Origin of the sequence: Bremerella cremea (genome assembly GCF_003335505.1) — a bacterium.
Taxonomy (GTDB): Bacteria; Planctomycetota; Planctomycetia; order Pirellulales; family Pirellulaceae; genus Bremerella; species Bremerella cremea_A.
In genome coordinates, this window is sequence record NZ_QPEX01000019.1 from 1 (window position 1) to 230,686 (window position 230,686).

At 52.9% G+C, this 230,686-nt stretch carries 192 protein-coding genes, 2 tRNA genes and 1 rRNA gene (1 of these 195 cut by a window edge); 103 read left to right on the plus strand and 92 right to left on the minus strand.

Annotated elements, in window-relative coordinates; genetic code table 11:
- The first annotated feature begins 135 nt into the window (after positions 1-135).
- From rrf to DTL42_RS10250, 3 genes are all read left to right on the plus strand, one after another.
- Positions 136-244: ribosomal RNA gene (gene rrf / locus DTL42_RS10240) — 5S ribosomal RNA — on the plus strand.
- Between the two features lie 184 nt (positions 245-428).
- A complete protein-coding gene (locus DTL42_RS10245; RefSeq protein ID WP_147274233.1) occupies positions 429-767 on the plus strand; it encodes a hypothetical protein in 339 nt (112 codons plus the stop codon).
- Between the two features lie 25 nt (positions 768-792).
- The gene (locus DTL42_RS10250) at positions 793-3,030 is read left to right on the plus strand and encodes a type ISP restriction/modification enzyme (RefSeq protein ID WP_114368637.1); all 2,238 of its coding nucleotides are present in this window, start codon (positions 793-795) and stop codon (positions 3,028-3,030) included.
- Here DTL42_RS10250 and acs read toward each other — a convergent pair.
- The 3 genes from acs to DTL42_RS10265 form a co-directional block, all read right to left on the minus strand.
- A complete protein-coding gene (acs, locus tag DTL42_RS10255) occupies positions 3,027-4,982 on the minus strand; it encodes an acetate--CoA ligase (protein WP_114368638.1) in 1,956 nt (651 codons plus the stop codon). The genes DTL42_RS10250 and acs overlap by 4 nt on opposite strands.
- 116 nt (positions 4,983-5,098) lie before the next feature.
- The gene (locus DTL42_RS10260; protein ID WP_114368639.1) at positions 5,099-6,367 is read right to left on the minus strand and encodes a DUF6807 family protein; all 1,269 of its coding nucleotides are present in this window, start codon (positions 6,365-6,367) and stop codon (positions 5,099-5,101) included.
- A 141-nt stretch (positions 6,368-6,508) separates the two neighbouring features.
- On the minus strand, positions 6,509-7,309 hold the full coding sequence (locus DTL42_RS10265) for a polyprenol monophosphomannose synthase (protein WP_234824156.1): 801 nt from the start codon (positions 7,307-7,309) through the stop codon (positions 6,509-6,511).
- Between the two features lie 118 nt (positions 7,310-7,427).
- Between DTL42_RS10265 and DTL42_RS10270 the strand changes: the two genes are divergently transcribed.
- Positions 7,428-8,708 carry an MFS transporter gene (locus DTL42_RS10270; RefSeq protein ID WP_158545311.1) on the plus strand — a complete coding sequence of 427 codons (1,281 nt, stop codon included), beginning with the start codon at positions 7,428-7,430 and terminating at the stop codon, positions 8,706-8,708.
- Here the strand turns inward: DTL42_RS10270 and DTL42_RS10275 are convergent.
- From DTL42_RS10275 to DTL42_RS10290, 4 genes are all read right to left on the minus strand, one after another.
- A complete protein-coding gene (locus tag DTL42_RS10275; protein ID WP_114368641.1) occupies positions 8,705-9,649 on the minus strand; it encodes an SDR family oxidoreductase in 945 nt (314 codons plus the stop codon). The two genes, DTL42_RS10270 and DTL42_RS10275, sit on opposite strands and share 4 nt — an antisense overlap.
- Positions 9,650-9,724: 75 nt before the next feature.
- Positions 9,725-11,287 (minus strand): hypothetical protein, encoded by a 1,563-nt coding sequence (locus DTL42_RS10280; protein WP_114368642.1) that lies wholly within the window; start codon positions 11,285-11,287, stop codon positions 9,725-9,727.
- Between the two features lie 9 nt (positions 11,288-11,296).
- Positions 11,297-12,685, minus strand: coding sequence for an ExeA family protein (locus DTL42_RS10285; protein ID WP_158545312.1), 1,389 nt, complete (start codon positions 12,683-12,685; stop codon positions 11,297-11,299).
- 132 nt (positions 12,686-12,817) lie between these two features.
- Positions 12,818-14,209, minus strand: coding sequence for a hypothetical protein (locus DTL42_RS10290; protein WP_147274234.1), 1,392 nt, complete (start codon positions 14,207-14,209; stop codon positions 12,818-12,820).
- 153 nt (positions 14,210-14,362) lie between these two features.
- On the opposite strand from DTL42_RS10290, the gene DTL42_RS10295 reads away from it, so the two are divergent.
- The 3 genes from DTL42_RS10295 to DTL42_RS10305 all read left to right on the plus strand — a co-directional run bounded on the left by DTL42_RS10295 (position 14,363) and on the right by DTL42_RS10305 (position 18,039).
- Complete coding sequence (locus tag DTL42_RS10295; RefSeq protein WP_114368645.1) at positions 14,363-15,037, plus strand: phosphoribosylanthranilate isomerase; 675 nt, start codon at positions 14,363-14,365, stop codon at positions 15,035-15,037.
- Positions 15,038-15,284: 247 nt separating this feature from the next.
- Positions 15,285-16,613: an adenosylhomocysteinase gene (ahcY, locus tag DTL42_RS10300; protein ID WP_114368646.1), complete on the plus strand. Its 1,329-nt coding sequence runs from the start codon at positions 15,285-15,287 to the stop codon at positions 16,611-16,613.
- Positions 16,614-16,698: 85 nt separating this feature from the next.
- The gene (locus DTL42_RS10305) at positions 16,699-18,039 is read left to right on the plus strand and encodes a DUF1015 family protein (RefSeq protein WP_114368647.1); all 1,341 of its coding nucleotides are present in this window, start codon (positions 16,699-16,701) and stop codon (positions 18,037-18,039) included.
- Here the strand turns inward: DTL42_RS10305 and DTL42_RS10310 are convergent.
- Positions 18,032-18,433 carry a hypothetical protein gene (locus tag DTL42_RS10310; protein WP_147274235.1) on the minus strand — a complete coding sequence of 134 codons (402 nt, stop codon included), beginning with the start codon at positions 18,431-18,433 and terminating at the stop codon, positions 18,032-18,034. The genes DTL42_RS10305 and DTL42_RS10310 overlap by 8 nt on opposite strands.
- Positions 18,434-18,684: 251 nt before the next feature.
- Between DTL42_RS10310 and DTL42_RS10315 the strand changes: the two genes are divergently transcribed.
- The 3 genes from DTL42_RS10315 (at position 18,685) to DTL42_RS10325 (ending at position 21,256) form a co-directional block, all read left to right on the plus strand.
- Positions 18,685-19,218 carry a hypothetical protein gene (locus DTL42_RS10315; RefSeq protein WP_147274236.1) on the plus strand — a complete coding sequence of 178 codons (534 nt, stop codon included), beginning with the start codon at positions 18,685-18,687 and terminating at the stop codon, positions 19,216-19,218.
- A gap of 318 nt (positions 19,219-19,536) precedes the next feature.
- The gene (locus tag DTL42_RS10320) at positions 19,537-20,283 is read left to right on the plus strand and encodes a ParA family protein (protein ID WP_114368650.1); all 747 of its coding nucleotides are present in this window, start codon (positions 19,537-19,539) and stop codon (positions 20,281-20,283) included.
- Positions 20,276-21,256 carry a ParB/RepB/Spo0J family partition protein gene (locus DTL42_RS10325; RefSeq protein WP_114368651.1) on the plus strand — a complete coding sequence of 327 codons (981 nt, stop codon included), beginning with the start codon at positions 20,276-20,278 and terminating at the stop codon, positions 21,254-21,256. Before DTL42_RS10320 ends, DTL42_RS10325 begins: the two co-directional genes overlap by 8 nt.
- Before the next feature lie 130 nt (positions 21,257-21,386).
- Here the strand turns inward: DTL42_RS10325 and DTL42_RS10330 are convergent, their stop codons facing one another.
- The 3 genes from DTL42_RS10330 to DTL42_RS10340 all read right to left on the minus strand — a co-directional run bounded on the left by DTL42_RS10330 (position 21,387) and on the right by DTL42_RS10340 (position 25,171).
- Entirely contained in the window at positions 21,387-22,631 is a 1,245-nt protein-coding gene (locus DTL42_RS10330) for a methyl-accepting chemotaxis protein (RefSeq protein ID WP_114368652.1), read from the minus strand.
- Positions 22,632-22,643: 12 nt separating this feature from the next.
- The gene (locus DTL42_RS10335; RefSeq protein WP_114368653.1) at positions 22,644-23,180 is read right to left on the minus strand and encodes a PAS domain-containing protein; all 537 of its coding nucleotides are present in this window, start codon (positions 23,178-23,180) and stop codon (positions 22,644-22,646) included.
- A gap of 416 nt (positions 23,181-23,596) precedes the next feature.
- The gene (locus DTL42_RS10340; RefSeq protein ID WP_199590117.1) at positions 23,597-25,171 is read right to left on the minus strand and encodes a S10 family peptidase; all 1,575 of its coding nucleotides are present in this window, start codon (positions 25,169-25,171) and stop codon (positions 23,597-23,599) included.
- Between the two features lie 244 nt (positions 25,172-25,415).
- Between DTL42_RS10340 and glpQ the strand changes: the two genes are divergently transcribed.
- The gene (glpQ, locus tag DTL42_RS10345) at positions 25,416-26,414 is read left to right on the plus strand and encodes a glycerophosphodiester phosphodiesterase (RefSeq protein ID WP_158545313.1); all 999 of its coding nucleotides are present in this window, start codon (positions 25,416-25,418) and stop codon (positions 26,412-26,414) included.
- 55 nt (positions 26,415-26,469) lie between these two features.
- On the opposite strand, the gene DTL42_RS10350 is transcribed toward glpQ, so the two are convergent.
- Entirely contained in the window at positions 26,470-27,162 is a 693-nt protein-coding gene (locus DTL42_RS10350) for a hypothetical protein (RefSeq protein ID WP_114368655.1), read from the minus strand.
- 676 nt (positions 27,163-27,838) lie between these two features.
- On the opposite strand from DTL42_RS10350, the gene DTL42_RS26265 reads away from it, so the two are divergent.
- A complete protein-coding gene (locus DTL42_RS26265) occupies positions 27,839-27,985 on the plus strand; it encodes a hypothetical protein (protein WP_158545314.1) in 147 nt (48 codons plus the stop codon).
- A 1,110-nt stretch (positions 27,986-29,095) separates the two neighbouring features.
- Positions 29,096-29,797 (plus strand): hypothetical protein, encoded by a 702-nt coding sequence (locus DTL42_RS10355; RefSeq protein ID WP_114368656.1) that lies wholly within the window; start codon positions 29,096-29,098, stop codon positions 29,795-29,797.
- Between the two features lie 453 nt (positions 29,798-30,250).
- On the opposite strand, the gene DTL42_RS10360 is transcribed toward DTL42_RS10355, so the two are convergent.
- Positions 30,251-30,325 (minus strand) — tRNA-Pro (locus DTL42_RS10360).
- Positions 30,326-30,604: 279 nt separating this feature from the next.
- On the opposite strand from DTL42_RS10360, the gene DTL42_RS10365 reads away from it, so the two are divergent.
- From DTL42_RS10365 to DTL42_RS10395, 7 genes are all read left to right on the plus strand, one after another.
- A complete protein-coding gene (locus DTL42_RS10365; protein WP_114368657.1) occupies positions 30,605-31,195 on the plus strand; it encodes a hypothetical protein in 591 nt (196 codons plus the stop codon).
- 165 nt (positions 31,196-31,360) lie between these two features.
- Complete coding sequence (locus DTL42_RS10370; RefSeq protein ID WP_114368658.1) at positions 31,361-31,972, plus strand: HXXEE domain-containing protein; 612 nt, start codon at positions 31,361-31,363, stop codon at positions 31,970-31,972.
- 210 nt (positions 31,973-32,182) lie between these two features.
- Positions 32,183-32,458 (plus strand): MoaD/ThiS family protein, encoded by a 276-nt coding sequence (locus tag DTL42_RS10375; protein WP_114368659.1) that lies wholly within the window; start codon positions 32,183-32,185, stop codon positions 32,456-32,458.
- A gap of 188 nt (positions 32,459-32,646) precedes the next feature.
- Positions 32,647-33,552 (plus strand): sialidase family protein, encoded by a 906-nt coding sequence (locus tag DTL42_RS10380; protein WP_147274238.1) that lies wholly within the window; start codon positions 32,647-32,649, stop codon positions 33,550-33,552.
- A gap of 122 nt (positions 33,553-33,674) precedes the next feature.
- Positions 33,675-34,148 carry a VOC family protein gene (locus DTL42_RS10385; RefSeq protein ID WP_114368661.1) on the plus strand — a complete coding sequence of 158 codons (474 nt, stop codon included), beginning with the start codon at positions 33,675-33,677 and terminating at the stop codon, positions 34,146-34,148.
- 251 nt (positions 34,149-34,399) lie between these two features.
- Complete coding sequence (locus tag DTL42_RS10390; RefSeq protein WP_147274239.1) at positions 34,400-34,609, plus strand: hypothetical protein; 210 nt, start codon at positions 34,400-34,402, stop codon at positions 34,607-34,609.
- 90 nt (positions 34,610-34,699) lie between these two features.
- Complete coding sequence (locus DTL42_RS10395) at positions 34,700-36,115, plus strand: pectate lyase (RefSeq protein WP_114368663.1); 1,416 nt, start codon at positions 34,700-34,702, stop codon at positions 36,113-36,115.
- Here DTL42_RS10395 and DTL42_RS10400 read toward each other — a convergent pair.
- The gene (locus DTL42_RS10400; RefSeq protein ID WP_114368664.1) at positions 36,112-36,600 is read right to left on the minus strand and encodes a GNAT family N-acetyltransferase; all 489 of its coding nucleotides are present in this window, start codon (positions 36,598-36,600) and stop codon (positions 36,112-36,114) included. The genes DTL42_RS10395 and DTL42_RS10400 overlap by 4 nt on opposite strands.
- Before the next feature lie 7 nt (positions 36,601-36,607).
- Positions 36,608-37,726: a potassium channel family protein gene (locus DTL42_RS10405; RefSeq protein ID WP_234824157.1), complete on the minus strand. Its 1,119-nt coding sequence runs from the start codon at positions 37,724-37,726 to the stop codon at positions 36,608-36,610.
- A 294-nt stretch (positions 37,727-38,020) separates the two neighbouring features.
- Between DTL42_RS10405 and DTL42_RS10410 the strand changes: the two genes are divergently transcribed.
- On the plus strand, positions 38,021-39,076 hold the full coding sequence (locus tag DTL42_RS10410; protein WP_114368666.1) for a sulfite exporter TauE/SafE family protein: 1,056 nt from the start codon (positions 38,021-38,023) through the stop codon (positions 39,074-39,076).
- Between the two features lie 87 nt (positions 39,077-39,163).
- A complete protein-coding gene (locus DTL42_RS10415; RefSeq protein ID WP_114368667.1) occupies positions 39,164-39,670 on the plus strand; it encodes an NUDIX hydrolase in 507 nt (168 codons plus the stop codon).
- Between the two features lie 17 nt (positions 39,671-39,687).
- Here DTL42_RS10415 and DTL42_RS10420 read toward each other — a convergent pair whose 3' ends face one another.
- The 5 genes from DTL42_RS10420 to DTL42_RS10440 form a co-directional block, all read right to left on the minus strand.
- Complete coding sequence (locus DTL42_RS10420; RefSeq protein WP_114368668.1) at positions 39,688-40,125, minus strand: rhodanese-like domain-containing protein; 438 nt, start codon at positions 40,123-40,125, stop codon at positions 39,688-39,690.
- A gap of 185 nt (positions 40,126-40,310) precedes the next feature.
- A complete protein-coding gene (locus DTL42_RS10425) occupies positions 40,311-40,748 on the minus strand; it encodes a rhodanese-like domain-containing protein (protein WP_114368669.1) in 438 nt (145 codons plus the stop codon).
- A gap of 43 nt (positions 40,749-40,791) precedes the next feature.
- Positions 40,792-42,183, minus strand: a complete 1,392-nt coding sequence (asnS, locus tag DTL42_RS10430; RefSeq protein ID WP_114368670.1) for an asparagine--tRNA ligase — start codon at positions 42,181-42,183, stop codon at positions 40,792-40,794.
- 81 nt (positions 42,184-42,264) lie between these two features.
- The gene (locus tag DTL42_RS10435; protein ID WP_338065624.1) at positions 42,265-43,752 is read right to left on the minus strand and encodes a divalent metal cation transporter; all 1,488 of its coding nucleotides are present in this window, start codon (positions 43,750-43,752) and stop codon (positions 42,265-42,267) included.
- A gap of 510 nt (positions 43,753-44,262) precedes the next feature.
- Positions 44,263-45,324, minus strand: a complete 1,062-nt coding sequence (locus DTL42_RS10440) for an NAD(P)/FAD-dependent oxidoreductase (RefSeq protein WP_199590118.1) — start codon at positions 45,322-45,324, stop codon at positions 44,263-44,265.
- Positions 45,325-45,548: 224 nt separating this feature from the next.
- Here DTL42_RS10440 and DTL42_RS10445 point away from each other — a divergent pair, with 224 nt between their 5' ends.
- Complete coding sequence (locus tag DTL42_RS10445) at positions 45,549-47,429, plus strand: carbon starvation CstA family protein (RefSeq protein ID WP_114368672.1); 1,881 nt, start codon at positions 45,549-45,551, stop codon at positions 47,427-47,429.
- Between the two features lie 95 nt (positions 47,430-47,524).
- Here DTL42_RS10445 and DTL42_RS10450 read toward each other — a convergent pair whose 3' ends face one another.
- Positions 47,525-48,526, minus strand: coding sequence for a DUF1573 domain-containing protein (locus tag DTL42_RS10450; RefSeq protein ID WP_114368673.1), 1,002 nt, complete (start codon positions 48,524-48,526; stop codon positions 47,525-47,527).
- 396 nt (positions 48,527-48,922) lie between these two features.
- On the opposite strand from DTL42_RS10450, the gene DTL42_RS10460 reads away from it, so the two are divergent.
- The 6 genes from DTL42_RS10460 to DTL42_RS10485 all read left to right on the plus strand — a co-directional run bounded on the left by DTL42_RS10460 (position 48,923) and on the right by DTL42_RS10485 (position 55,483).
- The gene (locus DTL42_RS10460; protein WP_234824158.1) at positions 48,923-50,731 is read left to right on the plus strand and encodes a thioredoxin-like domain-containing protein; all 1,809 of its coding nucleotides are present in this window, start codon (positions 48,923-48,925) and stop codon (positions 50,729-50,731) included.
- A 269-nt stretch (positions 50,732-51,000) separates the two neighbouring features.
- Positions 51,001-52,461, plus strand: coding sequence for a signal recognition particle protein (ffh, locus tag DTL42_RS10465; RefSeq protein ID WP_114368675.1), 1,461 nt, complete (start codon positions 51,001-51,003; stop codon positions 52,459-52,461).
- A gap of 52 nt (positions 52,462-52,513) precedes the next feature.
- Complete coding sequence (gene rpsP / locus DTL42_RS27005) at positions 52,514-52,981, plus strand: 30S ribosomal protein S16 (protein WP_199590119.1); 468 nt, start codon at positions 52,514-52,516, stop codon at positions 52,979-52,981.
- A gap of 6 nt (positions 52,982-52,987) precedes the next feature.
- Positions 52,988-53,704 carry a tRNA (guanosine(37)-N1)-methyltransferase TrmD gene (trmD, locus tag DTL42_RS10475; protein ID WP_114368676.1) on the plus strand — a complete coding sequence of 239 codons (717 nt, stop codon included), beginning with the start codon at positions 52,988-52,990 and terminating at the stop codon, positions 53,702-53,704.
- Positions 53,705-53,730: 26 nt separating this feature from the next.
- Positions 53,731-54,081 (plus strand): 50S ribosomal protein L19, encoded by a 351-nt coding sequence (rplS, locus tag DTL42_RS10480; RefSeq protein WP_114368677.1) that lies wholly within the window; start codon positions 53,731-53,733, stop codon positions 54,079-54,081.
- A 163-nt stretch (positions 54,082-54,244) separates the two neighbouring features.
- Positions 54,245-55,483: a Y-family DNA polymerase gene (locus DTL42_RS10485; RefSeq protein WP_114368818.1), complete on the plus strand. Its 1,239-nt coding sequence runs from the start codon at positions 54,245-54,247 to the stop codon at positions 55,481-55,483.
- Positions 55,484-55,633: 150 nt separating this feature from the next.
- On the opposite strand, the gene DTL42_RS10490 is transcribed toward DTL42_RS10485, so the two are convergent.
- Complete coding sequence (locus DTL42_RS10490; RefSeq protein ID WP_114368678.1) at positions 55,634-57,193, minus strand: hypothetical protein; 1,560 nt, start codon at positions 57,191-57,193, stop codon at positions 55,634-55,636.
- A gap of 673 nt (positions 57,194-57,866) precedes the next feature.
- Between DTL42_RS10490 and DTL42_RS10495 the strand changes: the two genes are divergently transcribed.
- From DTL42_RS10495 to DTL42_RS10540, 9 genes are all read left to right on the plus strand, one after another.
- A complete protein-coding gene (locus DTL42_RS10495; protein WP_114368679.1) occupies positions 57,867-58,298 on the plus strand; it encodes a prepilin-type N-terminal cleavage/methylation domain-containing protein in 432 nt (143 codons plus the stop codon).
- Between the two features lie 214 nt (positions 58,299-58,512).
- Positions 58,513-59,178 carry a redox-sensing transcriptional repressor Rex gene (locus DTL42_RS10500; RefSeq protein ID WP_114368680.1) on the plus strand — a complete coding sequence of 222 codons (666 nt, stop codon included), beginning with the start codon at positions 58,513-58,515 and terminating at the stop codon, positions 59,176-59,178.
- 359 nt (positions 59,179-59,537) lie between these two features.
- Positions 59,538-60,299, plus strand: coding sequence for a Crp/Fnr family transcriptional regulator (locus DTL42_RS10510; protein ID WP_114368681.1), 762 nt, complete (start codon positions 59,538-59,540; stop codon positions 60,297-60,299).
- 240 nt (positions 60,300-60,539) lie between these two features.
- Positions 60,540-60,677 carry an anti-sigma factor family protein gene (locus tag DTL42_RS27090; protein WP_425305518.1) on the plus strand — a complete coding sequence of 46 codons (138 nt, stop codon included), beginning with the start codon at positions 60,540-60,542 and terminating at the stop codon, positions 60,675-60,677.
- Between the two features lie 328 nt (positions 60,678-61,005).
- Positions 61,006-61,725 carry a 30S ribosomal protein S2 gene (gene rpsB / locus DTL42_RS10520; RefSeq protein WP_105355850.1) on the plus strand — a complete coding sequence of 240 codons (720 nt, stop codon included), beginning with the start codon at positions 61,006-61,008 and terminating at the stop codon, positions 61,723-61,725.
- 162 nt (positions 61,726-61,887) lie between these two features.
- A complete protein-coding gene (tsf, locus tag DTL42_RS10525) occupies positions 61,888-62,751 on the plus strand; it encodes a translation elongation factor Ts (RefSeq protein WP_114368683.1) in 864 nt (287 codons plus the stop codon).
- A 293-nt stretch (positions 62,752-63,044) separates the two neighbouring features.
- Positions 63,045-63,791, plus strand: coding sequence for a UMP kinase (gene pyrH / locus DTL42_RS10530; RefSeq protein ID WP_114368819.1), 747 nt, complete (start codon positions 63,045-63,047; stop codon positions 63,789-63,791).
- 217 nt (positions 63,792-64,008) lie between these two features.
- Complete coding sequence (gene frr / locus DTL42_RS10535) at positions 64,009-64,569, plus strand: ribosome recycling factor (protein WP_114368684.1); 561 nt, start codon at positions 64,009-64,011, stop codon at positions 64,567-64,569.
- A gap of 378 nt (positions 64,570-64,947) precedes the next feature.
- On the plus strand, positions 64,948-66,894 hold the full coding sequence (locus DTL42_RS10540) for a peptidylprolyl isomerase (protein WP_114368685.1): 1,947 nt from the start codon (positions 64,948-64,950) through the stop codon (positions 66,892-66,894).
- 98 nt (positions 66,895-66,992) lie between these two features.
- Here DTL42_RS10540 and DTL42_RS10545 read toward each other — a convergent pair whose 3' ends face one another.
- Positions 66,993-67,457: an OsmC family protein gene (locus DTL42_RS10545; RefSeq protein WP_114368686.1), complete on the minus strand. Its 465-nt coding sequence runs from the start codon at positions 67,455-67,457 to the stop codon at positions 66,993-66,995.
- Positions 67,458-67,659: 202 nt separating this feature from the next.
- Between DTL42_RS10545 and DTL42_RS10550 the strand changes: the two genes are divergently transcribed.
- Both DTL42_RS10550 and carA read left to right on the plus strand, forming a co-directional pair.
- A complete protein-coding gene (locus DTL42_RS10550; protein WP_114368687.1) occupies positions 67,660-68,904 on the plus strand; it encodes an aminotransferase class I/II-fold pyridoxal phosphate-dependent enzyme in 1,245 nt (414 codons plus the stop codon).
- A gap of 438 nt (positions 68,905-69,342) precedes the next feature.
- Entirely contained in the window at positions 69,343-70,494 is a 1,152-nt protein-coding gene (gene carA / locus DTL42_RS10555; RefSeq protein WP_114368688.1) for a glutamine-hydrolyzing carbamoyl-phosphate synthase small subunit, read from the plus strand.
- Positions 70,495-70,549: 55 nt separating this feature from the next.
- Here carA and DTL42_RS10560 read toward each other — a convergent pair whose 3' ends face one another.
- Positions 70,550-71,296, minus strand: coding sequence for a CPBP family intramembrane glutamic endopeptidase (locus DTL42_RS10560; RefSeq protein WP_114368689.1), 747 nt, complete (start codon positions 71,294-71,296; stop codon positions 70,550-70,552).
- Between the two features lie 304 nt (positions 71,297-71,600).
- Here DTL42_RS10560 and ppdK point away from each other — a divergent pair, with 304 nt between their 5' ends.
- Positions 71,601-74,273, plus strand: coding sequence for a pyruvate, phosphate dikinase (gene ppdK, locus DTL42_RS10565; RefSeq protein WP_114368690.1), 2,673 nt, complete (start codon positions 71,601-71,603; stop codon positions 74,271-74,273).
- A gap of 109 nt (positions 74,274-74,382) precedes the next feature.
- Here ppdK and DTL42_RS10570 read toward each other — a convergent pair whose 3' ends face one another.
- The 9 genes from DTL42_RS10570 to DTL42_RS10610 form a co-directional block, all read right to left on the minus strand.
- Positions 74,383-74,943, minus strand: coding sequence for a PcfJ domain-containing protein (locus DTL42_RS10570; RefSeq protein WP_114368691.1), 561 nt, complete (start codon positions 74,941-74,943; stop codon positions 74,383-74,385).
- Positions 74,944-76,006: 1,063 nt separating this feature from the next.
- Positions 76,007-76,408: a YciI family protein gene (locus tag DTL42_RS10580; protein WP_114368693.1), complete on the minus strand. Its 402-nt coding sequence runs from the start codon at positions 76,406-76,408 to the stop codon at positions 76,007-76,009.
- Between the two features lie 188 nt (positions 76,409-76,596).
- Positions 76,597-77,847, minus strand: a complete 1,251-nt coding sequence (locus DTL42_RS10585; protein ID WP_114368694.1) for an RNA polymerase sigma factor — start codon at positions 77,845-77,847, stop codon at positions 76,597-76,599.
- A gap of 33 nt (positions 77,848-77,880) precedes the next feature.
- A complete protein-coding gene (locus DTL42_RS10590) occupies positions 77,881-78,249 on the minus strand; it encodes an STAS/SEC14 domain-containing protein (RefSeq protein WP_114368695.1) in 369 nt (122 codons plus the stop codon).
- A 161-nt stretch (positions 78,250-78,410) separates the two neighbouring features.
- Positions 78,411-80,591 (minus strand): acetylxylan esterase, encoded by a 2,181-nt coding sequence (locus tag DTL42_RS10595; RefSeq protein WP_158545316.1) that lies wholly within the window; start codon positions 80,589-80,591, stop codon positions 78,411-78,413.
- Positions 80,592-80,705: 114 nt separating this feature from the next.
- Entirely contained in the window at positions 80,706-80,876 is a 171-nt protein-coding gene (locus tag DTL42_RS26550) for a hypothetical protein (RefSeq protein ID WP_199590120.1), read from the minus strand.
- A gap of 43 nt (positions 80,877-80,919) precedes the next feature.
- Entirely contained in the window at positions 80,920-81,612 is a 693-nt protein-coding gene (locus DTL42_RS10600) for a hypothetical protein (RefSeq protein WP_114368697.1), read from the minus strand.
- 94 nt (positions 81,613-81,706) lie between these two features.
- Entirely contained in the window at positions 81,707-82,228 is a 522-nt protein-coding gene (locus tag DTL42_RS10605) for a hypothetical protein (RefSeq protein ID WP_114368698.1), read from the minus strand.
- Positions 82,229-82,294: 66 nt separating this feature from the next.
- Positions 82,295-83,575, minus strand: coding sequence for a CCA tRNA nucleotidyltransferase (locus DTL42_RS10610; protein ID WP_114368699.1), 1,281 nt, complete (start codon positions 83,573-83,575; stop codon positions 82,295-82,297).
- Between the two features lie 131 nt (positions 83,576-83,706).
- Here DTL42_RS10610 and DTL42_RS10615 point away from each other — a divergent pair, with 131 nt between their 5' ends.
- Positions 83,707-84,051 carry a rhodanese-like domain-containing protein gene (locus tag DTL42_RS10615; protein WP_114368700.1) on the plus strand — a complete coding sequence of 115 codons (345 nt, stop codon included), beginning with the start codon at positions 83,707-83,709 and terminating at the stop codon, positions 84,049-84,051.
- Between the two features lie 3 nt (positions 84,052-84,054).
- Here the strand turns inward: DTL42_RS10615 and DTL42_RS10620 are convergent, their stop codons facing one another.
- The 3 genes from DTL42_RS10620 to DTL42_RS10630 all read right to left on the minus strand — a co-directional run bounded on the left by DTL42_RS10620 (position 84,055) and on the right by DTL42_RS10630 (position 87,493).
- Complete coding sequence (locus DTL42_RS10620) at positions 84,055-84,951, minus strand: ThuA domain-containing protein (RefSeq protein WP_114368820.1); 897 nt, start codon at positions 84,949-84,951, stop codon at positions 84,055-84,057.
- A gap of 102 nt (positions 84,952-85,053) precedes the next feature.
- On the minus strand, positions 85,054-86,091 hold the full coding sequence (locus DTL42_RS10625; protein WP_147274240.1) for a DUF481 domain-containing protein: 1,038 nt from the start codon (positions 86,089-86,091) through the stop codon (positions 85,054-85,056).
- A gap of 373 nt (positions 86,092-86,464) precedes the next feature.
- A complete protein-coding gene (locus DTL42_RS10630; protein ID WP_114368702.1) occupies positions 86,465-87,493 on the minus strand; it encodes a hypothetical protein in 1,029 nt (342 codons plus the stop codon).
- A gap of 358 nt (positions 87,494-87,851) precedes the next feature.
- On the opposite strand from DTL42_RS10630, the gene DTL42_RS10635 reads away from it, so the two are divergent.
- Positions 87,852-88,112 (plus strand): hypothetical protein, encoded by a 261-nt coding sequence (locus DTL42_RS10635; RefSeq protein ID WP_114368703.1) that lies wholly within the window; start codon positions 87,852-87,854, stop codon positions 88,110-88,112.
- A 125-nt stretch (positions 88,113-88,237) separates the two neighbouring features.
- On the opposite strand, the gene DTL42_RS10640 is transcribed toward DTL42_RS10635, so the two are convergent.
- The 3 genes from DTL42_RS10640 to DTL42_RS10650 all read right to left on the minus strand — a co-directional run bounded on the left by DTL42_RS10640 (position 88,238) and on the right by DTL42_RS10650 (position 91,765).
- Complete coding sequence (locus DTL42_RS10640; RefSeq protein WP_114368704.1) at positions 88,238-89,173, minus strand: glycosyltransferase family 2 protein; 936 nt, start codon at positions 89,171-89,173, stop codon at positions 88,238-88,240.
- Between the two features lie 153 nt (positions 89,174-89,326).
- Positions 89,327-91,345, minus strand: coding sequence for an NAD-dependent DNA ligase LigA (gene ligA / locus DTL42_RS10645; protein ID WP_114368705.1), 2,019 nt, complete (start codon positions 91,343-91,345; stop codon positions 89,327-89,329).
- A gap of 45 nt (positions 91,346-91,390) precedes the next feature.
- The gene (locus DTL42_RS10650) at positions 91,391-91,765 is read right to left on the minus strand and encodes a cupin domain-containing protein (protein ID WP_114368706.1); all 375 of its coding nucleotides are present in this window, start codon (positions 91,763-91,765) and stop codon (positions 91,391-91,393) included.
- A gap of 168 nt (positions 91,766-91,933) precedes the next feature.
- Here DTL42_RS10650 and uvrA point away from each other — a divergent pair, with 168 nt between their 5' ends.
- The 7 genes from uvrA to DTL42_RS10685 all read left to right on the plus strand — a co-directional run bounded on the left by uvrA (position 91,934) and on the right by DTL42_RS10685 (position 102,050).
- Complete coding sequence (gene uvrA / locus DTL42_RS10655; protein WP_114368707.1) at positions 91,934-94,777, plus strand: excinuclease ABC subunit UvrA; 2,844 nt, start codon at positions 91,934-91,936, stop codon at positions 94,775-94,777.
- A gap of 11 nt (positions 94,778-94,788) precedes the next feature.
- Positions 94,789-95,601, plus strand: coding sequence for a hypothetical protein (locus tag DTL42_RS10660; RefSeq protein ID WP_114368708.1), 813 nt, complete (start codon positions 94,789-94,791; stop codon positions 95,599-95,601).
- Entirely contained in the window at positions 95,601-96,647 is a 1,047-nt protein-coding gene (locus DTL42_RS10665; RefSeq protein WP_114368709.1) for a ThiF family adenylyltransferase, read from the plus strand. The genes DTL42_RS10660 and DTL42_RS10665 overlap by 1 nt, the downstream gene beginning before the upstream one ends.
- Positions 96,648-96,767: 120 nt before the next feature.
- Positions 96,768-97,349: a hypothetical protein gene (locus DTL42_RS10670; RefSeq protein WP_114368710.1), complete on the plus strand. Its 582-nt coding sequence runs from the start codon at positions 96,768-96,770 to the stop codon at positions 97,347-97,349.
- Between the two features lie 146 nt (positions 97,350-97,495).
- Positions 97,496-98,554: a retropepsin-like aspartic protease gene (locus DTL42_RS10675; RefSeq protein WP_114368711.1), complete on the plus strand. Its 1,059-nt coding sequence runs from the start codon at positions 97,496-97,498 to the stop codon at positions 98,552-98,554.
- 395 nt (positions 98,555-98,949) lie between these two features.
- Positions 98,950-100,668, plus strand: coding sequence for a response regulator (locus DTL42_RS10680; RefSeq protein ID WP_234824160.1), 1,719 nt, complete (start codon positions 98,950-98,952; stop codon positions 100,666-100,668).
- A 182-nt stretch (positions 100,669-100,850) separates the two neighbouring features.
- Complete coding sequence (locus DTL42_RS10685; protein WP_114368713.1) at positions 100,851-102,050, plus strand: metallophosphoesterase; 1,200 nt, start codon at positions 100,851-100,853, stop codon at positions 102,048-102,050.
- Positions 102,051-102,079: 29 nt separating this feature from the next.
- Here the strand turns inward: DTL42_RS10685 and DTL42_RS10690 are convergent, their stop codons facing one another.
- From DTL42_RS10690 to DTL42_RS10710, 5 genes are all read right to left on the minus strand, one after another.
- On the minus strand, positions 102,080-104,065 hold the full coding sequence (locus DTL42_RS10690) for a vWA domain-containing protein (protein WP_114368714.1): 1,986 nt from the start codon (positions 104,063-104,065) through the stop codon (positions 102,080-102,082).
- Positions 104,062-104,964 carry a DUF58 domain-containing protein gene (locus DTL42_RS10695; RefSeq protein ID WP_234824161.1) on the minus strand — a complete coding sequence of 301 codons (903 nt, stop codon included), beginning with the start codon at positions 104,962-104,964 and terminating at the stop codon, positions 104,062-104,064. Before DTL42_RS10695 ends, DTL42_RS10690 begins: the two co-directional genes overlap by 4 nt.
- A gap of 46 nt (positions 104,965-105,010) precedes the next feature.
- A complete protein-coding gene (locus DTL42_RS10700; RefSeq protein WP_114368715.1) occupies positions 105,011-106,039 on the minus strand; it encodes an AAA family ATPase in 1,029 nt (342 codons plus the stop codon).
- A 115-nt stretch (positions 106,040-106,154) separates the two neighbouring features.
- Positions 106,155-109,253 carry a VWA domain-containing protein gene (locus tag DTL42_RS10705; protein ID WP_114368716.1) on the minus strand — a complete coding sequence of 1,033 codons (3,099 nt, stop codon included), beginning with the start codon at positions 109,251-109,253 and terminating at the stop codon, positions 106,155-106,157.
- Between the two features lie 150 nt (positions 109,254-109,403).
- Positions 109,404-110,432 carry an NHL repeat-containing protein gene (locus DTL42_RS10710; RefSeq protein WP_114368822.1) on the minus strand — a complete coding sequence of 343 codons (1,029 nt, stop codon included), beginning with the start codon at positions 110,430-110,432 and terminating at the stop codon, positions 109,404-109,406.
- A 145-nt stretch (positions 110,433-110,577) separates the two neighbouring features.
- Between DTL42_RS10710 and DTL42_RS10715 the strand changes: the two genes are divergently transcribed.
- The 3 genes from DTL42_RS10715 to DTL42_RS10725 all read left to right on the plus strand — a co-directional run bounded on the left by DTL42_RS10715 (position 110,578) and on the right by DTL42_RS10725 (position 113,210).
- On the plus strand, positions 110,578-111,714 hold the full coding sequence (locus DTL42_RS10715) for an L-threonylcarbamoyladenylate synthase (RefSeq protein WP_114368717.1): 1,137 nt from the start codon (positions 110,578-110,580) through the stop codon (positions 111,712-111,714).
- 77 nt (positions 111,715-111,791) lie between these two features.
- Positions 111,792-112,250: a ribose 5-phosphate isomerase B gene (gene rpiB, locus DTL42_RS10720; protein WP_114368718.1), complete on the plus strand. Its 459-nt coding sequence runs from the start codon at positions 111,792-111,794 to the stop codon at positions 112,248-112,250.
- Positions 112,251-112,640: 390 nt separating this feature from the next.
- Entirely contained in the window at positions 112,641-113,210 is a 570-nt protein-coding gene (locus DTL42_RS10725; protein WP_234824162.1) for a hypothetical protein, read from the plus strand.
- Positions 113,211-113,364: 154 nt separating this feature from the next.
- Here the strand turns inward: DTL42_RS10725 and DTL42_RS10730 are convergent, their stop codons facing one another.
- Positions 113,365-114,018, minus strand: a complete 654-nt coding sequence (locus DTL42_RS10730; RefSeq protein ID WP_158545317.1) for a TVP38/TMEM64 family protein — start codon at positions 114,016-114,018, stop codon at positions 113,365-113,367.
- Positions 114,019-114,178: 160 nt separating this feature from the next.
- Between DTL42_RS10730 and DTL42_RS10735 the strand changes: the two genes are divergently transcribed.
- The 3 genes from DTL42_RS10735 (at position 114,179) to DTL42_RS10745 (ending at position 119,432) form a co-directional block, all read left to right on the plus strand.
- Positions 114,179-114,826, plus strand: coding sequence for a hypothetical protein (locus tag DTL42_RS10735; protein ID WP_114368721.1), 648 nt, complete (start codon positions 114,179-114,181; stop codon positions 114,824-114,826).
- 72 nt (positions 114,827-114,898) lie between these two features.
- Positions 114,899-116,614 carry a HEAT repeat domain-containing protein gene (locus DTL42_RS10740; protein ID WP_158545318.1) on the plus strand — a complete coding sequence of 572 codons (1,716 nt, stop codon included), beginning with the start codon at positions 114,899-114,901 and terminating at the stop codon, positions 116,612-116,614.
- A gap of 196 nt (positions 116,615-116,810) precedes the next feature.
- Complete coding sequence (locus DTL42_RS10745; RefSeq protein ID WP_158545319.1) at positions 116,811-119,432, plus strand: DUF11 domain-containing protein; 2,622 nt, start codon at positions 116,811-116,813, stop codon at positions 119,430-119,432.
- A gap of 171 nt (positions 119,433-119,603) precedes the next feature.
- Here the strand turns inward: DTL42_RS10745 and lipA are convergent, their stop codons facing one another.
- The gene (gene lipA / locus DTL42_RS10750; protein WP_234824170.1) at positions 119,604-120,497 is read right to left on the minus strand and encodes a lipoyl synthase; all 894 of its coding nucleotides are present in this window, start codon (positions 120,495-120,497) and stop codon (positions 119,604-119,606) included.
- Between the two features lie 7 nt (positions 120,498-120,504).
- Positions 120,505-121,290: a lipoyl(octanoyl) transferase LipB gene (locus tag DTL42_RS10755; protein WP_114368724.1), complete on the minus strand. Its 786-nt coding sequence runs from the start codon at positions 121,288-121,290 to the stop codon at positions 120,505-120,507.
- A 184-nt stretch (positions 121,291-121,474) separates the two neighbouring features.
- Between DTL42_RS10755 and smpB the strand changes: the two genes are divergently transcribed.
- The 10 genes from smpB (at position 121,475) to DTL42_RS10805 (ending at position 131,350) form a co-directional block, all read left to right on the plus strand.
- The gene (smpB, locus tag DTL42_RS10760) at positions 121,475-121,966 is read left to right on the plus strand and encodes an SsrA-binding protein SmpB (RefSeq protein ID WP_234824163.1); all 492 of its coding nucleotides are present in this window, start codon (positions 121,475-121,477) and stop codon (positions 121,964-121,966) included.
- A gap of 164 nt (positions 121,967-122,130) precedes the next feature.
- On the plus strand, positions 122,131-122,814 hold the full coding sequence (locus tag DTL42_RS10765; RefSeq protein WP_114368726.1) for an ABC transporter ATP-binding protein: 684 nt from the start codon (positions 122,131-122,133) through the stop codon (positions 122,812-122,814).
- Positions 122,811-124,313, plus strand: coding sequence for an ABC transporter permease (locus tag DTL42_RS10770; RefSeq protein ID WP_114368727.1), 1,503 nt, complete (start codon positions 122,811-122,813; stop codon positions 124,311-124,313). The genes DTL42_RS10765 and DTL42_RS10770 overlap by 4 nt, the downstream gene beginning before the upstream one ends.
- 104 nt (positions 124,314-124,417) lie before the next feature.
- Positions 124,418-125,917, plus strand: coding sequence for a hypothetical protein (locus DTL42_RS10775; RefSeq protein ID WP_199590121.1), 1,500 nt, complete (start codon positions 124,418-124,420; stop codon positions 125,915-125,917).
- Positions 125,918-125,964: 47 nt separating this feature from the next.
- Positions 125,965-126,648 (plus strand): DUF3299 domain-containing protein, encoded by a 684-nt coding sequence (locus DTL42_RS10780; RefSeq protein ID WP_114368728.1) that lies wholly within the window; start codon positions 125,965-125,967, stop codon positions 126,646-126,648.
- A gap of 41 nt (positions 126,649-126,689) precedes the next feature.
- Positions 126,690-127,316: a DUF3299 domain-containing protein gene (locus DTL42_RS10785; RefSeq protein WP_158545320.1), complete on the plus strand. Its 627-nt coding sequence runs from the start codon at positions 126,690-126,692 to the stop codon at positions 127,314-127,316.
- Between the two features lie 37 nt (positions 127,317-127,353).
- Complete coding sequence (locus tag DTL42_RS10790; protein WP_114368730.1) at positions 127,354-128,613, plus strand: MFS transporter; 1,260 nt, start codon at positions 127,354-127,356, stop codon at positions 128,611-128,613.
- Between the two features lie 37 nt (positions 128,614-128,650).
- Positions 128,651-129,829: a metabolite traffic protein EboE gene (gene eboE, locus DTL42_RS10795; RefSeq protein WP_114368731.1), complete on the plus strand. Its 1,179-nt coding sequence runs from the start codon at positions 128,651-128,653 to the stop codon at positions 129,827-129,829.
- 8 nt (positions 129,830-129,837) lie between these two features.
- Positions 129,838-130,530, plus strand: a complete 693-nt coding sequence (locus tag DTL42_RS10800; RefSeq protein WP_158545321.1) for a prolyl oligopeptidase family serine peptidase — start codon at positions 129,838-129,840, stop codon at positions 130,528-130,530.
- 34 nt (positions 130,531-130,564) lie between these two features.
- The gene (locus tag DTL42_RS10805) at positions 130,565-131,350 is read left to right on the plus strand and encodes a DUF4013 domain-containing protein (RefSeq protein ID WP_114368733.1); all 786 of its coding nucleotides are present in this window, start codon (positions 130,565-130,567) and stop codon (positions 131,348-131,350) included.
- A 27-nt stretch (positions 131,351-131,377) separates the two neighbouring features.
- Here the strand turns inward: DTL42_RS10805 and DTL42_RS10810 are convergent, their stop codons facing one another.
- On the minus strand, positions 131,378-132,007 hold the full coding sequence (locus DTL42_RS10810; RefSeq protein ID WP_114368734.1) for a hypothetical protein: 630 nt from the start codon (positions 132,005-132,007) through the stop codon (positions 131,378-131,380).
- Between the two features lie 181 nt (positions 132,008-132,188).
- On the opposite strand from DTL42_RS10810, the gene DTL42_RS10815 reads away from it, so the two are divergent.
- The 3 genes from DTL42_RS10815 (at position 132,189) to DTL42_RS10820 (ending at position 135,011) form a co-directional block, all read left to right on the plus strand.
- Entirely contained in the window at positions 132,189-133,478 is a 1,290-nt protein-coding gene (locus DTL42_RS10815; RefSeq protein WP_114368735.1) for a glucuronate isomerase, read from the plus strand.
- Between the two features lie 442 nt (positions 133,479-133,920).
- Positions 133,921-134,223, plus strand: coding sequence for a hypothetical protein (locus DTL42_RS25995; RefSeq protein ID WP_147274242.1), 303 nt, complete (start codon positions 133,921-133,923; stop codon positions 134,221-134,223).
- 206 nt (positions 134,224-134,429) lie between these two features.
- Positions 134,430-135,011 carry an RNA polymerase sigma factor gene (locus DTL42_RS10820; protein WP_234824164.1) on the plus strand — a complete coding sequence of 194 codons (582 nt, stop codon included), beginning with the start codon at positions 134,430-134,432 and terminating at the stop codon, positions 135,009-135,011.
- A gap of 149 nt (positions 135,012-135,160) precedes the next feature.
- Here the strand turns inward: DTL42_RS10820 and DTL42_RS10825 are convergent, their stop codons facing one another.
- The 4 genes from DTL42_RS10825 to DTL42_RS10840 form a co-directional block, all read right to left on the minus strand.
- Positions 135,161-135,499 carry a zinc ribbon domain-containing protein YjdM gene (locus DTL42_RS10825; RefSeq protein WP_114368737.1) on the minus strand — a complete coding sequence of 113 codons (339 nt, stop codon included), beginning with the start codon at positions 135,497-135,499 and terminating at the stop codon, positions 135,161-135,163.
- A 137-nt stretch (positions 135,500-135,636) separates the two neighbouring features.
- Positions 135,637-136,182 (minus strand): hypothetical protein, encoded by a 546-nt coding sequence (locus DTL42_RS10830; protein WP_114368738.1) that lies wholly within the window; start codon positions 136,180-136,182, stop codon positions 135,637-135,639.
- A complete protein-coding gene (locus tag DTL42_RS10835) occupies positions 136,175-136,717 on the minus strand; it encodes a hypothetical protein (RefSeq protein ID WP_147274243.1) in 543 nt (180 codons plus the stop codon). The genes DTL42_RS10830 and DTL42_RS10835 overlap by 8 nt, the downstream gene beginning before the upstream one ends.
- Positions 136,718-136,723: 6 nt before the next feature.
- The gene (locus DTL42_RS10840) at positions 136,724-137,422 is read right to left on the minus strand and encodes a hypothetical protein (protein WP_114368740.1); all 699 of its coding nucleotides are present in this window, start codon (positions 137,420-137,422) and stop codon (positions 136,724-136,726) included.
- A 377-nt stretch (positions 137,423-137,799) separates the two neighbouring features.
- Between DTL42_RS10840 and DTL42_RS10845 the strand changes: the two genes are divergently transcribed.
- The 4 genes from DTL42_RS10845 to rimI all read left to right on the plus strand — a co-directional run bounded on the left by DTL42_RS10845 (position 137,800) and on the right by rimI (position 149,639).
- The gene (locus tag DTL42_RS10845) at positions 137,800-138,579 is read left to right on the plus strand and encodes an inositol monophosphatase family protein (protein ID WP_114368741.1); all 780 of its coding nucleotides are present in this window, start codon (positions 137,800-137,802) and stop codon (positions 138,577-138,579) included.
- A gap of 451 nt (positions 138,580-139,030) precedes the next feature.
- Positions 139,031-142,324 carry a hypothetical protein gene (locus DTL42_RS10850; RefSeq protein WP_147274244.1) on the plus strand — a complete coding sequence of 1,098 codons (3,294 nt, stop codon included), beginning with the start codon at positions 139,031-139,033 and terminating at the stop codon, positions 142,322-142,324.
- Positions 142,321-148,794, plus strand: coding sequence for a hypothetical protein (locus DTL42_RS10855; protein ID WP_114368743.1), 6,474 nt, complete (start codon positions 142,321-142,323; stop codon positions 148,792-148,794). Before DTL42_RS10850 ends, DTL42_RS10855 begins: the two co-directional genes overlap by 4 nt.
- A 329-nt stretch (positions 148,795-149,123) precedes the next feature.
- Complete coding sequence (rimI, locus tag DTL42_RS10860) at positions 149,124-149,639, plus strand: ribosomal protein S18-alanine N-acetyltransferase (protein WP_234824165.1); 516 nt, start codon at positions 149,124-149,126, stop codon at positions 149,637-149,639.
- A gap of 47 nt (positions 149,640-149,686) precedes the next feature.
- On the opposite strand, the gene DTL42_RS10865 is transcribed toward rimI, so the two are convergent.
- Positions 149,687-150,169: a YfcE family phosphodiesterase gene (locus DTL42_RS10865; RefSeq protein ID WP_114368744.1), complete on the minus strand. Its 483-nt coding sequence runs from the start codon at positions 150,167-150,169 to the stop codon at positions 149,687-149,689.
- Between the two features lie 72 nt (positions 150,170-150,241).
- On the opposite strand from DTL42_RS10865, the gene DTL42_RS10870 reads away from it, so the two are divergent.
- Positions 150,242-151,021: a lysophospholipid acyltransferase family protein gene (locus DTL42_RS10870; RefSeq protein WP_114368745.1), complete on the plus strand. Its 780-nt coding sequence runs from the start codon at positions 150,242-150,244 to the stop codon at positions 151,019-151,021.
- 91 nt (positions 151,022-151,112) lie between these two features.
- On the opposite strand, the gene DTL42_RS10875 is transcribed toward DTL42_RS10870, so the two are convergent.
- Positions 151,113-152,198, minus strand: coding sequence for an ATP-grasp domain-containing protein (locus tag DTL42_RS10875; RefSeq protein WP_114368746.1), 1,086 nt, complete (start codon positions 152,196-152,198; stop codon positions 151,113-151,115).
- A gap of 344 nt (positions 152,199-152,542) precedes the next feature.
- On the opposite strand from DTL42_RS10875, the gene DTL42_RS10885 reads away from it, so the two are divergent.
- The 4 genes from DTL42_RS10885 to DTL42_RS10900 all read left to right on the plus strand — a co-directional run bounded on the left by DTL42_RS10885 (position 152,543) and on the right by DTL42_RS10900 (position 156,586).
- Entirely contained in the window at positions 152,543-154,273 is a 1,731-nt protein-coding gene (locus tag DTL42_RS10885) for a VWA domain-containing protein (RefSeq protein ID WP_114368748.1), read from the plus strand.
- A gap of 346 nt (positions 154,274-154,619) precedes the next feature.
- Positions 154,620-155,117 carry a formaldehyde-activating enzyme gene (fae, locus tag DTL42_RS10890; RefSeq protein WP_114368749.1) on the plus strand — a complete coding sequence of 166 codons (498 nt, stop codon included), beginning with the start codon at positions 154,620-154,622 and terminating at the stop codon, positions 155,115-155,117.
- Between the two features lie 108 nt (positions 155,118-155,225).
- A complete protein-coding gene (locus DTL42_RS10895; RefSeq protein WP_114368750.1) occupies positions 155,226-156,092 on the plus strand; it encodes an NADP-dependent methylenetetrahydromethanopterin/methylenetetrahydrofolate dehydrogenase in 867 nt (288 codons plus the stop codon).
- 209 nt (positions 156,093-156,301) lie between these two features.
- Positions 156,302-156,586, plus strand: a complete 285-nt coding sequence (locus tag DTL42_RS10900) for a hypothetical protein (RefSeq protein ID WP_114368751.1) — start codon at positions 156,302-156,304, stop codon at positions 156,584-156,586.
- 18 nt (positions 156,587-156,604) lie between these two features.
- Here the strand turns inward: DTL42_RS10900 and DTL42_RS10905 are convergent, their stop codons facing one another.
- The 10 genes from DTL42_RS10905 to DTL42_RS10950 form a co-directional block, all read right to left on the minus strand.
- Positions 156,605-158,311 carry a BamA/TamA family outer membrane protein gene (locus DTL42_RS10905; protein WP_114368752.1) on the minus strand — a complete coding sequence of 569 codons (1,707 nt, stop codon included), beginning with the start codon at positions 158,309-158,311 and terminating at the stop codon, positions 156,605-156,607.
- Between the two features lie 61 nt (positions 158,312-158,372).
- Positions 158,373-160,007, minus strand: a complete 1,635-nt coding sequence (locus DTL42_RS10910) for a BamA/OMP85 family outer membrane protein (protein ID WP_114368753.1) — start codon at positions 160,005-160,007, stop codon at positions 158,373-158,375.
- A gap of 210 nt (positions 160,008-160,217) precedes the next feature.
- Positions 160,218-162,290, minus strand: a complete 2,073-nt coding sequence (locus DTL42_RS10915) for an FAD-dependent oxidoreductase (RefSeq protein ID WP_114368754.1) — start codon at positions 162,288-162,290, stop codon at positions 160,218-160,220.
- 157 nt (positions 162,291-162,447) lie between these two features.
- Positions 162,448-163,155: an arginyltransferase gene (locus tag DTL42_RS10920; protein WP_114368755.1), complete on the minus strand. Its 708-nt coding sequence runs from the start codon at positions 163,153-163,155 to the stop codon at positions 162,448-162,450.
- 122 nt (positions 163,156-163,277) lie between these two features.
- Positions 163,278-164,714 (minus strand): replicative DNA helicase, encoded by a 1,437-nt coding sequence (dnaB, locus tag DTL42_RS10925; RefSeq protein WP_114368756.1) that lies wholly within the window; start codon positions 164,712-164,714, stop codon positions 163,278-163,280.
- Positions 164,715-165,105: 391 nt separating this feature from the next.
- Positions 165,106-165,630 (minus strand): 50S ribosomal protein L9, encoded by a 525-nt coding sequence (gene rplI / locus DTL42_RS10930; RefSeq protein ID WP_114368757.1) that lies wholly within the window; start codon positions 165,628-165,630, stop codon positions 165,106-165,108.
- A gap of 97 nt (positions 165,631-165,727) precedes the next feature.
- The gene (gene ssb, locus DTL42_RS10935) at positions 165,728-166,243 is read right to left on the minus strand and encodes a single-stranded DNA-binding protein (RefSeq protein ID WP_114368758.1); all 516 of its coding nucleotides are present in this window, start codon (positions 166,241-166,243) and stop codon (positions 165,728-165,730) included.
- A gap of 87 nt (positions 166,244-166,330) precedes the next feature.
- Positions 166,331-166,768: a 30S ribosomal protein S6 gene (gene rpsF, locus DTL42_RS10940; protein ID WP_114368759.1), complete on the minus strand. Its 438-nt coding sequence runs from the start codon at positions 166,766-166,768 to the stop codon at positions 166,331-166,333.
- Positions 166,769-166,883: 115 nt separating this feature from the next.
- On the minus strand, positions 166,884-167,444 hold the full coding sequence (pth, locus tag DTL42_RS10945) for an aminoacyl-tRNA hydrolase (RefSeq protein WP_114368760.1): 561 nt from the start codon (positions 167,442-167,444) through the stop codon (positions 166,884-166,886).
- 43 nt (positions 167,445-167,487) lie between these two features.
- Entirely contained in the window at positions 167,488-167,769 is a 282-nt protein-coding gene (locus DTL42_RS10950) for a hypothetical protein (protein ID WP_114368761.1), read from the minus strand.
- A gap of 490 nt (positions 167,770-168,259) precedes the next feature.
- On the opposite strand from DTL42_RS10950, the gene DTL42_RS10955 reads away from it, so the two are divergent.
- Positions 168,260-168,601 carry a co-chaperone GroES gene (locus DTL42_RS10955; RefSeq protein WP_114368762.1) on the plus strand — a complete coding sequence of 114 codons (342 nt, stop codon included), beginning with the start codon at positions 168,260-168,262 and terminating at the stop codon, positions 168,599-168,601.
- A gap of 41 nt (positions 168,602-168,642) precedes the next feature.
- Here DTL42_RS10955 and DTL42_RS10960 read toward each other — a convergent pair whose 3' ends face one another.
- The gene (locus DTL42_RS10960; protein ID WP_114368763.1) at positions 168,643-169,599 is read right to left on the minus strand and encodes a ribose-phosphate diphosphokinase; all 957 of its coding nucleotides are present in this window, start codon (positions 169,597-169,599) and stop codon (positions 168,643-168,645) included.
- 90 nt (positions 169,600-169,689) lie between these two features.
- The gene (locus tag DTL42_RS10965) at positions 169,690-170,442 is read right to left on the minus strand and encodes a sugar phosphate nucleotidyltransferase (protein WP_114368764.1); all 753 of its coding nucleotides are present in this window, start codon (positions 170,440-170,442) and stop codon (positions 169,690-169,692) included.
- A 394-nt stretch (positions 170,443-170,836) separates the two neighbouring features.
- Here DTL42_RS10965 and DTL42_RS10970 point away from each other — a divergent pair, with 394 nt between their 5' ends.
- Positions 170,837-172,375 (plus strand): protein kinase domain-containing protein, encoded by a 1,539-nt coding sequence (locus tag DTL42_RS10970; protein ID WP_114368765.1) that lies wholly within the window; start codon positions 170,837-170,839, stop codon positions 172,373-172,375.
- Positions 172,376-172,408: 33 nt separating this feature from the next.
- Here the strand turns inward: DTL42_RS10970 and DTL42_RS10975 are convergent, their stop codons facing one another.
- Positions 172,409-173,269 carry a uracil-DNA glycosylase gene (locus DTL42_RS10975; protein WP_114368766.1) on the minus strand — a complete coding sequence of 287 codons (861 nt, stop codon included), beginning with the start codon at positions 173,267-173,269 and terminating at the stop codon, positions 172,409-172,411.
- A 186-nt stretch (positions 173,270-173,455) separates the two neighbouring features.
- Between DTL42_RS10975 and der the strand changes: the two genes are divergently transcribed.
- From der to mtnA, 3 genes are all read left to right on the plus strand, one after another.
- Positions 173,456-174,913 carry a ribosome biogenesis GTPase Der gene (gene der / locus DTL42_RS10980; RefSeq protein WP_114368767.1) on the plus strand — a complete coding sequence of 486 codons (1,458 nt, stop codon included), beginning with the start codon at positions 173,456-173,458 and terminating at the stop codon, positions 174,911-174,913.
- A 73-nt stretch (positions 174,914-174,986) separates the two neighbouring features.
- On the plus strand, positions 174,987-176,093 hold the full coding sequence (gene ald, locus DTL42_RS10985; protein ID WP_114368768.1) for an alanine dehydrogenase: 1,107 nt from the start codon (positions 174,987-174,989) through the stop codon (positions 176,091-176,093).
- A 4-nt stretch (positions 176,094-176,097) separates the two neighbouring features.
- Complete coding sequence (gene mtnA / locus DTL42_RS10990; RefSeq protein ID WP_114368769.1) at positions 176,098-177,180, plus strand: S-methyl-5-thioribose-1-phosphate isomerase; 1,083 nt, start codon at positions 176,098-176,100, stop codon at positions 177,178-177,180.
- A gap of 56 nt (positions 177,181-177,236) precedes the next feature.
- On the opposite strand, the gene glnA is transcribed toward mtnA, so the two are convergent.
- The 4 genes from glnA to DTL42_RS11010 all read right to left on the minus strand — a co-directional run bounded on the left by glnA (position 177,237) and on the right by DTL42_RS11010 (position 185,592).
- Positions 177,237-178,649: a type I glutamate--ammonia ligase gene (gene glnA / locus DTL42_RS10995; RefSeq protein ID WP_114368770.1), complete on the minus strand. Its 1,413-nt coding sequence runs from the start codon at positions 178,647-178,649 to the stop codon at positions 177,237-177,239.
- A 190-nt stretch (positions 178,650-178,839) separates the two neighbouring features.
- Positions 178,840-181,461, minus strand: a complete 2,622-nt coding sequence (locus tag DTL42_RS11000) for an MMPL family transporter (protein WP_114368771.1) — start codon at positions 181,459-181,461, stop codon at positions 178,840-178,842.
- Between the two features lie 153 nt (positions 181,462-181,614).
- Positions 181,615-183,300, minus strand: coding sequence for a S41 family peptidase (locus DTL42_RS11005; RefSeq protein WP_114368772.1), 1,686 nt, complete (start codon positions 183,298-183,300; stop codon positions 181,615-181,617).
- Between the two features lie 453 nt (positions 183,301-183,753).
- Positions 183,754-185,592, minus strand: coding sequence for a GntP family permease (locus tag DTL42_RS11010; protein ID WP_114368773.1), 1,839 nt, complete (start codon positions 185,590-185,592; stop codon positions 183,754-183,756).
- Between the two features lie 169 nt (positions 185,593-185,761).
- Here DTL42_RS11010 and DTL42_RS11015 point away from each other — a divergent pair, with 169 nt between their 5' ends.
- Positions 185,762-186,508, plus strand: a complete 747-nt coding sequence (locus tag DTL42_RS11015) for an SIR2 family NAD-dependent protein deacylase (RefSeq protein ID WP_158545322.1) — start codon at positions 185,762-185,764, stop codon at positions 186,506-186,508.
- Here DTL42_RS11015 and DTL42_RS11020 read toward each other — a convergent pair.
- Positions 186,505-187,254, minus strand: a complete 750-nt coding sequence (locus tag DTL42_RS11020) for a sugar phosphate isomerase/epimerase family protein (protein WP_234824166.1) — start codon at positions 187,252-187,254, stop codon at positions 186,505-186,507. The genes DTL42_RS11015 and DTL42_RS11020 overlap by 4 nt on opposite strands.
- Before the next feature lie 286 nt (positions 187,255-187,540).
- On the opposite strand from DTL42_RS11020, the gene sppA reads away from it, so the two are divergent.
- The gene (gene sppA / locus DTL42_RS11025; protein ID WP_114368826.1) at positions 187,541-188,602 is read left to right on the plus strand and encodes a signal peptide peptidase SppA; all 1,062 of its coding nucleotides are present in this window, start codon (positions 187,541-187,543) and stop codon (positions 188,600-188,602) included.
- A 54-nt stretch (positions 188,603-188,656) separates the two neighbouring features.
- Here the strand turns inward: sppA and DTL42_RS11030 are convergent, their stop codons facing one another.
- The 7 genes from DTL42_RS11030 to tkt form a co-directional block, all read right to left on the minus strand.
- Complete coding sequence (locus tag DTL42_RS11030; protein ID WP_114368775.1) at positions 188,657-190,177, minus strand: SLC13 family permease; 1,521 nt, start codon at positions 190,175-190,177, stop codon at positions 188,657-188,659.
- Positions 190,178-190,192: 15 nt separating this feature from the next.
- On the minus strand, positions 190,193-190,840 hold the full coding sequence (locus DTL42_RS11035) for a tetratricopeptide repeat protein (RefSeq protein WP_114368776.1): 648 nt from the start codon (positions 190,838-190,840) through the stop codon (positions 190,193-190,195).
- 120 nt (positions 190,841-190,960) lie between these two features.
- Complete coding sequence (locus DTL42_RS11040; protein ID WP_425305519.1) at positions 190,961-192,628, minus strand: TrkH family potassium uptake protein; 1,668 nt, start codon at positions 192,626-192,628, stop codon at positions 190,961-190,963.
- Positions 192,629-192,893: 265 nt separating this feature from the next.
- Positions 192,894-194,237 (minus strand): Trk system potassium transporter TrkA, encoded by a 1,344-nt coding sequence (trkA, locus tag DTL42_RS11045; RefSeq protein ID WP_114368777.1) that lies wholly within the window; start codon positions 194,235-194,237, stop codon positions 192,894-192,896.
- Positions 194,238-194,249: 12 nt separating this feature from the next.
- Entirely contained in the window at positions 194,250-194,627 is a 378-nt protein-coding gene (locus tag DTL42_RS11050; RefSeq protein ID WP_114368778.1) for a (2Fe-2S) ferredoxin domain-containing protein, read from the minus strand.
- A gap of 149 nt (positions 194,628-194,776) precedes the next feature.
- Positions 194,777-197,611, minus strand: a complete 2,835-nt coding sequence (locus DTL42_RS11055; protein WP_114368779.1) for a hypothetical protein — start codon at positions 197,609-197,611, stop codon at positions 194,777-194,779.
- Between the two features lie 276 nt (positions 197,612-197,887).
- Complete coding sequence (gene tkt / locus DTL42_RS11060; protein ID WP_114368780.1) at positions 197,888-199,930, minus strand: transketolase; 2,043 nt, start codon at positions 199,928-199,930, stop codon at positions 197,888-197,890.
- Between the two features lie 335 nt (positions 199,931-200,265).
- Between tkt and DTL42_RS11065 the strand changes: the two genes are divergently transcribed.
- On the plus strand, positions 200,266-200,487 hold the full coding sequence (locus DTL42_RS11065) for a SlyX family protein (RefSeq protein ID WP_114368781.1): 222 nt from the start codon (positions 200,266-200,268) through the stop codon (positions 200,485-200,487).
- A 34-nt stretch (positions 200,488-200,521) separates the two neighbouring features.
- Here the strand turns inward: DTL42_RS11065 and DTL42_RS11070 are convergent, their stop codons facing one another.
- Both DTL42_RS11070 and DTL42_RS26930 read right to left on the minus strand, forming a co-directional pair.
- Positions 200,522-201,727, minus strand: a complete 1,206-nt coding sequence (locus DTL42_RS11070; RefSeq protein WP_147274245.1) for a hypothetical protein — start codon at positions 201,725-201,727, stop codon at positions 200,522-200,524.
- 254 nt (positions 201,728-201,981) lie between these two features.
- Complete coding sequence (locus DTL42_RS26930; protein WP_261341600.1) at positions 201,982-202,110, minus strand: hypothetical protein; 129 nt, start codon at positions 202,108-202,110, stop codon at positions 201,982-201,984.
- 204 nt (positions 202,111-202,314) lie between these two features.
- Here DTL42_RS26930 and bcp point away from each other — a divergent pair, with 204 nt between their 5' ends.
- Positions 202,315-202,791, plus strand: coding sequence for a thioredoxin-dependent thiol peroxidase (gene bcp, locus DTL42_RS11075; RefSeq protein ID WP_114368783.1), 477 nt, complete (start codon positions 202,315-202,317; stop codon positions 202,789-202,791).
- Positions 202,792-202,853: 62 nt separating this feature from the next.
- Here bcp and DTL42_RS11080 read toward each other — a convergent pair.
- Positions 202,854-202,927: transfer RNA gene (locus tag DTL42_RS11080), tRNA-Val, on the minus strand.
- A 423-nt stretch (positions 202,928-203,350) separates the two neighbouring features.
- Here DTL42_RS11080 and thrS point away from each other — a divergent pair.
- From thrS to DTL42_RS11095, 3 genes are all read left to right on the plus strand, one after another.
- Positions 203,351-205,357 (plus strand): threonine--tRNA ligase, encoded by a 2,007-nt coding sequence (gene thrS, locus DTL42_RS11085; RefSeq protein WP_114368784.1) that lies wholly within the window; start codon positions 203,351-203,353, stop codon positions 205,355-205,357.
- A gap of 300 nt (positions 205,358-205,657) precedes the next feature.
- Positions 205,658-206,191, plus strand: a complete 534-nt coding sequence (infC, locus tag DTL42_RS11090) for a translation initiation factor IF-3 (protein ID WP_114368785.1) — start codon at positions 205,658-205,660, stop codon at positions 206,189-206,191.
- Positions 206,192-206,482: 291 nt separating this feature from the next.
- Entirely contained in the window at positions 206,483-207,328 is an 846-nt protein-coding gene (locus DTL42_RS11095; RefSeq protein WP_158545323.1) for a glycosyltransferase, read from the plus strand.
- On the opposite strand, the gene DTL42_RS11100 is transcribed toward DTL42_RS11095, so the two are convergent.
- Together DTL42_RS11100 and DTL42_RS11105 are read right to left on the minus strand one after the other, a co-directional pair.
- On the minus strand, positions 207,325-208,668 hold the full coding sequence (locus DTL42_RS11100; RefSeq protein WP_114368787.1) for a glycosyltransferase family 4 protein: 1,344 nt from the start codon (positions 208,666-208,668) through the stop codon (positions 207,325-207,327). The genes DTL42_RS11095 and DTL42_RS11100 overlap by 4 nt on opposite strands.
- Before the next feature lie 7 nt (positions 208,669-208,675).
- A complete protein-coding gene (locus DTL42_RS11105; protein WP_114368788.1) occupies positions 208,676-209,209 on the minus strand; it encodes a hypothetical protein in 534 nt (177 codons plus the stop codon).
- Between the two features lie 306 nt (positions 209,210-209,515).
- Here DTL42_RS11105 and rpmI point away from each other — a divergent pair, with 306 nt between their 5' ends.
- The 5 genes from rpmI (at position 209,516) to DTL42_RS11130 (ending at position 215,059) form a co-directional block, all read left to right on the plus strand.
- Positions 209,516-209,722, plus strand: coding sequence for a 50S ribosomal protein L35 (rpmI, locus tag DTL42_RS11110; protein WP_105328371.1), 207 nt, complete (start codon positions 209,516-209,518; stop codon positions 209,720-209,722).
- A 143-nt stretch (positions 209,723-209,865) separates the two neighbouring features.
- On the plus strand, positions 209,866-210,222 hold the full coding sequence (gene rplT, locus DTL42_RS11115; RefSeq protein ID WP_105328191.1) for a 50S ribosomal protein L20: 357 nt from the start codon (positions 209,866-209,868) through the stop codon (positions 210,220-210,222).
- A gap of 134 nt (positions 210,223-210,356) precedes the next feature.
- Positions 210,357-211,385, plus strand: coding sequence for a phenylalanine--tRNA ligase subunit alpha (pheS, locus tag DTL42_RS11120; RefSeq protein WP_114368789.1), 1,029 nt, complete (start codon positions 210,357-210,359; stop codon positions 211,383-211,385).
- A gap of 73 nt (positions 211,386-211,458) precedes the next feature.
- The gene (gene pheT, locus DTL42_RS11125; RefSeq protein ID WP_114368790.1) at positions 211,459-213,474 is read left to right on the plus strand and encodes a phenylalanine--tRNA ligase subunit beta; all 2,016 of its coding nucleotides are present in this window, start codon (positions 211,459-211,461) and stop codon (positions 213,472-213,474) included.
- 64 nt (positions 213,475-213,538) lie between these two features.
- Positions 213,539-215,059, plus strand: a complete 1,521-nt coding sequence (locus DTL42_RS11130; protein ID WP_114368791.1) for a carboxypeptidase M32 — start codon at positions 213,539-213,541, stop codon at positions 215,057-215,059.
- A gap of 25 nt (positions 215,060-215,084) precedes the next feature.
- On the opposite strand, the gene DTL42_RS11135 is transcribed toward DTL42_RS11130, so the two are convergent.
- Complete coding sequence (locus DTL42_RS11135) at positions 215,085-215,357, minus strand: hypothetical protein (protein WP_114368792.1); 273 nt, start codon at positions 215,355-215,357, stop codon at positions 215,085-215,087.
- A gap of 80 nt (positions 215,358-215,437) precedes the next feature.
- On the opposite strand from DTL42_RS11135, the gene bshB1 reads away from it, so the two are divergent.
- The 4 genes from bshB1 (at position 215,438) to xerC (ending at position 218,573) form a co-directional block, all read left to right on the plus strand.
- The gene (gene bshB1 / locus DTL42_RS11140) at positions 215,438-216,142 is read left to right on the plus strand and encodes a bacillithiol biosynthesis deacetylase BshB1 (RefSeq protein WP_114368793.1); all 705 of its coding nucleotides are present in this window, start codon (positions 215,438-215,440) and stop codon (positions 216,140-216,142) included.
- Between the two features lie 199 nt (positions 216,143-216,341).
- On the plus strand, positions 216,342-217,262 hold the full coding sequence (locus tag DTL42_RS11145; RefSeq protein WP_234824168.1) for a hypothetical protein: 921 nt from the start codon (positions 216,342-216,344) through the stop codon (positions 217,260-217,262).
- Between the two features lie 49 nt (positions 217,263-217,311).
- Complete coding sequence (locus DTL42_RS11150) at positions 217,312-217,617, plus strand: hypothetical protein (RefSeq protein WP_114368794.1); 306 nt, start codon at positions 217,312-217,314, stop codon at positions 217,615-217,617.
- A gap of 17 nt (positions 217,618-217,634) precedes the next feature.
- Positions 217,635-218,573 carry a tyrosine recombinase XerC gene (gene xerC, locus DTL42_RS11155; protein ID WP_276527739.1) on the plus strand — a complete coding sequence of 313 codons (939 nt, stop codon included), beginning with the start codon at positions 217,635-217,637 and terminating at the stop codon, positions 218,571-218,573.
- 12 nt (positions 218,574-218,585) lie between these two features.
- Here xerC and DTL42_RS11160 read toward each other — a convergent pair whose 3' ends face one another.
- Positions 218,586-219,374: a DUF4261 domain-containing protein gene (locus DTL42_RS11160; protein WP_147274247.1), complete on the minus strand. Its 789-nt coding sequence runs from the start codon at positions 219,372-219,374 to the stop codon at positions 218,586-218,588.
- A gap of 372 nt (positions 219,375-219,746) precedes the next feature.
- Between DTL42_RS11160 and DTL42_RS11165 the strand changes: the two genes are divergently transcribed.
- The 4 genes from DTL42_RS11165 to DTL42_RS11185 all read left to right on the plus strand — a co-directional run bounded on the left by DTL42_RS11165 (position 219,747) and on the right by DTL42_RS11185 (position 224,606).
- Positions 219,747-220,727 carry an NAD(P)/FAD-dependent oxidoreductase gene (locus DTL42_RS11165; protein ID WP_114368796.1) on the plus strand — a complete coding sequence of 327 codons (981 nt, stop codon included), beginning with the start codon at positions 219,747-219,749 and terminating at the stop codon, positions 220,725-220,727.
- A 621-nt stretch (positions 220,728-221,348) separates the two neighbouring features.
- A complete protein-coding gene (locus DTL42_RS11175) occupies positions 221,349-221,978 on the plus strand; it encodes a hypothetical protein (RefSeq protein ID WP_114368798.1) in 630 nt (209 codons plus the stop codon).
- 168 nt (positions 221,979-222,146) lie between these two features.
- Complete coding sequence (locus DTL42_RS11180; protein WP_114368799.1) at positions 222,147-223,640, plus strand: potassium/proton antiporter; 1,494 nt, start codon at positions 222,147-222,149, stop codon at positions 223,638-223,640.
- A 78-nt stretch (positions 223,641-223,718) separates the two neighbouring features.
- Positions 223,719-224,606 carry an aldo/keto reductase gene (locus DTL42_RS11185; RefSeq protein WP_114368800.1) on the plus strand — a complete coding sequence of 296 codons (888 nt, stop codon included), beginning with the start codon at positions 223,719-223,721 and terminating at the stop codon, positions 224,604-224,606.
- Here DTL42_RS11185 and DTL42_RS11190 read toward each other — a convergent pair.
- From DTL42_RS11190 to DTL42_RS11215, 6 genes are all read right to left on the minus strand, one after another.
- Positions 224,601-224,936: a cupin domain-containing protein gene (locus DTL42_RS11190; RefSeq protein ID WP_114368801.1), complete on the minus strand. Its 336-nt coding sequence runs from the start codon at positions 224,934-224,936 to the stop codon at positions 224,601-224,603. The two genes, DTL42_RS11185 and DTL42_RS11190, sit on opposite strands and share 6 nt — an antisense overlap.
- Positions 224,927-225,808: a metallophosphoesterase family protein gene (locus DTL42_RS11195; RefSeq protein ID WP_114368802.1), complete on the minus strand. Its 882-nt coding sequence runs from the start codon at positions 225,806-225,808 to the stop codon at positions 224,927-224,929. The genes DTL42_RS11190 and DTL42_RS11195 overlap by 10 nt, the downstream gene beginning before the upstream one ends.
- 83 nt (positions 225,809-225,891) lie before the next feature.
- Positions 225,892-226,755: a CheR family methyltransferase gene (locus tag DTL42_RS11200; RefSeq protein ID WP_114368803.1), complete on the minus strand. Its 864-nt coding sequence runs from the start codon at positions 226,753-226,755 to the stop codon at positions 225,892-225,894.
- The gene (locus DTL42_RS11205) at positions 226,746-227,828 is read right to left on the minus strand and encodes a protein-glutamate methylesterase/protein-glutamine glutaminase (protein ID WP_114368804.1); all 1,083 of its coding nucleotides are present in this window, start codon (positions 227,826-227,828) and stop codon (positions 226,746-226,748) included. The genes DTL42_RS11200 and DTL42_RS11205 overlap by 10 nt, the downstream gene beginning before the upstream one ends.
- A 176-nt stretch (positions 227,829-228,004) precedes the next feature.
- Entirely contained in the window at positions 228,005-230,173 is a 2,169-nt protein-coding gene (locus tag DTL42_RS11210) for a methyl-accepting chemotaxis protein (RefSeq protein WP_158545324.1), read from the minus strand.
- A gap of 141 nt (positions 230,174-230,314) precedes the next feature.
- Positions 230,315-230,686, minus strand: partial view of a chemotaxis protein CheW gene (locus DTL42_RS11215; protein WP_158545325.1) — the 3' portion only. It continues 84 nt past the right edge of the window; the window shows 372 of its 456 coding nt (coding positions 85-456); its start codon lies beyond the right edge, outside the window — the gene reads right to left on this strand; its stop codon occupies positions 230,315-230,317.

The following is a 230,686-nucleotide window of genomic DNA, read 5'->3' on the forward strand; positions in this document are numbered from 1 at the left end:
GCTGTGAACAACAGCCTGAATAACGAGTAACGATTCAAGATTCTCGAAAATCGTCAGCTTTGTGCGACACACACAAGATAAAATCTACCAACTCAAATTGAGCTTCGTGAGGCCCTCACGTCTCACGAAGTTCCTTCCGGTGACCATATGGTTGTGGAAACACCTGTTCCCATTCCGAACACAGCAGTTAAGCACAACCAGCCGATGATAGTGCCCACCAGTGCGAAAGTAGGTATCGCCGGATTCATTTATACAAAACAAGCCCCAGCTTATCCAAGCGGGGCTTTTTTGTTGCGCTGTTGGTTAGTAAAACGGGGACAGTGCATTTCCCCAATTCTCGATCCCGGTAACTTGCCTTGGCTAACTCCTCATCCTTTTTTCGATCTTCGCACCGGCATTTGCGTCGCGGTGCTGTCTCTCCCTTACTTTTGGCGACGGCTGCCGTTGGTGGATTGTTGGTTGTTAGCTGCTTAGTCTGTGCTGGTATCACCTACATCGGCATCAATTACCAAGTCGATTCTGCAATCAAAGAAAAGTTTGCAGACAACGCCATCGTCAAAGAGCATCTTGGCGAAATTCAATCGGCCAAGATCAATGCAGACGAGAGCTCTATCCTTCAACAGAAGGAAGCATTCAAGAAATACATCATCTATGATGTCCACGGCAGCAAAGGTGATGGCCAACTGATCATTCAACAGGGTGAGCAGGATGGTATTGTGGGTGACAAAGGATTTCTTCGTTTGGGCGAAAATGACTTTGATCTTTAGTTTTGTACGCAGAACGATCTAAAACGTGAGCATCAGCTCGAATGCCTATCGCTACGAATTAGAACTCGCCCGTCTTTCTCCTCGGCAGCGGCGTGCTCGTGGTGTTTTCTATACGCCTTGGGAAGTGGCAACTGCTGTTGTTCGGGAAATTGACCGTCGGCTAAAGGTCGATTTCAATTTACCACTTGGCCTGGCGGACTCTACCCCTTGGCGCATGTGGCCAGGTTATCGGCAACTCTCCCAGGAAATCCGACCTTCTCGTCCTATTGTCCGTATTCTAGAACCGTCGGCTGGATCGGGCATTTTTATCGTTGCAGCGCTCAATCAAATCTATGGGAACCTTTCCCAAGGCGAGACGCCCACTACGCTCAATCGAAAGTGGCAATCGTTTGTAGAGGAGGATTTGCCCGGGCGATTCCACGGCGTTGAATTGCTTCCCGATGCAATTCCGGCGGCTCGAGACACGATTGGTCAATTTTTTGAAGCCACTGGTCTAGCTGCCGATGCTTCGCAAGCGATTACATTGCATTGCGGTAACGCCTTAGAGCCAAAAATCCATGCTGAAATCGGATCTCCAGCGACTGTCATTCTGGGGAATCCTCCCTACGCAGCGGCATCAACCAATACGAGCCAATGGATCAGGCAACTTCTACGTGGCAAAGTCGACGGCCAGCAACACTACCGAAACTATTTTGAGGCGGATGGTCAGCCTCTCAACGAGCGTAAACTTTGGCTGCATGATGACTACGTCAAGTTTCTCCGCGTTTCCCAATGGCATCTCGAACGCGCCGGGCTCGGCGTGATCGGCTTAGTCACCAACCATGGCTTTTTCGACAACGTCACTTTCCGCGGTCTTCGGTTTCAGTTACTCGATTGTTTTGATCGCATTGCTGTTCTCGATCTCAATGGTAATTCCAAGAAACGAGGTACAAGCTCTCGCCTGGCCCGTGATGAAAGTGTGTTTGATATTGGTCAGGGAGTTGCCCTCTCTGTCTTGACCAAGTCGCCAGAAGTACTGCCGAAAACGGTTCGTTATGGTGAATTGTGGGGAGGACGGGATCGAAAGCTTAAACAGCTTGCCGCGAAAAGTTGGGACGAGCTGACGCCCCAACACCTCACCCCTGCTCCTCCCCATTACTTTTTGGTCCCACGCGGACTAGATGTTTCGCACGAATATCAGCAAGGAATTTCGGTTACCGAACTCATTCCTCAAAGCACTTCAACGATTGTTACCGCTCGCGATGCCATTGTGATCGATACAGACCGAGGGCGTCTTCTCGCACGCATTGCAGAGTTTCGAGATTCTACGATTGATAGCGGCGTTCTGCGGGCCAAGTATTTTCCTCGCCCGCGTAGTGGAAAATATCCCCCTGGAGATACCCGAGGCTGGCAGTTAGGCCAGGCCCGGGAAGCCCTGCGGAAAGATCCGGCTTGGCAAGATCGAATCACCGAATGCTCTTATCGGCCGTTCGATCGGCGTTGGATCTACTGGTCGCCCGACATGATCGACTGGCCGCGCGGAAAAGCTATGCAGGCAATGCAAAACCCTGACGCGTTGGCCCTGGTCGTGCGACGTCAAATGCCGCCCGATCGCCCATGTAATTTTTTCTTCGTAACCGATGCGTTAACCGTTGATGGAATTCTGAGAAGCGATAATCGTGGAAATGAAACCCTGCTCCCCATGATCATTGACGGGCAGGAGAATCTACAGCGAGAACTCTTGCCGAACTATTTGCAAGAAACCTGCGTTCGCCAAATCTTTGCTTACTTGTACGCCCTGTTTCATGCTGCCGAGTATCGTACTTATTTTGCCGAGTCGCTGCGGGTGGATTACCCTCGCGTCTTCTTTCCTCCTACGCAAACAACGTTTGCCAAGCTTGCTCAATGCGGCGAATCGCTGCTCACAATTCATTTAAGGCGTCCTCAACTGCCGGAACAGCAGATAGCAGCCGCGACTTATTCGGTGGCCGCTGGATATCCGAAGTGGCAGGAGGGCGACGTATGGGTGAATCGCCAGACCCGCTTAACGAAGGTTGACTCAGCCGCCTGGCTTTATCACATTGGCAGCCACCAAGTTCTTAGAAAGTGGCTCAAAGATCGCAAACACGCCACTTTGTCCGCGGAAGAGGTGAGCAATTACTTAGGCATTGTCGCAGCCATTGGTGAAACCCAATCGGTCATGCAGAAGGTCGATGAGACCATAAAAAAGCTCGGTGGACTACACCGAGCTTTGGGAATTGAAACCGCTATTCCAGCGAGTTAGTCATTATCTCGAAGCTTGGCCAGCACCGAGTAATCTTCCAGTGTGGTCGTATCGCCCACTTCCTCTTTGCCAGATGCAATGTCACGCAACAGACGTCGCATAATTTTACCGCTACGGGTTTTGGGCAAGATCGAAGTAAAGCGAATATCGTCCGGCACTGCCAAAGCACCGATCTCTTTACGAACGTGTTGCTTGAGAATCTCGCGGGCTTCTTCGCTGGCTTCGGTGTCTTTCAGCGTTACGAAAGCAGCAATCGCTTCTCCCTTAATGTCGTGCGGGCGTCCCACGACGGCAGCTTCGGCGACCAAAGGATGCGATACCAAGGCACTCTCGACTTCGATCGTACTGAGCCGGTGACCAGCCACGTTGATCACGTCGTCAATTCGGCCCATGATCCAATAGTAGCCATCTTCATCACAGCGGGCATTATCCCCTGCCAGATATTTCCCTGGTACACGCGACCAGTAGGTTGCCTCGAAGCGTTCGCGATCTCCCCAAACACCTCGCAGCATGCCTGGCCATGGCTGTGTAATCGTCAGCATACCACCTTGGTTCTTGCCGACTTCCTCTAAGGAAGAGTCATAGATTCCCGGCACAATTCCGAACAAAGGACGGGTGCAGCTTCCAGGCTTGGTGGCGATCGCCCCCGGAAGTGGCGACATCATGATGCCGCCTGTTTCGGTTTGCCACCATGTATCCACAATCGGACAACGCTCGCCGCCGATCTTTTTGTGGTACCACATCCAAGCTTCAGGATTGATCCCCTCGCCAACCGTCCCTAGCAATCGAAGGCTCGACAGGTCATGTTTGTCGACCCACTGATCTCCCCACTTGATGAAAGCGCGGATCGCAGTGGGAGCGGTATACATAATGGTGACTTTGTATTTCTCGATGATTTCCCAGAAGCGACCTTCATCCGGAAAATTTGGAGCGCCTTCGTACATCACGCAAGTTGCCCCAGCCGAGAATGGACCATAGACAACATAGCTGTGTCCCGTAATCCAACCGCAGTCAGCCGTGCACCAATAGATGTCGTCGTCGCGATGATCGAAGACCCATTCAAAGGATTTCTTGGCGTACAGGTTATAACCTGCGGTCGTATGCAGAATCCCTTTTGGTTTGCCCGTGGAACCGCTCGTGTAAAGAATAAATAGCGGCGTCTCACTATCGAGCGGGGTCGCTTCGCGCTCGGCGGAAGCGTCTGCCATCAGTTCGTGCCACCAGAGATCACGCTCGGGTTTCATCTCGATTTCGTTACCGACCCGCTTGAGCACGACGCACTTTTCAATCGTTTCCGATTTTTCGAGTGCTTCGTCGACGATTGCTTTTAGGTGCAGTTCTTTCCCGCGGCGCCAGCCTGCATCGGCAGTCACAATCACCTTGGCCTGGGCATCGTTATTGCGATCGGCAATCGACTCTGCCGAGAAGCCCGCGAAAATCACCGAGTGAATCGCACCAATCCGTGCGCAAGCCAACATAGCGATGGCAAGCTCTGGAACCATGGGCATGTACAAAGAAACTCGATCGCCCGTTTCTACGCCTAGCCCGGCAAGCACATTGGCAAACTTGCAAACTTCAACGTGCAGTTCTTTGTATGTCAACGTTCGCTGATCGCCTGGCTCTCCTTCCCACAAGATCGCAGTCTTGTCTGCGGTTGGTGTTCCCAAGTGGCGATCGAGGCAGTTGTAACTGACATTTGTTTTGCCACCGACAAACCACTTGGCATCGGGGCAATTCCACTCGAGAACTTGATTGTAGGGCTCGAACCAATGCAGTTCTTCTTTGGCGAACTTATCCCAAAAGGCGGGGATATCCGCTTTAGCTTCGTTCCAGATCTTCTCGTACTCTTCAACCGATTTAACCCGGGCCTTCGATGCAAATTCTGGACTCGGCGGAAAGAGCCGCGACTCGTGCATCACGTTATCAATTTGCCCGGTTTTCCCATCCGACATGAAACGCACATCCTAAAAGGGTTATTAATGATGGAGTGTTTACCGTTGAGGTGAAACGGCGATTTTAGGGAGGGTGAACCAAGGTGTCAACGAAGGAAAGCCTCCCCTCTGATCAGCTAAGAATTGGTGTTCATCTCGACGGTGACTTTAGGCGGGTCGACAAAATCGTCGCGTAACTGCTGAACCTGAGCGACATCGAGCTCCCCCGGTTCAAGCCACAAGCGATAATGCAAATCAAGAGGTTCTTCCTTCGAAACGTGCGTCGCGAAATAGGAACCAAAACGGCCATAGTCACGCTCACTAAAGCGAGCAGGCTTGGGATTTTCAGGAGAATCTAAATAACAGCATGTGTAGCGTTGGTCGAAGGCCACAAAACTGAGGGCGTTAAATTCGAGATCGACGTGATTCTTATCCCCTGGCCAATTGCGAAACTTGCCAGGAACTCCCTTCCCATCTGGTCGCACGTAGTAGGTTTGCTTGGCCGTCTTGTCAGGCACATGCTGCGTGGCACGATACTGAAAACCAGCGTGTTGAGGATCGCCATCTAGCTTGAGATTGTCGGCTTTGGCCGCCAATTGTGAAGCGAAATCAATTACCTGAGCCCCCTCGACATGGTACACAGAGATCTCGCGCAACTCCGTTGCAAAGGTATTGCCGTCTTGTCCATTCCAATCAATTTGAACGATCTGTCGAGCAAAGACCGGACCGACTTCTTCGCGGACAAATTCTTCGTGAGTCTGACTTTCGTTCTTGTGACAATGCCAGACATCCGCCGACATTTTCTGTCCATCTTGCTCGTAACTGATTCGATTGAATCCGTAAAAAATACCACGATGATGCTGAAACAAGCCACCGGGGCCTTTGGTTAGCAGATGCTCGCCTTGGGGATCATACAAGTGATGATAGACCTTCATCGTCTCGTGGCGTCGATCTTCGCTGCTGGTGTCGACCGCTTCGTACATGTACCGCATAACCGGGCGATCACCGTACAAAAGGTCTTTGTATTTTCCGGCTTCATCTTGGAAACGAAAACCGACAAGCTGATCGGCATCCTCAACCAACGAAACGGTAAAGTCTCGTAAAGGGCCAACGGCATTCTTGGGAATTACAAAATGAACTTCACGCGACAAAGGATCTTCGAAATGTCGTCCAAGACCTGGCTTAGTTATTTGAGCGATGATCGGTTCGATTCCCTCGGCGGAAAGCTGCACGACTTTCACTTCCGCGAACGCTGCTGGGACCGTCACATCCACCTTCAACGGTAATGCGCGGTGCCGTTCTCCTTGTTCAGCAACTTTCAGCTGAAACGACTCAGCCGCTTGCAGCCAAGAGCAACTGAGCAGGCCAATGATAAGTGCGAATATGGTGGGACGAGCCAGAAGCATGCAGGCTTCCTTTCGATAATGGTGGGCGAGGCCGAAGCCAACTGAGCACCTCCATCATAAGCCCGTAAAGAGACACAAACCACTAGTGACTCGTTCTGCGGGAGAATTTGCCTTAAAACGGCTAAGCCCCCCTTACGAGTGCTAGAACGGGCGCCAAACCTTGAGACCGAGCCGAAAGATTGTGACGACGGCGATCATCGCCTTCTGTAAGCTTATTTTAGAAGCCCCATGTTGACGTTCCACAAAGGTGAACGGCACTTCCACAAAATAAGCCCCTTCTTGTTTGAGGTGATACAGGATCTCCTCGAAAAAAGAGTAGCCTTGGCTTAGGAAGGACTCGAAATCAATTTTCTTGAGCAGCTTCACCGGGTAAGCCCGAAACGATCCGCTGCAGTCGGCCATTGGCAACCAAAGAAGCCAGCGCGTGTAAAGGTTAATGGCTCGGCTCATGAGGTGGCGTTTCCACGGCCAACCTTTGATTCCTCCTCCGCGGATATAGCGCGAGCCGATCACCACGGTTGTCGCGGGATCGTTTTCTTCATACGCCTCCAAGATTTCTGGAATCATCTCAGGAGGATGGCTGAGGTCTGCATCGAGGTTAATCATCACCTCGTAATTATGCTTCACCGCATATTGCATGGCGGCGATGATCGCCGAACCAAGTCCTGGTTTGCCACGCCGGTGGAGGCAATGAATGCGCGGATTTACCTTGGCTTCCTGCTGGCACCAATCGCCGGTTCCGTCGGGGGAACCGTCATCGATCACCAGCAAATCGACGTTTGGCAAGGTGTCCGCCAGGCGTTCTACGAAGATCGGTAGGTTATCGATCTCGTTGTACGTCGCCACGGCCACCAGCACACGGCCATTCTTAGCGGAGAAATAGCCCTCGTTGTCGGTTTGATTACGGCGAATCGGTTCGGTTTTGTCAGCGATTTTATTCATTGGCTACTAAAAATATCGGCCCCTGATGGGGCTTTGGCAAGGGGCAGGAGACGCCCTTGGGTATCGCGCGTATACTTCAATCCTAACTGCTACGCCCACAAATCCGAGATGGAGTGTCATGAATTCTGCCGTCGGCGCGTCCCCAGAGACGTTGAGCGAGCCGCAAATCGCTTACGGTCGCGAGTTTTGGCTGGCTTATTTTGCCCACACGGCACTGATTGTCTGCAACAGTTCACTCTTTCGGTATTTTGATTTCGTCTCCTTCCTGGGTGGGGATGAATACGATTTGGGAATGATTACCGGCTTTGGCATGGGCGGCGCCGTTCTGGCCCGATTCGCGCAGGGAACACTGATTGATCGGGTTGGGCCGCGTGTTGTCTGGTTGGGTTCTCTTGTCCTCTTAATTGTTGCTCTATTAGGACACTTTTGGGTTACCACGATCGACAGCCCACTCATTTATGGGTTGCGATTGTGCTACATGGTCGGCTTGGCTGGAGCATTTGGGGCTTCGATAACTTCCATTTCCCTAAAAGCACCCAAAGGGCGGGGCACCGAGTTGATAGGAGTGCTTGGCTCCTCCGGTTTCATTGGTCTCGGAATCGGACCGGTACTTGGGGATTATATTTTTGCTGAAAACACCCCGCTCGAAACCAAAGTTCATCTGATGTTCCTCGTCGCCATGACCGCAGGTGGGGTTGCCTTTGTGCTGACACTTTTAGCCACCTGGAAAGAACGTCCACGTCCTGCGGGACATCATCCGTCGCTTGTAAAGCTGATTCGCCAATATCATCCTGGCTGGATGCTGGTCATGGCGTTTGCGATGGGGATGGGGGTGATCTTTCCCCAGATCTTCCTTCGTGGTTATGCCAAAGAAGTTGGCATCGCGAATATTGGATCGTTCTTTTTGGTGTATGCGATAACCGCATTTACGTTTCGGCTGATGACTCGGCGCCTACCGGAACAAATCGGCGTCAAGAAGACCGCCACCATCGGAATTCTGACGATGGCTGCCAGTCTTGTGATGTATATGGTTGTTCACAATCCATGGCTGTTACCCATTCCTGCGTTCCTCTGTGGAGTCGCCCATGCATTGCTTTTCCCAGCGATCATTGGCGGAGGAAGCATCGCCTTTCCCAAGAAATATCGTGGGACCGGCACCAACTTAATGTTAGTACTGGTCGATAGTGGTGGCTTAGTGGGGCAGCCCCTAATCGGAGCGATGATCGCTGGCTGCCGCGTTTTGGACTGGCCCGCCTATCCACTTACGTTTATTTCGATGGGCTGCTTCCTAAGCACGATTGCTCTGCTGAACCAACGCTTTGCGAAACCGATTATTGCTCAGGAAGATGAACTCCACGAAGTAGAAGAACGTTCGCTGTGTGCCAACGAAAACCTTTAAGAACGCTGCAGAGCTAGTTGGCGGTAATACTCAACGGACTGTTTTAAACCTTCTTCAAAATCGACTTCGATCTCGTATTGCAGCAGTTGTGTCGCCAACGTGTTGTCGGCCATGCTGTCTCGCACATCGCCAGCCCGCGGCGGATCGTGCTTGGGCTGGATATCTGTCCCCAGTTGCTCGTTGAGTAGTTTCAGCAGTGTGAGCAGGGACGTGCTTTTACCGTTGGCGACATTGATAATCCGCCCAGCCACATCCTCTGCAGTTGCTGCGGCAAGGTTCGCATTGACGATATTTTTGACGTAAGTGAAGTCACGCGACTGATTGCCGTCGCCATAGACAACCGGCTGCTTACCCTGCAAAAGGAGTGTCAAGAAGATCGGGATGACAGCGGAGTAGGGGCTATCTGGATCTTGGCGTGGGCCAAACACATTAAAATAACGCAGGCCTACCGTTTCTAGGCCGTATGTATGATAGAACGCCTGGCAGTAATATTCCCCGGCTAACTTGGCAACGGCATACGGCGAAAGGGGAGCAGGCAAATCGGTTTCTCGTTTGGCGAGAAACGGCTGATCGCCATAAGCACTGCTCGAAGCCGCATAGACCACACGTTTGACGTTTGCCTTGCGAGCTTCATTCAAAACGTTGAGCGTGCCGGTAACGCAGTGCAGATTGGTATCGAGCGGGCGTTCCACGCTCAGAGGCACAGAAGCTAACGCAGCCTGATGAAAAACATACTCCACGCCTGATAAAGCAGAAGACAATTGTTGGGCATCGGTGATGCAGCCCTCAACAAATGTCGCGTTTTCATGCTGAGCGATATTCTCTTGCCGACCGGTGCTCAAGTTATCGTAGATAACGACCTGGTCACCTCGCGTTAACAAGGCATCGACAATGTGAGAACCAATAAAACCGGCACCACCGGTAACTAGATTTTTGGCCATGGCGTTTCGCTTCGCAGGTTAATGAGCAGAGGAGCCGATATCGAGGAATGCCTCTGAGGCTGCTAAGTATACCACTTATTTTCGGGCATTCGTGGCAATAAGTCCGGTTGGTTCCACTCCGATTTGCATATAGCAATCGACGGCGGCCTGAACCTCTTCCGCTGAGACTTGGCCAAGCGTGGCTTGCAGGTAGGTCTTCATGGCAACTTGAGCGAGCAACCAAGAAGCAGAAAGATCAGGCCCCTCACCAGCAATCAGGACCATCGGATAGGTCTTGATGATTTCAACGAGCTGCTCGCTCAGGGAGGTAAAATCGGCCTCACCAGCCGTCAATGTAAAAGACGACTTTCCCGCAGGTATGAATGCGATTCCGGTGTCTGGGTGGCGGTAGGTTCCATCTTGCCGGTAGGTTTCTCGTCGTACGAATTCGAACAGACCAGGACTAGCTGAAAGGCCTAGTTGCGTTGTCAGTTCTTTCTTTCGAAGCGTACCATCGATTACCAAGACATCGCAGGCATGCTGAGAGAGCCAAGCGGCTAATCCCAATACGAGGTTGCTGGTTGTTTGCCCTGGCAAACAGGTACCGAAATAAATAACAGCGGGATCGCTGATGTGCTGAAAATCGATAGCTCCGAAAATCACCTGGGCGAGTTCGTCAAACTCTTTCGCAGTCGGTGGGTTATTCAACGAAGCGATTGCCTGCCGAATGGCCGTCGCATTCGGAATCGTCTTCTCCGCTTCTCGACTACGGCTATGCGAGCGAAAGAGTTCCCCGGCACCACTTCTTCGCCTAGTCGGCTCCGTGGTTTGTTCCCGGCTTTCACTCTTGGTGGGCAGAACAGCAGACTGACGGACTTGTTTTTCGATATGCGCAATCCGGCGAGCAAATTCTTCCTGCTGGCGAGCAATTTGCTTTTGCAGTTCAACGTGCATTGCCGCAAGCTTGGCTTCATTATCGCCAAGTGATTGATCGTCTTGCTTGGCTGCGGCTTGGCCCTGCTCCCCCATCCACTTTTCAATCTCAGCCAGACGCTGCAAGAACACTTCTTGTTCACGGACCATTTGCTGGCGAAGATCGTTCTGAAACTCGCGAAGTTCAGCTTCGCTGGCAATCTCTGGAATCGCTGGCAAAGGACGCTCGGCATGTTCCTGCATTTGCCGTTCGAGTTCGCCCAGCCGCTGCACGAACTCTTCTTGCTGGCGACTCAATTGCTGACGAAGCTCCGCTTCAATCGCCTTTGCCGATCGTTCGTGGACTTGCAAAGCTTGTTGCAGAAGAACGATCTCTTCTCCGTGACGTTGCTCGTTCGACTCTAGCTTATCCCGAACCTGTAACATCTCCTGGGCAACTGTGTCCCGCTGTTTTAGGACACTTGCTAGTTGCTGGGCAAGCTTCTTGACGAGTTCATCTTTTTCAGCCGCAAGCGCTGGCGAAGGATGCCTATCTTCCTCCGCCATTACCATTGTTTGAGCCGGAACCGTCACCTCTTCACGCTCGGCCTGGTCTGACGAAAGAAAAGCACTGTGTTCGTGCGGAAAGGACATCTCCGCCGAAACGTCTTCCACTTCCGGTGACTTTTCATGCGTCACCGGTTCCAGAGCTTGAAGGCCTTGCAGTGCTTTGAGGAAACGCGCCATGACAGCTGGTTATGCTTGCTCCCGTCGCAATTGCGAGAACAACTGACGATAAGTACGTCGCTGCGGGGCTGGCATCTTGGGATGCTGCGGAATGTCGTCTTGGGTTTCAATCACGATGATGTCGCGATCATCCGTATCCGAGAAACCGGTGGAGGTTGTCGAGTAATCACGCGTTACGACCAGTCTTTCGGAGTTCCCATATTCTGGCTCAACGACATCGACGTCGGTATGCGAATCGGCTGATCCGCCAACTAAAAACGCAGCGATCTCGGAATCGCGGGGGCTAACGACCCGCTGAATTCCAGTGACTTGCCGATCGCCCAGCGAGGCAAACCGGTCGATAATGATCTCTTCCTTAGCGAACGGCTCGGCAAAAGGGTTGGCGGCGTTCTGGAAGACCATTTCGACTTCTGGCTCTTCTTTCAGCTCTGGCACGAACTCTTCTTCGAGTTGATCGGCCGCTGATGATGGTCGATCCTCGAAACGGACGACCGAAGGATAGTCACTAGTCCCCTCTTCCAACGAGCCGAATTCAATCATCGAATCGGTGGCATGGGCGGCATCCGTTCTGATTTGACGCTTGGGCGAAGGCAACCGCTGTAGATCAGCCCAAGCCTCTTCCATACTGTCGTTATCAAGCGTACGCAAACCACCGAGCGACGCCAACAACAACGCATGGTCGCAAAGCTGATTGATTACCCGAGGTACGCCCTGGCTGCGGGCAAAGATGACTTCGATGGCTGACTCATCGAACACCGGGCGTTTTACCCCTGCTTGCTGCATTTGCTGACGAATGTATTGTGCCGCTTCGGAAGCCCCTAAAGGCTGCAAATAAGCGCGGGCTCCGATTCGCTGGTTGAATGAAGCCAGGTAAGGACTCGACAATCGTTCTTCGAGAGTCTGATTCCCTAGTAAGACAACCGAAATTTGCGATCGGTCTTTGTGGGTGAAATTGGTCAGCAGGCGTAATTCTTCTAACAAGCGAATAGGTAGCATGTCGGCTTCGTCAACCAGAAGCACAATTCCCAACACGCGTCGGCTATCCAACCGCTCGACATACTCGGCGAGCTGAATTCGAAACTCTCCCTCTTCCATTCCTCGATGAGGCAAACTCAGCTCATAGGCGATCGCTTGCAGCAAAGCCCGACGAGATCCGCAATGCCCGCTGTTGAGCCGCACAACTTCAAATTGCCCTTCCAGCTCTTCTTGCAAACGCATAGCGAGTGTCGACTTGCCTAGACCAGGCGTGGCGAACAGGGCAGCGATTCCTTCATCGCGCCGCACACAACGCAAAATGGTCTCGATAGCCTCGGCATGAGAAGTCGATTCCTGATATCCGATCAATGACGGAACGCTAGGAAAGGGGCGATGCGACAAACCAAAAAAATCTTCGTACATGGTCATCCGTGTCCCGGGGAAGGCTGAGATCCGCTTCCATGCGGTTGGCTAGTTTCTAATTAGTCCGTTGTGCTTTCTTTGCATCGGCATTTTAGGACGCAATTCTCCATGCCGACGCGGGGGAACCGGCATCTACTGCGATGCTGGGAAAAGAATGCGCAATGACTGGCGTACAACGCCTAAAGGATCATCACTCAATAGATCCCACAGTTCTGGCTGAGACTGGGCTGCTAGCACCACAAGTCCCAAAATTCCAATTACGATCAGTTCGGCAGCTCGGGTCAACAAAAAGGAAAACGGCCCTGCCAGCGAAGTCCCATTGGGAGTACTGCCCGAAGAACCTGTCATCGTCATTGTCGCAATCACCGGCACCATCGTTGCCGATGCCAACTTTCCCAAAGAATGAATCACAACCGGTCGGCTGGCACTCCATGCAAGCTGATAGGCAATCAATCCGAAAAAGATCATCCATCCGCTAAGAACCAACAGAGCTCCCATTTTCCAAACGCCACCAACCGGTGTCACTCTCGCCACATCGCCAGGCGTTTGCACGTGGATGCCCTGGATAAACCCCAGGGCTTGCTCGGTATCTTGCTTACGGTGTTCGAGTGAAACCAACCGTGACTGCAATTCCTGGCGTTGCTTTTCAAGATCGGCAATTTTCAATTGCCGTTCAGCCGCAAAGGCCCCGATTGGTTCGTCCTTGGCATTGCTTACCTTCTTGGCCGGGAACATCAGCTTAGGTGTCGAAGCCAATTCCTTTTCGAGGGCTGCAATCTTATCGTTTTGGTCAATCACTAATGGATGACGCTCCGTGCGTGTGATTAGCAGCTGCTGCAAAGCTTGGCGAGCTTCTTTCAAATCAGCGGAAAGCGTCGCCCACTCCGGCGAGATTTCTGGCTGGGCGGCTTCCTTCGTTTTGGTGGTCGCTGGCGAGGTAACCGTTAGGTGATATTTTTGCAGATCTCCGTCAACCTGTTTGAGCTCGGCTTGAGTGGACTGCACCTCTTGCGTGTACGCTACGGTGATCGCGGAAGACTTCTGCTCTTTCCAAGCCTTGAATTTTCCTTGAAAGTCCTGCAGATACTGCGACATGACCTCGGTACAACTGGCGCGAGTTGATGCAAAGAAACGAAAGTGGATCGTAACCTTACCACCTACTCGACTAGGGTCGATCTCTAGTCGTCGCCGAAATAGCTCGATCGCATCTTGGTTTGTCTTAGCGCCCAGCTCCTGCATTAATTCAGGATGCTGATCTAAATAGGCTGCGAATTTGCGATCGTCTGTCGTTTCTTTCAGTATTTCCTCTACCACCTGCTGCAGGTGAGCATGCGCTTTCGTTTCGGCTGAATCCGAAATAACGACCGCTGTACCATCAGCCACGTACCCTGCTTGATCAGTCCGACACCAAGGCAAGCCAGCGCACGCCACCGCCAGCACCACAATGGCCGCGCGATACCAGACTCGCAGTCCGCCCTGCTGCGACTCGGGAGGTGTATAGTAGGAATGGATAGACGAAGCCAAAGAGTTACCCTCAGGCTGGAAGGCTGTAATATATAAGGAAGAGGAAAAGGCGTCCTTCTCCTCGCTTCATTCACTATCTTCCATGCATCGGTTACTTTGAGCAAAATGTTCCGTTTCGTCTGGCGGGTAACGAATATATGGACTCCGTAAACCATGCCTGTGCCTGAGATGTTCCGCGTCAAGATTTGCGGCCTGACCGACTTCGAGAACGCTATTGCCGTCGCGCATAGCGGCGCCGATGCGATTGGCCTGAACTTCTACTCAGGAAGCAAACGTAGAGTCGAACCGGCAACGGCAGAGAAAATCGCCAATTCGGTCCGAGGAGAAGTTCAAATCGTGGGGCTTTTCGTCAATGCGACTCACGACGAAATCATGCAGACTCAACGACGAGTTGGTTTTGACTGGATCCAACTACACGGCGACGAAAGTCGGGAGTTCGCTGAGACCATTCATAACGAGCTCGATATTCCTATCTTAGCCGCCAGCCGTGGCACCCTTCTTCGGTGGGGCACCTCAGGCGAAGGATTCCAGCCACAAGCGGTTCTGATGGATGCCGCTGTAGCAGGCGAATTCGGGGGGACCGGTCAACAAACCGACTGGCAATTGGCTGCCACTTGGCGGAGCCAGCCACAATTAACCCGATTTGTCTTAGCAGGCGGCCTAACCCCAGAAAACGTGGCGGAAGCGATTCGCATGGTCCAGCCTTCGGCGATTGATGTCGCTGGCGGTGTGGAAATTAGCGGCAAACCGGGCATTAAAGACATGGGCAGAGTCGAAGCTTTGGTTTCGGCCGCACAATCAGCTTTTGCCAGAATCGAATCCTCTTAAAGGGGATTTAGTGGCAGATTTTTCTTATATTGCTGTTCGGTTCAATGAATCCACGGCTGATACCTAAAGTTTCCAGTTAACCTGACCCCCTCATCCCGGGTTTGCTTCTGCGTGCCAGCACCGTATCATAGCAGATTAGTTGCGGCGCAATTTTGTGCGTTTTTCTCGATTCGATCGCGGTCTCACTCGATTCAAATCCTCGGCCGAATCTGTTTAGCACCCTTCCCAATACAAGGTGGAATCCATAGTGTCCCAAGTCGAAAAGCTTCCGTACAAGGTTAAGGACATCTCCCTCGCCAAACGCGGGCGTCAGGAAATCAACCTAGCTGAAGTCGAAATGCCCGGCTTGATGGCCCTCCGCGAGAAATATCGCGACGAAAAGCCACTCGCCGGAGCACGCATCGCTGGCTGTCTCCACATGACCATCCAAACGGCCGTGCTGATCGAAACGCTGGTCGAACTGGGTGCTGAAGTTACCTGGAGCAGCTGTAACATCTTCTCCACTCAAGATCACGCTGCCGCCGCCATGGCGGAAGCGGGGATTCCCGTCTATGCCTGGAAAGGGATGACGGAAGAAGAATTCAATTGGTGCATCGAACAGACCATCTTCTTCCCCAGTGGCGAACCGCTGAACCTGATCCTAGATGACGGTGGTGACCTGACCGAGATGGTCCACAGCAAGTTCCCGGAACTGCTGGAAGGCATCAAGGGTCTTTCCGAAGAAACCACCACCGGCGTGCATCGCTTGTATCAGATGCACCAAAAGGGTGAACTGAAAACCCCAGCAATCAACGTCAACGACTCGGTCACCAAGAGCAAGTTCGACAACTTGTACGGCTGCCGCGAATCGCTGGCCGACGGTATCAAGCGTGCCACCGACGTCATGGTTGCTGGCAAGATCGTCGTCGTGGCCGGTTACGGCGATGTCGGCAAAGGCTGTGCTCAGTCGATGCGTGGTTTCGGTGCTCGCGTGATTATCACCGAAATCGACCCGATCATCGCCCTGCAAGCCGCGATGGAAGGTTACGAAGTCACCACGATGGAAGATGCCTGCGATCGTGCTGACATCTTTGTCACGACGACCGGTAACCGCGACATCATCACCGGCGAACACATGAAGCGGATGAAGAACGACGCGATTGTGTGCAACATCGGTCACTTCGATCTCGAAATCGACATGGCTTGGCTCAACGGGCAAAAGGACGTCACCCGCGAGAGCATCAAGCCTAGCTCGCAGGAAGGCGGCCCGGTCGATCGTTTCACGTTCGCCGATGGTCACAGCATTTTGATCCTGGCGGAAGGTCGCTTGGTAAACTTGGGTTGTGCCACCGGTCACCCATCGTTCGTGATGTCGGCTTCGTTCACCAACCAGGTTCTAGCTCAGCTCGAACTCTGGAAGAACGCGGAAGCCTACCCGCTTGGTGTTCACGTTCTGCCGAAGAGCCTGGACGAAGAAGTGGCTCGCCTTCACCTGGACAAGCTGGGCGTGAAGTTGACCAAGATGACCCAGAAGCAATCCGACTACTTTGGATTCCCGGTCGACGGCCCGTTCAAGCCAGATCACTACCGCTACTAATCTTGGTCTGACAAATCGATAAAATAAAAGGACTCGCTACCATGCGAGTCCTTTTTTATTGCCTGAAAAGAACTAGAAAGCCCCCATGCCCGAAATTCGAGCTATCCACGGACTCCGTTACGACCTTGGTCATATTGGTTCGCTGGCAGAAGTCATCTCGCCTCCGTCCGCCGGTATTTCGCCAGAGCAGCTCGACAAACTCTACCAACGTCATCCGGCCAATGTTGTTCGGGTACTCACCAATCGGGAAGAGCCAGGCGACGACAACGGCAACAATCGTTTCACGCGGGCAGCGCGATTTTTGACCAATTGGGAGCGGCAAGGAGTTTTGCAAAAAGAACCAGATCCTGCGATCTACGTCTATCACCAGCAATTTCAGTTCCAGGGCGAAACCGTTACCCGCCGTGGCTTCTTCGCAGGGGCACTCCTGCCGACCGATGATCGAAAAGAAGACTACGACAACATGATGTCGTCGCTCGATCCCAAGAATGGTCATCTCGACTTCTTGGGGATTAAGACCAATCCGCTAGATGTCTTGCAACTACTCCGCGCCACGCATACCAATGTAGAACCGGCGGTTGGCATCTATGCCGACCCCAAACAAAAAGTTCAGCAGATCTTGCAAAACGCCGTGGCAACCATGACGCCCCTGATCGCCAAGGATGAATGCGGCGTGACGCATCGCTTGTGTCCAGTAACCGATCACATGGTGATTGGCGAGGTTCGCGAAGCCATGGCCCACTGCCCTGCCCGCTATACAAACGATCTTCCCCAGGCAATTGCTCAATTGTACCGGCATGAGTTGAAGCAGGTCTCCGACTTACCATCGCATCATCCTGCCCAGTGCGCCCTGACGGCATTCTTCGAGCTAGGCGAACCAGGCTTCACTTGTCGCACCCAGCTACCTCTGTACGTTAACGCACCGCAGATATCGAGCGACCAGTTGATCGAAAAACTAGGATCCCATTTCGATGCGATCCCCTACGATCAAGGAGTCGAAGCGGGAGCGAAGTTGTGGGAAGAGTTGGTTGAAATGTCAGGGCCCGGCAACTTCGGCCTCTACTGCGCCCAGGATGATCAATGGGTGATTGCCTCGCTCACGGAGGAAGGCATCCTCCAAATGGACGAACACTTTTCGGACCGGCCAGCAGCTTGGCGTTATTTAGACAGTTCGATTCTCGAATGGCTGGTCATGCTTGAACTCTTAGAGACGGCAGAACCTCGGAGTACCCATGTCGAGGATGTCGACTCGCTACTGTTACGAATCCGTTCAGAGGATTTCCCCGAATACACGATGGCTGCCCTCGTTTTGCCAACCGATCCCAAACAGCTTGAGCCCTTGTGGCAGGCCGGCAATCCAATCCAAGAGAAGCTGTTGACCGATCCTCAGCCAGTTTGCGGCCTGGTGTTCAACCCTCTTAAGTAATTGGTTTGTCGCTGGCTACCTCCTGGGCGGACTTGTTCAGGCGGACAATTTTCCAAGTCACAATGGCAACGACACCGGCAATGTACGTCAACACACCTCCAATCAGGCCGTACAGATAACCTCCCATCACATCCCATGCACTTACATCGCCTGGCATGGTTGCCTTGGCATAGGCGACTATCGCCTCGGCAATCACAAACATGGCGAACACTCCCAGGCCGCCAAGGGGAATCAACTGGAGAAAAGCAACGACCATCGTTCCCCATTGATCCAGGGCATCGCTTGGACCGGTGAGAAGACGGCGACGGCAATCGACGTAGGAATTGATCAGGCCTGGTAAAACGATCAATAGTCCGACCACCATCCCTAACACGGGCGTCAGCCAGCCGAGCACGAAACATCCTACAGCCAGAAAAATGGTGCAGATCCAGTACACCTGCCAAGTCCCATGGTCATCGAAAGTAGCTTTCTTTATTCGCGGCGATTCAAAAGGGTTCTCGTTATGCATTATCCGTCTCGATACATGATGGCCAACTTAGCTGATTCTAGTTGAAGCTCCCAACATGTTTCACGTGAAACGGTGCTGCCTCGTCTAAAAAAAGAATTCGCCGTGACTTTACTGGTTTTGTAAACTAGGTGTTTCACGTGAAACATAACCTCCCTGGGCTTCCGATGCAGGTCACACAGCCACCCTCGCTGTTACGGGCAACTCAAACCTACACCGGTATCTTGGCAATCGGTATCGCTTGGCTGATTTACGAGGCTGTTGCCAAACGCAGTGAACTTGCCTGGGTAGGCTGCTTTGTATTGCTTGGCCTGGTTGCCCTACAGCAATCCGGAACCTTTGGCAGGAACCAATTCGCTACGATACTTTCCGGGGCCGTTCAGTTTGCCGTTGCGATGATGGGCGGGCTCGTTCTATGTGTAAGTATCTTGTTTCTGTTCGTCTGGCTGCCAGCCACGGTTCTAGTGGTCGGCTCACTGATCGTTGTTTCCCTCTTCTATTGGATGGCCTGGCAGAATTGGATCTGGTTGCAACAGCTTCGTGGAATTCATGAAACTCAACTCAGCATGCCACGGACGCTGACCATCTATCAGTTGATGATCGTGACGGCCGCCGTCGCCGCAATTTGTGGTTTGGCCAGCCTGGTGCAACTCGGTCTGCAAGAAGGTCACTGACATCCGCTGACCTGAAGCCTGTTGAAGCCATCGGTGGCCCCTCAGCATTCTAGGATTGGCCAACTCTCGTCCCCTGCCAGGTTCTCTGGAGTCAGCGAAGCAAGGTCTACTCCTCTGCCCAGGCACCTCCTGAACGGAAACGCACACGGGATGAAAATGTCAAAATAGGTGTTTCACGTGAAACAAGTTGGATTAAAGCGAATGTTTCACGTGAAACATGGCTGTCAAAAGCCAAAGTGCCGTTTCCTTGTTTTTGGGTTCGCGGCTAAAATCCGCCCCTCGAAAAAGGATTTTCGATCATCATCGCACTGAGGCACCATGGCTCGCATCCTATGTATCGCCAACCAAAAGGGAGGCGTCGGCAAGACCACCACGGCCATTAACCTGGCCGCCGGTTTGGCCATGGCCGAGATGCGCACGCTGCTGGTTGACCTTGACCCTCAGTGCAATGCCACAACCGGGATTGGCCTTCAGCCGACCGACCGGCACCCGTTGGTCTCGGACCGGCCACTGGCCGAGTCTATTCTCGAAACAGCGACCGAGAACTTATTCCTGGTTCCCGGTAGTCGCAGCTTCGAGGATGTCGAACGATTGGCCGGGGGAGAGAAGTCGACCTCTGCGGTTCTGCAAGGGCATCTCGAATCTGGGATGAACCAGTACGACTATGTCCTGATTGATTGCCCGCCATCTGTGGGCGCGATCACGCAGACAGCCTTAGCTGCCTCTACCGAAGTGCTCATGCCGATCCAGGCTGAGTACTTTGCCATGGAAGGTCTCACGCAGATGATCCGTGTGATTCGCGATGTCATGCGACGCCCGCCTGGCAAGCTCGAGTTCGGTGGCATCGTATTAACCATGTACGATCCAACCCTCGAACTAACTCATGAAGTCGAACAAGAGGTCCGTGAGTTCTTCGGGGATATTGTTTTCGATACGGTGGTCCCGCGCGACCACTGGGTTTCCGAGGCACCCAGCTTCGGGCAATCAGTAATTACCCACGCACCTCGCAGTCGCGGGGCACGTGCTCATATGGAATTATGCATGGAGGTTTTAGATCGTGACTAGACAAAAGCGATTGGGGCGTGGTTTGGCAGCCTTGTTGGGTGATCCCACCGATCAGGCAGCCGAAGTGGAATTGCGAGAAGAAGGTGCGGAGACCGTTCCGTTCCAACCTCGTCTGGTTGAATCGGACTTCACCGAAGAAGCCATCCATAAGACCGATTCCTCACGGATCGCACTCGATCAGATCGATCGCAATCCCTACCAACCTCGACACAACTTCGATGATGCCGAGATCGCTTCGCTGGCCGAAAGCCTGAAGCAGCACGATATCCTCCAACCGATTGTCGTGCGTCAAATTGGTGATCGCTTTCAGCTGATCAGTGGTGAACGCCGGTTGCGAGCCGCTGGTCTGGCTGGCTGGGACTCGATTCCTGCTTTGGTGCGTGAAGCCGATGATCGCCTGGTTGCGGAACTGGCCATCGTAGAAAATCTGCAACGTCAGGATCTCAATCCCCTCGAAAAAGCGATTAGCTTCCAGCGTTACCTAGAACAGCACAACGCCACCCAAGGGGAACTTGCCGACCGGATTAAAGTCGATCGCAGCACGATCGCCAACTTGGTTCGTCTGCTCGACCTACCTGACGCAGTGAAGTCATCCGTTCATAGTGGTGAACTTTCCCAGGGACACGCCCGGGCATTGTTGCCCCTGGGCGACGAAGCGATTCAATGCGAGTTTGCAACACGAATCATTCGCGACGGCTGGAGCGTTCGCTCAACCGAGCAAGCCGTGCAAGACTTCTTGAATGGAGAAGAGTCGCCCGAGAGTCCTGCCCCGGCCAAGAAGGGCGCACGAACCAAGTCGAAACAGGTGATCTCGCTCGAAGAGGATCTACGGATGGCACTTGGCACGAAGGTCGACATCAAGCAGGCGACCAAAGGAGGCAAGATCGTCATTCACTTTAAGAACGCCGATGAATTCGACCGCCTGAACGAATATTTGTTAGCCGATGCCGAAGCGGATCGTCGTGCCGCATAAGCACCGACCAGCCATTGCGAATCGAAGACAAACGGGAGCTTAAATAGCTCCCGTTTTTTTATATCGAGCAAACAGACGTTTGCATTCCTCAAGTCGTGTGTGCCCTATTGCACACCAACGCGTCACGCATTTAGACCTTGCGAATCGATGCCAGTAGCTCATCGACGCTACGCGAGAGGGTCGTTGAAACCTCTTGTAACTCCGCCGCTGCGGTGACGAGTCTTTCGGTCGACTCGCGTGTGTTGTCTGCTGCCTCGGTTGCCTGATTGATTGCAACGGTAACTTGTGCCGTTTCTGTAGCCGCTTCGTTTGCGTTTGCGCGAATCTCGGAAGTCGCTTCTGCTTGTTGCTGAATTAGGCGAAAGATACTCTTGCTTGTCTCGCTGATTTCCAAAGTCATCTCACCGCAAGCGGTAATCGCTTTCGCTGCTTTGGCAGACGAGTCTTGAACACTGCCAATTTCCTCTCGCGCGGCATTGGTTGCTTCACGGGTTTGTTCGGCTAGTTTGCGAACCTCACTGGCCACTGCGGCAAATCCGAGCCCGGCTTCTCCGGCGCGGGCAGCCTCGATCGCCGCATTCAAAGACAACACCTTTGTCAGTTTGGCGATCTCCGTAATCGTATCAACAACCGTTCCAATCCGATGCGACGAGTCCTTGAGGCCTGCGACAACCGTGTTTGCTTCCGACGACTCTATCACGGCCCTTTGGACGATCTCGTTTGCCTCAGCAACTTGCTCTTTGACCTGCCCGATACTCTCGGTCAACTGTTGGCTTGATTCATCAACCTGAATGACGATGGCACTTGTACGGTCAGCAGAACGAGAGGCGTTGTCAGCTTGGGAAGCCGTTTGTTGCGCCACCAAAGCGAGTTGCTCGCTGGTGTTATGAATTTCGTTCGCCGCTGCCGCAACAGATGTCGCAATCTCCTTGACGGTTGCTTCAAATTGATCGGCAATGTCCAGTCGGCGCGATTCCGCTTGGGACAGTTCCGCTGCGGAATGCTTCATTTCCGTAGTCGACTCATTGATAATCTGAGCGGCATGCTTGAAAGTGCCAACCATGCCTCGCAAGATCACCCGTCGAAAGAACTTGCCTTGGGCAGTAAAACCGAGAACAGCCTTGGCCTCACGGACGAACGCATCGGTATAGTCTAGTAACCCGTTGATGCCGAACATCAAGTCCCCTAAGTCACCATCGACGTCAACGTGCAAAAGACGTGCTTCGAGGTCGCCATGGGCAGCACGGTTGCAGACTTCGGTCGCCTGGGCAATCCAATGGTCGTAATTCTTGAGCCTTGCCTCGAGCTCTTGAACACGTGCTGCTAGCGACTTGCTCCCTGCTCCACTAGGAGTCTGCTTGGTGGTTAGCGTCATGTCTTCAGACTCCTACACGCACTGGACAAGTGAGAAAGCAAACTCGTCATATGACATCCCAACGGACTCAAGCAGGCGACCAAGTTCGCCTTCTGCGTCGTGCATGCCGGCTCGCCAGTCGGGGTTGGAATCTTCGATCTTCTTTAGCGAGGCGTAGATCGGAATGATTTGCTCAACGGCAGAACGATCAGGCACACGACGGCTTGAGTGATACCCGGTGATCTTTCCCGCCGCATCAAAACTAGGAGTCACATGAGCCAGAACCCAGTAGTGATCTCCATTCTTGCAAAGATTAACAACGAACGCGAAGACTTCATTGCCTGCGGAAATGTTGTCCCATAATAGTTTGAACACGCAATGAGGCATGTCGGGATGACGAATAATGTTGTGGGGTGCGCCGAGCAGTTCTTCCTCGGTGTACCCGGCGACATGAATGAACGTTTGATTGGCATAAGTGATGATGCCTTTCGGATCCGTTTTGCTGACGATGATTTCATCTTCGCCAAACGTTCGTTCGTGCCCGGTGAGACGGACATTCTTTTTGATCATCTCTGGTGTGCCCCTCGCTTGCTAAACGTCTGCAATGAAGACGCCGCGAACCGTTCCCCAAAATGCCTTCAAGGGGATGTTCAAGTATGGGAGTTACCAGTCCATACAGCTGCAATTCGTCGCCTCAAGCCGGCTGCGATTTCCCGCAGTCGATTATCTGTTTTCGCGCCAATCGTTATAACTGATGGCAAGACGGTGAGCTTCCGATAAAGCCCTTTAACCCGATAGACAAACGTTGCAATGACCTTCATGGCAAGATAAGAAAGAGACGCCTAAGCAAGGCGTTTGCTGCAGATACCAGATTCCCGCCAAACGAATTAACAGCGGGAATCTGGAGAAGCATGTTCTGCCGGAATCACTTGTTCTTTCTATCCGTTCACCATTAAACGAAAGCAAGGCAGTGCCCCGTGTTTTGCCTACTCGTATTTGGCAGGGGTTCCTTCGGGTGGCAATGCCTGCTGGATGAACTCCCGAATATCGTCATTGGCTTGACGTAAATCTTCGTTGCGAAGATACATCATGTGGCCGCCACGATATCCTTTAAAGCTCAAGCGATCTTTCATCTTGCCGCTAGGATCGAGGTGCCACATCGTGTACTTGGCGTTGAAGTAGGTCGTTGCCCCGTCGTAGTAACCAGACTGGATCATGACTTTTAAATAGGGATTCATCGCCATCGCTTGACGCAAGTCTTCTCCGGTTTGGTCCCCATCCCAATCCCAACGCCCCACGGGGCCAAACATGTTGTATTTTACGTCGGTCTTGAAATTCAGTTCGTTCGGAAAGTACCAATTGACGGCCGGGGTAAACGAGTGCAGCCAAGAGGCAAGCTCCGCATTAAAGTCCGGCGAGTCTCCAGCATCTTGACGATCGATGCCTTGATAGCGGGAATCAAGACGTCCAATCGTGCGACCTTCCTCACGCAACAACTCTTTCCAATAAAAACGGGTAGGCACATCGAGGTTGTATTGTCTGACAACATTCTCACTAAGTCCTGAATACTTTGCGAACCCTTGAATCGCTTCCTTCTTCGCTTCAGGGGTCGCCCAAGCACCACGGACCATCGTAGGAAGCAAGGTATCAATCGTAAACTTCTCGGCTTGTTCAAGGACCTCTGATAAATCTTGTTTCTGCAAGTCTTCTGGTAACTTCTTGTGGTACCAGGCGGTTGCAGCATAGTACGGCAATCGATTAGCAGCCTCCACGGCTCCGTCCCGCTCGATCCCTAATTCCGTTGGCGAAACCAAGATCACGCCATTGAGATACATCCACTGACTACCTTGCAGCTTGTACGCCAGGCCTGAAACGCGAGTAGTTCCGTAGCTCTCTCCAATCAGGAACTTGGGAGACTGCCAGCGATTGATGCGACTAACGAATGTATTGATCCACTCAGCGAGATAGGTCGCGTCTTGATTGACGCCAAAGAACTGCTTGGGATCGGCCTTCTCGTCAACAATTCGTGAATACCCCGTATTAACAGGATTCACATAAACGATATCTGCCACATCTAAAATGGTATACGGATTCTCGCGTACACCATACGGCTGAAGCGGATAGCCTTCTTCATCGATGTTCAGCATCCGAGGCCCTGTGTAGGCCAAGTGCATCCAAACAGAAGCCGAACCAGGTCCGCCGTTGAACGAAATCACGAGCGGGCGATGATCCGTTTGTTCGATATCGGTGCGACGATAATAAGTGTAAAAGAGCGTGGCCAGCGGCTTTCCATCTTCATCCCATACTGGCTGCGTTCCCGCTGTCGCCTCATAGGGAATCGTCTGACCGTTGACGGTTACTTCGTGCTGCGTGACGACGCTAGTCTCAATCGGAATCTTGCGGACGTAGTCCTGGGGATTGTCTCCCTTGGAATCGCTGACGGCCTTCTCAGTAGCCGCCTCCTCTGCACGGATGCTGCTAAGCGAGCCAAAAAACAAAACCACCAGAACTAACAGCGGGTAAACCATAACCGTCGACTTCGACGTACGAGCGAGTTGCATCAGTGGATGCTCCTTTAGACAGGCCAGTTCATTTCCAACCAATCATTATAATTGCGCAAATTCGCACGTCTCTACCATAAGCAAATTCTAACGGCGGGAGACGACGAACACCGCATTCGCCCCCTCTCATGGTGAACCGCAAGCGAACATTTACTATGCGACGAACTGTTTGGTGTTTGATAAAATCTTGCCTATGCATCCCAACAGACACGCCGTTCTCCTTTTAGCTCGTGCAAGTGAAACCATGAAGCATCTAGGACTTCTCCTGGCAGTATTTCTTGCTCCCACGCCACTGCTAGCTGACGAACACCAGGTCTTTGCCCATCGCGGTGCGAGCGGTTATTTACCCGAGCATAGTCTGCCCGCCAAAGCGATGGCGCATGCCCAAGGCGCAGATTTTTTGGAGCAAGACGTGGTGCTTACCCAAGACAATGTTCCCCTCGTCTTGCACGATATTCATCTCGATGGCATCACCGACGTTGCCAGCCGTTTTCCGGAACGCAAACGGAAAGATGGACGCTATTACGCTATCGATTTCACCCTGAAAGAAATCAAACAGCTACAAGCCACACAACGTTTTAATCTCAAAACAAGAGACACCGTCGCTCCAGAACGCTTTCCTATCAACGGGTATACGTATCAGCTACATACTTTGGATGAAGAGATCCGTTTCATCCAAGGCATGAACTTTAGCACCGGACGCGATGTGGGTCTCTTCACAGAGATCAAGAATCCCAGCTTTCATCAAGCGGAAGGGCACGATGTTGCGAAAGCGGTTTTCGATGTGCTATCTCGCCACGGCTATGCCGACAGCAAAGACGCAAATTGCTGGGTTCAATGCTTCGAGCAAACCACATTAAAACGCTTTCGGGAAGAGTTCGGCTGGCCAGGGAGGTTGATGATGATTTACTATGGCAACAAAACCGGAGCCGATGGCTCGAACTACGATTACTTGGCTACGCCTGACGGTCTTAAAGAACTAGCCACGTTCGTGGATGGCGTTTTCCCCAATCTACCCCGCGTTGTCACCTGGGATGAAAAGGGGCAACCTCATGTCAGCAATTTTACTTCTGCGGCCCATCAAGTAGGCCTCCGCGTCATTTCTGGCGTCGCCCGCCGTGACAATCTCCCGAAAAACTGCCCCTCTCTTCCAGCCTTGCACGAGGCCCTATTCACGGTCGCCGGTGTAGACGACATTTGCACCGATTTTCCGGACCTTAGTGTTCAATGGTTGAGGCCATAGGCGAGTTATCAAATTACTGTTTAGCTGGCTGTTCTACGCCAACTTTGAAAAAACGCTAGGAACTTCCAAGCGTGGGGCGTTGGCGACACAACAAGAACCAACCAACGGCAACCTGACTTATCAAAAGCAGGATCATAACTGAGAGGTACATCGGCACCGGCGACACATGACGAATGACTTGTCCGTTGGTAACATCAAACACAACGCGAACCCCTTGAGCCCCAAACACCGTAAAGGTCATCTTCTGCGGATCGAACGCGAGGTTGTCATTTTCCGACCGTGCAACCCTGGGCAAGGCCAATTCGAGTAGCGAGAAAAGAGTGACGTCCGAATACGAAGCCATTTCGTTTCCGTTGGAATAGAACGTGACCAAATGACCATAATGCCCGCTCCATACCGATCCGCCGTCATGAGCAAGCATGAGATACTTCCCTTGCGGTCCCACAAATACGTCGTGCGTTACATCCTGAAAGGGAATCGTCCATAACGGACTGGCTGATCCGTCATTTCGGTAAAGCCCGCTCTGCGTATAGGCCGTCCTTATTCTTTTGATCTCTTCGACGTTATCCTCGGTGTATTGGAATTCCTCTTCAGCCGACAACGGCGAAATCATCACCAAGACAAATTGTCCATCGGCGGATACTTTGGTCCACGACTCAAGAGAAGGCAAAGCGGCATTGACTACGCCTGGAGCTCCAATCCAACCTAGCCCTACAAACAACCAAACGAAGACGCGTAATTCGTACATGACCTCACGCCCACCACACTTTCAATCAAGGATATCTCCTTAAATGGTAGCGAAATGAGCACCAGAAGTGGTGGATAAATCACGCCTGGCAAAGAGAAAAACACTGTCGACTTTGTCTGCGGAATCGACCGCTATTTGATAGTCGACGAGCTTCTCGAAGGCAAACGTCATAGCTACTCAAAGAGGAGAGTAGAAAGGAGATAGTAGAACGATTAGAGAGGGAGAAAGGTGAGCGGCAAAAACGGGAACGTTACGAACCAATTCAGGCCAGAAACGCGTCCTTCTACTGCTCGACTTTCTCCCCTCTACTCTCTACTTGCCTTCGGCAAGTCGGGGCGACAAGACACGGTTAGAACTTTTTTGCTCCGCGCTTTTGGACCTGCAAACATATGATCCCCTGTGTTTTGCAGGGCTAAAAGCGCTGATCGGCCAAACCCGTAAACAGCTGGAATGACGCGCATCTGCCTTGGGCAACCAGTGGCAAAGCGCTTTCTCAAACAGCTTTCTTTGCTCCCTGCTGTTCAGTATTTTGTAAGCGGCTATCTCGCTGGCACGATCGCGCAAAGACGCTTTTAGAAGGCCACTCTGCTGATCGCCTTTCTGTGTTTCTGGCTGCCCGTACGCAAAGGCGTTTCGGCGCGGCCATGCAAAGCGTTTCAGATGGAGACCCAAACCAATGACTACCTCACCTACTCCAAGCGAAGATCCAAAGAAGCAGAACGAGACTGATTGCTGCCTCAATGCAACCGAGCAAGACGCTCTGGATGATCCAATCAAGCAAGAGCAGTACCGTCAGGAATACCTACGTCAGCTCCGGCTCTGATCGTGTCCCGGTTGCGGCGAGACCGATCTGATTTAGCACCTTTGCGCAGCGATTCAGTTCTTGCGTCGCATCGCAAGACAACTCTGGATCTACGCTCCATCTCTATGCAGGAACTGTCGTCGATGAGTCTCATAGACCCGGTGGACAAACCGCAACAGTTCATTTGCTCTATACGTTGTGCCACAACGCTTGCCGTGCATTCTGCACAATGTACACGATCTAAGAATGTCGTTCACATTTTGCCCTGCTTCTCAGGCTCGGGCTTCAATGCTCACCATGGCTAGATCGAGATTCCTCATTAAAACGAGTACCCACATGCGGGCGAATTGGCATAAGCACAGGCAGACGGCTTGTCGTTGTGCCACGGTCCACAATCTACCCATCGGCGACCGATAGAATCCCACCGCTGGGCTTTCCATTGATCATAGCAAACACGAGCATAACGCGGTCCTACACATTTTCTTCGCTTACGAGTTGGGCAATATGCCGAAGTGGTGGGATCGCAAGCTTCTACTGGAAAATAGCAATATGTCGTTGGATAACTGTCACACGCTTGCTTCTGCCTACATCGCCAATTGCCGAAGATTCCTGCATTGGCTTCACCGACTGCAAGAGAGATCAACAGCATAACCGGGATTGCAACTCGTGAAATTGGCATCAAATTTGACATGTTCTAACTCCAGGTCGGAAAGAAAAGTTTGCCCTTTGAGGCACTTCGACTGAATTGGAATTATAAACAAGTGCGAGCCAGAAATGTTCGGTCCATCCTGGGAATCTCGTGGGTAAGCGAGCGTGGGATTTAAGCGGTGAGCATTGGTTGAGGGATTGACAAAGGGACAGGCGGCCGCTCCACGTGCATGGGGTCAGCCGATTTTGCAAAAAACGGGCGAGATGAATGCACCCGGTAAAGCTATCTGGTAGGCTACTGTCTACTTCCGTTTCACACGGATCAGGAGATAATCATGCAAATTACGCTGTGCCGAACACTTCTCGCAGTTACCATCTTTGCACTCGCTAAATCTCCGTGATTTATTTTTTTCGCGCGAACGGATTTTCTCGAACATCTTCTAGACACGCAGTTTCAATTCGCCTGACCGGAGACTCGATATAATGCGTTTCATCTTCATTTACCTAGTAATGGTAATGGTCGGTGTTGCTAACTCAATTGCCATTGCTCAAGAGTTCGATTGGAAAGCTCAACCGAAGTTGGTTCAAGACGCAGCGAAAACCTTAAAGGCAAACGCTACACAACATCCGCGAGTAATCGCTGGAAAGCTGAGCAATGCTCGGGGAATTGCTCTTTGGAGTAGCAATGAAGCAAGTGAAGACTTTGTATTTCGAAAGAGTCCACCGACAGAAATTCCTGACGAGATAGCAGCCGAGGACTTTGTATTTAGAGAGATTCAAGCTACGAAGCAACCCGACCGATCGATAGCTGCCGAGGACTTCATATTTCGAAAATTGGAGGATGAGCGTATTCACGCCACTAGAGCCGGTGGAACAGACGGGCTGGTCGACATCCATTTTGTGAAGGAAGGCCGGTCGGTACGGTGGAAGAAGTCTGAACCACATGCTCGATTTCGAATCTTAGTTTTACAAGCTGACGAGCCAAGCGAGCAATCCTCGTTCCCGAGGGTACATGCGGTTTGGGATTCCGAGGGTGATTCACCGGACATCAAAACACCTTCGGGAGACTATTCAGTATTAATTTATCCGACGCAGGTTGAACAAGGCGACAAGCCCCACTTGTCGTATGAGATGGAATGGGACGAAACTGCTGCCGATCGAAGCGCAACACCCTCCGACAACTGATCGTTTGGTGCAATGGGGGTTACGCCGCCAAAATTGCCGTCACCTTGACGCCTGGAGGCTGTTTTTAACGGACCGCGTTAGTGACTCCAGAAGAGCCGTCCTGCGCTATCATGACCATCCAATTAATTGCGCGACTTGGGACGATCACCGTTGGTCGCGAGTCCGCATTGGATGACGCGGCGCGACGTCAGTTTCCACTGAAATGCCTTCCACGGTGGTGCCTTGCACTTCATCTCACAAGGGAAGATCCGTCGCCATTAGACGAAGAGGGTTGACAGGATTTAAACTCGCAACACTCCGAAATTGCAGCGATTGGTCGACGTCGCATGCGATTGGCGTTCTCACGTGGGGGCCAGGATCAAGGGATCGCTTTCAAAAAACTGTTTAAATCGTTGCCATACAGAGACTTACGAAGGAACGCACCGCCTTAGGAGACGGTGCGCCTTATTGCAGTCGGGGTGACAGGATTCGAACCTGCGACCCTCTGCTCCCAAAGCAGATGCGCTAGCCAGGCTGCGCTACACCCCGATGAACCTAGATAATACCTACACAAGCCAATTCTGACAATGTGGGTAGTGGCCACCAACTTAAAATTGCTGGATTACTTGTAAGAGCTCCTGTATTTTGAAACGTTCGGGCTAGAAAGCCAGGTCCCCAATCTTTAGGAAACGGGGTGAAACAACTTTCCGAGCTGATGCATCCGTAGCGTTTCCTGTGAGTCGTCGTTTCTCAGGCGACAGACCCTCCATTGGCGTTCGAGCGAGCATGGACTTCCTGTATTGCTGGCAGAGTTTTAGAAAACGGGTATTGCCGTGGTTTGTACCTCACATTCGCTGGGCCGATTTTCCGTTGATGCTAGGAGTGGCAATTCTGGGGGGCTTGATCGCCGGAGTATACGGCATCGTCCACGATCAGGTCACCTTCACCATCTCCCCTGAATACTTCACCAAAATGAAATTCGCTCAATTCCATTACGCTAACTTTGGCTGGGGCGACCGAGTCTTTGCCGGAACGATTGGTTTTTTAGCGACCTGGTGGGCAGGCATGTTCGCTGCGTGGTTGCTCGCTCGTCGTTTGGTTCCGCATCAACCTCGCCTCGTGGCTCTGCGTCAGATCGGGCAGGGGATCGCGTGTATCTTTGTGTCGGTTTTGTTATTTGGTACCGGCGGATATTTGTACGGATTGTGGAGAGGGCCAGCGGCAGATAATTCCAATTGGAAGCCCCTGTTGCGTCTTATGGATGTCGAACACGGCTGGGCTTTTATTCGTGTCGCCTATATCCACAATGCAGGATACCTTGGCATTCTCGTCGGGCTTGTCATTGCACTCGTGTGCATCCGCCCAGCAAAGCCCAGCCCACAGCAAGCGTCTCTTTCCGGCTCCTCTTCCGACAGCTGAGCGTGAAATTCGAATCTCGCAGAATCGATTCGATCTTGACGATTACTCCGATTAGATGAATTCTCTGTCACTGCCCTGGCATTCCAACCGCATGAACGAAATCTCGACCTAGGCTAGTCTATCGAAGGTATCGAAAAGATTGTCTCGCCTTACAATGAGCAAATCATGTGGAACTGGCTCGTACGTGACTGGCAGTGGCCTGCGGCGGCGTTGTTTGCTTCGTTTTTTCTATTTGCAATCACGCCTGTGATTGGCATCTCAGCAGGTATTCTGCTGGCATTGATTTACGTCCAGCTGCCAGCCTACATGTTGCACCAGTGGGAAGAGCATCGCGGCGACCGGTTTCGTTTGTACATCAACAAAACAATCGGGCACGGGCAGGAAGCTCTTACCCCAGCAGCGACGTTTTGGATAAACTCACTCGGTGTTTGGGTGGTTGACTTGATTGCCATCTATTTGGCTTGGGCGTTTTCTCCTGCCGCTGGCCTTGCCGCCGGTTATCTAGCGTTGGTCAACGCTCTGCCTCATATTGGCATGTCCATCAAACGGCGCGAATACAATCCTGGCGTGATTACCGCCGTGCTACTCTTTCTGCCACTGGGTGGATTGTGTGTGGTTTTGGTTGGTATCCATGCGACCTGGCAGGAACATTTGATCGGGCTGGCAATAGCCGTTGGCGTTCACGTGGCAATTATTGCTTATGTCGCTCAAAGACTTGCTCGCCTTGAAAGGGCCCCAGCTAACCGCCACCAGACCCAAGTTACGGCAACAAGATAGCCCGTTTTTCAAGGGGCAAAACAATCCCGGCCTTGCTATTAATTTGCCGGAAGTGGTTAATTTTCTTGTTTCTAAGGCAATTTCTCGCCTATAAAAATATTTCTTCTCCGGCTGTCGAAATTCAAGCACTCCATTCGACTAGCTGTTACTTAGGGAGACGCCTTTAGCTGTAAGTCTCCCAGCTTTCCCCTGTTTCATGAAGCATCGGCAATGACAATTACCGTGCAAATCCCATCCTCGCTTCGCCAGGAATGTGGCGGTGCCGCACAACTTGAGGTACCTGCAACCACGGTCCAGGAAGCCTTAAAGGAACTACAGCGGACGCAGCCTGGTCTATATCACTGCGTCTGCGACGAGACTGGGAGGCTCCGCAAGCACATGAACCTATTTGTGAACGAGTCTTTATTGAATCGTCGAGACGGGCCTCAAACCAAACTTCGTTCGGGCGACACCCTTTTTATCATGACCGCCGTTTCAGGAGGCTAACCATGGCCGATCGTGTTGTTTTGTGTATTGGCACTAAGAAGGGTCTATTCGTCGCGGAGGCTAATAAATCACGACGACGGTTTGAACTTCGTGGGCCATTCGGATCGGGCGTATCGGTCTATTCGGCATTGATCGACACGCGTAAATCTACGCGAATTTACGCTTCCAGCTGCAACGCTTTTTTCGGGATGAAAGTTCTCACCTCGACTGACCTGGGCAAGAAGTTCAAATCAACCAAGTCGGTCCCAGCATTCCCGCAAGCAGACGGCCGCGCTCTCGCAAATATTTGGTCGCTTGAACCAGGCGAAAATGGTAAAGACCTGTGGGCTGGGGTTGAACCGGCCGCGTTGTTCCGCAGCGAAGATGGGGGCAACTCGTGGGAGATGATTGCCGGGATTAGCAATCACAAACATGCCCCAGACTGGCATCCGGGAGCCGGTGGGCTTTGTCTGCACACGATCGTCCGCGATGGGAATCGAATCCACTTGGGCATCTCGACCGGTGGTCATTACTTGAGCGAAGATGGCGGGCAAACCTTCTCGGCAGCCAACACAGGCGTTGGGGCTGGCTTTGTCCCCAACCCCTATCCGGAATTTGGTCAATGCGTTCATAAAATAGCTCGTCATCCGTCGGCACCAGGGCGACTCTATATGCAGAACCATGGTGGCTGGCCTGATCGACCTGGTATTGGTGTGCTGCGAAGTGACGATTATGGCCACACTTGGGAGTCAATTGCAGAAGGATTGCCTTCGGACTTTGGATTTCCGATCGTCGTTCATCCGCACGATCCAGATACGATCTACGTCGTCCCTTTGGAACCGATGACGCGTACTTGTCCGGAAGGAAAACCGGCCGTGTGGCGCAGTACCAACGGCGGTCATAAATGGAAGAAGTTGACCAAAGGGCTTCCCAAAAAAGAAAGCTATTTCACCGTGCTGCGCGATGGGATGACCGTTGACGAGTTCGACATACCAGCAGTCTATTTTGGAACAACAACCGGCCAACTTTGGATGGGGCACGATGGCGGCGATGAGTGGAGTTGCTTGTTCGATTCGCTACCTCCGATTAATTGCGTGAAAGTAGCGATTGTTTAGGCTCTGCGATCAACCATGCCGCAACGCCTCTGAATTACGATACCGGCCACGCTTGCCTGGCCAACGATGGGCAACGGTTTCTACGTTTGTTTTTTCTTCAACATTGAAAGCTCGAAAACGATATGTCACACCCTATTCCACCTGGTCGCGACGGCCTGATCCCTCACTTGGTTTGCGATCCGTGTTGCGAAGCAGTCGAGTTCTACAAGCAAGCCTTTGGTGCAGAAGAAAAGTTTCGTCTTCCCATGGAAGGCTCGACCAAGTTGATGCACTGCGAGATGACGATCGGCGGCAAATCCTTCTTTATGGCGGACGACTTTCCGGAATATTGCGAAGGAACTTCAAGCTCGCCGAAGTCGCTGGGAGGAACACCTGTGACGATTCACCGCTACGTTCCGGACTGCGATGCTGCGATCGCCCAGGCCCAAAAAGCTGGCGCTACCGTTAAGATGCCCGCCACCGACATGTTTTGGGGAGATCGCTATGGAGTTGTCATCGATCCCTTTGGCCATACCTGGTCTTTTGGTACGGCTCAAAGAGAAGTCTCGCCGGAAGAATTGAGCAATGCAGTGAAAGAGATGGGCTCTCAAACCTAGTTTTTCGGTGAATAATTTCCCAACAGTTTTACCTACGAGCGAATACCATTACATTGCCGTAATCGTATTCGCCGGTCGAGTTCAGGCTTATCATTGAGCTCTGCGCCATCAATCAAACATAGGCATAGCCCTTAACTATGCAACAAGATGAGTCATTTGTAAGGTGGAACCGACAAAAGATTGCTGCTGTCTGCGTAGCAATGTTGTCGGTTTTGCTGACGCTCTTTACGACGCACAACATCGAAGCGACTATGCATCAGGTTTTCGTCGTTCTGTTTCCCTTAGCATTGATTTTTTGGTCGGAGTTCTTCGAGCAGTCCTTTCGCCGCTACGATTATCAAGGGCGAGGGCATGGTGGTGAACCAGCCCCTGGCTTTGTTGTTCAGATTATTGCCTGGATCGTTTTAATCGTGTTGGGATATTGGAGATTTCTGCTGGTAGCCATGATGACCGATACTTAGCCGATCGATTGAAAAACGTTTAATTCAAGCAGAAACCAAGCTATATTGAAGGCCTCTTCCCTGCCCCAATCTCTATTGGAAGTTGGTCTCATGCGATCTCTCCTCTTGGCTGCTGTCGGCATTGCCTGTCTCTTCCCTACGAACCTTCTGGGCCAATCTCCGACAGCCAGCGAAGCGTTAGCCGCGATGAAAAAAGCTGCTCAGTTTTATCGCTACAACGTCGCCGCACATGGGGGTTACGTTTATTATTACACCCTCGACTTGAAACAGCGTTTTGGAGAAGGCGTTGCCACTGAAGATCAAATTTGGGTGCAACCGCCAGGGACACCAACGGTGGGAATGGCCTACTTAGCAGCTTACGACGCAACCCAGGACCAATTCTATCTCGATGCCGCGACCGAGACTGGCGAAGCATTAATTCACGGCCAACTCAGCTCTGGCGGCTGGACAAACTGCATCGACTTCAACCCTCACGGCGACCGTGTTGCCCAGTATCGTAATGGCAAAGGGGAGGGGAAAAACAATTCGTCTCTCGACGACGATCAAACCCAAGCCGCGATCCGATTTCTAATGCGTCTTGATCAGGCTCATCGGTTTCAAAACCCCAGTGTTCACGAAGCCACGACCACGGCTCTCGATGCTTTGTTGGCAGCGCAGTTTTCAAACGGTGGTTTTCCACAAGTCTGGACCGCCCCTGTTAACCAAATATTGCCTCGCGAAAAAGGCAACTTTCCCACCTACGATTGGCGGGCCGAAGGGCGCATCAAAAACTACTGGGACATGTATACGCTCAACGATGGTCTCGCTGGAACTGTTTCCGCCGTGCTAATTGAAGCCCATCAAATCTACCGCGACGAACGTTACTTAAATGCGCTCAGTAAGCTTGGTGATTTCCTGATCTTAGCCCAAATGCCTGCCCCTCAGCCTGCTTGGGCACAGCAGTATAGCTATGGCATGACCCCGATTTGGGCACGACGTTTCGAGCCACCTGCGATCGCCGGACACGAGTCGCAGGATGTTATCGCCACGCTTCTTTCTATCTACGCCGTAACTCAAGATACAAAGTACCTTGATCCGATTCCTCCAGCGTTAAAATACCTGGAATCCTCGCTGCTGCCTAATGGTCAGTTAGCTCGCTACTACGAGTTGCAAAGCAACAAACCACTGTACATGAACCGAAACGGCAAAAACTACTTTCTCACCTACGACGATACCAACTTGCCGGATCATTACAGCTGGAAAACCAATTCAAAACTAAAGCAGTTGAAAGCTCTTTACCTTCAACTCGTAGGCGACCAAGTTGAAGCGTCTCGACCGGTACCTGGCAACCAAGTCCAAAAAATCATCGCTCAACTAGATGAAAAAGGACGTTGGATCGAAACGTTTCAGAACCAGCGGCTCGTGGGCGATCAGAAATTCCGTTCAGGCGACCAATACCTATCGAGCCAAACATTCGCCGAGAACCTATCAGTGCTAAGCCGCTATCTACAAACGTCACCAAACTAGTGACGAGGTTCAAGCAAAAGCGTTTTTCGCATCACGTAGTTGCGCAAGACGACACCAGACATCGTCACGTCTTGCGGGGTTTCGACCTGAAACCCTTGAGCTTCAAAGAAAGGGCGAGCTGTAATACTAACGTGCGAATACAACTCGAATAGGCCGAGTCTCTTGGCTTGCTGATTGATGGTCTGAAACAAGCGTTTGCCAATGCCCTGCGTTTGCCACTGATGGTGCACAAAGAACATATCAACGAGCCCGTCGGCTTGCAAATCAGCAAACCCGACCAACTGTTCGCCGGCAACGGCCACCCAAGGATTGACCTTCTCAATCCGATCAATCCATCGCGACATCTCTATCTTGTCTGGGGCCCAAACAGCGAGTTGATCTGGGGAGTAGTCTCGGCAATTGACCTTGTGGATTGTGTCGTGAAACAACTGCCATAATGCCGAGTATTCTTCGCGTTGGGCCTTGCGAATAGCGATGTTTGCCATCGGTCACCTAAGAATCGATCGTAACCCCACGATAGGTAATCTTCCCCTTGGTCGCGCTAAAGCGTTCGGCCAGTTGGGGAATGTCATTCATGTGTCCCAGAACAATTACAACATCTCCACTTCCCAGAAGAGTCTCTCCAGGCGGGTTCAAAATCGTGGTGCCATCGGGCTTTCTTATTCCGACGATCAGAAATCCGTGGTTGCTACGAAGCTCGATACTGCTAATGGTGTTGCCAACCAGTGCTGCCCCATCGACGACAACCAGTTCATCAAATTGCAAACCGATCTGCCCCAGTTCCTCTTTCATATCCCCCTGCGAGGTCAACTGCTCGAGCATATTTTCAGCTGAGGGGCGAATGATCATCTGCGCGAGCTTCTTCGCGCCAATCGCCGTTGGCAGAACGACTTTGTTGGCGCCGCAGCCTAGTAGCTTCTTTTCGGTCTTCGGGTTTTCGCCGCGGGCAATGATCATTAGGTCGGGATTCATGCCGCGCGCAGTCACCGCAACAAAGACATTCGTGGTGTCCTCGGAGAGAACCGTTGCCAATACGGTGGCACGCTTGATACCGGCCTGCTCTAGCACATGCTCGTCGGTGGCATCGCCATTGATAAAAAGGTAGCCTAATTCGTATGCGGCATGTAGTCGCCGTTCGTCGGTATCGACCACGACGAAAGGCTTTCCGGACGTTGCTAACTCGCGAGCCAGGATCGATCCCATTCGTCCGACTCCACAGATGATGGTGTGCTGATCGAGTCGATCTATTTCCATAGACATGCGTCGCGCTCCTAAAGCTTTCTGTAATTCGCCATCGACCAGCATTTGCATGAAACCGCCCACGGTATAAATCACTGCGCCGTAGCCTGCGATGATGACCATGATGGTCAACGCTCGCAGGGCTGGTGATTCAACCGGATGGACCTCGCCATAGCCGACGCCAAATATCGTGATGACCACCATGTAAATCGAATCGTCCAACCGCCACCCATGGGCCATGTACCCAGCGACCGCCGTCACACTGATCGCAAGAAACAAAAAGGCCCCGACGACCATCTTTCGGATGGGACCGGTCATGGGTAGCTTGGGCTTCGGAGGCGGATGGTCCGGATCGAGGTGCTGGGATACCACGCGTTGGTTTTATTCTCCCCGGAACCTAGTTCCGGGATAGTTGGCATGAAGGCAAAGACCAAAGCAACGACCTAATCCGCCTAAGATAGTCGATGCAGGCAAGTTATCTCGCTTGAGTCTAGCACCGCAAACGCTTGTCCGCCATGACGAAAAGGGACCACAGTCCCAGTGCCGATCAATTGTCTTGACAAGTGTTGTTAAAACGCCCACAATTTCCCAAGTCGACTCGCTGGCTGTGCCGAATTTTTGACAGCCCACCGAGCGTAAAACCGTTTTCTTTAGGCGTTCCCCTTGATGGGATCTCTTCCTTTGAAATCGTTGCCTCGGCTTTGGCCTTTTTATGCCTGGCTAGTCGCGTTTTATGGAACGTGGCTGGCGATTGTCACGTTTGCTGGCTGCTGGCCCACGGTGGTATCGCACTGGCCGATTGCTCTCACCATGTCGGTTGGATCGTACGTTGCCGGGTCAACTCCGATGGGAGGGGGAACCGTCGCGTTTCCCGTCTTGGTCCTCTTGTTCGACATGCCTGGCTCGCTGGGCCGAAATTTTGGCTTAGCGATTCAATCGATTGGGATGGTCTCGGCCAGTATTTACATCCTGTCGTCCGGAAAAAGCGTCGACTGGGACCTGCTTCGCCCAGCTTTGATAGGAGCCTTGTTCGGCATGCCACTAGGAGCGGCCTGGGTGGCACCAGGCATTTCCGATCTTGCCGTCAAGCTGACCTTTGCCGTGATTTGGGCCAGCTTCGGAATCATGCACTTAGTGAAGCTGCGCGAATTGGTTGCCTCGACCGGAATCAGCCAACGTTGGCGGGCATTCGATTTACCAATCGGGCTGCTCATTGGGGTCGTTGGTGGCGTCGCCTCTTCGATCACAGGTGTCGGAATCGATATGCTCATCTATGCGACGTTAGTTCTGCTCTATCGAGCCGACCTCAAGCTTGCCATTCCCACATCGGTAATATTAATGGCATTTACGTCGGTTGTCGGAATTGCCTCGAACGCGTGTTTAGCGACGTGGTTCCCCTCTGCCTACGCGATCGATGGAGAGGTCTTTTCCAACTGGCTGGCTGCCGCGCCGGTCGTGGCGATAGGAGCACCGTTTGGCGCCTTGGTGGTGAACCTGATCAGCCGAACCCCAACGTTGGTGATCGTGTCACTCTTATGTATCGGGCAATTCGCCTGGACGCTTATTCACGAACAAGTTAGCGGCATGGCATTGGTCGGAGCGATAGCTGGCGTGCTGCTGTTTAATGTCTTATTTCACGGGTTGTACTATCTTGGGCGAGGAGAAGCTCCGTTTGCGATATCAAGCCCCACGGAACTGGCCACCGATGAAGGCGAGGGCTAGAAAGCCCCCTCTTACGAATGCCGCGATTGTTCCGCACAATGAAACAAACGACACCACTTCTCTTCACCATCCCCAGGAGTTTTCCGCATGAAATCGCCCAAGACCGTTTTCGAGGGGATTCGTTTTAATATCGAGCGTGTCTGGCAAGGAGAACGCCCCCGCGATGTCATGCGTCACCCAGGGGCAGCCGTGATTCTTCCGCTGGTCGATGCCGAGCATGTTTGCCTGATCAAGAACTATCGCATTGCCGTCGATCAAACGCTTTTTGAGCTGCCTGCTGGCACCCTCGAACCGAATGAACCACCGGAAATCACCGCTGGCCGCGAACTGCAAGAAGAGACTGGTTACCAGGCAGACAAGATCGAGTTGCTAACCGTCTACTATCCTTCGCCAGGGGTGATGGACGAGAAAATGTATACCTACCTCGCCACCGGCCTAACCATGTACGCCCCGGCCCGCGAAGAAGGGGAAGAAATTGAGAACCACATCGTTTCTCTAACCGAAGCGAAAGCAATGATCCGCGACGGGCGCATTGCCGACGGGAAGACGATCGCCGGGCTACTTTATTATTTTCAGTTTCAACAAGCTCGGTAGCGTGCGGAATATCAGGCTTACTGAGGCGTCAACTTCTCGCGTGGCTTCACCTGCATGCCATCTTCCGTTGCCTGAACGAATCCTGCGTCTACCATTTCGCGGTAAGATTCCGTAATCGGAATAACTTCGATCCCCAACTTGCCTAAGACGCGTGCGGCCAATTTAGCTCGCCCGCCCGACTTGCAGTGGCAATAGATTTTCTGGTCGGGATCTGCTTTGATTTTTTCGAGTGCCTTATCGCGGTTCTCCCGTGAATTGATCTCGGAACCAGGCACCAAGATTGCGTGAGCTAAATGCTCTCGCTTCCATTCGTCTTCTTCTCGAACGTCAATTAAGACCGCCTTACCCTCCTCGACTTGCTTCTGAACTTCCTTCAGATCGACCGCCAACGCAGGCGACACCAGGGCAAACACAGCCAATAGGCTCAAAGCGAACGAGTAAGTTGGATTGATCATCGTTACAAGTTTTTTCAGAGACGGTTGTGTTACGGAGGCATGCGTCCAGAACGCATGGACATAAGGGTTTCCGTAAATATAACCAAACGAGGATTCCGATGCACGTCGCAATCCTCGCAGAAAACCGCCACCTCTACCATAAACTTGCTCACATTCAGCAAGACATCAGCCCCCATTTCAGTGCTTTAAGGTGCAGAAATCGGGATACTCGGGTCGTAATCAGGATCGCCCGCTTTCTTTTCCTTAAACCCGGCTGCCACAAAATCTTGGTATGGCTGGGTAATCGGAATCACTTTGGCATTCACTCGATTAAACATATCCGAGGCAACAACGGCCACCTTTCCCTTTTCACTGAAGCAGTAGATCTTCAGGTCAGGGACGGCCGTGTATGGCGAGATGAACTTCCGGGCCTCAACATCCATCGAAACCTTGGAGAACGGGCAAGGCACCGCCAAGACGAGATGGGCTTTCTTCCACTGGACCTCTTCGCGAACATCGAGCAGGACAGCCTTTTCCGCCTCGATCTCTTTTTTCAGTTCCCGCAAATCGATTGCCAATACGTTCGAAGCAAAAGCTAGCGAGCCCAAGATGGTTAGCAGGGGCAATACGCGTCGATAATCCATATTGTCGGTTTCCTAGAGGCCAAGGGCGAAAAGGAAGGGCCGACTAAAATTCGGCCCAGCCAGGAGTCCGGGGGAATGGGATCACGTCCCGAATGTTCCCCATGCCAGTAATAAACTGTAGGACGCGTTCTAGGCCAAGGCCAAAACCAGAGTGAGGAACCGTGCCATATCGACGTAAGTCTAGATACCACCAGTACTCTTCGGCGTTGAGCCCCTGCTCGGCCATGCGGCTTTCGAGCACATCGAGCCGTTCTTCCCGCTGGCTGCCGCCAATAATCTCGCCCACTTTAGGGACCAAAACATCCATCGCCCGGACCGTTTTTCCGTCGTCGTTACACCGCATGTAGAACGGTTTGATCGATCGCGGGTAGTCGTGCAAGATAACCGGTCGCTTGAAATGCTGCTCGGTAAGATACCGCTCGTGCTCCGACTGAAGATCCATCCCCCAACTGACCGGGTACTCGAACGGATGCCCCGATTTCTGCAGGATGTCAATTGCATCGGTATAGCTGCAGCGAAGGAACTCGCTTTGGACAATCCCTTCCAGCGTATCCAAAATGCCAGGCTCGATCCGCTCGTTGAAGAAAGCCATATCCTCAGCACAGTCGTTCATCACGTCGGTAAAAATCCGCTTGAGAAACGCTTCTGCCACTTCCATATTGGCTTCTAAATCGGCAAACGCGATCTCCGGTTCTACCATCCAAAACTCGGCCAAGTGACGCGAAGTATTGGAATTTTCAGCCCGAAAGGTGGGTCCAAAGGTATAAACTTTACCGAGCGAGGTCGCGAAGATTTCCCCTTCCAATTGGCCACTTACGGTCAGGTAAGCAGGCCGGGCAAAGAAGTCCTTGCTGAAGTCGATCTTGCCGTTGACCTTGGGTGGCTGCTCGATATCTAAGGTCGTCACCCGAAACATCTCGCCAGCCCCTTCACAGTCGGAAGCAGTGATGATCGGTGTGTTGACGTACAGGAAGCCTCGTTCTTGAAAGAACTGGTGAATCGAGAACGAAACCCGATTCCGCACGCGAAAGACAGAACCAAACGTATTCGAGCGCGTGCGCAGATGCGCCCATTCCCGCAGCTTTTCAAACGTATGCCGCTTCTTTTGCAGCGGATAGGTCTCGGCATCGGCAGTGCCATAGAGAAAGACTTCGGACGCCTGAACTTCGGTCGATTGTCCTTTGCCTTGCGACTCTTTTACTTCGCCCACAACACGAATTGAGCAACCGGGCGTGAGGTGTTTGATCTCGCTCTCGTAGTTTGGCAGCTTGTCGTCGGCGACTACCTGAATATTGGCCAGACAGCTTCCATCGTTCAGTTCGATGAAGCTAAAGCCCCCTTTCGAGTCGCGGCGCGTACGAACCCAACCTTCGAGGCAAACTTGCTGGCCAATTGTCTCCGCACCACGAGCTTCCAGAACAGACCGTTTCTGCATGGGACCTTCCCTGAATATCGATTTACATCCGTTGCGATCCCGGCCTTGCTAGGCGGTCGGGATCACTGGGAGTGAGCTGAATTACGACGCTTCGGCGACTTCTTCTGAGCCTTCTTTTTCATCAAAAGGCTTTCGGAGGAAGAATCCGCCTATAAACAGGATCAGATAGCCGACCACAACGGTCAAGACGGTGTACTTCAGCGGAAGTGGCGTACCGGCACCGGTGATCTTGTCGTAAAGCGCCACGCTGGCAGCCGCAATGGCACCAATCACCGAGACAATCATCAGCAGATTCCAGATCAGCCAGCTGACGCCGGTTGGCTTATCTTTCCCCAAAATCCGTTTGCTGTTCATCATCATGAAGAACGTTACGTAGGCAATCGGCAGGAACATGATGGCAAAGCTCGACACCAGAATACTCAGCCAGGTTTGCGCCGATCCCTGCCAAACCACAAACCAGGATGCGCCTGAAAGCCCAGCCAACGCACAACCCACGATATGAACAGCACCATTTGGTTTAACGTTGGCCATTTCCGTGAAAGCGTAGCCGTTGATCATCATGAGAATCACAATGGTCGAAAAGCCCATTCCTAATACGCCGATACCAAAAACCCACTTCGCAAGAAATTCACCTAACAGAGGCTTTAGCGAGTCGGCCAAAACAGATTCCTTCCGCTTCACCAGTGAAGAAGCCAGAGTCTTTTCTTGTGGAGATAGTTTTGCAATTTGTTCCTGCAAAGGCACAAAAGGCTTGAGTCCCGTTTTCTCAGTATCCGGAGCAACTAGATTGGCAATCAGTTTGCCTTGATTGATTTCGCCAGATTCGGTTTTGGAAGCAGCCAGGTATTCTTCGGGTATCTCAAACGCTTGCTGATCTTCCTTGATAATACGCGTGGCAAGCAATTTTGCCCAATCATCGTAGATCTTGCTCTCAGTCATCTCTGCCGGATCTTCAGACAGCAGTTCTTTGCCCGGATTCGCATGAAACGCCGCAGCAGAGGCAATCACCACACAGCTTGTCACCAAGATGTAGGGAATCGCCATACCAGTGCAGAGATCGAAGCGAGCCAGCCCACGAAAAGGACGATCCCAACCGCGAGCCAACATCGAGTAAGGCATCATAAAGGTCATGTTGATCCCAACAGCCGTCGCTGCAGCCCCAATCATCGAGGCTCGCTGAACTTCGATAATTTTTTCGGTCCAGTAGGACCGCTGAGGTTCTTCAACCTGTGAGGCAATCTCGGCCAGCTGACCAGTAGGCTGGCTCCAACCAGATAAATCTGGAATGAATCCTTGGAACACAGCAGACCACGAAAACGCATCGCTCATGGATAACTTGATTACCACCCCAAAGAAGCAAAGCACGATGACGCCAATCATTCCTTTAAGCAGCACATCGAAGATCTTAGACGGGAGTCCAGGGCGCATGTTTAGCACCACCATACCGCCACCAGCCAGAAACAGGATGATGGAGACGATCACCTTGGACTGCAAGTCATCGGGCACCAGCCCCATGTTTGTATTGAGCACGCCATAGCACAAGGCAAACTGCGGCATCAAAAAGATCATGTTCGCCGCAACCGTCGCCAATACCCATCCCCAGCCGAGCACCGGGTTGATGTGGGAATTGATCTCGCGAAATGGTCGCTTGCCGGTAGAGAGGGTGACGTAGCTAATTGCCGAGAGCATCACCACCCCCATCACAATGGCAACTAACTGCAACCACAGCAAGTTAAAACCACCCAAGATCCCTAAGAACACGGCCCCGGAAAGGGAACCGCCCCCTAAGGTAATCGCACTTTGAATCCAGCCAGGCCCCGACAATCGCACCCAAGCACCCAAAGTGGCGGCTGGACCGTTCGCTTGTGCCTCTTCCAGAATCTCTCGATCTGTTTCGACTTTGGTTGTGGTTTCCGACATAGCGAATCCTTCGCCGAGATTTGGCGTAGATAAGGGGTGATGGGGAGGTGGGAACACAAAGAAGGGGAACTGTCGTAGTTCCCCTTGCTTTGCTGAATTCAGTTTGCAAATCGAACCAGCAAGGTTCTCAGTGCATCTAATGATGGTTGCATTTTTTGCTTAATGCAAGCCCTGCGAGGCCAGCCAACGCTCGGCATCCAAAGCCGACATACAACCGGTTCCTGCGGCAGTGATTGCCTGACGGTAATAGTCGTCAGCAACGTCCCCGGCGGCGAAAACGCCCTCGACACTTGTATTGGTGCGGAACGGGACCGTCCACTTCAAATAGCCAGCATCGTTCATATCCAATTTTCCTTTCAGAAAATCGGTATTGGGAGTATGGCCAATCGCAAGAAAGAAGCCGCTGGTGTCCAATTGCTTCGTCGAATCGTCAACCGTGCTGGCCAAGTCGACCCCCGTAACGCCGTTCTCATCGTCTCCGAGAACTTCGGTCACCACGTGGTTCCAGACGATCTCGACCTTCTTGTTGTCCATGATCCGGTCGACCATCGCTTGAGAAGCGCGGAGTTTGTCGCGGCGGTGAACTAAGTAGACTACCGAACTGTACTTGCTGAGGTAGTCCGCTTCTTCGATGGCCGAGTCGCCACCACCCACAACAACGCACGGCTTGTTCCGGAAGCGAGGTAGCGCGCCATCGCAAACGGCACACGCACTGACACCGCGGTTTTTGTACTTATTCTCCGATTCCAAGCCCAGGTAATTGGCGCGAGCACCGGTGGCGATAATCACCGACCTGGCTTCAAGCCACTCGTCTCCTTCGCGTGGCTTCAGCTTGAAGGGTCGCTCAGAGAAATCGACCTCTACGATATCATCGGTGACAACACGCGTTCCGAAATTTTTGGCCTGTTGCCGCATAAGCTCCATCAACTCGGGGCCACTGACCCCATGCTTTTGGTGCGGAGCCATGTACTGACGAAGGCTCTCATCAATGGCGTTGTCGAGATAACCGCTGAGGTCCCCAGCGGGAAAACCGGGGAAGTTCTCGACTTCTGTCGTCATGGCCAGCTGCCCCAGCGGACCTCGCCCCAGGTCGTAATGCTCCTGCAGAGCAGCGCCTTCGTAGAGCAATGGGTTCAAGTTTGCCCGCGCAGCATAAATGGCGGCAGTCCATCCAGCAGGGCCACTTCCGACGATAACGACGTTTTCAGTCTTTTCTGACACGATCAATCCAATCCTTATGAAATCGTAGCGAGTCGGTGTGGGGCGTCTCGATGTACGAAAAAAAGTTTTCTCTGTTTTTATGTAAGCTATTCACCCCGCCAGGAGAATCCATCATTATAAAGATAGGCGGGAATGCCCACTATCCCCGCACCCAGACCCTCCTTCATGTTCCCTTCTCTCCTTGGATGCATGGCCCCCAACGCCGTGACACACATTTTTCGCCTATGTCGACCTTAATCGTTGCGGTCCTTTCATTTGTTGGTTTTATTGTTGCCTATCACACCTATGGGCGTTGGCTATCGCATAAGATTTTCGGCTTAGATGACCAACGCGAGGTTCCCAGCAAACAGCTACAAGACGACATCGATTTTGTCCCTACCGATCGTCAAATTGTCTTTGGCCACCACTTCACAAGTATTGCCGGAACAGGGCCTATCGTGGGTCCAGCAATCGCTGTTTTCTGGGGCTGGTTGCCGGCGTTGCTCTGGGTGATTTTCGGTTCGATCTTTGTCGGTGCGGTGCATGACCTAGGATCGTTGATCATTTCCCTGCGAAATCGGGGCCAAACGGTGGGTGAAATCGCTGGTCGAATGATCAATAAGCGAGCCAAATACTTGTTCTTGCTTGTCCTGGCATCGGCCTTGATGGTGGTGTTGGCCATTTTTGGGCTGGTGGTGGCCGTGATTTTTGCCCAGTACCCACAAACCGTTCTTCCGGTCTGGATAAGCATGCCGATTGCTATCGCTATTGGCATTTACGCACGCCGCAAAGACGCCCACCTGCTTGTTCCCTCCTTGGTTGCTTTGTTCATCGTGTATGCCTCGATCTTGGTGGGCGTCTATTTCCTGCCCATCAATCTTGGTGAAATCTTGGTGAGCACCTTAGGGCCAGAGACGGCAGCCGACCCGTACCTGAGCCCATTGGTCGTCTGGACGGTGATCTTGTTGATCTACTGTTTTGTTGCCTCGGTACTACCGGTTTGGTTACTGCTGCAACCGCGAGACTATGTCAACAGCCATCAATTACTCGTTGCCCTGGCCCTTTTGTTTGCAGGTCTGTTGGTGGCCAGCGTGACAGGAGCGGCCGACTTAGTTGGTTCAACGCCAGCCGTGGCCACTGAGCTTCCCGCAGGCTCACCACCATTGTTTCCTTTTCTGTTTATTACCATCGCATGCGGTGCTTGCAGTGGTTTTCACTGCCTAGTGAGCAGCGGTACCTCCAGTAAACAGGTTGAAAAGGAATCGGACGCCCAGTACATCGGCTACGGGGCCATGCTGCTGGAAGGTGGGTTGGCGGTGATCGTGATTCTGGCCTGCTGTGCTGGTGTCGGCATGGGGATTTTCGAGCGTGGGCCACTTGAAGGTGGCGGATTTGCCTACACAGCAGTTACCGATGCCGAAGGCGTTCCCATCGTGGGACGCGCGGCCTGGGAAATGCGTTACGACATGGCCAAAGGCTGGGGAGCATTCGGGCTGCAAGATCTGGTTGCGGCCTTTGTCGAAGGGGGAGCCAACTTCCTTACCTCGATTGGAATCCCCCTTGAGATTGGCATTAGCATTATTGCCGTACTGGTCGCGAATTTCGCTGCGACAACACTCGATACGGCCACGCGCCTACAGCGATATGTCTTTCAAGAGCTCATGGCTTCCACACCAATCACTCGTCCCCTCTCAGGCAAGTATGCGGCAACGGGCATAGCGGTGGCCACGGCCTTGGCGATTGCGGTTTTCGCAGGCCCTGTCCCTGGTGCTGGCGGCAAGATTTTATGGCCCTTGTTTGGGGCCATGAATCAGCTTTTAGCTGGGCTGGCGATGATGGTCACTGCCTTTTACTTGTGGCGGCGTAATCAACCAATTTGGTTTGTCGTGATCCCGATGATCGGCATGCTGATCTTCCCGGCCTGGGCGATGTACCACAACTTATTTAGCGAGCACGGCTACCTGGCCGAAAACAAGACGCTGCTAAGTCTCCTCGGAGCAAGTGTACTGGTGCTGCAAGCTTGGATGGTCGTCGAGGCCATCTTGATGTGGCCACGCGTGCGAGGCGTTTTGGAAGAATCACTTCCACCGCTGCCGGAGAAAAAGATTGCTTCTAGCAACTCTTAAGCACCAGTTAACCGAAGTTGGTTTTCCGCACGAAAAAAGGCTGCGTCGTTAGAACGCAGCCTTTTTTAATTGTAGATGCCAGAAAACTCGCGAGATTAAGTCTCTGCTGCTCCCCCGAGAACCACCGCAGTGGCGACTGATTCCCCTTCAGTCCCGCCTGCTAGGTCGGTCTCGATCACGATCTTCTCGGCAACCTTACCACCTTCAGCCCCTGCAGTGAACGTAAGAGGCAGAAAGTGCATCTTCTTCGCTTCACTCGGCAATTCGGCAAACTTGAAGCATTCGCTATCGCACTTCACGCCGGTGATTTTAAATGGCTTGTTAGCACGCACAATCAGCTTCTTTTGCGTAGATTCACCAGGCTTCAACTCACCCAACTGCAACGCGCCAGGGCTGACACTCAGTGGGGATTCAACCTTGCCTTCGACATTCAAAGGAATCGAAGGTGCACGGCCATCATTGGTGATCAGGGCCAACTGGCTAGAGATGAAACCGACAGGCGCGTTTTCTTTCAGGCGAACCGTTAAGTCGTAACCAACGCGGCCACCGCCACGATTGGTTTCCAGCATCTCAACGCCCAGGAAATCATCATTGCTGCGAACGTCGGTGATGGTCCAATCGCTTCGCCCTGCTTGGCTTACGTGGACCTTAGCAACGCCCCCTTCCCCTTTTTCGACCGTGCCGAACTGAACCGAACCTGGCTCAAACACAACATCGCCCCGAATGTTGGTTGATACGTTCAGCTGAACTTCTGCATAGAACGGTTTGTCAATCGTAACCGTAACAGTAGCAGACTTATGGCCGAGGAAACTATCGGTATTCAACTTGGCGACAACAGCGCCTTTTTCCCAAGTCTTTAGCGTTTCATTCTTGATCGAAGGGCTCGTGCAGCCGCAACTCGAACGGACGCCCGCGATGTGAACGTCTTCTTCGTAGATATTCTGTATCTCGAACTCATAAAACACCTTGGCCCCTTTTGCCACGGTGCCAAAATCGTGCGTTCGCACTTGGAACATCTTGTTTGCCCAATCTTGGCTCATCCCCAAGTTAGCAAACAAAGGCACCAAACAAACAGCAAGCCATAGCTTTCGATACACGGTAGGATCCTCCGATATTTTGGCGGGGTAGGCTAATCGTGGGAAGGATGTGGTGAAATCCACACAGTCCACGTCCACTTGATGACCATTCCACCAAAGATAGCACGTTCATGCGGCACGTTCGAAAATATCGTGTCCGGACATTGCCGGATCAATCGCTATAATCGTTATACTTTGTCGGCCAAATTCCATGCCCACCCCAGGATTTTTTTTAAGTTCGTTGCACCAAGTCCAAAGTAGATCGCTAGCAACGTGGTCAGATTGTTGAGGCAGAAGGAAACATTTATGCCTTCTTGGGGGTAGAATATCTGGTATTGTACGAAAAAATACAGCCTCTTCCCGCTGAAAACACTCCAATTGCGTTGGAACCCCGCCCTATCACCGGAAGGACCATCCATGAACATTTTGGATAATCATCTTTTGCCGAGCCTGCGCAAACTAGCCAAGGCTGCTCTCGTATTGCTGCTGGTTGGCTGTAGCAATTCTGCAATATCTCCATTAGCCAATGCGGAAGATCCAACCACCCAGCAAAATGCAGCCTCCGACATTGACGACACCACGACGATGGTGGTTCAGAAAATAGAAAACCCATTCCCCAAACGCGTTCCAGCACCTCCTTTTCCCAAGGACATGGAGTGGCTGAACACCAAAGGGCCACTGGAACTGAAAGACCTGAAGGGCAAGTTCGTTCTGCTCGACTTCTGGACTTATTGCTGCATCAACTGCATGCATATCCTACCAGAATTAAAGAAGTTAGAGCAGGAATACGGCAACCAGCTGGTCGTGATCGGGGTCCATTCCGCCAAGTTCGATAACGAGAAAGATGCCGCCAATATCGGAGAAGCAATCCTCCGTTACGAGATCGAACACCCTGTCGTCAACGACGACCAACTAAAGATCTGGACAACCTACTTCGTTAGCAGTTGGCCGACCATGTATTTGATCGACCCAGAAGGGAACGTCGTGTATCTCCGCCGAGGAGAGTTTCAAGCGGAAGAGATTCAACAGGTCCTTAATGCAGCAATTCCTTACTATCGCCAAAATGGCACCTTAAATGAAAAGCCAATCGAATTCGACCTTCTAGCTTATAGCCAAGAGCCAACTCAACTTCGTTTTCCCGGCAAAATCCTCGCTGACGAGGCTTCCAACCGCCTCTTCATTGCCGACTCGAACCACAACCGCATTGTGATCACGAATCTTGAGGGCGAACTGCAAGATGTGATCGGCACTGGCGAGATCGGATCTGCTGACGGCGACTACGCCTCCGCTCAATTCGATCACCCTCAAGGAATGGCCCTTGTACAGGACACTTTGTATGTGGCCGATACCGAGAACCATTTGCTCCGAAAAATTGATCTCAAAAATAAAAAAGTCGCTACGATCGCTGGCCTAGGCCGACAAGGCACCAGCAACGAAACATGGCCTGGCATGGGGGCGAACCCCACGGTCGACAACCTCCCTCCGCGCTATATTGGTACCCCCAAGACAACCGCGATTAACAGTCCTTGGGCTCTATGGCCCCATGAGGATAGCCTCTATATCGCCATGGCAGGTCCTCACCAAATCTGGAAGATGAAACTCGACGAGTCAGAAATCGGCCCCTACGCTGGAAACGGGCAGGAAGACATCGTCGATGGGCCCCTCCTTCCTTCCATCCCCTACCAGCAAGGCTTTTCTTCGTTTGCCCAACCCTCTGGCCTCACTTCCGACGGCAAGACACTGTTTGTGGCGGATAGCGAAGGCAGTTCAATTCGCGAGGTTCCGTTTAACCCGCGTGCCTCGGTAAAAACGCTTGTCGGCACCTCCAAGCTTTCGTCAGCCCGATTGTTTACCTTTGGCGATGTCGATGGAACTGCCCGAAGAGCCAAGCTTCAGCATCCCTTGGGAGTGTGCTATGTCGACGGAGTCATTTACACCGCCGATACTTACAACAACAAAATCAAGGCCATTGACGCCAAGACTGGGGCCGTTAAAACAATCGCCGGGACGGGTAAACCTGGCACCGCCGACGATCCGGCCCAATTCGACGAACCAGCAGGCTTAACCCATGCCGGTGGCAAGCTTTACATCGCGGACACCAACAACCACTTAATCCGCGTGCTTGATCTTGAGACGAAGCAGGTCTCAACCCTAGAGATCAAAGGCCTGAAACCGCTTCCGGTTAAGAATAGACCACAAGCTGTGGCGGGTGGTAATGCCCAGTAAGTCGGCAGTAAATTGGCCTCGCCTCGGTAGATTTACCGAGGCGACAGCGAAACAACCATGCCCCCCATTCAGCGTTCCCTGCCAGAAAAAGACCGGCTCTCGACACATTACCAATTGTCAACCTACCGTGGGGTTCGCTAGAATACGCGTTTCGACCCATCTCTCGGGAGTGGGCCGTAGATAGGTTTTGCCCTTATAGCGGCGATCTTTCTGGCTTAAATGCAAACTCCCGGCGACGCGTAACTTTCGACCTTTAGGCAGCTTTTTCCATGTTGGACTCGTTACAAGACGGCTTACGATCGGCGTTTAAGACGCTGCGCGGACAAGGCCGACTGACCGAATCGAACATGCGTGAAGGCCTGAAAATGGTCGAAAACGCCCTGCTTGAAGCGGACGTAAGTTATTCTGTCGTCAAGGATTTCATGCAAAACGTCACCGATAAAGCAATCGGCCAAGACGTCCTGAAATCCCTTAAACCTGAACAACAACTCGTCGGTATCGTTCAGCAAGCACTGATCGATATCCTCGGTGGCGACTCCGATCCGTCGCTCCACCTAAAACCTGATGTCACCGTACTGATGATGTGCGGTCTTCAGGGTGCTGGTAAGACGACCACATGCGGCAAGCTGGCCCGCTTGATCGGTACTGAAGGCAAAAAAACGCTTTTGGTGGCAGCCGACCTTCAGCGTCCCGCCGCCGTTCAACAGCTACATATCGTGGGCGAGAGCGTCAATACGCCCGTCTATAGCGAAGAAGGTGCCAGCGACCCGATCGCCGTTTGCCAAAACGCGGTAAAACATGCCCGCGACAACGGCATCGACGTCGTGATTCTCGATACCGCAGGACGACTGGCGATCGATGAAGAGCTGATGAACCAGCTCAAGACCATCGATCTAAAGGTTCAGCCCGATCAGGTCTACCTCGTCGTCGACGGCATGACCGGCCAAGACGCAGTCAACAGTGCCAAGGCATTTAACGATGCCCTGGAACTAGACGGCGTGATGATGACCAAGCTCGATGGTGACGCCCGCGGTGGTGCCCTCCTCTCGGTTAAGCACGTCACCGGCGTTCCGATTAAGTTCATCGGCGTCAGCGAACACATGGACGGCCTCGAGCCGTTCCACCCAGATCGCATGGCCAGCCGCATCTTGGGGATGGGCGACATCCTCTCGATGTTTGAACTAGCCCAACGCGAGTTCGATCAAGAGCAAGTCCAGAAAACGCAAGAACGCCTGCAAAAAGGGCAGTTCACCCTCGACGACTTTCGGAAGCAGCTCAACCAAATCGCCCGCCCTGGTCTGATGCAAAAGATGATGGGCCTGATGCCTGGCATGGGTGAACTAGGCAAGATGCTACAAGGCGGCGACCACGAAAAAGAGATGCGTCGCCTCGGCGGGATGATCGACTCGATGACCGCTGACGAACGAGCCAATCCCAAACTGATCGACAACAGCCGTCGACAGCGGATAGCCCGTGGCTCTGGCGTTTCCCCGCAAGAGGTCAACGAACTGTTGAAGCAGTTCGATTCGATGGCCACCATGATGAAGGGAATGGCCAGCGGTGGCATGTCTGGGGCCATGGACATGATGCGAAAACTTCGCAGTGGCGAGTTGATGGATCCCACCGGACGCGTCAAAAAGCAAAAACAAAGTACCGGAAAACGGATGTCATCGAAGGACATCCAGAATCACAAGAAACTTAAGAAGAAGCTCAAAAAACGGCGTCGTTAACCTCGTCGTTGAGCGTGTTGTGCCCACAGTATTACTTTAGGAGTAACGTTACGTGGCAGTTCGCATTCGCATGAAGAAGATGGGCCGGACTCATCGTCCGTTCTATCGTATTTGCGCCATGGATTCTCGCTCCCCGCGAGATGGCAAGGCAATCGAGTACCTCGGCACCTACGATCCTTTCGTCAAAGAAAAGGATGCCCGGGTTAACCTCAAGACCGAGCGCGTCGACTACTGGCTTGGCGTGGGTGCTCAGCCTTCCCCAAAGGTCGCTGTTCTTATTCGCAAGTACGGCACCAACGGTTCCCATGTAGCTGCCCGTGAAGAAGCCTTGGCTCGCATGGCGACCAAAACGGCTTACGTTCCTCCGAAAGTGGAAATCAAAGAACCTGAACCGGAAGCTCCAGCTGCCCCTGAAGGAGAAGCCCCGGCCGAAGAAGGCGCCGAAGCTGCTGCTCCTGCTGAAGGTGAAGCTGTGGAAGCCGCTGCTGACGGTGGCGAGCAGCAAGAGGGTGGCGCGTAAGCTGCCATGCGGTTCGATCTGCTGACCCTGTTCCCAGAGATTTTCGCCGGTTACCTCGGAGAAAGTCTCTTAAACAAGGCGATCGAGAAAAAGTTGGTCGAAGCCCACGTCCACAATCTACGGGACTGGGCTAACGATAAACATAATCGAGTCGACGACCGACCCTTTGGCGGCGGGCCAGGCATGGTCATACGCGTCCAACCGGTCGTGGAAGCAATCGAACAAATCAAGCCGTTGGCCCCCTTCCCCGGCCGATTGATCTTGTTGAGCCCGCAAGGCAAAACACTTGATCAGCCTTTGGTGGAAGAATTGGCCCAAGCACAACGACTGACCCTCATTTGTGGGCGATACGAAGGCTTCGATCAACGCGTGATCGACCTTTTACAGCCTGAAGAGATTTCGCTGGGCGACTTTGTTCTCAATGGAGGCGAAGTGGCAGCAATGGCAATCATTGACAGTGTGATTCGCTTGATTCCCGGCGTACTCGGTGACGAACAAAGTGCCGTGGACGATTCCTTCAGCGAAGGCAATCGTTTACTCGAGTTTCCGCAATACACTCGGCCGCGTGAATATCGCGGACTCAGTGTGCCAGAGGTTCTCCTTGGTGGAAATCATCAGGAAATCCTTGCGTGGCGGAAACACCAATCCCTTGAAAAAACAAAAACGCGGCGGGCCGATTTGCTGACCAAGCAAACGGACGAAGCGAACGAGAAAAAACGTTAACTCGCTGTAGCAGAAGGAAACTGGCAATGAGCCAAGAACTAATGAAGAAGGTCGAGCAGACCTACCTGAAGTCTGAGGTCGATTTCTTTGAAATCGGTGACACCGTCGAGGTTCACACGAAGATCCTCGAAGGTCAAAAAGAACGCATCCAGAAATTCATCGGTACTGTGATCGCGAAAAGCGGCAGCGGCACCCGTGAAATGTTCACCGTCCGCCGGATTGTCGCCGGGGAAGGTGTGGAAAAGAAGTTCCCTGTGCACAGCCCACAGATCGCTAAGATCGAAGTCACTCGCCGCAGCGTCGTCCGCCGTGCCAAACTGTACTACCTTCGCGATCGCGTTGGTAAAGCAACCCGCTTGCGAGAACGTCGCGTCTAAGACGCTCCGTCGATTTCTCTCCTACAGCGAGAAAATCTTCAAAGCACCCTGCGTTATCTCAACGCAGGGTGCTTTTTTATTTTCGAAGGGAGACACCGGCTTGCCTTGCCGAACATTAAGTGTATACATGTACACTTACCCACAACGCAAAGGCACGATCGTCATGACGCAAGTAAACTGGATCATGCAGGATATGAATTCCTACTTCGCGTCGGTTGAACAGTATCTGCGGCCGGAACTTCGTAATCGGCCAATCGGCGTAATTCCACTGGAATCAGAATCAACTTGCTTGATCGCGGCAAGCTACCAGGCCAAACGCTTTGGGATTCGCACTGGCACAAAAGTTTTTGAAGCCCGACGTCTGTGCCCCGATATCACCTTGGTGCGAGCACGCCCCGATGTTTACGTGCAAGTTCACCATCAACTTCTAAAAAGCATCGATCAATGCGCGGAAGTTTATCACGTCTACTCGATCGACGAATGGACAATCCGGCTACGTGGGCAATATCAATCCCCGCACCGCGCCGTCGATCTTGCTGAAGCGATTCGGCGCCAACTTCGCCAAGATTTTGGCCCTTACCTGACCAGTTCGATTGGTATCGCTGCGACAAGGCTGTTAGCGAAGATCGCCAGTAACCTCAAAAAGCCAGACGCGGTTACCCTTTTGCAAACTTCTGATGTCGCAGATCGCTTAGCCGAGATCCCGTTGGCCGATCTCCCTGGAATTGGTCGCGCGATGGAAGCTCGCTTGGCACATGCCGGTATCCAATCCTTCCCCCAGCTTTGGCAATTGGATCGTCGCCGTGCGCTGCAAATATGGGGCTCGGTCTCTGGGGCAAGTTGGTGGGATGGTTTACACGGAATCGACAATCCGGAGCCAACCACGAGGCGATCTTCCATGAGCCACGGCCGTGTTCTTGATCCACGATATCGCAATGAACAAGGCTCGCATTGCATCTTGGTGCTCCTGCTATGCAAACTGGCCAAGCGTCTGCGGCATACCGGGTACTTTGCGCGTCGCTTGCATCTCACACTTACCGGTAACGGCAGACCGCTATTTTCAGCCCATACCGATCTTCCCTGTGCGCAAGATACCTTCTCGCTCCTGCATCAATTCGAAAAGCTTTGGCAACAACGACCACGAAACTTGCGTGGCATTAAGAAAGTCGATGTGACGGTAGGACAACTTATCGCTCAATCAGAAGTCTCTGGCTATCTCTTTGACGAGTTCTCTCAATCGCAACGCCTTTCCCACACCTTAGATGAGATCAGCGATCGTTGGGGGCCGAATTCCATTTACTTTGCTCATACCCATGCCTATCGCGGGGTACTGGAAGACAAAATTGCCTTTGGCAGAATTCCCGAAATCAAAAAACACAACGGCTTTAATACCATCTCCTAGGTACTATCAGGCGATCCTTCCATCGGTGCCTCGCGAGCGTAAACCAAGAAACAAAAAAAGCGACCCGAAACCGAAGTTTCGAGCCGCTATACTACCAGGCCAGTGCCTTAGACTCTCCGGCAGAGAGTCCAAGGAGCCGGTTTTGCAACGTTACGCACCACAACCGCAATCGCTGGCAGCCACTTCTCCGCAACCTGGGTCGCAGCTAGGAACTGGGCAGCAGACCGTGACCGGAACCGTCTTGCAGACAACTTTCGGCACGCAGCGGGTAACGGTGTAGGCAACCTGCTTTGGCACACACTTGCAGACCTTAACAGTCTTCGTGGTGTGGACAGGCTTCTTCACGCAGTAAGGAACCTGCTTGGTGTGGGTCTCTTGGACCATCTTGCACACCTTGTAAGGCACTTCCTTCGTGTGGCATTCCTTGACCATCTTGCAAACCTTGTAGGTGCAAGTCTTGGTGCGTTGTTCAGGAACCATCTTGCAGACCTTGTACGTGCAAGTCTTGACTCGCTGTTCTGGCACCATCTTGCAGACCTTGTAGGTGCAAGTCTTGGTCTTGTTTTCCTTCACCATGTGGCAGACCTTGTAGGTGCAGGTCTTGGTGCGTTGCTCAGGAACCATCTTGCAAACCTTGTAGGTGCAAGTCTTGACTCGCTGTTCTGGCACCATCTTGCAAACCTTGTAGGTGCAAGTCTTGACGCGTTGTTCCTTCTCCATGCGGCACACTTTGTAAGGAACCTGCTTGGTGATGGTTTCACGCTCGTAGCGAACGCAATTCACTTGCTTTTCGGTGACTTCCGGAACCCAGACCTTCTTGCAGCAGGTCTTCGGTGGGCACTGGACTTCCACGATCTTGCTTTCGCCTGGGCAGTACACACACTTGCAGCAGCAAGGATCCCAAGTCCAGCAACCTGGCTCTTGGATGCACTTCTTCACAACCGGACCAGGAATCGTTTCGGTCTTGGTTTCCCAGTGACCGCCACAAACCTTTACGGTCTTGGTGTAGTGAACTGGCTTGCAGATCGTTTCGCAAACGTCACGGTGCTTCGTTTCGTAGACCGGCTTGCACACGGTGTAGCAGATGTCCTTGGTCTTGGTTTCCCAGACAGGCTTGCACACGGTGTAGCAGATCTCTTTGGTCTTGGTTTCCCAAACCGGCTTGCACACAGTGTAGTTGATTTCCTTGGTCTTGGTTTCCCAGACAGGCTTGCACACGGTGTAGCAGATCTCTTTGGTTTTGGTTTCCCAAACTGGCTTGCACACGGTGTAGCAAATCTCTTTGGTCTTGGTTTCCCAGACCGGTTTGCACACGGTGTAGCAAATGTCTTTGGTTCGGGTTTCCCAAACTGGCTTGCACGTGGTGTAGTTCACCGTGCGAGTCTTGGTTTCCCAAACTGGTTTGCACGTGGTGTAGGTGCAATCTTTGTAGCGTGTTTCCGTTTCGTAGGTCACGCAATCGATCGTCTTATCTTCCCACACCTTTTCGTACACGGTCTTGTAGCAGGTTTGTTCCTGCTTTTCATACACGACCTCTTTGCAGGTCTTGTTGACCGTGTAGCACTGCTTCTTGCAGCATTCATACGTGGCTGGTTCGCAACAGCCACAGTTCCGGAAGCTGAACAACCCGCCATAAGCGGCTTCAGCCGAGTTCGCCGAGAAAGCAGCCAAGATGACTGCAAGCATCGGCAATCCCAATACAGCTCGCATTTTCCTTCTCCTTCGATGACAAAACGCCGTACGACTAAGGGCCTGGCCTGGTTTGGGCAAATCCTTGCCGTGTCCTGTGCCCTCAAACATTGATTCGTGCAATATCTCCTGCTATCGCCCGTTTACCCAAACGCTTCAGTTGTGGCATCTCTTGTGTCATTCACTGACTACCCAAGCCACCCATCTTGCATTCAGATGTCCTTCTGTATCGTCAATTTGGGATGGATGCTTGAGAGCGAACAAATAGGAGATTTACAAAAGCAAGGAAGACGCAGCCACATAAATAGCATGCAAGCATTGAATGGAATGTGCTGAATACAAGCGTTTATCGCAGTGAAATAGAAAATAAGGGTTGCTATGGATGAATGGTTTGCACTGTTTTTTTGAGGAGCATACGGGTGACTACCCGCAAAAATAGCGGTAAGAAACCATCAGAAAGTCACACAAAACGCGCAGTCCCCCCCCACACCGCCCACTCTTGCGGAGGAATTCTAAGAAGAGATTCCCAAATACCCTTGACCAGCATCTTGCATAACCTATTTACCACTGAGGGGAAAAACAAAGCCATCTCAGGCGCGCCCCCAAATGCAAACTAAAAACAATTCGCTGGCCATCCTGCCAAGATCGCTACCTACGGGCAGTCAGCAAGGATCGACTTGGAGTCAAATTAGATATGTCGCACATCAAGAAAGCTGGTTTCACGCTCATTGAGGTCTTGATCGTGGTCGTGATTTTGGCAGTTCTCGCGGCCACGGTGATTCCCCAATTCACCGACTCGACGACGGATGCCAAAAAGAGCAGCGTAATGCTCAACCTCCACACGTTACGCTCGCAAATTCAGCTTTATCGAGCCCAGCACGAAGGGAATCCTCCCTCTGCGAATCTGAACGAGCTGACGATTGACACCGATGTCAATGGGACAGCTGGTGGCCCCTTTGGCCCCTACTTAACCAAGATCCCGGTGAATAGCTTCACCAACAGCAACTCTGTGAAAGCCCTTACGGCTGCTCCTACTGCTTCCGATTTCAACGACACCGATGGCTGGCTATACAACACCAACACCGGCGATATCTGGATCAACTACGAAGAGCTAAAGGATGAATAATCCTGATACCTAGCGTTTAGCAGGCTGTTAAGAATCACACGAAAAAGCCTGGTCTCATCGTAGACCAGGCTTTTCTCATTTCTTGACACTCCCACTCCTTTGAAACCACCCTTGTTGGGCGGTTAGCCAACAGGTTAGAGTTGAATGGTCATACACAAACGAGAAGCCCCTGGCCCTGGTTGCCAACTTCCCTGGACGACCATCGACGTAAATCATGGCGAAAAGCAAAGACAACAAAAAGAGTTCGAGCGACAATCGCGTCTCCAAGGCAGTCGTAAGTCGGTTGAGTCTTTACCTGCGCGAGCTTTCACGTCTTGAACGTGCGGGCATCGAAACGACCAGCAGTACCAAGCTTGGCGAAATGCTAGGATTTTCTGACGCCCAAGTACGCAAAGACCTCGCCAATTTCGGCCAATTTGGCTACCCAGGCGTAGGCTATCGATGCTCGGAGCTCATCGCGACGATTCGCCAAATCATGGGGACCGACCAACGCTGGCCGGTTGCCCTGGTAGGTGTCGGTAACTTGGGCCGCGCCTTGCTGGGCTATCGAGGCTTTTCTCATCAAGGCTTCAATACCGTGGCGGCCTTTGATTTAGATCAACGAATCGTGGGATCCGAAATCGAAGGAATCCCGGTCTACAACCTGGACGATCTCGATAAAATCGTGGTGGAAAAATCGATCCAACTTGCAATTTTGGCGGTGCCAGCCACCGCTGCCCAGGAAGTTGCGGAACGCTTAGTTGCGGCAGGGATTTGCGGCATTCTTAATTTTGCCGCCGTTACCCTCAAGTTACCGGATCAGATTACGGTGATTGGTGTCGACCTGGCAATCGAAATGGAACAGCTTTCTTTCGCCATGACTTCTCGTTTATCTTCGTAAACTGAAGGCGAACCTTCCGAATGTTGCCGGGGTCCTCTTGCCGGACTCGCCCTGTTTCCGCTACTATCTATAGTCCCGTCAGCGGGAATTACCCCCTAGTGTAATGGTAGCACTACAGATTTTGGCTCTGTCAGTCGAGGTTCAAATCCTCGGGGGGTAGCTAAGCACGTCAGCCTTGACGTGCTTTTTTTATGCCTCCAGCAAACTTCTAGCGAGCCAATCAGGCGTATATCTTTTGACTTCCCCATTTGTTTGTAACGTGGAATACGGTCTTAGCATCAGAGAAATGTAACGATTGAATTGAAATTGCCTCTCTTCAAGAATAGTGGGGCAATCATTGGCCCACGAGAGGAAGACTCATGTCAGGACAGCTCTGGTACCTGAAAGCCTGCCACCTTTTTGAATCTTGCACGACAGACCAGCTTCGACGCCTCGAAGCGAATTCGCGTGTAAAGAACATCTCGAAAGGCTCGCCGGTTTACCTGCCAGCGGATGATGCCGACTCGGTCCTGGTTCTCGCGAGTGGTCGTATCAAGATTTGCCACCTGACAAGCGATGGCAAGCAATCGATTCTTGCATTTATCGAACCGGGCGAAATCTTTGGTGAATTAGCAATTCTCAATGTGGGCAATCGGGACGAATATGCAGAAGCCGTGGAAGACTCACGCGTGGTTGCCATCTCTGGCGAAGCCTTGTGTCAACTGATGGAAGAACACCAGGGTCTTTGCCTGGGTATCACCAAAATCATCGGCGTTCGCCGCCAACGCATCGAGCGGCGCGTAAAGAACTTGCTGTACCTCTCGAATCGAGACCGTATTTGCCACCTTCTACTGGAACTGGCCGAACAATACGGCCGGGAATCGGCCCGCGGCCTTGAAATTACCCTGCGACTCTCTCATCAAGACCTTGCCAGCCTGGTAGGTAGCACCCGCGAAACCGTGACCGTTGTATTGGGGCAGCTCCAAAACGAAGGTTTAATCGAGCTTGGCCGACGTAAAGTAGTCCTTAAGGCGCCTGATCGCCTTGCCCATCAAGTGGGGGTTCCTACCCTACAAGTAAATTCCACCAAGCCGCAGAACACGCAGCCGAATGCCTATTTGAGACATTCCTTTAGCAGCTAATTTCTAACCCAAGGTATTCGTCTGGGCCTTTCTCGATACCATTCACCGCTCAGATCTTGCAAACAAATGTCCGATTCCGAACCATGGTCCCCCTGCCCTCCTGGAGAACTATCGAATCTCCAGCAATCGTTGCAGCATGATGCGAAACGACGCAATCGCCGACGATTTCTTGTTGCAGGAGGAGCCGCTTTGGTCGCAACGGGCTGTTTCATGATCATTCCCGAGCCTCCTCCCGAAAAAATGACCTGCGGAGAAGCGTTGGACCTAATGCCCTCTTACCGTGCTGGCAAAATCCCATTCGCCTCTCAGCGCAAGCAGATCGAAGCTCACCTCGCCCATTGCCCGCGATGCCGTATCGCCTACGAGAGAACCGCCTAGAATCCCTCGGAGATTTGATCGCCAGGCGTGCAGCGGGGTCATTGACGTTTCTTAGCCAAATTGGTAGTTTGATCAGCTTCCTTCCCCCTTAATTAGTTACCCAGGGGGAAAACCAGAACCGGGGAAGTCTTTTCAAGCGAAACGACCAGCCAAGGTTCAAGTATTCAGTCGTTGCGATTTCTCCGAAAACTGTGCGGGAAGTGAGGTTTTCGGTCCTCAGAACGTGACGATACAGGTATCGCTTCCGCTTGCTTGACATGGCGTCAAACTAAGAGCCTCGAAGACTTGCACCAATGTGGCAACCCCTTATAGCCAAGGAATTTACGCCATGTCTAGCGGACAGCAGTTCGTGCAAGAGCTCGTAGAATGCGGCATTCACTTCGGTCACCGCACCAGCCGGTGGAACCCGAAGATGGCCCCTTACATCTACGCCAAAAAGAATCAAATCCACATCATCGACGTTCGCGAAACCATTCGCGGACTTCTGCGTGCCAAAAAATATCTCGCCCAAGTTTCTGAGGGTGGCAGCCTCGTGCTGTTCGTCGGTACCAAGCGTCAAGCTGGTGCTGCGGTTGAACGTGAAGCTGAACGCTGTGGCATGCCGTTCATCAACGAACGCTGGCTCGGCGGTACGCTGACCAACTTCCGCACGATTCGCAGCCGTTTGAGCCGTCTGGAAGAACTGGAACGAATCATCGAAGGGGATGAACTGGCGAAGTACTCGAAGAAGATGCAATCTTCGCTGAACCGCGAGTACCGCAAGATGTATCGCAACCTGAACGGTCTGCGAACGATGAATCGCCTGCCGGAAGCCTTGGTGATTGTCGACCCGAAGAAAGAAAAGAACGCGATCAAAGAGGCCCAGTCCCTGGGAATCACGACGGTTGCCTTGACCGATACCGACTGCGATCCCGATCAAGTCGATCTGCCGATCCCAGGCAACGACGACGGTATCCGTTCGATCGAAATGTTCCTGAAGCTGATGGCCGATGCCGCGATCGATGGCAAGCATCACGCCGCCCAGCAGACCGAACAAGCAGCCAAGTAGGATCGCTGCCCAACCTCTGGCGAACCTTGAAGGAGTGCTAAAACTCCTTCAAATGTTAACCGAATCGGTCTTCGCCGAGGGAAACCTGCAGCGGTAAAATATTTCACGCACAGCTCCAGACCTATTTAGAGCGACAAATTTCGAGCATTTGGAGAATAGACGATGACGGCAATCACCGCCGGAGCGGTCAAAGCACTTCGCGAAAAGACCGGCCTTCCCATGATGGAATGCAAAAAAGCCCTTACCGAGTCGAATGGCGACGAGGAAAAGGCAATCCTGTGGCTTCGTGAAAACGGTAAAGTCAAAGGCATCAGACGGGGTGATCGCGCTACGGAATTTGGTCGCGTCAGCATCTTCACCGAAGGTGGCAAGGGTGCGATGGTCGAGTTCAAGTGCGAAAGCGCTCCGGTTACCAAACTGGACGAATTCATCGCCCTGGCTGACGACCTGGCTCGCGTATACGCCAACGACGCCAGCATCACGACGGCCGAAGAGTTGCTCGCGAAGCCTTCCACGATCAAGGAAGGGCAAACGCTGGGCGACCTGAAGGACGACATGTTCAATCGTATCCGCGAAGTCTTCAACATTGGTCGCATGACCCGTATCGAAGGCTCGGCAGGCGGTTACAGCCACAACTCGAGCACCGTCAGCGGTGTTCTGGTTGAGTTCGATGGCGACAACGAAGAAGCGGTTCGTGACATTGCGATGCACGTCGCGGCCATGAACCCTTCCGTTCTGAGCAAGGACGATTTGGATCCAGCCCTCGTTGAAAAAGAACGAGCGATCCTGAAAGCTGCCGCGATGAACGAGGATTCGAGCAAGCCTGAAAACATCATCGACAAGATGGTGGAAGGCCGCCTGCGTAGCTTCTACGCTCAGGAAGCGTTGCTGGAACAACCGTTTGTCAAAGAACCCAAGCAAACCGTTGGCCAATACGCCAAAGACAACGGCGTAACCGTCAAGGGCTTCACCCACTGGGTCATTGGTGACGATGCTGCCCCAGCGGAAGAGTCGGCTGAAGGCTAAGCAATTAGGAGCAAACGCTTCTGACTGCATCTAATTCATTTAAAATCCCTCAGGTAACAAGCCTGAGGGATTTTTTTATGCGCTTCGTTCTCCTGCCCAGTCAAGCCAAACTCGGTTAGAATTTGCAGCTAGAGAGTTTCCAAGTCTGAGGTGCTTCGTTGCCGCCAGCGCAGTCGGAGCAAGGCAAGGCCCACCTGGAACCGATCATGCAGGGTGCGAAAACTGCCTCGAAACCGCGCACAGCAACCTGCAGCTTGTTAATCTGCCTTTATCGTCCCAAGGATCGATCATCGATGACCGAGACAACCGAGAACAGCACACCTAAGTACAAACGAATCATCCTAAAACTCTCTGGCGAAAGTTTTTCACGGGCAGGGGAACGCGGCATCGCCATGGATGAAGTTGTCAGCATTTCCAAGCAAATCAGCCAGGCCTCAGAACTTGGTTGTCAAATTGCGGTGGTAATTGGTGGCGGCAACATTTTGCGCGGCGGCCAATTCAAAAACGAAAGCGCATCCATTCAAGAAGCGACCGCCCATTACATGGGGATGCTGGCCACCGTTATCAACGGCTTGGCCCTCCAGGATGCTCTGGAAAGCCTTGGCATTCAAACGCGGCTCATGACGGCGATTCACATGCATGGAGTTGCCGAACCTTATATTCGCCGCAAGGCCAGCCGCCACCTGGAAAAAGGACGCGTGGTCATCTTGGCCGCCGGCACCGGCAGCCCGTTTGTCACCACCGATACGGCTGCAGCTCAGCGAGCGTTGGAACTCGAAGCCAACATCCTCATGAAGGCTACCCGCGTCGATGGCGTTTACAGCGACGACCCTGAAAAGAACCCGCATGCCGTATTTTATCGCAACCTTGGCTTCGATCAGGTTGTTAAAGAAAACTTGCGTGTAATGGATTCGACCGCGATCAGCCAATGTCGCGAGCACGGCATGCCCATTCTCGTTTTCAATTTCAAAACCAATGGCAACATCCAAAAAGCGGTCCTGGGCGATCAAGTTGGCACCTTGATTTCGCCAGATCGCTAAACCAAACCAGCGCAGCAACGTATATAAATCCAGTGCACAAAGACTAACCAAGACAAGCTTCTCCGGAAAAACCGGTATAAGCCGACTTGTTGCGTGCAGGTGATATGAACTCGTTATCTTTTCACACCCCGATGTGTGGTGTACGTTATTCTCGGAGGCCCATCGGTGCCTCGTCAGGAAAATTGCAAGGATCAATCCTGCGAAAAAGGTAATCACGATGAATGCGGATCAAATCATTGAAGACGCTACACAGCGTATGGAAAAAGCGATTGACGTCCTGAAGAACGGCCTCAGTGGCGTTCGTACCGGTCGGGCCACCCCAGGCTTAATCGATTCGCTTCGTGTCGAAGTGTATGGATCGCTTCAACCAATTAAGCAAATTGCTTCGGTTAGCGTTCCCGAACCGAGCCAGTTATTGATCCGCCCTTACGATACCGGCGCCATTAAAGACATTGAAAAGGCGATTGTCGCCAGCGATCTTGGCATGGCTCCGCAAAACGATGGCCGCGTGATTCGCTTGAATGTTCCGCCGCTTTCGACCGAGGTCCGCAAGAAGCTGGTTGCACGTATTAAAGAATTGGCCGAAGAGTCGCGTGTTTCGATTCGCAATATTCGTCGCGATGCCAACAAGACCGCCGATACCTCGGAAAAAGACAAGACCATCAGCGAAGACATTCGCGATGACATCAAGAACGATGTTCAAGAGTTGACCAAGAAGTATGAAGAACAGGTCAACGAACTAGCGAAGACCAAAGAAAAAGAAGTGATGGAAGACTAGTCCGTCACAAGCCAACCACTTGGCATTCTTAGAAACATAAAGCCCCGCCAGGCGGACCGACTCTCTTTCACAAAGTTAGGGTTGGTTTGGCTTGTGGGGCTTTTCTCTATTCGCCTGGCAAACTCGCTGACGATCCTTCCACAACCGCCAAACTTAAGCAGGCACACCAGTCACTCGAACGACTTGCTTCTGCTAGCGTTTCATGAAAGGCGACCAGGTATTCGCGAGGAAACCTGGGCTTGCATGCCCCAAGCCGCGAATCGCTCTTGACCCGCTGGTGGCATGGTTCGTATATTCCCCTGCCCTAACTTAATGTTATCGGAATTGCGAACCTCTCTCCTTGAGAAAATCTTGCAGAAAATTTTTGGAGCAAGCGGAATGACTGGCAAGGATGCTAATCGCCGGCTTACCCTGGGTAAGTCCTGGGTTTTAGCCGCAACAGGATTTGTTGTACTGATTGGTGGCGTTGTCGCTTGGCGACAACTCAGTGGCGGTCCGCAACACGCGGAAGCCCAAGCCCCCGTTCAACAGCGAGCGGTTCAACAACGCCCCGCTCAGCGTCCGGCTGCAGCAGCCCCAGCGGCTGCTCCTGCCGAAGAAGTGGCACCACCAGCCACACAAAAGATTCAAACCGTAGCAGTCGTGAATCGTGAACCAATCACACGTTCAGCCCTCGCCGACGAAGCCCTTCGCCGTCACGGTAAAGAGGTTTTGGAAAGCCTGCTCAATCGCCACCTGATCGCCATCGCTTGCCAACAACAAGGGATCCAGGTCACCGAAGGTGACATCGATGCTGAAATCCAGAACATTGCCAAGAAGTTTGGTTTGTCCGTCGATCGTTGGCTCGGCTTGCTGAAAGAGGAACGCAACGTTTCGCCAGGCCAATACCGCCGCGAAATCATCTGGCCAACTCTGGCGCTACGACGCTTGGCGGCCGGTGAACTGCAAGTCACAGCCGAAGAAGTCCAAGTCGCGATGGAGAAGAACTACGGCCCCAAGGTCAAAGTTCGTATGCTTTCTGTCAATGATCGTGGTCTGGCAGAAGAACTACGTGCTAAGGCCGCTGCGAATCCCGATTCGTTCGCTGACTTGGCCAAGGACTATTCGCAAGACATCAACAGTGCAGCGGCTCGCGGCTTGATTCCACCTATCCGAAAGCATATCGGCAACCAGGAAATCGAAGACACCGTTTTCGCCTTGCAGCCAGGCGAAATTTCGCCGGTCTTGTTTGTTGCCAGCCAGTACTTGGTCTTCAAGTGTGAAGAACAGATGCCAGCCGACTACGACAGGATCCCCGCTGGCAGCTTGGAAGGCATACGCAATCAAATGGCCGATCAGGTCCGTGAATCGAAAATGCGCGAAGCTGCCGCCACGGTCTACGAAAAACTGCAAGCGAACGCTCAGATCGAAAACGTTTACAACGACGCCACCAAGGCCTCGCGAATGCCTGGCGTAGCCGCTGTCCTCAATGGCCAACCGGTCAGCTTGCGAGAACTGCAAGAGGAATGCATCAATCGCCACGGCATCGAAGTGCTCGATGGTGAAATCAATCGCAAGATCCTGCAACAAGAGCTAACTAGACGCCAACTGTCGGTTACCGAAGCCGATTTGGAAGCGGAAATTGTTCGGGCCGCTGACTCGCTGGGATTCCTCACCCAGGAAGGCAAGCCTGATATGGAAGCCTGGCTGAAGCAGGTAACCGAAGAGCAAGGCGTCTCAGTAGAACTGTACGTTCGCGATGCGGTCTGGCCGACGGTTGCCCTGAAGAAACTGGTCAACAATCAGGTTCAAGTAACCGAAGAAGACATCCAAAAAGGTTTCGTTGCTAACTACGGCGAGCGTGCTCAAGTTCTAGCCATCGTGCTAGACAGCCAACGCCGTGCCCAAGAAGTTTGGGAAATGGCCCGTCGCAACCCAACCGAACAGTTCTTTGGTGAATTGGCTCGCCAGTATTCGATCGAACCGGTCTCGAAGAACAACGACGGTCAGGTTCCTCCGATTCGTCGCCATGGTGGCCAACCCACGATCGAAGAAGAGGCCTTCAAGCTAAAGCCTGGGCAAATCTCCGGAATCATCCAAGCTGGCAACCAGTCGATCATCCTCTATAGTCTGGGGCTGACCAAACCGGTCATCAACAGCATTGAGGATGTTCGCGACGAGTTGGTCAAGGAACTGCATGAAAAGAAGCTGCGACTCGCCATGGCAGACGAATTCGAGCGTCTGCGTGACGACGCCCAGATCGACAACTTCCTGGCCAACACCACGCAAGCAGGCAAAGCCTACCAAGCAGCCGTTCGCCAACAGCTGCAGCAAGATCGCAAGTAACCGGGGCACGACTCTTCCACGCGAAGAGCGAGCATCGGAGGAAAATACCTATGAAAACGGGCTGCGAAATTTCGCGGCCCGTTTTTTTCGTCTGTGATTTATAAGACAGGCTCGATCAGAACCTCACTTTTTACCGAGTTGGCAATAAAGCAAAGCTCGTGAGCCTCGTGATGAAGCTCTTGAATCTGTTGGTGTGATGGCAGCGAATCGCCACTAAAATCGACCTTAGGTCGTAACCTGACGATGGTCACAGCCGTTTTACCTTCGGCGTTCTTTTCCATTTCTCCATAAGGCGCGTCGTGATAATGGTCGACGCAAAATTTGTTTTTGGCAGCAAGTGCTAAGAACCACAACATATGACAGCTCGAAATCGCAGCCACAAACGCCTCTTCCGGATCGACCCCAAAAGGATCGGACATGGGGGCCGGTACTGTGCTGGGCGCTGACGACGCTACCACCATCGCCCCACCATCAAAATGCCATTCGTGGCGGCGGCTATATTTCTTATCCAAAAACGGCTCTTCCTTCCGCTCCCAGATAATCCTGGCCGTATGTTCTGCCATGCTACTCTCCTGAGGGGACAAAATACTCAACCGAAATGGTGAACTCACCCCAAATTACGATTGTCTATTTGAAAACAATTGCAGGCCCTGCTAGTTCCGTCTCGCCTTGGCTTTGCTGATTGCCGAATTTAGAATAAGTGACCAGGTTGGATTGCTTCCATCTGACCATTCCACCATCCCCACTAGCTGAAATACGACTTCCATGTCCGATTCGCCCAATCCGACCAACGACAAACAGGACCCTCCTTTTGAGGTGCAATTTGCGCAACGGGTTTACCGTCTGCCGCCTTACATGTTCGGGCGAATCAACGCATTGTTGTACGATAAGCGCGTCGCTGGCAACGACGTCATCGATATGGGCATGGGCAATCCGTCGGACCCTCCGGCTGATTATGTCATGGAAAAGATGTGCGAAGCCGTCAAAGACCTTCGCAACCATGGCTACAGTAAGTCGAATGGTATTCGCAACTTACGCCGGGAAGTATCAGCCAAGTACCTAAAAAAATATGGTGTGCGTCTCGACCCAGAACACGAGGTCATGGTTTGCCTCGGCTCGAAGGAAGGGTTTTCGCATATGTGCTTGGCCATGATGGGCCCTGGCGACACGGCAATTGTTCCGGCTCCTTATTTTCCGGTCCATACATACGCCGTCGCCCTGGCCTCTGGCAACGTCATCTCTTTGGATGTCGCCAACAGCGAGAAATTTCTCTCGAACATCGCGTATACCTGCGAACATCTTTACCCGAAGCCTAAACTGCTGATCATTTGCTATCCGCATAATCCGTCGACGGTAACCGTTGAGCCAGAGTTCTTTGTCGATGTGGTGAAGATCGCCAAGAAATATGGCCTGATGGTGATTAGCGACTTTGCTTACGCAGATATCGCTTTCGATGGCTACAAGCCCCCCAGCTTCCTCTCAGCACCTGGCGCTAGCGATGTGGGTGTAGAGTTCACCACCATGAGCAAGGGCTATAACATGGCAGGCTGGCGGGTCGGTTACTGTGCAGGCAACCGAGAAATGATTCGCGGCTTGGGTACCATCAAAGGTTATTACGACTACGGCATGTTCCAGGCGATTCAGATCGCCTCGATTATCGCCCTCCGAGAAGGAGATGCCGCTGTCGAAGCCCAAAGCATGATCTATCAGACGCGGCGCGATGCCTTGGTGGATGGCTTGCATCGGCTTGGCTGGGAAGTAACTCCCCCCCGAGCAGGCATGTTCGTCTGGGCCAAGATCCCCGACCAATGGTTAAAACGCATGAACACCATGGACTTCGCCATGATGCTGTTAGAAAAGGGAGACGTCGCGGTCAGCCCTGGTAGCGGTTTTGGACCAAGCGGGGAAGGTTATTTGCGGATGAGCTTGGTCGAAAATGAAAATCGCTTGCGCCAAGCCGTTCGTCAAATCAAAGGTTGCCTGAAGGAAGCTGCTGCGGTAACCGCTTAGTGACGACGAAGTCCCGCGAAATCATTCATCCTGAAAAAACCAAGTGATGATGGCCAAAAGCCCATCACCTCTTGGTTGGTAGCGTACCTGTAGCTTCTCTCAGAATTTACTCGCAGATTCGAGAAAGCAGTGTGGAAACCCGGGGCAATGTCTTCAAAGCCCCTATACGCGAACGGATGGGGATTTATAATAGCGGAAATTTGCCCGCACCAAGGGTCTGCACCTGGAGCTCAGGATGTAGAAAAAGGAAAGCACTTGCTCGCCGAAACAAGTGCTTTCCAAGGCTGTCCAAACTTTCGCTTGGAGACCCACAGCCGTACTCCTTGATATCGGGCCTCGTTTCGGGAAGACTTTAACCGCGTCCTAAACAGCGTTAAATCCCTTCACGAAATATCCTATTGTTCCACCGCGATATCCCAAAAGAAGACGAATACCGCTATGTCTCAGCCTGCCAAACTCGCACTGGAAGATGGAACCGTTTTCACGGGACTCGCGTTTGGGGCCATTGGCGAAGTGAGCGGTGAAGCTTGCTTCAATACTTCGATGACCGGCTATCAAGAAATCTTGACCGACCCTAGCTACCGCGGTCAGATCTTGACGATGACCTATCCGCAAATCGGCAACTACGGCGTGAATGCCGAGGACATGGAAAGCGGCAAGATCCACATGGCTGGCTTCATCGTCCGCGAAGCAAGCCGCGTCGTTAGCAACTTCCGCTCGGAAGGTTCACTGGACGAATTCCTCAAGAAAAACAACGTGGTCGGCATGACCGACATCGACACCCGGGCTCTTGTGCGTCGCTTGCGCAACAACGGCTCGATGAAAGCTGTTCTCTCCAGCGTCGACCTCGACGATGCTTCGCTGGTAGAAAAAGCGAAAAGCAGTGCCGGGCTGGTTGGCCGCGATTTGGTACAGGAAGTCTTACCAGCTCAGCAATCGCTGTGGGAGGAAGACCTAAGCCCCTGGATCAAAATGGGAGACAAAACCCGTGCTCTTGCGTCACGCAAAGACCAAGACTTGCATGTGGTTGCTCTCGATTACGGGATGAAGTGGAACATTCCCCGTCATCTACGCGACCTGGGCTGCAAAGTCACCGTCCTGCCAGGTACCGCCTCGCCCGAAGAAGTCTTGAGCCATAACCCGGACGGGATTTTTCTATCCAACGGCCCCGGCGACCCAGAACCGCTGACCGGTCCCATTGAAACCATCCAAGGACTGCTCGGTAAGAAGCCGATCTTTGGTATCTGTCTGGGACACCAACTGCTGTCACTCGCTTGCGGTGCCAAGACCTTTAAGCTGAAGTTTGGTCACCGTGGCGCGAACCAACCGGTTCTCGATATTCAAACTGATAAAGTCGAGATCACCTCGCAGAACCATGGCTTTGCCGTGGAAGAAGGCAGCCTGCCGAGTTGCCTGGAAATCACACATCGCAACCTGAACGACAACACGATTGCCGGGGTAAAGCACAAAGAATTGGCCGCATTCAGCGTCCAGTATCACCCTGAAGCTTCCGCTGGCCCGCATGACAGCGAATATCTCTTCACGCGATTCCGCGAATCAATGGACCAACAGAAGGGTGCTGCTGTCTAGCAGCACTGATAAAGAGATGCCCAAACGGCACTACCGCCAGCGGCTTCACTGGCGGTTAGCTCTCTTCTGGCTTTTCTTCAACCTGATCGGCCCCGGTTTGCCGCATGTAAACTAACGCAAACCAGTCGTACAGAGCATGGATTACGATCGGGACAATGATGTCCCCGGTCCACCAAAACCAAAAGCCGAGGTACGCCCCCATAATCGCAGCGAGGGCGAAATACTCTTTCGTGACGAAATGCACGACGCCAAAGAGCAAGCTCGTCAGGACAATGGGGACAACAGGACTTCCATCGCTGCCCATTAACTGCTGAAGAAACGTTTGAATCACTCCGCGAAACAGGGCTTCTTCCCCTAATCCTGCCGCCAAGCTGACCAACCCCAGCTCAAAGATGGTCGCCTCTCGAAAGAGGGGAATAATGTGCTGCTCCATGTAGCTTTGCAGGTCGTCTAGCGAGCGGAACGAACCATACTGCATGGCCAGAAAGACTGCCACCAAAGGAACGGTCGCCAAGGTGCCGAGACCGATCGCCTTGAAAACGGCTAGAGCGTTCCCGCTATCCCAGCTTGCGCTAATCCAGGGAGAAACCCCGATTAAAGCACCGATTCCCACGGCCACGAACGCCAAAGCCGACTCAAATAAGACCGCTTTTAAAATGAAACCTTCGGCGCGTTCCCGTTCCGTCATTTCTGGGCTGCGGTATGGGTCTTCAAAATCGTAGTCGTCTTGGTCGTCAAACACGATGAACCGGGACAATTGGGGAAAAATGAGCATTACCACGGACAAGACCAGGCGAAGCATCGCTTAGCCCTGGCCTTCTTACCATTCGCATTGTCCTCTTTCAGCGGCCTGGCGCCAAACGGCGAATCGATTGCCACTGCCTCAAAATGCGAATTACTTGACTTAAATGACGCAAGTTGGGGACTGGTTGACGGTTGCTTGCCGTCTCAAGTAAACTTTGCTGCATATATTCGGTCGAAATCTAATCCTTCTATGCAAGGCCCATTCGGGAAATCCCCAGTGGAAACGACCGAAGGGACTAGACCTTTACTCCCTAAAACCGACACAACACTCCAGCGTTTGCGATATTCAAAGGTTTCAAGACATGGCCAAGAAAGCGGCAGCGAAGAAAACCAAACCCTCGAAGATGGTCTACTACTTCGGTAAGACAAAGACCGAAGGCAAGGGAGTCGGTAAGGATCTACTAGGTGGTAAAGGCTTGAACCTGGCAGAAATGACCAGCATCGGCCTTCCCGTCCCTCCAGGCATCACCATCACCACCCAAGTTTGTGCCGACTACTACAAAGGCGGCAAAAAACTGCCTAAGGGCCTAATGGACGAAGTCCACGAAGGTATCTCGACCCTGGAAAAAGAACTGAAGAAGACCTTCGGCGACAACAAAAACCCGCTGCTGGTTTCGGTTCGTTCAGGTGCTGCGGTTTCGATGCCGGGCATGATGAACACGATTTTGAACCTCGGCTTGAACGACGAATCGGTCGTCGGTTTGGCGAATGCCACCAACAACGAACGATTCGCCTACGATGCCTACCGCCGCTTGATCGATATGTTCGGCGACGTGGTAATGGAAGTCGATCGCGATCACTTCGAACACGCGTTTACCGAAATCAAGAAGAAGTACAACGCCAACCTCGACAACGAAGTTCCGGCTGCTGGTTTGATTGAACTTTGCAACGAATACAAAGCGATCTACCAGAAGTACACCGGCGAAGCCTTCCCGCAAGACCCAATGAAGCAATTGGAACTGGCGGTCGAAGCGGTCTTTAAGTCGTGGAACACCACGCGTGCCGTGCGTTATCGCGAAGTGGAAGGTATCCGTGGCCTGTTGGGTACGGCCGTCAATGTTCAGTCCATGGCTTACGGCAATATGGGCCAAGACAGCGGTACCGGTGTGGCGTTCACCCGTAACCCTTCGACTGGCGAAAACAAATTCTACGGCGAATTCCTGATCGACGCCCAGGGCGAAGACGTGGTGGCCGGTATTCGTACTCCACAACCAGTTGCTGAAATGAGCAAGTGGAATCGTGCTGTCTACAAGCAACTGCTCGAAATCAAAGACACCCTGGAAGCCCACTACAAGGACGTTCAGGACATCGAGTTCACCATCGAAAAGGGTGAACTATTCATGTTGCAAACGCGTAACGGTAAGCGAACTGGTGCTGCTGCCGTGAAGATCGCCTGCGACATGGTCAAAGAAGGTTTGATCGACGAGCAAACCGCTTTGCTCCGTATTCCTGCTAACGATCTGACTCAGCTGTTGTTGCCAAGCTTCACCACCGCATCGAAGTCGAAAGCGAATGTCTTGACGCGCGGCCTTCCCGCATCTCCAGGTGCCGCCGTTGGTGTTTTGGCTTTCACTGCAGAAGAAGCGGTCGAACGATCGCATGCTGGCGAAAAGGTCATCCTTTGCCGCAAAGAAACCAGCCCTGAAGACATCGATGGCATGCACTCTGCCGTCGGTATTTTGACCTCGACCGGTGGTATGACCAGTCACGCCGCCGTGGTGGCTCGTGGTTGGGGACGCTGCTGCGTTGCCGGTGCTGGCGAAATCGAAATCGACGAAAAGACTCGCAAGATCAAAGTCGCTGGCAAGACCTTCAAGCACACCGACACCATCTCCATCGACGGCTCGACCGGCGAAGTGATGGAAGGGGCCGTTGAAACGAGCGAACCGAAGCTTTCCGGTGACTTTGCGAAGGTTATGAAGTGGGCCGATGAGTACCGCACACTAGGCGTGCGTACCAACGCCGATACGCCTGCCGACTCGCAACGTGCTCGTGACTTCGGTGCGGAAGGTATCGGCCTTTGCCGCACAGAACACATGTTCTTTGAAGAAGACCGCATCATCATCATGCGGGAAATGATTCTGGCCGAATCGGAAGCCGATCGTCGTGCCGCCCTGGCCAAGCTGCTGCCGTTCCAGCGAGAGGACTTCGTGGGGATCTTCACTGCGATGAAGAACCTGCCGGTTACCGTTCGTTTGCTAGACCCACCGCTGCACGAATTCCTGCCGCACGAAGCCAAGTCGCAAAAGGAAATCGCTGATATCCTCGGCATCACCGCAGCTAAGGTGAAATCGCGTGTTTCCCAGCTGCACGAATCCAACCCGATGCTGGGTCACCGTGGTTGCCGCTTGAGCGTGACCTATCCAGAAATCTTGGAAATGCAGGTCACCGCGATTGTCGAAGCCGCGATTGAGTGCAAGAAGAAGCGTATCAACGCGATGCCGGAAATCATGATTCCGCTGGTTGGTACCGCAGCTGAATTGCAGCTTCTGCGGGCCAAAGCCGAAGAAACGATCGAAAAGGTCAAGTCGGAAGCCAGCTACAACGGCGAACTCGATATCCTCATCGGTACGATGATCGAAATCCCGCGTGCAGCTTTGACAGCAAACGAAGTCGCCGAATACGCCGAGTTCTTCAGCTTCGGTACGAACGACCTCACGCAGATGACCTTCGGTTACAGCCGTGACGACGTCAACACGTTCCTGCCAGATTACACCCGCCTGGAAATCTTGCCTGCCGACCCGTTCCAAACGCTCGATGCTACCGGCGTTGGCCAACTGGTCGAAATGGGTGTGGTCAAGGGACGCAAGACCCGCAAAGATCTGAAGTGCGGTATCTGTGGCGAACATGGTGGCGATCCTGCTTCGATCGACTTCTGCCACAACGTTGGTCTGAATTACGTCAGCTGCTCGCCGTTCCGCGTGCCTATCGCCCGCTTGGCAGCCGCTCAAGCTGCAATTCGTGCAGCAAAGTAAGCTCCTTGCTTGCTCTTTCAAAATGAATCAAACGAAAGGCTGGCCTGATATTCAGGCCAGCCTTTTTTACTTCTGAATGCGATAACCCGGCAAGTCATTGAATCCAAGATCAACCGTCCGCTGTCATCTTCAGCCCTTCCTGTTTCGCCCAGCGTTCAATAATCAGTCGCGACTCTGATGTAGGGCGGCTATTCGACTTTCCTTGGACTTGAACGATCTCTTTGTTTCTTGGATCAACTTCGATCGTTACCATTCGCTGGGGCGTCCCACCTCTTTGAATACGTAGCGACCAGATCGAAGCGGTCCTCCGGGCGCACTCGTCGACGTAACTTTCAACACAATGATTCATCGCCAAGCCTTCCAACTTAAGGGCACGATCGCTTAGTAGTTCAAAAACGAGCCACTTCACATCACCATCTTGATGAACCAAAGGAGCAATCTCGGAGCGGGGCCAATCACAGGCCTTCTTTGCTAAATCAGGCCGTTTCTTCAAGACATCGTTCCGCCAGTTGGCCATGTGCCGCCGCAAAGAACGAAGAGTCTTACCTTTCAATGTAAAGTCCGGCTGCAAAGGATCGTTGCCGCCACCACGCCCCCAGACGTATTCGCCTGGCATAAATTTTTGACCGTTCAGAAAGTAAACAATCTCCAAGACTTCTTCCAGCGACAAGGGAGCGTTTCGAAAAAAAAACGCAGCACCGATTCCCAGAAATGTTCGTCCTGCATTTCGTGACGCAGGAACGTGTTAGCGACGATGTAGTTAGCCAATTCAAGCGTGCCTCCTAGACCACGAATCTGCGCCCATCGTATTCCCTCGATTATCCCCAAGTGGGGCGGCACCTCCATCAAGAATTTCGCCCCCTTGGGGCTGAGCTTCAAAAGAGGTTGGGTCTCGAATTGGCGCATTCCCCACCCTTTCGCCAAATGCAAATAGAGCTGGCGAACCCATTCCGCCTGACGAGGAGGAAGCCAACTGTAGGCGACGAAATCAGGAACAGGGTATGCTTCAAAAAGGTGCCGCATCAGCGACCGCAATTGTCGGTGGAAGCCCCTCTCGCCGTTTTCCCATTGCTCCGGCATTTGTATCCAACAACTTCTCAGCTCTGCCATTTCGGACAGTAGTTGAATCGCGGGATACAGCCGAGAATAATTCGTGGGTGCATCAGACGAAGCAGCGGCAAAAATCGAAGACCGCGAGCGAACGACGTGAATTAGATTCCAATAAAAATTACGATACCTGCCTCGGGGCTGAGCTTCAGCCAAGGCGCGATCGAGCCATTGCTGCGCAAATCTCTTGCGCGCATTTCCAGACATATCCCACTCATGCTTTGTGCAGAAGAATACGGACAGACCTCAAGCGCTATTTACGCTTGACCTCAAAAAGTGGCGTCGAAGCAAGATCACTTCGACAACGCCGGCAACTGTCCGTATTTCACAAGCATGGCTTGAAACCTTTTCGTTTCACGAAGTTTGCCAAACGACGAGTTCTATGGCAATCAGAAACAAACAATCCTGAGCGATCGACAATCGCCCTTAAAGAAAAGAGAAACACCTACGGAGGAAAGGTTCACTTTAGAAGAGGAACGCCACTATCGAACGAACCAATAGCCGATCGATGTCTTTTCCTACGGTGAAAGCCCAGCGAGGATTTATCGCTGCCTGCCCACGTATTCCCCCCAAAACAAGTCAGGTTCCAGGGCTTCCGCTGGTCTCGCTTGGTACGCAGCCTTCCATTAAAGGCCAGCATCCTTGGCAAATTGCTCCGCTACAGCAGCAATCACTAAGTTCATCGCCTCGTCGGCAGGACGTATCTCGAACGGCCCAATCTTCACTCCTGGATGTTTCGACATTAACTGGATGGCGTGGTTCAAGTCGCGTGCTTCCAGCAAGAGAATGCCACCGATCTGCTCCTTCGTTTCGACGAATGGTCCGTCGGTAACTTGAACTTGGTATTCCTGATAACGCAACGTGACACCGTTCTCAGGCAGGTCTAGCGCCCCTCCTCCCGCGAAGTGGCCCCCCTGGCGAAGTTCATTGTCATAAGCGAAACACTCCTCCATCAAGGCATTTCGCTGTTCTTCCGGTAAGGCATTGTACTTGGCGATATCGATATAGCCCAAACAAACAAATTTCATCGATTGGTTTCCTGCACAAAGCGGGTTAATAAGTTTTCTTCACCTTGTAGTCGCATCCCCAAGTGCCAAATCGACATGCCCGAAAACAATTTTTGAACTTCGCAGCAAACGATCTGCGTAGCTCCAATTTCAAGAGATCGGCGGTGCCATTGCAAGAATAAAGATTCAGAGCTCCGCAGGAGAGGAACTTATTGAAGCTCTAGCAATCGTCGCTGTAGAAATCGACGCTCTGGCTCTTGCCGAGCAAGTTCTAATGCCTGTTGATAGGCCTGTTGTGCCTCATTTTTTCGTCCTAACCGTCGGCAGAGATCTGCCTTAGCGGCGTGTGCCAGATGATACTGGCGAAGTTCTCCCTGGGCGAGAATTGCCTCGACAAGTCGTAACCCAGCGTCCGGGCCGTCTCGCATCGCTACCGCGACGGCACGATTCAATTGGACGATCGGTGACGAGGCAACCAACAAGAGAACATCGTACAACGCAATGATTTGCGACCAATCGGTTTCCTCTGGTGTGGCGGCTTCGGCATGAACGGCAGCGATGGCGGCTTGTAGGCAATAACTTCCTAGTCGCTGTGTCGCGAGAGCCTCTTGCACGAGCCGGACTCCCTCGGCAATGTCAGCCTGGTTCCAGCGGGAACGATCTTGATCTTCCAGCAGAATAATATCGCCCTCTGGCGTCGCTCGCGTTGCCCGACGTGACTCTTGCAGGAGCATTAACGCAAGCAGCCCTTTGACTTCCGCATCCGGAAGTAGCCCCACCAGCAGTCGTCCGAGACGAATTGCTTCCTCGGACAGGTCATGCCGTGTGACCGATTCGCCTGACGATGCCGAGTACCCTTCGTTGAAAACTAGGTAAATCACTGAGAGAACAGCGCCCAAACGCTGCGGCATGTGCGAGATCGTGGGGATCTCGAAAGGAATGCCCGCATCTCGAATTTTTGCTTTCCCACGAACGATTCGCTGGGCGATAGTTGGCGGAGAAGTTAAGAAAGCACTGGCAATCTCTTCGGTTCGCAGTCCACAAACTTCGCGTAAGGTAAGGGCAACCTGGGTTTGAGAGGCAATTGCTGGGTGACAGCACATGAAAATCAGTCGTAACCGATCATCCTCGATGCTCTCGTCATCAATCACATTTCCAGGGTCGGTCCCATCGCCCAGCCGTTTGGCGATTTCGCCGAGCGATTTATCAAACCGCGCACGTCGGCGGATGATATCAATTGCCTTAAATCGCCCCGTGGAAACCAACCAGGCACGAGGATTCTGCGGGATTCCTTCCTCGTGCCATTTTTCAACTGCGGATGTGAATGCCTCGTGCATCGCCTCTTCCGCTAAGTCAAAATCTCCTAGCAAGCGAACAAGGGTTGCGAAAACCCGGCGAGACTCTTGGCAGTAAAGTTCGTCAAGCGTCTGACGAACTTGGTTAAAATAGGCTTCCCCCATCGCGGAAATTTACCTGCGAAACGAGCTAGGCTTTTAGGCTTCCTCTTCAACCAGCCACTTCTTGGCTTGTTCCAGTTTGCTGTGATCGAAGTATTTAACCTTCGCTCCGGTAAATGGCTTGCAAAAGACCGCCATCCCAGCTTCCCACTTCGATTCGCCCACAATGGCCAAACGTTTGATGTCGTTCCAATGTTTCATATCGAAGTTGATATCATCCCACACAGCAGCCAAGGTCCAACCGTGGAAGTCATGCAGCTCAACCAGCAGACGCAGCTTGCCAAATTCCGCAATCTGCTTCTCAACCTCGGGGACGAACTTTTCGTAGTCTTCGGCGGTCAGCTTGCCGCTAATACGAACGATGGTCAAATCCTTCAAATGCACAATTTCCAAATTGTCGCTCATCGTTTCTGAATCTCCCTAAGTTGAAATAGACAGCAAAGGCATAGCCAACATTGCTTTTGGCATTCTCTTATTTTACGGTACGCTCTCGGGTATACAATTCCAGGGACCAGCCCAGCCGATCCAGACCGGCGCATGCCCACCCAAGAGCCTCGACTGCTTCTCTATTGAAAGCGGCTAAGTTGCCCCAATACCCAGTCGACCGGTGTCACCTCGATATCATCAGCATACGCGAGATGATCTTTCTGGTTCAGAAGCCGATAAGCATTGAGCGTAGACTGAAGCGACTGGCTATTTTCTCCTATCACGCGCAGGGGCATTGGGGCTGCCAAAGCCAAGAAGGCAGGCACATCGCCATACTTCGCCCCTCCTGGCAACAAATTGGGGGAACGAATCGAATCGACTTCACCAAATCGGAATCCGCCGGTATGAAGTGCCGCGAAATCGAATGCCTTTGAGCGCGTAGCCATTGCCACCGAAGCGATGCCAGCCATGGCCGAATCGAACGCGACCAATCCGATCGACTTCGGAGTTCGCTCGTGGTTGCGCATGAACGTAGCCATGGTCAGGATGTCACTAACCCTTTCCGCCGCGACGGCCCGATTGTAGCCCAGCGTGTAAGCGGCAGCTTCTCGTGGGTTCTCAACTTTAGGTGTCTGGTTGAACGCCAGCCCCTCGGCGAGAAACTCGCCTTGATAGATTAGATCGATCCCAGCCACCGATACGCCAGCAGAAACCAACTTGGCTACCTCCGCCTTCAGGCGGCCATTTTCGGCAAACAATCCCTGCTTCCCTTCTTTTGAAAGCCACAATACGGTGTGCCCTCCCCAGTTGTCCTTGGGGTACAAAAACAGGGCAGGCAATTGCGAACCGTTTTGAGCGTTGTGTAACAAGCCGCCGATGAAGAGATAATCTTCCCGCTGCTCCTTCACCTTAACGTCGAAATCCAGATCATCCATCTTTGGCGTCTTCGTTTCCACCATCACGGCAAGCGCAGGCTCAACAATTGCCTGATACTTTTGGAAATCGGTCTCGTCTCCTAACAGATACGGCTCGATCTGTTGATTTGATATCGCGGTCCACTCGGCCAATAGTTTTCGCTCGAATTCCTCGGTGTAGGTAGGGCGGTCTTGGTCGCTCCAGACGGTCAGTTCTTTCTCGGTAAGTCGCTGGTAGGGCCGTTCTTCCACCGACGCATTCAGGCCAAACACTTGATTGAAAAGTTCGTACATCGCCCGCCGAGAAATGGCGTTGTAGTTGTGACCAAATTCGGTGCGAGCTGTTAAGTGCACCTTATCTTCTGCTCCCATCAAAGCGTAGAGCTGCTTCAGATCGGGAAAGCCTTTCGTTTCGAACTCTTTGGTCCAATCGTCGGCAGAGGTCAAACCTTGCGGTTTAGGGGCGAACAATGCCGCGAACTCCACATTGCCGGTACCAACGCGTAAGAGCGTGCAATTCTCGCATGTGCAGCCACCTTGCATTGCGGTTGATACCATCACGGCTGGAAAAACGGCAGCGATGCGGGGATCGATCGCACCAACGATCATCGTTTGTGTCGCCCCGCCACTTGCCCCAGTGACGGCTAGGCGTGACTTATCGACATTGGCCAGCGATTCCAACAGATCTAAACTACGTATGCAGTTCCAAATCTGCAGTCCCATAACGGATTCCAAATGGGACTCGGCCTGCGGGCTAAAGAATCCCCAGCGCTGATTCGTATTCATGCCCGGACGCTGCTTGCCAAAGCGGTGGACCAACTCGATCGACAGTTGCTGGCTATCGGCATAGCCCAGCATATCAATCTGCAACACAACGCAGCCCATTCTCGCTAATTGGACACAGCGAGCTTGGATTGGATTCCTGGCCGTTTCTTCGATAGACTCAGCCCCACTTTCGATCTGCTTCTTAACTTCCGCATCCCCGGCGACATAGAAACGACCGTTATCCCAATGGCCATGAGGGCAAAGCACGCCAGGAAAAGGGCCTGATTTACCAACCGGTTCATAAAGACTACCGGTCACAAAGAAGCCAGGCATGCTCTCGAAACGGACACCAGTTACTTGATAGTCGTCAAATTTGTATTCGCTCGTCTTCTTTAGATTCAATGGCGTTTGCGGAGGCATTGGCCAAAGCCCCAGGGCAACCTTCAACTGGGTGCGAACGTCTTCTGCCCGTGCTTGCCACGTCTCTTTACTTTGCGGAGGATGAAACGGAAAGTATCCATTCAGATCTTTAGGTGGCGCCAAGCGATCGTCTTGGGGTAACTGCCCTGGCGGCAAGATTCGCACAGCTTCTTGTGCTGCGGCTATGCCAGGAACGAGCAGGATGAGCACTAGATGACTCATCCGAATGAAATTCGTGATTGTCTTTCGCATCGCTTAGAACGTCCAAAAGGTGGGAAATGCGGGACGAGAAGTGTCTAGCAGTTTACGCCACCCAAGCACAGGATGCGAGACTTTTCAGGACGCTTTGAGCTTTTCGATCTCTTCGCGAGTTTTTGCAATTTCCTGCTCAACAGCTTCGATCTCGCCGGGTTCGTCGGCTTGGGCTTTCACGCCAGCTAGTTTTTGGTTCAAAGTCTGCATTTTTTTCTGCAGAATATCGAGACGCTTCTTTTGCTTCTTGTCCATGAAGGCTCCCAAGAGTTGTTGCGAGAAAAGGTTATTTAGGGGGTTAGCTGTTTGCAGGCGATGCCAGGATATCGCGCATCTTTTGCAGTGCCACCATGGCTTCGATCCCCTGCAAGCCAAAACATTCGTGCATCAAGATTAACGCATCGTTGAAGCGATGACGAACGAGCTCGTGCCGAATCCGCATCGCCTTAACCACCACGGTGGTGTCGCGTTGGTAATTCGCAGAAAAAGCCTGAGCACACTTGAGGCCCGAATAAGGGGAAATGCCGAGAATCTGAGCAATCAAATCGCCTGCCTCTTCGACGTTGCCTTGCTCGATCAGTGTAACAAATCGTCCAAATGCCGGGGCCTGAGGAAGAGGTGTCCCAGGAGCCGGTAGCCCGATCAGATCCGCTCGATCCGAGCCCTTAACGGCATCCTCGGGGGGCGTAATCGTCAGCGGAAAATGAGGCAAACGTACCGCCTCTTTTTCGCTTGGCTGGTCGTAACGTTCAAAACCTTGGGACTCTTCGGCTTCTTCCTGTTCCGCCGGAAGATTGGAGATCATCTGGTTCAAGTGTGCCAGCTTGTTCCCCATCCGGTCGTATAGGTTCTCGATCTCGCTCAAAAACGACTCACCTGCCGCGTCGGCTTGAATTTCGTCGGCTTGATCCAGAATGGCCTCGGTCATGCGAGCCAACAGGGCATCGCGTGCTTGCTTTAGGATGGCCAAAGCCTGATTGCGGTCGGACATGACAGAACACCCAAGAGAGAAGAAAATCGCGTATGTGAATACCATGCCAAAGGCACTTCACGTCTTCCCATCTTAGTCACTCGTGCCTCCAACGTTAAGAATTCTCGCTGCTTGTCTCCTCAGGGGAAGTGATGGCGGCCTTAGAATCGGCAGAATCACTACTTTTGGGCACCCGATCGGCAATCCGTAACGTACCGGCCATAAGCACCAAAATGACCGCTAAAACGGCATTCAGTTTGAGCCAGAAAGCTTCCTTTTCGCGAAACTTCTCGGCATTCTTACTGCGTCCCGTTAGCAGGCTGGCAATGTACAGAATCACCAACGCCAACAGCAACTTCGCTCCGGCAACCCCATGGTAGTAGTGCTGAGGAAACTTGTACTTCATCGCTTGGTAACCGAGAGAAACGATGCCGCTCAGGACAACGATCCCCGCGCAAATCATCACGACTTTTGCCCAGCGAGTCCGGATTGCATTCTTCAGTTCCGGCTTCTCGGCGAAGTCGGTCGCTTGCATGGCTGGATGCAAAGCAAACACCATGTAAAGCGTTCCACCGACCAAAATAATTGCCGGCAAAATATGAGCCCAGCGAAGCACCAGTTCAAACACGAATTCCATCAAGTTGTCCTTCAAGTTTCTATTCTGAAAGTGTGGCCTGGCTTATTGTAGCCGGTTTGTTGGCACCTAGATGTTATTCCAGTGCGTCTTCACAAATTCCAATGCTTGAGCCGCCGTAGTAAGCCGTCGTTCCAATTGCTCGTCACGCACCTTTTCCAAAACACGTTGGAATTGCGGACCTGGTTTGTAGCCAGCTTGAATCAGATCTCCACCGTTCAAAAGGGGCGGCGGGTTGAGGTCTTCTTCGGGTAATTCAATCCGACTCTGGGCATACTCGATCCCGCTGGTAGATTCTCGTTTAGCGAGTTGAATAGCTTTCCCAACTGCAATTAGCAACGGAGCTGGCTCTGCAATCAACAACCGCTGCAAAGTTGGCCAGGCAACCTGATCTGCCTGACGAATCTGTCTCTCGTGACGCAAGAGCCATTGAATGGTCTTGGTTTCCTCGTTGGTCAACTTCCAACGAACCGCAATCTGGGCTGCTGGCTCGATCGGATGATGTGACTGGCCATTGAGTACGCTGTGCTGACATGCATATCGCAGCAGTAATGCCATCGCAGCCGAGAAATTCGGCGTTTGCAGGGCTTCAAGCGACTGGTAGGTTTCGCTCCAACGTAAGGCGTGCCCCACAACCGAATTAAGTTCCGGCAATAGTTCATCCAGCAGCGAAAGATCACGCAGCATGCGGACCGCAATCATCCGATGATTATCGGCCAGCATTCGCCGCATTTCTGCTGCAATCCGTTCAGCACTGACCACATGGATATGCCTGGCAAACTCACGAATCGCTCGTTGGGTTGCCAGCTCTAGATCGAAAGCAAAGTTCGAACTGAACCGTACCGCACGCAGCATCCGCAGTTTGTCTTCCTCGAAGCGTAGATAAGGATTGCCAATACTGCGCACCAATCCGTGCTTCAAATCGCGGCGGCCCCCGACATAGTCGAGAACCTTCTCTTCGATCGGATCGTAGAACATGCCGTTGATGGTGAAATCGCGACGCTGTGCATCTTCTTCTGCGCTACTAAAGCGCACGGCATCAGGACGGCGTCCATCGGAATAACCCATGTCGGTTCGGAAGGTTGCAACTTCCACCTGACCACGACGCCGACCTCCGTTAACCGTAATCACCCCAAACGAGGCCCCAATCGGAATCGTATGGTCGTGCCCGAAGATATCCCGCACTTGGTCGGGAGTGGCATTGGTCGCCACATCAAAATCTTTCGACTCTCTACCAAGCAACAAATCGCGGACGCACCCCCCTGCCCACAAGGCTTGGAATCCAGATTTTTTGAGAGTTTGGACAATCTCAATCGAGAAAGCCTGGGTTGCAGCCAAATCAGGGGGCATATATTCACGCTATCCAAATGAGTGGTGGGCTGGCCAAGACATTCAACTTACCAAATCCGTTCCTACTGGACGACGTACCCTGTGATCCTTTAGATTCGACACTTCACAAAGCTTTATCTGGGAAGAGAGTGATGTCAGACGAAACCAGCGTACCGATCGAAACGACCTGCCTTGAGGTTCAAAATCTGCAAAAACAAAACGCCGAGTTTCTCTTGCTCGATTGTCGTGAGCAGAACGAATTCGATTTCGTACACATCCCTGGAGCCACACTCCTACCGATGAGCGAAATCCAACAGCGTGTCGGCGAACTTGAACCGCAACGCCAGAACCACATTATCGTGTACTGCCACCATGGTGGACGCAGCATGCGTGTCACTCAGTGGCTAAGGGAGCAAGGCTTTCCCAAAGTGCAAAACATGGCTGGCGGGATCAATGCTTGGGCCCAAGATATCGACCCAAGCATGCCCACTTACTAGCGATTACGATTTTTCCGGTTCATAGGGACGCTGAGAAGTCTTATTGGGTTCGGGAAAATCTTCTGGAATTGGCAAGGTCACCTCGCCTGTTGCTGCCCACTCGGTACCTCGCAGTAACGTAGCAATGAAACCGGTGCATTCCATCGAATAGTCGCCGTGCCCCATGGGCGTATGGAAAACACGTCCTTTTCCATAGCTTACCGTCATGATCATCGGCTCGTGCCGCCCTGTTCCTCCGGTTGCCGGATCGGAATAGGCAGTGGCTAGCACCTTCATATTTTCGGCGGGGCCACGCAGCTGATCGTAAAGCTCGTCTTGAGCATGCATCCAAGCCATTGGCATACCTTTGGTGATCGGATGCTTAGGGTCGCGTACAACCACCTGGAATGGGTGCTGCCTGCCGTGATGTCCCCCGTTGCCGGCCGAGGTATCACGGACCAGCTTTTCGTCTTGATTGAGGTAAACGTAAGGACCACTCTTCGCCGTGCGTCCTCCCCAGCCCCCCAGGCCGATTATGCGGTTGTACGCGTCCCATTCGCTGAAAGCGTTGTCTGCGGCGTGAACGACCACGAACCCGCCTCCATTATCTACGTAGTCGACAAACGCCTTCTGGGTCGCCTCCGGCCACATCTGACCGTTGTAGTTGCTGATCACGACATCGTAATCCGAGAACTTGGGCGCAAAACCGACCGTCGAGTTCGGTGCGGTCGTCGCGACATCGACGCTAAACTTCCCCGTCTCTTCCAGATAAGACTTCATCATCTGCGTTGTTTTGGGCCAGATCCCATGATTGTTCTGACCATCCACAATCAGGGCTTTTAGCTGGCCCTCTTCCGCTTGGGCACTCCCCTGGGCAATCAAGAAAAAGAGAAAAGTCAAAGCCAAAACGAAACGTTGCATGGGGTATTCTCCGGGGAAGATTTCAGAAGCGAAAAGAGGGGTTCCACTGTCGGCAGTATAAACCACCCAGAGAAACCATGCTTCCTGGAAAATTCCCCAGATCTAGAATTCCCACAACAACAGGCAGGCGTAGTCCAGGTCGTTGCGTTTGCGATTATTAGGCGTGCTATCGTAGCGATCGTAGGCGCTCATCTTGAGCGACAGACCATGATCCAAAGCGATCGTATAGCTGGCTTCGTTGGTAAAACGATAACCTTCGTTGGCCTCGAACGCCGGATAGAAGTCAAGGTTAAACGTAATCGATTGTCGGTCAGTCAGATTATGCGTGAAGTCAGAACCAAATGAAGCTTCCGGGATCACCCCCTTTTGCGGGCTGCCAAACTCTTGCGAAAAACCAGAACCAGCGGATAACGTCCAATCGGTTCGATCGGTCTTGTACGGTTTGTAACTGAGGCCACCGTTAAACACCAATCGCAAGTCAAACGCTTTAAATTCGTCATATTCAAGATTCGTATTCTCGTGCAGAGCCCAGCGTTCGTGCAATTTCAACGGCCATTCCAGGCGATGTTTGTAAAATGCATTGTTCTGCGTGAGGTTCTCGGCATCGCTGGTCCGTAAATGCTTGAATTCGGAAGTGAAGATTGTTCGCTTCCCTTCGCGACGCACCTTAGCCCCTACACGCAAGCTATTCGAGATCGTGTTACCGGTCTGTCCGTTAAACCCAAGTTCGGCACTGTTCTTCCAAGTTGCCTCACCAAACCAATAGTCAATGTGGTAATACTGCCCGTAAGGAATGTAGTCGAGATAACCGTAGCTGTGTTCCTCAACCAGGTCCTCGATTTCCTCAATCGGTTTCTCCTCTGGCTCTTTCTTTTCTGGAGCGGCTACCTCTTCGGCGGGCTTTGCTTCCTCGGGCGTCGCCTCGGCTGGCTTTTCTGCTGCTGGTGCCTCGGCCGGTTTCTCTTCTGCTGCGGCTTCCGGCTTTTTAGGTGCCGGCAACTCAGGCAGAGGAGGGAGTTGCATGATATCGCTCAGCGAAGAGGACAAGTCCTCTTTGGGGTCTAGATAATGGACAAACTCGGCCTCATTGACGTCAGTAATGGGAGACTCAAAGTAGCTACGGCCAATTTCATGGAACACATTTTGATCGTCACCGCGCGCAAGAGATGCGTGGGCAGACCAAAAAAGCAAACCAAAAACAAATGTGGTTCGAAGCGAGAACCATCCCATGCGGGAACTTCCTAACACTGGCGTCCGGGGGCTTACAACGCAAGAGTCGTCATATAAGAAAATTTCGAGCCAACGCCAAGATCAATCGTTAGCTAACTGCCTAATCGCCCGCGATAGCAGACAGCGGCGGTGCCGGTCAAGAAATGAAAAGAGCGTCCCGAGTTGCAAGCAACGCGGGACGCTCTTAATGCTGGCGAACAAGGACTTATGACCTCCGTGCCGCCGTATCAAACTGCAATTGTGCGATGGGTACCATTGGCCAGTTATCGGCCAAATAGTCTTCTTAGCGGACCTCGGCCACAGTGGGAACGACAAGGTCGGCAACGTACTGGGGTGCACCCTGGGTCAAATGATCCGCAAGCCGCTGCAACTCCGCTGTATTCATCGGCAACAGACGTTTCGGCTTCATCTGCGTTGCCAGCGTTTGCAGCACTCGCAACGGATCGACGAGTGAGGACGGAGACGAAGCTTGCTTCAGGATTGTTTCCTGAGCCAACAGCTCCCCCACGCTGGGCTGACCGTCCTCCATGGTGCTTGCCGCACGATTCAATTTTCTTTGCATCGTCAGAAGTTGGTCCAAAGATTGAATCGCAAATTGGGAATCTTCGGTCTGGCAGATTAAATCGGCTTCAATCTGGATCATTTTATTCGCCACACGCCGAGCTTTATCGGTTCGATATTGCTCAGCGACGATATCGTCTTGCATGGCAAAAACATTTTTCAGGACCAAATCTGCGAGGCGAGCATTGCCGGCTTGCTGGACAATTCGCTCTTGCAAATTCAAGAGATCAGCTAGGGAAGCACTCGCTTGCCGGCTGTCTTTATGGGCCAGCAAGATCTGCGATTGCATACTAGCCAATTGGTTAAATGCCTTTTCAGCTTGAACAGCATGGGGGTACTGACCAGCAACGCGGCCATGCAAGCTTGCGACCCGATCGAGGGCAACTTCTGCTTCGCGAATTTCTACGTTCATCGAAGAGAGCCGGCTGAACTGAGCTTTCAGCTTCTCGTTCATATCGGCAACAACTTGAACCTGTTCGGTTAGCTCTTTTTGCTTGGCCAACTGCGACAAGAGATCAACCGTCCCGTCCACCGTTTCTGTCGCCCTAGCCAGCTTCTCGACCGTCCGATCAAGTCGCGAGACCCGAATGTTCAGTTCGTGCAAGTGCTCTTCAGAAGGACGCACTGCAAAGATATACACCAGGATCACGCCCAGCATGATCCCAAACGCAAACGAACCCCAACTGTACGGTTCGTAACCCTGTTCTTCCCTGGCATAGCCTTGGGAATTTCTGCGATATCCGTCGGTCATCTTCCACCTGCCTCCTGCGGCGAGCACGAAATCTGGTTGCTACCGTGTCCTTACGATAGCACTCGTTATCGTCAGCGTTTATGCAAGCATAAAGCTCTTTCCAGATTGCCCATTCCGAAATGTGGGTCCTACGTTCCGGTTGTGTCAAACGTTCCCGATGTTCCGCAGCTACATTCCGCATGGGGTCACTCCGGGAATGCACCAGTCTCTCGACGCGGTGATAGCATCGCGTCAAAGTTCATTCGGCAAGGCATCACTTCTCGCAAACTCGTGCTGAATTGCCCTAGACCGACTATCCGTTACCTGATAACGTCCCTCGCCAATCCAAGTTTTGGGCGGTTTGAAAAAAGGTACGGAAATGAGCAACTTCAATTTCTTTGAATGGATGCGTAACGGGGTCAAGTCGGCGGTCCTGCTGGGCGTATCCGATGCCGTGGAAGAGATCGGCATGCCCGCTGAAGCCGAAGGCGCCGATAACAATGTGCTCGGCTTCCTTCAGAATGCCAAGTCGCAGCAAAAGCTCGGCAATTCGAGTAGCTCTAGCGGCAGCAGCCGAGCAGGCACTCGAAAGCGTCTAGGACGCTCTTTGAAAGACATTGAGCCGACCACGTCGAAATAGTCCGCGACACCAGGTCAATCACAAGAAACAAAAAAAGGCCCTCTATTTCACGAGAAATAGAGGGCCTTTTTATCGATCTGCTGTTAGCGAGTTCAGACGCTTTTCCATTTTAGCGAGAAGCGAACCTAAGCAGCTTTAGACTGCTTTGCCGCGACAGCCTTAGAACTCGCGTCTTTTTTTTCGGGCTGATTGCTGACTTGCGGGGTCTTCGGATCGAAGATCTGTGGGAATGCTTTTCGCAAACGCCCATGCCACCAAACCTTGTTCCGCCACAAGGGGACGTGTTTAAACGGAGGCGTTTCCCAATCTTTGGCCGCAATACGCTGCTGCATGACCGCTGGGTGCGATCCGTGATAGGGGACACAGGCCTGCATGTCGTAGATGTATTCGCCCACTTCTTTCAGCGGGTTATCATCTCGCTGCATGACTTGCTTGCCCTGCTTGTCGTAGATGTAAAATTGCTGAAACTGAGCGGTCTTCTCAGCCATCGCTTTGGGGGGGCGCACATAACCGTAGTGAAATACTCGGGCACGCACCATGCTTGAAATCAAGCGACGGCCGTTCTTTCCGAAACCACAAGCATCGCCCACGCTCCGAATTTGCGGATCGTTCCGCACAATACGCACCTGGCGGCGATAACCGAGGGGATCTCGAATGTTATAGTCCCCGCGAAAATGTAGATAGCGAAAACGAATTCCTTCGACCCAAGGACGATGCCAATTGGTTTCCATTGCCCGGCGGATGGCCGGGTAATCGGCTTCGTGGATCACTTCGTCGGCCTGGATGTAGAAACACCAGTCCCCGTCGCAACGATCCAGAGCAAGGTTTGTTTGATAAGCGAGCACCTCGCCCGCTTTGCGCATTTCAGGATCCCAAGGCGTGATTTCGATTTCGATCTTGGGATCGCCGATTGCCTGCAGGACTTCCAACGAGTTGTCCGAACAATCCCCTACCTGAACGACAAAGCGATCGACCAGCGGTAGTACCGATTTGATACTCTCGACAAACGGGTACCCAAAACGGACACCGTCTCGCAATATAGTGAATCCACAAACACGCATCTATCGCATCCCTTGCGACATTCAGTTCATGCCGTCAGAAGCACACCGGTACTGCTGGCGCATGAAATCTTCCATCAAATCGATAAGGACGATAACAGATTTGCTAGTTCCACACTAACCCAATTCGCGCACAAACGATTGCCATGGCCCGCACTAAGCTTGTGCGTCCAGCTCTGCTAGCAGCTCCTCGAATTGAGTCTCCGTAAGCACCGGCACTCCCAACGATTCGGCTTTGGCTAGTTTACTACCCGCTTTTTCCCCGGCGACCAGATAGTTCGTCTTCTTAGAAACGCTCCCCGATGCTTTCCCGCCGCGAGATCGAATCAATTCTTCTATCTCGTCACGTGTAAACTTCGACAGCGTCCCAGTCACGACAAAGGCCATCCCCTCAAAAACAGCAGGACCACTCTCTACTTTTCGCTGAATGGCTTCTAACGAGACTCCAACTCCACGCAAGTCGTTGATGGTATCTTGCCCAAATTCGCTTTGAAAAAACTCTCTCACCGAAGCAGCGATAACGTCACCGATATCCTCAATCTCGGCAATCTCTTCTTCCGAAGCGGCCATCAATGCTTCGATTGTCCCAAAATGATTGGCTAATCGTTCTGCCCCCCGTGCCCCGACATGCCGGACCGACAAGGCATTAAGCAGCCGTGCCAAGCCACGCGATTTGCTTTCTTCCGCTGCTGCGACGAGCTTCTCGCCTGACTTCTTTCCCATTCTCGGCAACGCAGCAATTTGCTCCGCACTCAGCCGGTACAAATCACCGTAGGTATGGACAATCTTTTCATCGACTAACAAATCGACCAGCTTGTCCCCCAGGCCTTCAATGTCCATGGCATTGCGTGTCGCGAAATAGCGTATTCGCTCTTTGATTTGCGCAGGACAACCTTGCCAATTGGGGCAGCGAATGTAAACGCCTCCCTCGTCCTTTACGACAGCAGTTCCACACGAAGGGCATTGGGTTGGAAAAGGAAAAGGGGGCAGATCGGTCTTCCGTTCGTGCTTTTCCGTCCGAACAATATGGGGAATGATCTTGCCTGCTTTCTCGACCACCACCACGTCGCCGATGCGCACATCTTTCCGCACAATCTCTTCAGCATTGTGCAAACTGGCCCGCGAAACGGTCGTTTCCGCTAGTTCTACTGGCTCTAAGATAGCAACCGGCGTGATCGCCCCAGTCTTACCGACTTGGACCTCGATGTTGTTGACCATCGTGGTGGCTTCGTACTTTTCAAACTTATAAGCGATCAGCCACCGTGGACTCTTCGAGGTCGAACCGAGTTTCTCTCGCTGTTCAAAACGGTCGACTTTGAGCACCAGGCCATCGACCTCGAACTCCAACTCATGCAGCGATTCGATCAGTTCCTGACAATGCTCGATAGCAGAATCGAAATCGACAAACGATTTCACGAACGGTGTCGCTGGCAATCCATACGAGTTGAGTTCCTGCAGGAACTCGGTATGAGATTTGGCTTTTAACCCTTCGACATAGCCAACCCCGTGGCAAAAGAGTCGCAAATTACGCTCGGAGCAAATTCGCGGATCCAACAGGCGAATGGTTCCCGCCGTGACATTGCGGGTATTCTTGTACGCCGGTAGGCCAGCCAAGGCTTGCTTTTCGTTAAGCTTGACCAAGTCGGCGTTGGTCATGTAGATCTCGCCCCGTACTTCCAGCTGGGGCGGAACATCTTCCCCATGCAACCGCAACGGGACATCGGCAATCGTGCGCACATTGTGGGTGATATCATCCCCCACAGTTCCGTTGCCCCGTGTCAGAGCCCGGGTGAGAACGCCATTTTCGTACAAAATCGATACCGCGACGCCGTCGATTTTGAGCTCCACCACCCAGGCAATCTTCTCGTCAGGCAAAAGCTTGGCGATTCGTTCACCATATTTCTTCAGCTCTTCCAAGCTGTAGGTATTGTCGATCGAGAGCATCGGAACCCGGTGGGCATGCTGCTCTAGGTGAGCAACCGGGGCATCCCCTACGCGCTGCGTAGGGCTGTCGGAGGTGATCAGTTCCGGGTGCTTGGCTTCCAGGGCCTTGAGCTGATCGATCAGCTTGTCGTATTCGAGGTCGGTTATCTCGTTGATGGCTTCAACGTAGTATTTCCGGTCGTAATAGCGGATTTTATCCCGCAGCTTCTCGATATCCTTTTCAACCGACATGCGTTTTACCTTACCAAGGAAATAGAGCCTGAAATTGGCCAAGCCTTACTGTTGGCATTCTGGTGGAAACTGGGCGTTGTTTGCCGCGTTGGGCACCAGACACAGGAACTTCAAAGGTGTATTGCCGGTATTGCGGAACTGATGAACTTCATCAGGCTCGACCAAAATGGCATCACCGGCCTTGATAGGCCGGGGGGCATCGTTCTCTAAAATGACTCCCTCACCCGAAATCACGTAAACTTCGTGCTCGTAAGGGTGATGGTGGTGGGGGGTAAACCCGCCAGGGGCAACTTCAAACTGCCGCATTGCAAACAAAGGGGCACCATCTTGCTGGCTGATCAATTGCTTAACCTGGCAACCGGCAACCCCATCCATCTCGACGGGAGTAGCAACTCCTTGGTCAATATTCTGAATCTTCACAATCCTTCTCCTGCATTAGAGTTAAACTCCTGAACACTGAAAACTTATCGAACCAAGTAGTGCTGAACAAGCGGACAGTGATCCCCCCTGGTATTCTCACGGCCTCAATCGGGTTACCATGAAAAATTCATTTAGCATGATGGAAAAGAATCAAGGGAACGCCGAGCCTTGTCGACACTCCAGATCGAAGCCCGAGGGGTTGAAGTTCATAACCTGAAAAAGGTTGACCTCGACATTCCACATCGCCAGTTGATCGTCTTTTGCGGGGTCAGCGGTAGTGGCAAGACGAGTATGGCCCTCGACACGCTATATGCGGAGGGTCAGCGGCGATATATCGAAAGTTTTTCGGCTTATACCCGGCAATTTCTCGATCGCCTGGAAAAACCTGAAGCCGACCGGATCGATAATATCCCACCGGCCCTGGCCGTAACCAAGGTGAACGATACCCGCTCCAGCCGTTCTACCGTCGGTACGGCAACCGAGACGACCGACTACCTGCGTCTTCTGTTCAGCAAGATTGGGATCGTAATTTGCCCAAGTTGCCAACAGGAAATCACCAAAGACACTCCGGGGCGAGTCGCGGATCAACTGGTCGCCGTAGAAAGCAGCGGCCGCATGATGGTCGCTTTCCCGATCACTTGCGAGGCTGACGAAACCGAAGGGGTCGTCGAGCAACTACGCGAGGATGGCTTCGTCCGCGTGATTTCAGCAGGGCAAATGATCTCGCTCACCCCAGATCAAGACGAAGCCCTTACCCAGCGTCTGAAATCTGGCGAGACGCTCTCCGTGGTGGTCGATCGCTTGACGCTGGAATCGTTAAAGATCGAGCGTCTGCGCGAATCGCTGGAATCTGGCTTCGCCCATGGCAACGGCGTTTGCGAAATATTGCTCCAACCGACCGCAGAAGGGCAACTCGCCAGCCAAGCCGTCGCAGTGGAAATCGATGGGCAATCGTGGCTTCGCCTCGGTTATAGCAGTCAGCTTCGCTGCGAGAAGTGCAACCTTCAATTTATTGAGCCTGATCCGCGTCTGTTTAATTTCAATAGTCCTCTCGGTGCCTGTCCCGACTGCGAAGGGTTCGGCAACATCATCGACATGGACATGGACTTGATCGTCCCAGACCGGCGAAAGTCGATCGCAGAAGGGGCGATCGCGCCATGGAATACGCCAGCCTACAAACATGAACTGGAAGAGTTAATCGCCCTAGCCCCTGATTACGATATCCCGATCAACACGCCGTATCGCGACCTGAGCGAGCAACATATTAACTTGATCATCGAAGGGGTGCCAGAACGAGAATTTGGTGGGCTAAAAGGTTTCTTCGCATGGCTGGAACGTCGCAAGTACAAAATGCACATGCGAGTCTTCCTCAGCCGCTGGCGTAGCTTCCGCAAGTGCGAAGCGTGCCAAGGAACCCGCCTGCGTCCCGAAGCCCTGGCCGTACGGGTCGGTGGAAAGAACATCGCGGAAATCTCCTCGATGAAAATCGTCGATGCCGTCGCCCATTTCCGCCAAATCCAATTGAGCGACTTCGAGAGTGCCCTTTGTCGCCAGGTTATGCCGCAAGTCATGGCCCGTCTCGAATATTTGTGTATTGTTGGCCTCGGCTATCTCGCCTTAGATCGTTCGCTGCGGACGCTTAGTGGGGGCGAAGCCCAGCGAGTAACGTTGACCAGCACACTCGGTTCCAGCCTGGTGAACATGCTGTACGTACTCGATGAGCCAACCGCCGGTCTGCACCCCAGCGACATAACGCGGCTAAACGAGGCCATTGTCGATCTGCGCAATCGCGGCAATACGGTAGTCGTGGTCGAGCATGAAGAAACCTTGATTCGGGCGGCAGATCAAATTGTCGAGTTCGGTCCCGGAGCTGGGGAACGTGGTGGCGAGATCATGTTCCAGGGAACTCCTGCCGAGATCGAACAGGACGAAGAAAGCCTCACCGGCGAGTTCCTTTCTGGGCGTCGTAGTGTCGTCCGCAAACGTGCCCGGCGAGCCACCACCCATGGACGCGTACGTTTGAAAGGAGCCAGAGGAAATAACCTGAAGAACCTGGAAGTTGAGTTCCCTCTCGGCGTGCTCACGGTCGTGACTGGCGTATCCGGAGCCGGGAAGAGTTCGCTCGTCGATCAAACCCTCTACCCTGCCCTCTGCCGCCGCAAACGCAAAGAGAACATCCAAAGCTTGCCGTACGACGACGTATTCGGCGATGGCCAGATCGACGATGTGGTCCTCGTCGACCAAGGCCCCATCGGACGTTCTCCTCGCTCGAACCCGGTCACCTACATCAAAGCGTTCGACGAAATTCGTAATGTCTTTGCGAGCACCGTTCAAGCACGAACGCGCAACCTGACCGCCAGCCACTTTAGTTTCAACGTTCAAGGGGGGCGGTGCGAAAGCTGCAACGGCGATGGTCACATCGCGATCGACATGCAGTTTATGGCCGACGTTTATGTCAAATGTCCCGAGTGCAAAGGGCAACGCTACAAGAAGGAAGTCCTCGAAATTACTTATCGCGGCAAGAGCATCGCTGACGTGCTGAACATGACCGTCCGCGAAGCGTTTGTCTTCTTCCGCGGACAGCCGAAAGTTCAAGCGAAACTAAACCTATTAAATGAGGTTGGCCTCGATTACCTGCGACTCGGACAACCGGCGAATACCCTTTCCTCGGGAGAAGCTCAGCGGCTGAAATTAGCAGGCAACTTGGCGACCACCAAGAAAGCCCGCACTTTGTTCTTAATGGACGAGCCGACCACGGGGCTTCACTTCGCTGATATCGTGCAACTGCTCGACTGTTTTGCAAACCTGCTTCAGATAGGTCACTCGCTGATTGTCGTCGAACACAACATCCATGTGATGATGGCCGCCGACTACATTATCGATCTCGGCCCAGGGGCAGCGGACGAAGGAGGCAATATTGTGGCCATGGGAACCCCGGAAGAGGTTGCAGAAAACCCCGCTTCGGTCACCGGCCAGCATCTGGCCGCCGTGCTGAAAAACCTGAAAGCGTGAGACTTATCGCCATGCTTCGACAAGGCCGCACTTCCTCACTGGAAGTCGATGTCTGGTTTTTTCCCGAGAAGCAATCAGATTCCATCGATTCCCTTTACCTCGAGGGCCCTTTCAGCCAGCTGGGGCGAACTCTAACGGCGCGATATCCTTTTCAAAAAGCACAACTCGCAGATCGCGAAGCGTGGAAGGCAATCGTCCCCGAACCGACCCTTTGGACTCCAGAGACACCAGCCTATTACAAGCTGGCAGATACCCCAACGATCGTTGGGCTGCGTGATCTTCGCATCCGAGCCGATAGTTTTTTTCTCGCCGATCGCCGTTGGGTTATTCGCGCGGCGGACAATTCCTCTGCCAGATGGGGGCAATCCTGGCCTGAGGTCGATCTCGTTACCATCCGCAACCATTCGGCTGACGACGACTATCACGCAGCAACCATCGCAGGCACGCCGGTAATTCTTCGGATAATTCAGCCCACCTCTCAGTTAATCGACCAGGCGAGTCGGTCGGCTGCGGTCCTCATGTTGATTTTGCCTGACGATTGCCCGGAAGAAATGACACGTGCGGCCCACTCGCACGTACTGCTAGGGATTCAACTTAGTTCCCCCCATTCCATTCCCGCTTGGGCCCAATTCGTTGCGGTTACAGAGCACGTACTCTGCTCTGGCTGGCAGACAGAACAGCCATTGCCGGTTATTGCCACCCGGCAATATGACGTAAAAAATCACTCTGCGGCAGAATTAAGACAAGCGTGTGACCAGTTCCAAGCCGACCTCGACCATGGTGCTGACTACGCTGGTTTGTGGCTTCTTCCCGAGACTCCCTAATGACAAAATCAGAAGATGACTCACTGGCACGCTATGCCCGGCAAATGAGCTATGGCCGCTTTGGTCGCACCGGGCAAGAGCAGCTTGCGCGGTCGACCGCCTTGGTCGTTGGCCTCGGGGCGTTAGGATCCGTGATTGCCAATACGTTGGCTCGCAGTGGTGTCGGCACCTTGCGAATCGTCGACCGAGACTACATCGAATGGAATAACCTACAGCGTCAGGTCATCTATACCGAAGAGGACGTTCGACAGCGGCTGCCGAAAGCAATCGCCGCCCAAAACCATCTCACTTCTGCCAACTCGGACATTCGCATCGAAGCGGAAATTTGCGATGTCGATCACCGTAACATCGAGCGTCTCTGCCAAGGTGTCGACGTGATTGTCGATGGCACCGACAATTTCGAGATCCGTTTTCTGCTAAATGATGCTTCGTTGAAACTAGGCATTCCCTGGGTGTATGGGGGCTGCATTGGTGCAGAGGGGCAAACAATGACGATCCTGCCCCACAACGGCCCTTGTCTTCGTTGCATTATTCCCGATTCACCTCCCCCTGGGACAACGCCCACCTGTGACACGGCAGGTATCTTGGCCCCTATCATCGGCGTGATTGCTTCCCTGCAAAGTATGGAAGCGATCAAGATCCTAAGTGGCCACACGGAACAAGTCAGTCGCACCCTGACGGTATTCGATCTGTGGGAGAACCGCATTCGCCCTGTAAAACTAAGCGGCCTTGACGATCGTAGCGGTTGTGTGGCCTGCGGTCAGCGAGACCTAGAGTGGCTCGCTGGCAAACGAGGCAGCCAATCTGCGGTGCTGTGTGGCCGAAATGCGATTCAATTAAATTTCGCCGATAGCGAACCGCTAGATCTGAACGCATTAGCCGAGAACCTGAGGCAATTTGGCCCGGTGGAAGCAAATCCTTATCTGTTGCGAGCCACGATTGGGGAGCATGCGTTTACCCTTTTTGGCGACGGCCGTTGTATTGTTCATGGAACCGTTGATCCGGCGGAAGCCCGGTCGCTTTATGCTCGGTATATCGGTACATAATTGCCCCGTTAGAACGGTTACCTATTCTGGTTTCATGCTGCCAGCCAAAGTACAATACAGGTACCCGCTGTGGCCCTATTGGGCCGTGACTTTTCCCCATTGAGAACGAAGGACAGTCCCGTGACGGAACAACCCCACCACACGTACAATGAGTCCGACTACCAGAACTTGCTGGACTCGATGTTCGTCGAGGAAAACGAAGCGTTGTGGGAAAGACTGCGCGAGCAGATCGCTGAAGAGAACTTGATTGACGAGTTATCTAAAGCAACGGCGATCTCCGACAAGGTACTTATTCAAAAGCTTGTCGACATGGGGGTTACGTCCCGGAACATGGCCGCTCTGACCATGTATCCAATGATCAGTGTCGCCTACGCCGATGGCGTCCTCAACATTGAGGAACGTGACCTAATCATGAAGATGGCCCATGAATGGAACATGAAACCTGGTGACCCTGGTTTCGAGGTCATGAACCATTGGTTAACCCAAGGCCCTACCGCTGAAGGTTTGGAAGTCTGGAAAAAGTACATTACGGCCGTGATGTCGCAGATGTCCCCTGAGCAGATTGCAGACCTAAAACAGAGCATCATGTCTCGGGCCACGGCGGTTGCCACCGCAGTGGGCGATGTCCTGGGCCGCTTTGGCAATCGCACCACCAAATCAGAAGATGCCCGCCTGAAAGAGATCGAAGCCGTATTCCCCTAAAACCAGGGGGGGCACTCAGCTGATTTTATGACGATGGGTTTGCAGTTTTTTCTAATTCTCTGCAAACTATAAGCTCCTGGGGAGATCGCGAAAGCCACGCCTATCCCCAACTTCTTTTCTTTCCATCCTCAGAGCTCGTCATACTTATGGATCGTCTGATCGCGGTACGCTATCGTTTTACGAGCCTGCTTTGCTTTCTCCTGCTCGGCTTGGCCCCTTGCTGGGCAAAAGCGGCCGAGCCAACTTCTCCGCTGGTGCCCCATGGGTTCGAGAAGTTCGGTTCACGCTGGGTTTTTCCGGATGAGATCGACTTGAAGCGAGACCTAGATTCCCTGGATGAGGTTGTCCGTCGTACGGTTACTCTGAAACGCCAGATCGAGCTGGCCGCTGCCGAGAATCGAGAACACTGGCAGATGCAACAGTCGACGAACAAACTAATCGACGAGATTGCCGCCGCAATGCGTCGTAATGCCGTGGGAACGGACGAGGAAAAGAAGGTCCAAAAGCAAATTGACCAACTCAAGAAGGCCAGTCGCGAACTCCGCGACGGAGTGGCCCCTGATCGCCTCGGTGGCCAACCTCATATGCGGGCCATGCTTGAATCGCTGACCTTAATGCACCAGAAGGCAGCCGTCCTGATCGCACGGGTTACCTCGCAGCATGAAGAGATACAGCAACAATATCAGCAGCTTCCGCAAGAAGTGTCCTCTTGGATTGCTCAGCATGAGGAAACGAAAGTGGGGCCTCTATTTAGTCCCGAACAGGTCGATCAAGCCAATCGCAAAGCCCTGGCCGCGATCTGCCTGAACCAAGTCCCCCTGTTTCTTCATGGCAAGCAGAAACGAATTGGAGTCGTCCTAAACGATCAATTTCCAAGTATCGTCACGGTCGAAGCGAATGCCGATCGCCTTTTCTTGACCTCTAACATGGCTTTCTCGGCGGGCCTGAAGAAACTAGGCCCTCTTGAGTCCGTCAATTTGCCGGACGGGCATTCGACCAAAGTTCGGTTCGGCGAACTCCCGTTACTCCGCCTCGGCTCAGCCACTCTCCAAAATGTCCCAGTAGCCGTCTTGCAGCCCTCCGACGAACACCTAGGGGGCATACTTGGCCTTAAGATGCTACAGGCCTGGAATCCACACTTTGCGGAGTCGGGCATTTCACTCTCACTTGACTCCGACAACCAGGTTTCAACGGCTTCAAAATAGCCGTTAAGTCGACGTGGCACCATTCCTGGGAACTTCCACTCGCCCCGGAACATCTTACTTTAAGTAGGGATTTTCCAAGAATTCAGAGGACAAAGCTTCCATTACGATAGACAATGGTAACAATGAGAAGCTTGGGACAAGCCCCTACATCAAAGGGCATTGTTTCTATGTGGAAACCATTAATTCTTGCGAATTGGGTTTTCCTTGTACCGGAATAAGCATTATCAATGACATCGCGGTGAGTGAATTTTGGCAAACTTTACGTGTTGGCTAAATTTTGACCATTAGAACGCCGAACCGGTATTAGATGGGCAGAGAATTGTTCACACGAAGTTTGGTCGTATAATTCGTACATCCAAACAACCGCGAATGCATATTTGTTAGGGAGAATGGGGTTGGCGGCAAAACCCAAAATCCTGTGCCTGTGCGATACCCAAAACGACTCCGAGGTCGTGGAGGAACTTCGTCAGGATTTTGAAGTCACCGAAGTGAACACACCACTTCGTGTGCTCGCTAAACTTCGTAGTAGCCCCTACAGCGGGCTCTTCATTTCCACTTCGCACCAAGAAGTCTCTACGCGAATTGGCAGCCTACTGGAAAACGAGCATATCCTCGATGGCATGCCAGATGGCGTGGCGATGCTCGACCGAGACAACACGATTGTTTGGGTAAACGCTTGCTTACAACGTTGGGCAAATCGAGGGGACCTGGTTAACCAGAACTTCTATGCAGCCCTGAACAGTCCAGAGATCCTTGGCCCTGACTACTGTCCGTTTCATACGGCTGTCACTACCGGCCAAGCAAGTGGCTCGACGCTACGTACGGAGGACAATCGTTACTTCCACGTACACGCCGCCCCGGTTCTAACACCGACGGCACCGCCGAGTAACCTCATCGTTACCGTTCGTGACGTTACCGATGAAGTCATTCAGCGACAAAAGCTCGACGCAATTCACCGAGCCGGGATGGAGTTGGCCGATCTCACCACCGAAGAGATCTTCAACATGGAGGTCTCTGAGCGAATCGAATTGCTCAAGAGCAATATCCTGCATTACACCAAGGATCTGCTGAGCTTCGACGTCATCGAGATTCGGCTGCTCGATCAGCGCACCGGGGAACTGGTTCCGCTGCTTTCTGTTGGTATCGACAAGGAAGCTGCCGAGCGCGAGCTTTATGCTCAAAGCACCAACAACGGCGTCACCGGCTTCGTTGCCTCAACCGGGAAGAGCTACCTTTGCGAAGACACCAGCAAAGATCCGCTCTACTTGGAAGGCTTCAAAGGGGCCAAAAGTTCACTTACGGTGCCTCTGCTCTTGCATGACCAAGTCATTGGTTCGTTCAATGTTGAAAGCCCAGAACCGCGGGCGTTCACCAATAGTGATCTGCAATTCCTCGAGATTTTCTGTCGCGATCTTGCCGTCGCGCTGAACACCCTGGAACTGCTTGTCGCCCAACAAGCCAATACGGCCCAAGCCAGCGTCGAAGCAATCCACAGCGCCGTCGCTTTGCCGATTGATGAAATCCTCAACGACGCTGTGAGTCTCATGCAGCGTTACATCGGCCACGATGAAGAAGTGGTCGGCAAGCTGAAGAATATCATTCAAAACAGTCGGGATATTAAGCGGGTAATCCAACGCGTGGGCGAAAAGATGACGCCTGCCAAAGCGGTACCAGCCTCGGCCAAACAAGAGCAACGCCCTCTATTGAGGTCTGCCAGAGTGCTCGTAGCCGATGCCGACGAATCGGTCCGCAGCGCTGCCCATGCGTTGCTAGACCGCTACGGTTGTGATGTCGAAACGGCGCACGACGGAGCGGAGGCGCTGTGCATGGTACGGGCTGGGCTCCATTCCAACGGCTACGACGTAATTATCAGCGATGTCCACTTGCCCGACATGTCGGGACACCAGTTAATGCTCAAGCTGGGTGATATTATTTCTCCAGTCCCGATGATTTTGATGACTGGGTTCGGCTATGATCCGGGCCACTCCATCGTCAAGGCGCGTCAAGCTGGGCTGCTTCCTAACGCGGTTCTCTACAAGCCGTTCCGCCTCGATCAGTTGGTCGAGACCGTCGAGCGGGTTATGACTGCGTTTGCTGGGACACCTTCTCCGTAGCGATTAACCTACGATAGATTGAATAAGCCGCCGCGCTTACCCAGTCTCATCCGAATTCGCGCCTCTTCTGGTAAACTGATACTTGCCCTTAGCTGTTCATTGCCCCAGACCGACGACAGCCATGCCAACGGCTTCGCTATAGGCATGCACTACGCTTTCCTCCTCGAAATCAGCAACGACGAATGTATGCACTTATAGCGATCCTGATGCTTATCGCTGGTATCGGGCATCTGGCAATCTGGACTCGGTTGCACTGCTTCTTTCATGCGAAGGCCTATCGGCAGTGGCTCATCGACATGATCGAACTGTTGATCTACGCCATGTCGTTGCTCATTCCTGTCTTATTTTTCGCCTGGTGGATCCAACAGCCGCGCCTCCCAGACGAAGCTATCTTAACGGGCGGCGACACCGAGCACTCGCTTCTCTACGACATTTGGTTCATTTACGGCACGTTGTGCGTTATTGCATTTGCGATCGCCACTGCGTTGTGGCTGTTCTATTGGTACGAAGAGCACCGCTTTGCCGCTTATGTCAACCAACGGGTCTTAGGTCGATATGACTTCAATGACGTTGCTCCGCAAATGGTAGCTGCCAAGACTTCGCAGTTGGGCACGATGATCCCAGGCAACCAAATTCTGCAGTTGGACGTCAACCATAAAGAACTTTTTCTCCCTCGTTTGCCTGAACAGCTTGATGGCCTAACGCTCACGCACATTTCCGACCTGCACCTCAAAGGGCATATGTCGGAGGCGTTTTATCGCAAGATTGTCACTCAGGTGAATGACCTGCAATCGGACTTAATAATTATCTCCGGGGATGTCTTCGATCACGACAAATGCTTCGCGTGGTCATCGGCAACCCTGGGGCAATTGTCCGCACCCTGCGGGACCTATTTTATCCTTGGCAATCATGAGATACGCACGTCGGATCCAAACCTAGCCCGAAAAACTTTGGTTGATGACGGTCTGATCTATCTGGGGGGACGGCATATGACACTGCTCATTCGCGACTACCCAGTCGTTCTGGCAGGTAACGAACTGCCGTGGCATCCGCCAGCTCCGGATATGAATACGCTCGATTCAACAAGCCACGAACGGCCACCATTCAAACTACTTGTCGCGCATACGCCAGATCAATTCGGGTGGGCGGCTTCGCATGATTTCGACTTGATGCTGGCCGGACACGTTCATGGAGGCCAAATCCGACTTCCCGGCATCGGGCCCATCGTCAGTCCGAGCCTCTATGGAACGCGTTATGCGTGTGGTGTTTTCTACTCGGAACCAACCTTGATGCACGTTAGCCGCGGCATCTCAGGCACTACCCCACTGCGCTTAAATTGCCTGCCAGAGATCACGCAGTTGGTTCTGAGAACCGGTAAATGAACTTCAGCAGCTGAGGAGTAATAAGCTGCTTACACATACACGCGTCGATTGTAGATGTACCATTCGACCAACAGCACCAAAAGCGCCAAGACAACCAGCCACTTCCAGAATTCACGTCGCATAGGCAACCAAGCTGATTGCCCTTCGATCGTCTCCCACTGGGTTTCAATCTTCTCTTTCGGCTCAATATGGCTCTCTTGGACGTCGAAGATGTTCACCGAGAAGTAACGGGAAACATTCTTTGCGTCCCCTTCTCGCACTTCGTAGGTGCCTAATTGGTCTGTTTCACCAAACGAGAACAGGTTATCCGCCGTAGGAGCAACCACTCGCTGGCGGCCTTGGGGGGGCGTTATGCGAACTTCTTTCGCAAAGCCATTGGACCGGAAAGTAAAGTTCTCGCCAGGTCGGATGCTCGTCTCGGCTTGGCCTTGCTTCACATTTCCGAGATACTCTACCAGGTTTTTGATGAATACAGGAAAGCTTAATCGCTTCGTCCATTCGGTATTGTAAAAGGTTTTGTCCTCTTCGCTTGTCAAAAACGGGAACCCCAGCACAGCGTCTTCAAAGCTCTTGCGAGGCGCGATCGACATGAGTGCTCCCTGGTCCGATTCAATCAAAGTCGTCCCGCCTGGGGGAGTCTCGAGCGAGGATGACTTATAGATCGACACATTCCCCAAGTTGACAAATGCCATGACAGGGTGGCTCTGGGCAATGTCAATAATTTGTGGCAAGACCTTCTCTTCGGTAAACTTCCAACCATCCACAGGCGGCTTCTGACCGAAGAAAACCGTATTCGACTCTGGCATCACCTCAGGGGCGCAATCGTCGTAGATGATCACATCATAAAGCCCGCTGGCGGCTTCTTTCGGATAGTCCTCGCCAGTTAGAAAGTCAGGATCAACAAGCGTCACATCGGCAATGCGACGAATCTGATCGGTCCCCAGGGCAAACTTCAAATAATCGTTACCTGCTGAAACGACCAGCACTTTAGCTCGCTCTGGTGGGTTAATCGCGGCATAGGCAATGTTATCCGCAGGAAAGACGTCGTCGTGTTCGATCTCTAGTCGCAACTTGCCGATATCAAGATTGCCTAAATCGAACTGAACGCCCCCCGTTCCATCTTCATTGTCGAGCTTAATTCGCGCGACATCTAACAACTCATTGTTGAAGTAAAGATTCGCAGTCACCTCGCTTGGTTCCGGACCAAAGCGAGCAATGCGGGCGAAAACTTGAAGCTCTTCTTCTTTTTCCGCATTGCGTTGTGTGCTGAAAGCCAAGATTCCGACGTTCCCTGATTCGATGTTCCCCAGCGGGACATAAATCGGCTGAAGATTACCGAATGAGAAATCGGTAATCGTTTGAAAACGGCCATCACTTAAGATATAAGCCGTGGCAGGCTTAGCCTCAGCGACCTGAACGTCTCCTTTTTCAAAGGAAGCTTGGCCAGGATTTGCCAGCCCCGAGGCAACGCGCAACGCCTCCATGATATCGGTGGTGCGTTCGGTCGGTTGAATGGCCTTCACTTTAGAAGCCAACACACGCTGATTGTCGGTAAATTGCTGAACGACGCTGGCTCGATCCGAGAACGTGACAACCATGCCGACATCACCACTATCCATTTGATCGATCATCTCGAGAACACGGCGTTTGGCCTCTTCCAAACGGGTTCGATCGGCTTGCTCATCTTTGGTGCCCATGCTGGCTGAATTGTCGATTAAAAAGACAAAACGATCCCCAACCAATTGTTGTTCGCCTTCCATACCAGGACGAAGCACGGCCAAGATCAGCAACAGCACAAACAGCAACTGCAAGAAAAGAAGTAAGCTCTGGCGCATCTTCTGCCAGAGGCTATTCACGTGCAGATCTTCAATCGTCCGGCTCCACAGGAAGGTGCTAGGCACTTCCAACGGCTGTCGGCGCAGCTTTAAAAAATAGAGGGCGATGATCGCTGGGGGAACCAAGGCCAACAGTGTCCAGCCCAGCGGTCCAAGCGTGTTGATAAAAAAGGAATTCATCGCAGCAGCCCCCGTTGCCGGAGATAATTGGAAACGAGACTGCCGACCGGCACTTCCGTATTGGCCAGCATGTAGACCATGCCGCGTTTGGCACAGAAGGTCCTGGCTCCGTCAACAAACGCATCGAGCGTTCGCTTGTACTTGTCTAACAGAGGACGGCTGACGGTGATTTCCGCGATATCGCCATCTTCGCAGTCCACCAATTTTAAATCGCCTTTGATCTGTTCGGCCGGGTTCAATTCGACGGGAGCCAGTGTTTGAATCACATAGACATCCATCTGCTGCGTCGAGAGAAATCGCAAAGCAGGCTCAAAGCCTTCTTTGTCCATTAAGTCCGTAATTAGCACCAGGATTCCTTTGCCGCTATTTCGCAAGCAAAAATTCTTGGCCCCTTCCAGCAGTGGCACGTTCTCGCCAGATTCGATTCCATCTAAATAGTCGAGCATCCGCCACACGCTCTGCCTTCCCCGCAATACCGGCCCCGGCTTGCGAGTCGAGGTACCTAACGTCTCAATTCGGACTCGATCGGTTCGGCATAGCCCAACGAAACCAAGCGCGGCGGCCATTTGCTTGGCATAGGTTAGCTTGCTGGGCGCGCCGAAATCCATCGAAGTGCTGGCATCGATCAGGGTATAAAAATGTAGATCTTCCTCTTCCAGAAACATCTTTAAAAACAACCGATCGAGCCGGGCATACATATTCCAATCGATGAATCGCAAGTCATCGCCGGCGACGTAAGGACGAAAGTCGGCGAACTCGACACTCGTTCCTTTCCGCTTGCTGCGACGCTCCCCTTTCATCCGTCCACGAAACACCTTACGGCTGACCAGTTCCATGCGTTCTAACTGGGCCAGCAATTCCGGGGAAAGGAGATCGGAAACGATATTCGTCTTCGCCATCGAGGGCCTTACCTATCAGATGCTTTGAGGGTGGCGAATTGCCAATCTATCGAGCGACGCTTGCCAAGACTGCGTCATCCGCTTTTTCAGGCACCTTTTCCAGCAGCTCTAAAAGAACGTGATCGGTATCGAGCCCTTCTGCCTGAGCCTCGAAATTCAAGATCACTCGGTGCCGCATGGCAGGCAAATAGACACGACGAACATCTTCATAGCTCACGTTGTAACGGCCATCTAAGAGGGCCCTTACCTTGGCAGTGAGCGCCAACGTCTGAGCTCCACGCGGACTCGATCCCCACCGCAGATATTGGTTGGTGATTGGCAACGCCAAAGGCCCTTCGGGATGTGTCGCTAAGGTAAGCCGGACGATGTAATCCTGAACGTGCTTTGCCAGAATCACCTCGCGGATGACCTGCTGCCATTTCAAAATCTCGGCCCCATCCATTACCTGTTCGGTCTGGATTTTGGTTCCTTTCGTCGTCCGATCAATGATCGTACCGAGGTCTTCCGCACTCGAATAACCCACGACCAGCTTGAATAGAAATCGGTCTAATTGCGCTTCCGGTAACGGATAAGTCCCTTCCTGCTCGATCGGATTTTGTGTGGCCAACACAAAGAAAGGTTTATCCAGCACGTATCGATGCCCACCAACCGTCACGCAACCTTCCTGCATCGTTTCCAGCATCGCGGACTGCGTCTTCGGCGTGGCCCGATTGATTTCGTCGGCCAGACAAATCTGGGTGAAGATTGGACCTTTTTGAAATTCAAATACGCGCCGCCCGTCTGGCGTTTCCATGACCATGTTCGTACCCAGAATATCGGCCGGCATTAAGTCGGGCGTGTACTGAATACGGTTAAAATTAAGGTGCAAAGTCTCGGCCAGCGTGCGAACCAGCAACGTCTTCCCTAAGCCGGGAACACCTTCTAGCAAGCAATGCCCCCCGACGAACAGGCACGTCAACACACCATGAACGATGTCGTCGTGCCCAACGATCACGCGTTGTACCTGTTCTTTGACGGCGGTGTAGCGACTGCGAAATTCTTCCGCTTGCTGCTGCATCGATTCGGCGACACTCATGCGATTTCCTTGCTGCGACTAACTCGTTGGGTGTTGAACTGGTTGAACTTCTGACAGGATGGCAGCAATATGCAGCCGAATTCATCGTATAAAAAAATTGCAAATTGGAAGTCCACTAGGACGAACCAGGATTATCCATGCCACCTGGGGGCTTTTTGCGAGCTTGCTTCTTTGCCTTGAGCAGGCGGGAGGTATACGAATCTTCCTCTTGCTTACCTTCGTCCAGAGGCACTTTCTTTTGCGACAACGCGCTCGTGCTTGGGGACTTCGAGGCGAGTTCCTCCTCGATCGCCGAGCCGGAACGCTGCTGGTCGTCGAGACCTACCTCGAACCGAGCCGCCGCCTTTCTTTCATCGTAGTCTGCGGTGGCCCGTTCCTTAATAACGCGGAGCCGTTCCATACGATCTTCTTCTTCGACTTGCTGCGGAGCTCCAAACACTTTGGCATGTACCCAGCGATACGAGTGGCCAATCCATTCGGTTCCCAGGGTGACTCGCCGTACGAACACATCCTCAAAAAACACGAGCCCGCACAGTACCAACAAAATGGGCCACACATGTTGGCTGCTAATCGCCTTGGGCAGGTCGTGACGGAACGTATCGACATCCAGCAACTCTTCCACGCGACCGATGGCGAACTCGCCGTCAATCACTTGCCCCGCTTCTCCTCCCCGTGGTTTCAAAGCGGCCAAGGTTTCTACCAAGGCAGAGTTTAAACGTTGCTGTCGAAACTCGGCGGAGTAGGGAACGTTCGCTCCTGTACGAATCGGAGCTTCCCCTGGCCCAGGCAAAATCGAAAGGAAGTAGCTTCCTGACTTGTCGGCATCGAATTCACCGACATAGCGTCCTGAGGCAACCTGACGAAGTTGAAAGTCTCTCGATTCCATTTCTGGATCGACAGCGGTTCCCGAGAGTTTGAGAAAGTTGAGATACTCGTCTTTCTCGTCCGTGGCAGTCACGACGACCTGGACTTTGCCATCTTTCACTTCACTGGCAACCGTGAAATTTCCTTGATTGTCCGTCGGTCGCATGGCGTATCGAACTAGTTGACTAAAGAACTTGTCGTACCCTTCCCACGCCGTCCAGTTATTCGCCCAGCGTTTGCCGGCATCGGTGGTAAGAACCCCTGTTCGTCCAACTCCATATGTCCAAGTTGCCAACACAGTGGCATTATCAGGATGTTCCGCAGGCACCGGCGCAACCATCCCGATATCGACCAGGGCATTGTCTTTCAGGGTGGTCATCACGTAGCCATCAAATGGCGGAAAACCTTCAATTCCTTCCAACACTTCATGTGGATACGTGATAGGAATCATGCCGGGGTCTTCTTTCACCAACGGCTGGGCGATTCGTCGGGCCTCGCGCTGATAGATTCTCGGCAGCGCCTTGGGATCGGTCACGGCGTAATACTTGCCACCGGTTTGTGTTGCCAACATTCTCAGTGGAGCGCTACCAGCAGGGCCATGTGTACCGATGGCCACCGTCGTAATTTTAATATTGGCATCGATGTACGCCTGTACTGTCGCGCCGTTTGGTGGAGAAGGATCGCCGTCACTAATGACAATCATGTGCCGGATGGCAACGTTTGCTCCCTGGCCTTGGATGGCATTGAACCCTGCCAACGACATCTTCATGGCCGGATCAAATTGCGGCATGTCGCCAGGCGTCATGCGATTGAGTCTGGCCAGCATTTGATTGCGATTAGGGCCCACCGGCAGCAGACCGGTCTGGCCTCCCCACATCCATTGATCGCTGCCGCTCCAATGGATCAAACCACAATAATCTTGAGGCCCCAGAGCTTTCAGCGCCTCGCGAGCCACGACTTTTTGCCAGAAGTTGCCCTGGGCGAGTTCGGACGCGTGCATCATCATCACCAATGCACCTACAGGAACCACCTTGGCATCCTTGATGTTGAAATCGACCGGCATTGCCTTTTCGAGTTCGGTATTGGACCATCCCCCAGCGCCAAACGACCGAGGGCCACCAATCATCAAAAGCCCGCAACCCATTTGCTGACTATTACGGACCAGCATCTCGATCTGCTGATCACTGAAACTGGAAATATCGCCGGCGCCACCGCCACTCGTACGAGGCAGATCACCTAATATCACGCAGTCGTATCGCTGCAGTTCGGCCAACGAAGTGAAGAGCGCATTGCTCTGCATCAATTCAACTTCGATGTTGCTTGCTTTTAAGCGTTCGACTAAGTAGTCGAACTCGCCGGGATTCTCCCAATCTTCAATCAGCAATACGCTTCCTTCACCACGCACGTGAGCGAAAGCGGAGGCCAAGTTATTTTGCGGCATCGAGTCATCCAAACGATCGTCTGGCACAAAGCGAGCCTCATAGGTATAGAAGTCGGACTGGTCGATGGTGTGCTCGAAGGTCAGCACCTTCTTGCCTGGCTCAAGCTCCATCGGCTGCTCGATCAGGACATCTTCTCGCTGCCCTTGCTTTCGGACGACGATGACTTTGCCGGAGACCTTACCGTCGTCCTCTTCGGTGGCTTCGGTCATGTTGTTGAGGACAACATTGACCTGAACCGGCTGCCCTTTGCGAATATCACTGGGTAGCGAGATCTTTTCGACGGCCACTTCCGCACGGCTGGAAAGCTCGATCGGCACGACATCGATCCCAATACCGTTTTCCGCCAATTGACGAGCCACGCTTAGCACGTCACCGACGGTTTCATTGCCATCGGTGACGATCACCACGCGTTTGGCAGAGTCTTCTGAGAACGACGCTTGAGCTAGTTTTAAAGCTCCTTCCAGATTGGTCGCATCGGTACGAACTTGCATCATCGCTTCCAGCTTTCCTTGCTGGATCGGCAAATTGTCGTCGTACGGTGGGACTTCAATGGCGGCTTCTCGCCCGAATACAATGACACCAGCTCGATCACCACGCGCCGGATTGCGATGCTCGACGACGTCCTTCACCACGTACTGGACCATTGCGGCCCGCTTGTCTCGGTGAATACTCTCAGATTGATCTAGCACGTAGATCACAGTGACTCGTTCGCTGGTATGCCGCAGTTGCATTTCCGCCAGGCAAAAAACCAGCAACACGTAAACCAGCGATCTTAGGCCTAAGGCAAAGAATCGCCGAAACCGTCCCAGCCCAGAAATGCTGCGAAAGCTGAATATCCATAACAGCGGCAGCCCTGCCAGCAACAGCAGAAACCAAGGCTTGTTGAACGCAATATCAACGCCAAACATGCGGGCGGCTATCTCCTGGTGGATTATCCAACGAAGAGCGATGACGGAAAGCAATACTGAGCAGCTCGTTCACGATAAGCCCCCTCATGGTAACGACTTTCTACCCCGATTCCCATATTTAGGGAGAGAGGAATTCAAAATTCCATCTGCTTACAACCGTATTCGTTGAATACGATGATTCTCGGAGTCGATCACGTGAATTCGGCCATACTTATCTCGAACCAATGCCCAGGGACTGGCCAACTGTCCTGGCTGGCGACCAGAAATGCCCCACGTGCCGAGACTGTTTCCTTCTAAATTGAACTTCTGCACGCGGTGATTACTGTACTCGACGACATACAAATGCCCTTCACCATCTAGCTGGAGGTCATAGGGATAGCCCATTTCCCCAGGTTTACTACCGTGTTCGCCCCAGATTTTAACCAGCTTGGCCTCGTCGCCAGTGGCATCGAAGACTTGGATTCGGTGATTGCAAGCATCCGCGACCCAAATATGATCGTTTTGATCGACGACCATATTCTGGGGACGAACAAACTGCCCTGGCTCTTGCCCATGACCGCCCCACTGAAATAGAAAGTTCCCCTGGGGATCAAACTTCTGTATGCGATCGTGCTGACCATATTCAGCGATGTAATAATTCCCCTGTGAATCTTGTACTGCATCGGTCACAAACCCGAATTCGCCTGGCTGAGAGCCCTCGATCCCGCCAATTGTCTGCTCGTCCAACAGCTTGCCATCGGGCGTATAAACAAGCATCCGGTTATAGTGCGTGTCGGCGACTAATAAATTGCCATCGTTATTAAACGATAAACCAGAGGGGCGTCCTTTATAAAATTCAGGGATTTGCCAGGCTCGAAGAAAGTTTCCATCAAGGTCGAAAACCTGGATCCTGGCCGTCATATCGACGATGAAGATTTCATCCTCGGGGCTAATCGCCGCAGCCCGCGGCTTTTCAAACATCCCTTCGGATACCCCGCGACGTCCCCAAACAACTTCTGGTTGCGAGGAAGAGTCGCCTGCCGGTACACATCCCAGGAAACCACACCATGCAAGCACCCACACGGTCCCCAGCAGGGGGAGCGGAAAGCGAAAGTGGTATTGGCCGATAGAAAATGTCACGATGAAAGAGTTTTCCGCTTTGGTGTCGGTGGGAATCCGCTTGTGAGACGTTCGACTCATTTCGTATAGTAACTTCTTTGAAAATAATAACTTCTGCAAACACTGAGAGCAAAGCAATTCGCGACGGCTCTGCCAGATGCAGTATTCCCAGCCACGCGACATCTGGTTCGCCAGGAATGCGTGCCCCTTCGATTGGAAATCGTAAGTGCCCGCCAAAGTCATTGAAGTCAAAGCAGCCGACGACCGTCGCGATGTGGTCCATCGTGCGGTGCAAGCATTAGCGGAAGGAGAAATCGTCGCCTTTCCGACCGAAACCGTCTATGGGCTTGCGGTTTCTGCGCTGAATTCCGATGCCGTCCATGCGCTAAGGCACGCTAAAGATCGCCCAGAAACCAGTCCATTTAGCCTTTGCGTGCCTGGGGCGGATACCTTATGGGATTATGTCCCCAATGCCTCGCCACTGATGTGTCGCTTAGCTCGCCGCTGCTGGCCTGGGCCGGTTACCTTGGTGATGCCCTGCGACGAGGGCTCGGTCGTTTCCCGCTTTTGCCCCCAGGTTCAACAGGCAGTTTCCCCCAGCGGCTTGGTAGGTTTACGGGTTCCGGCTCACGACTTGATCTCGGAAGTGATGCAATTCCTGCCTGGCCCCCTCGCATTGACCAGTGCCAATCGCTCAGGCGAACCTGACGCGATTCACGGAAAAGAGGTCGTGGAGAGATTAGGGAATCGAGTAGGATTGATCCTAGATGATGGAAAGTGCCGCTACGGACAACCTTCCAGCGTTGTTAAAGTCGCAGCCAATCACTTTCAGATTTTACGTCAAGGTGTTGTTTCGGAGAGTGTTTTGAATCACCTGAGTAGTTATTTCGTCCTGTTTGTTTGCACCGGAAACACATGTCGCAGCCCGATGGCTGAGGTCATTATGCAAAAGCATTTGGCGGACAAACTGGACACGACCATCCACCAACTTGACCAAAAAGGCGTCCTGGTCGCATCGGCAGGAATCGCGGCGTTCCCCGGCGGAAGAGCTGCTCCAGAAGCGATCAGCATCCTAAGTGCCCGCGAACTTGATTTGACCGGCCACGCCAGCCAACCCCTGAGCGATCGCTTGGTCGAACAAGCCGACTTAATCCTGACAATGACCTCAGGTCACCGCGACGCCATCTTGGCACGTTGGCCAGAAGCTCGTGATCGCGTACAAACCTTGAGCTGCGATGGGCGCGATATTGCCGACCCGATCGGTGGCTCGGAAGATGTTTACCGCCAATGCTTGGAACAAATCGAATCGGAAATCAAACTCCGGGTGAAGGACCTGGATCTCGACAACCTCCTCCCTTCCTAATCTTTTCGTGTTCATAGTCGACGGCCCTAACTGCCGTTTGATGGTGAACCATCCTTATCAGACAAAACGTAGCTGCCATGAAAATCGCGATAGGAAGTGATCATCGTGGATTTGAAGTAAAAACGAAGATCATTGAACACATCAAAAAACTTGGACACGAGCCGCTCGATTGTGGTACCCACGATTGCTGTGCGATCGACTACCCTGACATTGCCTCAGCGGTAAGCGAGAAAATCGTCCAAGGCGAGGTCGACCGGGGGATTCTGATCTGCGGTTCGGGCATCGGTATGGCGATTACGGCCAACAAGTTCCCCGGCGTGCGGGCGGCAACTTGTCACGATGACCTCACGGCCGAAATGAGCCGTCGCCATAACAACGTGAATGTCATGTGCCTGTCAGCCGATTTGCTCGGCGAGCGATTAATCGACCGAATGGTCGATTTATGGATCAATACTGCCTTCGAGAAAGGTCGCCACCAGCGGCGTGTCGACAAAATCTGCGAAGTTGAGCGGCGATTCTCAAAAGACAATTCTTAAGCGGCAGCCAAGCTCTATGTTCCAGCTTTGTGGTTGCCAGCGTGGCCTCGTCAAAAACCCCTGCTATTCACTACCGGTATAGCCCTCCTGTAATACCGCTTTTGCTAGCACGCCCCAGCTTGAACTTTTCTGGCAATTCGTAGCATAGTTCCTAGGAAAGAGGGGCGGTCTGGGCCGATTATTTGCAAAAACTTCGGCAAGGTGTTCCGTTTATAACGATCGCACTCTCGTCGGGCTTAATTCTGCATTTTTTCTCGCTCTCGGACGCGTTCCAAAATCTTGAAGCGAGAACGATTGTTGTTAGAGTCATCTAAACAGTCATCGCTATTTGAGCATGTGATGCGAACCCAGCACGCTTGCTTCGCCCCTTTTTCGGAAAGATTGTCTGGAATGGTTCGGTTTCGTCGCCCCCATCCTGAAGACGTAGAACAGTTACTACTCAACGCAAAATTGCGTGACGAGTTGGAGCCGTTCTTCGACGAGTCGCTGCAGATACTCGACAGCGGACGTGTTCCCATTCGCGTGGAAAACGAGTTTCTCACCGCAATTTTGGCCTGGGAGAGAGCCCCTGTTTTGCCAATTGCCCAATGGTTTACCCCCACCTTGGCTCCTCCCCGTTCCGATCAGCTATCGGCAGATGAACTGCATGAGTTGTTGTGGGACATCATCCAGAAACTCGCTTCGCGGCGAATCTATCTCGATTTCACAGATCACTTGAGCGACAACGAGCTGTACTGCATCGTCGTGCGGGACATTCTCCCCTCGCAGGAAAAGATGGTCGACCTGACTAGCCACTGCATTTTCTTCAACTGTGCTGAGTCGGACGCAGATCCAGATACCTGGCTAAGGTACTACGCTTCGGAAGAAGAACGTCAAGGCTGGATGGAAGAGACGGGGCAGCCGTTACCCCCTGTCGAATGCTCGCCCTACCCACGTAAACTGCCGGGCAGAGCCCTCTAAAGAAGCATTTCTCCTGAGAAAAAGCGGACGTGAATTCCACCGAGTGCGGCTCTATCGCACCGGGGCATGGTGGACTTCACTTCGCTTTTTTTATGAACACATAAGATTGCGTGAGAAGTTGCCGGACTATTCGGCGTCCGGGCTTACGAGGGTTTTAAAGAGGGTTTTCCTGATGCTTTTTTTGCAACCATTTCCGCGCAAAATAGGTAAGCAACAACGGAAACCCAGCGGAAATCCCTAAGGCGATGACAAGCCACTCTTGGTCGGAGGCGACCTGCCCGAAGGCTGCGTAAGCCACAGCAATTCCGCTATTGGCGAGAAGCACTGGCGCCCAAAACTTTCGCCAAGCCAACCCTTGAACGCCTAAGAGGACCACCGCTGCTTCGGCTAGGATAGGCAAGGGCCTGGTGATCACCAACGTCGCCACTCCCCAAGTATCGGCGAACTGACGAAGTGTCGTCGCATCGCCGTCCTCAAGCCAACGTTTTTTAATGGCTGGGCCCGCCATTTTTGCGAGGCCAAACCCCAACGCGGCTCCGACCGTCAAACCAGCAAAACAAACTAGGCTACCCACCAAAATACCTAGTTTAGCCCCAGCAATCGTGTTCACTAAACTTGATGGAACCGGCAAAAAAACATCGAAGGCAAGCAAACCGAACAAACCAATCGCCATAACTGCTGGACTGGTATAGGTTTGCTGCCACGATTCGGCAGCTTGCTGCAGGTCGTGCCCCCAAATTACAAATGGTATAATCGGAATTGCGAGCGCTCCGGCCACGAGAGCGAGCATTTTGAGGAAAGTTGGCATTCGATCTATTGTTGATTCCCCCAAATTTCGTGGCATACGATTTTCAACTTAACTATCATTCGTACTAGGGTAGGATTACCTAAAGTACATCGCATTTCCCTCGAAACCAAGGTTCCGAGGTCGGTTCACCTTATAGCTTCCTGCAAACACGGAAAGAGTCATGGTTCCAAGAACACTTCTGACGGCACTGCTTCTGCCGCTTCTGGCAAGTTCCTGCTACGCACAGTACTACGGTGGCCCATACGGTTATGGGTACGGTTATTCGTCGACCGCTGAAGAAGGCGCCGCCCATGGTTTAGCCGACGTTGTACGAAGTGCTGGTTCGTACAATCTAGACACTTCTCGGGCGATGGTGAACGTTGAAGACGCGCGCAAGGCGTACATTCAGAATCGCGAGCTGGCTCAGGAAACTTGGTTTGATATGCGTCGTCGCAACGATGCCTATCGTGCCGAGAAGCGTGGTCCTGCTCCGACCAGCGAACAGCTCTTCCGGATCAACGCCCAACGTGCTCCGAGTCGCCTGAGCGATGACCAAATCGATCCGGTTACGGGTGAACTTCACTGGCCGCTACTGCTCACCTCGGCGATCTACGATCCGTACCGCAAGGTGATCGACAACGGTTTCGAAACGCGCGCCCATCAAGGATCGATCAAGAGCTACGACAAGCAGCAAGATCTTGTGAAAGCGGTCAACAGCATGTACGACACGCTGAAAAAGCGAATTCGTGACTACGAACCTCAGCAATTTATTGATGCCAACCGCTTTATGGAAGCCTTGTCGTACGACGTGCGTTTCCCTTCTAGCTAGTGAACTGACGATACCTACACCTTTGATTTGCAACGCTCACTCTTCTCTATGAATTTGAAACTGGAGACGGCGATGAAAGCCCGTTATATGGTTCTGTGTGCCGCGATGTTGTTTTGCGGCACCCTTTCGGCGGCTGAGCCAGATGTCGCCAAGCTAACTTCGGAATTGAAAGCAGGTGGCGAAGCGTCCTACCAAGCTGCCGATGACCTGGCCGACGCCCCAGCCGCCCAGGCCGTTCCCGCTTTGACGGCGGCTTTGGACTCGACAGACGTAGAACTACAGCGGCGAGCCGCCCGTAGCTTGGCCCAGTTTGGGAAGGAAGCGAAAAGTGCTGTCCCCAAACTTTCGCAGCTACTAGATAGCCCTGTGCCGAAACTCCGTGCTTACGCAGCGTATGCATTGGGTAACATCGCCGACAATAAACTTGCCGCACTTCCTAAGCTGATCAAGCTGGTTGCGGACCAAGACGCGATGGTTCGCCGGAATGCCCTGGAAGCGCTCTTAGACCTTGATGTCGACTCGGAAGTCTCCTTACCGATTCTGGTGAATGTGCTGGAAAACTCGGACCCTGCGATGGTGCTTCCGGTTCTCAACGAAATGGCAGAACAAGGTGAACGGGCCATTCCTCGCCTCCGGAAAGCGCTCAAGAACGAACGAGCCGCTTATTGGGCCTGCCTCGTTGCGGAAGCGATGGGCCCCAAAGCTGCTCCCCTGGTTCCGGATTTGACTGAAGTGCTGAGCAGTAAAGACCCCGGAACTCGTATGCACGCGTTGATCGCACTGGGTGAAATCGGCCCGGCAGCGAAGCCAGCGTTGGATGCCGTTGTCAAAGCACTGGAAAACGACCCTGTTCCCGCAGTGAAGTACTCCGCCGCGTTCGCCCTCGCTTCGATGGAAGCTGAAAAAGCGACCGATGCCCTTAAGAAGGCTGCAGAAGGCGAAGATGCTTTCCTGACGCTGATCAGCTACTACGCCGTGGCAAAGCTGAACCCGAACGATACCATGATGGCCCAAACAGCGGCAACCTTCCTGGTCGAAGCGCTCAAGAACGAAGACGCCAACGTGCGGGCTGCTGCCGCTCACTGCTTGGTGAACTTGGACACCTCTCCGGAACTACTTCAGCCGATCTTGGCTGACGCCCTCCGTGATGCCGATCCACGCGTGGTCGCGAAGATTACCGATGCCATCGTGAAAATGGGCCCCAAGGCCATGCCAGAAGTCCTCAAAGGGCTACAAGATGAAAAGCTACGCTGGATCTCGGTCAGCATCATTCGCCGCTGGGGTGAAGCCGCTCCGGAAGCAGTCAAGCCTCTCTCTGAGCAACTGTCCACGGAAGATGAGCAGTACCAAGGGGAAGTCCTGATGACGATTGGCGCGATCGGCGACAAATCGGCTGGTGCATTGGAAGCGGTTAAGCCATTCTTAAAGTCCGATTCGCGCGGCCTGCAGCTCAATGCGTTGTACGCCGTTGGCAAAATGGGCCAAGGGGCTCTCTCGGCAAAAGACGATATCATGCCACTGCTCGACAGCGAAGACAGCTTCACGAAGTTCGCGGCTGCTTGGGCTTTGGCCAATATCGCTCCTGAAGATTCTGCCGCAGCCGAGAAAGCGGTTCCTATCTTGACGCTATCCCTTAGCGAGACCGAGCAAGGTTATACCCCTAGCGAAGCCGCTAAGGCGTTGGCCATGTTCGGCGACAAAGCGAAGTCGGCTTTGCCCGCCTTGAAGAAAGCAGCTGACGCCGGCAACGAGTCCGCCGCTGCAGCTGTGGAAACGATCTCGAAGTAAACGCGTTCGTTTCATCCCCTGGAAAAGTATGAAGAGGCCACCATACGGCATGGTGGCCTCTTCTTTTTTTGCTAGCAACGCGACTCCGGCAGACGTCGGGGGCAACTTGAACTGATCTTTCCTCAAAAGTCAGTTTTTGCTAGTAATTCTGAGCCGACACTATTTCTTGAGTATGGAAGCCAGAAAGAAGTTTCGCATGTTAGGCAAGGATGCCATGAAGAACATTTATTTACGTTTGGCCGTGATTGGTGGAGTGGTTGCTTTGGGCGCCACCGCAATCGGACAATCGATGATGGCATCTCGGGCCAATCCAGATCCGGAGCCAATCGAAGTTTCACAAGCAGCTAAGCCAGAAGGCACGCCCACGCCCGCCGTGCCCCCCTTCCCCGATTCGAAGGTGAGGCTGGCCTCGAACGATGCGCCAACCGAGGCCCCCACAGCCGAGTCATCGCCTGCGGGTGGTTCAATCCCTCAGCCTCCGGTATCTCGTTTCCGCTTCAACGATTCCCCAGCGGCAGAAACGGCCACAACAGCTGAAAACCCTGCAGCAAGTCCCACTGCAGCGACCGTCGGGGATGGAAGTTCACCACCAAGTCGCTTCAGTCAATTCCTCAGTAATCCCAATACATCCGCAGCAGAAAATCCTGCGGCAACCATGGCAGAAGAAGCTCCGGAAGCCGCAACCACTGCTTCCACAGGAAGCCGATTCAATTCCAATGCCGATTCTCCCACCCAGCCAGCAGCTCCTCCGGTCTCACGTTTTGGCAATCCTGCTGCTCAGCCAAGCGGCGTAACGCCTCCGAATCCCCAAAGCTTTGCAGCAGAATCCAGCAACACCATGGCACCTCCGCCGGTCCGCTTTCAAGCTGGCGCGGCGGCAATGGCCGCAGAAGCAGCGGAACAAGTGACCGCTGCCGCTAGTGATATCGCCGCCGAAGCCAATGGCGTTGTCGAGGAAGCAACCGTCGCCGCCCAAGGTGCCGTTGAAAATGCAGGGTCTCGCTTTTCCTCGATGGTAAACTCCGCCGCGCAGTCAATCAGCGACCAAGCTGACACCGCTGCCGGGGCAGTGCAGGAAAGAATTCCTAGCACGATGGAAACGCAGCCTAGCTACGGGGCCAGTGCTTATCCGTCCTCAAACAGCATGCCGTCGAATCCGAACCGTTTCTCGGCCTCGCCTGCTCCGGCAGCCTCAGCGCCGTCCGCTGCAGCTTCAGTTCAGCCGAGTGTGATGGGCTCGACGGTATCGTCCGATTACAACAGCACGCGTGGCTTCTCGGCAACGCAATCCCCTGCAGCCACGCCGATGGCTGCCGAGCCTACCCCGGCAGCAATCAGCCAACCACCTGCGGCCCGTTTCGCTGAACAGCCAACGACAATTGCATCACGTTCGGCACCGCCTGTTACCGGAATGTTGGTCTCTGCACGTCCAGGTGAATCCCGCTGGGAAGGCGATCAAACCCCCAGCATCCGCCTCGAAAAAATTGCCCCTCCTGAAGTTCAAATTGGCAAGGTCACAACCTTCGAACTGCATGTCGAAAACAACGGTCGTGTCGAAGCGTCCAACGTTGTCGTCCATGACATGGTTCCCGCCGGCACCAAACTCGTCTCGACCAGTCCAGAAGCCGAGCCTGGTCCGAACGGCACCTTGGTTTGGAACCTGGGCACGCTTCAACCGCGCGAGCGTAAGTCGCTCAAGCTGGAAATCCTTCCCTTGGAAGAAGGAGACATCGGCAGTGTCGCCAGTGTGACTTTCGCGGCCATAGCTTCCGCCAAGTCGGTTGTTACCCGTCCAGATCTCAAGGTAACCCAAGCGAGTTCCGCCACGGTACTAGCTGGAAATCAGTTAGGAATTACCATTACCATTAGCAACCCCGGCACCGGTGCGGCCACAGGGGTGGTGCTTGAAGAAAATGTCCCAGCAAACTTCTCGCATCCTGCCGGAAAAGAACTCGAATTTGAAGTCGGCACGTTACGCCCAGGCGAATCGCGTCAGTTAGATCTGGTCCTCAATGCTGTCAGCGCTGGCCGCGTGCAAAATATTCTGCATGCCCGTGCGGATGGCAATCTGTCTCAAGAAGCCGCGATTGACCTAGAAGTGATCGCCCCGAAACTGGCGGTCGCGATGAGTGGTCCTAAGCTTCGTTATCTCGAACGCCCAGCCAAGTACACCGTTGAGGTAAGCAACCCCGGCACGGCCCCGGCTCACGAGATCGACTTGGTCACGTACCTTCCTAAAGGCTTGAAGTTTGTCGAAGCAAACAATGCTGGCCAATACGACGCCACCCGGCACGCCGTGTTTTGGAACCTACAGGAACTGCCGCCGGCGCAAAGTGGTACCGTCGAACTTGTTGCCCTGCCGATCGAACCTGGTGCGCAGCGTCTGCGAGTGGAAGGGACCGCCAGCAAGGGGCTTAGTGCCGAGGATGAATCAACGGTGCAAGTCGAAGGCCTCGCCGCCATCTTCTTTGAAGTCGCTGACTTGGCCGACCCGATCGAAGTGGGCAAAGAAACAACCTACGATATCAAGATCGTCAATCAAGGTTCCAAGGAAGCCACCAACGTTCAGGTAGTCGCCGAGATCCCTGCTGGCATGCGAGGGCTTTCTGCCAACGGCGAAGCACAGGGACAAATCCAAGGTCAAAAGGTCATCTTCCAACCGATCTCGCGGATCGAACCCAAGCAAACGGTTCGCCTCAAGATCCAAGTGCAAGGAACGATGCCAGGCAACCAACGGATTAAAGTCCAAGTCTCGACCGACGGGATTCCTGCTCCGATCACCAAAGAAGAAAGCACCACGATCTACACCGATCGGTAGACAAAGATTTCTAGCAAAGGAAAAGGGCAGCAAAATCGATGCTGCCCTTTTTACGTTGCTTCTATCAGCACCGACGATTTCTTCGCTACGGTGGCAACCGCCAAAGTCCTGCAGGAGGTCAAGATCACTCTGCGGCACGAGCCATCGAACCACACAAGAGCTAACTGTCTTCTAGAAGCTTTCGGCCATGTCGCGGGCATGATAGCTACTGCGAACAAAAGGCCCACTGGCGACTTTTACAAAGCCCATTGCCTTGGCCTGTTGTCCGAGTTCCTCGAACTCTTCCGGGCGTAAGTAACGCACCACCGGTAAATACTTCTTCTGGTCAGGCTGTAGATACTGACCAAGCGTCAGAAAGTCGACATTCACTTCCCGCAGATCTGCCAAAGTGTCTAAGAGCTCTTCACGGGTTTCCCCCACACCCAACATCAAACCACTCTTGGTTTTGGTGTTAGGGGCTATTTCTTTCACGCGGCGCAACAATTCCAGTGTCCAGCGGTACTCCGACTTGGGGCCACGCACACGCCGATAAAGGCGAGGGACTGTCTCGGTATTGTGATTGAAAACTTCTGGCTTGGCTTCCAAAACGCGGGCCAACGCTTCCCTAGAATCGATGAAGTCAGGCGTCAGGACTTCAATCGTGGCGCCGGTCCGAGCCCGTACCGCTTCAATACAGCGGAAGTAGTGATCTGCTCCGCCATCCGGCAAGTCGTCGCGCGTGACCGAGGTGATCACCACATGCTTTAGGCCCAAGCGAAAAGCGGCTTCGGCCAAGCGTTCCGGCTCATCATCAGATAGGGCCTGGGGGGTACCGCGCGATACCGAACAGAAGCTACAAGCACGGGTACAAACCGCCCCGAGAATCATAAAGGTCGCGGTCTGCTGCGAATAGCATTCCATCCGGTTAGGACATTTTGCCTCTTCGCAGACCGTTTCCAGCCCCAGCTCTTTCATCAATTGCGTCGTTTTGTGGCCGGGATCTCCCTTGGGGACATTCCGTTTCAGCCAGCGAGGCAGACGTCGCCCCGAATCAGGCGACGGAATATCATCGGACGCATCAATAATTGGAAGTTCAACTGGCTGCTTGGCGGGTTCGATCACGTGCTTGCTTGACTATTTCAGGAAACAGAGGATGGCTCGAGTGCCAGTTTGCCTGATCTGCCCCGAACCGTTGCGCCAAATTATTCGCCACATTGCGGGCGACCTCTCTTATTGTAGGGCAAGCCTCGGTTTCTTCCAGCAGACTGCTCATAGTTGGGGGATCTCCGGGGCAAGCAAGTTCCGCCGGATTTGCCTCAACACCCACCTGAGTGAGGGGAGAACAGGCTACATTCAGAAAAGCCCCGTGGCTGGTAATCCAATTCTGGACAGCCACTCCAATGGCGGCGAGCATACCACTACGCCCCCACAGGCCAAATCGGCCAGGTCTCTTATAAATGGGAACCTCATACGGGCGAACCGTGTCCAGCAGGCCATCCTGCAATCGTTGCAGATATTGCCCAACCGACCAACCGAACGCTTTTAGCGGCACAATCGGATACACGGCCAACTGACCCGGCGTATGAGCGACACACGCACCACCTCGGCCAATCCACCTCATTTCGAGTTTCCGTCGACGCATCTCTTGCGTAGTCAAGCGGATATGTCGCCGCGAGCCGGCACGGCCTATACTAATGAGCGGAGGATGCTCGCACAGCAAACATGCGATGTGCCCATCGTCACGCCCTCCGGACTCGTAAACGAGGCGTTTCTGCAAGGCTACGCAAAGGTCGAAATCGACGATTCCCATATAATGGAAGTCGATTTGCGGTGGCGTTTGCCGAACGTTTTCGAAGGGCTCAAAGTCGAATATTTCCACGCGTTCGATATACCTAAGAGTCGTCGTTGCGAGGTCTTCGTTGGAGGCGGGAGATTAGCAGGACCATGGTTTCGAGCCTAGGTCGAAGTTAAGAAAAACTCCCTTCCCATGCTGGCATCGCAAGTACAGGCCCACCAGCGGCCGTTATCGCAACTTGTCACGCCCTATCTGGAAAGAAGCGCCAGTGGCTAAGAAGTCGAAAGCTACGAAAAAAGAAGAAAACAAGAACGAGAAGCTCATCGGCGAAAACCGTAAGGCGCGGCACGACTACGAGATTCTCGACCGCCTGGAATGCGGTATCCAACTTGTGGGGAGCGAGGTCAAAAGCCTGCGCGACGGCAAACTAGCGATGTCCGAAGCTTTTGCCAGCGTTGTTAACGGCGAAGTTTTTTTGATCAACTGCGAAATTACCCCTTACTCGAATTCCAGCGATTTCCTGAACCACGACGCCCGGCGCAAACGTAAATTGCTGCTTCATAAACGTGAAATTGCAAAGTTCGCCGCCAAAGGCGAAGAGAAGGGGTTCACGCTGGTTCCTCTGAAGATGTACTTCAAGCAAGGGCGGGCAAAGGTCCTGCTGGGGATCGGTCGCGGGCGGCAAATGCACGACAAACGCGAGAAACTGAAAAAGGATGTCGCCAAACGAGACATCGATCGGGCCATGAAACGGGGTTAACACGTTCGTAACGAACCATTTGCTAGCAATCGCGTAGTAAAAGAAAGAGAGTACTACACTCCTGCAACTCAATTGCAAATAGGGGTTGGCGCCGGCAATCAGACCTATTTCAATACATGCTTGCCTGAATAGGGCTACCTTCCTCTCATGCTTGGTCTTTGGACATGCTGCACCTTGAAAATGTGAAGAAATCGTTCCGCTTGCCTACCGGCAACCGAATGCCAATTCTGGACGTCCCCAAGTTCGATGTGGCCGCTGCCGAACAAATGGTGATCGTGGGGCGAAGCGGGTGCGGTAAGTCGACCCTCTTACACTTGATCGCTGGCATCGGCACGCCCGACTCGGGTGTGATTGCGATCAACGGACTCGATATCACCCGGCTGTCCGAAGATGGGCGAGACCGATTTCGGGCCGAGGTAATGGGGTACGTTTTTCAAACGTTTAATTTGCTGCAAGGTTTCACAGCGTTAGAAAACGTTATCTTGGGGATGTCGTTTTCCCGCGGGCGTGTCGATCGTTCTCGGGCTCACGATCTTCTTCAGCGTGTCGGACTCGGCCATCGCCTGAATTCTTATCCCCGCACCATGTCGGTCGGCGAACAACAACGCGTCGCCGTTGCTCGCGCTTTAGCCAATCGCCCGAAGCTGCTGCTCGCTGACGAGCCGACAGCCAATGTGGACCCGGCCAACCAGCAGTCGATCGTCGACTTGATTCGGCAAACCTGCCAGGAAGAGGAAATTGCCCTGGTCATGGTGACACACGCGATGGAAGTGGCAGAGCAATTTCAACGGGTTGAACCGCTAGAAAAACTGAATTTATTGGCCCAAGCGAAGAAGGCACACGCATGAGTATTTGGCAAATCGCTTGGCGAAGTATTCGACAACGGGCACTGGCTTCGTCCCTGACCTCGTTCTCGATGGCCCTTGGCGTGCTGTTAGTCACGGCGGTGCTGTTGGTACACGGCTTGGTCTCCAAGTCGTTTTCCGACAATTCCGACTTGGGCTACAACATGATTGCCGGTGCTAAGGGTGGCAAGCTGCAGCAAGTGCTCAATACCACCTTTTACCTGAGCGAACCGGTTGAGAACATTCCCTATACGTTCTACCAAGAGTTCCTAACAAAAGAACAACAGGAAAAAGAGCTCGCCGTGATGGCACCGGAAAAGCGAGGCGAGCTTTCCGATGGCACCTTTGCTAAAAATACCGAGTTCGCGATTCCCGTTTGCCTGGGAGACTACTATCAAAACTTTCGCGTGGTGGGCACCCTGCCGAAGTTTTTCGAGTCCTTCAAGAACGAAGACGGGGAAGATCTGAAATACCACTTTGATGAAGGTCGCAATTTCGAGGTCTGGAACGAAGAACATGGCTATCGCGAAGCAGTTGTCGGCTCGATCGTCGCCCAGCAGACGGGGCTTAAGCTAGGTGACCAGATAGCGGCCTCCCATGGTGGAGACCCGACCGATATCCATACCGAATCACCATTCACGGTGGTCGGCATCTTGGCGCCATCCGGAACCCCCAACGACCGAGCCGTTTTCATTAACATGGAAGGCTTCTACCTCATGTCAGGCCACGCCAAGGTAGAAGAAGATGATAAAGAAGTTGCCCTGGTCGAGAAGGGGAAAGATCAGCCTCTTGATTCCTCGGAGCAGGTAGATGTAGCCAGTGTCGATATCGATACGGCAGAAAAAACGACTTCTCGCCCGCAGCCACTACCGATTGATCAGCGCGAAGTCACGGCCATCCTCCTGAGAACAGCCGACCTGTTCTCCCCCATCATCATTCGTAATCGAGTGAACGAAGGGAATGTTGCTCAAATTGTGATGCCGGTTATGGAGATCACGAATCTCTTCGATTTAATCGTGAAACCGATTCAAACCCTGCTTTTGGTCATCACGACACTCATCTGCTTTGTCTCGGGAATTTCTATTCTGGTCAGCATTTACAACTCGATGAATGATCGCAAACGTGAAATTGCCGTCATGCGGGCCTTAGGGGCTCGACGTGAAACGGTAATGGGGATTGTTCTTTGGGAATCGATCATCCTTTCTGTAGGAGGAGGTATTTTAGGCTGGATGGGCGCTCATCTCTTGTTATTCCTGGCCAGTCCCTCGATCGAGGCCCAAACAGGCGTCCGAATTGGCCTTTTCGATTTGGCTCCCCTACCAAGATCGCTTGAAGTTCAGCTACCAGCGGTGATAATAGAAAATAGCTGGCTAGGCCCATTTTGCAGCTTAGAGCTGGTTATCGTGCCGGCTCTAATAATGTTGGCGGTGATCGTTGGCTTCCTGCCCGCATACACGGCTTATCGAACCGACGTGGCGGAAGCACTCAGTTCATCTCCGTAACCGGCATGATTGAGTTAGAACAAGACAGCCAGCGAGTCCCCCGGCTCTCATCACGCGGATGAAGAGTCCCCGCCGGATGCCTCGAACCCAAGAGAAGATTTCCTATGCTCGGACGGCTATTGATTCTTTGCGGAGCATTGGTATCAACCACCGCTTTCGTTGAAACCCTTTCCGCATGTCCTTTTTGTGCAGCGGTTTCTCAAACGTTCTCGCAAGAGATCGAATCGATGGATGCAGCCGTCATCGCCAAATTGGTGGATATCCCTGACACCACCATGGAAGGCGCTGGCGTCGAGGCGACGTTCGAGATCGTTCAGGTCCTTAAAGGCAAAGAACACCTGAAAGACACCAAGAAGATCAAATCGCTCTACTACGGCGATGGCCGCAAGGGTCGCTTGTTCCTAATTCTGGGAACAGAACCTGAAAACATGATGTGGTCGACACCGACCTTACTGACAGACCGAGGCGTGACTTACCTGAACGAAGTGCTCAAGTTGCCGGCAACCGGGAACAAGCGATACGCTTTCTATCAAAACTACCTGGAAGACCAGGACGATATGCTTGCTCGTGATGCGTACGATGAATTCGCCAACGCTCCTTATAGCGCGTTGCACGACCTGAAGCCTGAGATGAAGCACGACCAGCTTGTGAAGTGGATCAAGAACCTAGACCTGCCTGCGAATCATCGTCGCTTATATTTCACCATGCTCGGTGTTTGTGGCAGCAAGGCCGATCTCCCGATGCTAGAGGAAATGCTCAACAGCGACGACAGCCGAGCGAAACAAGGGCTTGATGCTTTGATTGGCTGCTACCTGACACTGGCCGGAGCAGAAGGCCTGCCGACGATCGACAAGCTGTACTTGGCCAACAAAGAAGCCGAATACGCCGACACCTATGCGGCGATCATGGCGCTACGTTTCCATGGTACCGAGACCGACGTGATCCCCAAGGAAAAACTCTTGGAGTCGCTCCATTTGATGCTCGACCGCCCTGCCCTTGCCGATTTAGTCATTGCCGACTTCGCCCGCTGGGAAGATTGGTCGGTGGCTGATCGCTTGGTGAAACTATTCAAGGAAGCGGATGACGAAACCAGCTGGGTCCGTGTTCCGGTCATTCGCTATCTCATGGCTTGCCCTAAACCGGAAGCCAAGCAGTACCTCTTGGAACTCGAAAAGATTGATCCGGATGCCATGAAACGGGCGCAAACCTTCTTCCCGTTCCAATCTCAGGCAGTTCCGGAACGCCCGGCCGATAAGCAAAAACCGCAAGAGCAGTTACTGGCCAAAGTGGAAGCCGAGCAAGAACCTGCAGAAGAATTGCTGGCGGCAACGGCAGATACTCCGGCAACGGTCGCCGCCGAGCAATCTGGCAAACAAACGGCGATGGCCAAGCCACAAGTCACTCGAGACAAACTTTCGACCGCTGGTGATCGTGCTTTAGCTGCGGCCATTACAGGCCAAACCAATCCGAACCTCCCAGAGCCTGCCAGCGTAGGAATATTGCAGCGTATTATTTCCACGTCGATTCCTGTCTTGGTGACCTTTGGGCTCATCCTGGTCCTATCCAGTATCCTCTGGAACCCAGGCAATAGTGCCTCCGCCTAGGCGAGGTTCCCTTCGTCCTCGTACTTCCTCCTCTTCTTAAGTTAGAAATGAGCACGACCTCCGACTCCAGTTCGTATTTCAGTGGCGACGTCGATCCAGCGATGTACGAGCAATATCGCTCCATCAGTTCGCTGGCGGTTACGGCACTTCTGATCGGATTTGTCAGCCTGGTAGCGATTCTTGCGTTCCCGCTGGTTCTAATCTCGCTGATCGGCATTGCCCTGGGAACTTGGGCCGCGATCTCCGTGCGAAAGAATCGAGCTACGCAAACGGGCTTTCCTTTAGCCGTTATCGGAATCGTGCTCTCGTTCGCCAGCCTTGCCGGCGGAACGGCACGTTATATCTATGATGAGTACTACGACCTGCCACCAGGTTACGAAGTGATTCCATTTGGCCTTCTTCAAAAGCAACCTGGGCAAACCTTGCCGATTCCCGATTCTGCCTTGGCGCTTGACGGCAAGAAGGTACTGCTTCGCGGATACGTCTATCCGCATGCGAAAAGAAAGAACCTAACCAGCTTTGTCATGGTCCCCGACTTCGATACTTGCTGCTTCGGGGGACAGCCGGCATTAACGGATATGGTCGAAGTTCGTCTGGCCGAGCCTTTAAAGGTTGATTTTTCTTACAATAGACGCAAGATTGGGGGAACGCTCAGAGTCCATCCCGATTTGAAAAAGATCGAGGACCTGACGGGCGTCTTTTACGAACTCGAAGCCAATTACGTCGATTGATGTTCCTCCCCACCAAATCGTTCTCTCTGCCAAGCCTTTGGGTGCCCCTTGTGCTGGCGTTTGCTGGCTGCACTCAGCCAGATCCCTCGCAACCCACGTCTACCACCGATAGCAATGTCGAAGCGGATACCTCCGCGCCAGCCGCCAGTGACTCCCAGGCCAGCCAGCCCTTAGCCAATAACTCGGCAGCCGCCCAGCAGCCTGACGGCAATGTATCCGCTTCAGAGAAAACGCAGGTCACAACCGATTCTCCGCAGCCTACCGCTCCCAAAAGCACGACTCCCAAACCACAGCCTGGCAAAACGATTGACATGACGTTCGACGACATCAAGTTCGATATCGCCCCCGATGCCGACTTCGAGCGGTCGATGCTACCTCAGGCAATCGAGGATCTTAAGAAACAGAAGATCCGCATTGGTGGCTTTATTCTGCCGGGCTACCAAAGTCGCGATATCAAACAGTTTGTTCTCGTCCGCGACAACATGGAATGTTGCTTTGGCCCTGGAGCCGCGTTGTACGACTGTATCCTGGTCGAGATGAGTGGCCGTGGCGTGGACTTCACCGTGCGTCCCGTGACCGTGGAAGGGGAATTCACCATCCAAGAATACAAGGACGGTGACGACAAAGTGCGTGCGATTTATCATCTGCAAGGAACGAACGTTCGCTAAACGTTCATCGCCCACTCGTCCTGCGGAGAGTCGCAACGTGATCCAACCTGTCGGGGAGATACAAGCGACTTCGCGCGGAGCGAACCAGAATGCCGGCATCTGGGGAATTGGCAACGGTCTGGTTTCCACCACATTGGTTACCTATTTCGCGTTGAGCATCGGTGCGCAAGAAGTCGCCATATCGTGGATTATTGCCGCTCCAAAGTTGGTCGGCGTGTTGCGTTGGTTTGCTCCCTATCTCTTAAAGCTTGGGGGAAGCTATCGCATGACCAGCGCGACGGCGTTCTTGCTGTCGACCCTTTTCTTATTGCTACTTCCTCTGTGTGCGGTTCCTGGGATCTGGACTTCCACTTCGAGGGCGATAACCGCGATCGTGATTTGCTGGTGCTTCTATCACTTAGCCGAATATTGCGGCTTTGTGGTTTTCATTGCTTGGCTCGTACAACTTGTCCCCAACCACCAACGCGGTCGTTTCTTTGGCCTCCGCGAACGTTGGCTTACCGCCGGAAAACTGATCGGGAGCCTGTTTGCCGGCCTTCTCGCAGTCACGCTACGCGATGCATTTGTGATCGACTTCAAATGGATCTCTTATCCCTTTCTGGCCGTCTACGGAGCACTGGCCATGGGGATTTCAGTTCTTCCGCTGTCAGGAATTCCCGAACCGAAAACCCAGAATCAACCCCATCGCTCGTTCTTAGAAGACCTGCAGCATTGGCGAAACTCCCGAGCATATTGGTTTTTGCTTTACGGAACGTGGTTCTCTTCCGCCAATGGGCTGTTCTCGACGTTGCTGTATGTCTACCCTTATCGCGGCCTCAATATCTCGTTGTTGGTTCCCATGTTAATGGTCGCCGCGATGCAATTAGGGCAATCTCTCCTCAGTCGTCCCGCTGGGGCCGCGATCGATCGGTTTGGCTGGCGGCGTGTGATGATCTGCGGGCAACTTTTCGTTGCCTTGGGGCCTTTGCTCTACAGTTTCGGCACAATCGGTTACGTGGCAGGCAACCTAGTCTGGATCGCTTATGCCCTAATCAACGTGGCCTTACCCATTGCCGTCGTCGATGGCCGCAGCGATGCCAGCGCCGGTCCTCCTTTGGCCCTCTATTTCGCCTGGACCGGACTTGTTTACGGGCTAACCGCATTGGCCGGTTGGTCGGTTGCAAACTATTTCGTTGCCCCGGAACTTCAGTACGACCCTACGGCGTATCGCACTTATTTCTTTGTGGCAACTCTTCTCCGGCTTTCTGCCGTGATCCCCTTGCTGTTGCTCCCTGCTGAAAGCCGTGCGAACAAGTGATAAACTTGGGAAACACCTTCCACTGCAAGGAATGACCATGACAATCCAATCTTGGACGGGCTACTGCACCAACGTCCACGCGGGGGCCACCCTCGAGCAAACCGAACACAACTTGAAAACGCATGCCGCGCGTGTGCAAGAATATCTCGGGGCTGCTCAGCCTCTCGGAGTTGGCCTATGGTTGTCCGCCTCGACTGCCAAATCCTTAATCGAGCCCGGCAAGCTCGATGCGTTTGCCGAGTTGCTGCGAGTCAACAAATGGATTCCCTATACCTTTAACGGTTTTCCCTTCGGCGATTTCCATAAGGCTGTCGTAAAGCATGATGTCTATCTGCCTACTTGGTGGCAGCCAGAACGATTGGCCTATACCAAGAATCTGGTAACCATCCTCGATCAACTGTTAGCTCCTGGCGAAGAAGGAAGTATCTCGACCATGCCGATTGCTTGGGGCAAGCCTGAGCCAACGCAGCAGCAGTGGTCCGATGCGGTGGACAACCTGTTAAACCTGGTCGATTACCTCCACACGCTGGAGCAGCAAACCGGGAGGTTGATTTACGTATGTATCGAACCAGAACCTGGCTGCCTATTAGATACCACTGAGGATGTCATTCAACTGTTTCAGGATCGCCTGTTCCCCAAAGGCGATTCGCAACAAATCCGCCGCTATCTGCGTGTTTGCCACGATATTTGTCATGCTGCGGTCATGTTCGAAGATCAATCAACGGTCCTGCAGAAATACGCGGAAGCAGGCATCTCGATTGGCAAAGTCCAGATTTCCTCCGCCATTGAAATTCGCTTCGCCGATCTTTCGCCCGCTGAACGAACGGCGGTCCTGAACGAGGTTTCGCACTTCGCGGAAGATCGTTACCTGCATCAGACCACCGTGAAAGATGCCGCTGGCAATGTTCGGTTTTATGAAGACTTGCCGTACGCGTTGAACGAGGTCGCCGACAATCCTCCGCAAGACGAGACTTGGCGAATTCACTTTCATATGCCGATTTATCTCGACCAGTTCGGCCTGCTGCGAACCACGCAAGCACAGATCTACGACTTTCTTTCCGAGATCAAACAGTATCCTCAGATTCGCCACTTCGAGGTAGAAACCTATGCCTGGAGCGTTGTCCCAGAAGATCTGCGGCAGCCAGAATTAGCAGCCGGAATCGCCCAAGAGATTCAATGGCTTCGTCAGCAGTTGCCCCATACACCACTCGTTTAAGTAGTAACATGCCAGCAGATAAAAAGCGGCAAGCAACTCAGCGGTTCACGTGGACTGGCACGGATGGCAATCAACGATCGTTTTCCTACTGGTGCTATCTGCCGCCAGATGCACCACCAACATCACGCTTGCCGCTACTGCTTTTTCTGCACGGAGCAGGCGAACGGGGAAACAATTTATCCCTGGTCTGCAAGCATGGCCCTCCCAAATTAATCGAACAGGGTGAAGACTTTCCCTTTGTGGTCATCGCTCCTCAGTGTCCATTCGATCAGTGGTGGACCATGCCACAAAACTTGATTGGCTTAGCTAAACTGGTGGAACAAGTGTCTGCTGACTACCCGATCGATCCCGAGCGTATGTACGTCACCGGCATGAGCATGGGAGGCTACGGAACGTGGCAACTTGCGGCTACCTATCCCAAGTTATTCGCCGCGATCGTTCCCATTTGCGGTGGAACCAATCTCTCGCAGGCTGTGGCCTTGCAGAGCATTCCCGTCTGGGCATTTCACGGACGCGACGATGATATTGTACCGTTGATTAGAAGTCAGGAAATAATTGACGAGTTAACCAAGATTGGCAGTGACGCCACACTAACCATTTACGACAATGTGCGGCACGATAGCTGGTCTGCAACGTATGCCAATCGAGAAATATACGATTGGCTGCTAACTCATAAGACCAGCAATTCATTTGGCGAATAATTCCCAACGAACCACCAACCAAAGGTAATTGCCAATGTCGTCTGACAATCCGTTTGCATCACCCGAAGATATTCACAGCGATTATAGCCCTGGCAGTGACGGCTCGGTCCAACCTCGATCCTCTGTGGATTACCTAGAAACCTACGGCAAAGTCTTTGAAAACTCGAATTGGTTTTTCAACGTTCTGATCTTGGGCTTAGTGGCTTTAATCGGGAACTATCTCTTATTTATTGGCGGAATTATTGTGACCGGCTACGGCCTAACTTTATTACACGCAAAATCGACAGGGCAAACAAACACTTATCCAGATTTCGACTTTAACAAGTTTGGCGAATATCTAATTCGTGGGTTTTGGATGTTTCTTGTGGCAATCGTCTTCGGGCTTTGCCTTTTACCGATCTTTTTTGTCCTTGCATTTATCATGGGGGCGCTTCAGCATTCTGGCAGCGATGTATTGGGCGCACTAGGAACAATCCTCTTTTTCGTTTTCTGTTTTGTGCTCGGAATCATAGCCAGTCTCGCAGCGATTCCCCTTATGCTCCGAGCTGGCTTGCAGTGCAGTTTTACCGCCGCATTTGACTTTGCTTGGATCAAAGACTTTATTTCCAAGATGTGGGTCGAGCAAATCGTGGGTGCGATTCTCTTAAGCATCATCAGCTGGTTTGTGATGCTCGTTGGCCTGGTTGCCCTCTGCATCGGCATGATTCCAGCCGCCGGTATCGTGATGATTGCGCAGTGGAATTTCTTCACCCAGCTTTACCAAGTCTATATCGGACGCGGTGGCCAACCGATTCCTTACCGCGATTCGGGTTCGCTCTAAGGCTAGGTTCCTACCAATAGGAAAGCCCTACGCCGTCCGGCCATCTTCGGCCAGGACGGCCGTGTAGTAGGGCTCTTGCGATTGAACAGATTGTGCCCGCTCTAAGAATGCCGGGCCTGCTCCCTTCAACTGAAAGATCTCTTTACTGTACCAAGCGATCAATAAAACGCTGTTGATTTTGGAGAGCACCACCGCCAGGCCGATGACAGCTCCCAAAACGCCCAGCATAGGCCAGGGAGTCTCAAATGTAATAGCCAGCATGATTAGGCAAGCAACGCTCACCAAAAGCAGAGCAAAGTAAAGCCAAAGCCAGCGTCGCCGGGCTTTGCACTCAGGACATATCGAATAGGTAACGCTACATTTTTTTCGCACCAATAACGCAACCAGAAGAAAAATAGGCCACGCAACCAAGATCAATAATAAGGTGGCAGGATGAATCCAAGAAAGCTTCTTCTCCATTCGATAGGCAATTCCTTTTTCCTCACTTACTTTCTCGCCACAGCGGATGCATAGGTACGGTAGCGTAATGACTTTCCCGCCGTGAATTCTCTTCGCGACAATTACGTATTCCCCCGATTTTTCTTTACGGGTTTGAACTGTCGATTCTGGCGAGGCAAACGGATTAATCTGTTCTGCAAACGGGTTATCTGAAACCATTTCTTAGACGACTCCACAACGAGAAGGGATTTCGCGGTTACTCAGTGATTTTAGGCGTTTTGTAAGGCATAATCGGCTAAGATACGCCCCCATCCTGCTGCATTTCGAAAAGGTATCTGGTATACCAAAGAGGCCCCATTCTCAAACACTTTGAACCCCTTTCCCCAGGCAGACTCTGCCCATGTCGATCGAACTCCGAAAACGCCTCTTTGACCAACTTGACCAACTTGTGCTGATCGACCCGCACACGCACATCAACGCGCTCGACCCCTCTTCGCATACTTTGGCCGACATTCTGGGTTACCACTATTATACAGAGCTGTCACATTCCGCTGGCATGTCGAAAGAGCGAATCGAAGAGGAAGGGATCAGCGGTAAGGAGAAGGTCGGCCGCTTGATCGAAAACTTCGGCCCGATCACCAATACGATTCAATATAGTTGGTTCATCGAGATGGCCCAAAAGCTGTTGGACTTCGATGGGGATTCCGTCGATGCCAACAATTGGGAAAAGCTTTACGATACCGCCGAAGCCAAAATGTCCGCTGGCAACTGGACAGAAACCGTCTTCGAGAAAAGCCGCCTGGAATCGGTCTTCCTAACCAACGATTTTGACGACCCGTTAGAAGGCTTTGACACGTCGAAATACATTCCCTGCCTGCGCACGGACGACTTGGTCTTTCATTTGACCAACCCTCGGACCAAAGTCCGCTTATTTGAAGCAACCAATACCGAAATTACCAATGTTGCCTCGGCGCGAATAGCAATCGGTAAATTGTTCGATCATTTCACGAGCAAAGGGGCGAAGGCTTGCGCGATTTCCCTTCCCCCCTGCTTTGCCCCAGTTCAGGTTTCCGATGCTCGCGCCGAAACGGCGCTGGCCAGCGTGCTTTCCAAAGGAAGTAGTGCCGACGAAGCAGACCAGCGAGCCGTGAGCAACTTCATTTTCTGGACCCTGGCCGAGAACTGCCGCACCTTCAAGCTACCGTTCGACTTGATGATTGGCGTGAACCGCAAGGTCTTTCCCGCAGGCGTCTACCAAGGCCAAGACTTGTATGACAGCCGGGTTTCGCTGATCCAGTACAAAGACCTCCTGAACGCGTTCCCGGATGTAACGTTCCCCATTTCGGTCTTAGCCAGCGTTACGAACCAGGAATTGGTCAGCTACTCGTGGATCTTCCCCAACGTGGTCGCCAATGGGCATTGGTGGTACAGCAACACGCCCACCTACATCCAACAAGATTGTGCAGCCCGACTAGAAGCCATTCCCCGAACCAAGCAAATTGGCTACTACAGCGACATGTACAAAATGGAGTTCGCCCTGCCGAAGTTCGCCATGTACAAGCGAATTTTGGCCAAAGTCCTAGCTGAAAACTTCGTGATCGATCGAAATTGGTCGGAAGAATCGGCCATCGAACTCGGCACACAGCTTCTGCGCGGCAATGTCGAGACCATCTTCAACGTAGGCAAATAACTTAACCCTCAATGCCACAAACACTTACGGCTGCAAAGGTGAAATTGCAGCCGTATTGGCCAGGGTTAAAATGTGCTGCCTACCAAATTTTCAATTCACAAGTTCACACTGAAAAACTGGCGAAAACTCCGCCACCCCCTATTTTGCCGTAAGATGTTATCTGTATATCACTTACAGCACATCACAGGCATTCCATTTAAAACAGTTGGAATGATTTTCAATGTTTTTTCGTCTGCCAGACGAACCTTTCTTTGGGCAACGGCATCTAGCCCTATATCCTTGCTGACGGTTTTTTGAATCGCACGCTGGGAGAATCTTTGTTGTTGCCGAGGGTCACTTGGCGATTTAAGATTCAATAATCCACACACTTGGAAGGTGTGCGGATTCCAACTTCTACTTCATAGTTCTCTCACTGCGCACAATCGCGTAGGAGGATGTAACAATGCGTTCCAACATCATCAACATTCGCGCCAATATCGCCGCCGTCGTCGCCCGTGTTAATGCGGTCGTCGTTGATGTTATTCGCAGTGCATCCGCCACCGGTTTGCGCCTCTACGGCCATACATGGCAAACGCAATATGGGCAGACGTGGTTTAAACCAACCACGTTAAAACCGTCCGATTGTTTGGTGCCATGTCTTGCTCTGCGATGTCTAGGCGGCGGTCTATCAAGTACCGGCATGCCTATGTCGCTCTCCATGCGATTCCAAAATGAGGAATCGCTGGGCCGGATACCCAGAAGCTAAGGACCAACCGGTCCCGCACAATTTGCGAACGCTTCTGAGACGCTAGGCCCAAGAGTGACCGAGTTGTCTTGCTTTGTTGCGCTATTGCTTCATCGCAAGTTTTCCGACTCGACCGCTGGGTTCCTTTTGCCGTGTGCATAGACGTCTGTCTGCGACTCCCTGCACTGATTTAGCCAGAACTGCCTTGATATATACGTCTGGAAACTATGATGAACGGAAACTCGTACAACGATGATCGTGACCGAATTGTCGACTTAGTCGCACAGGCCCAAACGGGTGACCGCGATGCATTTGGCCAGTTGGTAGAAATCTTCCAGCCGGTGGTGTTTGCAATTGCTTTGAAGCGGTTGCGTCACTACTGGGAAGCCCAGGAATTGAGCCAGGACGTCTTCATCCAGGCTATGGAAAAGCTAGGCCAGTTGCGTGAACCGGCTGCTTTCCCAGGCTGGCTGCGTTCGATCGCGGCTCGGATGGCTATTAACCGGGCAGTTCGTCGGCCCAATGACTTCGCAACCGAGCCGGAAGCGTTGGCTGCCGTTTGTGTAGAAAACGCGACTCCGCTGCACGCGATTTTAGAAGTTGAGCGCCGCGATAACCTGGCCGTCGGAATCAGCCGACTCGGCGAGATGGACCGGGATACACTCCAGGCCTTCTACGTCGACGGACATTCCTTGCGGGAAATGAGCGACGAATTCGAGGCTCCGATCGGAACGATCAAGCGTCGGTTGCACGTTGCCCGTAAGCGGCTGGCCAAAGAGATGGAAGAACTGGAGGCGGTCGCCGTTTAGGCGACCAACACCCAACTTCCAGACCACAACCCAAGAGTTGACCGCGCCCCCGGTGCTCGCCCAGAGCCCGGGGGCGTTTTCATGCGCGGTTACCCGCGAAGCGACTTAGAATCGTGGTTTCTAACGCTGCACGTAATTGGGGCCTTAGCTTACACCTTTTTGACGTATTCCGACTTTAGCTGCATCGCACCGATGCCGTCGATTTTGCAGTCGATATCGTGATCGCCGTCGACCAGACGAATATTCTTCACCTTCGTGCCCACCTTAACCACCAACGACGAACCTTTCACCTTCAGGTCTTTTATCACCGTCACGGTGTCGCCGTCTTGCAGCGGATTGCCATTGGCATCTTTGATGACCGCAGCGTCAGCATTCTCTTCAGCCGCCAGTTTGCTCCATTCATGACCGCATGATGGGCAAACGAAAAGATCTCGATCTTCGTAGGTAAACTCAGAACCACATTCCGGACAATTCGGCAAATCACTCATTTCAACTCCGATATTCTCAAACACTTCGCCGAATCATAACCCGGCAACTTCCAATAACCAGGATACTCTTATTGCCCCTTACCCGTGTAGGGCAGGCATTTTTCCAATCTTTCGACGTCTGCCTGCTGACGGTGGACTTACGCTGGGCGATCCATTTGCTTTTGACAATAGGCCAGCAACTGCTCTCGCTCGTAGTGTGGCAACCAATTCACAAAGATCGAATAGTTCTCGCCATCCTTATCTTGCAAGCAAAGATACCCCTGGTAATCCAACTCATACGAAACGAGCTCTCTCCACGGGATTTCCATTTCAATCTTTTGCCGATCGACGGCAAAATGGCCGCATATGCCATAAGAATTAAGCGATAGCGGCGCATAAACTTGAGCATAATTCGCCGCAAAATAAAAAGTCGCTGCAACGATCACAAAAGCAATTACAGCCCAAGTAATCGTCTTTATGCCGACCAGGTAAATCCCCATCTCAGCCAAGCCAACAAAAGCAATTCCAAGTGTGGCAGAAATCGCCATAAAACAATACATCACATAACGAAGTCCGCTTGCGACCGTGCTGCCCAGCAGTATCTCATGTTCGCCTTTACTGGCGGCGCCGGCACGCTGCCAGCGTGCTACTTTAGGATCGCAACCTTGGGGAGATTGAAACGGATTCTCTGATGCATCAGTCACTTTCTGGCGCCATCCAGTCGGAATAGAACGCCAGTGTTGCCTTGAGCGGCTTCCAACGACCTCCCCCTAAGAGACGCAAATCGGCGATCGATTCGCTTCCGGTAGTGGTCGTTACCACCATGCGATCACGTGGGGCAAAGCGGATATTCGTAATTTGATTCCAGGGAATCGTCCGCAAGTTCCAAGTCCCACCATCCTCGAACTTCGCTTGAACTCCCCCTTCATCAATCACCAATGGAAAACACTCTTTAGCGCGATTGGCCCGATGCCAGTGATTGATGGTTGTGGCAATACAACTCAGCGTCATCAACAGCATGATGACCAAGACGATCACCGCTCCTCCCCCACTCAAAAGGCTGGCAAAGGCAACGAATGCAACCGTCAACAAGCCCAACAAGATGGAAAGAATCGCAGCAATCGTGGCCTGAAAGATCTCTTTAGCAACAACCTCGCGCTGGTGGGCTTGAAAGATACGATGCTCGGACCGTGAAACCTCGACGGGAGAAGCAAACGGATTCTCGTTAGGTTCCACCACACTAGCTCACGTCGTCAACGGTACTTCGGAGGCACAGAAGGCATGATACCTATCAGCCAATTGCTGCATCGCTTTTTTCCCCTCCGCGCGTACTAACTGGATACGCGAACGACGGATGACTCCTTTTTCCAAATGGGCAGTAAACAGTGGCAAAGTCACTACCACCGTTTCTTCATTGGTCCGCCGAACCTGCATCTTTTCGCAGTCGCCAGGGTATACGAACAGACCGTATTGTACGGCATCTAAGCAGCCAACCACGACCGCCATCGGGCCATCAAGCTCCACTCGATCCAAAGGCCCCAGTCCAGGCGGATTCCAACCCCCTTCGGCATTCATGGTGCTGATCGAGTTGGCATCGTCGAAGCGGAAGCGGAGTGGCAAACCAGGATCAGAGTCCAACAGCGCCGTCTGGCGGGAAAGGATCAATTCAATCCCATCTCGTTCCGGCAAAATCCGGTTATAGATTTCGGTCGAAAGCTGGCTCTCGTCCGAAGTGTAAGTCTCGACCAAGTCGTCCCCCCGAACATAGAAATCGGTACGAGGGCCTATCGAAGCAAGTTCCCACTGGGCGACCTCCCAATTCCTTGGCTGAGAAAGGAACTTGGCGACCATCTTATTGGGGAACGCTGCCACCGAAAGTTGAAAGTCATCGATCGCACAGCGATGAATGACGTCGTAATCAGAGATCCAGATCGAGTTGCTCATGGATATGATTTTCGCCAATCCACAAGAAACGAAAACCCCAGCAAGAAATAAAAAAACCCCGTCGCTCACCAAGGCAAGTCGACGGGGCCGGAACAGAGAAGAGGCCGATGTGTTGCACCGAAATTGTAAAATTGCGATGCGGTATGAAAAACTTTAAACCGCTGTTCCAGGGATGATGTAGTAGATGATACCAAAAAACGGAAAGGTGTCCACAAGAATTTTGCAAGTTTTTTGCAATCCGAAAGCCTAGTAATTCACTTCAAATTAAACAGGAAATCCCCTTCAATTGAACAAGTTCCTCGATTATCAAAAACATGGTAGAAACGGCCTTCAGATCGGTTTTGCCTCGACGTTTAACCTGCCAGGAAAGAAACTTAATGTCTTCTTACTTAACAAGTTGCGAAAAGGCAGCCCGTGCTGCCGGCGAAGTGCTCCTCCAATGGAGGGGAAAGTTTCAGGTTCGTGAGAAAGGACGAGCTGACTTGGTCACTGATGCCGATGTGGCTGCCCAGAAGGCAATCGAAGAGATCCTGCTGAGCGACTTCCCAGACTTCGAGTTCCTTGGAGAAGAAGGTCCCGCAGGCGTGTCCCGCTCTACCGGCAGTCCATTTTGCTGGATCGTCGACCCCTTAGATGGCACCACCAACTATGTGCATGGTTTGCCGAATTATTCGGTTTCCATCGGCCTGGCAAAAGCCGGAACCATAATAGCCGGCGTTGTTTACGATCCTGTCTTCGATCGCTGCTTTAAAGCCGAAAAAGGCCAAGGGGCCTATCTAAACGACGAGAGAATCGAGGTCAGCTCCGCGCGGTCCTTAGACGAAGCTCTCATTGCCGCTAGCTTCGCGGCCAGCATTCAGAAGGGTTCTCCTGAAATCAAGGATTTTGTCAACATTCTGACTCAATCTCGCGGAATTCGCCGACTAGGCTCGGCAGCCCTCAACTTGGCCTATGTGGCCTCAGGCTGCCTCGATGGTTATTGGGCAGGCTCGAACAAGCCTTGGGATGTTGCCGCAGGGGTGATTCTAGTGCAAGAAGCTGGCGGAATTGTCCAAGGTTACGGCCAGGAAGCTTTCGATATCCAACGGCCCAAGATCGTGGCAACGTGTACGCCCGAGCTACAAGCAGCCATCCAGGACCAAATCACTAGTTTCTAAACGAGAGTGCGAGAATTGCCCCTGTAAGGGCTATCCCAGGAGTTGTGGGTGCTATAATTGGTGCAACTGGAATTTTTTTCGTAGTTTTCGTAGGTCGGTATCGTTAACCAATCGCAGGCAACGAGCTCGACTAAATAAACTGGAATGACAACGCCACGTGGCGAGAATATAGCGTGAAAGAATGTGATTCGGCTCCCTCTGCAAGAAGTCGCTATTCGCAATTTCGGGAGCCGGCCGCTCAACCGCATTACTCGCACTTGGCAATCGCCTTCTCATCTTTGGGCGACTTATCCGACTCCTCGTTCAGCAGAAATTCCCTGACTCCATGAATGTCGCGTGCCGCGAACTCCGTTCCGCACTGCCAAGGCACAGCCTCAGTAGCTGGGTGCGCGTCTTGGGTTTCATTTTGCTTGCCGCTTGCACTGCTTCGCCGATTCAGGCTCAAGGCCCAATGCCTCTTCGTGTCGAGGAACGGGAACTCCCTATTTTCCTCCTCCCCGTCAAAGACGGTGTGATCACCGAAGGCGCTCCGCTCGAACGCGTGCTCGATTTCCCCGCCGAGGCGTTCCGCAAGTGGTTTAACGAAGTCTACATGCCTCGTATCCCCAAAGGATTGCCCAAGTATTCGTTTGAAGGGGTAACTGCGGACATTACCATCGACGGGGACAAAGCCCTGATTCATGCTACCTACGAAATTCTTCCCCGTGCCAGCGGATGGATCCGAATTCCTTTAGGCTTGCGTGACGCCGTTTTTCGCTCTGAAATCGTCACGACACCAGAGATCCAATGTTTTATTGATCCCCCCAGCGAAAACTCGCTGCAGGATGGCTATTTCCTCTGGTGCGAAGTCCCCGCCCAAGCGGATGCTCCCCTCGCTCCTCTGAAACGCAATCCCATCACGATCGAGGCTACTGCGTTGGTTGCGTTGTCGTCTCGTGGAGACGAAATTGCTTTAGACACCAACTTGCCTGCCGACACCAAATGTCTTGTGAAACTCGATATTCCTCGTGCCGGTGCAATATTCTCGCACCATGGCAGCATGGTCGTTAAATCGCTAACCGAGCCCCTTCCGCCTGAACATAGCAGGCAACTGCTGGAATATGCGGGTGGTCCGTTGGGCTTGCACTGGCGTTTTGACGAGCAAGCCATGATCGAACGCTCGGTTCAGTTGCAGGTTAACGGAGTACTGCGAGCTTCTGTGGATGTCGAAACGACCGTCACCACCGAGGCCAGTCTTGTGGTTTCTAGCAAGACGATTGAATTCGATTCGTTCGAAGTTCAAATCGACGACAATGCCGAATATGTTCCTCCAACAATGCAGCCGTCCGGTTACACCATACGTCCGCTGGATAATCAAGGACAACGATTTGGAAACCGCCTATTAGTAGAACTAGCCGAACCGACCAAAGGGCCCGTCACCGTTTCGATTACCACTCGACAAACCGAGCTCGTTCCTGGCGAACGAGGTAAACGCCGTTTTTCGATCGGTCAATTCGATGTGATTGGGAGCGAGTTTCAAGAGGGGGTGCTTAACATCGTGGCGGCCAACAACGTACACGTGATGTGGGACACACCATCTTCGATGCGAGAACAAACGATTCGAAACGGCGAAATCCCCAACATTCGCGCCTCGTATTTGTACGACCATCAACCGGCCACGTTAATCGTTAATACACAGCCTATCCAATCGACTGCCCGGGTTAAATCGGAATATGAACTTCGTGTCGGCGACCTAGACTCGGAGTTGGTCGGACGTCTCACCTATCGCTTACCGCGCACGTATCACGATGACCTTGTGATCGACATGAAAGGCTGGACGATCAACGGTGTCGATACGCAAGGCGATACGCAATGGCAACCGCTAGACGGTGATAGCGATCAACTGGTTTTGCCACTCGCCAACGAAACAGGGGCCGACACGATGTCGGTTGCTCCGTACCGAACGATCACCTTGAATATTAGGGCCCGGCTTGATCATGCGATGCGGAATCCATCGACCATCGAACTGCCGTGGCCCATTCCCCGCGCCGAACCATGGGGAACCGCCACGGTCAAGGTGATCCCAACCGACAATCTCGAAATCCGCTATCAATCCGAGCTGAGCGAAGGCTTTCAGTTGGATCGCAGCCAAAGCCAGGAAAGCGAATTATCAGGCGAACGTGGCACGATTGTGCTCAGGGTATCTCCCTCGCAAGAAAACCTAAAGCTGGGGCTAAGCCTGTCGCCGGTAGTACCACGCTTGATCATTGCCAGTAAAGCTTCGGTGGAACTTCAAGAGGGCAACCCACAATCGCAAGTGAAGCAAGAGTTGCTCTACGAACCGTTCCATTGTGTGCGCGAGAAGGCCATTCTCAATTTGCCAGATGGAATTAACGTTTCCGAGGTCATGAGCGTTCAAATCAACGGGGTGAATATCGCCGGTCAATTGGTTGATCTTTCGAGTGGCAGGACGATGCAATATCCGCTCGGAGACGTCACACCTCCCTATCGAATCGAGCTGAAGTACACCTCACCCATTGAAACGATGAACGCAGACCGGAGCCAGTATCAAATATCCCTGCTAACCCCGAAGCCAGAGGACTTAAAATCCGATCAAATTGAGGTCGACTTCAAACCGCTGGAACTCACCTTTCAAACGCCTCACGAAGTAGACGTCCTCTCCCCGACCGAAGACTGGCAATCTTTTGGTACGGCCCTGCAACCCAACACCGTTCAGATTCCTGGCAACCAGTTCAAGCAAGTCGAGTTCTCCGCTCCCTTTCTTACGCCTGAATCAGACGACCGCGTAATCGTTGACTTTCATTGGCTACAAGTCGCGTTAACTTCCGACGAAAGACGCGATCGAGCCACGTACGCGCTGCGCACCAATGCCACGAAGCTGAACGTCACTATGCCGGAGGGTGTTGATTACATCGAAGTCTATTGGAACGGCATCGAGACAAAGTTTACCAAAGCGGAAAACCAGATCACCTTTAATGTCACCGAGCCCAGCGATACGGGAGAAGACCGACTCGAAATTTGGTACAAGTATCCGGCTGGGACTGGCATCCAAACTTCCATGACGGTCAATTCGCCCCAGATCGCTAACGCCGTGATGGGGAGCGGTCAGCCTGGTCAGGAAACCGGCTATAGCTATTTGCAAGTCGTCTCTCCCGGCAACTGGCTGGTCCTTTCTGCCTCGAAAATGTCTGAGGAAATGGAATGGATCTGGCAACAAGGACGCTATCGCCGCTTGCCTCGCTTGAATCAAAAACAGCTAGAGCAACTCGCGAAGATTCATTCGCAATCTTCCTTCCCGGAAGGGATGGAACGCTCGCTTTACAGCACAATCGGCCCTATCCAAGAAGTTCACGTCACCGCCGCGAAGACCAGCTACTTGGTGATGCTGTTCTCTGGTATCGCATTGGCGGGCTTGCTATTCCTTTTCTATGTCCCTCAATCGCGTCACCTTGTTGTCTTTGGCGCCGCCGCGATCGTGATCACTGGCTTAGCGTATGCCTTTCCTGACTTTGCTGTGCTCATCGGGCAAATGTCGGTGATTGGAATCATGTTGGCGATTCTGGGGATCATGCTGTACCACATGTTCTCGTATCGCGCACCGGTGAAGTCGGCCGTTCGCGCTCGTTCCTCGAGCGATAGCCAAGCGTCCGCGCCAGTTCAGCCGGTATCTAATTCTGCCGGCCATTCGGCCGTTTCCACAACCTCGTTGCCAGCGACGGTTCCGACCAGCGGACAACCGCGATGACCACGCGCCACCTCATGAAGCATGTCACCCACCTGCGGCGGATCGTTCTTTCGATCTTGCTGGTGGCCTGTGCTGCAGCGACCACTTGGGGACAAGCCAAGCCGCAAGAATCGCAAGCTATTGAGTTTCAACGGGTATACGTGCCTGAAAACCGTTCCCAAGAGTGGCCCCGTTCTGGCTTCGAGTTCGCGCCGCAAATGAAACTAGCAGACTTCGAGAAACTCGTCACGGAATATACCCAGCAGCAAGATCACCACGCTCAGCCAATGCCGGCAGAGAAAATCATTTATCACGCAACGCTCGCAGGGAGAACGTTGCAAGGTACGGCTGAATTCATTCTGGCAGATAGTGAAGACCAATCTCGTTTTGTATCGCTCGCCGGCTCAAATCTTTTTTACTACGAGCAAAATGAACGCCTTGAAGCGATGCGTTCGTTTTGGGTCGGCGGAGCAGGAAAGCGGCGAGGCGTCTTTCTCAGAGATGCTCGGTCGCAGTTCAACGTGGATTGGTCTTATTATGTTTCCATGCCAACTGCGGATGAAACGAAAGCCGATCTTCAACTTGCTTTCGCTCCCCAGGTTGACTTTTACCTAACGCTTCCCGCAAGCTACAAAATCATTTTGCACGAAGGGATTCAAGTCGAGCAGCCGGTCGTGGCGGAAGAGACCGATTCGCCAATGACGACCTGGCACTTCTGCCCCCAATGGCAAGGCAAATTATCCTTTTCGCTTACGGCAAGCGATCGGGATTTCAAGCTCAACGAGGCCACCGTTACCCAATCGACACGGTATCGCGTGCAAAACAATGCCTGCGAAGTAAACTCGAAGATTTCGCTGCATTCTCCCCCTCAAGGGCCTTTTGACCTGACAATCCCGAGCGATCTCGTCCTCTCGCGCGTGTCGGTCAACGGCAACGTCATAGAAAACCTAGACCGAGAAACCGCCTCCTCCACGTCCCAACTTCTGCGTCTGCCCCAGTCCCTGTTTACGATGGGCGAGACAGCCAAAGTTGTCATCGAAGGGGTTACTCCACTAACCATCGGAAACTATTCGGAAATCAGTTTACCGCTCGTCTTTGTTGCTTCTCAGCCAACAGAATCTCACGCGGTAGCTGTCGAGCTCGACGATGGGATCAATCTTTCCTATTGCACGCTGAAGAATGCTCAACAAGTAGCGTTCCTGCCACACAACTCATTGGGAAGATCGAATCTACAATTTCGCCTTTTTGACAATAGTGCCAAGATTGATTTGCAACTGTTTCGGCCTGAACAGAAGCTGAAATTCATCCTGGTGCACAAGTCAACTGTCGATGACTTGACCTTCCAATCCGAAAGCATCGTTCAGGTAACCGATGGGGGCGATGCAACTGAGTATATCGAACTCAGTTTGATGCCTGGCTGGCATGCCGAGTCCGTTGTCCAGCAAGGAAGCATGTCGGATGTACGCTGGGAAGAAACCACACGTGATAGCCAACGCATCTTGCGAATCGAGCATACCCCAGAGGCAGGCAGTTTTCGCATTCTACTTCGCCGTGCGCGAGAGAACGATTTCGGCAATTTGAAGCTTGAAGACTTTCGCCCTTTTGCCCTCCCCACCGGCATGGGCAATCAAGAGTGGATTTCGATCAAACCACAAAACGGTTTCGACTTGCAACTCCGCTCGGAAGGACTGGTCGCTCAACAAGCACGGGACGCTGTGCCTGCGGAAATAGACGAGATCTTTGGGCCGCAGTGGAAGACGCCTGCCTTTGCGATTAAAGGGCAATCCGATCTGCAATACTTGCTACGGGTCACTCGTACACGGGCCACGTACAAAGCAGACATCGAAATTCAAACGCATATCCAGGACAACTCTCACCAATCGATGGCAGAGATTCGCCTGGTCGGCACCGGGCTGCTCCCTGAAACCTTGATTGTCTCGTCCACGTTGCGCTGGCCGGCAGACACAAAATGGACCACACCTGAATTGCAGCCGGTTCCCTGGACTGCGGTGACAACCGGGGCAACCGACGATCCATCCCAACGCGACCAGCCGTTTATCTACGAACTGAAGCCTCCTTCGAACAGCAAGCTTCCCCTTGTCATGCAAGGCAAGTTCCCTCTTCAAAAAGGCTCTTTTCAAGCACCGCTGTTACTTGGTGTTAGCTTCGCAGAAACCGGTACACTAACGTTGATTGCTCCACAGACCTGCGAGATTACAGCCGACCCGGTTCTGCTTCGCAAGATCTATCTTACGTCCAGCACGGAACGATCCTCCAACCAGAAAACAGAGTTCGAGTATCGCCCACTTGAGTTGCGCCGTTTGGCGGAGTCGCTTGATGGGTTGGTAAGTTGCCAATGGCATAGCTCGGAAACACTGCCACCAATCTTCGCTTCCAATGCCCGCCATGCCGTTAGCATTGAAAACAACGGCCAGCGAAGAATGAAATCGACTTGGCAGGTCGTGACTCGCCCTGATACGCTGGCCAGCTTCACGCTTCCTGCAGGGGCCTCGCTTAGCTTGGTTCAATGGCAAGGTGTCCCTTGGTCTCATTGGCAGAATCGGGACGGGCAGATCGAAGTCGAGCTTCCCGAGTCCTCGACCGCGGTTGACCTGGAACTCCACTACACAATTGATGACGGCCCCAATCGCTTTGTGCAAACCGTTTCTCCCCAGTTTGCGGTGGCCCAGTTTCCTACCTCGACGCATGAATATCACTATGCATTGGGCAATCGCTTGCAGCTAATGGTGTTTCCGACAATGCGTTGGAGCCATTTTGGCGATCACTTGCGACAATGCTTGTGGACAGGCATCTGGCAAACGAACTTCTTTGTTTCTGAGACCAACGAGAAGAACGGCGACAAGGGGCTTTATCCTTGGTCAGGAAAGACGATTTGGCTCGTTCACCAAGAGACACTCTTGGTGCTAAGCATTGCTACTTTTCTAACGAGCCTACTACTTGGCTGGCGTTTTTTTCCCACAGCCACGAAAACGCTGTCCGCTCTATTGCTTGTACTTGTCGCCATCGCTCCCTGGTTACCGGTCGTCTTCTCTCCGATTTCATCTGCGGCGTTCTTAGGTCTTGCATTGGGAGGCATTGGAGGCTTCTTGCTTCTGCCACCGCCGAGCAGCGAGACCGATTCCCCTGTCGGCTCTACGCTCAGAGGAACACGTTCTACCATCACGACCATTAGCTTGATTCTAGCGGTCACTATGGGGTTAGCCTTCGAGAGTGCTTCGCTGCTACAAGCTCAAGAGACGACCACTGCGGCCAAGCCCACTTCATTTCCCGTCCTAATCCCAATTGACAAAGACCGCCAACCGATCGGCCAGGCTTATCTCCCCCAAGCGTTTTATGAGTTGCTGGTTGGTGCGTCTCGGCAATCGCATGAAGAGCTCCCTCGTACGATTGTTGAAGGAATGCGATACGAAATCGGCATGCTCGACACCACGACGGCCGCCTCCGAGATCACGGTAACCACGCATATCGAGATCTACGCGACAAGCGCCAGCTTGTCTCCTCAAGAAGTCCGTATTCCTTTTGATTCCCAGCTGGGAGACAGCATAGACACCGCTTTGCATAACGACAGCATTTTGATCAATGCTTTCGACGCAGAAACTTCCGAGTTAATTATTCCACTCAGGGAATCAGGTCAGCATTCAATCGAGATTCAAAGCACCCTTTCCCTGGCTTCCCTCAATGATTCTCCCCTATCCCTGCATGTTGAAACCCCTGCCGACATCAGCACAGCAGTAACCATCGCCGACTCGATGCGTATGGGTTCGCCTGTCATCGAGTTTGCTGATCGCCAAATTGCTATCGAACCTTCCAGCATGCGGCAAACCATTCCCCTGGGTCCGGTGTCGAGTTTTGATTTGAAATGGAACTCTCCGGCACTGCAAACCTCGTTTGAGTTTCAAGAGTATGACCTGCTCGAGTTTCTAGAAGATGATGTTCAATTACGGATTCGTCTCAAACTGACCAATCGTCCCCAGCAAATGGGGCCGATTTTGCTAAGCGTCGACTCACGACTAACCCTCAACATGCAGCAATCCTTAGCTTGGACGGCGGAGGTCAAGTCGAGCAACGTGGCCGCTTCGTCACGCATCTATTCGATCAACCTTTTAGAAGGACTAACCCCCAACAACGAGATCGAGCTAAGGTTCACGCTGGAAGAGGCGCAACAGGTTGGTCAACTTCGTTTCCCCAACATACGCATCCTTAATGGCAAGCTCCAACGGCGCTGGGTCGCGGTCTCTGCCACCAAGCAGTTGCAAGTTCAAAGCAACGCCCAGTCGAAGGTCAATGTCTTATCGCAGGACGAGTTTCTGCGTGAATGGGACGAACCGGTGCCTGACTTCCGTTTTGCGGATAGCGTGTCGACCGTTGAACCACTGAATTGGCTGATTTCGACCCGCCCCATTGCCACGCGTGGCAATGCCGACTTGCGCTATCAAGTCGATCTAGATGCCGATGGATACGACTTTAAAATCAAAGCTCAAATCGAGACCTATTCTGGGCAGCCGCATCAATATGTTGTCGAGATGCTTCCCAATTGCCAAGTCGATTCGGTGCAGTATTTGGTAGATGGCCTGCTGCGTCCTATCCAATGGCACTACGATCCAGTCTCTGGCGAACTAGGCGTGCTACTGCTCTCCGATATTACCGGGCTACAAGAGTTATCGATTCAAGGTCGTAAGTGGTTCGAAACCGATCCAAATGAACTTGTTCTCTCGCCTATTCAGATTCGCGAAGTCCACACCGAAAGCTGTCGCATTCAACTTTCACGAGATCACTCCGTTCTGGTGCGTTCTTTGATCGGCGGCAATTTGATTCCGATTCAAGAAGAGTCGATCGACGTCAGTGACTTTAACACCGTCCCCGTTGGCTACTGGCAAGTCAGCGATCCGAATCAATCGGTCAGTTGGCAAATCCTTCCCAATCAAATCAACATTCGCGGCGATATCATTACGATCGTCAATCGTGTGGATGGTGCTTGGAAAATGCAGTGGATTGGCAAGCTTGACATCCGCAGCGGAAGCGTCGGCTACCTACAATGGCTTGTTCCGCCTGATATTACAATCGACCTGAATTCGGTTAAAGACTTCGAGGTTACCACTTGGCCACTTCCCGACCAATCGGCAATTGTCTATCAAATGATCCCTCGGGTCGCTGGCCCACTGAAATTTGATTGGCGTGGCACCCTGGAGCCAACCCCTGGTAAACGAATTTCCTTTTCTCCTCTGCGTCTGGTGGGACAGCCTTACATCAGACAACTGGTCGCTTTACCTCGTCAAGTTGATCAGCAAGAGGTTCTTTGGAATTCGCAAGAACTGAAGGGAACCGCAGTCGCAGGGCTTTGGTTGACCGCGAACGTGCCCCCCACCTACCAATTGCTGCAAGCCACACGGCCAGAATATGACTGCGAGATTATCCAACGTACTTATCCTACCGGACCGCCGGTGGTTAGTTCGCTGGAAACGACGATCCACCTTGATTCTCATGGCGATGTATTTGGGGTACTTCAAGCTACGGTAGTTCCCCAGGGCAACAACCTGATTGAATTCAACTTATCGCCAGAGCTTGAAATCTTGGGAGCATCTCTCGACTACGAGCGTCAATGGCAACTGGAACACGCTTCGCCACAATTAGCAATCTTGCCACTCAAGTCGAACAGTCTGCCACAAGTGGTTGAACTCGCGTTTCGTTCGCATCTAAACTCTGGCGATGCCCAGCAGTTGCAGAACGTTCCGCGCCCGATGTTCGCCTTTCCGACCGAGGCAGAAGAGAAGCTACGAATCTCGCTACCGCCGAACTGGGATGTCGATGCGTTGCCAGAAAGTGATCAACTTTCGTGGCTGCAAGACCTGGTAACTACCGCTTTCGCCATGAAAGACGCGTCGCGCGATACACAAACCGCGATTAGTTCGCAGGAGTTGGAACATTGGAACACCTTGCGTATGGAACAGGCATTCGCTGCTTTAAAGCAGTTTCAAGACCTCCTCAGATCCCAAGGCGAAACCCCAGAGAACACGCATCAAAGGATTACCGAGTTGCTTGGCAGCAACACGGCTGAGGTCGAGGCCTGGCCCGTTTCCGGGAAAACAAGTCAACCAATAGCTGCGAACGCCTTAGCAAAAGCAGGCGAACTACCGAGCGAGTACTTTTCCTATTACTCCCCACAAAGCACGAATCAACCGATTCTGATACGCGAAGAGATCTCTCATCGTGGCTCTCTCTGGCCGATGATTACGAGCAGCCTTGTCGCGCTGCTGGCGATTGTTCTGCTATTCGTTAATCTGCCGATACTTAACGGCATGGGGCGATATGTCCAGAATTGGATGGGGCGCAATCCGCAGATCTGTGGAATCCTGCTTGGCTTATTCTGGTGGCAGTTCTTACCCCCTAATTTCATTGGATTGCTGCTGATTGCCGTTGTGGCTTGGGTCTCTCTTCCCTTGCGAACTGGCGCTCTACTAAGGCGAACTTAACGAAGTCCCTTGCTAGCGTCGGAAATACTTTTAGGGATGTCCGCATTGTCAAAACAAGCGAGGCATCTCGCAGAGCCCTAGAATTCCGTAGGGGAACGGCCCATCGCTTGAAATCACAGGCATGGCCCAGAAAAAGACCAGCGTAAAGCCGCGAGCTTTCGACTTGGCACATATCGGTGATTCTGATAACTTACCGCTTCTTCAGCCCGAGAATATAAAACTAGTCGTGAGAAGCGGTGAACCATCTACGAAGACGTGATGGTCTCGCAGTAACGACGGTCATTGATCTCGAATTATTTCCGCTTTGGCTAATTCGGAAGGAGTCCGGCATGAGTCAAGTCAGTCAACGAACACTGCCTGTTCATATCCGTTGGATGATTCGCCGCGATATGCAAGAGGTTCTCGATATCGAAAGCCTTAGCTTCGAGTATGCTTGGTCGGAAGAAGAATTCGTCAAGTGCTTACGCGAACGCAACTGCATTGGCATGGTTGCAGAGCACGACGATCGCATCGCTGGTTACATGATCTACGAGATCTTAAATACTCGCTTGCACCTGCTAAACTTGGCAGTTGCCCCATCCATGCGTCTGGCAGGCGTGGGTCGCCAAATGATTGGCAAGTTAGTCTCGAAGCTAACCCATCGGCGTCGCCGTCAGATTCTATTGGAAGTACGCGAAACCAACCTGGGCGCCCAGAAGTTTTTCCGTAACCTCGACTTCAAGGCGATCTCACTATTACGAGATTTCTACGAAGACACCACGGAAGACGCCTACCTGATGCAATACAAGCAACAGGAAACGAGTGGATTCACTCCGGTCAATCGCATCGCTCGTCTGGCAAGTTAGCTTTTGCTCAGGCACCAAACTTAGGTAACGCACGTCAATTGCGTGCGTTACACGGCAATAATTTCGTGTTGCATCGTCTTTAAATCAACAATTGCAATGGTGTGCGGTGTAGCTCGGTACAATGCCCCTGGGTTCAAGACGACCGTGGGGCCATCTTGGCGAGCCAACTTCTGATGCGTGTGCCCCGAGCAAACCAACGCGTACTCATGCGACCGAATCATTCGCGTGAGCAAAACGGCGTCATCTCCATGGGTCATACCAATCCGCCGCCCGTCTAATTCGAAGTCGGCCATGGTACCGTAGCAGACCCCGCCTGACGATTCGATCGCTTCACGCAACACCTCTCGAGCCTCATCCGTATTTCCAAAGACGTAATGCGTAGGCCATTTCGAGAAAATATCGACGATCCCAGTGCTCCCAATATCGCCGCAGTGCAAAACTTGTTCTACTGAGAAAGATTCCAAAACGTACGCGGCAGCTTGAGCAAACGTGCTATGCCCGTGCGTATCGCTAACAATTCCAATTTGCACTCTCTAAACCTTAATTCGCCTTAAAGCTTCAGCAGTTCGGAAGATGTCCGTGCTGACCGGCCAGGCCCTCTTATGAACGTATTATTTGTCCTGGGTTGGATCGCCGTTGTCATTCTATTCTTCGCCGTTGTCGTTGGGATACAAATCCGGCGAACAGAATACACCGTAGTCCAATTCATTCTCGATCGTATTGTTTTCATTTTATTGCAGTTCCTCTGGCGAACGAAGACCCCGGCCGCACTTCCCTTAGCCCGAAACAAAGGAGGAGTGATTATCGCTAACCACCGCAGTAGCGCCGATCCCTTCTTTATTCATCGTGCCGCCAAACGGCGAGTCCGCTGGATGGTGGCTCGCGAGTATTGCGAACGCAAGGTGATGGGCTGGTTTCTGGAAGAGTTCGGCGCGATTCCAACGCGTCGTGGCGGTATCGACAATGCCTCGGTTCGCGAAGCCGTCAACATGTTGCAACAAGGGCAATGGGTCGGCGTATTGCCGGAAGGCAGAATCAATATGACGGACGAGTTTATGCTCCCAGTTCGTGCCGGCGCGGCCTTATTAGCCCGTCGAGCAGGCGTCCCCATTGTGCCGGTTTACATTGAGGGGGCACCATTCAACGGCACGCCGATTAGTCCCTTTTTGATGCCTGCCCAAGTCACGATCACTGTGGGCGAACCGATCTCACCAGATGCGTTCGCTTCTGACGAATTGATGATCTTAGCCGCCGTTAAAGAAATTGCGAAGCTCGCTGGGCAGCCAGATTTTCAACCACAATTAGCCGGTAAAAACTGGAAACCAACCGAAGAAGAAGTTGCGTTAGCTGTCGCAAAAGCGAAAGAAAGTAACCGTACTTAATAGTTCTCAGTCCCGAGACACGTTGTTTTGAATAGCTTCCAGGAGCTTGAAAAAAACACCCGCGGCACCAGCTTCCCCTAGTGAGCATTTATTAAGCGAGCAAGCCTCGGACAATCTTTACGCGTTGCTGAATTTGCGCTTCCACGTCGTGCGCAGTTGCCCCATCGGCGTAGATCGAACAGATCGGGTGCCCAACTTCGATTCGGGTGCCTAGGGTCGGTATATCCGCAACGACTGGCTTCGCCAAGCTGGACTCTCGTGAAAGAGCGAATTCTTCCGCCAAACGTCCGCGATGATCATCTGTCCAAACAATCGCCTGCGTGGCATACACAATCCGCACACCACTACATCTACCAGGCACAGGAGAGAAATCACACAACGAGTGTTCGCGACAGGCCATAAGATGCCACGGCATGAGGCTTGTACCTGTTACACGTTCGTAAAGAGGCATCGTCGCTGTCCAGCGCGGGTTGACTTCCAGCATCACCGGACGATCGGCCTGGATGTAGTCGATCCCCCATAAGCCAACCAGGTTGGCGCTTTCATGAATCATGGTAATCAACTCTCGCAACTCTCCCTCGCAGCCTAGTTCCGACCAGGCAACCGAAGTTGCTCCCGCGAAAACAAACTCGCCCGGAGCATCGTACTTGGCCCCAACTTGCAGTTGGCTTACCCCGATCAGCTTCCACTCGTGCGCGTTGGAGAGCACCGCTAACGACATGGGCACGCCTTCTAATTCTTGTTGCCAATAGGAACATCGACTTGGCTCTTGCTCTTGGACGTGACGCTGTATCTGCAGCCCTCCGGCAGAGCGAAATGGTTTACTCAGCCAGCGATCGCGCGACGAATGGTCGAGCACGCTAGCCGACTTGGGAAAAAGAAAACCATTCTCGGCGGCGAGGCGAGCTAGATGGAAGGGATCGCGAACGTAGCGAAGCGTATCAGGCGAGTTCCCTAACAACGGGCGGACTGCCGCCATCCGGCCAATCAAACGTGGGTAATTTTCCAAGCCACCGGTATAGCACCATGCATTTACGGGTGAAGCACGCAGCCAGGAAATCGCGGACCAAGGGTACTTCAGCAATCGCGTGGTTGGAGCGAGTTGGCACGTATCGAAGTCCGCGAACAAATCGCCCGTTTCGACGGAACCTCCGCTCCGGCAAAGAGATGCAGCCATTGCTCGGCACGACGCACCAACTATTCCAATTTTTTCCACGAAACGAATCCTCTTAACCTAGACACTTTCCGCGCAAAAGAGAGGATTTTCCCCGCCTCCAGGAAACAAGTGACCTACGTTTTTAATTAGCAAGGACACTCATCATCTCTCTTCTCGGAGAGGTTTCCCGCACGAAACCGGAAAACAACCATGTTGCCCAAACGCAACATTCTTCGGTGACGCGCAAACTCCCTAATCTCGTATTGGAACCTTTTTGAATTTCTGCGTCGCCGACAGCTGAAATCTGGCTTACTTTCAACTCGCCGCGACCAGCATCCACTACTTCCCCATCCAGGAGAGAGACCATGTCTCGCCGAACCAATTCCACCGACGATGAAACGCCCTGCGTAAGTATCGGACAGAAACGTGGGATCATTGTTGTTCTGGCAGCCGCCATGATGATTGTCATGATGGCAATGCTCGCTTTTAGTATCGACGTCGGCTACATGTACACCATGCAATCGCAATTACAGCGAAGCGTTGATGCGGCTACGTTGGCAGGCGCAGGTTCATTAATCAATGGGCAAGATGCCTCGGATGAGGCGATTCACGAATATCTTGTCCGGAACCCAGTCGGCACGCAGTGGAAAGAATACGATAACAAGCCAATTGCCGATAGTGTCAGCCACTTTCTGACCAACTATTCGCAGGGCTTAGAGGTTTCGTACGGTGACTGGGATGAAGCAAGCCAACAGGTCATCCCCAGCAATCGCCCGCCATCGACGGTCAAAGTGCAAATGCGCTATGACAACATGCCGTTCTTCTTCGGCCACTTGTTGGGGCGAGATACGTTTACCATTTCTGCCGAAAGTGCTGCCGCCTATCAGCCTCGCGATATCATGGTTGTGCTCGACCTTTCTGGTTCGATGAACGACGACAGCGAGTTCAGCGCTTTCGGGAAGCTCGGTGCTGATTCGGTAACCGCGAATCAATTGCAGATCTACCAGGATCTTGGTTCCCCGGTATACGGCAACATGGAGTTCACACCCCAATGGGCCGTAGCCAAAGGTGCCGCACCGCAGACGTCGGAGCAAGCCCAAGTGAGTGCCGAATACCAATACAGCACCGTCGTTGTCAATTCCGACAAATCATTCAATCGCGTTCGTGTTCGCCGCTCGGACGGGAACATTGTTAACTACTACCCCAGTGGCAACTCCGGAACGTTTACTCCTGGGGGCCAGGTTCGCGAAGTCTGGGCCTATAGCGGAAAGAACGGTGACGGTTCGACGCAAGTTCATTACTTCAACTTCACCTCCCGAGACACCTTTGCCGCCGCACTTGGCTTGGACAACGTCAGCTATCCCTACAGCGGCAACTGGAACGCCTATCTTGACTACTGCATGTCTAGCAGCAATCAGAATAAGAATGCAGGATTTCGCTACAAGTTTGGCTACCAAAACTTGGTCGTTTTCTGGCTAGAGCAACGCTCACTGAACAGCCAAATGCCAGATATGTGGAAGGGAAGCGCTCAACCGATTACCGCTGTGAAGAATTCCGTGGAGTTGTTTGTCCACTTCATCGAAGAATCGCAATCGGACGATCAGATGGGGCTGGCGACCTACGATGGTCCCAATGGAGAAGCCGTGCTTGAGTCGACCTTGACCAACAACTACAGCTTCATCAACACCCAAGCCAACCGTCGCCAAGCAGGCCACTACCATAGCTACACCAACATCTCGGCCGGGATGAAAGAAGCCCGGGAAGAGCTTGATGCTCGTGCACGCCCAGGTGCTTTTAAAATGATTGTGCTGCTGACAGATGGTGTCGCCAACTGGAACAACGGTGGCTACAACGTCTCTGCCGCACGCGATGCCGTGATTCACGAAGCTCATCTTTCCGCTGACCGGGGCTACGTGATTGTGACAATTAGCCTCGGAGCCGGGGCAGACAAAGACTTGATGCAACAAGTGGCCGATATCACCACCGGCTCTCACTTCAATATCCCAGGCGGGCAAACCGTGAAAGAGTACGCGGAAGATCTAACGGAAGTCTTCCAGAAGATCGCCGCGCATCGCCCGTTGCGTTTGGTTCAGTAACCTATCGTCCTCTTCCCGCCAGAGGCCATCGTACAAATGCTGCCCGTGCGATGGCCTCTTCTTTTTTCTTGGCCGCTGATCCTCGGCCTCGCTGGCTCGAAAGAATGATAGCTAGCCACGCTTTGCCCGCCATACCCCACTACTTGCAATTCGGGCACAGTCTGTTATCGTTTTCGCTTGGAGGTTGGTGAATTCTTCTGGTCGGTCCCGGCTTCTGGGGCTTTCTCCTGGCTTACCGCCTCGCTACATTGAAAAGTCATAAACGGCCTATCGCGTTACGCTTCGCCTGAAAGACAATCGTTAGGCCACACCCCGAAACTTCCAGTTCACGCACGGAGAATCCCGGATGTCGATGTATATCGGAGAAGCCCTCGCTGGGGATGGCAACGAAGTCGCACACATCGATCTTATGATCGGTTCCAAGGATGGCCCGGTCGGCCATGCTTTTGCCTCGGCTTTGGCGAACCAAACTGCCGGTCACTCCAACTTGTTGGCCGTGCTGGAACCCAACTTGGCTGTGAAGCCTTCGACGGTGACCATCACCAAGGTTACCATTAAAAACTCGAAGCAAGCCGTCCAAATGTTCGGTCCAGCCCAAGCCGCCGTTGCCAAAGCGGTTGCCGACGCTGTCGAACAAGGCGTGATCCCCAAGGATCAATGCGAAGATCTGGTCATTGTTTGTGGTGTCTTCATTCACTGGGAAGCCCAAGACGACAAGAAGATCTACGATTACAACTACGAAGCCACGCTCCAATCGATCAAGAACGCCATGGGCAGCAAGCCATCTGCCGATGAAGTACTTGCCGGCAAAGAAAAGGCCGCGCACCCATTCCGCGGATTCTAAAGCGGGCCTCCTGCTTTCCGCTACGGTTTAATCGAATCCCGCGTGGTCTCACTTTGACCTCGCGGGATTTTTTATGTCTTCCCCTTTCAACCCAGGCAGAAGTTTCCCATGCAGAACCTTCTTCTTCAGCTCGATACCGACACCCAGCCAAGCACCTTCGATTCGGTGGTGGCCATCGATTCCGGCGCCGACACGATGTTTCGCCATGGGGGTGTCACGCCAGAGCAAGTCGCAGGGCTGGTCCATGGCCTGATTTTTACACGAGCTCCGAGCAAACTAAAACATTCTGCAATCTACATCGGTGGCTCGAATGTCGACGCCGCAGAAGGGCTCCTCCGTGCGGTGCAGAAGAGCTTTTTCGGGGCGATGCGGGTTTCGGTCATGATGGATGCCAATGGGGCAAACACCACGGCTGCGGCAGCCGTTATTTGTGGTAGTCGACACCTCCCGTTATCCGGGGCCCAAGCTCTTGTTTTAGGTGGCACTGGGCCCGTTGGACAACGCGCAGCACGCCTACTTATTCGGGCAGGGGCGAAAGTTCGCTTAGCTTCTCGGTCGCAGGAAAAAGCCCACCAGGCCTGTCAGCAAATCGGGGCTGATCTCCAGTTGGAAAGCCCAGAGCCGATCGTGATAAACGATGCCTCTTCCACAAAAGCCGCTCTCGCTGGCGTTCAGCTTTTAATTGCCGCTGGTGCCGCTGGTGTCACGCTTGTGCCACAAGCAACTCGGCAAAACGCCTCGGACCTGAAGGTCGCGATCGACCTCAACGCGGTCCCTCCGGTCGGGCTGGAAGGAATTGAATCGTTCGACAAAGCGGCTGAGAAGGATAATCAAGTTTGCTATGGGGCGATCGGTGTCGGAGGCACCAAGATGGCCATCCATCGAGCAGCCATCAGACGCCTGTTTGAAAGCAATGACCTAGTTCTTAACGCAGAAGAAATCTATGAACTGGGCCTCCAGCTTGAAGATCATTGAGACCTGGGCACGTAAACCAGTCGGTGCTGATGAGTTCCGAGGTTTGCCGTTTGTCGCTCCCACTCACCTAGCCGTGTGTTCCTTAATCAAGGCCAAACACTCTTTCGCAGTTTAAACAACCGTCAAAGCTTAACCGGTATCGGTTGCAGAATCTGGACAACGCGCGAAGTTGCTTAGGTGCTATCACCTTCGGTCAGCCGATATTAGAAATGTCGAACGACGTTTATGTTTTCCTGCGAGGTGATCTTCCCATGCGCAACTGGCTGCTCGCAATCATCGTCCTGCTTAGCCTGGCTTTTTCCGCGCCTGTTGAAGCTGCCGGACCAGAGCAGTATTGGATTATCGCTCCGGTGAATCCAACGAATGCGGTAATACAGCCGCGTCCCAAAACCCCTTACGCCTACGGCTGGTTCGGGGTAACGCAAACGCATTGCACAGGCACCTGGAACCATGGCTACTACAAGCCATCGTTCATTGATTGGACGTTCCGCTAACTCAACACCACAACCGGCTTAGCGAGCGGCACCCACGAAGAAGCTGAAGACCTGGGTCTCGTCCGTGTCGGCATGATTAACTGGGAAGGCAAAGTCGAGTGCGATCGGAGCCTGCCCCAAAGCCGGAACCGAAATTCGCAAGCCGAAACCAGGCGACACGTCAAAGTCATCCCACACAATCTTGGTCGACTCTTCCACGGTACCGACGTCGGTAAAGATCACACCTTTGATCATATCGTCGGCGGTAATGGGGAACATGTATTCTACCGACCCCAATACTCGGAATGGACCACCGGTATACACGTCGTTGACGATAGGACCGGTACGGCGGAAACGAAAACCACGCAAAGTCGAGAAACCACCAGCAAAGAAGTTCTCGAAGATCGGTGTGTCGCTGCCCGAGAACCCTGCTTTGGCCGAAAAGCCCAGCGTGTGTCTACCGGAACCATCCGGTCGTTCACCCAAGAGAAAGTATTGCCGGAAGTCGACTTCGGCCCGCGAGTAGTTGTACTGACCGAAGGCTTGTTCCAAGTTGATTTGAAACATGTGCCCTTCGGTCGGTGCGAAAGCCACGTCACGGGTATCGTGAACGATGCTCCAACTTCCGGTGTAAACATCGTTGCTGCCAAGTACGCTATCTAACTGCGGTACACCAGGCACGCGTGGATCGTAAACGTCGACGTCTTCCATCCGTAAGCTAACCGAAGTCGAAAGGTCTGGCGTCAAACGATACCCTAAACCAACCCGGCCACCCACGCGTTGTTCGTCCCAGTCGCGGTAGATTCGATTGAACAGGTAAGCACTAAGATTCAAACTAACTCGAGTGTTGAACAAATAGGGATCACTGAAGCTCACCATGTAACGCTGAACCTGGCTACCTGGCATCGCTTCAATTCGGAACCCCTGCCCTGCTCCACGCCAAGCCCGCCCGTTCCAAATATCATCTGGGCTCGTTGGGAATCGCGTCCAGTCGAAATTACGTTCATCGATCACCACCGAACCGTTCACACCAGCATCGGAGTTCACCCCCACACCAAACTGAAATCGCCCAGTCTGAGCTTCCTCGCCCCGAATCGTCAGGTCCGCCATACGGGCGGGATCCATGTACGGATTCGGAGCGATAATCGCATCTGGTCCTAACGGCGGATCAAAAATCGGAGCCCCGCCCATGGGACGCCCTGTGTTGTCCATTCCAGGCGGAGGCATGTAACCTGGCGGATAATTGGGAACCGGAGGTGCGGCAAAATTATTCAGAATCGGGCGATCATAACCACGTCCAGCTTGGGGATAGTTTTGATATTGAACCTCGGATTGAGGAGCGTAGCCTGCTTGTGGCTGGGCGTAGTGTTGTGCTGGTTGGGGATTGTACTGTGCTGGCTGCTGTACCGCTTGCGTCGGCTGAGCATACTGCACTTGCTGCACCGGCTGTTGTGGATACGGATTGCTAGGAGGAATCGGTGCCCCAGAAGCAGGCATCCCACTACGATATTGATTCGGATTACCAGGCGACGTGGCTTGTGCCTGACGATAGTATCCCTGCTGGCCTTGCGTGCCGTTGGAATACGCTTGGTTGGCAGGCGCTTGATTGTTCCACTGTGTTTGCGCGACCTGGTTGGCCGTTCCGCTCCAGTTGCTCTGAGCGGCGGCGGTCTTCCATCCTGCGCTAACCATGGCGGCGAAACCAAGGGCGATGGTAATCTTCAGCAGTTGTCCGCTTCTGTCCACCTAATGTGTCCTCTTTCGTCGATACGGCTCGGGGGGGGTAAATCGAGCTGCGTCAGGCTTCTTAGTTGCTAGGCATGGATGAATAACGTGACGTCGGCCACGCAACTGGCTGCGGAGCAACCGGCTGGTGATAAACGGGTTGCGAATAGCGACTCGGTCGAGTCTCAGGCGGAGCCTGATAATTCGATGGCGATGTTTGGTATTGCCCAGCAGGTTGTTGCTGAGGGGTGTGATGCTGCGGTTGCTGATATTGAACCGGCTGATACTGTGGCTGTTGCATCTGAGCAGGGGGATAAAACCTGGGATCGTGGTTCTGCGAAGGACTTTGACCGCGATAGGTTCCATCCGAATTTCGAGAAGCCAATGCTTCTACTTCGCTCAACTCTGGCGGAGCGACCGTGATCGTAGGTGTCACGCCACGATGTGGTTCGTTGACGAATAACTGCGATGCTTTGATACGTCGTTCGTCATCGCGGATCTTGGTAATGTCGATGATATCGCCCGGCTGCAGCGACAACCGATTCAAGATCACCGCTTGCTTGGTGTGCGGCAGATCGCCAGCGATTTCAATGTTGATGTTGCCAACCCGGTACTGATCCCCTTCACGGATGTCGTAAACCAGATCTAGCGTGCCCGGCTCTTCCAGGAAGCGTGGTTCGGCTTGGATATCAGCGTGGATATAACCTTGCGAACCATATAAGTCGGAGATCGCCGATCGATCGGCGGTCATCTTCTTTTGGTCGAAGTACTCTCCTGGGTTCATCTTCAGCAGACTAGCCAATTGCTCTTTCGTGAAACGTGTTTGGCCGATGAACGAGATGTTGCGAACTTCGTAACGCGGGCCTTCATCGATCACAAAGGTCACGTCAGCCCACTTCCCGTTCGCGCTGTACTCTAAAATTCGATTCACTTGAGCTTTGAAGAAACCAAGCGAGCGATAGTACGACGTCAATGCATCGATATCTTGCTCGAGCTTGGACTTATCCAATTCACCTTGAAACACATAGAACCAGCCTGGCTTGGTGCTGATTTGTGTCTTCAAGCGAGAAGACGAAGCGATCGTATTTCCGACGAAGGTTGTGCTTCCCACACGGGCGAGTGGGCCTTCATGAATCATGAACACCACCCCCTTGTCTTCCGGCTTTAGACCTTCCATCACGTTGACAGTTGCTTTGCCGTGACCGCGTGTGTGGTAGTAGTCTTCCAACTTGAGCCGGGCTTCCTCAATCACATACTTGTTGAGTGTCCCGTCCAACTTCATTTCTGATTTCTTCAGCAGCGTTTTATCGCGAACCGACTCGTTGCCGAGGAACTCGATGTAAGCGATACGAGGACGTTCGAGAAGCTGAAAGGTGACGTAGATCCCTTCCGCTGAATCGTCGGTCAGAATCTGAACATCACGAAACAATCCCGATGCAGCCAAACGCCGCACGTCCGATTGAATCACTTCGGCGTCAAATTCGCGGCCGACACGGGTCTTGATCATCCCACGAACACGCGTTTCGTCGGTTTGCGCGTTCCCTTGCAGACGAATTCCTGTCACCAGGGGACGTGTCGGTGCCGACCTGGGAACGGAGGTTGGATCGTTCAACGGAGGCACGATGTCTTGTGCCAACGCCGGTGTAACGACGTAGCCGAGGCATAACAATGCGGTTGAAACGAAGGCTTTCCGTAGCCTGTGGCAAGTCCACTGCATTCGCTGGTATCCCTATATCAACAAGCTGGCTGGCTTCCATGCCCACCATAGGCCCCCTCGGCGCGTAGCCTTGGGACGCGATGTGGAGAAATACTGAAACGCCCTACTCTTGGCAAGACGAATATCGCTTTAGAGTTACGATGCCTTGGGATACGCAGCGAAAAAGTTATTGGTTCAGGTAATTCGTAACGCTAGCGAGGCATCTGTCAGCTATGGTGCGACTGGTATCAACTGCAAAGCATCTAGAATGACAAAACCGTCAGTACCTTCGTTCCCGATGTCGATCACGGTGTCGCCATCCGCCGAAAGTGCAACCTGTCCGATTTCGCGAAACATCTTTCCGGTTGGCAAGGGCTGGGTCTGGTCGATGTGCCAGAGAACTTCCTTACCGCCACTATGAATGCGAACCGGCACATTCTTTGCCCGGGTTGGGTGAGGCGAATAAGCCATCAGAACTAGATAGCGTCCCGACTTGGGGACGCTTAGCTTAAAAGTGGCACGCGAAAGCCCATCCCCTTTGGCCTCGTCGTGAACATATCCCTTTTCGATGTTTGGCTTGAAGTTGGTAGAATGCGACCAAGCCCCCTCAAGCTGGGCATCGGTGTCGTCCAGTACGATGCCCGCGAGAGACTTCTTGGGAATACTCCCCTCGTTAGATGGTTCTGGCAATTCAGGCAGCTTTGGTAATTCGAGCACCTGCCCTTGCGCAAGCAATCGTTTCTTAAGACGTTCGTACGGCAAGTCCTGCACCGTCACCCCATCTTCGGCAGCTACCGCAGCGGCAATGCCAGCACTCTGTCCTAGAATCATCCAAGTCGGCTCGACACGGATCGAAGAGATACCAACGTGTGTGCAGGAGAGCGCGACCGGGACCAGCAAGTTATCGCATTGATTGGCTTGCGGCAGAATTGCTCGATATGGAATATGGTAGGCATAGCCATGCCGCCGCCCAGGCATGCGCACAGGAAATATCGTTCCCTCATCTGCTACTGTCCCATCTTCAAACGCAACGCGTTGGCAATCGTGCGAATCGATTGGAAACGACGAAACCACAATGGGGTCTTCCTTGGTGGGATTCTTTAAGATGTCGTCTTCGCTGACGACATACATCCCTTGCATCCGGCGACCTTCACGGACATACAATTGCGGTGGCCAGTGATCGGTATCGGGAAACTCGTCCCGGCAAAGCCCTAGGGCTGCGTACTTCTTCCGCACCTCCTCAGGCACCGCCTGATCGGTTGTCAGGAAATGATAGAACTCGAGCGTATACTGCCGATGTGCCTCAAAAATCTCGGCACGTCGCTGCGCATCTCCTTCGCTCCAACCATTGCAAGCTCCAACGAGCCCTAACGAAAACTGCCCACCAATCGAGTTATTACCATCAAGCTTGTTGCCTGGCAAAGGATATAAATCGATCCCAAAGCTGGTTCCGCCCGATTTGGCATAACGCCGCACCACTTCAAACCGCGCAGGGTCATAGTGCTCAGGCTTCGGGAACGGAATGCGATTGGCAGGGTCGCTGGTGAGGCACAAGCGGAAGCTATAAACCATCACCCGATCGTCCCCTTCGCTTTCGTTGCCTAGTTCGGAAGTGGTGACCAACGGCAAGAGATTTCCTTGAGCGTCGAAGCCAGAGAGCTTCATTCGCCCTTTGGGGTAACGTTTGCCCGCCAACGATTCCCCGAACGCCGCTTTTCCTTCTCGACCTATCGTCCACTGCACACCGGCTGCAGCCATCAAGTCCCCTTCGTAGGTCGCATCGACAAACGTCTTCGCCGCGTAGCTTCCGCCGGTGGTCTCGATTTCAACAATGGTGGCGTCCTCTTTCCGCACCGATTTCAGTTCGCGCTGAGTGAGAACGTCGACGCCTGCTTCTTTGAGCATCGCCTTAGTAACCCGCATCGCAACGTGAGGCTCGTAGGTCCATTTCGAGTTATCTTTCACGCTAACATCGTAGGGCAACTTCACCCCGCGCGAGCGATAATCGTCCTCGATCCGGCGATGCCATTCATCAAACAAACCCATCACGGTCGAGCGAACCGTTTGGTTCGAGTCGCTGAAACTAAGCCCACCGGTGTTCACGCCGCCCACGTGGGAAGTTGGTTCCAACAGAATTACCGACGCCCCTTCACGAGCCGCAGCAATCGCCGCACAAACCCCGCCAGGAGTCGCCCCATAGACCACGACATCCACCGATTTAGTCTCGGCAAACAGCTGCCCTTGGCTCAGTCCAGCTAAAACTAAAGACAAAACAGCAGTAAAGAGCAAGCGAACAGAAAGCATGAGGAGGGGCACCGGCAGAGAGTTGGGGAAGGTATGGGATCTGTCATTTTAGCCTGACAGAGCAGCCAACTCCAAATCGTTAACCAATAAAGCATTGACTGCATTCGCGCGCACTCTAGGCACAAATGCCAGGAAGCAACGAACGCTTGATGCCCCTTTAGTCAAAACGAACCCACTCGCCATCAATCCTCCGCTCGTGCGGTAGGTAGCTCGCCTTGTAGCGCATGTGCTCGTTGCCAGCGACATAGAAACCGAGATAGAGATACTTCAGACCCCACTCGCGGCAGGTTTCAATTTGTTTTAGGACCGAGAAGTTACCGATTCCTAAATCACTACGCTGAGAATCGAAATAGCAATAGACCGCCGACATCGTTTCTTGCCCGATATCGGCTATCGCCACACCAACCAATTCTTCGCCACAGTAATAGCGGAACTCGCGACTGTCGCAGCAGGTAATTCCTAGGAACTCTTTGAGCGACCGCAGATCGATCTCCGTGCCAGGCTCTCCGAGCCCTCGTCCCATTTTATGGCGGTTGTACAATTCGAGTCGTTGGCTATCGACCATGGGCTCGCCAATGACGACCCGCAATTGTTCCTCCCCCTTTTTGAGAACGCGGCGATGCCGCCGCCGTGGTTGGAACTCGTCGACCGGGATCCGAATGGCTTCGCAAGCGTTACAGCCTGGGCAGTCGGTGTGGTAGATGAAAATGCCAGAACGGCGAACACCTTCGGACAGCGCTTGATCGAACGAGGCCGGATCGGAACGAAAATCGGTCAGATAAAACGGCAGCACTGCCAAACGATCAGGCAGATAGGGGCATGCCTCTTCCACATCGATGAATTTCGAACCGTACTGTTGGTGCATCCGGGCACTTTATTGATGGCGTTTCGCAATCGTAGCCGGAACCAGCGTTCGCCCGACTGAGGAACCCATTATAGCCCCCTTTCAGCTGGACATTCAAACTAACTGCAAGATAGAAAAGGAGCCTAGAAGCCCCCTTCTCCTTGATTGAATGCCGAAAAGTCATCTGGCTCGCGATCAAACGCATTTTCAAATCGCGTAAAGTCTTTCAGCCACGTCAGTTTGACTTCTCCGACCGGGCCTGCACGCTGCTTGCCGATGATAATCTCGGCTTGCCCGGTATATTGATCCCGTTCCTCGCCGCTGTGATAGTATTCCTCGCGATGGACAAACATCACCACGTCGGCGTCTTGCTCGATTGCCCCCGATTCACGAAGGTGACTGAGCTTCGGCTTGTTGTCTTTCGAGGCTTCGGCTTGCCGATTAAGCTGGGCCAGGCATAAGATCGGGACGTTCATCTCACGAGCTAAACCTTTTAAACGCCGGGCGATCTTGGCGACTTGTTCTTGTCGCGGATCGTTCGCATTATCTGGCTCAATAAGCTGCAAATAGTCAATGACAATCAACCCCAGCCGTCGTTCGTTCCGCATGATACGACGAGCGGATGCCGCAATCTCGGCGACAGTTCGGCTTGGTGAGTCATCGACAAACAGCGGCGCCTCGGCCACCAAGGAAGACCGCTCGATCAGCTTTGCGCGGTCTTCGTTACTGAGCGTTCCATTGCGCAGGCGATGGCCGTTCACCCTGGCAACGCTACACAGCAAACGATCGCAAAGCTCGACTGATCCCATTTCCAAGCTGACAAACAACACCGGGATTTTGTCGTGGACGGCGATGTTTTCGGCGATGTTCATGGCGAACGCGGTTTTCCCCATCGCCGGACGAGCCGCGAGGATCAGCAATTGGCTCCCATGAAAACCGCTCGTCATCTCGTCGATATCGGTGAAGCCGGTCAGCACACCGTTGGCCGTTTCGCCCCGCAAGCGAGCATCGATCCTCTCCATCGCCTCGGTCACGATTTCGCGCATGCTGGCCATGCTACGATTGTCGCGTCCGTCGAGAATGGAAAAGATCTTTTGTTCCGCCCGCCCAACCAATTCCTCCGGCTTGCCGGCTTCCTGGTAGGCATCTTGCAGAATATCGGTCGCGGCCAAAATAAGATTGCGACTAGTCGCTTTCTTACGGACGATCTCGGCATAGCTCACCGCATGCGCCGCGTGCGGCACACTGCGGGCTACCTTAGCCAGGTAAGCTGTCTCACCAACAAATTCCCAATCGCCAGCGTTTCGCAGATGCTCGGTCAGCAGCGTGGTATCAATCTTCCTGCCACTGTTGTGCAGTTCGACCATATGCTCGAATAGCTTCTTGTTGGCCTCGTCGTAGAAGTCCTCAGGCCGAACCACCATGATGACGTCGTCGATCACGTCCGGCAAAAGAATAATACTTCCCAACACGCACTGTTCCGCTTCCACACTACACGGAGGCTGCTTGTCGAAAAGATTCGTGGCGACTTCTTCTCGGTCGTCAAATCGCCGCTTTTTCGATTTACTGCCTGATGCCACGTGGGGACTCCGTACACTGCTTGAGAAATCTTAGCGACCGTGAACAAGCAACCATCCTACCGCGCGAAGCGAACCGCACAACGCTGCCAGCAGATTTAGAACAGGAACGATTGAAGCTCACAAAATAAGAGCGTTATCCATAAAAAAACTCCTCGGGGAGACCGAGGAGTTTTTTTCAGATCCGTAGGCGGAACGTCAAGACAAAGGGCTTCGCCAAACACCTCTGTCGAGTTCACGCATTCTGACGGAATAAAAGGGAGTGCGACTTACTAAGACCGGCGTGGCTCGAACCGTTGCAGGCTCAAGAGCCAAGCCGTAGCGTGCTATTAGCTAGGTGCTTTTGGCACGAATAAACTCAGTGCGAATCTCGCACACAACCGACTGGTTGATACTAATCACCAGAAACGGTTGGAACAACCCAAACCTTCAATTCCGATTCAATTTCAGCATGAAGGTGAATCTTAACGGTATACAAACCGAGTTCTTTCAGCGGACCCTGCAGGCGAACCTGATCTGGGGTGACCGTGAAGTTCTGCTCTTTCAACGCATGCACGATCTCGGCTTGGCCGACACTACCGTACAAATGCCCTTCGTCGTTGGCGTTCGCTTCGATTGTAACGCTCTGACGATTCAGCAAATCAGCGATTGCACGCAGACCAGCCAAACGGGACTTTTCGATCTCGACCAACTTAGCTTTGTGCTTTTCGACCATACGCTTATGGTGCGAAGTAGCAACCGTTGCTAAGCCTTGCGGAATGAGGTAGTTGTTAGCGTAACCAGGACGCACTTCCACGACATCGCCAGGCTTGCCGAGGTGGTCGACCGATTGGATCAATAGCAGTTCGATACCGCCATGCTTGCCTTTGGGCAAACGTTTCCAAGGACGTGCTTTGTGCTTTTCAGATCGAGTTGGCATGGTGTTTGTTTATTCCAATAGTTGCCAGTGATATGGCGATTGCTCTTGGTTGATTCAGTCAACCGCTGTAGCGCGTTGGCATGATAAGCCGAAGCCACTAGAACGGAATATCATCATCGGCAGCTCCCTGGGAACCAGATCCCCCGAAGCTGCCGTCATCGTAGGAATCGTAGTCGGGACCGGACGATTGGTCGTAGCCACCGCGACCGCCACCTTGTGGTTGCGATTGTCTGGCTGGGCGGGCTGGCCCGCTTCCACGACTTCCACCACCGCCGCCTCCTTCACGACCGCCGAGCATTTGCATTTTCTCGCCGACCACGCGAAGCTTCGATCGCTTCTGACCGTCTGTTTCCCATGTGTCGAGCTTAAGCCGCCCTTCGATCAAAACGGACGAGCCCTTGCTCAAATATTCACTGGCGATTTCTGCGGTGCGTCCCCACAGGGTCACATCCACAAAGGTCGTTTCATCGACCCATTCGCCCGATTGTGTCTTACGTCGATCATTAACCGCTAAGCCCAGCTCGGTTACGGCTGTTCCCCCTCCGGAAACGTATCGTAAGTCGACGTCTCGTGTCAGGTTCCCGACCAGAATTACTCGGTTGAAACTTGCCATGGAGACGCTCCTTCAAGGGAAATCAAATCGACTTGGTACTTATCGAGGATGTTTGTACGTGCTAAAGACGTTTAACCGGGCAGCAACCTATTCGGAAGCTTCCACGGTTTCTTCTTCGTCTTCCGACACTGCGTCATCATCTTCTTCGGTATCTGCTGCGGAGTCATCCGAGTCATCGTCGCCACCGGCGAACTCATGACCTTCAGCGTGAGCAACCAGCATATCGACAATGCGTGGATCGTGCTTGATGAACAAGAACCGTAGCATGTCATCGTTGATGTTGCATGCATAGTTGAGTTCGTCAACTTTCAAGCTGTCCAAGCGGAAGTAGGTCAGCCAGTAAGTGCCACGACGATGCCCATTAATCGGGTACGCCAGACGCTGTTCGGCCCACATGCGGCTGACCAGGATTTCGCCACCGAGCTGTTGCACGAGAGCATCAATTTTCCCGGCGACCCCACTGGGATCCTTTCCATACCGGTTGGAGTCCAGGATGAACATCCCCTCGTAAACGTAAGCCGCCAAGGTTTCTACTCCTCGAATTTCGACATCAAAATGATCGGTATAGGGACGGTCGCTGCTTGCTGGGCGGTGCGATCGGCCAACTTGGTAATTGAACGATTGTGCGTTGTCGGGATGACTACGCGTTGTATTGGTTCATCGCATACGTGAGCCCCTGGGTTGCCCAGTCTTCAACTGCCGAAGCAGCTTGCTCAACGCATACATCTATTTCGGGCTTTTCCGCCTTGGCAAAATTGCTCAAGACATAGCCAGCCACGTCGGCCCCTTCTCGCGGTGCGCCGATCCCTAGTCGCAACCGAGGCACCTCGCTCGAGCCTAGCTTTTGAATGACATCAGCTAAGCCATTTTGCCCTCCTGCGGACCCTTTCCCCTTAAGCCTTAATTTAGCTAAAGGAAGATTGAAATCATCGCAGACGATCAAAATGTCTTCCAGCGTTAACTTATAAAAATCGAACGCTGGACGAACGCTATTTCCACTTTTATTCATGTAGGTGAGCGGGCAAAGCATTAATAGCTTCTCTCCCCGAACACCAATTTCGGTCAATTGACCATTAAATTTCGATTTCGGAGGAGGAGCTGTATGGCGTTTGGCCAGCGATTGCAACACCTCGAAACCGACATTATGCCGCGTGCCTTCGTATTTCTTGCCTGGATTTCCGAGCCCGACAACGAGTTTCATCGCATCCAGTCAATCAACACAAACAAGCAGGCAATTGGTCGACCTAGTTACCACCTCGGAAGAAGTCGACATGCAGAACTTCTAGCCCGAAAGTATCCCATTGGACCTCTCGCATGACTACGTTCTCAGTCACATCCCCTTCCAAGGAAATGTTTTTGGCGCCATGGCGGACGACTGCACCGAACTGTTCGGCACACAGTTCCAAATGAATCACGTCCTTACCGTCTCCGTACAGCACGGCTGGAATTTTACCTTCCAGACGCAGCTTACGATTGGCGATCTTACCGGTCTTTTCTCGCTTCGTGGCTTTGAGCGTTTCGGCCATGAAAACAATTCCGCAGTCAGGTGGTGAAATCTAAAGGCGACCGGGCAAGGTTTGCTTATCACGCAATTAATTGCGTTTGGTCGGTTTGTATTTATTCAAAAGTTGGGACTCGCAAGAGTCTTTGTTCCCTAAGGACCAACTTCGCAATTTGGGAAACTGGTTATTTTGCCAAACAATCTCGCGTTGACAAGTCCAAACCGAGCCTCTGAGCCGATTTCGTGTCAAGAGAAAATCACATTTAGGGAAATACGTCCTAATAGGTAAGGTAATTCTACTCAACTTACCACTGACACGCACCCTCACCGAATGCTTGTAAGCCTTACTGTTTTCACCATTTAAATCTTGATAGCGTTCTTCGCGGCGATTTACTAGGCTTAGGCATCCTCCCCATCAGATCGGCCTCGGCGGGGGATTGCGAATCCGATATCTTTGAGAACAATTGATTAAAAGTTGCTCTTAACGGCTTTGCGAAACCCGAAAATGGACCCCCATGGCGAAATCGACCCGCAGTCAGACTATTGAGTACGTCGAACCAATCGGTGCCCGAGTGCTCGTTCGCAAGGATGAACCGAAGCGAACGACCAAAGGAGGAATCGCCTTACCAGACCAGGCTGAAATTCCGACGATAACTGGTCGCATCGTGGCAATCTCGACTCAAATCGAAAACGACGAGGATTTCCCGTTGCGACAGTACGACAAAATCTTATTCCACCCGAAAGAGGCAATCCCGGTCGATTTCGAGACCGACAATCAGCTATTTGTCGTTCCGGTAGAAGATGTTGTGGCTGTCTTTCGCCGCGACAAAGCCCCTAAAGCACCGAAGGAAGACTAAACGCTTTCCTTGCTGCGGGGGGCCACAAAGCTCAACCAGGCTTAGCCGATATTCTCGCGGAACAACGCGCTGATCGATTCGTCGTTGTGAATCCGCTTGATTGCTTCCCCTAAAAGTGGCGCAACCGATAGGACTCGCATGTTTTTCAGCAAGTCCTGCGACTTCTGAGGAATGGTATCCGTCAGGATAATCTCTTTGATCGGGGCTGCTTGCAGGCGAGCCACTGCCGGCCCACAGAGCACACCGTGGGTCGCAGCGAGGTAGATTTCCTTAGCACCTGCCTTATGAACAACCTTAGCAGCACCGCAAATCGAGCCAGCGGTGCTGATCATGTCGTCGAAGATAACGGCAACCTTACCTTCGATCGGTCCACCGATGATGTTTTTGGTGGTTGTCTCATGAGCACTCGTCCGCCGCTTATCCACAATCGCTAATTCACCGTTCAAACGACGATGATGCGTTACCGCTCGCTTGATACTGCCCGCATCTGGGCTAACCACGCATAGGTTTTCCGTAGGCACGCCCAAGCTCAAAAAATAATGATTGAGCACTGGCGAAGCATTCAGGTGATCGACTGGTACGTTAAAGAACCCCTGAATCTGAGCGGCATGCAGATCCATTGTCAAAACTCGATCGGCCCCTGCACTGGTGATCAAGTCGGCGACCATTTTCGCCGTAATCGGCACACGGCCTTCGTCTTTGCGATCTTGTCGAGCGTAACCGTAGTAGGGAATCACGGCCGTAATCCGCTCGGCACTGGCCCGCCGGCAACTGTCGATCATGACCAACAGTTCCATCAAATTGTTGTTCACCGGGGGGCAAGTGGGCTGCACCAAAAAGACATCACGTCCGCGGACATCTTCTTCAATCTTGCACTGGATCTCGCCATCGGGAAATTCACCCAGCGAGACGCGTCCAAGCTTCAAATGCAGAAAGCTGCAAATGTCCTCGGCAAGTTTTTGATTGGCGCGACCGCTGAAGATTTTGATCTCACGCATGACGTAAATTAGTCAACCGTCTAGAAGTTATCGAAAAAGATGCCGCGAACTTAGAGAACGGAGCTACAGCCCCGCATCGTTCCTCTTTCATCAATTCTTATTGTAACCAATTTCGGTCATCACACGCTCTACCTCCGCCAATTGCTCGCGAGAATTGATGCTGTGTGCTTCACACGCCTTGAGAACCGGCAAGGCGTCGACCTTATACCCCATTGCCTTGAGAATCCGAGGACAATCGGTCAAATAATACTCACCCTGGGCGTTATCGTTAGTCAAACGCGAAAGGGCATCAACCAAACGAGGGGCATCGAAGACGTAGGTGCTCATATTCACCTCCGTGATTTGGCACTGCTCAGGGGTGGCATCTTTCTGCTCGACAATCCCCTCGAACACCCCGTCCGAATCACGAACAATGCGTCCCAAGCCTGTTGGATCGTCTCGTTTTAGCGTTCCCAACAAGCAAGCGTGCCCTTGCGATTCGAAGGTGGTAAACAATTCATTCAGTGAAGAAGGCTGAACCAATGGCGAATCGCCCGCCAAGACAACAACCGCCCCTTGCGTTGCTTTCAGTTCTTCCAGGCACATTTGAACTGCATGCCCGGTGCCAAGCTGCTCGGTCTGCTCGACAAAGACCAGATCAGAATACTGGCTTAACGCGGCCTTTACATCTTCGGCTCGATAGCCGACCACGCAGATAATCTTCTCAACGTCGACTTCTCGTAAAGCATCCAAGACATACTCGATCATAGGACGTCCAAGTACCGGAAAAAGCACTTTGGGCATCTCTGATTGCATCCTGGTACCTTTTCCGGCTGCCAGAACGACCGCAATACGTTTTCCCATTCCGCCTATCCCCATAAATGGCCAAAAATGCCAGGCTTTGGCTTTAGTCGTCGCTTGTAAGATCTTGATGCTGGGCCGTATCTTGGCATCTTTCCCCAGCGATTTCCAGGGGCATTCTCCAGTTTCGCCCGGCAAGCAACAAACACAACCCTTGTAATTACAATAACTTACAAACAGCTGCAACGAGTTTAACGACTACAAAGATCAAACCGATTGAGAACAACCCACGCCCCCCCTCATCAAGGTAGTTTTTTCGATTTCTCAATTTGCTTTACCCTTAAAAGTCGAATACCATGACTTTCGGAACAGGCTTCTCTTATCCCCACGATCTTACCCAGACTGAAGAGGTGCGCTGATCGTTGCCGGACGGTCAGGCACAGATAGAACTAGATTTATGGCTGACCTAACCGCCGAAGGCTTCGCGCAGCGCGTTATCGACTACAAACTTATCGAACACTACCAGGTGGAACAGATTTGGAGTGATTTGGGAACTCGCGATATATCGCTGGGTGAGTTCCAGAATATCCTGCTACGTAAAGAGCTGCTGACCAACTATCAGGTCGAGCGAATTGTTAAGGGATTGCGCACCGGCTATTTCTATGGGGACTACAAAGCCCTCTATATGATCGGCACCGGCACGTTCGCTCGCGTGTTTCGCACGGTTCATAAAGATACGGGTAAAGTTGTTGCCGCCAAAGTGCTTCGCCGTCGATTCAGCGAAGATCCTAAGCGAGCCTCGCAGTTCATGACCGAAGGAGAGCTCGGCAAGGGTTTGCGGCATCCCAATATCTGCCCGATCTACGAAGTGCATTCTGAAACTTCGATGTACCAGCAAGGGACCAACTACTTCCTGATCATTGAATTTATCGAAGGTCAAAACCTGCGTGACCTTCTCCGCATCCGAGGCAAGTTCAGCCCCAAAGAAGCCACGCAATTGATGATCGACATCACCTCTGGGCTGGCCTACGCCGCCGAACGTGGTTTGACGCATCGCGACTTGAAAACCTCTAACGTACTCATTTCTTCTCGTGGTCGCGCCAAGCTGGTGGACTTCGGTCTGGCCGCTTTCGCGGAACAAGTCAGTGAAGATGGCCAAGCTTCGAATCCACGTACGGTTGACTACGCAGGTCTAGAAATCGCCACCAATGCGCCACGAGATGACAGCCGCAGCGATATTTTCTTTGCCGGTGCGATTTACTATCACATGCTCTCTGGCGAACTGGCATTAAACGAAACTCGCGACCGCTCTGAACGCCTTTCGGCTGGACGTTATCTGAACGTGAAGCCGATTGCCCAAGTTGCCCCTGACCTGCCCCGCTCGGTAGCGGCTGTCGTGGCAAAAGCGATGGAAACCAATCCCGATCGTCGCTATCAAACCACAGGTCAGATGCTGATGGACCTGAAAATGGCGGCCAAGCGGCTAGAAATGGGCGATGATTCCACAGCAGGAGAAATTCGCGGCAAGATCGAGGCGCAAAACGAAGCCCGGATCGCCAAGCAGTTTGAAGGGTATAACAAGACGATCATGATCGTCGAGTCGAACATGGACATGCAAAATGTCTTACGCGATCGCCTGAAAAAGTATGGTTATCGCGTGTTAGTTATTAGCAACCCGCAACGCGCACTTGATCGCTACGCAGAAGATGCCGATCCTGCAGATATTATCGTCTTCAGCGCGATCGACATGGGCGAGCCAGCCCTGGAAGCATTTAATCGCTTTGGCAGCGACGAAGAAACCAAAGACAAACCAGCGGTGCTGATCATCAAAGAACGCCAAAAGGCGATCCGCGAAGCCGCTATCTTGGGCGAGAACCGGGCAATCATGACCATGCCGGTCAAAGTTCGGGATTTACGCAGGTTAGTCCACGAACTCTTGAAAGACCCTCTCAGCGAAGAAGAAGACCAAGAAGAAGCAGAGGCTGAAACGGCTTAATCTGGTTGCCGCGTTTTCCTAGACCGGCCAAGATCACTTCTTTGGCTTGGGAATCGGGATACCCATATCGCTGAGCATCATCTTCATGTCTTCCCATACATCCTTCTTGGCAGATGGGTTCCGCAATAAATAGGCCGGATGATAGGTCACCACGACCTTGCTGCCACGATATGGATGAAACTGTCCCCGCAGCTTGCCAATCGGGGCGACGGTTTCCAGCAAATTGTTGATGGCAAACCGCCCAAGGCAGACAATATATTCTGGCTGAATGATCTCTAACTGTCGCTCAAAATAGGGGCGGCAATTCTCATTCTCTTCAGTAGTTGGGTTTCGGTTGCCTGGGGGGCGGCATTTCAGCGTATTCAGAATGTACACATCTTCCCGCTGAAAACTGCACGCTTCGATGATCTGCGTGAGCAATTTGCCAGCTCGTCCAACGAACGGTTCCCCCTGTCGATCCTCATCGGCACCTGGGGCTTCGCCAAAAAAGGCAATTCGCGCCGTAGGGCTTCCCACACCGAAAACGGTTTGCGTGCGGGTTCTCGCTAATTCGGCACAAAGCGTACACCCAGAGACAGCTTCGCGGAGCTGGTCGAGCCGCTGCTGACGCTCTTGCTGAGAGAATTTTGCCAGTTCACTCGGCCACGGCTCGCTGGCCGAGCTCGGCTTGCGCGATAGTTCAATTGGCTTTGAAGCCGCCGCAGCGGGCTGTTGCTTGGCCTTGGGCATTTCGCTCGGTCCTTGCGAGACGGGTGTTTCCGGCTGGGTGGGGGGAGGCGAGGATTCCACCTGGGGCAAAGAAAATGCCGCCTGTTTATGCACATATTGGACCCCCGACGCCTGCCAGCCTTCGGCTTGTTGCAGTAAGATGCGGCGGATACGGGTGACGTCCATGTCGGATCACTAGGCGGTAAGAGAAGATTTCTTGTGCCAATAGCTGATCTTTGGAGCAAGGAGTTTGACTTTTCCCTTACTCTCGCGAGACCTAGCACGTAAAATGAAGTTGAACCATATTAGGGTAAGTAATTCTAGCTTTCCTGTCATCCATACACGCTCCCCACTCAGACTGAATTCTGCCCAATGGCGGTACCACAAGTAGTTATTATTGGTCGTCCCAACGTCGGTAAATCCAGCATTTTCAATTGGCTGGCCGGTCGCCGTTTGGCGATTGTCGACGATGTTGCCGGTGTTACGCGCGATCGCATGGTCCATCTCCAAAAATGGAACGATCGCTTTTTTGAAATCGTCGACACCGGCGGGATCGGCGTGAATGATATCGATAATTTGACCGACGAGATCGAACGTCAAATTCAAATCGCGATCGATTCAGCTGACGTGATTCTTTTTGTGGTGGATGTTCGTAGCGGCATGCTTCCGCTAGACCAACAGGTCGCTCAGCGGCTCCGCAAGATTGATAAGCCGGTGGTTCTTGTCGCCAACAAGGCGGACTCGCCGCACATGGACGTTGAAGCGGATCAGTTCTATCGCCTGGGCCGGGGCAAGCTGGTTTCCGTTAGCACGCTGCAAAACCGCAATAAAAGCGAACTTCTCGATATCATTGTCGATCGCCTGCCTGACACAACTTCCAGCGGCAACGAAGAAGAAGCCACGGAAATGAAGGTGGCAATCGTCGGACGACGCAACGTTGGCAAAAGCACTTTTGTCAACTCACTGGCCCAGTCCGATCGTATGATTGTCAGCGAAGTGGCTGGCACAACCCGCGACAGTGTCGACGTTCGCTTCGAGATGGACGGCAAGTCGTTTGTCGCTATCGATACGCCAGGGCTTCGCCGTCGTGTTAGCGTGAAAACCGACATTGATTTCTACAGTACGCATCGGGCCGAACGTAGCATTCGTCACGCCGATGTGATTCTGATGTTCTTTGACGCCTCGCAGCAGATCAGCAAGGTCGACAAGCAGCTCGTTCGCTATATCAGTGACGAATTCAAACCGTGCATTTTCGTAGTCAACAAGTGGGATCTGTATCACACCCAAATGCCTACCGATCGATGGGCGACCTACCTGCACGAGACCTTCCCGATGATGTCGCACGTGCCCATTGCGTTCATCACCGGCAAGACAGGCAAGAACGTAAAAACGCTTCTTAACCACACCCAAATGCTGTACAAGCAGTCTTTGTCACGGATTGGGACTGGGGAACTAAACCGCATCTTGAAAGAGATCGTCGCACATCATCCCCCACCGTTGTATAAGAACCGTAAGCCCAAGATCTACTACGCGACCCAAGTCGGCGAGCAACCACCTACGTTTGTGCTGATGGTGAACATGCCTAAGGCATTCTCCCCCAGCTACCAACGTTACTTGATTTCGTCCTTCCGCGACGCGGTCCCCTTCCCTGAAGTACCCATCAAGCTGTACCTGAAAAAACGTGAGTCGAGCGACGAACGAGACGAGTTCGGCAAGATTGGCAAGCCGCAGTTCAACGAAGAAATAGAAGACGAATTTCCAGAAGAAACGACTAACCCCGACGAGAGTACTGAAGAGGAAGAATTCGACGACGTCAACGAAGAAGCCTGATAGCAAGAATCGGATTTCTTCGGCACAATGAATTGATTCTCTTGTTTAAACCATCTCTCGGAGAGTCAGCTCAATGATCGTCGGTATCCCGAAAGAAGTGAAACGCGATGAATACCGCGTTGCCCTTTTGCCCGTCGGCGCGGAAGAGTTTGTTCGTGCTGGTCATCAAGTGATCATCGAAAAGGATTCGGGCATCGGGTCGGGGCTGACCAACGAACAATACCTGGAAGCGGGAGCCACGCTGGTGGACACCGCAGAAGAAGTGTTCGCCCAAGCCGACATGATCATGAAGGTCAAGGAACCTCAGCCGGAAGAGTTTGCCTTGATTCGAAAGGGGCAAATTGTCTTCACCTATTTCCACTTCGCAGCCAGCAAAGAGTTGACGCAAGGGATGATCGATTCCGGGGCGATTTGCCTTGCCTACGAAACCCTTCGCGATCAACGTGGCACCCTTCCCTTGCTTACTCCCATGAGTGAAGTTGCCGGGCGTATGAGCATTCAAGAAGGGGCGAAGTACCTGGAAAAGCCACAAATGGGACAAGGCATCCTGCTTGGCGGCGTGCCTGGCGTGGCTCCGGCACATATCACGATCTTGGGTGGAGGAATTGTCGGCGCCAATGCAGCGAAGATCGCTGCCGGTTTTAATGCCGATGTGAACATCCTCGATATCAACATGGATCGTCTGCGGTACCTGGATGACGTGATGCCTCCGAACGTCAACGTTCTGTTCAGCGACCGTCACGTTATTCGCCATCAGTTACAACTAGCCGACTTAGTAATCGGGGCGGTTTTGATTCCTGGCGCCAAAGCGCCTATGCTGGTTTCGCGAGAAGACCTGAAACTGATGAAGCCCGGCAGCGTGATCATTGACGTAGCTGTCGATCAAGGTGGTTGCATCGAAACCTCCCATCCCACTTCCCATAGCGATCCCACCTACCTAATCGACGACGTGCTGCATTACTGTGTGGCCAACATGCCTGGTGCTGTGGGCCGTACCAGTACGTTTGCCCTTTGTAACGTTACCCTTCCCTGGGCATTGCGTGTGGCCAAGAACGGCATTGAAAAGTCGCTGGCCGAATCACCAGAACTACAAACGGCCTTGAACATTCACACCGGACGCGTCACCAACCAACCGGTGGCCGCCACGTTTGATCTTCCTTACGAACCTATCTCGATTTGAACCTATGACGATTGCCGATAGCCCCACACAAGCCGCTCCAGATCCCATTCGTTATGAAGGTGATACTGCTGGTCATCTTGTCTTGATCGACCAAACCCGTTTACCAGTCGAGTTGATTTATCTCGACTGCCGAGACGTGGAAACGGTTTGGGAAGCCATCAAGATGCTACGTGTCCGCGGGGCACCGGCGATTGGGATTGCCGCCGCTTATGGGGTTATCGTGGGGCTTCAAACGGCAACCGATAAATCTCCGGAAGAGTTCGAGGCCCGCTTTTACGAAGTTGTCGAGTACCTCGCAGGAAGTCGCCCTACAGCGGTGAACCTGTTTTGGGCGCTCGATCGCTTAAAGGCTCGCTACGCTGCGGAGAAAGAAGCTGGCAAGTCGACCGCTGAAATTCATGCGGCCTTGCTGGCGGAAGCCCGTTTCATCCACGAAGACGATCGCCAGGTCTGCCGAGCAATTGGCAAACATGGAGCTGAATTGATCCAGCCTGGCCACGGCATCCTCACCCATTGCAACGCTGGCGGTCTAGCAACGGCCGATTATGGGACTGCCTTGGCGGTGATGTTTACCTGTCACGATCAAGGGAAAGACATTCACGTTTTCGTGGACGAGACGCGTCCTTTGCTCCAAGGTTCGCGTCTGACGGCCTGGGAATTGATGCAGCGGAACATTCCGGCCACACTTATTTGCGACAACATGGCCGCCCAGGTCATGAAGGAAGGTCGCATCAGCGCCGTAATCACTGGCGCTGACCGGATCGCAGCCAACGGAGACTCAGCCAACAAAATTGGCACCTATGGAGTAGCCGTGCTGGCGAAAGCACACGGCATTCCTTTCTACATTGCTGCCCCCATCAGCACCTTTGATCTCTCTCTGCCGACTGGCGATGGCATTCCGATCGAACAGCGTGACCCGGTCGAAATCATCCACGGCATGGGCAAGCAGACGGCACCCGAGAACGTGCAGGTTTACAACCCGGCGTTCGATGTGACCCCTGCCGGGCTGATCGCAGGCATCATCACCGAGAAAGGGGTCATCTCGCCGGTTACCCCTGAGAACGTTGCCCAAGTAGTCGCAGGCTAATAGAAAAATGTTCCCTCTTCTCTAAAACGGAAGAGGGAACGTCGATTTTGCGACCTCTACATGTCGTAGTACAAGCAGAACTCATACGGATGCGGTCGCAGGCGAATTGCGTCCGCTTCGTTCTTTCGCTTGTATTCAATCCACGTCTCGATCACATCCTTGGTGAATACGTCGCCACGCAGGAGGAAGTCGTGGTCGGCTGCCAGGCAGTCGAGGGCTTCGTCCAACGAGCCTGGTGTCTTCGGCACGGCGGCTGCTTCTTCTGGCGGCAAATCGTAGATGTCTTTATCGAGCGGCTGGCCAGGATCGATCTTGTTCTGAATCCCGTCAATCGCTGCCATCGTGATCGCAGCAAACGCCAAGTAAGGATTACAGGTCGGATCGGGACAACGAAATTCAACCCGCTTCGCCTTCGGGCTGGGGCTGTACATCGGAATGCGACACGAAGCCGACCGATTCCGCTGCGAATACGCCAAATTAACCGGTGCCTCGTAGCCAGGGACGAGACGTTTGTAGCTATTGGTCGTTGGATTCGTGAACGCCAAAACGGCAGAAGCATGTTTCAGCAAACCGCCAATCGCATGCAATGCCGTTTCGCTCAAGCCTGCGTAGCCACTACCTGCAAAGAGAGGTTCGTTCTCTTTCCAGAACGAAAAGTGCGTGTGCATGCCTGATCCGTTGTCGCCAAACACAGGCTTCGGCATGAAGGTCGCAGTACGGTTGTGCCGCTTGGCCACGTTCTTGATGACATACTTGTAGATTAACAAGTCATCCGCCATCTTGACCATCTCGTTGAACCGCAAGTCAATCTCGCACTGCCCTGCCGTGGAAACTTCGTGATGCTGTGCCTCGACATTCAAACCGCATTCGATCATGGTCTGCATCATTTCGTTACGCAGATCCATCAACGAATCAGAAGGGGGAACAGGGAAATAACCTTCTTTGTGGCGTAGCTTGTAACCAAGGTTCGGCCCCTCGTCCTTGCCCCGGTTCCATTCCCCTTCCACACTATCGATGTGATAGAAGCCATGCTGGGCCCGCTGATCGAAGCGGACGTCGTCGAAAACAAAAAACTCTGCTTCCGGTCCGATAAAGCAGGTATCCGCGATACCGGTGCTCTTCAAATAGTTGGCAGCTTTGCGACACACATTCCGCGGATCACGCGAGTAGTCTTCTCGTGTGATGGGATCTTGAATGTTGCAAATCAATACCAGCGTAGGCAACTGAGTAAACGGATCGACAAAAGCCGTATCTGGCTGCGGAACGACAAGCATGTCGCTCTCGTTGATAGTTTGCCAGCCACGAATACTCGAACCATCAAAGCCCAGGCCGTCCTCGAACGTGTCCTCGCTCAGATGATTCACAGGAATCGTGAAATGTTGCCATAAGCCAGGAAAATCCATAAAACGAAAATCGACCGCCTTAACATCGTTTTCGCGGCAGAGGGCTAAGACTTCTTTGGGCGTCATGTTGGGGCTCCCTTTCTATTCAGTGATACGTCAGAACACGCTACATAGGGGCAGTTAGCTGCTTGGTGGAAACCGGAAAACCACTGCCAGACGCAAGAGATCAAGTGGCACTTCGATTCCTGAGCGAAATCACAATATGGCGCTTTCGCAGCCTCGCATCAATGATCCTTGGCGAAATATTCCCGGCCAGTTACTGCTTTGTCACGGCAGTATCGGCCGTTTTCGAGAATCGTATCAGCAGGGCCAAAAAACAGGGCAGCATAATCGTGCGGACAACAAAGGTATCTAACAGCACACCCACGGTAAGGGCAAACCCGATCTCTATCACCCCCAGTAATGTCCCCATGCACATCGAAGCAAAAGTGCCTGCCATGACCAAACCGCAGCTTGTGATAATGCCACCGGTGGTCGTGATCCCGCGCAGTAGTCCTGGCATTGGTCCCAGGCGTTTTTGTTCTTCAAATACACGAGTCGCCAAGTAAACGTTATAGTCCTGGCCGATCGCCGCCAGAATAACAAACAAAAACAAAGGCACCTTCCAGTCCAACGCCTGATAGCTATCGGCGTAAACGGCGCGGAAGAATACTTCTGTGATTCCCAATGTCACGTAGTAGCTAAACAGCACCGACAAAATCATGTAGGCACAAACAAAGGGACGCCGCAGAATAACCAGCAGCACAAAGAACACCGCCACGATCACCCCAAGCTCTATTCTCTTCTGATCGCGCTGCGTCACGAATCGTAAGTCTCGAATTGAAGGGGTGGTTCCTTGAATAAAAATCTTCGTTTCGTTCCAAGGTGGCGGCAAGGTCTTGATCTTGGCATGGAGATCGTTCTCGATTTTTCCGAGCAGTTGGATCGCTTCGTTAGAAAACGGGTTCCGATCAACAATCACTCGTAACAAAGCAATCTCACCACGCAACTTAGGTTCTTGGGCAAGGAAAAATTCTTTCGTACGGCGATGATTCTTTAACATCATCACCTGACGGCCTCTGCCGGAAAAAGAAAAACCGGCGGGCTTATCACCCAACGGCTGCTCGCTCGAAAAGACTTGATCGACATCTGGATCGGAATCGAAAATGGTGCGTGACAGATCCACAATGATCGACTGCCCTTCCCTCTCGCCAAATTTGCCACTGGAGTTCACGGCCAGAATGGTAAGTGGGCCACTCTCTCCTAGAGGAAAGTGCTCACGTAGTTGCAACGCCGTCTGCTTCGCCATGCGGTCGTTGTCGAGATCGCCGAACAGGTCGTACGAGACCTCTACCGCTTGGCCGGTCGTAATACGATTCCACATGCTCGGAAAGCCAACTATTCCTAGCAGCAGCACAACCACCGTCAGCGTTAGCCCTGGCCAGCGACAGACCCAATGCGAAATCTGCTCCCACCATGCCGTTGTCAGCGGGCGGCTCTTCTCGACAAACTGGTGCGAGTCTCCCCAAGGCCAGAAGAGCAGCGGCCCCAAAAAACGCATGATCGCAGGGGCGAGTGTTAAGCAAGTAATCAAAGTTACCAACAAGCACAGCCCTATCGCTGGCCCACTGTTGCGGTACTTCTCGAAATCAGCAAAGAACATCATGCCCAGCCCGACCACGGTGGTCATCGCACTAGCCGTCAAGGCTTCCCCGACTCCGGCTAAGGCCTGGGCGATTGCCCATTGATGATCGCGACAGCGGACGAGTTCTTCCCGATAACGCCCAATCAGAAACAAACAAAAGTCGGTCCCTGCCCCAAACAAGATCACGACGATAAAAATACGTGATGTCTTGAATACTTTGAAATCAACCCATTCCAGGCCAGGCAAATAATGCACCTGCGTCAACAGGGCTACGAGCCAGGAAGATATGATGAACGAGACCGCAATCGCCAACAGAGGCACCGCCAACATCATAGGCGTGCGGTAAATCACCAGCAGGATGACGACCACCAATAAGATGGTGTAAAGCTCGGTATTGGCAATGCTTTCTTTAGCAGCCAACAACATCTCGCCGCCGATTGCAGCGTTTCCGGTGACACCAATTTCAAGATGCGTCAGCCCTTCTGTTTTGGCTCGCTCGCGCCAAGCTTGGACGTACTGGGTAGCCTCTTGCAGCACACGAATGTTGTCGGTTGCCATGAATTCATTGCGTGACTCGACTACCACCAAAACGGCATGACCATCCTTGCTGGCCAGCATATCTCCCCGCACCTGAGTGTGCCGAGTCAGCACGTCGAACTGATTCCAGTTGAATGGATCTTCCGGCACAAGCCCTAGTGTCTGGTCGACCAGTTCAGGACGCACCGCAATGGCTTGTTGACGAAACTGTTGCGTCTCGTCCATTCTGCCCAATTGTTGATTGGCGTAGGCCATATTCCAAAGGGGCTGCCAGTTTCGCGGATCGAGCAGAGCGGCTTCCTCCCAGGCCTCTAGCGCGTACTGTATTGGGGCCGCAACCTCTCCCTCGGTCTCGCTTGCTCCCTCTACCTTTGCCCGCTGCTCTGCCGAACGATATAAGAAAATCCCTTGAGCATTCTGCAAAGGGGAAGCCATTTGATCGGCAAAACGCAGGTCGTCTTCGCTCAGCACGGCATCCGCGCGAGAAATGGCAAACACCAACTGGCTCTTCGCCTGCCGCTGAGGGAAAGCCCGCCGAAAGAGGGCATCCGCTTCCACGCTCGGCATATTCTTGGGCAGAAACGCCAGATCACCATCAAGTGTGACATCGTTCCAGTGAGGCGGCAGAGCAATTGCCAGAACGGCGAAGACCACCCAGAAGGTGATAATCGCTAAGGGATACTGGACGACAAACTTTCCCAGTTTTTGGAAAAACAAGATGCGAGGCCTTCGCCACGGGGAATCGGGTGGGACGATCGATCGCGCTTTGGCGCAGGTTATCCAACCCGTTCAATCGTAGCGATTGCCTCAGAGGCCGCCAACCAGAGGGGAACGATCAACAAATACGGTCGATCCCCTCTGCTTAGCTGTTTATCGCTGATCCAGTGACCGGTTCGAGAGGGCCCCAGGGGCACCCAACAGTTGCCGAGCAGCCATGAGCCCAGCATCCATTACGGGATCGTGCTGTGGTGCGGTGTCGCCCACGTACTGGTTCCCGTCGATGGCCGGCTTGGCAGTCACACGAACATTGACGTCTGGCATAACCCCGTTACGGCTGATCGCTCGGCCACTCGGCGAAAAGAACTTCGCCGTTGTCAGACGAAGACCGGTACCAGCGGTTTCCAGCGGGAAGATCCCCTGCACCGAACCCTTACCGTAGCTTCGTTGGCCGACAACCGTTCCTCGACCGTGATCGCGAATCGCTCCGGCAAAGATTTCACTAGCACTGGCCGAGTTGGCATCGATCAGCACAACTAGCGGCACCCGCCAAGTTCCTGGCATGTGGGCCGTGTAATCGAAGTCTTCCCGAGCATTCCGCCCGCGAGTCTTTACAATCGTTCCTTGCTCGACGAACAAGTCGACCATATCGACCGAAGCACGCAACAGCCCGCCTGGGTTGCCCCGCAGATCGATCACCAACGCTCGCATCCCGTCGCGGTGCAGCTTCCACAAAGCTTGGCTGAGATCGGCAGGCGTGTTTTCTTGGAAGCTAGTGATCTTGAGATAACCAACCTTTGCTTCGTTATCCATGATGTGCACGTTGTCAACGCTAGGCACCTCTACCCGATCGCGGCGAACCACCAACTCGCGAGCAGGCATATTCGGCGAAACGACCGTCACCCGAACCGAGGATCCGATCTCACCCTTAAGCATGTCAGCCGCTTTGTTGGTCGAAATCACTTCGGTTCGCTGCCCGTCGACCGCCACAATTCGATCACCAGCACGGATGCCGGCCTGGTAGGCAGGGCTTCCATTGATGGAGTGAACAATTAGCAACGAGTTCTCGTCGGCTTTCAGCTCGACGCCAAGCCCCACAAAGTTACCTTTGATTTGCGAGAAGACTTCGTTCAGCTGATCTTGGGTGAGGAAGCTTGTATAAGGGTCGAGGGAAGCGGCCGTGCCACAAGCAAACTCTAAAATTGTCGCCGTAGGAATCACACCCAGGTTTTGCCACATCAGTTCTGCGGTGTAGTTTGCCATCTCGACGGCTTGCTGCGGCGAACCAACGTTTTGCCAGTTGACGTTCTCGTTGAGCATCTGCCGAACGCGATTAATCTGGTCTTGGCTAACGTTTTTCAGGTTCTTGGTAGCGAAGATCTCTTCTTTCAGAGCGACATCCAATTGCTTCAAACCTTCGCGGGCCACATCGCTCCAACGAGGCGAATCGACGTAGTTCGCTTGAACCTTACCCAAGACTTCTTCATAGAGGTGCAATGCGTCTTCTCGACTCATGCTGTCGACCGAGCGGATAAAGCTCTGGTCGGCGTACCGTCGTCCGACATCGTAGTGCAGCCGAGCCAGATTCGCTTTACGCTGAACACTGGTGTCGAAGCCGTTCAAACGCAAAGCGTCTTCATAGAAAGTGAGTGCTTCGCCCCATCGCCCTTGGCGTTCAAGCTGCTCGCCGTTGGCCAAAACCTCGCGAACCGCGGTTTCGTCAATTCTGGCTTCAGCAGGAATCTGGACCTGACCATAAGAGGTTGCCGGTACCAGAGTGACCAAGGCGACAAGAAGAGCAAGCGCCCACTTCTTATATGGTTTTGATGTTTTGTGCATAGTCCGTCGCAGCGTCCAGTTTCCATTGCTGCCGACGACGACACGAAATATTCAGGCCCAGAGAGAAATGTAGGGCACTGAGAACGGGTCGAAATACCGGCAACTGGGGGGGAGTTAATCTCGTGAAGGACGGGCCGTTATTTCGACCCAGTCCACTATAGATCACGATTTTGCCCTGGTCAAAAAATCGACGACGTTTTTGGCGGGATATCTTCCCTAGAATCACTACAGCCCGAACTCCGGATACCGGTGAAACGGGTTGAGCCCTATCTCAAGTCTTACGTCGATCGCGCGTCCTGGCGCTGCGGTACTTCCTGAACCGATCCTACATCGGGCTTCCTTTCGCATTGTATTGTATGCGGAAGGCACCGATTTGGTTCGTTTTTAGATCAAAATGCCGGCAAAATGCACTGCCATGACAGCACTGACGGTACCTTGGCCCGCAAGCCGCGACTACGTCAACGGCATAACAACCGCCATAAGCAGTGCGACCAGAAAACTAGTGGTTCCTAACACCAAAAGCAGCGTCGTCCAAGTCTTCAGCGCTTCGACTTCCGTTAGCCCGCTCATCTTGGCAAAGATCCAGAAACCGCTGTCATTCATCCACGACCCGATCAGCGAGCCAGCCCCAATACTGGTCGCCAGATAAACCGGATGGCAGCCAAGTGTTTCTGGGGAAGCTAAGCTCACGAGCATACCGCTGGCTGTGATCATCGCGACCGTGCTGGAACCCTGGGCAATTTTAAGCACTGCGGAAATGCCAAAGCCTAAGAACAAGATCAGCAGCTTGGCTGAGGAGGCATCGGAACCGATTGGGAACATGTGCTGAATTGCATCCCCGACATTGGCAACGGTCAACATCGCCCCAAAGGCACCTCCGGCTGCGGTGATCAAGATAATCAAGCCGCCGCTCATTAACGAGACCTCCACAGAAGAGGCCAACTCTTTGAGGGTAAATTGCCGCTGCACGGCCAATGTCCACATGGCAATCACAGCAGAAAGCAACAAGGCAAAGTTTGCGTCGCCCAGCATCGAGGTGATGTTGGCCAACTCACGTTTGCTGGTATTCCAGACATGCCGCTTGAGCACTTCGGGTCCGTAAACCGATTCCAACGTTTCTCGGTTCATTCGCTCTGCTTCAACCGGGCTCATCCGGGCGACTGGCTTGCGCGAAAGGCTAACCGCTGTGCTCGAAAGCTTTGATCCCAGAAACGCGTCTTGATTCTTCGGGAAGTTTTTATCGACGAGCAGGTATTGGTTGAGCCGATTTAGCGCGACTTCCTTTTGCCCGTCGTTCAGCGAACCATCTTGTAGCAATAAGGAAGCAAGTTCCTCTCGTTCGGCGTCTTTACCATTGCCACGAATGGTTGCGATTACGTGCTTACCAAAATTCGTACCATCTCCTGCAGCAGCCGCACCTTGCTGAATTGGCTGACGAAAAGCATCCCAGTCCGCAATATCGCCAGGCTGCAACTGCGCGGCCCGTTCGGTGTCGGCCATGGTAGTGAGAATGGTGTTCGTTGAAATCAAGATCACCGGTAACAACACCGGAGCGAGCGAGATCCAGAGGGAAGGGAGTTTATCGTCGGGAATTGCTGCCGGCTCTGGTTCGGCACCGAGGGGCCGCATCGGTAACGGCATGATGCGATTCATCAGCGACGAAAACCACAACCCCATGCACGCAGCGGGGAAAGCAATCGCCGCGCCGATCAAGATCATCAACCCTTTGTCGACATTCAATTGATCTGCAACGACAAGCGGGCCTGGGGTAGGGGGGACCAAGGTATGCGTGATGGCTCCACCGGTTGCAATCGCCATCACATACAACAAATAGTTCTTCTGCGTCTTACGAAACAGAGAACGCCCCAGTGGTACCAGCAGATAAAAAACCGTGTCGAAAAAAACCGGCACCGCCAGCACAAAACTGCTGCCCATCAACGCAATGGAAGAACGTTTTTCGCCAAAAATAGACATGAACGCCCGAACCACCCGATCGGCGGCGCCACTATCCAACATACATTTACCAATGACGGCGGCTAGGGCGATCACGATACCAACACCGCCAGCGGTACCCCCAAACGACGAGGCCACTCGTGAGAACTTATCTTGAATCGGCCCATCGGCCATTAGGCTGACCACCATTGCTGCCGCAATCAACGCCAGAAAGGCATTGGCCCGGACAACGATAATTAGCCCCAATACGGTGGCCATGCCTACCAGCAGGCAAAGAACTGCGTATTGGTCAGCGGTGAGCAGAGAATCACCAAGCAGACAGATATCAAACGGAATCATTCCCGAGAACTCGATCAGAGGGGGCAGGGGAGGGGGTCATCAGAAAAGCTTGCTTTTCTTTAAGAAAGCAGGGTTGAAGATGCCATAACTCTATGGCAAATACAAGACTTGCCCCATGTTTCCTAGCTACTGGGCATCAAATGAAGCTGATTTTTTAGGGATAAATAACGTGTCGTCCGATCTCCAACTCGTTTCTCTGTGGCTCCGCAAGGCAAAATCGGCGGTTGTTTTCACCGGAGCTGGCATCAGCACCGAAAGCGGTATCCCAGATTTTCGTTCGCCTGGAGGGGTGTGGACCAAGTACCGAACCGTCTATTTCGACGAGTTCTGCCGTAGCGCCGAAGCTCGGCACGAGTATTGGTCTCAAAAGTCAGAAGCCCACACCGAGTTCGCCGCAGCGGTCCCCAACGTCGGGCATCATACGATTGCCCAGTGGGAAGCATCGGGGCTTATTCGTGGTGTGATCACGCAAAACATCGACGGCTTACATCAAATTGCTGGCAGCCAGGATGTTCTGGAATTGCACGGAACGGCTCGGGAAGTCTCTTGCCTCGACTGCGATGCCCGCTTTCCCGTGGCCCCGTTTGTCGAGCAGTTCCGCACAACGAATCAGGTACCGCTTTGCCCAAAGTGTGGCGACGGGCGTTTAAAGCATGCGACCGTTTCGTTTGGCCAGTCGTTGCCTGAGAAGGTCTTCGAGCGAGCACACCACTGGTGCCAAGAAGCCGACCTAGTGATTTCGGTCGGCTCGTCCTTAGTCGTCTATCCGGCAGCGGGACTGCCCGAACTAGCTAAACGCAACAGGGCGAAGCTAGTCATCATCAACCGCGACGAAACGGGCCTCGACTCGATGGCAGATATGCTTGTCGATGGAAGCTGCGGCGAGGCCTTGGCGGCCATTCATGCGGCTCTTTAGAGGAGGCTTTCCAGCAGCAGGCGAATCTTCCGCATCTCGGCCATTTGGTCGGTGTCGGGCAGTGGTGGCATGTGAACGGTCAACGCTCGGTTGTAGCCGGACTGCTCTAACTGGGTGATCAAGCGACCGTATTCCACTTCCCCTTGGCCAACCCGAACGTGCATCGCATCTTGCCGCGTGTCGCGAAGGTAGACATGGCTGACATATTTCAGCACCTTGTCGTAGCTCTTCGGGCCATCTTCGCGACAGATGAAGTGGCTCGGATCAAGCGTGATCCCCAACCCTTTCACATTGTCGCACAGCACTTGAATCGTATCGCAGTCTTGGGACAAGCAGCCGACATGCGTGTGCATGCTGGTCACGATACCTTCCTTGGCGGATATCGCGACCATCTCGCGTAGGTGTTCGACCTCTTCATTGAAAGGGGTGCCGAACGGTCCGCTCGGAATGGTAATCGAAGCAACCTTGACGGCCTTGGCCAACCGACAGATTTCTTCGTACTCGCGATAACGATCGTCCCCTTGCGCGTTACTTAAGAGGCGAAAATTGGAAATTACCAACCGCTGCGTATCGTGACAAATATCGATCGCATGCTGCAAGTTATTGCACACATCGGAAGGCCGCAGATGGTCACCATTTTCATCCAGCGTCATATCGACGGCGCTAAATTCCAAGTCGACCAGCTTTTCCATGCAATCACGCAAGGGTAAGTCGGGAAAACACTCGGTCGAAGCGGAAACGAACACGGCTCGACTCCTTCACCTGCCATGGGATGTTCTAGAAATATTAATCGTTACGATTAAACAATCCGGCGTAGCTTACCGGTATTGGGCATGCTTTGACAACACCAGAGTAGAATCCTCCCATAAATTGCCCGATTTAGGGAGCAAGCCAGTTCGCCAAATTGCCACTCTCGGGTTGAAACGTAGAATAACGGAAACGTTGTCACCTTCACTACGACAAACAACTAGATACGCAATACCTTTTAGCTGTCAGGACCCACGCATTATGGCCAATCAGGATCCCCCGGAAATGGTCCAACCGCTTCCCAATCCCCCTCAGCCTACACCTCCCCAGCAAATCATCATTCAAAATGGCTCTCGCGGTAGCATTCTTTGGAGAATCGTCGCTGCCATCGGGTGGCTAGGGGTCATGTTTTGCATTCCGATCATTCTCGCCCTGGCAATCAGCTCGTCCAGCTATTACAACACCACCGAAGGTGTCTCTGAAAAGTTCTTCTCTGGCGACAAAACTGCGGACAATAAGATAGCCGTGATCAATATCACTGGCGTGATCATGTCGGGCGAAGGGTACATCCGCAAGCAAATCGACTTGGCCCGCGAAGATAAAGACGTGAAAGCGGTCGTTGTGCGAGTCGATTCGCCCGGCGGCACCGTCACCGGGTCGGACTATATCTTGCACCACCTCAAGCAGCTGAAAAAAGATCGGGACATTCCCCTGATCGTCAGCATGGGGGCCATGGCCACTTCCGGTGGGTACTACGTATCGATGGCGGTTGAAGATGAGAAAGACTCGATCTTCGCCGAGCCGACCACCACCACGGGCTCGATCGGGGTGATCATCCCGCACTACAACATCTCGGGGCTGATGAAAGAATATCATGTCGAAGACGATTCGATCATGAGTCACCCGCGCAAGCAGATGTTGACCATGACGCGTGAAATGTCCCCTGAAAACCGAGAGATCTTGCAGGAATACGTCAACCAATCGTTCACGCGTTTCAAAGACATCGTGAAAGAAGGTCGTCCCCAATTTGCTGCCGATCCCGCAAAACTCGATGTACTAGCCACTGGTGAAATCTTCACGGCTACGCAAGCCCTCGACTCTGGCCTGATCGACAAGATCGGGTTTATTGAAGAAGCAGTAGCCCGTGCGGCAGAACTGGCCAAGATCGACGTCAAATCAACCCGCGTGGTGACTTACACCCAGCCAACTTCATTGTTCGATGTGGGGCTCTCCCAGAGCAAGGCCATGAGTTGGGACACGATGCTTGAACTATCCGCCCCTAAAGCCTACTACCTCTCAAGCTATTTACCACCGATTGTCAGTTCGTTCCCGCTAAGGTCGAACTAGCCGATTCCGCCACAAGCGATCCCGAGGGAGGTCTTAAGTTAGACCTCCCTTTTTTTATGACGTGCCGAGGACATATCGTCCCAACACCAGCACTGTGATGGAAACCAAGGCGATCGAGATGATATTTAGCACAATGCCTGCCTTGACCATCTTGCCGATTGGCACCCGTCCAGATCCATAAACAATCGCATTGGGGGGCGTTGCCACAGGCATCATGAAGGCGCAACTTGCCGCCAGAGTGGCTGGCACCAACAACAGAAGTGGCGGTACTCCCAGTTCCTGCGAGGCGCTTCCTAGCACAGGATTGAATGTCTGAACGCTGGCCAAGTTCGAGGTGAACTCCGTCAACCAGATCATGCCGGTCGCCGTGACGACCACCATGGCCGAATGCGACATATCGCTCATCATGTTGGCCATGTGCGCGCCAAGATAAAGATCAAACTTCGAGGCATTCACGGCTTTGGCCAAGGCCGTACCACCACCAAACAAAAGAAGTACTCCCCAAGGGACTTTCACGGTGGCATCCCAGTTTAGCAGAGGCTCGTGAGGCTCGTTCTTTTTGCCACTAGGAATAAGAAAACAGAGGACGGCCATGCCTATTGCTGCCGTGGCATCGCTGACAAACTGTTTGCCATCGGCATCGACGAAAGCCATGCCCCAGCCCCAACCTTTGACCGGCTCGCGTAGGATCCAAAGCAAGGCCGTCGTCAGAAAAACCGCCCCAACGCGCCACTCTGCAGCAGAAATCGGGCCCAACTTATGGAGTTCATCAAGGATAACGCTTCGCCCGCCAATCGATTCCTTGCTGCTTACGGGAAACAACACGTACCCGAGAATTGCCCATGTAATCAACAAAAACACGGCAGAGAAGGGGAGGGCCATCAACATCCAAGCGAGGAAGGAAACGTTGGGCTCGTTCGGGAAGTTCTCGCGATAAAACGAGGCGAACGCAATGTTAGGTGGCGTTCCGACTAGCGTTGCCACTCCGCCGATACTAGCGGAATATGCGATTCCCAGCATCAAGCCAACCCCCAGGTTCTTCCGAGCCGACTCGCCAACGAGTTTTAAATCGGCCACGGCTAGAATGCTCGTCGCAATCGGCAACATCAATAGCGTGGTGGCGGTGTTCGATATCCACATCGACATCACGCCGGTCGCGACCATAAATCCTAATAGAAGCTTAGCCGGGTTGTCTCCCATAACGTAAACAATGGTCAAGGCCAGGCGTTTGTGTAAGCCAGCCTGTTCGATCGCTAACGCAATCAGAAAACCGCCAAGAAACAAAAAGATGTTGTGGTCGCCATACGCCGAAGCGACTTCTTTAACCGGTTGAATCTCTAGCAGCGGAAACAAGACGAGTGGCAGAAGCGACGTAGCCGCCAAGGGGATCGCTTCGGTCAGCCACCAAATCGCCATCCAAGCAAACGCGCCCGCCATAGCGTTGAGTTGCGGACGCTCGGCATCGAGGTAGCTGCCGGAAGCCTGCATACCCCATAAGAGGATGGCCGCTAGAGGGCCAAGCCACAATCCAATCCTGGCCGCTAGGGTCGGCGGCGGTGTTGTTGCTTCGGCCAATCTACGCTTCCTTCCTTAGAAGTTGCCGGTTATCTCGACACGAATCGATCCGCGATTGTCATCGTTGTAGATGTCATGCATTTTCAATAGCAAACGACCGGTTTGTGGCATGCTCATTTGCTTTTGTGCGCCGATCGTAAAGGGCACGGTGTCTTTATCAGGCACCGCTGACTTCGCAATCACACCAATCAGCGAACCTAAGCGATAGTCGCGCATTTCGCGAGGGATTTCTAAACCATTGGCATCTCCTATGTGGGCAAACATCCACTCCCCTTCAGTGCGAAACCCCATCGGACTTCCAGCGACGACATCAATCCCGGTGTCTTGCCAACCTTCGCGAGCCTCGACCGCAATGATCTTCTTATTCGCATTAGAAAGCTCGCCGTTGACCACTTTCATTTTCTCGACGGCAGGCTTGTAGTTGGGAACCAGCTTCAGAATTTCGCTGAAAGCAACACGAGCTTTCTCCCAATCTTTCTTCCGGGCATATTCGTCACCCAGCTTTTCCGCTTTCGTCACAAACTCGCGATGGAGTTCAACTAAACGAGGATCGGAAGGGAGATCGAGCTTTTCTTCTTTGGGAGGTTGCTGACGACGCTGCGCGAAGACGTCTGTTGGCAAGAAACCTACGGTGATTAACAAACAGCAAATGGCAAGTCGCATTGAGAAAAATTCTCCTAAGAGAAGCGCGCGGAGGTTAGTCTCTATTAAAGTTCTAGCACGCAAACGTTGCAAGCACATGGCAATCAACGGCCCAATTGCCGAGCCTCTAGCTCGTTTTGCCTATCTCGACCGCCAAAATCGTGGCATCAAAAGGACCAGAACAGCAAATATTTCCAGGCGTCCGATCATCATCAATGCCGTGAATAGGAGCTTGGTCCACCAACTAAAATTCGCGTAGTTCTGCGTAGCCCCAATGATCCCCAGCCCTGGCCCCACGTTGTTCAGGGTGGCAGCAACGGCTGTGGCGCTATCGATTAGCTTGTGCTCGATATGCTCTTCCGCCGAGCCCCAGGTCGTATCCGGTTCGAGCGTGACGATCGAGAGCCAGCCAAACACAAATAGCACCAGGATCAAGCTGAAATAGATCAATATATTGGTCTGCAAATCAGGATCATCAACCGGTTTTCCCCCCAGTCGCAAAGGGCGGACAACCGAAGGATGGTACGATTTCTCTAGCTGTAAGAACAGAATCTTGTGAAAGAGGATGTGGCGAATTACCTTCACGCCACCCCCAGTACTTCCCGCACAACCTCCGACAAACATCAGCAAAAACAACACACCGCGGCCAAAACTATTCCACTTGTCGAAGTCGTGGGTGCCGTAGCCGGTGGTCGTAATGATGGAAACAACCTGAAACAGACCATTCCGCAGCGCGAGCTGAAATTCGGTAAAGCTTGACGTATTCGGATCGATGATGAAGTCGTCGTAGACCATTCCAAACGACATCACACAAATGGTCACCCCAATGATGATCCCCATGTAATAACGCCACTCGATATCACCGACCAACCGATTCGCCTGACCAATCATCAGAAAATAAAGCAACGTGAAGTTCGACCCGGCCAAGACCATGAAGACGATGACAACGTACTCGATCCACGCTCCCATCGTGTGATTGACTTGGTAGAAGTGCCCCAGGCTGGCGTTGTATGTACTGAAGCCTCCTGTTGCCAATGTCCCAAAGGCGTGGCAAATTGCGTCGAAAACATCCATTCCCAACAGCCATAACAAGCACGTCAAAATCAAATTCAAGCCGCAATAAAGCGCGGCAAACATCCAAGCGGTATGTTGGATCCGCGAGTGTGAGCCTTCTTTGCTGGGGCCTGGAATCTCGTTCCGCATTAACGCCTTGCCTGCGGAGCCTTGCCCGAGAATCACAACAAACAGCACGATAATCCCTAGCCCACCCAGGAAATGCGTACTGCTACGCCAGAACAAGACACAGTGCGGCAAGCTGATAGGATCTTCAAGATTTGCAATCACCGTTGCCCCGGTGGTACTAAAGCCTGATTGCGACTCGAAAATCGCATCGGCGATGTTCATCCGAACCCCACGAATTCGATAGTTGTTGGCTCGATCCAAAGGACTATCAGGCTCTTGGCCAGGATGAATCAACACGCCGCGCCAATGAGACAACTCGCTCAGGTCCTCAAACACGACGCGAAAATCAGGCAATGGATCTTCAACCTTGCTCCACTTTCGCATGCGGGCGTCGTACTGTTCTTCGAGCTTGCGGGCAGGCAATCCTTTGGCACCTGCGGAAACAAGCGAATCGACCAAGGCATATTGCTCCTGGGTCAATGGTGACACAGGATCCCCATAGATTTGCGGAGCAATTTCATGGGAGCTAAACAGGCGCACGGCCAGTTTGTTGCTGGACCCGCTCAGGATATAGGGCATCGCCCCTAAGACGGTTGCCACCACCCAACTCAGGCCAACCACCGCCATCGCTTCGCGCCGATAGAGATCACCTTGAGCATGGCGACCAATTCGCCAAAAGATGGCCCAGCAAACAATGCTCAACAAAATGGAATAGATGAGCCCCAGAAAACCATAGGTTTCAAACTGCTGGAAATCTTCACCGGTCCGATGCCCCAACTGTGGCCAGGCCCAAGGCAGACTAAAGACCATCGTCACGCCGATAATCAGGCAGATGATCGAAAGAAGTCGGCACACCAAGCGATAGTTCATGACGCTCTTGGGTTGAATGCGATTAGGAAGTCTCGTCAAACAGCTTGACGACCGAGTCCAAGGATGCTTCGTCGACGAGAACGACAACCGTATCACCCGGCGTCAAGCGATCATCCGCCGAAGCCACACGTACGTAGTCCGAACTCATAATAGCCGCGATAAGGCAATGGGGCGGAAGCTTCAAATTTGCGATCACATGCTGAGTGGCTTTTACCCCAGGCATGACTTCAAATTCCACAATCGCGATCCCACCCCCAGGTAAATTCTTCTTGGAAATGATCGGGCCACTATTAAGCAGCCCCAGCACTTGCCGAGCCACCACGTTGCGAGGACTCACGGCCAAATTGATTCCCAACTTCTCGACAACGTTTGCGTAGTCGGGACGCTGCACAATTGCCATACACTCGGGAGCGCCAATCTCGCGGGCTTCAACGCACGACATGATGTTGTTCTCGTCGTCCCCCGTACAAGCCACAAACACGTCGCTCCGGCCAACCCGTTCTTCTTCCAAGATCGCTTTACGAGTCGCATCTGCATGCACCACCGTCGTGTGCTCTAACAACCGGGACAGAAATTCGCAACGCTCCATGTTCTCTTCCATGAGCGTCACATGATATCGCTGACCTTCCAGCATGCGCGCAAGCGCTAAGCCGGTTTCTCCGCCACCGGCGATCACCACGGAACGGACTGGCGTCGCTTTGACTTCAAACTTCGCTTTGACGTTGTCGATTTCCTCGCGGGTACCGATCAAAGTGATGTGATCTCCCAACAGAATCGAATCTCCCGCGCCAGCGATCCAGGTTTTTCCTTCCCGCTGAATCGTGCCGACCCGCACTCCTTTCGGTAGCCCGACCTCTTTCAACGGTTTGCCGATTGCTGGCGCAGGATCGTCACAGATAATCTCTTGTACCTCTAATTCGCCGCGAGCAAAATTCTCGAGCACGGCACTCCCTGGCGAACGAATCGCACGTACGAACTCAACTGCCGAGAGGTGTTCGAGACTTAAGAAACGGTCGATCCGAAAGTGTCGCTGATAGTCGAACGTGCTCAAATCGCGGAAGACCCGGCCATAAACGCGTGCCACGCTACGTCGGGCTCCCATCGCCTTGGCCATGCTGGCAGCGACAATATTGACTTCATCATCACCCGTTAGGGCCAAACAAAGATCGCACCCAATAATACCCGCTTGAAACAAGATCGCCGACTCGGAAGCAGAACCGTGAATGGCACGCACATCAAGTTCGGCATTGATCGCTCGCACGTGGTCCGAATTGTTTTCGACAACCGTGACGCTGTGATTGTTGCGGCACAACAGGTCGGCAATCCACGTTCCAACGGTCCCAGCTCCTAGAATGACAATTCGCATGAAGGTGAGCCTTTAGTTTTCCTGCTTTGATTCCGCCGCAGCTGAACCTGCTTTTTTCGCCTTGCCGCATCTCAGTCGTTCGTCGGGAATCCGTAAGTCTTCTAAGATATTTCCTGCCAAGATAGTTTCGTGGATGATTCGCTCTGCATCTTCCACGCCCACGCCGCCATACCAAATCGCTTGCGGATAGATCACAACAACTTGGCCATCATCGCATTGATCGAGACAGCCAGAGTCGTTAGCTCTCACTTGAGCTTTGAGCCCCAGACGCTTGATTTCTTTTTTCAAGGCTGCCCGTAGCTTGCCCGAATCATGCGTCTTGCCCTTGCCATAGCGTTTCGATGGCTTGCATTTGCCGCAGACGAATAGGTGATGCGTAAACTTTGACATGCTATTAGTCATCGCTCCGACACGTAATTTCCGGTCAGAGAATCCAAGGGACAAACAGAAAGCCTACCATCGTACGATTTCAGGCCGCGGATACTAGCCCATTCCAGCTTTGCCTACCCGCCACCGGAGGGTAGGCACATCAAATGACGCTAAGAATCACCCTCTTTAAGCCCTAAACGGGAAAGCCAATTTCCCTTAGCTGATTTTTCGTGTCCCGTTTTAGCAGGATTGGCCTTTAAGAGCCGAGCCTTTTCTGTTTCGAGCTGGGCGACCTTCTCTTCCAATTCCGCTCGATCTCGGGCGATCTTGGCTCGTTCAACCGAAATGTCGACTTCTGCCTTCCGCAGCTTCTCTTTCCATTGTCCCTGAAGTGTCTTCAGGTTCTCTCGTTCCTGAGCAATCAGTTCGTCTTGGTCAAGCAGTTGCGCGATCGCGTGGGCTCCATGGGCGACTCCACCCTCGGAAGTATTGGTCTCCAATTGCTCCAATTTTTCTCGCAGCTCTTCAATCTCGCGTTCTTTTGCCGAGACTGCTTGCTGACCGTTCTCAATTGCTTCCTGAATTGACAGCTTCTCAGCGGCTTCGTCTGGATCTTCGTCACTATACTCCGCTTCCAATTGAGCAAGCATTCGTCGCTTGGTCGCTTCCCAATCGCTGCCGGTATCATCCGAGACCGTATTGCTAGACTTGCGGGCCTTCTCAAGATCCTTGGCGAGTTTCGCGTTTTCCTTTTTCAGTTCCTTTAGATCATCAAGCGTAAGCCGCAAACGTCCTTCCAACGATTGAACCCGCTCGTCGTCAGGTATGCCACCACTTTCAATCTGCTCTTTCAATTCGGCGATCTTTTCTAGCAGAGAGTCTCGCTCTTGTCGCAGTTGAGCGAATGCTTCACTATCCGCTTCACCTCCACCACCTTCTTTGAGCGAATCATTCTCGGCTCGCAGCTGAGTTGTTTCTTCCTGTAGGGTCTCGACATGTCGCCGCAGGTTGCTAACTTGCTCGCGACTTTGCTCGTGGTCGCCACGGGCCTGAGAAAGAGCCACCTGAGAAGCAGCCAACTGGCTTTCCAACTCGCCTTGTGCTTCTTCGATTTGTTTCTTGAGCGACTCATTCTCAAATCGCAGCTTATCTTGCGAATCGTTTAGATCTCCCTGCTCTGCTTCGCGTTTATTTAGCCGGAGAACCAAGTCATCTCGTTCTTGCTTGAGTTGCTCTAGCTCTTGCTCAAACTGAGAAATCGCGTCGTAAGCCTGAGCCGCATCTCCGAGATGTTGTCGCGCGTCGTCCCTTTGCTTTTCGGCATCTTCCAACTGCGAGCGAAGCTGCGTTAGCTCTTCCTCTTTCAAAGCTAAAGCTTGCTGATGCTCGCCAGCCAGAGCGTCTAATTCCGACCGATCCACTCGCTCGGCCAGGACCTGTTCAAGCTCTTGCTTGAGACGTCCGACCTCCTCGCACGAACCTTTGGCTTCCGCCAATTGCTCGTGTAGATGATGAAGTTCCGCCGCCTGTTTTGCCTGAGCGGCTTGATGCTCGGCCGCTTGCACTTCCAACTGTGATTTGTCGACGGTACTCGCTTTGAGCTGTTCAAGCTCTTGCTGTAACCGCCCAACGGCTTCGTTTCCTTTTTGAGCCTCTTCCAATTGCGTACGGAGCTGTGCCAACTCTTGCTCTTTGGCAGCAACATTGTTTTGATGCTCGGCTGCCTGAGATTCGAACAGGGCTTTATCAACCGTGCTGGCCCTAAGCTGTTCCAATTCCTGCTGCAAGGAATCGACTGCCGCACTAGCCTGTTGCGCTGCAGCAAGTTCGTGCTGTATTTGCTCTCGGTTTTGCTCAACTGCTTCGAGCTTACCCTGTAGCTGGGCGAGTTCCTCTTGCTTGGCAGACAACGCCTGCTGATGATCGGCAGATTCCGCCGCGAGTTGCGACTTGAACTGGTCAATCTCACTCGCCAGACGCTGCTTTTCCGCATCCATCTCTTGGCAAGCGGACTGGCTGCTCTGAAGCTGCGACTGCAATTCGGCAATCTGTTGTTCTGCTTCCGAACCACTATGCGAAAGCCTCGCATTGACTTCGTCCCGCTGCTGCTCGGCGAGCTGTAATTTGCTGTCAAGATCGTCAGAACGCAATTTCTGCGATTGCAGATCCCCTTCGAGATCGGCGTTTTGCGTGCGTAAATGCGTTAGCTCTTGCTCGAAGTTCTGCTTCTCTTCAAGCAATGCGTTAACTTGATTCTGAAGCTCCGGCAACTGGCCTTGGACCTGGTCAGCGCATGCTTGAAGTTCGCTAGTACGAGCCTGCTCGTTCGCTAACGCCTGCTCCAACTCGGCAACCTGTGCTGCGCGTTCCTCGGCCGCTTGGCGCGCCAAGTCGAGCACGGAATTCGCTTCCTCTCGTTGCCCGGTTACCTGATGGAGTTGTGATTCGAGATCGACGATGCGTGCGTTCAGCTGATTTTGCAGTTCTTCGGCGGCCTGGCCGTTTTGCTGCGCTGCCTGAAGATTATTAAGGGCTTCACGATGCTTGGCTTGCTGATCTAGGATCTCCTGCTGCAAATTGGCTTGGGCATCGTTGGCCGCTTTTAATTCAGACTGCAACCGATCGCGTGTCGCAACGAGCTCATTACGCTCAGCCTCCCACTGCGCCTGCTTTCCTTTTTCATCCTCGAATCGCTTGATCTCGTCTTCGATCGTCGCTTCTCTTGCTTGTAGCGCATCGATCGTGGCTGCCAGTTCGCTAGACTGGCGATGCAGATCCTCGGAGGAAGCCTCGACTTCAGAATTGCGATGGTCAAGATCGCTTTCTTTTTCAATCAGCTTCTGCGTTATCTGTTGCAATTGCTGCGAGATGCGGCGTTCAATTTCGCTGACGCCTTGACGATGACGCTCCAAAAATTCGCGCGTACGTTCCCGCTGCAGAGTCGCTTTACTCGCAATCTCTTCCAGGTTAGCGATGTCGGGAGACTGGGGATTTACGCCGTCCATGTCTTGGTCGTTTTCGTTAAATGAGACGTGTCCATTACTTCATGCGTTTTTCTCATGGCCAGCCGTCGCAAAGCTCCGCGACACGGAATGGCCTACTGTTCTATAGGTTAGGAGACGTGACGGGTCAAAAACGGGTTCAAGCCACAAAGCAAGTGCAGCACGCAAGCTGCAGCAATTGTGCCGAATATTCGGAACATGCGGCTTGTAGAGGCGCAAAAAGAAACCCCCTCCGCTTCCGGAGGGGGTTTCTGAGTTCAATTGAGATAAACCGTCTTATTAGCTACCCATCGACTTCTTGGCAGCCTTGACGACGTGGTCGGTAGTGATGCCAAAGTAAGGGAAGAGCTCATCCGCCGGAGCACTCGCTCCAAAACTGCTCATGCCAACGAATTCTCCCTGGAAGCCTAGCAAGCGATCCCAAGGCTGACGAATCCCCGCCTCGACCGCCACGCGTGCCGTAACTTCGCACGGCATGACTTCCTTCTGATAAGCGGCATCTTGCTCGTAGAACAGCTCCATGCAAGGCACACTGACGGCCCGAGCCTTGACCCCTTCAGCGGTCAACTTTTCGTAAGCTTCGATCACTAAAGACAGCTCGCTTCCGGTACCCATCAGCAGCACTTCCGGCGTTCCTTCGCAATCGGCGATAACATAGGCCCCCTTGGCCGACTTGCCGGCACAAGCGTACTTTTCGCGATCGAGGGTCGGCAAGTTCTGCCGTGTCAGCACCATCACCGAGGGGCGATCGTTCAACTCAACGGCAGCTTTGTAGCAAGCCCCCACTTCGTTCGAATCGCCTGGACGGAAGACCGCCACGTTCGGAATCGCCCGAATCGCTGCCAGATGCTCTACCGGTTGATGGGTTGGGCCGTCTTCTCCCACACCAATCGAGTCGTGCGTGAAGATGTACAGCAAAGGAGCTTTCATGATCGCCGACAAACGGAGCGAAGGACGCAGGTAGTCGCTAAACACGAAGAACGTCGAAACATAAGGACGCAGTCCGCAAAGTGTCATTCCGTTGCCGATAGCAGCCATCGCATGTTCGCGAATTCCAAAGTGGAAGTTGCGACCACAATAAGTACCGGGCTCGAAATCGCCGGCCCCTTCGAAGGTCAAACCGGTTTTGGTCGAGGGCTCTAAGTCAGCAGAGCCACCCAACATGCCTGGCAATTTGGCCGCAATCGCGTTGAGGACCTTACCACCGGAAACCCGTGTTGCGATTCCCTTGGCATCGGCAGGGAAGCTAGGAATGTCTGCGTCCCAACCTTCCGGCAGTTCGCCAGACATGATTGCGGACCAGGTAGCAGCAGCTTCCGCATTTTCTTTGCTGTACTTGGCGAAATCGGCGTCCCACTTTGCCTTGGCTTTGGCACCACGGGCACCGAGGTTCTCATTGAAGTTCTCGTAAACCTCAGCCGGCACCTCAAACTTGCCATACGTCCAGCCGTATGCCTTCTTAGTGGCAGCGATTTCATCTTCACCCAGTGGGGCACCGTGAGCGCCATGGGTGTTCGCCTTGGTCGGGGCGCCCCAAGCGATGATGCTCTTCACGACAATCAGCGTCGGTTTGTCAGTGGTATTCTTGAACTCGGTAAATGCCGCATCCAAGGCATCGATATCGTTGGCGTCGGCGACTTCAACAACATGCCAACCCAATGCCCGGAACTTGGCAGGTATGTCTTCCGTGAATGCCAGCTCGGTATTTCCTTCGATCGTGATCTTGTTGTCGTCGTAAATCCAGCACAGGTTCGAGAGCTTCAAGTGGCCGGCGATCGACGCGGCTTCGGTCGAGATGCCTTCCATCAAGTCGCCGTCGCTACACAAAGCGTAGACGTTATAGCCAAACAAATCGCAGCCTGGCTTGTCGAAACGAGCTGCTTGCCATTGCCCAGCAATTGCCATCCCGACACTGTTGGCCACACCCTGGCCCAAGGGGCCGGTGGTGGTTTCGATACCGGCAGCTTCATGAACTTCTGGGTGACCTGCACAAGGGCTATGCAGCTGGCGGAAGTTACGAATGTTGTCGATTGTGATCGATGGCTCACTCGAACCATCTGCCTTTTTCACACCAGCAACATGCAACGTACTGTAAAGCAGCATCGAAGCATGACCACACGACAAAACAAAGCGATCTCGCGAATGCCAATGGGGATTGGCGGGATCGTATTTGAGGTGCTTGTTCCAGAGCGTGTAAACGATGGGAGCCAACGCCATTGGTGTTCCAGGGTGACCACTGTTGGCCTGCTGGACCGCATCCATGGACAGCGTGCGGATGGCGTTGATTGAAAGTTGCTCAATACTGGTTGTGGAAATAGACATATTTCGTTCGGAACTCACTAGCCAACGTAGTAAATCAGGCCGTGCTAAGCCTCAAACTGAAGGCCAGGACCCGATTCAGGAAAGCGATTCGCCCTAGCGAATCAGTCGTGATATAGACACATTAAGTCAAGCATTTTAAGTCCAAAAGAAGGAAGAAGTCAACGCAACTGCCAAGCCACCTAAGACTTATACTGCCCATCTAGGCCGCTATTCTCTTGCGGGAAATTCGGTTTCAATGAAGTTTGCACAATGCAACCACCCCCTGAAAGGCAAGAGACCACACTAAGTAGGCCTTTACGACGCACAAAACGCCCCATTCCTGAATTGATTGTTCTATGACCGAAAATAGCGATGTCAAAAGAATTACAACGCTTGAAGAAAAATACGCCCACCTCGAGCGGATTGTTGCCGACCTGAACGAAGTGGTGATCGACCAGCAGAAGCGGATTGTAAAATTAGAAACGCTTCTACATCGTACCGACGAACGGATCGATCAAATACACGCAGCCTTGGATCAGCCACGCTCAGCTAACGAAGAACGCCCGCCACACTATTAATCGTCAGCAAGCAGGCAGCAGAGAATAGGCCCAATCAATCGGCAGAATCCAGCGCTTCTTCTAACATATCCTGAACCGCACTCATCACTTCCGAAACGTAGGCTGTGATATAGCCGGAGAAATCATTGAATTCTTGAAGCGAATCAATCAAATCTCCATCAAAAACTAACTCGATTTCCGTTTCGTAGATCTGCTCATCTTCCAGCACAATCGAGAGCACGACTTCGGTTTCTTCAGCATCAACTCCTTCACTTATCGAGGCACTCCCCGTTAAGCGATTGATCTGAACGGCAGTCTGCCAGTTAACCCCAGCGTAGACAACCTGAAACACGTCCATGGTACCTGGCAAGATAACGCCAGCTTGAAACTGATCTAGCAAGAAGACCGGGGGCAGGGGAGCCTGATCACCCCCACTGTTTCCTGTATCGCCATTAGTCCCGTCTCCCCCATCGCCGACTCCTCCACCTCCATTGCCGTTATCTTGCGGCAATTGCCAAGCATCGGGGTAGTTCTCAGGAAACACCACGTGCTCGTTGGCGTAATTCTTACCGAAGTTCTGTACAAAGAACGAAAAGTCGCTCAGACCGACACCTTTCGCCTTATCAAAGTCGGCAAACCATGACACACCTTCGTCTGGCGTGCCACCTTGCTGGCCAAATGCAATCACAAAATCAGCAAAGTCTGCCAGGCCGATACGCTGATCATCATCTAAGTCGTAGATAACCGGGAAAAGTTCCATCTTGGGCATCGCCGTATGCCCCACCGCCACACTGGAATCAGCGTTTAACGCGGCTAGATGGTCGGTATTTAACTCCAAGGAATAAGGGCCAACGCTCCCCGTTTCCCAATCGAGCCGTACGTTGTCGCCGTTCTCTGGTACTGCCTGGAAGTAAATCCGCGCGAACAACACCCGATCGTCCGAGCCCAACGATACCCCAGCCGTTGTTCCATGAATTTGATTGATGACTCCGGTGGCGTCATCGATCATGTAAGAGCTTGTCCCTTCAAACGATTGCCCAAACTCAATCGTTGCCGCCGAAGTTAAGTCGCTACGGTAACTGAGATCAAGCGTTAGATCTTGAATATCAACCGGAGCGTCCCCCTCTCCATGCACCCATATCTCGACCGCGAAACGATCCCATTCATGAGTGCGTTCCATGCTCTGAGGAAGCGACGCCTTGCGATCACGGCTGATATCATCAGGAACGGTCGCATCCGAAACGACGGCAAAATCAACCATAACCATCGAATCGCCGGCCAATAGGTCCCTGCGTTCCAATAGCTGTAGTGTCGCCATACGCCGAGCAAGCGGGCTGTATCTATTTAATCGAGATCTCATTCGCCTCATCTCGAAACGATCATTTCCCCCCAGGCAATCGAAACCTTGAACACTGCAAGGAAGTTGGGAGCCTAGCGGAAATGAAATAATTGGTTGGAACTGGAGGAACTGCCTGAGCGCGCAATCAGACAGTTAAAATGGACTGGATAGGAACTTCAACCACCGGAGTCGGTTTGCTGAAGTGATTTCTCTGTTCCGTCGGCCACCAAACCAATCCGCCCTTGGTCGCCTCCGCGCAGTGTTTGTTCCAACGAAGCAAACGCTGGGGGTAACTGCCAACCCACAGCACCATTTGTTATATACAAGGTACAACCCAAACAAAACCAATTTGATCCGGAATCGTTCAAGATTTTCGAGCAAATTACCGACATTCGGCTTGCTCGGCCGGAACTCAAGTTTCTCGCGCAATCAACAAAGCAGCTAGGAACTTACCCCCAATCACACCACGGGGATATTATCTCCCGTTAAACAGACAAGGAGCCACTACAATGGCAGAATGGGTCGAAGAAGGTTCAAAAGCCCCCAGCTTCACACTCCTTTCCGACGACGGAACTAAAATTAAGCTTGCTGATCTGAAAGGATCGATTGTCGTTCTTTATTTCTATCCCAAAGACGACACTCCCGGCTGCACAAAGGAAGCATGCGCGTTCCGTGACCGTCAGAGCGAACTCACCCAGCAAGGCGTTAAAGTCCTCGGCGTTAGCCCGGACGACCAAGACAGTCACGTCAAATTCCGTGACAAGTTCCAGCTCAACTTTCCACTCTTAGTCGACAAAGATCACAAAGTGGCAGAAAAGTACGGGGCCTGGCGCGAGAAGAATATGTACGGCAAAGTCAGCATGGGCATCCAGCGCAGCACCTTCTTGATCGACGCCGACGGCAAGATCGCCAAAGTCTGGAAACGCGTCCAAGTCGACGGACACGACGCCAAGGTGCTAGAAGCGGTCGCCAAGCTCCAAGGCTAACCTACACCAAAGTCTTGAAAGGCGCATGAAAAACGGAACCCGTTAACTGGGTTCCGTTTAAGTGGGCGATACAGGACTCGAACCTGTGACCCCTACCATGTCAAGGTAGTGCTCTAACCAACTGAGCCAATCGCCCGGATTGGGATGCTTTCTACAAGCATATATCTTTATTTGGCACCTGGAAGGTTTAGCCAAAGACGTAGTTTGCCTTCAACACCGCCAACCCGTCAAGGGGCTGAAGGGAAAAACGTGATTTTGCCTCCTCTGGCGGGCCGTTTGGTCCAGCAAATTACTTTTTGAATTACTTCGATTGAAAAACCTGGCCTATCGCGATTACGTAACTTCAGGCAATCTATACACTTCTCACGGCGAACCTAGTCCTCTGCCACACGCTCTTTCTTCTCCAGAAGGAGAGCTCCGGCACAGCCGGAAGGTTCGCCTGGGTGTCGAAAGCAACGATTACGATACCCTCACCGATTTTGCGGTTTTAGCGACATCCTTTGTTTCGATGTCCTCGCCAAATCGGACCGTGACATTTTGAAATGAAAACGAACGCATCATGCTCGAGGTCATTCTTCCCGACGGATCTAAGAAGGAATTCGATCACGCAGTCACTCCCATGGAGATCGCCGCCGATATTGGCCCTGGTTTGGCCAAGGCGACCCTCGCTGGCGAAGTCGACGGCCAAGTCATAGGCTTTGATACCAAATTGCCTGAGGAAGGCACCGTCAACCTGCGTCTGCTCACCAAAAAAGACGACGAAGCCCTCGGGGTGATGCGTCACAGCTGTGCCCACATCATGGCCCGTGCCGTGATGCGGTTGTATGATGGCGTCCAGCTCGCCTTTGGACCGACCATTGAAGGGGGCTTTTATTACGACTTCGATCTCGAGCACAAACTCTCGGAAGAAGACTTCCCGGCCATCGAAGCCGAGATGAAGAAAATCATCAAGCAGGACGAACCGTTCGAGCGAATTGAGCGAAACCGGGACGAATCGCTCCAAGTCGTCAAAGATCTGGGTCAGCAATACAAGATCGAACACATCGAAACTGGTCTGAAAGACCATGCTTCCATGTCGTTCTACCAGCAAGGCGAGTTCATCGACCTTTGCCGCGGCCCCCATATTCCTCGGCCTAAGTCCATTGGCGCATTCAAGATATTGTCAGTCGCCGGGGCCTACTGGAAAGGGGATTCCAACAACCGCCAGCTACAGCGGCTTTATGCAACTGCCTTTTTCAACAAAGAAGATCTTGAAGCCCACCTAGCCAAGATCGAAGAAGCCAAACGTCGCGATCACCGCGTACTCGGCAAACAACTCGATCTTTTCTCGATCAACCCGCTGGTCGGTCAGGGGCTGATTCTGTGGTCTCCGAAAGGAACCATCATCCGGAACTTACTCACCGAGTTCGTCTCGGAACAGCTCAAGAAGTTTGAGTACTTGCCGGTTGTGACCCCCAATATCGGGAAGGTCGATCTTTATAAGATCTCAGGGCATTATCCTTACTACAAAGACAGCCAGTTTGCCCCCATTCATCAGGCCGACGACGAGGAATACCTCCTCAAGCCGATGAATTGCCCGCATCACATCATGATCTACAAGTCGCGTCCGCGCAGTTACCGCGAATTGCCGTACCGCTTGTCAGAATTCGGTACCGTTTATCGCTACGAGCAATCTGGCGAGCTAAACGGCATGACCCGCGTGCGTGGATTTACCCAAGACGATGCCCACATCTTCTGCACCGACGATCAAGTCGAAGACGAATTCCGCAAGTGCATTCAGATGACCCAATACGTGCTAAGCAGCCTTGGGCTTTCCGATTACCGGGTGCGTCTCGGTTTCCGCGATCCCGATAGTGGCAAGTACGTCGGCAAGGAGGCCGTGTGGGACCAAGCCGAGGCCGCTTTGGTGAAGGTCTGCAAGAACATGGGCATCACTGCGACTGCCGAAGCAGGGGAAGCCGCGTTTTACGGTCCCAAGGCCGACTTTGTGGTTAACGACTGCCTGGGCCGGGAATGGCAACTCGGTACCGTTCAGCTCGACTACAATTTGCCCAGTGCCGAGCGTTTCGACCTAGAATACATTGGCCCCGACAACCAACCGCACCGCCCGGTGATGATCCACCGTGCTCCGTTTGGCTCGTTGGAACGCTTCATGGGTGTGCTCATCGAGCACTTTGCTGGCGCATTTCCGCTGTGGCTTGCTCCTGAGCAAGTTCGAATTCTGGTCGTTAGCCAGAAGTTTGAGGAATATGCCCGGAAGGTCGAAAAGGAACTGCAACTGGCCGGTTTTCGGGTCAGTGGCGACTATCGTCCCGAAAAAATCGGCGCCAAAATCCGCGCCGCCCAGTTGGAACTAATCCCCTACATGTTCATCATCGGGGGACGTGAAATGGAAGAAGAATCGGTCGCCGTCAGGGATCGTATCGAAGGAGATCTCGGCTCGATGAAGATTCAACAGGCCATCGACAAGCTGCGAGAAGAGGTTAACAATCGTGTCGTCCGCCAGGTCTTCCGCGGTTCGGCTGGCCTCGGAACCTCAGCAGCTAGTTCCAGTGAAGAATATTAAAAAAGGCCCATTCGGCCAGCTAACAACACCTCCCCTCGCTTCGAGGGGAGGTAAACTGTCTAAGATACTTGCATTTCTCCGCCTGGAACGTATAAATCGATTACGAGGGAAAATTGATAGCCATTACCACCCGGAAAGGTGGCAAAATTTGGCGAATCTGATTTTCACGCGTTAACGCGGAAGAAACTTGACGATAGAATGTCGGCAATGTGGTACGATTTTACGGGTTGTCCACAACTAAGCTAAATATTTCCCGTTTACCAATATAAGTAAGGATCACAAGCCATCGCTCTGCGTAATATGTCTCGCGATCGCGATCGCGACCAGAATCGCGACCAAACTCGAATCAACGAGAAAATTCGTGTGTCCCCGATTCGAGTCATTGCTGCCGACGGAGAACAATTAGGCGTTCTGCCTACCGATGAAGCCATGTCAATTGCCCGAGAAGCCGGACTGGATCTCGTGGTGGTCGCGCCTGCAGCTAAGCCGCCGGTGTGCCGAATCATGGACTACGGCAAGTACAAGTACCAACAAAGCAAGAAGCAACACAAAAACCAGTCGCATCACACCAAGACGAAAGAAATTCGTCTGCGACCCAAAACCGGCGACCACGACATCGAATTCAAGGTCAAGCAAGCCATCGGATTTCTGAAACACAAAGATAAAGTTCAGATTTCCATCCAGTTCAAAGGGCGCGAAATGGCCCACGTCGAGGAAGGACACCGCGTCATGGCCCAGGTCATTGAACTGCTGTCTGAAGTCGGCAAGCCGGAATCACCGCCTAAACAAATGGGACGCCGCATCATGGCGACCGTTTCCCCCAAGGCAGGCTAACTTACGGCCGGCACACGCTTAACCGCAATGCGTGAAAATGATTCACGATGGCCGTACTCGTACGTACGGCCATTTTTTTGCTAGCACACCTCGCATTGCGCCTTTTTCGCCTTTCCCATCTCTCTTCACGGCCAAGATTCGGCGTCGCACTTCTTGCTAACTGACCTTGCTGGCAAGTTGCAAGCCGTGGTAACGTCTCGCCTCGCTCTCTGCAGAACTTCCTTGGCCATGTGGCCTGGGCTGTTCCGCAACGCGTTAAAGGACGCATCGCCAGACCCCCAGAGGCGCCCCATGAAATCCTCGGTCATCATCACAACGCACAATCGGTCGTACTACCTAGACAAGGTGTTGTACGGCTATTTGCATCAGGAGATCCCGCCCGACGAAGTGGTGATCGCCGATGACGGTTCGACCGATGAAACGCCGGAGATCATCCAGAAATACCAAGCCTTGGCTCCATTTCCAATCCTCCACGCTTGGAGCCCCTTTGGCGGCGTACCGCAGATTGCCAAGGCGCGGAATAACGCGACTCGGCTTTGCACCAGCGACTATCTGATCTACACCGATGGCGACTGCATTCCTGGTCCCAAGTTTGTGGCCGATCACCTGGAATTAGCCAAACCGGGCTATTTCATTCAGGGACGTCGCAACTTCCTCCGCTATTCGGCCTTCGATAGTTTCACCGGCGCGGAAAACACTTGGCAACAATTTCAACACTGGCTCAAAGGGAGCCTCACCCGGCTCGACTTGTTGCTTCGCATCCCCAAATTTACGATCCCTAGCTACGGCATTCACGGGATTCGTAGCTGTAATATTGGCACCTGGCTTTGCGATGTGGTTGCCATCAACGGCTGGAACGAGAAATTCGTCGGCTACTGGCGAGAAGACAGCGAATTCGCCACCCGTCTCATGCGAACCGGCGTGAAACGGCGCAACGCGCTTTATTCTGCCGTTTTGTTCCACATGGAACACGAAAAGGTCTTTAACCAGGAAGACTTCGACCGCAACAATGGGCTGCTCGAAGCCTCGAAGACCGGGCCAATCTACATCGAGAAGGGGCTCATGCCGCCGCCACGCCCTGAACCGGCCGAGATCCCTCCTTGTGCCCCTGTAACCATGTCGCTCAAGGCTGGTTAGCGGACCTCTGCCGCGATCAACTGCTGATAGAGCTCTGCAGTTTTGGCCGCAGCAACTTGGGCATTGAACTTCGTCCTCACGGTTTCCGAGGCAGATGCCCCCAGCCGCTGGGCTGCTTCCCGATCACCAAGCACTTCCGCCAGCTTTTCAGCCAGAGAAATCGGATCGTGCGGCGGAACCAAGTGCCCTCCCTGGGTTGCCTCAAGCAGTTCCGGGAAAGCCCCATGACGAGGCTGCACCACCGGTACCCCAGCCGCCAAGGCTTCCAGCACGAACAACCCTTTCGGCTCGCGATAGGTTGTCGGAACGGATAACACGTCGATCGATTTCAGAAACGCCAGTTTCTCGGCTCGATCGACCGTGCCGAGATATTCACAACCGTCAAAGTGTCCAGCAGCTTTTAGCTTCTCAAACTGCTCGTCGAGATATGGCTGCTGCTGTGGCCCCGCCCAACCGGCAATCTTGAGTTGGGCGTTTTCCATTCCAGGCATTGCCCGTAAATGCAGGAACGCATCGATCAACAGATGCAGCCCCTTCTCAGGCGCCATTCGCGCCAAATAGCCAATCGTAGGATGCCTTGCTGTCACCTCGTGCTCAGCGTCCCCTGCTTCAGGCAAATCGGTCAGATCAATCCCCAATGGAACCAGATGAAATTTCTCGCTCGGAATCCCAAAGTAGTCGGCCATGTAGTCCGCATAATAACGGCTGAAGACCACAAACTTATCGACACTTGGCACCAACCGATGAATCTGCTGGAAGCATTGAGTTCGATACGGTTCCGGCAACTCGTCCATGAAAACGTCATCACCTTGCAAGGTAACCACGATCGGGCAGCCAACTTTCTCTTTCATTAGTGGGGCGGAGCCTGCGATCAACATATTCGAATAATTGACAACTTGTGGCTTTATCGAAGCAGCAACCCAATCGACCAGACGAGTCGCCTCTTTTCGCTGCTTACCTTCGACTCCCTTAAGCACCGAGAGAGTCAGGGCACCGAGTTGCTTGGCGTTGGTTTCGATTCCCCGTGAAGTTGCCCAGCGAATAATCCATGCCTGATCGAGCCACCGCGTGGCAAAGTCGGGCAGGAAGCGATACCCCGGGACGTTTTGTTCCATGTAGACATTGATGCCCCCGTAGAACAGTGTCTGCTCGCTCACATCCTCTTCGTCGACTCGAATCGGTGTGTACATCGGAATCAGATGGACATCATGCCCTTGATGGTGCATCGCCCGGGCAACCGTATTGTCTCGCATGCAGCTTCCGCAAAACATGCCGGCTCCGCCTGCGGTGATGTAGGCCACGGTAATGGGATCGAGTTGGGCGGCAGAAGATGTGTGCATTCAATTCTTAATGGTCAATAGTTTCCACATGAGAAACGTCCGGCTTACCTCGAACCTGAACAACCAGCCAGGCAAGTGTCAAAACGCCAAAACCCACCAGGCCAGCAAGCCTGAGCGATCCTTCCTTAAACACCACCAAGCCGTTAAAGGCGATGAAAAGAAAAAATCCGACAATCATTTGCCCCCAAAGAGGCCTTCGCTGGCGATACACCTGTGGTGCTAGCCACCACCACAGGACATCCCCGGTCCAGACGATGGCCATAAGGTGATTCACGTAAATCCCACCGCCGAAACGAATCCCAAGCGTATCGTACGTCTGCTGGGCGGTCTCTTCGTAGGCGTGGCGATGGTCCCACTGATGATAAAAATGCATTCCTGCCGCGATGTGCGCCAGAAACACCAAGCAACCAGCCGTCCAAACCCCGCGCAACGTCGCCTCCGAAACCGACCACCAAGGACGAGTCATCCGAAGCAGCAGGCAGGCCAATAGCAAGAGCAGGGCGATACGTATCGTCCAAGCGGTGATCAGAGGACCATCCATCAAGCAATTTGGCCGCTTATACAAAGGAGCTGAGGGCAGGGGTAAGCCTCATTCTAGACATCCCAGCAACCTGATTCGACCGTTAATCGAGGATTAAACCGAGGAAACTGTATCGGTAAAGCCAATTGCAACAATAGGTTACGCCAATCACACGCTATCAAAGCCCGTTTTTCGAAATCCTGATTCTCCCCCTACCGCCCAAATTGATTTCGCCCTAGAATATTGGGTTTCCATAAGATCGAAGAATGTCCGTAATGGGCACGACCGCCCAGATTTCAATTGGGCCTATATTCATTGGGGATTGGCATCATGCCTAAGATGAAAACCCACAAGGGTACCAAGAAGCGCTTTCGCATCACCGGCAACGGCAAGATCAAGCACCGTCAATGCGGTACGAGCCACTTGGCCAACCGCATGAGCCACAAGCGCAAGCGTAACCTTCGCGGTACAACTGTTTTGGCGGAAGCCGAATCGGTTGCTCTACGTGAAGCTCTCGGCAAGTACAGCTACTAAGGCTGGCTTGCACAGTTTTTTTCCTGCACTGGGGTAGGTCAAAACGGTTGACCTCGCACAACCAGTGTATTGTTCAGTACGCGGGCACCTAACATCTGTTTTCAACAAAGCAGGGGCCCTGTGGACGAAGGTAAGGTAGATCGATGAGAACAACTTACGGCAAGGCACGCCATAAGTCGAAGAAGCGTCTTTTCAAGAAGGCTAGGGGCAATCGTGGTGGTCGTGGCAATCTGCTGCGTACCGTCAAAGAAACCCTGGTCCGAGCTGGCGTATATGCCTATCGCGACCGTAAGGTCCGCAAGCGTGAGTTCCGCAAGCTGTGGATCATTCGTTTGAATGCCGCTGCTCGCGAACGTGGTTTGCGTTACAGCGAATTCATCAACGGCTTGAAGAAGGCCGGCATTACGCTCGATCGCAAGGTGTTGTCTGAAATGGCTATCCACGATCCGGGCGCTTTCGACGCGGTGACCGAAGAGGTGAAGGCCGCCCTGGCAGCCTAGTTTCCCTCGCTGCCGCCTCCACGGTATGAGACAAACCACCGTGGATGGGCAGGCCGTCCATCAAATGCAATAATACAAGCCGCCGGGCTATCCTCGGCGGCTTGTTTCATGAAGGCATCTCACCAGCAGGTATCATGTCACTCAACGATTTCATCAAGCAGTTGGACGATCTGGTCGAATCCGCTTCCAAGCGTTTCGAGGACGCCATCAATCAGACCGATCACCAGGTTCTGGAAGAAACCCGTGTCGAATTCCTGGGCGCCAAGAGCGGTAAGCTGAAGGAAGCCCAAAAGGGTCTCGGCAAGGTTGCGAAAGAAGACAAGCCGATCGCTGGTAAACGCTTCAATGAAGTGAAAACGCGCCTGGAAGAACTCTTTCAAGCGGCAACCGATGTCATTACCGGCGGCAGCAAAAAAGGGAATGCGGAAGCCATCGATGTGACCCTGCCGGGCCTTCGCCCTCGCCTGGGCCATATTCATCCGATCACCCAGACGATCGATGAACTGAAGGACATCATGGGACGTCTCGGCTTCACGGCGGTCGAGGGCCCCGAGATCGAAGACGACTGGCACAACTTCGAGGCCCTCAATATCCCCCTCGAACATCCAGCACGCGATCCGCTGGACAACTTCTATCTCAACCTGGCTGCGGCCAGCCACGGTGGCGGCAATCAACTGTTGCGTAGCCAGACTTCGACCGTCCAGATTCGCGTGATGGAAAACAACGAGCCGCCGATTCGTATCGTTTCGCTCGGCCGCGTTTATCGTCCCGACGAAATCGACGCAACCCATTACGCGATGTTCCATCAGATTGAAGGATTGCTGGTCGATACCAACGTCACGATGGCGGATCTAAAGTACGTGCTGCGGCTGTTCGCTTCCAGCTATCTCGGAGGCGACGTTGAAATACGCTTCCGTCCGTCATTCTTCCCGTTCACCGAACCAAGCGTTGAAGTCGACATGCGTTGGCAAGATACCTGGCTCGAATTCGGCGGGGCAGGGATGGTCGATCCAAACGTGCTCAAAGCCGTCGGCTACGATCCGGAAAAAGTTACCGGATTCGCTTTTGGCTTGGGAGTCGAGCGGCTTTGCATGCGACGGCACGGTATCAACGACATCCGTTACTTGTACGACAGCAACACGAAGTTCCTGGCCCAGTTCTAACGCCAACCACTTCTCGTTCTTTGTGAATCCTCACAATCACCACGAACTCGCACACGCATAGAATCGACAAATCATGCTAGTTTCCTGGGAATGGCTGAAGCAGTATCTCGACCTGAAAATCAGCGAAGCGGAAGTCTGCGATCGCCTGACGTTGGCCGGTCTGAATTTCGATGGCGCCTCGACCGTCGCCAACGATCGCTGCTTAGACCTGGAAGTCACCAGCAATCGCCCTGACTGGCTCGGTCATATCGGCATCGCCCGCGAGATCGGTGTTCTGTTTGATCTCGACTTGAAGGTTCCCGCAGCCGACATTTCCGCCACCTCGACTGGCGGTGCCTGCCCGAAGATCGTGCAGATCGAGGACGAAGACTTCTGCCCACGCTACATAGCCCGTAGCGTGACCGGAGTGACCATTGGCCCCAGCCCTGCTTGGTTAGCCAATCGCCTGGAAACGGTCGGCATCACGGTGATCAACAACGTGGTGGACGTCACCAATTTTGTCCTGATGGAAATCGGCCAGCCACTGCACGCATTTGACCTCGACAAAATCAGTGGCGATACGATCACCGTGCGTCAGGCGACCACCGGTGAAAAATTCACCGCGATCGATCATCGCGACTACGAACTACATAGCGACGACTATGTTATCGCGGACCGCCGAGGCGCGATTGCTTTGGCTGGCGTAATGGGTGGCAAGTCAACCGAAGTCAGCGAGATGACACACAGCTTGCTGATCGAAGCGGCTGACTTCGCCGCTTTGCCGGTCCGCACAACATCGCGCCGCTTGAAGCTCAAAAGCGATTCATCCTACCGCTTTGAGCGAGGCGTCGATCCCGAAATGATCGACTGGGCCAGCCGCCGCTGCTGCGAGCTGATTGTAGAAACCGCTGGTGGCGAAATTTGCGAAGGACGCGTCTTTGCCGGTGCAGCCGCTCCTGCACGCAAGCCTGTCACGCTTCGCTTTTCGCAATTGATGCGGGTTCTGGGAATCGACGTTCCCCCAGCCGAAGTTCATCGCATCCTTGAGAAGCTCGGCAACCCGGTCCAGAAACAGACGAACGACAGCATTACGGTGGTTCCGGCCAGCTGGCGGCGCGATATTTATCGCGAGATCGACCTGGTCGAAGAAGTCGCGCGCATCTACGGCTACGACCAAATCCCCGAGCGGGCCGGCGTTTTGCTAAGTGCTTCGCACCAAAGTGATTTAGACCGCGTGCGCAATAAAGTTCGCACCGCGATGCTGGGTATGGGCTTCGACGAAACGTTGACTCGTAGCATCGTCAGCGATGTTTGGGCCAAGGCATTCCAAGGTTGGTCTCTCTCCGAGCCTCTCTCTACCAGCATGCCGATGGTGAAAGGGGAGGATCGTCTTCGCATTAGCCTGTTGCCGAGTTTGCTTGGCGCACGCCGCAACAACGAGAAGTTCAGCTACACGCAAATCGATCTGTACGAAATCGCCAAAGTCTATTTGCCCAAATCGAAAGCACTGCCAGACGAACGCTACATGGTTGGGATCACCAGCGGCCATGGCTTCTATGAAATGAAGGGGGTGGTCGAATCCTTGGTGGCAATGCTGAACCCGCAAGCCAAGCTGGAATCGATTCCCTACACCGATCCCATGTTCGAAGAAGGGCAGGGGGCCCATCTGACCCTCAGGGGGACAACGCTGGGCTATCTCGGCGTGGTCAGCCAAAGCAAGTGCAAAGCGTTTGGCCTGCAAAAAGCCGCCTCGGTCGCGGAGCTCGATCTCGGCGCTCTGATGAAATTAGCGGTGTTGGTGCCTCAGCATCAAGACTTCAGCACGCAGCCGACCATGAATCGCGACTTGAACTTGATTGTTGATGAAGAAGTCAGCTGGTCGCAGTTGCAATCCATCGGCTACGACGCTGGCGGTAAGCTGGTCGAAAGCGTCACTTTCCAAGAGATCTTCCGCGACCCGAAGAAAGATGGCCCTGGCAAAAAACGCGTGCTGTTCACGATCACGCTGCAAGCCTACGACCGAACGCTAACCGGCGAAGAGGCAGACGCAACGATTGCGAACATTCTGGTCGAGTGCGAAAAGCAAACAGGCGCCAAGCTCCTCGCCTAGCCCTCCTTCCCGACCGCAAGACGAAAACAACCTCGGATTCCGATAGAACGCATAGGCGACAAACATGGCGAACCATCAACAAATCTTCGACCAGTTGTGCGACCATGTTCGCGAAACGGCCAAGCTTGAGAATATCAACGATTTGTTGGGCTGGGACGAACGGGTCATGCTGCCCGAACAAGCCGGCGCCTACCGAGCGGATCAAATCACGTTACTCGCTGGTATCGTTCACGACCGTAACACCGATCCGCGGCTGGGCGACTGGCTTGAATCGCTATCCGATTGCCCCCTCACGGAAGAAGCGAATAGTCCTGCCGAAGCCACGATCCGGCGGATTCGCAGCGACTACTTGAAACAAGTCAAGCTGCCCAAACGTCTTGTGGAAGAATTCAGTCACAGCCGCGTTATCGGTCAACAAACGTGGGTTAAAGCACGAGCCGACAACAACTTCAGCACCTTTGAACCGATTCTGGATAAGCTGATTAGCTTAAGCCGCGAAATGGCCGAAGCGATTGGCTATGAAGGGGAGCAATACGACGCGCTGCTCGACTTCTACGAACCCGAAGCCAAGACCGCTCAAGTTCGCCAAGTATTGGAAACCCTGAAGGATCAGTTGGTTCCGCTGGTTGCCGAGATCAAAGACAGTGGGCGATCCCCAAATATCGATCTCCTTAAACGCAGCTATCCGATCTCCTTGCAAGAGCAATTCAGCATTGCAGCGGCCACCAAGATTGGCTTTGATTTCACCTCAGGCCGACTCGATGTGACCCATCATCCTTTTTGCACGACCCTCGGCCCGCACGATTGCCGGATCACCACTCGCTACGACGAAAACTTCTTCCCATCGGCTTTCTTCTCGACACTTCACGAAGCAGGCCATGGGATCTACGAGCAAGGCTTATCCAAAGATTGGTACGGTTTGCCCCCAGGGGCTAGTGCCTCGTTGGGCGTTCACGAATCTCAGTCACGGCTGTGGGAAAACATTGTCGGCCGCAGCTATGCTTTCTGGAGCCACTTCTACCCCGAAGTCAAGAAGTTGTTTCCCGCTGCATTGGGAGACGTTCCGATGAGTGACTTCCACTTCGCGATCAACGAAGTCACTCCTTCCTTGATTCGTGTGGAAGCGGACGAAGCGACGTACAACTTGCACATCATCATTCGTTTCGAGCTGGAACAAGCGCTGCTCTCTGGCGATCTGCAAGTGAAAGACTTGCCAGGTGCCTGGAACGAAAAGTACACCCAACAGTTAGGTATTACCCCGCCCAACGATGCCGATGGCTGCTTGCAAGACGTCCATTGGAGTGCTGGCCTCATGGGCTACTTCCCGACATATAGCCTCGGGAATATCTATTCCGCCCAACTCATGGAACAAGCCCACGAAGACCTGGGCGACCTAGAAGGCATGTTCGCCGTCGGCGAGTTCTCTCCTTTATTAGGCTGGCTCCGAGAAAACGTGCATCAACCAGGGCAATGCTACCCCGGCGACCAACTTGTCGAGCGAGTCTGTGGCGATCCGATCGATTCAGCCCCCTTGATTCGCTACCTTCGCGCGAAACTTGGGCCGCTTTACGGCATCCAACACTAAAGCGATTGTCAGGAAGCGAATAGGTTTAGCGATACCCAAGACTGCGTTCGATATCGCGAGAACGATCCGATAGGCCTGTGCCGGGATCACTGGCGCGGCCGTTCTTCTTGGCAAATGCGCTAGTTGGTTCTGCCTCGTCGTTGCTGTCGTCAGACTTAGCTTGTGTGTTTGTAAAATCGTCCACAAGCCGTTCCTCTTCTTCGACCGGAGGAGCAGACTTCCAGCCCCATCCCCAGGTTTGGCAACCGGGCAAGCAACAAACAAAACTCAGCAGGACAACCATTGTGCGTAGCGGCATCGGACCAATCGCCTCAGACCTGAAAACTTCGTAAACGTGGCGACTTACTTAGCTGATATTCCCAATCCCCACCAGATCAAATGAAAACACCGACTCCGCTCGACGTTTTAGTAATTGCTCCGCACCCCGACGATGCTGAACTTGGTATGGGAGGGGCAATCCTCAAATTCAAAGCCGAAGGGAAGAAGGTCGGGATCTTGGATCTCACCTCCGGCGAACCAACTCCCTTTGGTTCCCTGGAGAAAAGGAGCGCAGAAACGGCAGCCGCCACCGAGATTTTAGGGGTCGACTGGCGAGACAACCTTGGCTTGCCCAATCGCAGTCTGGAAGCAACGCTAGCAGCCCGCGAAAAGCTGGCCTCGGTAATTCGGCTGCTGCGGCCTAACTGGCTGTTTGCTCCTTACTGGGAAGATGCCCATCCCGATCATTTGGCAGCAACTCAGCTCGTGGACGCAGCCCGGTTTTGGGCGAAGCTTAGCAAGACAGATATGCCTGGCGAGCCATTTCATCCACAGCGAATCTACAACTATTACTGTGTCCACTTAAAGATGACTCCTCAGCCAGCGTTCGTACTCGACATCAGCGAGCACTGGGAAGCGAAGCTCGCTTCGATTCGTTGCTATCATAGCCAGTTCATCGAAGGACGCCCGCAAGAGTATCCCACCTTTCTCGACAAGCTGCATGACGAGGCCTCGTACTGGGGCAAGGTAATCGGCACCCGCTATGGCGAGCCGTTCACTTCGCGTGAACCGCTTGGCCTGGCTAGCATGGGCACGCTCGTTTAATCGATCGATTTTGCGATAGCACCTGCAGCTAGCGACTGCAAAATCGGCGCAATCGGAAAAACCTCTGCAATTCCTATCAAGCGAACATCCGCATCGCGCCGATGACTCCACGTAACGGACGAGATGCGCCGCGAAAGATTCGCGCCAGCGCATGCAGCAAAACAGGGGGGCTACCTGAATTGCAACGACCGGTTTTTAAGTGCGCTACTGGTTCGCCATCGCCTGTTTGTTCTTGCTTTCGACCGGCTGCGTCGCTGTACCCGAGGTGCGCGAGAAACCGGTCTACCACAACCCGTTTCCACAACTCGCTCGCGTTGCTGTTATACCGTTTAACAACCAGAGTGACGTGCCGACCTTAAACATGGACGACGTCACGTTGGCCTATTACGGCGAACTGCAATCGGTCCGCGGCTTTGAAGTGGTTCCGGTAGGAGTGGTCATCCGTGCTATGCAAGCAAGTGGCAACGATCTGACCGATATCCAACAGATTCGTGGCCTCGGAAAAATGTTGGGGGTCGATGCTGTCGTGGTCGGTTCGGTTACCGACTTCTCTCCTTACTATCCCAAACGCATAACGCTGGCAGTTAATTGGTATGCCACCAATCCTGGCTTCCATCCAATTCCCCCTGGCTACGGGCTACCTTGGGGCACCTCTGGGGAAGAGTTCATCCCCGAATCGCACGTGTGGGAAGCGGAGTTCGCTTTGGCCCGAGAACAGTTAGCAACCCAAACGCCTACGCAAGCCGATGGCCTCGATCCCCTGGGAAATCCCGAGGAAAACGGCAAAGTGGCCGTCGACGGCTTGCCAGCCGACTGGCCTGATCCGACTGGTTTTATCCCCGATGGCCCGAAGACCGAGCACCCACCGATGCTACCCCATGATGGTCCGATTATCTCGCAGATCCGCACTTACGCCGAGAACGATTCCGATGTCACAGACCGTGCCGAGCAGTATTTCTTTTTTCTGGATGATTCACGTAATGGCGGTTGGCAGGGTTTTCTCGATCGTAGCAACGATTTCATTCGTTTCTGTTGCTACTCGCATATCAGCGAAATGCTTTCTCTTCGTGGCGGAGCTGGCGAATCTCAACTGGCGATTCGATGGGGCAATCGCCGATAAACATCTTTACCACGGATGAGTTTTGAAATTGTCTGGGAGGCTGCCTCACGTGACGGAAGAGATAAACGTACTAGCACTGGTCAAGGGTGAAGAACGCTACGTGTTTTTGTTCAGCGATCAACGCAGGGCTGAAGCCTTGCGAACGCTGGGGAGATACGCGAGCAATCCAGAGCTGAGCTTCACCTGGTATGATGCCGCAGTGCTTAGCCAAAAGATTCGTGCTCAGGTCATCGACGAAGATACGGCTCCGCAAAACGATCCGGCTGTGAAGCCTCGTTTTGCGTTCCCGGCCAATGGACCGATCGATATCGGAAGTCTCGATTCCGATCATCTCGACTTCGACGAGTTTAGCTAAGCTGCGGAGCCCCAAGGGTGATTAACCAAGCTACCAGTGCATCTGCCCAAGGGCTGCGAAGTGTCATTGATAGCTTCCTCCGCTATCTGCAGGTCGAACGGAATGCGTCCGACCTGACGATCAAAAGCTATGGCGAAGACCTCGACGCTCTGGCTGGGTACCTGGAAGAGAGCTTCGCCTTGGAACCCTCGCCGGACGAGATCACCACGCTTGATCTGCGAGGCTATGTTTCTGCCGTTACCGAAGCGGGCTACTCTGGTAGTACCGTGGCCCGACGGTTGGCATCGATGCGGAGCTTCTTCAAGTTTGCCCAGCGGCAGCAACTGGTCGATAAGAACCCAGCCAAGCCACTTCGTAACCCACGGAAGAGCCAGAAGCTACCCCATTTTCTGACCACCGACGAAATAGGTCGCTTGCTCAACGCCCCGCCGAAGTCTTCTTCGGCAGGCATTCGTGATCGGGCTATGCTTGAAACGGCTTATAGCGCTGGCCTACGTGTGAGCGAATTAGTCGGCATCAACGAGAACGATCTCGACCTGCACGATGGCCTGGTCCGCGTTCGAGGAAAAGGACGAAAAGAGCGACTTGCTCCCCTCGGTTCGTTTGCCTTAGATGCCCTCTGTCAGTGGTTAGATGTTCGCCATTTGAGTGCCAAGAGCGAGAAACTGGCCGACCGACCGGTGTTTCTCAACAAATTCGGCAATCGGATCACCACCCGCAGTGTGGGCCGAATGCTAGAGAAATATCTCAAAGAAACGGGCCTCGATCTGCGAACCAGTCCTCACACATTACGGCATAGTTTCGCCACGCACTTGCTCGACGCTGGGGCTGACATTCGGAGTGTGCAGGAACTGCTGGGGCACAAGAGTTTGGTTACCACCCAGATCTATACCCACCTGAGCACCGCGTCGCTGCGCGGGATCTACGAAAAAGCTCATCCCCGGGCCAAGGCCTAGTAGCCTGCTTGGCTACCGCCAAGATCCGTAACGCGACCTCCCCGTTTCCGGGAAAAAATCAAGTCGCATCACTGGGCGTTGGTGCCCGAACGGCGACTGGCAGTAACGTACCTGAATATGTTCACCGACGTCTTCTCCGATCGTGTGACCATCTTCGATCACCGGTCCATGCTCTGCCAGGTAACCGGCCAATCCATAAAATCGTTCGGAAAGGTCGTCCGGCGAATCGGTTGCGTTCTCGGTAACAAAGTCCATCAGATCAAATGCTTCCATTCCCTGGGTAAAGCCGACCGTTGTCCCGTCACTGTTCTTTCCCACAAAGACCGACAACCATAAAGGGAAGGGCATCTCGCTCGGCAGCATTGTTTCTGCCAAAGCACAAAACATTTCTGGGGAATTCAGCAAACCGTTCTCTCCCCACAGCACGCCAGCCGGATTCCCAACCGTGCGGAGTAAGGATGCAGTCACCATCGTAAGTAGTTTTGATTGTTCGAGCACCGCCGCTTCGCCAACTGCCGTCACGATGAGATGCCCCCGGTGCGATTGCATTTGCTCGACCGCATCAGGCCAGATCCAAGTCTGCCGTTGGGGAGTAGCCCAGTTATCTCCTGGGATCGGACCTGGCATCATCCCCATGGCAATGCTCATGTTCCCGATATCAAACGAAAGCGTATTCTCCTGCTTTCGGGCCTCCTCAGGCGCTGGCAACATCGGCCAAAAAGTCGCGAGATCGTTGCGCAAGCTTTTCCATGAAACCCGGGATCCACGGTTCAAAGCAATCATCGAGAGGGAGACTGCCACGACAAACTCCTAATGCCTAGCACTTCGTAACATCAACTCTCTTGGGTGTCCTGCCTGGATTCTAAACGGTTACAAACGGAAAAGGCAAAACAATTCCCTTGTTCGAAAGATTTAATTTTACGACGCAACTCTTCTTGCTCTGCGTCGTTTGATGAGCACAAAACGACCTTTCGATGCCACCTAGCAACCCTTCCCACGCCCCGCTTGTTCACGATAAATTATTTAATAGTTTAGTACGTCTTCCGAAACAGTCTCGGACCGTACGATATAAACAATCTTTGACCTATGATTCATTGGCCAAGCTAACGGTTGCCAAGGTGTACTGCTGGTTTGCCCTTTCAATTTCAATCGAGTCTCTGGAAAGTTACCTTCATGAAACGCGTAGCCATCATCGGTGCCGGAATCTCTGGCTTGGTATGCGCTCGCAGCCTGGCGGGCAAGTTCGACGTTCGCCTGTTCGATAAATCTCGTGGTGTGGCTGGTCGGATGGCAACGCGCCGTATTCCGGAAACAGGGGCGAACTTCGATCATGGTGCCCAATATTTCACCGTGCGCAGCGCTCAGGTCCAGCCTTTGCTTGAAGAATGGATTGACGATCACATCGTGGCTCCTTGGCGTGGCACGGTGGTCGTCGTGCGGCCTGGGATCAATACCGAACGCGACCCGACGCCACGGTTCGTAGCCATGCCCGGCATGAAGTCGCTGGGAAAACACCTGGCCGAATCGTTGACCGTCCGTACCCAAACGCCCATCGTTCAGGCCCTATATTCGGACGACGGTTGGGTCGTAACGACAGACAAAAAACAAACGTATGGCCCCTACGACTGGCTCGTCTGTACGGCTCCTCCGAGCCAAACCAATGCCATCCTGGGTAGCCGACATCCTTTTTATGCCAAGCTAGACGAACAACAATTCGATCCCTGCTGGGCCACGATGGTTCACTTTGCCAAACCTGTCCCGGTTCCTTACGACGCCGCCTTCGTTCATGAAAACCCGCTGCGGTGGATTTGCCGTAACAACAGCAAGCCCGGTCGTCCGTTGGATGAAGAGTGCTGGGTTCTGCATGCCAATCCAATTTGGTCGACCGAAAACTTGGAACGAACCTCCGAAGAGGTCACCACCGAACTACTCGAAGCATTCGCTCAGGCTATCGGCCAACCGCTGGGTGAAATCCGCTATGTCACCAGCCACCGCTGGCGCTATAGCGCTCCGGCCACCCCTTTGGAAGAAACTTGCCTAGTCGACGCCACCGCTCAACTGGCCATCTGTGGCGATTGGTGCTCTGGGGCCCGGGTCGAAGGAGCCATATTGAGTGGGTTGGGAGCTGCAGAGCAGATTCTGGCTGCCGGTTAGAAGGAATGGCAGTTTGAAGTTTTTAGTGTTTCGTTCGGAAGTTGGTGCTGATCAAGTTTCATTTGGTTTCATACTCAAAACTCTGATTAGGCTGCTCGCGGTCGTTTCGGTTTCATACTCAAAACCCCAACTCCCGTAGATCACGCTGTGCGTGACAAAGCAGCGGAATAACGTAAGAGCAAAGCAAACAACACGTTACGTTTGCTTAGGCTCGCGACTTCAAACTCATCCGGTTTCATACTCAAAACTCTGTGTTCGCAGTTGGCTTGTTTTTCGGTTTCATACTCAAAACTCCAAAAGCGGCTGGTTTGAGACGGGGCAGGGGGAGAGATTGCCTGGCGTGTGGTTGTTTTCAAGTTCATACTCAAAACTCTTTTTACGCTTCCATTAGGCCTCGCTACGGAATGAATTGTTGCGTGAAACATTTGGGGGTGCCTCCTCTATGTTGCGGTAGATTGCTCGGCCTTCGCTAGAGCAATTCCCAGTGCGCAGCATTCACGGCGTCTGCCTGCGTAAGTGCTGAGACGTTGTGAAGTTGAGGGGACCAGTACGATACCATTCAGGCTGAAAACCTAGCAAGGAAAAGATTGTGGATTACTCTCTTCTGGTAGGATGAGACGTATGAAACACTCGATCGCCTGGAAGATCTCCTCATTTTTCGCTTCACATCAAGAAAGCGGTGAGTTTGTTCGCTATCCGCGCGAAGCTCTTTACAAGCTCATTGGCGCAACCACCGAGCCGTCGCGGTTTGTCTATGTAACGAAGTGCTCAGCTCTTTCACCTAGGCTACTGCCTGACCTGCCAACCGATGTGACACTGCTGTCGCGAGACGGGCTTCCCGCGCCGTCTGACGTTGAATTAATAAGTTGCATTTCGAAACAAGTTCCCATCGGCTTTCTCGGTGACCTAGACCCGGCCGATTTATTAACTTTTGCCTGGCTGCAGGCTCACTTTGCGCCTCGGCAGGTGCCTCTTCTGGGCATTCAAGATCGGCTAATACAGTGCTTGAGTGATGAAGAACAAAGGAAATGCTCCCTTCCTTTTGATGAGTCAGAAATCGATGCATTGCCCCTACTTCAAGAGGCCTTGCCAGACTTGCAGGAATTAATCGGCCCTCAAAGCTATCGCCTGATAATGTCGCGTCAGAAGATCGAACTGGAAGGTTTAGTGCATGGCCATCGCTGGACGCCAGAACACTTTTGGCAGACGTTGTTCGCGGAACAGCATTATGGTGGTCCCCTTTATTCTTAGGGCAACTTTCTTCTTGTGCTGCCCCTGGCCCTAGGCATGATCAAGAGCAAACTCGAAGGGCCGTTTTTCCCCGGCAAAAAAGTGGCAGTTTCGCAACGAGGCGTAACCCGGTAAGTTGTGTTGGTACTTGATACCGTATAACGCACCAACTTTCGTGGAAGAGTCTGCATGCTTTGGATTGACGATGCCTTGCTGGTGGCTGGGGTTCTGCTTTTGCTGGGCGTGGTGACCAGTAAAATATCGGCTCGCTACGGTATCCCGATGCTGGTGCTGTTCTTGGGGTTGGGGATGCTGGCCGGCTCGGATGGGATTGGGGGAATTGAATTTGAAGATCCCATTCAAGCGAATGCGGTCGGCTCGTTGGCGTTGGCGATCATCTTGTTTCATGGCGGCCTGGGAACGACCTACACATCGATCGCTTCGGCCTGGAAGCCATCGTTGGTGCTGGCAACTTTAGGGGTTTTGATAACGTCCGTAGTAACCGGCTTAGCGGCGAGCTGGATTTTGCAGATCTCGTTACTGCAAGGGATGCTGCTGGGCAGTATTGTCGGTTCGACCGACGCAGCCGCTGTTTTCTCGGTACTGCGTACCGGCGGGTTTGCTTTGCCACCCAAACTGGCATCGACTTTGGAAATCGAAAGTGGCTCGAACGATCCGATGGCCATTTTTTTGACGGTGGGCTGTATCGAACTGCTAAAGCCTGATCCGGCTTCAACCGGCGAGCTTTTGCTGATGTTCGTTAAGCAAATGATGATCGGCAGCATCTTTGGCGTTTTGGCTGGCTACCTTGCCGTTTGGCTAACCAACCGCATCAAGCTCGACTCGGCCGGCCTTTATCCTTTGTTGGCAACGGGGCTGTGCCTGATCACGTTTGGAATGACCTCGTTTTTCGATGGCAGTGGTTTTTTGGCGGTTTACATTGCGGGAATTGTCATGGGGAACAATCGCATTGTATTCCAGAATGGAACCTTGCTCTTTCATGATGCGTTGGCTTGGCTGGCCCAAATCATGATGTTCATCGTGCTGGGCTTGCTCTGTTTCCCGAAAACGTTGGTGACCTACACTTGGGCCTCTCTGGGAATCGCGGTTGTGTTGATCTTGATTGCCCGGCCAATTGCGGTTGTGATTTCGTTGCTTCCGTTTCGCTTCCGCTGGCAGGAAATGGTCTTAGCCAGTTGGGGCGGGCTAAAAGGGGCCGTGCCTATTACCTTGGCCACGTTTCCTTTGCTCTATCATTTGGAACACGGCAACGATATTTTCAACGTGGTGTTCTTCGTGGTGGTGGTTTCCGCCCTCGTCCAAGGCTGGTCGCTTCCCTGGGTTGCGCGACAGCTAGGGTTAAACTACCCCATGCCTCCGAGCCCGCCACTGCAACTTGAAATCAATTCCTTGCAACACGTCGACGGCGAAATTGTAGATTTCACAATCACGTCCGAATCGCCTGCCGTCCGCAAACAAGTTCGTGACCTCGGTTTACCCGAAGGGGCAACCATTGCGTTGATCGCTCGCCAAGAGGAATTTATTCCGCCACAAGGGAAGACAATTGTCTCGGAAGGGGATCATGTGGTGGTTGTTATCAAGGGTGGGGCAGGGGAGTCTGTCAATAGAATCTTTATGCCCGAGATTGCCAGCGAAGTCCCGGAATCGGTGGAAAGAACGTGAACCGTTTTCGATGGCATGCACTGACACCATAAACCTACTTGCTGGTCGATGTCAGGATCGCCAGGAGCAACATGACCAATGCTTAAACGACCGCTGGGTAAGACCGGAATGGAAGTCACCCAACTCGGCTACGGTACGATGGGCCTGCGTGGACCTCGGACTTGGGGCGTGCGTGTGGTTGAGGATGACGCAGCAGATCGCTTTCTGAACTTGGTCCTCGATCAGGGCATTAACTTTTTAGATACCGCCCCTGATTACGGCGAAGCAGAGCTGCGAATTGGCAGGACGATCAGCACAAGACGCAGCGAATATTATCTGGCGACGAAATGTGGCTGTGTGCCGATTCAGCATGACGACCACTTGGAAATCGAGCACCAGTGGAAGCAGGATGTCATTCAACGCAATTTGGAAACCAGTTTGCAACGAATGCGAACCGACTATCTTGATCTCTTGCAGTTTCATGGTGGTGATGCCGAAACGTTGCAAAGAGCAGGGCTTGTAGATCTGCTGGTCCGTTTTCGTGAGGAAGGTTTAATCAGGCATCTGGGGATCTCTAGCAAGTTGCCTGATCTGCCTGACTTAATTGCTCTAGGAGTGTTTGAAACGTTCCAGATTCCTTACTCTTGCCTTGCCCCAGAACATCACGACCTCATCACGCAAGCCGCCGCAACGGGGGCTGGCATTATTATTCGAGGTGGAATCGCTCAAGGGGGGCCGGATGCGGAGATTCAGCGACCGAATCTGAACGATGTGTGGGATAACGCCAAGCTCGACGAACTACTTACCGCCGAGATGACGCGAGCGGAGTTAATTTTACGGTACACGCTTTCACACCCTCACTGCGATACAACAATTATCGGTACGTGTAGCGCAGCCCATTTGCAAGAGAACATCGCAGCCACCAACCAAGGTCCGCTACCAGACTCGCTTTACCAGGAAATCAGCCAACGCGTGGCCGCACTATGACGGCGAGACACCATAGAAGACTGCCAACCAAATGGTAGGCGCGTTGGCATCGGTGGCGTCGACACGGTGCTTTTGGTGTGCGGGAATGTTTACGAAATCCCCTGGAGCAAGCTGTCGGGCGGCGGACTCACCGGCGATTTTCAATTGTGCTGAGCCCGATAGCACGACCACAAACTCGTGCTCTGGTTGGTCGTACCAGAAACCTTCCGGCGAAGCATGGCCGTGAGAGACAATGCGTTCGATACGGATATTCCCCTGCTGGACGAGTACTTGAATCAACTCCTGGGGCAACTCTTCGGGAAGGTCATCCAAAAGGTTTGTTAGCTCCATTGGTAATCAGCCTGATCTCGAAATCCATTCACTTTGAGTACCCCGCGAGGATCGATCTCTAGCACCGCGAATCCATTGTTCGCCACGCCAGACTTTTCAATCATTGCCCGCATGGTGCAGTAGTGGATCCCGGCGACTTCGCGATAGTCGTTAGCATGGCTATGCCCCTGAAAAACAGCCCACACGTTGCCGGACTTTTGCAAGACTTTTCTTACGGCGGCGGCGTTTTTTACCGCGTGCTTGCCCTCTTGATCGAGGCGTTGATGCGCGAAGACGATTGTCTTCTTTTTTGTTGCTGCCAAGTCGGCGGTTAGCCATTCAAGTTCCTCAGGCGGAATATTGGCATCGGTCCACACAAAGTTCTTCCGCCCGTACGGTTCCCCTGCTGAGGTGAAACACGCATCGAGGACCACAAAGTGCATTTCTCCTCGATCGAACGAATAGAACGACTTCTCTTGTCCAACACCGCCGAGAAACTCTTGTTTGGTTAGCGTATCGACGCAATGGTTCCCCAGCACATAATGCCGGTCGTCGCAGATTTCAGCGAAGGGCTGTGCGATGGTTTTGAGGTAGCTTTGTTCCGTTTCGACCGAATCGGCGGCATCGATGAAATCGCCCAGTTCGACCAGGAAATCCAACTTGGCTTCCCCTAGCTTTTCCGAGGCATCAGCAAGCTTTGCTAAGGTTTCGCGATAATAACGCGAACCGGCCGGATCTTTGTCGGCATAGTGTAAATCGGTCATCATGCCAACACGAAGCATAGGGGAACGATCCTCGGCGTGGAGCAAGCCAGAAGGGAAACAGGCAGCACCGGTCAGCACAAGCGAACTTTGCTGCAAAAACGCACGTCGACTTGGAGAACGATTGAACATGGAGAACCCTTTATGAGAACAAAGCGTGTCTCCTGAGGGTAACGCAAGCTCGTTCCCGTAGGCAAGCCTCCTCGGCTAAATCGCTACGAACGCACCAAAGCGTGAGGGACAGGGGCCGTAAGATTAGGCCGATAAAAAGAGCTGCGGCAATGTTGATGCGGGGTGAAGTTCGGTCCGACATCGGCTAGAAATTCTTGGGCTCCGACAAACAAGTAGCCATCGGACACCATGGTCTGGGCAATGCGGCGAAACAAGTCTTGGCGGACTTCACGAGTGAAATAAATCGCGACATTGCGACAGAAGACCATATCGTATCGGGCAGTCTGTCCCAAGGGTTCCAATAAGTTTTTACGGTTAAAGGAAACCATTCCGCGAATTTCGTCACGAATTCGCCAACCGTCTCCTTCGGGATAGAAGAACCGTTTCAATCTTTCTTGCGAGACGCCACGTTCGATTTCATGCTTTGCGTAAACGCCTCGACTTGCTTTCGAGATGGCGGCATCGGAGATGTCGGTGGCGGTAATCTGAATATCCCAGCGATGCACATCAGGAATCATCTCGGCGATGGTCATCGCCAGGCTATACGGCTCTTGCCCTGTGCTACATGCGGCCGACCAAATCCGTACTCTGGTAGGAAACGCCGTCTTGCCTCGCGCGTCGATCAATTCAGGTAGGGCTTTGTATTGGAATGCCTCGAACAAGTATTTGTCGCGGAAGAACAAGGTCTCATTGGTGGTAATGGCGTCGACAAATTGATTGGTGAGCTGCGAATCGACGCCTAAGCGAACCTTTTTCACTAACTCGGCATAGTCTTTACAGCCATGTTTTTCGACGATCTGTCCCAAGCGGCTTTCTATCAGGTACGACTTGCTAGAGTCCAAACAGATCCCACAAAGATCGTTCACCAAGTTGCATACGGCGTCGATATCGCCGATCGTTAGCGACATGATGCAGCTCCCTTAGTTCCAGCGAACTGAATCACTTCATGCATTTGCTCTAGCGGGATCACTTTGTCCGCCAAGCCACCTGCAATTACCTGCCGAGGCATCCCGAACACGACACAGCTTTTTTCGTCTTGGGCCACCACCATGCAGCCATGCCGCTTTAATAGTCGGCAGCCTAATGTTCCATCGTCCCCCATCCCTGTCATAACCACTGCCATCGCCTGACGGCCATATTCGTGGGCAATCGATCGAAACAAATAGTCGACAGACGGGCGGCAACTGCGTTCGGGAGGATCGTCCGTGATATGGATCAATTTCGCGCCACCTTCCGTGATCACTTTCATCTGCTTTCCGCCCGGTGCGATATAGGCCGTTCCTGGCACAATCGGCTGACGATCTTCAGCCTCGCATACGTTGATCTTTGACGAGCGGTTCAAGTCTGTAGCAAGAGATTTCGTGAACATCGGCGGCATGTGTTGCACGATTAGCAGAGGCACCGCCAGATTAGATGGCAGCTTGGGAAGCAGCGTCGACAACGCGGCCGGACCTCCTGTTGATACGCCAATTCCTACTACGGTAACTTGCGATGCGTCGAAAGGTTTCTGGCCAATCGGAGGGACAAATGCCTCCTCGGGCTCGTCGATACTCTCTTGATTTCGCTTGGCTGCGGCGGCCAAGCGTTCTTGCAAGACACGTACCTTGGGCAGCAGATCGCTCCGAAGTTGTTGACAGCTTTCCTCGATGTTGGCCTGACTGCTTGGCTTTAACACAAAGTCAAAGGCGCCCAATCGCAAAGCCTGAGTCGTACACAATGCCCCCTGATCGGTCATGCCACTGAGCATGATTACTTCTGGCCGCTGTGGCTTTTTGTGCAGTTCACGGAGAACTTCGATTCCATTCAGAACCGGCATCTCGACATCAAGCGTTATCAGATCTGGGCGATAGTGTTCGATCTTGTCGAGCGCAGACTTACCGTCCGCTGCCACGGCAATCACTTCAATTCCGGGGCAAGTAGCAAGCGCATCGCGAACTACTTTACGAAAAAGGGTCGAATCGTCCACAATTAATACACGCATGACTTCGCTTTCCTTCCTTGTCGCTCGTCTGAAACGTTTCGACTTAAGCGACCCTTCCTTCTATCCATTCCGCTTACCACTGCCAGCGTCAGAATCTCGCCCGAGGCAACTAAAGGGTGCCTCACATTCTCCGCCTTACGGTTCCATCGATGCTTTGATCACTCGCATTGCTTTCTCTAGGCACTAACCGTAAGTTGCTCAACATGGGTTATTTCCTTTTGTCCTGTTTCGAACCGGGACACAATCCGGCGAAGTCCTTCCGACAAGCGAGCAAACTCTTCTCCGGACTGCCGCGAAACCCCAGCGTCTTTGGCCGACTCAATCAAAATACGATCGATCTCGCTAATGTGCTTTGTGATCTCGCTGCTTGCCTCAGCCGATTGATCGATGCCTCGTGCGACCACATCGGCAGCACAGGCCGTTTCCGAGATGTCATGCGAAATACTTTTGGTCGTGATGCTTTGCTCCTCAACCGCAGAAGCAATGGTACTTGCCAGTTGATTGACATTTTCAATCACCCCCCCGATCTCAGCGATCGACTCAACCGCATCGACTGTGGAGCTTTGAATATTTTCGATTCGCTGGCGGATGTCCTCGGTAGCCGATGCCGTTTGCTTGGCAAGTTCCTTGACCTCGGTAGCGACGACTGCGAACCCTTTACCTGCTTCACCAGCACGCGCCGCTTCGATGGTTGCATTTAAAGCCAGCAAATTCGTTTGTTCCGCGATATCTTGAATAACTTCGATCACACGACCAATTTCGTTGGCTGCGTTCCCCAAGAGGCTAATCTTTTCGTTGCTCGTCCGCGTTATCTTGGTAGCTTCGCCGGCTACTTGGGCACTACTTTCGGCATGCTTCGCGATTTCGGAAATGGTCGTTGTCATTTCGTCCACGGCGGAGACCACCGAGTTTATGCCTGAGGACATCTGCGTGGACGATGCGGCCATGTTCTTCATATTGGTCGCCAGTTCCTCAGCCGCAGAGGAAACACCGGCAGAACGCAGCTTAGAGTTTTCCGTATCGCTCGATAGTTTCTTGGCAGTGGAAACCAAACGGTTGGAACCTTCGGTCAGGACCTCCGAATCGGATGCGATTTCGACAACTATCCCTTGAATTTGCCCAATGAACTTATTGAACCAGCGCGCCAAATCGCCAATTTCATCCCGACGTGACGCATCGAGCCGCTTGGTCAAATCGCCATCTCCCTCTGCCACATCTTTCAACATGGCAATGGTCCGATGAATTGGTTTGACAAAGCTGCGAGCAAAAAAGTAAGAGGCGATTGGGATGGTTACTAGGGCAATCCCGAGGAAGACACCCCAGGCATATAGCGGTCCATAAGCCGAGGCCAAGGCTTCGTCGGCAGGGACACGCACCAGCACCGACCACTTCATCCCGGGAAACCCAAGAGCTCCGCGAAGCGGTGCAAAACCAGCGACCTGCCAAACACCTTTATCAGCGTGATAGCTATCAGCCGTAGCCCCAGATTCACCGGTGGTAACACGGCTGGCCGACTCGGTATTGTTTGCCACGAGATTGAGTTGGCCAATAACATCGGGATTACGAACAATCTCTTCCGTGCCGTTGGCCATGGGGTCGCAATCGATGATCACATTGCCCGCTTCATCCAGCAGAGTGATCTCGGCAGACTCGCAACCTCGGGATTTAAGATCTTGATAAGTCGCCCAAACAATCTCTTCCACTAAGCGGAACTTGGCGACATTTTTCCACGCGGCGATCACGTTTCCAGCGCCATCTCGTACGGGAGCAGCAAACCCTAAGGCATAGCCATCTTCTCCGTAGACTTGTTTTACATTTTCATCCACATGGAAATGCTCGACCACGGTTCCGGTGGTGGTTCCATCTTGTGACTCATAGTAATTACCTGCCAATACGTCCTTAAACCACGGCTCATCAGCGAAATTCTGCTCATAGATTTTGGACGTATCAATTGCATTCCCCTCGCTATCTCGACTGTTGACGGCAATCACCTTTCCGTCTAGATCGACCAGCATCGTCAGAAAATAGATGTCATACGTGTCGACGTACTTATCCATGGCCTGGACGATTGGGTTGTCTTCGTCATTTTGATACCAGTTATCCCGTTGCAGCACGACTTGATTCAAACCAAATGCTTGAACATCGCCATAGCGTTCAAAGAGGTTTCGATCGATCTTGTCCCCGATCGTTTCCGCCGTGATCCGATACCCATCGGCAATTCTTTGAACGGAGTCTCCTGTTGCACTCCAAATCACAAATCCGGTCAACACCAAAGGAACAAGGCCGAAGATCAAGCAAGCAAATACAATCTTGCCGGTCATCTTGATGTCAACCATTTTCTTCATCGAATCAACCTTGGAAATCTTCGTTATTGAAAGGGAATTGCTTTTCGATCGCGAACGGCGATAACTTTTTCTACCGCCAGGTTCTTTCATCGCTGCGCGAAGCCGATCTGAACAGCCTTGCCGCTTTCGGAAGAATTGTTCTTATTCAACCGACAACGCTTCGCCGGTGTCTAACAGTACGACAATGTCGGTTTCCGTGCGATAAACGCCCTTGAAGAATCGCCCTTCGACGCCTGACACGTTAGCGGGTGCCGGGCCGATTTCATCGCTAGAAACCGTGATAATGTCTGCGATCTGATCCACCCACAGGCCAATCGACTCGCCGCCGGAACGAACAATCAAGTTCCGACTTTGCGGGGCAACCTCAGCCGGTGAGAAACCTAGGATGCGTCGTAAATCGATTACCGTTGCCACATCACCACGCAAGTTAATGACACCACGTACATGCTCAGGCGCGTGAGGAACTTCCGTGAGATCCAAATTACGGTTGATCTCTTGCACGTAATCTATGGG

Coding starts and splice junctions, on each gene's coding strand:
- DTL42_RS10540 (WP_114368685.1), top strand. CDS start 64,948: ATGACTGGCAAGGATGCTAATCGCCGGCTTACCCTGGGTAAGTCCTGG.
- DTL42_RS10610 (WP_114368699.1), bottom strand. CDS start 83,575: ATGCCCCCTGATTTGGCTGCAACCCAGGCTTTCTCGATTGAGATTGTC.
- glnA (WP_114368770.1), bottom strand. CDS start 178,649: ATGACGCCCAAAGAAGTCTTAGCCCTCTGCCGCGAAAACGATGTTAAG.
- DTL42_RS10970 (WP_114368765.1), top strand. CDS start 170,837: ATGGCTGACCTAACCGCCGAAGGCTTCGCGCAGCGCGTTATCGACTAC.
- DTL42_RS10635 (WP_114368703.1), top strand. CDS start 87,852: ATGAGCAACTTCAATTTCTTTGAATGGATGCGTAACGGGGTCAAGTCG.
- ssb (WP_114368758.1), bottom strand. CDS start 166,243: ATGGCAAGTTTCAACCGAGTAATTCTGGTCGGGAACCTGACACGAGAC.
- der (WP_114368767.1), top strand. CDS start 173,456: ATGGCGGTACCACAAGTAGTTATTATTGGTCGTCCCAACGTCGGTAAA.
- DTL42_RS10415 (WP_114368667.1), top strand. CDS start 39,164: ATGAAATCGCCCAAGACCGTTTTCGAGGGGATTCGTTTTAATATCGAG.
- DTL42_RS10445 (WP_114368672.1), top strand. CDS start 45,549: ATGTCGACCTTAATCGTTGCGGTCCTTTCATTTGTTGGTTTTATTGTT.
- DTL42_RS10390 (WP_147274239.1), top strand. CDS start 34,400: ATGCATCAGGTTTTCGTCGTTCTGTTTCCCTTAGCATTGATTTTTTGG.
- DTL42_RS11175 (WP_114368798.1), top strand. CDS start 221,349: ATGAAACACTCGATCGCCTGGAAGATCTCCTCATTTTTCGCTTCACAT.
- DTL42_RS10585 (WP_114368694.1), bottom strand. CDS start 77,847: ATGGGGGAAGCCTATTTTAACCAAGTTCGTCAGACGCTTGACGAACTT.
- trmD (WP_114368676.1), top strand. CDS start 52,988: ATGCGGTTCGATCTGCTGACCCTGTTCCCAGAGATTTTCGCCGGTTAC.
- DTL42_RS11065 (WP_114368781.1), top strand. CDS start 200,266: ATGACCGAAAATAGCGATGTCAAAAGAATTACAACGCTTGAAGAAAAA.
- DTL42_RS10695 (WP_234824161.1), bottom strand. CDS start 104,964: ATGGCGAAGACGAATATCGTTTCCGATCTCCTTTCCCCGGAATTGCTG.
- trkA (WP_114368777.1), bottom strand. CDS start 194,237: ATGCGAATTGTCATTCTAGGAGCTGGGACCGTTGGAACGTGGATTGCC.
- DTL42_RS10270 (WP_158545311.1), top strand. CDS start 7,428: ATGAATTCTGCCGTCGGCGCGTCCCCAGAGACGTTGAGCGAGCCGCAA.
- DTL42_RS11070 (WP_147274245.1), bottom strand. CDS start 201,727: ATGGTTGATTTTGCCGTCGTTTCGGATGCGACCGTTCCTGATGATATC.
- DTL42_RS11095 (WP_158545323.1), top strand. CDS start 206,483: ATGAAATCCTCGGTCATCATCACAACGCACAATCGGTCGTACTACCTA.
- ligA (WP_114368705.1), bottom strand. CDS start 91,345: ATGTCGGTTGAAAAGGATATCGAGAAGCTGCGGGATAAAATCCGCTAT.
- ppdK (WP_114368690.1), top strand. CDS start 71,601: ATGGCCAAGAAAGCGGCAGCGAAGAAAACCAAACCCTCGAAGATGGTC.
- DTL42_RS10805 (WP_114368733.1), top strand. CDS start 130,565: ATGTCGTCTGACAATCCGTTTGCATCACCCGAAGATATTCACAGCGAT.
- DTL42_RS10820 (WP_234824164.1), top strand. CDS start 134,430: ATGATGAACGGAAACTCGTACAACGATGATCGTGACCGAATTGTCGAC.
- DTL42_RS10280 (WP_114368642.1), bottom strand. CDS start 11,287: ATGGCGCGTTTCCTCAAAGCACTGCAAGGCCTTCAAGCTCTGGAACCG.
- DTL42_RS10915 (WP_114368754.1), bottom strand. CDS start 162,290: ATGCTTTCTGTTCGCTTGCTCTTTACTGCTGTTTTGTCTTTAGTTTTA.
- DTL42_RS10355 (WP_114368656.1), top strand. CDS start 29,096: ATGCGTTTCATCTTCATTTACCTAGTAATGGTAATGGTCGGTGTTGCT.
- DTL42_RS10410 (WP_114368666.1), top strand. CDS start 38,021: ATGGGATCTCTTCCTTTGAAATCGTTGCCTCGGCTTTGGCCTTTTTAT.
- DTL42_RS10850 (WP_147274244.1), top strand. CDS start 139,031: ATGCCTCTTCGTGTCGAGGAACGGGAACTCCCTATTTTCCTCCTCCCC.
- DTL42_RS10370 (WP_114368658.1), top strand. CDS start 31,361: ATGTGGAACTGGCTCGTACGTGACTGGCAGTGGCCTGCGGCGGCGTTG.
- DTL42_RS10395 (WP_114368663.1), top strand. CDS start 34,700: ATGCGATCTCTCCTCTTGGCTGCTGTCGGCATTGCCTGTCTCTTCCCT.
- DTL42_RS10665 (WP_114368709.1), top strand. CDS start 95,601: ATGACAAAATCAGAAGATGACTCACTGGCACGCTATGCCCGGCAAATG.
- DTL42_RS10975 (WP_114368766.1), bottom strand. CDS start 173,269: ATGGACGTCACCCGTATCCGCCGCATCTTACTGCAACAAGCCGAAGGC.
- frr (WP_114368684.1), top strand. CDS start 64,009: ATGAATGCGGATCAAATCATTGAAGACGCTACACAGCGTATGGAAAAA.
- ffh (WP_114368675.1), top strand. CDS start 51,001: ATGTTGGACTCGTTACAAGACGGCTTACGATCGGCGTTTAAGACGCTG.
- DTL42_RS10490 (WP_114368678.1), bottom strand. CDS start 57,193: ATGCGAGCTGTATTGGGATTGCCGATGCTTGCAGTCATCTTGGCTGCT.
- thrS (WP_114368784.1), top strand. CDS start 203,351: ATGCTCGAGGTCATTCTTCCCGACGGATCTAAGAAGGAATTCGATCAC.
- DTL42_RS10320 (WP_114368650.1), top strand. CDS start 19,537: ATGGCTCGCATCCTATGTATCGCCAACCAAAAGGGAGGCGTCGGCAAG.
- DTL42_RS10630 (WP_114368702.1), bottom strand. CDS start 87,493: ATGACCGACGGATATCGCAGAAATTCCCAAGGCTATGCCAGGGAAGAA.
- DTL42_RS10265 (WP_234824156.1), bottom strand. CDS start 7,309: ATGAATAAAATCGCTGACAAAACCGAACCGATTCGCCGTAATCAAACC.
- DTL42_RS10420 (WP_114368668.1), bottom strand. CDS start 40,125: ATGATCAATCCAACTTACTCGTTCGCTTTGAGCCTATTGGCTGTGTTT.
- eboE (WP_114368731.1), top strand. CDS start 128,651: ATGACAATCCAATCTTGGACGGGCTACTGCACCAACGTCCACGCGGGG.
- DTL42_RS10775 (WP_199590121.1), top strand. CDS start 124,418: ATGCTCGGACGGCTATTGATTCTTTGCGGAGCATTGGTATCAACCACC.
- DTL42_RS10885 (WP_114368748.1), top strand. CDS start 152,543: ATGTCTCGCCGAACCAATTCCACCGACGATGAAACGCCCTGCGTAAGT.
- sppA (WP_114368826.1), top strand. CDS start 187,541: ATGGTCCAACCGCTTCCCAATCCCCCTCAGCCTACACCTCCCCAGCAA.
- DTL42_RS11210 (WP_158545324.1), bottom strand. CDS start 230,173: ATGAAGAAAATGGTTGACATCAAGATGACCGGCAAGATTGTATTTGCT.
- DTL42_RS10580 (WP_114368693.1), bottom strand. CDS start 76,408: ATGAAATTTGTTTGTTTGGGCTATATCGATATCGCCAAGTACAATGCC.
- DTL42_RS10950 (WP_114368761.1), bottom strand. CDS start 167,769: ATGGCCGAAACGCTCAAAGCCACGAAGCGAGAAAAGACCGGTAAGATC.
- DTL42_RS11040 (WP_425305519.1), bottom strand. CDS start 192,628: ATGGCGGTGGTTGGCCTGAGTTGGGTGGTGGCAACCGTCTTAGGGGCG.
- DTL42_RS10875 (WP_114368746.1), bottom strand. CDS start 152,198: ATGGCTGCATCTCTTTGCCGGAGCGGAGGTTCCGTCGAAACGGGCGAT.
- tsf (WP_114368683.1), top strand. CDS start 61,888: ATGACGGCAATCACCGCCGGAGCGGTCAAAGCACTTCGCGAAAAGACC.
- DTL42_RS10350 (WP_114368655.1), bottom strand. CDS start 27,162: ATGTACGAATTACGCGTCTTCGTTTGGTTGTTTGTAGGGCTAGGTTGG.
- rplI (WP_114368757.1), bottom strand. CDS start 165,630: ATGCCAACTCGATCTGAAAAGCACAAAGCACGTCCTTGGAAACGTTTG.
- DTL42_RS10745 (WP_158545319.1), top strand. CDS start 116,811: ATGTTAGGCAAGGATGCCATGAAGAACATTTATTTACGTTTGGCCGTG.
- DTL42_RS10495 (WP_114368679.1), top strand. CDS start 57,867: ATGTCGCACATCAAGAAAGCTGGTTTCACGCTCATTGAGGTCTTGATC.
- rimI (WP_234824165.1), top strand. CDS start 149,124: ATGAGTCAAGTCAGTCAACGAACACTGCCTGTTCATATCCGTTGGATG.
- rpsB (WP_105355850.1), top strand. CDS start 61,006: ATGTCTAGCGGACAGCAGTTCGTGCAAGAGCTCGTAGAATGCGGCATT.
- DTL42_RS10600 (WP_114368697.1), bottom strand. CDS start 81,612: ATGTCCGACCGCAATCAGGCTTTGGCCATCCTAAAGCAAGCACGCGAT.
- bshB1 (WP_114368793.1), top strand. CDS start 215,438: ATGAAAACACCGACTCCGCTCGACGTTTTAGTAATTGCTCCGCACCCC.
- DTL42_RS10340 (WP_199590117.1), bottom strand. CDS start 25,171: ATGCAACTCGCTCGTACGTCGAAGTCGACGGTTATGGTTTACCCGCTG.
- pheS (WP_114368789.1), top strand. CDS start 210,357: ATGTCACTCAACGATTTCATCAAGCAGTTGGACGATCTGGTCGAATCC.
- rplT (WP_105328191.1), top strand. CDS start 209,866: ATGAGAACAACTTACGGCAAGGCACGCCATAAGTCGAAGAAGCGTCTT.
- DTL42_RS10690 (WP_114368714.1), bottom strand. CDS start 104,065: ATGAATTCCTTTTTTATCAACACGCTTGGACCGCTGGGCTGGACACTG.
- DTL42_RS10910 (WP_114368753.1), bottom strand. CDS start 160,007: ATGCAGTGGACTTGCCACAGGCTACGGAAAGCCTTCGTTTCAACCGCA.
- DTL42_RS11180 (WP_114368799.1), top strand. CDS start 222,147: ATGCTTTGGATTGACGATGCCTTGCTGGTGGCTGGGGTTCTGCTTTTG.
- pheT (WP_114368790.1), top strand. CDS start 211,459: ATGCTAGTTTCCTGGGAATGGCTGAAGCAGTATCTCGACCTGAAAATC.
- DTL42_RS10740 (WP_158545318.1), top strand. CDS start 114,899: ATGAAAGCCCGTTATATGGTTCTGTGTGCCGCGATGTTGTTTTGCGGC.
- DTL42_RS10965 (WP_114368764.1), bottom strand. CDS start 170,442: ATGGGAAAACGTATTGCGGTCGTTCTGGCAGCCGGAAAAGGTACCAGG.
- asnS (WP_114368670.1), bottom strand. CDS start 42,183: ATGCAGAAACGGTCTGTTCTGGAAGCTCGTGGTGCGGAGACAATTGGC.
- DTL42_RS10640 (WP_114368704.1), bottom strand. CDS start 89,173: ATGCGTGTTTGTGGATTCACTATATTGCGAGACGGTGTCCGTTTTGGG.
- DTL42_RS10400 (WP_114368664.1), bottom strand. CDS start 36,600: ATGGCAAACATCGCTATTCGCAAGGCCCAACGCGAAGAATACTCGGCA.
- DTL42_RS10605 (WP_114368698.1), bottom strand. CDS start 82,228: ATGGAATTCGTGTTTGAACTGGTGCTTCGCTGGGCTCATATTTTGCCG.
- DTL42_RS10825 (WP_114368737.1), bottom strand. CDS start 135,499: ATGAGTGATTTGCCGAATTGTCCGGAATGTGGTTCTGAGTTTACCTAC.
- DTL42_RS10545 (WP_114368686.1), bottom strand. CDS start 67,457: ATGGCAGAACATACGGCCAGGATTATCTGGGAGCGGAAGGAAGAGCCG.
- DTL42_RS10560 (WP_114368689.1), bottom strand. CDS start 71,296: ATGCTTCGCCTGGTCTTGTCCGTGGTAATGCTCATTTTTCCCCAATTG.
- DTL42_RS10960 (WP_114368763.1), bottom strand. CDS start 169,599: ATGCGTGAGATCAAAATCTTCAGCGGTCGCGCCAATCAAAAACTTGCC.
- DTL42_RS11055 (WP_114368779.1), bottom strand. CDS start 197,611: ATGGACGGCGTAAATCCCCAGTCTCCCGACATCGCTAACCTGGAAGAG.
- ald (WP_114368768.1), top strand. CDS start 174,987: ATGATCGTCGGTATCCCGAAAGAAGTGAAACGCGATGAATACCGCGTT.
- DTL42_RS11005 (WP_114368772.1), bottom strand. CDS start 183,300: ATGCACAAAACATCAAAACCATATAAGAAGTGGGCGCTTGCTCTTCTT.
- DTL42_RS10855 (WP_114368743.1), top strand. CDS start 142,321: ATGACCACGCGCCACCTCATGAAGCATGTCACCCACCTGCGGCGGATC.
- DTL42_RS11135 (WP_114368792.1), bottom strand. CDS start 215,357: ATGCCGCTACGCACAATGGTTGTCCTGCTGAGTTTTGTTTGTTGCTTG.
- DTL42_RS11130 (WP_114368791.1), top strand. CDS start 213,539: ATGGCGAACCATCAACAAATCTTCGACCAGTTGTGCGACCATGTTCGC.
- DTL42_RS11050 (WP_114368778.1), bottom strand. CDS start 194,627: ATGTCAAAGTTTACGCATCACCTATTCGTCTGCGGCAAATGCAAGCCA.
- fae (WP_114368749.1), top strand. CDS start 154,620: ATGTCGATGTATATCGGAGAAGCCCTCGCTGGGGATGGCAACGAAGTC.
- DTL42_RS11185 (WP_114368800.1), top strand. CDS start 223,719: ATGCTTAAACGACCGCTGGGTAAGACCGGAATGGAAGTCACCCAACTC.
- DTL42_RS11200 (WP_114368803.1), bottom strand. CDS start 226,755: ATGTCGCTAACGATCGGCGATATCGACGCCGTATGCAACTTGGTGAAC.
- DTL42_RS26550 (WP_199590120.1), bottom strand. CDS start 80,876: ATGGACAAGAAGCAAAAGAAGCGTCTCGATATTCTGCAGAAAAAAATG.
- mtnA (WP_114368769.1), top strand. CDS start 176,098: ATGACGATTGCCGATAGCCCCACACAAGCCGCTCCAGATCCCATTCGT.
- DTL42_RS10485 (WP_114368818.1), top strand. CDS start 54,245: ATGACGCAAGTAAACTGGATCATGCAGGATATGAATTCCTACTTCGCG.
- glpQ (WP_158545313.1), top strand. CDS start 25,416: ATGAAGCATCTAGGACTTCTCCTGGCAGTATTTCTTGCTCCCACGCCA.
- DTL42_RS10305 (WP_114368647.1), top strand. CDS start 16,699: ATGCCCGAAATTCGAGCTATCCACGGACTCCGTTACGACCTTGGTCAT.
- pth (WP_114368760.1), bottom strand. CDS start 167,444: ATGAAACTCGTTGTCGGGCTCGGAAATCCAGGCAAGAAATACGAAGGC.
- DTL42_RS10380 (WP_147274238.1), top strand. CDS start 32,647: ATGAAAGTTCTCACCTCGACTGACCTGGGCAAGAAGTTCAAATCAACC.
- DTL42_RS10815 (WP_114368735.1), top strand. CDS start 132,189: ATGTCGATCGAACTCCGAAAACGCCTCTTTGACCAACTTGACCAACTT.
- DTL42_RS11035 (WP_114368776.1), bottom strand. CDS start 190,840: ATGCGACTTGCCATTTGCTGTTTGTTAATCACCGTAGGTTTCTTGCCA.
- DTL42_RS10425 (WP_114368669.1), bottom strand. CDS start 40,748: ATGGATTATCGACGCGTATTGCCCCTGCTAACCATCTTGGGCTCGCTA.
- DTL42_RS10685 (WP_114368713.1), top strand. CDS start 100,851: ATGTATGCACTTATAGCGATCCTGATGCTTATCGCTGGTATCGGGCAT.
- DTL42_RS10810 (WP_114368734.1), bottom strand. CDS start 132,007: ATGGTTTCAGATAACCCGTTTGCAGAACAGATTAATCCGTTTGCCTCG.
- DTL42_RS10385 (WP_114368661.1), top strand. CDS start 33,675: ATGTCACACCCTATTCCACCTGGTCGCGACGGCCTGATCCCTCACTTG.
- DTL42_RS11100 (WP_114368787.1), bottom strand. CDS start 208,668: ATGCACACATCTTCTGCCGCCCAACTCGATCCCATTACCGTGGCCTAC.
- DTL42_RS10845 (WP_114368741.1), top strand. CDS start 137,800: ATGTCTTCTTACTTAACAAGTTGCGAAAAGGCAGCCCGTGCTGCCGGC.
- acs (WP_114368638.1), bottom strand. CDS start 4,982: ATGTCGGATGGGAAAACCGGGCAAATTGATAACGTGATGCACGAGTCG.
- DTL42_RS11195 (WP_114368802.1), bottom strand. CDS start 225,808: ATGTTCAATCGTTCTCCAAGTCGACGTGCGTTTTTGCAGCAAAGTTCG.
- DTL42_RS10770 (WP_114368727.1), top strand. CDS start 122,811: ATGAGTATTTGGCAAATCGCTTGGCGAAGTATTCGACAACGGGCACTG.
- DTL42_RS10710 (WP_114368822.1), bottom strand. CDS start 110,432: ATGAGTCGAACGTCTCACAAGCGGATTCCCACCGACACCAAAGCGGAA.
- DTL42_RS10675 (WP_114368711.1), top strand. CDS start 97,496: ATGGATCGTCTGATCGCGGTACGCTATCGTTTTACGAGCCTGCTTTGC.
- DTL42_RS10295 (WP_114368645.1), top strand. CDS start 14,363: ATGCCTGTGCCTGAGATGTTCCGCGTCAAGATTTGCGGCCTGACCGAC.
- DTL42_RS10335 (WP_114368653.1), bottom strand. CDS start 23,180: ATGATCAAAAAGAATGTCCGTCTCACCGGGCACGAACGAACGTTTGGC.
- DTL42_RS10920 (WP_114368755.1), bottom strand. CDS start 163,155: ATGCACCAACAGTACGGTTCGAAATTCATCGATGTGGAAGAGGCATGC.
- DTL42_RS10870 (WP_114368745.1), top strand. CDS start 150,242: ATGAACGTATTATTTGTCCTGGGTTGGATCGCCGTTGTCATTCTATTC.
- DTL42_RS10285 (WP_158545312.1), bottom strand. CDS start 12,685: ATGTACGAAGATTTTTTTGGTTTGTCGCATCGCCCCTTTCCTAGCGTT.
- rpiB (WP_114368718.1), top strand. CDS start 111,792: ATGAAAATCGCGATAGGAAGTGATCATCGTGGATTTGAAGTAAAAACG.
- DTL42_RS10700 (WP_114368715.1), bottom strand. CDS start 106,039: ATGAGTGTCGCCGAATCGATGCAGCAGCAAGCGGAAGAATTTCGCAGT.
- DTL42_RS10765 (WP_114368726.1), top strand. CDS start 122,131: ATGCTGCACCTTGAAAATGTGAAGAAATCGTTCCGCTTGCCTACCGGC.
- DTL42_RS10330 (WP_114368652.1), bottom strand. CDS start 22,631: ATGACGCTAACCACCAAGCAGACTCCTAGTGGAGCAGGGAGCAAGTCG.
- DTL42_RS10435 (WP_338065624.1), bottom strand. CDS start 43,752: ATGATCTTTTTGATGCCGCAGTTTGCCTTGTGCTATGGCGTGCTCAAT.
- DTL42_RS10260 (WP_114368639.1), bottom strand. CDS start 6,367: ATGCTTCTGGCTCGTCCCACCATATTCGCACTTATCATTGGCCTGCTC.
- DTL42_RS10705 (WP_114368716.1), bottom strand. CDS start 109,253: ATGTTTGGCGTTGATATTGCGTTCAACAAGCCTTGGTTTCTGCTGTTG.
- DTL42_RS11105 (WP_114368788.1), bottom strand. CDS start 209,209: ATGGATGGTCCTCTGATCACCGCTTGGACGATACGTATCGCCCTGCTC.
- DTL42_RS10275 (WP_114368641.1), bottom strand. CDS start 9,649: ATGGCCAAAAATCTAGTTACCGGTGGTGCCGGTTTTATTGGTTCTCAC.
- DTL42_RS10955 (WP_114368762.1), top strand. CDS start 168,260: ATGGCGAAATCGACCCGCAGTCAGACTATTGAGTACGTCGAACCAATC.
- DTL42_RS11165 (WP_114368796.1), top strand. CDS start 219,747: ATGAAACGCGTAGCCATCATCGGTGCCGGAATCTCTGGCTTGGTATGC.
- tkt (WP_114368780.1), bottom strand. CDS start 199,930: ATGTCTATTTCCACAACCAGTATTGAGCAACTTTCAATCAACGCCATC.
- DTL42_RS10595 (WP_158545316.1), bottom strand. CDS start 80,591: ATGAGTCATCTAGTGCTCATCCTGCTCGTTCCTGGCATAGCCGCAGCA.
- DTL42_RS10900 (WP_114368751.1), top strand. CDS start 156,302: ATGTCGAACGACGTTTATGTTTTCCTGCGAGGTGATCTTCCCATGCGC.
- DTL42_RS10730 (WP_158545317.1), bottom strand. CDS start 114,018: ATGCCAACTTTCCTCAAAATGCTCGCTCTCGTGGCCGGAGCGCTCGCA.
- DTL42_RS10590 (WP_114368695.1), bottom strand. CDS start 78,249: ATGAGCGACAATTTGGAAATTGTGCATTTGAAGGATTTGACCATCGTT.
- DTL42_RS10500 (WP_114368680.1), top strand. CDS start 58,513: ATGGCGAAAAGCAAAGACAACAAAAAGAGTTCGAGCGACAATCGCGTC.
- DTL42_RS10800 (WP_158545321.1), top strand. CDS start 129,838: ATGCCAGCAGATAAAAAGCGGCAAGCAACTCAGCGGTTCACGTGGACT.
- DTL42_RS10510 (WP_114368681.1), top strand. CDS start 59,538: ATGTCAGGACAGCTCTGGTACCTGAAAGCCTGCCACCTTTTTGAATCT.
- DTL42_RS10620 (WP_114368820.1), bottom strand. CDS start 84,951: ATGCAACGTTTCGTTTTGGCTTTGACTTTTCTCTTTTTCTTGATTGCC.
- DTL42_RS10895 (WP_114368750.1), top strand. CDS start 155,226: ATGCAGAACCTTCTTCTTCAGCTCGATACCGACACCCAGCCAAGCACC.
- DTL42_RS10375 (WP_114368659.1), top strand. CDS start 32,183: ATGACAATTACCGTGCAAATCCCATCCTCGCTTCGCCAGGAATGTGGC.
- DTL42_RS10460 (WP_234824158.1), top strand. CDS start 48,923: ATGAACATTTTGGATAATCATCTTTTGCCGAGCCTGCGCAAACTAGCC.
- DTL42_RS11190 (WP_114368801.1), bottom strand. CDS start 224,936: ATGGAGCTAACAAACCTTTTGGATGACCTTCCCGAAGAGTTGCCCCAG.
- DTL42_RS10550 (WP_114368687.1), top strand. CDS start 67,660: ATGTCCGATTCGCCCAATCCGACCAACGACAAACAGGACCCTCCTTTT.
- DTL42_RS11205 (WP_114368804.1), bottom strand. CDS start 227,828: ATGCGTGTATTAATTGTGGACGATTCGACCCTTTTTCGTAAAGTAGTT.
- DTL42_RS10840 (WP_114368740.1), bottom strand. CDS start 137,422: ATGAGCAACTCGATCTGGATCTCTGATTACGACGTCATTCATCGCTGT.
- rplS (WP_114368677.1), top strand. CDS start 53,731: ATGAGCCAAGAACTAATGAAGAAGGTCGAGCAGACCTACCTGAAGTCT.
- DTL42_RS10735 (WP_114368721.1), top strand. CDS start 114,179: ATGGTTCCAAGAACACTTCTGACGGCACTGCTTCTGCCGCTTCTGGCA.
- DTL42_RS10725 (WP_234824162.1), top strand. CDS start 112,641: ATGGTTCGGTTTCGTCGCCCCCATCCTGAAGACGTAGAACAGTTACTA.
- carA (WP_114368688.1), top strand. CDS start 69,343: ATGTCTCAGCCTGCCAAACTCGCACTGGAAGATGGAACCGTTTTCACG.
- DTL42_RS11010 (WP_114368773.1), bottom strand. CDS start 185,592: ATGATTCCGTTTGATATCTGTCTGCTTGGTGATTCTCTGCTCACCGCT.
- pyrH (WP_114368819.1), top strand. CDS start 63,045: ATGACCGAGACAACCGAGAACAGCACACCTAAGTACAAACGAATCATC.
- infC (WP_114368785.1), top strand. CDS start 205,658: ATGTCTCGCGATCGCGATCGCGACCAGAATCGCGACCAAACTCGAATC.
- DTL42_RS27090 (WP_425305518.1), top strand. CDS start 60,540: ATGACCTGCGGAGAAGCGTTGGACCTAATGCCCTCTTACCGTGCTGGC.
- bcp (WP_114368783.1), top strand. CDS start 202,315: ATGGCAGAATGGGTCGAAGAAGGTTCAAAAGCCCCCAGCTTCACACTC.
- DTL42_RS25995 (WP_147274242.1), top strand. CDS start 133,921: ATGCGTTCCAACATCATCAACATTCGCGCCAATATCGCCGCCGTCGTC.
- DTL42_RS10780 (WP_114368728.1), top strand. CDS start 125,965: ATGAGCACGACCTCCGACTCCAGTTCGTATTTCAGTGGCGACGTCGAT.
- DTL42_RS10660 (WP_114368708.1), top strand. CDS start 94,789: ATGCTTCGACAAGGCCGCACTTCCTCACTGGAAGTCGATGTCTGGTTT.
- DTL42_RS26265 (WP_158545314.1), top strand. CDS start 27,839: ATGACTACCTCACCTACTCCAAGCGAAGATCCAAAGAAGCAGAACGAG.
- DTL42_RS10615 (WP_114368700.1), top strand. CDS start 83,707: ATGTCAGACGAAACCAGCGTACCGATCGAAACGACCTGCCTTGAGGTT.